Raw genomic sequence first — 225,853 nt, forward strand, 5'->3', positions numbered from 1 at the left:
ACCTGCTGCAACTCGACGACCCGCAGCAGCGGCTGGATGCGATCCAGATGCTGCTCGATGAACTTCAGGGTGAGTTGTTCACCTGAGTTTCGGATCAGTCCTGCACCACTTTCAGATGTTTCTTCGTTGCTCCCGGTGCGTGGGCTGAAATAGTCGCCGATCACTCAACAATGATCGGGGATGAACATGATTCGGCTAGTGCAATCGGAGCAGGCAGCCTGGGACGCTTTTTTTGGCAGTATTGCCGCGCAATTGCTGCGGTTGGACGCCAAGCGCGGTCCGGAATACATCGCTGAACGCGCCGCGGAAATAGCTGATGAGATGTTGCTGGAGCGACGCGAGCGGTGTATTGAACGCCGCGCCGCGCCAGTTGATTGGCTCGGCCCGGCCCAGGATCAGTAGGCGTACCTGAGCAGCGCGTGGGGGGTGCCGGTAAAGGCAATGAAACCGAGCACCGCCACCACGGCGGGTAATACCAGCCACCAGGCCTTCTGCGGCATCGGCGGCAATGGGCTGCGGTACTGGCAGACGGTGAGGCTGAATGCACAGACGGTCATTGCCAGCAGCGTGCCAGCCAGGATGTCGGTGGGCCAATGGGCGCCGAGGTAGACCCGTGACAGCGCGATGAAGGCCGCAGGAATACAGCCCAGCAGCATCCAGGTCAGGCGCAGGCGCGTGGGTTGTCCGCGACCGGCCAGCACCGCCAACGCCAGAAAAAACGCAAACGCACCAGAGGCGTGGCCGCTGGGCATGCTGAAGCTGGTCAATGGGTCGGTGAGGATCTCCGGGCGGCCGCGGGCGAAAAACAGTTTGGTCCCGGTATTGATCACCGCCGCCCCGGCCAGAGTTGCACCGACAAACACGGCATGACGCCATTGCCGCGCCAGTAGCAGCAGACCCGTGAATACGGCGCTGGCGAAGAACATTTTCTTGAACTCGCCCAACTGGGTCACCATCACCATGGTCTGGTCCAGCCAGGGGCTGCGATGCTCCTGCACCAGCGCACTCAGGCCGTGGTCGAAGTCGTCCAGGTGGGTATAGCCGATAAACAGGGCGATCAACAACGTCAGGCTGGCGCAACCTATCCACAAGGTCGCGCGACGATGGCCGCGCACGCTGGTGTTCAGACTCAGCCCCAGCATGACCGCCAGGCAGGCTGTAACAACCCCCGCCTCAGGCCAGAACCCTTCCGGCAATGGCAAGCGGAACGCAGCGCCGGTCGCCCAGCCCGGCAGCAGGTAGGCGACTGACCAACCCGCTGCTGCCAGCAGGCTGACCAGGGCGAAACGCGGGAACGGCATGTCGCACATCCCGGCGACCATCGGCAGCATCGGCCGCAATGGCCCGATGAAGCGGCCCACCAGCAGGCTGGCGATGCCGTATTTGTGGAAGTAGGTTTCCGCGCCGTTCATCCATTCCGGGTGGTGGCGCAGGCCGGGCAGGCGGCGGATGTTCTGATGGAAGTGTCGCCCCAGGAAGTAGGAAACCCCGTCGCCCAACAAGCCTCCCAAGAACCCCATCAGCAGGGTTTCACTCAGGGACAAGGCGCCGCTGCCAGCCAGTGCCGCAATGGCAAACAGCAACACCGTGCCCGGCACGATCAGCCCGGCAATGGCCAGGCATTCCACGCACGCGACGATAAACACCGCCGCCGCCAGCCATTGCGGGTTGAGGGTCAGCCAGCCGGTAATGCTATCGAGCCACTGGCCCATAAATCTTCACTCCAACGCCACAGATTCAAATCAAAAAGTAGTCGCGGCCTTCGACCTGGCCCCGGCGCAGTGGGTTCCGCGTGCAATAGGGCGCATAGCCAGCATCGACGAAGCGGTACATCAAGTGCTCGTCACGGCCGCTGGGGATGCCCAATCGGGTGGTCTGGATGATGTGCGTCGGTGTCTGGCCGACGTCTTCCACATAGAGCAATTCTTGATCAAAGCGCTTGGCATCCCACATCGGCACCTTCAGGCCCAGCGCCTTGCACAGCAACGTCTGGCCGGCACACAGCTTTTGCGACGCGCGCGGGCTGCCATCGGCATTCGGGTTGTTCAGTAGCATCTGCGCCAGGCTGGCGGGCCCGGAGGTTTCATCGACCCATGGATAGGCCGATTTGATCAGCACGGCATTGCCCGGCCCCTGAGCGCTGAAGTTCAGCGAATCCCCGCCACGGGCGTAGTACATATAGATATGCCCACCATCCAGAAACAAAGCCTTACGTTTTTCTGTGTAGCCAAGTGAGGCGTGGCTGCCTTTTTCGGCCACGTAATAGGCTTCGGTTTCAATAATTCGTGCCGAAAGCCAGATATCGCCGACACGATGGCGTATGACTTTTCCGAGCAAATCTCGCGCGAGTATTTGCGCATCACGGTCGAAGAAGCTGTCGGGCAGGGCGCTGGCGGGGAGTTGGGGCGAAGAACTGGGCATGGTGGTCTGGGGTTAATACGGCTAAATGTGACGGAATAATAACAACTCCCACCTTAATTACGGCTGAACCCCAGGTTTTTACAGTTCATTTCGACCTTCCGCCCCTCACCGCTGTCAGTCGGGCGGCGTCACAGCTATAATCTGCCGCTTTCCTCTTTGCCAAGACTCCCTGACCATGACTGAGTCCGTTCTTGACTACATGACCCGCCTGGGTCGCGCTGCCCGTCAGGCCTCGCGGTTGATCGCCCGTGCGAGCACCGCGCAGAAGAACCGTGCCCTGCTGGCCGCCGCCGATGCTCTGGACGCTTCGCGCTCCGAGCTGACTGCGGCCAACGAACTGGACCTGGCCAACGGCCGCGCCAATGGCCTCGAGCCCGCCCTGCTGGACCGCCTGGCGCTGACCCCGGCACGCATCGACGACATGATCGAAGGTTTGCGTCAGGTGGCCAAGCTGCCTGACCCCATCGGTGAAATCCGCGATATGCGTTACCTGCCGTCCGGTATCCAGGTCGGCAAGATGCGCGTGCCCCTGGGCGTGATCGGCATCATCTATGAGTCGCGCCCGAACGTGACCATCGACGCCGCGAGCCTGTGCCTCAAGTCGGGTAACGCCACCATCCTGCGTGGCGGTTCCGAGGCGATCAATTCCAACCGCGCCATTGCCGCCTGCATCCAGCAGGGCCTGGCCGTGGCCGAGTTGCCGGCCGACGTGGTGCAAGTGGTCGAAACCACCGACCGTGCCGCTGTCGGCGCGCTGATCACCCTGCCGGAATTCGTCGACGTGATCGTACCGCGCGGTGGCAAGAGCCTGATCGAGCGCGTCAGCCGCGATGCCAAGGTGCCCGTAATCAAGCACCTGGACGGCGTCTGCCACGTGTACATCGACATCGCCGCCGACATCGACAAGGCGATCCGCATCGCCGACAACGCCAAGACCCACCGCTACGCGCCGTGCAACACCATGGAAACCCTGCTGGTGCACGTCGGCATTGCCGAGCGCGTGCTGCCGCCGTTGGCTGCCATCTACCGTGACAAGGGTGTGGAACTGCGCGGTTGCGAACGCACCCGCGCCCTGTTGGGCGCGGACGTGATCGAAGCCACCGAAGAGGATTGGTACACCGAGTACACGGCGCCGATCCTGTCGATCCGCATCGTCGACGACCTGGACCAGGCCATCGAACACATCAACAAGTACGGCTCCAAGCACACCGACGCCATTGTTTCCGAGCATTTCAGCGACGCCCGGCGTTTCCTCACAGAAGTGGATTCCGCTTCGGTGATGATCAACGCCTCGACGCGCTTTGCCGACGGCTTCGAGTATGGCCTGGGGGCGGAGATCGGCATCTCCACCGACAAGCTCCACGCACGCGGCCCGGTTGGCCTGGAAGGCCTGACCAGCGAGAAGTACGTGGTGTTCGGCGACGGTCATGTGCGCACTTGATGGCTAAACGCATCGGGCTGCTCGGCGGTACCTTCGACCCCGTGCACATCGGCCATTTGCGCAGTGCCCTGGAAGTCGCGGATGCCTTGGCGTTGGATGAGCTGCGCCTGATCCCTAATTTCCGGCCGCCCCATCGCGATACCCCGCAGGTGTCGCCGCAGCAGCGCCTGGAAATGGTACGCCTGGCCGTAGAGGGCATACCGCCGCTGGTGGTGGACGATCGTGAGCTCAAGCGCGATAAACCGTCCTACACTGTCGACACCCTGGAGCTGATGCGCGCCGAGTTGGCCGCGGATGACCAGTTGTTTCTGCTTTTGGGCTGGGACGCATTTTGCGGCCTGCCCTCTTGGCATCGCTGGGAGGAACTCCTCCAGCACTGCCACATCCTGGTTTTGCAACGCCCGGATGCCGACAGCGAACCGCCGGATGCCTTGCGCAACCTGCTGGCCGCGCGGTCGGTAAGTGACCCCTTGGCCCTGACCGGGCCAAACGGGAATATTGCATTCGTCTGGCAGACCCCGCTTGCGGTGTCTGCCACCCAGATCCGTCAACTGCTGGCCAGCGGGAAGTCGGTACGTTTCCTGGTGCCTGACGCGGTCCTGGCCTACATCGATGCGCACGGGCTTTACCGTGCGTCGAACTGAAAAGGCGCGCTTGAACGCACGAACAGTCGTGCAGCGAGCGCCCGAACATACGAGCAAAACGAGTTTTTTATGACGAACAAAGACGTAAGCAAAGTAAAACGCAAAGGCACGTTCAAAAGCGCCCCGCTGCCGGTTGAAGCCCACGTTGGCCCTGAACTGGCTGGCGAAGAGCTGGTAAAAGTCGCCGTTGCCGCCCTGGAAGACGTGAAGGCCCAGGACATCCAGGTCCTGGACGTGCGTGACAAGCAGAGCATCACCGACTTCATGATCATCGCCACCGGTACCTCCAACCGCCAGATCGGCGCGATGCTGGACAAGGTTCGCGAAGCCGTCAAAGCCCAAGGCGTGAAGCCGCTGGGTGAAGAAGGCAAGGGCGACAGCGACTGGGTGCTGCTGGACATGGACGACGTAATCGTTCACATGATGACTTCCAACGCCCGTCAGTTCTACGACCTGGAGCGTCTGTGGAAAGGCGCCGAGCAGAGCCGTGCCGCCGATGGCAAGCACCACAGCCCGGAAGTGGGCCACGCGCACTTCGACAAGCTCAACAAAGACCAGGAATAAGGAACGGCTGTGCGCCTGCGTCTGATTGCTGTCGGTTCACGCATGCCCAAGTGGGTGGAAGAAGGCTGGCACGAGTATGCCAAGCGTCTGCCCGCCGAGCTGTCGCTGGAACTGGTAGAGATACCGCTCAACACCCGGGGCAAGAATGCCGACGTGGCGCGCTTTATCCGTCAGGAAGGCGAAGCCATGCTGGCCAAGGTCGGTCCCAACGAGCGCATCGTCACCCTCGAAGTGCACGGCAAGCCCTGGAGCACCGAGCAGCTGGCGGTGGAACTGGATCGCTGGCGCCTGGACTCGCGCACCGTCAACTTCATGGTCGGCGGCCCCGAAGGGCTGGCGCCGGAAGTCTGCGCGCGGGCGGACCAGCGCTGGTCGCTGTCGGCGCTGACGCTGCCGCACCCGTTGGTAAGGATCCTGATCGGTGAACAGCTGTATCGCGCCTGGACAGTTCTGTCCGGGCACCCTTACCACAAATAATCTGCGCCCCTCCCGATGACCCAGCCGATCCGCATCAAGGACCACGAGAAAGACGCACGTCTAGTACGCGCGCGTGTGGTGTTTGGCGCTTTTATGGTGGTGGGTTTGATCGGGGTGCTGATTGCGCGCCTGTATTTCCTGCAGGTGATCCAGTACGACTATCACTCCACGCTGTCGGAGAACAACCGGGTGCATGTGCAGCCGATTCCGCCTACCCGTGGGCTGATCTTCGACCGCAATGGCGTGGTGGTGGCGGATAACCGGCCCAGCTTCAGCCTGAGCATGACCCGCGAACGTTCCGGTGATTGGCAGCAGGTCCTCGATGTGATCGTCGAGGTGTTGCAACTGACCCCGGAAGACCGGGTGATCTTCGAGAAACGCATGAAGCAGGGGCGTCGGCCATTCGAGCCGGTGCCGATCCTGTTCGAGCTGACCGAAGAGCAGATCGCGCGGATAGCGGTGAACCAGTTCCGCCTGCCGGGAGTGGAAGTAGTGGCACAGTTGGTGCGCCACTATCCCCAAGGGCCGCACTTTGCCCACTCCGTCGGCTACATGGGACGGATCAACGAGAAAGAGCTGAAAAGCCTCGATCCCGTCAATTACAGCGGCACCCACCATATCGGCAAGACCGGCATCGAGCGTTTCTACGAGCCCGAGCTGCACGGCCAGGTGGGTTACGAAGAAGTCGAGACCAATGCTCGCGGCCGCGTGCTGCGGGTGCTCAAGCGTACCGACCCGGTGCCGGGCAAGGACATTGTGCTGAGCCTGGACATCAAGCTGCAGGAAGCGGCCGAGATGGCACTGGGCGGCCGGCGTGGCGCGGTGGTGGCGCTGGACCCGAAGACCGGCGAAGTGCTGGCGATGGTCAGTCAGCCGAGTTTCGATCCCAACCTGTTCGTCACCGGGATCAGCTTCAAGGCCTACGCCGAGCTGCGTGATTCCATCGACCGGCCGCTGTTCAACCGCGTACTGCGCGGCCTGTACCCGCCGGGTTCGACCATCAAGCCAGCGGTGGCGATTGCCGGCCTGGACGCCGGAGTGGTGACTGCATCGAGCCGGGTCTACGACCCTGGTTACTACATGCTGCCCAACTACGATCACAAATACCGTAACTGGAACCGCACCGGTGACGGCTATGTCGACCTGGATACGGCGATCATGCGTTCCAACGACACCTATTTTTACGACCTGGCCCACAAGCTGGGGATCGACCGCTTGTCCGCCTACATGGGCAAGTTCGGCCTCGGTCAGAAAGTCTCCCTGGATATGTTCGAAGAATCCCCTGGCCTGATGCCATCGCGGGAGTGGAAGCGTGCGACTCGCCGCCAGGCGTGGTTCCCGGGCGAAACCCTGATCCTCGGCATCGGCCAGGGCTATATGCAGGCCACGCCTTTGCAGCTGGCCCAGGCCACGGCGCTGGTGGCCAACAAAGGCATCTGGAACCGCCCGCACCTGGCCCGTACCATCGAAGGCGAAAAGCCTTTGGATGAAAACCCCATCCCCGACATCGTGCTGCGCGACCCGTCCGATTGGACCAAGGTCAACCACGGCATGCAGCAGGTTATGCATGGCGCACGCGGTACCGCGCGCAAGGCGGCGATCGGTGCGCAATACCGTATCGCCGGCAAAAGTGGTACCGCCCAGGTGGTCGCGATCAAGCAGGGCGAGAAATACGACCGCTCCAAGGTCCAGGAACGCCACCGCGACCACGCCTTGTTTGTGGGTTTTGCCCCGGCCGACGACCCGAAAATCGTGGTGGCGGTGATGGTCGAGAACGGCGAGTCCGGCTCCGGTGTGGCGGCGCCTGTGGTGCGCCAGGTGATGGACGCCTGGTTGCTGGCCGACGACGGCAGGCTCAAGCCCGAATATGGCGGCCCCCCTTCAACCCCAGAGGTTACGGCCAGTGAAGAGTAATTTTGACCGCATCCTCTCCAGCGAGGATGTGATGCGTCGTCGCGCCACGCTGCTGCAGCGCATGCACATTGATGGTCCGTTGCTGATCCTGCTGCTGACCCTGGCGGCCGGCAGCCTGTTCGTGCTGTATTCGGCCAGCGGCAAGAACTGGGACTTGCTGATCAAGCAGGCGTCGTCGTTCGGCCTGGGCCTGTTATCCATGGTCGTGATCGCCCAGCTGGAGCCGCGTTTCATGGCGCGCTGGGTGCCGCTCGGCTATGTCGCCGGCGTATTGCTGCTGGTGGTGGTGGACGTCATGGGCCACAACGCCATGGGCGCGACCCGCTGGATCAACATTCCGGGGGTGATTCGCTTCCAGCCGTCGGAATTCATGAAGATCCTGATGCCGGCGACTATCGCCTGGTACCTGTCCAAGCGCACCTTACCGCCGCAGCTCAAGCATGTGGGGATCAGCCTGATCCTGATCGGGGTGCCGTTCATTCTGATCGTGCGCCAGCCTGACCTCGGCACCTCGCTGCTGATCCTGGCCGGCGGTGCGTTCGTGCTGTTCATGGGCGGCTTGCGCTGGCGCTGGATCCTCAGCGTGCTGGCGGCGGCAGTACCGGTGGCCGTGGCCATGTGGTTCTTCTTTATGCACGACTACCAGAAGCAGCGAATCCTGACTTTCCTCGATCCCGAAAGCGACCCGCTTGGCACCGGTTGGAACATTATCCAGTCGAAGGCCGCCATCGGTTCCGGCGGTGTATTTGGCAAGGGCTGGCTGCTGGGCACCCAGTCGCATTTGGACTTTTTGCCCGAGAGCCACACCGACTTCATTATTGCGGTGATGGGCGAAGAGTTCGGCCTGGTAGGCATTTGCGCGTTGTTGCTGATCTATTTGTTATTGATTGGTCGTGGCCTAGTGATTACCGCGCAGGCGCAGACGCTGTTCGGCAAATTGCTCGCCGGCAGCCTGACCATGACTTTTTTTGTTTACGTTTTCGTCAACATCGGTATGGTCAGTGGCCTGCTGCCGGTGGTTGGGGTGCCGTTGCCGTTCATTAGCTACGGCGGAACTTCGCTGGTGACATTGCTGTCAGCGTTTGGGGTTTTGATGTCGATTCATACGCATCGCAAGTGGATCGCACAGGTTTGAATAAGGTGAAGATGTCAATGCAAGTAATGCGCGGCTGGGCGACTCGGCATGCGTCCTGGATGGGCCTGATTGGGCTGCTGGGCGCAACGCAGGAGGCGCAGGCCGGTGACTACGATGGCTCACCCCAGGTCGCCGAGTTCGTTGGTGAAATGACCCGCGACTACGGTTTCGCCGGTGAACAGCTGATGGGCGTGTTTCGCGAAGCGCAGCGCAAGCAGGCGATCCTCGATGCTATCTCTCGCCCCGCTGAGCGCGTGAAACAGTGGAGCGAATATCGCCCTATGTTCCTCACCGACGCCCGCGTGGCCAGGGGTGTGGACTTCTGGCGCCAGCACGAGGCCGTGTTGGCCCGCGCCGAGCAGGAATACGGCGTGCCGGCCCAGGTCATCGTTGCGATCATTGGCATTGAAACCTTCTACGGGCGCAATACCGGCAGTTACCGGGTGATCGACGCCCTGTCGACCCTGGGCTTCGATTACCCGCCGCGCGCCGACTTTTTCCGCAAGGAACTGCGTGAGTTCCTGCTGTTGGCCCGTGAAGAGCAGGTCGACCCGCTGACCCTCAAAGGCTCCTACGCCGGTGCGATGGGCTTGCCGCAGTTCATGCCGAGCAGCTTTCGCGCCTACGCGGTGGATTTCGACGGCGACGGGCACATCAATATCTGGAGCAACCCGGACGATGCCATCGGCAGTGTGGCCAGCTACTTCAAGCGCCATGGCTGGGTCGGTGGCGAGCCGGTGGTGATCCGCGCCGATGTCACCGGGGAGCACGCCGATGAAGGCCTGACCCAGGGCATCGAGCCGGCCAAGACGGTTGGGGAGTTGCGGGCGCTGGGCTGGTCGAGTCAGAATGCGCCACGCGACGATATGCCGGTGACGGCGTTCCGCCTCGAAGGTGAAAACGGCCCTGAATACTGGATGGGCCTGAAGAATTTCTACGCAATCACGCGTTATAACCGCAGTGTGATGTACGCCATGGCCGTGCATCAGCTGTCAGACATGCTGGTCCAAGCACGGGGCAACAAGTAATGCGGGCATCGCCGTTCAATCAACCGCTCAAGCTGGTGGCGTTCGCCGCGTTGTCCCTGCTCGTCGTCAGTTGTTCCACCAGCCGTGGCCCGGTACAGAAGTCCGGCGGCACGGCTGTGCGTTCCCAGCCAGGACTGGACATCAACCGCGCGCACAAAGACGGCGCGCCGTGGTGGGATGTCGACGTGTCGAAGATCCCGGATGCCACGCCGACCCTGCACACCGGTCCATACAAGGCCAACCCCTATACGGTGCTGGGCAAGTCCTACTTCCCGTTGCAGGACTCCAAGACCTACGTGCAATCGGGCACGGCGTCCTGGTATGGCACCAAGTTCCACGGTCAGAACACCGCTAACGGCGAGGTCTACGACCTGTACGGCATGAGCGCGGCCCACAAGACCCTGCCGCTGCCCAGCTATGTCCGCGTGACCAACCTGGACAACAACCGCACGGTAATCCTGCGGGTCAACGACCGTGGACCGTTCTATTCGGATCGCATCATCGACTTGTCCTACGCCGCCGCCAAAAAACTCGGCTATGCCGAAATCGGTACCGCGCGGGTCAAGGTCGAAGGCATCGATCCGGCGCAGTACTGGGCCCAGCGTGGCAAACCCGCGCCGTTGATGCTCAACGAGCCCCAGAGTGCGCAGCCGCAAGTGACGGCATCAACCGGCAAGATCGAACAGTGGACGCCGCCACCGCAGCAGCACGCACCGGATACCGTGGTCGTGCCCCATGCGGCGCCAGGCGCCGCGGTCGCGGGCGGGCAATACCTGCAAGTGGGCGCTTTCGCCAACCCGGATGCGGCAGAACTGTTAAGGTCCAAGCTCAGCAGCATGGTCAGCGCGCCAGTGTTTATCAGCTCCATCGTGCGTAACCAGCAAACGTTGCACCGTGTGCGTATGGGCCCGATCGGTTCGCCGAGCGAGGTTGCACAAGTGCAGAACAGCGTGCGTCTGGCCAACCTGGGGCAACCCAGCGTGGTCACCGCTGAATAAAAAAGGATTGATGGCTCAGGTCCGTGCGCGGGTGTGAGCCGTGGTTGTTGGCTCGTTGAACAATAAAAACCCAGGGGCAAGGGGTGAGCGTGCAACCGAACACGTGACAGTCTGGTAGCGGGCTGTCTGAATAAGTTTTGCCCGCGAGGGCAAGTTTCCATAAGCAATTTCGAGAGACGGATGAACATCACCACCTTAGCCAAACGCACGTGCCTGCTTATCTCGCTGATCATCACCCCGGCCGCCTGGGCGGTTGAAATGGTGCCGGCTTCACCGCAACTGGCTGCCAAGTCCTGGGTCCTCATGGATGCCGCCAGTGGCAACGTGCTGGTCGAGAGCAACGGTGACCAGCGCCTGCCACCGGCCAGCCTGACCAAGCTGATGACCGCCTACATCGCGACCCTGGAAATCCGTCGCGGCCAGATCGGCGAAAACGACCCAGTGACCGTCAGCGAAAACGCCTGGCGTACCGGCGGTTCGCGGATGTTCATCAAGGTGGGCTCGCAAGTCACCGTCAGCGACCTGCTGCACGGCATCATCATCCAGTCCGGTAACGACGCCAGCGTCGCCCTGGCCGAGCACATCGCCGGCAGCGAAGACGCATTCGCCGACATGATGAACAAAACCGTGGCCGACCTGGGCATGACCAACAGCCACTTCATGAACCCCACCGGCCTGCCAAACCCTGAGCACTATTCGTCGGCTCACGACATGGCGATCCTGGCGCGCGCGATCATTCGTATCGACCCGGTTCACTATGCGATCTACTCCCAGAAGGAGTTCTTCTGGAACAACATCAAGCAGCCTAACCGCAACCTGTTGCTGTGGCGCGACAAGACCGTCGACGGCCTGAAAACCGGCCACACCGAAGAAGCCGGCTACTGCATGGTGTCGTCTGCGGTACGTGATGGCCAGCGCCTGATCGCCGTAGTCTTCGGCACCAATAGCGAGCAGGCCCGTGCGGCCGAGACGCAAAAACTGCTGACCTACGGTTTCCGCTTCTTCGAAACCCAGACCTTCTACCAGAAGGGTGCTGAACTGGCGACCGCGCCGGTGTGGAAAGGCGCGACTTCGCAAGTCAAGGCCGGCCTGGCTGAAGACCTGACCCTGACCATGCCTAAAGGCCAGCTGAAAAAGCTCGCTGCCAGCATGACCATGAACCCGCAATTGGTTGCACCCATCGCCAAGGGCGACGTGATCGGTAAAGTCGAAGTGAAGCTGGACGACAAGGTGGTACACAGCGCCGACCTGATCGCGCTGGACGCCGTCGACGAAGGTGGTATCTTCCGCCGCGTGTGGGATAGCATCCGTCTATTCTTCTACGGCTTGTTCAACTGATTGTGTGCACCTGCAAAGCCCCGCGTTGATCCGACGCGGGGCTTTGCCGTCGCCACGGCTTACCGCTTACGAGGCCGTTCTGCCATGACCGATAAAGAAGTAAAGGCGCCAAAGATCGAATTCCCGGTGACGGATTATCCCGTCAAGGTGATCAGCGATACCGGTGTAGGCAACAAAGACAAGATTCTGGATATCGTGCGTAAACACGCGACGATCAATGACAACCGGGTGGACGAGCGTTCGAGCACCAACGGTAAGTACACCACGATCCAGTTGCACATCGTTGCGACCGGTCAAGACCAGCTCTACGACATCAATAGCGAACTGCGGGCCACCGGCTTCGTGCACATGGTGCTGTGATGTCACAGGTCCTGGGCTTTCGCGAGCTCGGCCGGATGGACTACGAGCCCGTCTGGCATGCCATGCAGCGGTTCACGAATGAACGCGGCACTTCGGCACCCGATGAAATCTGGCTGGTGGAGCACCCGCCGGTGTTCACCCAGGGCCAGGCCGGCAAAGCCGAACATCTGCTGCTGCCGGGGGATATTCCGGTGGTGCAGGTCGACCGAGGTGGCCAAGTGACTTACCATGGGCCCGGTCAACTGGTGGCGTACCTGCTGCTGGACGTGCGCAAGCTGGGTTTTGGCGTGCGCGACCTGGTGAGCCGTATGGAGGCTTGCCTGATCGAGCTGTTGGCCAGTTACGGCGTGAGCGCCGCGGCCAAGCCCGATGCACCCGGTGTGTATGTGGATGGCGCGAAAATCGCGTCCCTCGGTTTGCGCATTCGCCACGGTTGTTCCTTTCATGGCCTGGCCCTGAACGTGGACATGGACCTGGCACCGTTCCGGCGAATCAACCCGTGCGGTTATGCCGGGCTGGCGATGACCCAACTGAGCGACCACGCCACACCGATTAAATTTGCCGAGGTAAATGCCCGGCTGCGTGCGCAGCTCGTCAAACACCTCGACTATGCTGAGCAGACGACCCTCACGGGCGGAATCGACTGATTATGACTACTGATGCAGTGCAAACCATGATCCCGACGCTGGACATCACCGAGCGTCCGGCCCCGGCCCCGCGTGCCAAGGTGGAAGCCGGCGTCAAGCTGCGCGGCGCCGAGAAGGTTGCACGCATCCCGGTCAAGATCATCCCGACCACCGAGTTGCCGAAAAAGCCCGACTGGATCCGCGTGCGCATCCCGGTTTCGCCGGAAGTCGACCGTATCAAGGCCTTGCTGCGCAAACACAAGCTGCACAGCGTGTGCGAAGAAGCGTCCTGCCCGAACCTGGGCGAATGCTTCTCCGGCGGCACCGCCACCTTCATGATCATGGGTGACATCTGCACCCGTCGTTGCCCGTTCTGCGACGTCGGCCATGGCCGGCCCAAGCCACTGGACGTCAACGAACCGGAAAGCCTGGCCATCGCCATCGCCGACCTGAAACTCAAATACGTGGTGATCACCTCGGTAGACCGTGACGACCTGCGCGACGGCGGTGCCCAGCACTTTGCCGACTGCATCCGCGAAATCCGCAAATTGTCGCCGAACGTGATGCTCGAGACCCTGGTGCCGGACTACCGTGGCCGTATGGACGTCGCGCTGGAAATCACCGCTGCCGAGCCGCCGGATGTGTTCAACCATAACCTGGAAACCGTGCCACGCCTGTACAAGGCCGCGCGTCCAGGTTCGGACTACCAGTGGTCGCTGACCCTGCTGCAGAAATTCAAGCAGATGATGCCGCACATCCCGACCAAATCCGGCTTGATGCTGGGCCTGGGCGAGACCGATGAAGAAGTGATCGAAGTCATGAAGCGCATGCGCGAACACGACATCGACATGCTGACCCTGGGCCAGTACCTGCAACCGTCGCGCAGCCACTTGCCGGTGCAGCGTTTTGTGCATCCGGACACCTTCGCCTGGTTCGCCGAAGAAGGTTACAAGATGGGCTTCAAGAACGTCGCCTCGGGCCCGTTGGTACGCTCTTCGTACCACGCCGACGAGCAGGCCAAGCTGGTCAAGGCTAGCCTGGTTTCCTGATAGGGGTTTAGATCCAGTGTGGGAGGGGGCTTGCCCCCGATTGCGGTATGTCAGTCGCTACATGTGCTGGCTGATCCACCGCTATCGGGGGCAAGCCCCCTCCCACATTTCGTTCTGCGTTAGTTAGGGAGAGTTGTGTATGACTGCAGCCGTTCCAGCCCTTCGTTCTGAAGGCACCATCGCCCTGATCGCCCCCGCCGGCCCCGCCGTGCTGGACGTTGAAAAGGCCGGCCAATGGATGCGTACGCGCGGCTACGATCTGCGAATTTTCCCCGGAGTCTATGAACGCGACGGCTACCTCGCCGGCAGCGATGCAGTGCGCCTGCGTGACCTGCACGCGGCTTTTGCCGATCCGCACATCGACGCTATCTTCTGTCTGCGCGGTGGTTACGGCACACCACGGCTGCTCGACGCGCTGGATTTCGACCTGCTGCGTGCCAATCCCAAGCCGTTCGTCGGCTATAGCGACATCACCGCCCTGCACCTGGCAATCAACCGTTACGCCGGTTTCGTGACCTTCCACGGGCCGATGCTCAATGCCGACCTGCTCGGCGGCAAACAACAACCTACCGAGTCATCATTGTTCGGCCTTTTGCGCGGCCAGCTGGGCGCCGGCAGTGTGCTGGCGCACCCAGTGGCGTACCCGCTGACCACGATTGAGCCTGGCATTGCCTGTGGGCGCTTGCTGGGGGGTAACCTGTCGATGATTGCGGCGGTCATGGGGACGCCTTACGAAATCGACGCTGAAGGCATCATCCTGTTTATTGAAGACGTCAACGAGCCGATCTACCGCATTGACCGTCTGCTGACCCACTTGCGTCTGGCGGGCAAGTTGGCGCAGGTCGCGGGTGTGCTGGCAGGGGATGTGGCGGGTGTGGATAACGTTGCGCTGGAGCGCCTGCTGAAGCAGACGTTCGAGCCGTTGCACATACCGGTACTGGCCGGCTGGCGCAGCGGGCATTGCGATCCGAACCTGACGCTGCCGATGGGCGCATTGGTACGGTTGGATGCGGGGGAGCAGCGGGTGGTGTTGGAGCAGGATGTGGTGCTCAGGTCCTGAGTCTGTTGGCGTTTGAGACACCGCAATCGGGGGCAAGCACCCGATTGCGGTAGTCGCCATACGCGGATCTATCGGTTTTGCAGCGACTCCAGCAATTTCACCGTCGGATACCCATCCGCCGGCCAGCCCAGCGCCTGCTGCGCCGCCCGAATCGCCTTGCGCGTGTTTGCGCCAATAATCCCATCCGGGTTGCCGGCGTCGTAGCCATTGGCGCTCAGCGCCGTCTGCAGGTCAATGCGCTGGGAACGGCTCAGTGGCAGTTCATCCTTCGGCCAATCGCCACGAATCACACCGCCGCCGCCAAAGCGCTCCGACAACAGACCCACTGCCAGTGCATAGGACGACGAGTTGTTGTACTTGAGGATCGCGCGGAAGTTATCCAGCACCAGGAACGCCGGGCCACGGTAGCCTGCCGGTAGCAGCAGGGCGGCGGACAGTTGGTCGACGTTCGGCGGCATGCTCGCGCCCGGTGGCATCTGAATGCCCAGTTTCATCCAATCGGCAATGCTCTTGCGCACGCCGCCGTCAGCCAGGGTGTAGTCGAAGTTCGCCGGCAATTGCTTGACTTCAAAGCCCCACGGCTGGCCTTTCTGCCAACCGGAGCTTTGCAGGTAGTGCGCGGTGGACGCGAGGGCGTCGGCCGGGCTGTTCCAGATGTCGCGGCGACCGTCGCCATCGAAGTCCACCGCGTGGGTGTTGTAAGTGGTCGGAATGAACTGGGTCTGGCCCATGGCCCCGGCCCAGGAGCCCTTCATCTGGTCGTCGGCGATGTCGCCGTGCTGGATGATCTGCAACGCCGCGAGCAATTGCGCCTGGGCAAAGGCCGGGCGGCGGCCTTCATAGGCCAGGGTCGCCAGGGAGCGGATCACCGAGTTGTTGCCCTGGAACTGGCCGAAGTTACTCTCCATGCCCCACACCGAGACCAGCGCCTGGCGGTCGACACCATAACGCTGCTCGATGCTTTGCAGGATGTCGGCGTACTTGACCAGCAACGCCTGGCCATTACGTACGCGCAGCGGCGACAGGGCGCCGTCGAGGTATTCCCACACCGGTCGGGAAAACTCCGGCTGGCTGCGGTCGGCGCGGATCACCGCCATATCGGGGGTGACATTGGCGAATGCAGTGTCGAAAACGTCGGCCGTGATGCCGGCCTGCAGGGCTTGCGCGCGAAAGCCAGCCTGCCATTCAGCAAAGGTCTGGGTCGGTTGGATGTCGAGATTGTCCACGGCCAGGGGGGCCACGACGGCAGGTGCTACCACGGGTGCGGTCTGGAGCTTCGGCAAGGGTTGGGCATCGGCGGCGGTGGGTTTTTCCGCGCAGGCGACAAGCAGAATGAGGCTGGAGGCAGCGATCAATTGGCGAAGGTGCCAACGACGGGAAAGACAAGAGGGCATGCACAGGTCCAGGAATTACAAATCAGGCACAGACCTTATCATGCCAGAGGGGCGCTTGCCTTCAGGCAGCCAGAAAGTAAGAAGCCTCCCAGCTATTAGACTGGAAGGCTTCGCGGCGGTAGCTGCCTTTGCCCTTGCCGGCGCGTTCCTGACGGCTGCGGAACAGTGGCTGGGCGATGGTGGATTTGGCCTTGTTGGGGCCATGCTTGGATGGCTTTTTGCTCATGGTCGATGCTCTTGATGGGGGGGATGCGGCGCAAATAATCTGCCGAAGTCAGGCCGCTGTAAAGCCCATGAATTGTAAACGCAATCAAAAGTGTGGAAGGGGGCTTGCCCCCGATGATGGTGTTTCAGTCAATACATGTGTCGACTTCAGCGCCGCCATCGGGAGCAAGCCCCCTCCCACATTGGTTCTGTGGTGTGTGGAAACTAGGGTTATTCCGCTGGTAATGTCAGGCGCTGACCGGCCATCAACAGCGACAAACGGCTGAGGCTCATCCACGGTGAACCCGCCGCCTGGCCCTTGATCTGTGCATCAATGCGCTGCGCCTCCAGCAACAGCTGCGCCCAGCGTTGCGCCGAGTGCCGTTGCAGGGCTTTGCTCATAAGGGGTTTGCGCTTGTCCCACACCGGTGGCCGAGCCTGGCTGAAGCACTTGTCCAGCGGCGTGCCCTGGCTGTATTGCAGGGCAATATTGGCCAATACCCGTAGCTCCCGGGCCAGGGCCCAGAGAATCACCGGTGGCTCCACCCCTTCGCCGCGCAGGCCTTCGAGCATGCGCAGGGCATGGGCGGGCTCGCCGTTGAGGATCGCATCCACCAGCCCGAACACGTCAAAACGTGCACTGTCTGCTACTGCGCCTTGGACGGTCTCGACGGTAATCTGCCCGTCTTCGGCCATCAGCTTGAGCTTTTCGATCTCCTGGGCGGCGGCAAGCAAGTTGCCTTCGACCCGCGCGGCGATCAGCTCCACTGCATCCTGTGTCGCGGACAGCCCCGCCTGGGACAGGCGCTGGCGAATCCATTGCGGCAACTGATTGCTGTCCACTGGCCAGATCTGGATGAACTGGGTCTGCGCCCCCTCCACCAGGGCCTTGCCCCACTTGGTCTTCTGCGCGCTGCCGTCGAGCTTGGGCAAGCTGATCAGCAACACCGTGTCTTCGGCGGGCCGCGAGCAGTATTCCATCAGTGCCGCCGCGCCCTTATCGCCGGGCTTGCCCGAAGGCAGGCGCAGCTCCAGCAGGCGTTTTTCGGCGAACAGCGACATGCTTGCACCGGCTTGCAGCAGCGTGCCCCAGTCGAAACTGGCGTCGGCGCTGAATACCTGGCGTTCATCGAAGCCCTGCTGGCGTGCGGCGGTACGGATGGCGTCGGCGGCTTCCTGGCACAGCAGCGGGTCATCACCGCTGACGATGTAGACAGGCGCGAGGCCACCTTGCAGGTGTTTGGCGAGTTGGGCGGGGGCGAGTTTCATAGGCAGGGTGAACGGGGCGCCTGGGGCGCCCCGTCTGGCTTACTCGACAGGTACTTCAACAGGCGATTGTTTCGGCGTGTTGTCTTCGTACTCTTTCGCTGCTTTCAGCGCGTCGGCATCGGCCTTGGCCTTGTCGTCAGCGCGTTGCTGCAAGGTTTCGAGTTGTTGCGGAGTCAGCAGCGACAGGCGCAGGACCATGCGTTGCACCAGCTCGCGACGCATCTCCTTGCGCACCTGGATGATTTCGGAGTCCGAACCCACCAGGTTGTTACCATCGTGGCTGACAATCTTCTGCACCTGAATGTCGTCGTTCATCAAGGGCAGGCGATCGCGGCCCTGGACTTCAAAACTGAGCACGGTGCTCAGTTCTATATCGGACGCGCGCCCGGCGCTGGCGTAGCTCAGGTTGCGCTGGGTTTCTTTCTCGTTAGCCAGGAACAGCTTGTAGGTCGCGCCGGTGTAGACGTGCACGCCGCTGTTTTCAAGGACCTGGCGCAGCTGGGTCACTGTTTCGCTGTAGGCGTCGCGAGCGCTGACGTCCAGTTCCTTGATCGTCAGGTCATTGGTGCCGGTGCCGCGCAGCTGGAAGCCGCAAGCGCTCAGCAGTACGGCAAGGCCCATAACCAGCAGATTGCGTTTGATCATTTTGTTGCTCCCCTTGAAACCATGTGGGCCTTATCGAGGCCCTGAAGGCTTTGTTCGGCGCAGGGCTTGAGCCCCACGCCCGATCCGATTAGCTAGCGACGATATTGACCAGTTTGCCAGGCACCACGATCACTTTGCGGATCGTCAGGCCTTCGGTAAAACGCAGCACGTTCTCGTTGACCCGTGCGGCCGCTTCGACTTCTTCACGGCTGGCACTGGCCGGCATGTCGATCTGGCCGCGCAGTTTACCGTTGACCTGGATGACCAGTTGCAGCGTGTCCTGTACCAGGGCGCTGTCATCCTGCACCGGCCAGCGTGCATCGATGACCGCGTCGCTATGGCCCAGGCGGCTCCACAGTTCGTGGCTGATGTGCGGCGTGATCGGCGCCAGCAGCAGGGTGACCGTTTCCAGGCCTTCCTGCACCAGTGCGCGATCCTGTTCGGTCGCTTGCGGGGCTTTTTCCAGCACGTTCATCAGCGTCATCACCTGGGCGATGGCGGTGTTGAACTTGTGGTTCTGGCCCACGTCCTGGCTGGCTTGCTTGATGGCCAGGTGAGTGCTGCGGCGAATGAGTTTCTGCTCGTCGCTCAACGACGCTACGTCGAGCTTGGCCGGCAGGCCCTGGCTGACATGGGCGTGCGCCAGGCGCCAGACGCGCTTGAGGAAACGGTGCGAACCTTCGACGCCGGAGTCGGACCATTCGGCGCTCATGTCAGGCGGCGAAGCGAACATCATGAACAGGCGGCAGGTATCGGCGCCGAACTGATCAATCATTGACTGAGGGTCGACGCCGTTGTTCTTCGACTTGGCCATCTTCTCGGTGCCGCCGATTTCCACCGGCAGGCCGTCAGCGATCAGTTTGGCGCTGATGACCTTGGCTTTACTGTCGCGCTCAAGCTCGACGTCCGCTGGGTTGAACCAGGTGTAGGCGCCATTGGCTTCGCGACGATAGTAGGTCTCGGCGATCACCATGCCCTGGGTCAGCAGGTTCTTGAACGGTTCGTTGGAGCTCACCAGGCCTTCGTCGCGCATCAGCTTGTGGAAGAAGCGCGCGTACAGCAGGTGCAGAATGGCGTGTTCGATACCACCGATGTACTGGTCTACCGGCAACCAGTGGTCGGCTGCAGATTTTTCCACCAGGCCGCCTTCGTAATGAGGCGACGCGTAGCGAGCGTAGTACCACGAGGACTCGACGAAGGTGTCCATGGTGTCGGTTTCACGCTTGGCCGGCTGGCCGCATTTCGGGCAGTTGCACTCGTAGAACTCAGGCATGCGTGCCAATGGCGAACCGGCGCCGTCCGGCACCACGTCTTCCGGCAGGACGACCGGCAGTTGGTCTTCCGGCACCGGCACGTCACCGCAGGTTTCGCAGTGGATGATCGGGATCGGGCAGCCCCAGTAGCGCTGGCGGCTGATGCCCCAGTCGCGCAGGCGGAACTGGGTGCGCGAGGCACCGAGGTTCTTCTTGATCAGTGCAACTTCGATGGCGTCGAAGGCACCGGCGAAGTCCAGGCCGTCGAACTCACCGGAGTTGATCAGCGTACCGTGCTCGCCGTAGGCGTCCTGCCACGGCGCCGGGTTGGTGTCGCCCGAACTGGTGCGCACCACCGATTTGATCGGCAGGTTGTACTTGGTGGCGAATTCGAAATCGCGCTCGTCGTGGGCCGGCACAGCCATTACTGCGCCATCACCGTAGTGCATCAACACGTAGTTGGCGACCCATACCGGCAACTTCTCGCCGGTCAGCGGGTGCTCGACGAACAGGCCGGTCGGCAGGCCTTTTTTCTCCTGGGTGGCGACGTCGGCTTCAGCCACGCTGCCGCCTTTGCATTCGGCGATGAACGCCTGCAGCTCGGGGTTGTTCTGTGCGGCCTGGGTGGCCAGCGGGTGCTCGGCGGCCACGGCGACGTAGGTCGCGCCCATCAGGGTGTCGGGACGGGTGGTGAAGACTTTGAGTGCGCCCGCTTCGCCGATGGAGTCGACGTTGTACGGGAATTGCACTTCCATGCCCTTGGACTTGCCGATCCAGTTGCGCTGCATGGTCTTGACCTGTTCAGGCCAGCCCGGCAAATCGTCGAGGCTCGACAAGAGTTCATCCGCGTAGGCGGTGATCTTGAAGTAGTACATCGGGATTTCGCGCTTTTCGATCAGCGCGCCGGAGCGCCAGCCGCGACCGTCGATCACCTGTTCGTTGGCCAGGACGGTCTGGTCGACAGGGTCCCAGTTCACGGTGCCGCTTTTTTTGTAGATCACGCCTTTTTCGAACAGGCGGGTGAACAGCCATTGTTCCCAGCGGTAGTAGTCCGGCTTGCAGGTGGTGACTTCGCGGGACCAGTCCACCGCCAGGCCCAGGCTGCGCAGCTGGGTCTTCATGTAGGCGATGTTTTCGTAGGTCCACTTGGCGGGGGCCACGTTGTTTTTCATCGCGGCGTTTTCCGCCGGCATGCCGAAGGCGTCCCAACCCATGGGCTGCAGGACGTTCTTGCCTTGCATGCGCTGGTAGCGGGAGATCACGTCGCCGATGGTGTAGTTACGCACATGCCCCATGTGTAGCTTGCCGCTGGGGTAAGGGAACATCGATAGGCAATAGAAAGTCTCCTTGCCTGGCTGTTCACTGACTTCAAAGGACTTTTGCTCGTCCCAGAAGGTTTGGGCGGCATTTTCTATTTCACGGGGCTGATATTGTTCGTGCATGGCTACTTTTGAACTGAATAGGGGTGGCCTAATCCTCTTCGGTGCAACGTTCAGGTTGTTCGACACCAAAAAGCGGCGCGTCCGTGCCCAAACCCTGCGGGAAGTGGAGTTACAGGAAGCGCCGTAGCATACATGACCCCACTCTATCGAGGGAAACCCTGATTGCGCGGCGAGGGCCGTCTGTCGCGGCGCCGGGCAGGCGCAGCCACGGGGACTACGCTGTTTATTGGGGAGCAAGTCTTTCTTCAATGAGGTGAGGGGATGGTCGAATCGCAGCGAATCGCAACGAAACCGGAAATCTACGAAGGACTGATCGACCGATTGGGTCGTGCATTGGATGCAGCGAGGACCGCGGGCCGATTGCGTGATGAACGGCCCGTCGAGTTGGAACTGCGCGGTTTGAGCCGTGCGGAGCTGGAACTGATCAAAGCTTACCTGGAACGTAACAAGCGCAGTGCGCCTCCTTGGGTGGCAACCCCGCCAGCCAAAGAGCCTACGCACTCAGCCAAGGTGGTGTGGCTCAAGGACTTGTCGGCCGGTCGTGGCCCGGAAAGGCTCCGGTCCGCCCGCTTCAAGTAGTTCACTCGCCTGAATCACGTCATCGTGCCATGTCACTGTAAAGATTGTCGCTGAACCCCGTTACACCTTAGGCTTCGGGCATCTTTGGAGATGCCCGATGCCTATTCGTTATTTCATCAAACAACTGCTCCTGCCACCCGGCATCCTCTTGCTGCTGCTGGCTCTTGCCTGGTGGTTTCGTCGCAGTCGCCCACGTTTGGCCGGCTGTTGCTTTGCCCTGGGGTTTGGCGGCATGTGGTTGATCAGCATGCCGGTGACGGTGGAGTGGGGCGCGCGTGCCCTGGAGGCCGAACCGCCGTTGGCCCGTGAAGACTGGTCGACCCTGGCCCAGCGCGCCGACGCCATTGTGGTGTTGGGCTCGGGACGCGAGCGCGGCGACCCGGCATGGGGTTCTGATCAGCCGACCGGTATCGGCCTGGAGCGCCAACGGTATGCCGCGCGATTGGCCAAGGCCTCCGGGCTGCCGGTGTTGACGACCGGCGGCCTGCATTACGGCAGGCCGCCCAGCGAGGCGCAATTGATGGCGGTGTCGATGCAGGATGACTTCGGCGTTGCTGTGCGCTGGAGGGAAGAGCGCAGCCGAACCACCTGGGAAAACGCGCAGATGAGTGCCGAGATTCTATTGCCTGAGGGCATCAAGCGTGTGGTGGTCGTGACCCAGGCCTGGCACATGCCGCGTTCGGTGTGGAGTTTTGAACAGGCCGGCTTCACCGTGGTGCCGGCGCCGGTGGGGTTCCTGGGCGTGGACAACGCCCGGCCGCTGGGCGGCTGGCTGCCGGAGTTCAAGTCGGTGTGGCAGAGCGGGCAATTGATCAACGAGGCGGTGGGGCAGGTGGGGTATCGGTTGTTCTATCGATAACACCGCCCCCTCCCACATTGGTTGTGCATTGTCTGTTAGACGGTTTTTGACATCCGGCCTGCCAGCAACGCCCAACCAAACAACCCCAGGCACACGATGATCAGCGGCCACGAGCGCCATTGCAGGTACGGCGTCAGGTTGTGCATTGGCACCACTTCGCCGTAGAGAATGCCGCGTTCGAACTGCGGGATCTGCACGGTGATCTGCCCAAACGGGTTGATCAACCCGGTCACGCCATTATTGGTGGCGCGGATCATCCAACGGCCAGCCTCCAGTGCACGCATCTGCGCCATTTGCAGGTGCTGCAAGGGGCCGATGGAGCGGCCGAACCAGGTGTCATTGCTGATGGTCAGCAGCAGGTCGCTCTGGGCTGAAAGGCCGGCTGCGAATTCCGGGTACACCACTTCGTAGCAAATGAACGGCGCAATCTGATAGCCCTTGGCTTGCAGCATCGGCTGGTCGGCAGGGCCGCGGGCGAAGTCCGACATGGGCAGGTCGAAGAAGGCAATCAGGCCGCGCAACATATCCTGCAGCGGCACGTACTCGCCAAACGGCACCAGCTTCTGCTTGAGGTAGGTGCCGTCACCTTCACCCACCACGGTGATGCCGTTGAAGTAGCGCTTCTGGTGATGCACTTCCTGGCGTATCGGCACGCCGGTGATCAACGCGGTGTGCCGGTCGGCCGCAAACTTGCCCATCATCCCCAGGTAGCCCTCGACGGACTCCTTGAGCACCGGCACCGCCGTTTCCGGCCACACCAACAGGTCGACCGGCTTGGAGCTGAAGCTCATGTCGCGGTACAGCGCGAGCTGCGCATTGAGCTGCTCAGGGTCCCACTTCATGCTTTGTTCGACGTTGCCCTGGATCGCAGCGACGGTCAGCGGCGCGCCGGAAGGCGTGGTCCAGGCATGATGCTTGAGCGCCAGGCCGATGGCCCAGGGCGCTACCAGCAACACCAGGCCAGCGCCGATAAATGCATTGCGCTTGGCCGCCAGCAGGCGCGGCAGGTTGCACAACAGGGCCGCCGTCAGTGCCAGGGCAAACGAAATCAGCCACATGCCGCCCACTGGCGCCAGGCCGGTGAGTGGGCCGTCGAGCTGGCTGTAACCGGAGTACAGCCACGGGAATCCGGTGAGGAACCAGCCGCGAAAGGCTTCCTGGCCGACCCACAATGCGGCAAACGTGAGCGCATCTGCCAACGGTGCTTCATTGCGACGCAACCAGCGCGCCCATAGCCAGGCGGGCAGGGCGAAGAACCAGGCAATGGCGGCGGTGAACAACAGCATCAGGAACCCCGCCAGCAGCACCGAAGCGCCGCCGAAGTGGTGGATGCTGTAATAGATCCAGCTGGTACCGGCGCCAAACAGCCCGAAACCGAAGCACCAACCACGGCCCAAGGCCTGACGCGGCGTCAGTTCCCGCAGTCCGATATAGAACAATCCGACCGCGACCAGTGCAAATGGCCACAGGTCGAACGGCGCCAGCGCCAGGGTGGTGATGGCGCCGGCCACCACGGCCAGCAAATTACCGGGCCAGCCGGGGCGGGTCAGACGGCGCATATCAATCCTTAGCGGGCAATAGGTGTCAGGCGAATCAAGTGGATGCGGCGGCTGTCGGCATTCAGGATGCGGAAGCGATAGGCGCCGATCTCGGTGGTTTCGTTACGCTTGGGCAGATGCCCGAACGCACTCATCACCAGGCCACCGACGGTGTCGAACTCATCGTCGGAGAATTCGCTGTCGAAGAACTCGTTGAAGTTCTCGATCGGCGTCAGCGCCTTGACCAGGAAGTCACCACTGGGCAGTGGCTTGATGTAGCTGTCTTCTTCGACGTCGTGCTCATCTTCGATGTCGCCGACGATCTGTTCCAGCACGTCTTCGATGGTCACCAGGCCCGCCACGCCGCCGTATTCGTCGATCACAATGGCCATGTGATTGTGGTTGGCGCGAAATTCGCGCAGCAGCACATTCAGGCGCTTGGACTCGGGCACGAAGGTGGCCGGACGCAGCAGGTCCTTGATGTTGAAGCTGTCACCGTTCTCCTTGAGGATCAGCGGCAGCAGGTCCTTGGCCAGCAGGACACCCATGACGTCGTCATGGCTTTCACCGATCACCGGGTAGCGCGAGTGCGCCGAGTCGATCACGGCCGGGAGGAATTCCCGTGGGGTCTGGGTCGCCTTGATGCTGATCATCTGCGAACGCGGGACCATGATGTCCCGAACCTGCAGGTCAGCCACCTGGATGGCGCCTTCGACGATGGCCAGCGCTTCGCTGTCCAGCAACTTGTTCTGATGGGCCTCACGCAGCAGCTCCAGCAGCTCCTGGCGGTTTTTCGGCTCGTGGGCAAAAGCCTGGGTCAGTTTACCCAGCCATGACTTTTGCCCGTTGCTCGATCGGTCTTCGCTCATAGCGATTACTCTAAATCCTTTGATGTGACAGTTGAGTGTTGATCAGTTTTCGTCGTCTGCATACGGATCAGGGTGACCCAATTCTGCAAGCAACGTTCGTTCCAGCGCTTCCATTTCCTCGGCTTCTTCATCGTCCATATGGTCGTAACCCAAGAGATGCAAGCAGCCGTGGATGACTAGATGGGCCCAGTGAGCCTCGAGTTCCTTGCCTTGTTCCTTTGCTTCACGCTCGACCACCTCGACGCAGATCACCAGGTCGCCCAGCAAGGGGATGTCCAGTAACTCATCGGGTACGTCAGCGGGAAACGACAGCACGTTGGTCGCGTAGTCCTTCTGGCGCCAGGTGTGATTCAGTTCGCGACCCTCGGGCTCGTCCACCAGGCGGATGGTCAGTTCCGAGTCGGCGGTGCGCTGGCGCAGGGCCAGGGCGCACCATTGCCGGAACTGTTCTTCACTGGGGGCGGGCGCTTCGGTGGCCAGCTGCAGGTCAAGCTCAAGCATCGCGGCGAACGTCCTTGGCCGGTGCGTCATCGCGGTGGTCGAAGCGCTCATAGGCTTCGACAATGCGCTGCACCAGCGGGTGGCGGACCACGTCCTTGGGCATGAAGTGCGTGAAGCTGATACCCGGCACATCCTTGAGCACCTCGATCACCTGGGCCAGGCCGGACTTGGTGCCTTTGGGCAGGTCGACCTGGGTGACGTCACCGGTGATCACGGCGGTGGAGCCGAAACCGATCCGGGTGAGGAACATCTTCATCTGCTCGACGGTGGTGTTCTGGCTTTCGTCGAGGATGATGAAGCTGTTGTTCAAGGTGCGGCCGCGCATGTAGGCCAGCGGAGCGATCTCGATCACCTGGCGCTCGATCAGCTTGGCCACGTATTCAAAGCCGAGCATCTCGTACAGCGCGTCGTAGAGCGGGCGCAGGTACGGGTCGATCTTCTGGGCCAGGTCGCCGGGCAGGAAGCCGAGTTTTTCACCGGCCTCCACCGCTGGGCGCACCAGCAGGATACGGCGTACTTGCTCGCGCTCGAGGGCGTCGACCGCACAGGCCACGGCCAGGTAGGTCTTGCCGGTACCGGCGGGTCCGATGCCGAAGTTGATGTCGTTGCCGAGGATTTCCTTGACGTAGCGCTGCTGATTCAAGCCGCGAGGGCGAATCATGCCTTTTTTGGTACGCAAGGCAACGCTGGCTTCGGCCACCGGGTTGTTGGCCAGGTCTTCCACGGCTGACTCCTGCAGGTACAGGTGCACCGTTTCCGGCGACAGTTCACTGCCCTTGGTCTCGCGATAGAGGCGACGCAGCAGGTTTTCTGCAGACGTGGTGTGTTGGGGGTCGCCAATAAGCTCGAACTGATTGCCGCGATTGCGGATCTCGATGCTCAGGCGTTGTTCGATCAGGCGCAGGTGCTCGTCGAACTGTCCGCACAGGTTGGCGAAACGGCGAGCCTCAAAGGGCTCGAGGAGAAAACGATGGGGTTCTGCTATGGGTGCGTTCAAGGTTGCTTTTAGCCGCCCTTTGGCTGTTTAAGTGAAAGAGAGGATAACGCCAGTGACGCGGGTACGAAAGCACTTACGTCATTGGAATGTTGCACGGTTCCAATGTGGGAGGGGGCTTGCCCCCGATAGCGGTGTGCCGGCAATCAATGAGTGCTCTGATTCGCCGCCATCGAGGGCAAGCCCCCTCCCACGCTTATTGCACCAGCGACCCACGCAACGAGTGCGGTTGCGCCGCATCGATGTGCACATCGGCAAATTGGCCAATCAGGGTTGGATTATCGCAACGGAAGTTGACGATTCGATTGTTCTCGGTGCGGCCCTGCAACTCGCCAGGGTCTTTTTTCGAGTAGTCGGTGACCAGGATGCGCTGGATCGAACCGACCATTTGTCGGCTGATCTCGAAACCCTGCTGGTTAAGGCGATGTTGCAGCGCGTTCAAGCGCTCTTTTTTCAGCGCTTCCGGCGTTTCGTCCAACAGGTCCGCCGCCGGGGTGCCTGGGCGCTGGCTGTAGACGAACGAGTAGGAGAAGTCGAAACCGACGTCTTCGATCAGCTTCATGGTCTGCTGGAAGTCTTTCTCGGTTTCGCCGGGGAAGCCGACGATAAAGTCCGAGCTGATGCAGATGCCTGGCACCGCTGCGCGCAATTTGCGCAGTTTGGATTTGTATTCCAGGGCGGTGTGGTTGCGCTTCATCGCCGAGAGGATGCGGTCCGAGCCCGACTGCACCGGCAAGTGCAGGTGCTTGACCAGTTCCGGCACTTCGGCATGGGCCTGGATCAGGCTGTCGGAGAATTCCAGCGGGTGCGAGGTGGTGTAGCGAATGCGCTCGATGCCATCCACCGCAGCGACCACGCGGATCAACTCCGCCAGGTCAGCCAGGCGCCCGTCGTGGGTCAGGCCGCGATAGCCGTTGACGTTCTGGCCCAGCAGGGTCACTTCGCGCACGCCGTTTTCGGCCAGGTGGATGATTTCTGCGAGCACGTCGTCAAACGGCCGGCTGACTTCTTCACCACGGGTGTAGGGCACCACACAGAAGGTGCAGTACTTGCTGCAGCCTTCCATCACCGACACGTAGGCGCTCGGCCCGTCGATGCGCGGCTCGGGCAGGTGGTCGAATTTTTCGATTTCCGGGAACGAGACGTCGACCTGGGGCAGCTTGGTGATGCGTGCGGCGTCGATCATTTCCGGCAGGCGGTGCAGGGTCTGTGGGCCGAAGACCACGTCGACATACGGCGCACGGTCGCGGATCGCGGCGCCTTCCTGGCTGGCCACGCAACCGCCGACGGCGATCACCATGTCGGGGTTGGCCAGTTTCAATTCGCGCCAGCGGCCCAGCTGCGAGTACACACGGTCCTGGGCTCGCTCACGGATCGAGCAGGTATTGAGCAGGATCACGTCGGCATCTTCGGCGCGGGCGGTGACTTCCAGGGCCTGGTGTTCACCCAGCAGGTCGACCATGCGCGAGCTGTCGTACTCGTTCATCTGGCAACCGTGGGTTTCGATATAAAGCTTCTTGGCCATGGGAATCGTCAACTGGTGGTAAAGAACCGCGCATTATAGGGGTCATGCCCATCGGTTCCTAGCGCTGTGCATCGGGTGCCATGCTATAGTTCGCGCCCTCTTTTATATCCCCCATGTGTTCCTCACCCACCATGACCAAACGTGAAGCTCCAATCTATAAGGTGATTTTCCTCAACCAGGGCCAGGTGTTCGAAATGTACGCCAAGCAGATCTATCAAAGTGATCTGTGGGGCTTCCTGGAAGTGGAAGAGTTCGTCTTTGGCGAGCGCACGCAGCTGGTCGTCGATCCGGGCGAGGAAAAACTCAAGGCCCAGTTCGAAGGTGTGGTGCGCAGTTTTGTGCCGATGCATTCGATTGTGCGCATCGACGAAGTCGAGCGCCTGGGCACGCCGAAAATCAGCGAAGCCCGGGGCGTGAGCAATGTCATGCCGTTTCCGATGCCGATGCCTGAAAAGTGAATTTCAACTATTTTGTAGGGCGTTTCTGATTTTGCTCTCTCGTGCATAGACATTTTGTTTGAAAAATAGCAGATTTTGTTTATGCAGAGAGGGCGTCATGAATATACCAATAAGAAAGTGCCTCGACGTTTCCCCTGTTTCAGTGGCGTTTTAGTTTCGCTTGTTAATTAATGAGCCGTCAAAAAAGTTTGCTTTTGAAGCGCGTGGGCATTAGCGCACTGTTGCACTATTACGCCACGCTATTAGTTAACGCCGAGTTTCTTTTCACGCAGTCATCAACGGACTTATCTGTTCGGGAGTAGCCTTGTGCGCGATCCTCGTTATGACATTCTGTTTGAACCGGTACAAATAGGCCCGGTTCGCACCCGCAACCGTTTTTATCAAGTTCCCCACTGTAATGGCATGGGTCATGTGCATCCGTCGGCCATGGCCCGTATGCGCGGCGTAAAAGCCGAGGGAGGGTGGGGCGTGGTCTGTACCGAAGAATGTGAGATCAGCCCGCTGAGCGAGTTCTCTCCGTATATAGAGGCGCGTTTGTGGGATGAACGCGACATTCCGGCACTCGCTCGGATGTGTGAGGCGGTCCACGAGCACGGTTCACTGGCCGGCGTCGAGTTGGCGTTCAATGGTTACTCCGCGCCCAACCGCTACAGCCGTGAAATCCCCTGGGCGCCCTCCAATACGCCAGTGCGTGGTTATGACCCCGTGCAGGCGCGGGCCATGAGTCGTGCCGATATCCAGCAGTTACGCGCCATGCACCGCGCAGCCGCCCTGCGGGCGCGGGACGCGGGTTTTGACATCATTTATGTCTATGCCGGGCATGACCTGAGCGTGCCATTCCATTTCCTCACGCCGCGTAATAACCGGCGCACCGATGAGTACGGCGGCCTACTGGAAAACCGCGTGCGCCTGTTGCGCGAATTGATTGAAGACACCCGCGATGCGGTCGGTGATCGGTGCGCCGTGGCGGTGCGCCTGGCGGTGGATGAGCAGATGGCCGGCGGTCTGTGTCGCGAGGGCGAAGGTACTGAAATTTTCTCGATGCTGGCGAACTTGCCGGACCTGTGGGATGTAAATGTCGCCGATTGGGCCAACGACAGCGTCACCGCGCGCTTTGCCTCGGAAGGTTATCAAGAGGCCTTCCTGCTGGGGCTCAAGGCGTTGACTTGCAAGCCGGTAGTCGGCGTCGGGCGGTTCACCTCGCCGGACACTATGGTCTCCATGGTCCGCCGTGGCGTTCTCGACCTCATTGGCGCGGCCCGCCCTTCGATTGCCGATCCTTTCCTGCCAAAAAAGATTGAAGAGGGGCGCGCTGAAGAGATCCGTGAATGCATTGGCTGCAATGTGTGTGTCAGTGGCGATCACACCAGCACGCCTTTGCGTTGTACTCAGAATCCAACCATGGGCGAGGAGTGGCGGCGCGGCTGGCACCCCGAGTCGGTGAAGCGTACGTATGAGCCTGGGCGCGCCCTGGTGGTCGGCGCCGGCCCTGCAGGGCTTGAGTGCGCGCGGATACTGGGCGCGCGAGGGATGGACGTTGCGCTTGTAGACAGCCAGCGCACGCTGGGCGGACGCGTAGCCCTGGAGGCCCGGCTTCCGGGGCTGGCGAGTTGGGCGCGAGTCATCGACTATCGACTGGATGCCTTGAGCCGCCTGGCATCGGTCGAGATATATCGGGAAAGCCCATTGCAGGCCCAGGACATCCTCGACTTTGCTGCCGAACATGTGTTTATCGCCACCGGCTCTCGCTGGCGGCGGGACGGGCTGGGGCGCGCCCTGCGGTGCACCTTACCGGGTCTGGAATGCCTGCCCGTGCTGACGCCGGACGATCTGATGGCGGGTGTACTGCCGCCTTCACCGGTGCTGCTGTTCGACGACGATCACTATTACATGGGCAGTGTATTGGCCGAGCACTTGGTGGCGCGGGGCGTGGACGTGGTATTCGTCACCCCGGCGGCGGATGTGGCGGCGTGGACCCACAACACCCTGGAGCAGCATCGCATCCAGCGTCGGCTGCTGGAGTTGAATGTCACGATCATCCCGTCCCACACACTGGTCAGCGGTATGCCGGAAGGTGTGCTGGCCGGGTGCGTCTACACCGAGCGAACTCGCTTTATTCCAGCAGCGTCCCTGTTGTTGGTCACGTCCCGCGAACCCGAGCAGACGCTGTTTCACGCGTTGAATAACGCGCCCGAGCACCTGCGTGCGGCCGGCATCAGCACGCTGTCGTTGATCGGCGACTGCATGGCACCCGGCACGATAGCCGCTGCGGTCTATTCGGGGCATCGAATGGCACGAGAGTTCGATGCGCCTGCTGATTCTTTATTTGTACGTCGAGAAATTCCGTTGATCGAGGTGTAGCGGTTACTGCTGTTTCATTAATAACGAGGAATACAATAATGAAAAAAATAATCCTGATGTTATTTGCCCTGTTCTTTATAAACGCGCCACTCGTTGCCGACGAATATACGGTAATTCGTTTCGGTGTCGATCCCAACTATGCTCCGTTTGCCTATAAGGACCGGACGGGAACTTTGACTGGTTTCGAAGTTGATATAGGCAATGCTGTTTGCGCACATTTGAATATTCGCTGCCAGTGGGTCGAGAGCGACTTCGACGGAATGGTCCCGAGCCTGAACGCCGGCAAGATCGACGCGATCCTGGCTTCAATGACGGTCACCGAAGCACGGCAAAAGGTGATCGATTTTTCCTCAGAGGTGTTTTCCAGCCCTACTGCCATGGTATTCCGCCCCGGCACTGAGCTGGCCAAGGGTACGGCCGTGGGCTATTTGCAGGGCAGTACTCAAGAAACTTACGCCCGCCAAGTGCTCGTTAAACGGGGCATGAAGGTCGTGGCGTACGCCGATCAGGAGCAGGTCTACGCCGATCTGGTAGCGGGACGTTTGCAGGCTTCGCTGCAGGATGCCCAGCAGGCGCAAAGCGGATTTTTGCGCCTGCCCCAAGGCGCGGGGTTCGTGCTGGGGCCGTTGATTGAAAGCGAACTGATGCCCTCCCAAAGTGCTATCGGTATCGCCAAGGGCAACCACGTGTTGAAAGCCTTGCTAGACAACGGGTTGGCCGCCCTGCACGTCGATGGCACCTATGCCCGGCTGCAAGAACAGTACTTTCCGGGTGTGGATATGTTCAGCGGTCAATGATCGGCGAGGACCCAACCATGCTACCGACCTTCACGCAATTCGCTGCAACCTTGGACGATTTCGCGCCGCTGTTGTTGCACGGTGTCTGGATCACACTGCAACTGGCGTTGTTATCACTGCTGTTGGGGCTGGTATTCGGCCTGCTGGGTGCAGGCGCCAAGCTGTCCGGGTGCAGGGCTTGGCGCTTCTGCGCACAGCTCTACACCACCCTGATCCGTGGGGTGCCGGACCTGCTTTTGATGTTGTTGATTTTCTACGGGGCACAAACCGGCTTGAGTCGTCTGACACAGGAACTGGGCTGGGCCTACATCGAAATCGACCCTTTCAGCGCAGGAGTGCTCACCTTGGGGTTTATCTACGGCGCCTATTTCACCGAAACCTTTCGCGGCGCCTTGCTGGCCGTGCCTCGCGGTCAGTTCCAGGCCGCCAAGGCCTTGGGCATGACCTTCAGCCAAGCTTTCGTGCACGTGATATTCCCGCAAATGATGCGGTTCGCCCTGCCAGGGCTGGGCAATAACTGGATGGTTTTGCTCAAGGCCACTGCGCTGGTATCGATCATCGGCCTGGCGGATTTGATCAAAGTGGCCCAGGTAGCGGGCAAGAGCAGCCAACAGGTGTTGGCCTTTTTGCTGATGGCGGCATCGGTCTACCTGTTGCTCAGCAGCGTTTCAAGCCTCGCGTTGCGCTGGTTGGCGCGTCGTTACTGCGGCGGTGTGCAGGAGTCATCACGATGATCGAGTTGATCCAGGAGTACTGGCAGCCGTTGCTCTATTCCGACGGTCAACAACTGACAGGCCTGGCCATGACCCTGTGGCTGACCAGTGCCTCGCTGTGTTTCGGCCTGCTGCTTGCACTGCCACTGTCCATTGCCAGGGCGTCCTCGCGGCGCCGGTGGCGTTGGCCGGTGCAAAGCTTCACCTATCTGTTTCGCGGCACGCCGCTGTATATCCAGTTGCTCATCTTCTACACCGGTATCTACAGCATTGCTGCGGTTCGTGAGCAACCACTGCTGGATGGGTTTTTCCGCGAGGCACTGAACTGCACGCTGTTGGCGTTCGCCCTGAATACCGCGGCCTACACCACGGAAATACTGGCAGGTGAGATTCGAGCGATGCCGCGCGGTGAAATCGAGGCTGCGCGGTCCTTGGGGTTCGATGGTTGGAAGCTGTATGTCCACTTGATCATGCCTTCGGCCCTGCGCCGCGCATTGCCCTACTACAGCAATGAAGTGATTTTCATGCTGCATTCCACCACCTTGGCGTTTACGGCCACCGTGCCGGACATCCTCAAAGTGGCCCGGGATGCCAACGCTGCCACCTTCCTGACCTTCCAATCCTTCGGCCTCGCCGCAGTCCTTTACCTGTGCATCACCTTTGCCTTGGTCGGTCTGTTTCGCCTGGCAGAACGGCGTTGGCTGCGCTTTCTTGATCCAGGCCGATAGGAGGCCGATATGCAGGCTCACATACACGAGTTACTGGCGGCTGTGCCGGGTACGGCACGACAGATCCATAGCTTTCATTACGGTCCAGACAATGCGCCTGGCAAGGTCTACCTCCAGGCCTCGCTGCATGCCGATGAGTTGCCGGGGATGCTGGTCCTATGGCATCTGAAGCAACGGTTGGCGCAGCTGGAGGCGGCCGGATTGTTGCGTTGGTCGGTTGTGCTGGTGCCGTTGGCCAATCCGCTGGGGTTGGAACAGGTGCTGATGGACGTGCCTCAGGGGCGCTTCGATAACGATAGCCGGGAGAACTTCAACCGTTTCTTCCTTGATGTGAGCCAGCAGGTCGGTGATTGCGTGCAAGACCTGTTGACCGATGATCCTGCCAACAATCTGCAACTGATCCGTTCCAGCCTGCGGCAAACGCTTGCCTGCCAAGTACCGGCGACGCAGTTGCAATCGATGCGCTTGGTCCTGCAAACGCTGGCCTGTGACGCTGATATCGTACTGGACCTGCATTGTGATTTCGAAGCCGTGCAGCACTTGTACCTGTCACCGGATTTCTGGTCACAGGTGGAGCCCTTGGCTCGCTACCTGGGCGCCAGGGCATGCTTTCTCACCAAGGAGGCAGGAGGGCAGTCGTTCGATGAGTGCTTTACGTTGTTCTGGGCGCAGATGCAGGCGCGGTTTACCGGGCGCTTTACAGCGCCGGGGTTCGCGGTGACGGTGGAATTGCGAGGTGTTGCCGATGTGGACCACGGCCTGGCGCGGCAGGATTGCCAGGCACTGATTAACTACCTGATTCAGCGCGGAGCCATTGATGGCCATGCGCCGCCCCCGCCGCCATTACTCCACGCGCCGACGCCGTTGGCCGGGGTAGAGCCCGTGATCAGTCCGGTGGGAGGTTTGATTGTGTTTTGCGCGCAGGTGGGCGATTCCCTGGAGGCGGGGCAAGTCCTGGCCGAAATCATTGATCCGATCACCGACCACGTAACTCCGGTCATTTGTACGCGCGGGGGGCTTTTGTATGTTCGGTCACTACGGCGAATGGCTACCGCTGGTATGACGATTGCTCATGTCGCAGGCCCGAAGGCATATCGACAGGGTTATCTGTTATCGCCTTGATCAGGGCAGGGGTGAGAAGGGCGAGCGCCCATCGGCACTCTGCAGCTCCAGCAGGTAGTTGCGGAAAATCTGCCCCAGGACCTGGGTGGCCACTTCCAATTCATCGCGTTGCATGTGCTCGGCGACTTCGTCGGCGGTGTCCAGCGCGTCTTCAGCGCCGTTGACCGCGGCCATTTTCAGCACGATATAGGCCTGGACGTTATTGGCGGGCACGCCTTCGCCTTTGAAGAACATGGTACCCAATTGGAATTGCGCCTGGGCGTGGCCTTGCAACGAGGCTTTCTCGAAGTAGCTCAAGGCTTTGTTGAGGTCACGGGCCGGGTTCTTGCTGTCGTGGTAGTACTCGCCCAACTCGTATTGCGCCTGCGCATCCCCGCCGTCGGCCTGTTTCTGACACGCGCTCAGGGCTTCGGCCTGGCTGTCTGGCTGGGTATTGAGGGTGCAACGACCCATCGCTGGAATTAACAACGAGTTGCCGCCTGCCTGGGCATGTGCCAGCAGCGGCTGAAGGAGCAACAGGCAGCCCAGTACCAGGGCGCGGCCGGTGCGTTTCATGGGAATCGACTTACCTCTGACGGGGCGCGCGGATCCTCTCGGGATCCAATAAGCGCGCATTATGAAATAAGCAGGCCTCTGCTTACAAAGTCTTTACTCGTTTTTCTGCTGCTTGGGCAAGTTATCTGCCGGATTGCAGGTAAATTCTCGGAAAAATAAGGAAATGCCTGTCAGCAAAGTAGCAAATCTGACGCCGCCTACAGCAACGCCAGATTTTTCCAGCGGCTATTTCAGTGCGGCAAACGCGCGCTCGGCGGCATCCAGGGTCAGTTTCAGCTCGGCATCGCCATGGGCGATCGAGGTAAAACCGGCTTCGAAGGCACTCGGCGCCAGGTACACGCCGCCCTCCAGCATCAGGTGGAAGAAGCGCTTGAACAGGTCGGCATCGCTGCCCATCACATCATCAAAGGTGACGATGTCATCGGCGCCGCTGAAGTACAGGCCAAACATGCCGCCCGCTTGCGTGGTCACGAACGGGATACCGGCGGCATCGGCGCGCTGTTGCAGGCCGTCCAGCAGGCGGGTGGTGTAGTCGGTCAGCTCGGCGTGGAAGCCCGGGCGGCTGATCAGGCGCAGGGTGGTCAGGCCGGCCGCCATGGCCAGCGGGTTACCCGAGAGTGTGCCGGCCTGGTACACCGGGCCCAGCGGCGCGATGTGCTGCATGATTTCGCGTTTGCCGCCGAAGCAGCCCACGGGCATGCCGCCACCGATGATCTTGCCGAACGTGCTCAGGTCCGGCGTGACGCCGTAGTGCGCCTGGGCACCGCCGAGGGCAACGCGGAAGCCGGTCATCACTTCGTCGAAAATCAGCACCACGCCGTGCTTGTCGCACTGTTCGCGCAGGCCTTGCAGAAAGCCAGGGGCGGGCGGCACGCAGTTCATGTTGCCGGCCACCGGCTCGACGATGATGCACGCCACGTCCTGGCCGACTTCACTGAGCATCTGCTCGACGGCACCGATGTCGTTGAACGGCAGGGTCAGGGTGTGTTTGGCGAACGCTGCCGGTACGCCGGCCGAGCTGGGTACGCCTTGGGTCAGCGCGCCGGAACCGGCTTTGACCAGCAGGCTGTCGGAATGGCCGTGGTAGCAGCCTTCGAACTTGATGATGCTGTCGCGGCCGGTGAAACCTCGGGCCAGGCGGATCGCGCTCATGGTGGCTTCGGTGCCGGAGCTGACCATGCGCACCATCTCCATCGACGGCACGATGCTGCAGACCAGATCGGCCATCTCGGTTTCCATGGCGGTCGGCGCGCCGTAGGACAAGCCGTGTTCCAGTTGCTTGCGCACGGCGTCCAGCACGTCCGGGTGGCTATGGCCGAGGATCATCGGCCCCCAGGAACCGACGTAATCCACGTAGCGCTTGTCATCTTCGTCGGTGACGTAGGCGCCTTCGGCATGCTTGAAGAACAACGGCGTGCCGCCCACGCTCTTGAACGCACGCACGGGGGAGTTCACACCGCCGGGGATGTGTTTCTGGGCATTGGCAAACAGGGTTTCGGAACGAGACATGGTGAGGGCTCTCTGAATTCAGGATTTTATGAGTTCGTTGAAGGCGCGGGCGCGGCGCGTGACTTCCTGGGTGCTGTCGGCACCGAACAGGCCGTGGACCACGGCCAGCAGGTCGGCACCATGAGCCACCAGCGGTCCGGCGTTCTCCAGGGTGATGCCGCCGATCACGCAGATCGGCACATGCAGGCGCTTGCGGGCCTCGGCGAGCATTTCAACGGTGGCGGCCGGAGCGCCCGGCTTGGTGTTGGAATTGAAGAAGCGGCCGAAGGCGACATAACTGGCGCCTTCTTTTGCCGCCTGTTCGGCCAGTTCGATCTGGCCGTGGCAGGTGGCGCCGATGATCGCCTTGGAACCGAGCAGCGCACGGGCCGGCGTCAGTGGGCCGTCGGTCTGGCCCAGGTGCACGCCGACGCCCAGGCGCGCGGCCAAGTCAAAGTCATCATTGATAATAAGCTGGGTCTTGTAGCGCGAGCACAGCTCCCGCAGTTTTTCGGCTTCGCGCAGGCGCCGGGCTTCGTCGCTGCTTTTGTCGCGGTACTGCAGCAGGGTCACGCCACCGTCCAATGCCGCTTCGACGTAGGCGAGGAACTTGCCGGCCAACAGTTGGCTGTCGGTAATGGCGTAAAGGCCACGTAGTTTCATCGGGCAGGCCTCTTGCTTTTAAGAGCAGAAAGTTACGAACAGAAATCCAGCGGCAGACGGCGCGGTACAAACTGGCCCTGGCCGAGTTGTTCGGCGTCACGCAGGGTGCGCCAAGTGTAGTTAAGTGCCGACTGCACCGCACTCACCAGCCCTTCGCCTTGGGCGATCCGTCCGGCCAGGGCGCTGGCCAGGGTGCAGCCCGAACCGTGATAGCTGCCGGGCAGGCGCTGGCAGGTAAAGGTCTGGCGCGTGCCATCACGGCTGTAGAGGCGGTTGTGCACTTCGTGCTCATCGCCATGGCCGCCGGTGATCAACAGATGCTTGATAAACGGCAACAGCTTCTCGGCACATTCGTCGGCGGTGCCCTCGGGCAGCTCGGCGAGGATACGGGCTTCAGGCAGGTTCGGCGTGGCGATCAGCGACAGCGGCAGCAGCCGCTCGCGCATGGCATAGCCGACTTCGTCCTTGCCCAGGCTGCCGCCGCCGCCGGCACGCAGCACCGGGTCGCACACGACCGGCAGGTGCGGGTGCGCCTGCAGCAGTTCGACCACGGTGTCGACCATTGCGGTAGAGCCGAGCATGCCCAGCTTGACCGCCGCCACTTCGGAGTCGCCGAGCACGGCATTGGCCTGGGCCAGTACCCACTCACGGTCGAGCACGCGGAAATCGCTGACATTGACGGTGTTCTGCACAGTCAGGGCAGTGACGGCCGGAGCCGCGTGGCAGCCTTGGGCGAGCAGGGCTTCGATATCTGCCTGCAAGCCGGCGCCACCACTGGGATCATGGCCGGAGAGACAGAGGACAACAGGGCGAGAGCTGTAGATATTCATGGTGCGCGAGCTTACCACCAAACGCTTTTGGCGGGGCCTTCGGGCGATGGTTGAATTTTGTCCAAAGAATGACGATTTTTTGGCGCTTTTCTTCTCGCAAAAAGCGCTGAAAGCCTTGTTCTAGAGCCTTAAGGAAAATTATTTCAATGGTGTCCAATGGCCTTTGGCGGCTATGCTAAAGTGGATCCAAACAACTTACTGTACCGCCGGTGTACGTCTTCTCAAAAGGATGGGGGGCTTTTGACATAACCGGACAGGCCACGCTGGGGCTCTATGCGCTATTTGCTGATCTTATTGTTGTGCGGGCTGCCGATGCTCGCCAGCGCCATCGAGTTCAATCAGGACACCCGAAGCCTGCCGCTGGGCCGAGCCATGCAAGTGCTCGAAGACCCGACCGATGCCCTCACCATCGCCGAAGTAAGCTCTCCCGCCTACGCTGCTCAATTCAAGCACCATGACAAAGCCACCCTCAACGCCGGCTATTCGCGCTCGGTGTTCTGGCTCAAGGTCGACCTGCATTACATGGCCAAGGACCCCCGTGCCCCCCGCACCTGGTTCCTGGAGTTGGCTTATCCACCGCTCAATCATCTGGACCTGTACCAGAACGATGGCACCGGCAATTATCGGCTGGCCAGCCGCACCGGCAGTGCGCTGCCTTTTTCCAGTCGTGACGTCAGCCAGAGCAACTATCTGTTCAAGCTCAACTTTGTGCCCAACCAGCAACAGACGCTCTACCTGCGCCTGCAAAGTGAAGGCTCGATCCAGGCGCCGCTGACGCTCTGGTCCGGCACCGCTTACCTGGAGCAACAACCGCTGCGCCTGTCTGTGCTTGGCGTGATCTACGGCGTATTGCTGGGGATGCTGGTCTACAACCTGTTCATCTACCTGAGCGTGCGCGACACCAGCTACCTGTATTACATCCTCTATATCGCCTCGTTTGGCCTGTACCAACTGTCGGTCAATGGCGTGGCCGTGCAGTACTTCTGGCCGAACAACCCGTGGTGGGCGAATGCAGCGGTACCGCTGCTGATCGGTTCGGCGGCGCTGTTCGGCAGCCTGTTCGCCCGTAGCTTCCTGCATACCGCGCAGCACAGCCGCTGGCTCAACCGGGTCTTGCTGACACTGGCGGTATGCGGCGCCGTAGTGATGGCGCTGGCGCTGCTGACCAGCTACGCCTTGGCCTTGCGCCTGGCGACCGGTTTGGCGCTGGTATTCACCGTGACCATCTTCGTCGCCGCCATCAAGGCCTGGTACTGCGGCCAGCGGGTGGCGCGGTATTTCATCATCGCCTGGTCGGCGTTCCTGTTGGGTGGGGTGGTGAATACGCTGATGGTGCTGGGCTACCTGCCCAATGTGTTCCTCACCATGTACGCCAGCCAGATCGGCTCAGCGATTGAAGTGGCGCTGTTATCCCTGGCCCTTGCCGACCGCATCAACGCCATGCGTGAACAACAGGCGCAGATCCTGTTCGATGCCAGCCAGAAGCTCGAAGTGCTCAACCAGCAACTGGCCCGCAGCAACCGTCTTAAGGATGAATTCCTCGCAACCCTGACCCATGAACTGCGCACGCCCATGAACGGTGTGATCGGCTCCCTTGAACTGATGCAAACGGTACCGTTGGACGACGACCTGACGCAGTACCAGCAAACTGCCGCCGGTTCGGCACGGGACATGATGCGCATGGTCGATGGCATCCTCACACTTACCGAATTGCAGGCCGGCCGCCTGAGTGCCCAGCCTCGGGTGTTCAGCCTGCGCGGCGTGCTCGACACCCTGCGCCAGCAATTCAACGCCAGCGCCCAAGGTAAAGGCCTGGCATTTTCCATCGATGTGGCCGAGGAACTGCCGGACCGTGTGGTGGGTGACGTCGACAAACTGATCCAGTGCCTGGATTGCTTGCTGGACAACGCTTTCAAGTTCACCCGCGAAGGCTCCGTGCGCCTGCGAGTGGTGGGTGTACCTCACAGTGATGGCGGCGTACGCCTGAGCTTTATTGTTACCGACACCGGTATTGGCTTCGCCTTCCTCGACGAGGCGACCTTGTACCAGCGCTTTTTCCAGCTCGATGGCTCCATGACCCGCGAATACGGCGGCCTGGGTATCGGCCTGGCCATCTGCCGGCAATTGATCGAGCTGTTGGGCGGACGCCTTACCCATCATTCCGAGCCGCACAAGGGCAGCCGCTTCCAGCTGGACGTGAAAGTCAGCCCGGTGCCGCCCGAGGCAAAACCGGCGCCCGACCGGCAACGCGCGCCCCAGGATTGCGCGGTATTGCTGGTGGATGACCACAGCGTCGGCCAGTTGGTGGTGCGCGGCATGTTGCTTAAGTTGGGCTACCGGGTGAAAACCGTGGAGAGCGGTCCGGCGGCGTTGGCGGCCTTGCAGGGGCAAAACTTCGACGCCGTCTTGTTGGATATACCTGAAGGCGGTTTCTCGTTGTGCTGTCAGATTCGTGCACTGCCGGGCTGTGGTGAATTGCCGGTGATCGCCTTGAGTACGTCGCTGAATACGTCTGAGCGCGAGCGCTGCCATGGCATCGGCATCACCGACCGCCTGGCCAAGCCGGTGCGCTTCGAGGCGTTGCAGGCGGTACTGGAACGCCACTTGTTGAGCGCGCTAGAGGGCGAAGGCGCCGGGCATTCGGCGCGTATGCCACTTTTTTAACCCGGATGACGGTGCTTAACTGAAAAAACCGGCCTCAATCGATCTGCGCCTTCATGGGTAGGTGTGCATTCGACAGGGCCTTTTTCCAGGAGGCCCGTCATGAACCTGCACCAGTTCGCCGAAACCCACGACGTCATCAACCAGCCGCCCTCCCTGGACGGCACCAACCTGTACCGCATCGACATGCCCCTGCAAGAATGGTCGCGGCGCTTTGGCGCCGGCTGGGCGCAGGCGCGCATCGATGCATACGGAGCGTTGGCCGGCGGGCCGCTGATGGCGGCCGGGTTCCTGGCCAACCAGAACAAACCGCTGTTCAGCAGCCATGACCGGTATGGGCATCGTATCGATCTGGTGGAGTTTCACCCGGCCTACCACGAGCTGATGCGCACGGCAGTCGAGCATGGCCTGCCGTCGCTGCCGTGGGCCCATCCACAGTCTGGCGCCCATGTGGCGCGCGCAGCCATGACCTACCTGCACAGCCAGGCGGAGGCCGGCACCGGCTGCCCACTGACCATGACCTTCGCCTGTGTCCCGGCCCTGCGCTTGCAACCCGACCTGGCGCAGACCTGGCTGCCGAAAATCCTCAGCACCCAATACGACCCGCGCAATGTCGGCATTGCCCACAAGGCCGGTGTAACCATCGGCATGGCGATGACCGAGAAACAGGGCGGCACCGACGTGCGCGCCAACACCACCCGCGCCTATCCAGTGGGCGCGGGCGGGCCCGGGCAAGCCTATGAGCTGGTGGGCCACAAGTGGTTCTGCTCGGCGCCGATGTGCGATGCCTTCCTGACCCTGGCCCAGACCGACAAAGGCCTGACCTGTTTCCTGCTACCCCGGCACCGCCCGGATGACACCCGCAACGAGTTCTACATCCAGCGCCTGAAAAACAAATTGGGTAACTGCTCCAACGCCTCCAGTGAAGTGGAGTTTCGCGGCGCCCTGGCCTGGATGATCGGCGAAGAGGGGCGTGGCGTGCCGACCATCATCGAGATGGTTGCCATGACGCGTTTCGATTGCATGGTCGGCTCCAGCGCCTTGATGCGCCAGGCGCTGACCCAGGCCAGTCATCATTGCGCCCATCGTCTGGTCGGTGGCCGCGTACTCAGCGAGCAACCTTTGATGCAAAACGTGCTGGCCGACCTGGCCCTGGAAAGCGAAGCCGCGCTGGCCTTGAGCATGCGCATGGGCTGCGCCCTGGACAACCTGGGCGATGAGCGCGAAGCCAAGTTCGCTCGGCTGGTGACGGCGGTGGGCAAGTATTGGATCTGCAAGCGCGCCCCGGCGATGATCAACGAAGCCGCCGAATGCATGGGCGGCGCGGGCTACGTGGAGGACAGCATCCTGCCGCGCTTGTACCGTGAGGCACCGGTGAATTCGACGTGGGAAGGTTCCGGCAATGTGCAATGCCTGGATGTGCTGCGCGCACTGTCCAAGGAGCCCGGCGTGCTGGAAGCGCTGTTTGTCGAACTCGGTGACGGGCATGGTGATAAGCAACTGGCGCGGCATATCGAACATCTGAAGTCGGCGTTCATGGACACCCAGGACATCCAGTACCGCGCGCGGCAGTTGACCGAGGATATTGCCGTGGCGCTGCAGGCCAAGTTGCTGCTGGAGGCCGGTCATGGGACGGTTAGCGATGGTTTTATTACCAGCCGTTTGGGCCAGTCGTCTGGCCGCGTCTACGGCACCTTGCCGCGTGGCGTCGATGTCGGGGCCATCGTCGCGCGCTCAAGCCCCAATGTATCTGAATAAACACGGTCCAAATGTGGGAGGGGGCTTGCTCCCGATGGCTGAGTGTCAGTCAGCCTATCTATAAACTGACCCACCGCTATTGGGAGCAAGCCCCCTCCCACAGGGATTGCAGCCATCTTGCGAGGGCACTCCAATTCAAGGTTTGCGTCTGACAGGGATACAGGCAAGATAAAGGCCTGCAAGTCAGAACACAGGATGCTTACCGTGACCGAAGCTTTTGTTGTCGTTCAAACCGCCGAAGAAGCCGTGGATCGGCTGGCGGCCCTGCATGAGCGGGCTACCGGCGCGCTCAATCAAGCCCTCAAGCAGTACCTCAAGGACCGCGTCGAACCCGACGCCGAACAACGCGCGCTGTTTCGCTATCCGGAACTGCGCCTGACTTACCACTGCCACGGTGAAGTCCCACAGACTACCCGGGCGTATGCCAAGGTCCAGTTACCGGGGACCTACAGCGTTACCGTTACTCATCCGGCGGCGTTTCGTAAGTATTTGCTGGAACAACTGGTGCCGCTGATGCACGACTTCACCGTGACGGTGGAAGTGGGCGTCAGCCAGCAGAACATTCCGTACCCGTACGTGGTGGAGCAGGGCGACGAACTGGCCGGCTCCGGTGTGACCGCCGCGACCTTGGCGCGCGTGTTCCCCAGCACCGACCTGTCGGCCGCCACCGACGGCATCGCCGATGGCCTGTACGACTGGGAAAACACCGATCCGCTGCCCCTGGCGCTATTCGATGCAGCGCGCGTGGACTTTTCCCTGCGTCGGCTGGTGCATTACACCGGCAGCGACTGGCGCCATGTGCAGCCGTGGATCCTGCTGACCAACTATCACCGCTATGTCGACCAGTTCATCCTGCATGGCCTGGAACAATTGCGCAGCGACCCGCGTTTTATCCGCATGGTGCTGCCGGGCAATGTGATCATCGACAAGAGCATGGACCACGGTGAAGCGTCGGCGATTGCCGCGGGCGTGGTGTGGCACCGCTACCAAATGCCGGCCTATCACCTGCAGGCCAGCGATGGCCACGGTGTGACCCTGGTGAACATCGGTGTCGGCCCGTCCAACGCCAAGAACATCACCGATCACCTGGCGGTGCTGCGTCCACACTGCTGGCTGATGATTGGCCACTGTGGCGGGCTGCGCCAATCCCAGACCATCGGCGACTACGTACTGGCCCACGCCTATATGCGCCGCGACGGGATTCTCGACCGCGTGGTACCGCCGAACATCCCGATCCCGGCCCTGGCTGAAGTGCAGATGGCCTTGCAGCAGGCGGCGGCGAATGTCACCGGTGAGAAAGGCGAAGAGCTGAAAAAACGCCTGCGTACCGGCACCGTGCTGACCTACGACGACCGCAACTGGGAGCTGCGCTGGGCCCAGGAACGGCCGTTGATCAACCTGTCCCGCGCCGTGGCGGTGGACATGGAAAGCGGCACCATCGCCGCCCAGGGCTATCGCTTGCGCGTACCGTACGGCACGTTGTTGTGTGTGTCGGACAAGCCGCTGCACAGCGAGATCAAGCTGCCGGGGTCGGCCAACGCGTTCTACGAACGTGCGGTCAGCCAGCACTTGAAGATCGGCATCGAGGCGGTGGACCTGTTGCGCACCGAACTCAACTCGCTGCACTCGCGCAAGCTGCGCAGCTTCGACGAGCCGCCGTTCCGCTAAGCGGTTGGGATGGTCATTTAGCGGTCAGGCCACTAGCATTGTCGGTCCTGACCGTTAGATGTTCCTTTGCCATGTCCCGTCCCACCCGTCCCGATTCGCGCCGCCCCGGTGTGAAACCTCCGTATTCTGCTGCGCGCCGTGTTGCCAAGGCGCCGCCGGCCGAGCCGAAGTTGATCCTGTTCAATAAACCTTTCGATGTGCTGACCCAGTTCAGCGACGAGGGCGGGCGGGCGACGCTCAAGGACTTTATCGATATCCCCGGCATTTACCCGGCCGGTCGCCTGGACCGTGACAGCGAAGGCCTGTTGCTGCTGACCAACGATGGCCAGTTGCAGGCGCGTATTGCCGACCCCAAGCACAAGCTGGCGAAAACCTACTGGGTGCAGGTGGAAGGCGAACCCACCGAAGCATTGCTGCAACGCCTGCGCGACGGGGTAGAACTCAACGATGGCAAAACCTTGCCCGCCGAGGCCCGGCGTTTGGATGAGCCCGAGTTATGGCCGCGCAACCCGCCGGTGCGCTTTCGCAAAAACCTACCGACGTACTGGCTTGAACTGGTGATTCGAGAGGGGCGTAACCGCCAGGTGCGGCGCATGACCGCCGCCGTGGGCCTGCCGACCTTGCGTCTGGTGCGGGTGCGCATTGGCGATTGGACAATCGACGGCCTGGACCAAGGCCAATGGAAGGAAGTACCTGCGCGTTTATAAAGCGCCGGACTCGATGAGGCCGATCACCACGCTCTTGATGATGAACGCGGCCACGCCCAGGCCCAGCACGAAAAACAGGATGAACGAACCAAAGCGCCCGGCCTTGGATTTCTTCGCCAGGTCCCAGACGATAAAGCCCATGAAAATGATCAGGATAGTGACCAGGCCGGTCATCATCCATTCTTCGAACAGGGCGGGGTCGATGTTGTTCATGGGCTCTTCCAACGGGGCAGGCGGCAAGTATACGGCAGCGTCACAGGTGCAACATTGACCTGGATCGAAGTGCGTTCCAAATGTGGAAGGGGGCTTGCTCCCGATGGCGGTGTGTCAGTCAGCTAATCTGTGGCTGACACACCGTCATCGAGAGCAAGCCCCCTCCCACAGTTGACCTTCACCGATCTTAAGTGCGCAGGTGGGTCAGTGGCAGCTCGGTGCTGTTCAATACCTGGTTCAGCACAAAGCTCGAGCGCACGCTGGTCACGCCTTCGATCCGAGTGAGGTGGCCCAGCAGCAGTTTCTGATAGTGGTCCATGTCCGGCACCACCACTTTCAACTGATAGTCCGCATCCATCCCGGTGACCAGGCTGCATTCCAGCACCTGGGGCAGGGTGCGGATGGCCGCTTCGAAGTTCTCGAAACGCTCGGGGGTGTGGCGGTCCATGCCGATCAGCACATAGGCGGTGAGGCTCAGGCCGAGCATCTTGCGGTCGAGCAGGGCGACCTGGCGCGAGATGTAGCCGTCGTCTTCCAACTGCTTGACCCGGCGCGAGCAGGGCGAAGGCGACAGGCCGATGCGCTCGGCCAACTCCTGGTTGGAGATCCTCGCGTCGCGCTGCAATTCCGCCAAAATACTCAGGTCGTATCGGTCAAGCTTGCTCATCGGGTTGGCCTTTGTCGTAACTATTGCGGTGAATTATCCATGAAGGGTTAAAAATTGCGCAAGCACTGTTTATTGACGCAATCTTCGCAATCATCTGTCGGGCGCGGGCCTGTATCTTTATCAACAGAATCACCGCCTGGACAACAGTCCACAGCAGCTCGCCCAATCAGGCGCGCTGCGGCCGCCACCCCAGCAGGGTTGAGCCGGCCTCCAGGCTGCACACTGTCCACAAGGCGGCGTGAGGTGAGCCAACGTCAAAAGCGTTGAGCATGGACGAAGTTCTCAAGGGGTGGCCGACGGGTCACCCCTTTTCTTTTGCCTTAAGAAAATTGTTCTTGTGACTGATAACCTGTCTCAGAACCGGGCGAGGCTTTTCCAGTCTCATCTATGAGGCCGGACCTTCCAGGCCCTATCCGCAGTGAGGAATAGCATGAAGCGCATCTGGCGTATGGCAGGTGTAGGTTTGCTGATGGTCACCGTCGGCACGCAAGTGATGGCCGAAGACCCACGCCCTGAAGGGGGCGGCCAGCATGAAAGAGGGCCGGAGGGCGGTCGGCAAGGTCAAGGTAACGAACAACCGCGCCCGCAAAATAACCAACCGCGCCCGCAGCCGCAGAACAATCAATCACGGCCGGAAAACAATCAGCCGCGTCCACAGAACCCGCATTTTGATCGCGCCGAGCAACAACACGGTGGCGGGCAGTGGCAAGGTCGCCCGCAAGGTGCCGAACAGCCTCGGCCAGCCCCGCAGCCTGCGAATAACCTGCCGATCCAGGGTCGCCCCGATACCGTGCGCCAGACCCAGGAGCCGCGTCAGGGTTACTACCGTGACATTCCTCGACGCAACGACGACAACCGGAATTGGGAGGCCGGTGGCCCAGGTTCGCGGCCGGGCTACAACGGGCATCCCAACGACAACCGCTGGCCAGGTCGCCCCGATGGGCATGGCAACGGCTGGGGCCCTGGCCCGCAGTATCGGCCCGGTTATACCGTCGACCGCTTCCCCGACCGCAATTACCGCGTGCCGTACCGTGGCCAGGATTACTTCTTCTCCGGCGGCTACTGGTACCGCCCCCAAGGCCCGCGCTATGTGGTCGTGGCGCCGCCGTATGGCATCCGCGTGCATTACCTGCCGGACTATGCGCGCGAAGTGTGGGTAGGTGGCTCGCTGTTGTTCCTGGCCGCCGGCGCCTACTACGCCTACGAACAAAACACCCAGCAATACGTGGTGGTGCAACCGCCGACGCAAGTGCCGGCGCCGCAGCCAGCACCGCAAGGCAATGGCTATGACGTGGTGGCCTATCCCACCAACGGGCAGTCACCGGCGCAAGTGCAGCAGGACGGTTACGACTGTTATCGCTGGGCGGTGCAACAAAGCGGCTTCGACCCGCAGGCGGTCACCTACGCCCCTGACCCGGCGGTGGTGCAAACCTACCGCCAGGCCCAGGGCAACTGCCTGAGCAGTCGCGGGTATCAGGTGCAGTACTAGGCCTTGGCGCCCGTGACCACTTCTCGCGGGTCGGCGTGCACCAGCACTTCGGCGCGCGGGTAGGCTGCGTGAATGGCATCGGCGGCCTGGTCGCTGATGCCGTGGGCCACTGACAACGTCAACTCCCCCGGCAACTCCAGGTGCAACTGCACAAACCAGTGGTTGCCCGAGATGCGCGTGCGCAAGTCATGGGCACCCAGCACCCCCGGCACGCCTCGCGCCAGTTCCAGCATGTGCTGGCTGACGTCCGGCGGCAGTTCCTCGTCCATCAACACCGCAAAGCTTTCCTTGGCGATGTGGATCGCGCTCCACAAAATGTAGGCAGCGATGCCCAGGCCGAACCAGGCGTCGACCTGATGAAAGCCCATGCCCGCCAGCACCAGCGCCACCAGGATGCTGCCGTTGAGCAGCAAGTCTGAGCGATAGTGCAACGAGTCCGCCCGCACGGCATTGGAGCCGGTTTCGCGCACAACCCGGTGTTGCAGCATCAGCAGCGCCACGGTCAGCACCAGGGAAAACACGATCACCCCAATGCTCAGCCACGGCGCGCCGACCGGTTCCGGATGCTGCATACGCTCGTACGCCTGCAAGGCGATCAACACCGCGCTGCCACCAATGAACAACGCCTGGGCCATGCCCGCCAGTGACTCTGCCTTGCCATGGCCGTAACGGTGATCGTCATCGGCCGGGCGCAGGGCGTAATGCACTGCCAGCAGGTTCAGCAGCGAGGTCACGCCATCGAGCAGTGAGTCGGTCAACCCGGCGAGCATGCTCACCGAGCCGCTGAGCCACCAGGCGATGGCCTTTGTAACGATCAGCGCACAGGCCACGCCCACCGAGGCGCGGGTGGCCAGGCGTAACAGCCGGGCGTGTTCGGGACTGCTGGTCATAAACGTTCCTTAGCCGGCGGGTTGCAGGCCCAGGGACGCCAGTTGTTGCACGCTGCCCTTGAACTGGATCATGCGCGGGTCGTCCAGCGGCAGGGTGCGGCCGGTTTCCTTCTGGATGATGCTTTGCAGCTTGGCGTTGTCGACCTTGCCGTCGGCGCCGATGGCTTCGTGGAGTTTTTCCGGGGCGACCTGGGCAGTCTTGCCGGGTTCGAAATAGATCGCGCCCGTGGCGAAGTCGACGCCGAACGCGATCAAGCCAGGGATCACGTAGAACAACAGGCCTACGGCATCGAGCACGGCAATGGTCGGGTCGATCTTGCCGTCGATCTGGCCACGGCGGTCCGGGTAGAAAATCGAACCGCAGGCCGTCAGTTGGCTCAGCAGGGTGATGGCGAGGACACCGCCGATGACACGGGAAGCGATACGCATGGAGACTCTCCTGAACACGGTTGATACGGGACTATATAGCACTGCCATTGAGACCAGCGTCGGCATCCGGCAGTTCGCCGTTATACTCGCCGCTCTGCTTTGGAGCCAGTATGAATTCGTTGCCGATCGATGATGTTTTACCCGCCCTGCGTGACGCCTTGGCGAATCGCCATGAAGCCGTGCTGGAAGCGCCGCCCGGCGCCGGTAAAACCACCCGCGTACCCTTGGCCTTGTTGAATGAGCCTTGGCTGGCCGGGCAGACCATCCTGATGCTCGAACCCCGGCGTTTGGCCGCTCGCGCCGCCGCGGAACGCTTGGCCAGCGAACTGGGGGAGAAAGTCGGTGAGACCGTCGGCTATCGCATCCGCCTCGACAGCAAAGTCGGGCCCACTACGCGTATCGAAGTGGTCACCGAAGGCATCCTCACCCGCCGCCTGCAGGACGACCCGGCACTGGACGGTGTGGGCCTGCTGATCTTCGACGAATTCCACGAGCGCAGCCTCGACGCCGACCTGGCACTGGCCCTGAGCCTGAACGGCCGCGATGTGTTTCGCGACGAGCAACCGCTGAAAATCCTGCTGATGTCCGCCACCCTCGAAGGCGAGCGCCTGGCCCGCCTATTGGACGACGCGCCGATCCTGCGCAGCGAGGGGCGCATGTTCCCGGTGCAGATGCGCTGGGGGCGGCCGTACCAGCCGGGTGAATTCATCGAGCCGCGCGTGGTGCAAACCATTCTGGAAGCCCTGCACGATGAAACCGGCAGCGTGCTGGTGTTCCTGCCGGGCCAGGCGGAAATTCGCCGGGTCAACCAGCAACTGGCCGACGCCCTGGGGAATAGCCCTGACGTGTTGCTCTGCCCGCTGCATGGCGAACTGGACCTCAACGCCCAGCGCGCAGCCATCGATCCTGCCCCTGCCGGTAAACGCAAAGTGGTGCTCGCCACCAACATTGCCGAGACCAGCCTGACCATCAACGGCGTGCGCGTGGTGATCGATGCCGGGTTGGCGCGGGTGCCGCGTTTCGACCCCGGCAGCGGCATGACCCGCCTCGACACCCAGCGCATCTCCCGCGCCAGCGCCACCCAGCGCGCGGGCCGGGCCGGGCGATTGGAGCCGGGGGTGTGTTATCGGTTGTGGTCCGAAGACCAGCATGAAGGGCTGGCCGCGTATGGCAGTGCGGAAATCCTTGCGGCCGACCTGGCAGGGTTGGCCTTGCAGCTGGCGCGCTGGGGCGTCACGCCCACGCAGCTCGTGTGGCTCGACGTACCACCGACCGCTGCGTATGCCCAGGCCCAGGACTTGCTGGTGCGCCTCGGGGCTTTGAATGAAGAAAGACTCACGGCTCATGGCCAGAAGATGGCCGAGTTGCCGGCCCATCCACGCATCGCCCATTTACTGCTGCGCGGCCAGGACCTGGGGCTTGCGGCCACCGCCTGTGATGTCGCTGCACTGTTGGGCGAGCGCGATATTTTGCGCGGTGGCGGCGCGGATCTGCACAGCCGCCTGGCGCTGATGTCCGGCGAAGAGCGTGCGCGCGGTACTCAAGGTGGCGTGCAGCGCGCCAAGCAACTGGCGCGGCAATACCGTGGCTATTTGAGAGGCCAGGCGACCCGGCCGGTGGCCGACCCCGACCACCCGCGCTGGCTCGGTGCGTTGCTGGCGCTGGCCTACCCGGACCGTGTCGCCCAGCAACGCCGCCCCGGTGGTGCCGAATACCGTTTGGCCAACGGCCGCGCCGCGCTGTTCGCCGAGGCCGACAGCCTGATGAAACAACCTTGGCTGGTGATCGCCGACCTCGGCAGCCGCCAGGGCCAGCGCGAAGAACGCATCTACCTCGCGGCAGATTTTGACCCGACGCTGTTCGACACGGTCCTCGCCGAGCAAGTGCGCAACGTCGACCAACTGGACTGGGACGAGCGCGAAGGCGTGCTGCGCGCCGAACGCCAGCGCAAAGTCGGCGAGCTGGTGCTCAGCCGCGAACCGCTCACCGGTCTCGACGAATCCGCACGCAGCCAGGCGCTGGTCAACCTGGTGCGGCGCAAAGGTCTGGAGCTGCTGCCCTGGACCCCTGAACTGCGCCAATGGCAATCCCGCGTCCTGCTGCTGCGCCAGTTGGACGCCGGCAAAACCAGCGAATGGCCCGATGTCAGCGACAGCGCCTTGCTCGCCGGCCTGGAGCACTGGCTGATGCCCTACCTTGGCAAAGTCTCGCGCCTGAGCCATTTCGCCAACCTGGATATTTCCAACTACCTGCACAACCTGTTGCCCTGGCCGCTGCCCCAACGCCTGGACGAGCTGGCGCCGCAGCATGTGAAAGTGCCGTCTGGCTCATCGGTGCGTTTGGACTACAGCGAACATCCGCCGATCCTGGCGGTGCGCTTGCAGGAACTGTTTGGCCTGGCCGACACCCCGCGCATTGCCGGCGGGCGCCAGGTGGTGAAGTTGCACCTATTGTCGCCGGCGCGGCGGCCGGTGCAGGTGACGCAGGATCTGGCGAACTTCTGGCGCAGTACCTATGCCGAAGTGAAGAAGGATCTGAAGGGCAGGTATCCCAAGCATTACTGGCCGGATGATCCGCTGATAGCCGAGCCGACCGCGCGGATCAAACCCCGAAAGTCGTAACGCTAAGGATCCAAATGTGGGAGGGGGCTTGCTCCCGATGGCGGTGGATCCGTTACAGATGAGCTGACTGACACACCGCCATCGGGAGCAAGTCGAATCGTCGCACCGCCCCTCCCACATTAATCTTGTTGTGTGGGTTATTGCGCGGCGGGCAGCAGGAACCGTGCAATCACCGGCAAATGGTTGGAAATACGCAACGTATCCTCCTGCCTAACCTTGGCCTCCACCCGCTTGATTCGCGGGCTGTAGAACAGGTAATCCAGGGTGCGATCCGGGCCATCGATGCTCGGATCGTTGGGGAAATGCGTCAGCCATTTCTCACGATCAATCCCGCTGGATTGGCTGTTGCTCGGGATCATCGGGTACTTGTCCCACAGTAAGTGCAGCTCACTGTCCGGCGAATACTGCCCACGCTTGTCTGCATCCAAACGCAGGAATTGCCCCAGTGGCAGCAGATTGAAATCACCGCCGATCAGCCAGGGCGTGCCACGGCCTTCGAATTTATCCAGCAACTTCACTGTCGTTTGCACCTGCTCCTGCACCGCACTGCGCCCTGGTGCATCACCGTCCAGGCGGGTGTTGAGCACGGCCAGTTGGCCGCCGTCGCTCAGCGGCAGGTAGGTCAGCAGTAAGGCCGGTTTGGGTTGGAACTGGCGGCTGATGATATTGGCCTCGGGCGCCGGTAATTGCAGGCGCTCGGCGTGTTCGATCTGATAGCGGCTCAGGGTCGCCAGCTTGCGGCCCACGCTGCCGAAGATATGCCGGTCGGGTACGAAGTCGGCTTTCCAGTCGAACGCCTGGGCGCTGCACGGGTAGAGGTCGACCAGGCGCTCCTGCAAAAGCGCTAGCTGGTCCTGGTAGTGGGAAGGCTTGGCGTTTTCGTCGAGTTCCTGCAACAGCAGGATGTCGGGCTGTTCGTCACGAATCACCCGCGCCACTTCGTCGAGGCTGACGGCCATGTCTTCGACGGTAGGTCGTTCGTCCGGGCCGCTGCCGTCGGCGGTGTCGTACCAGAACACGTAGTTCTTGCCCGCCAGGTATTGCACGTTCCAGGTCATGACCTTGAGTGCCTGCCCTGGCAACAGGGTCGGCGCACGGGGCGCGACGCAACTGACGGGCAGGGTTTCCTTGGCGGCGGGGCGCCAGGTGAGGCTGTAGATCAGGGCCGTCAGCAGGCCCGCAACGATCAGCAGGCCCAGCAGGGTGATGCGCAATAAACGGGTCATCGGCTCGGCTTATAGCGTTTCAGGAGTGGCGTGGAGCATATCACCGCGCGTCGGCATCGCCACCGATCAGCATGAATAAACGGAACAGGACTACGCTGGTAAACAGTTGCAGGAAGCTGTGGGCGCTGTCCATCAGCAGCCCCAGCAACGGCGCGGGGTTGGGATAGGCCGCGACGCTGGCGCCTTTGAGCAACCACAGCGGTGTCATCACACACAACAGGCACACCAGGATTCGCCAGAAATGCCCACGGGTCAGGCGCAGACTTTCCTTCATCGCCTCCAGCGCCGACATGCCGCGCAGCACCAACAGGTACTCGGCGAACGCCAGCACCACCATCAGCCACAGGCCCGGCAGGAAATACAGCGACAGGCCCAGCAAAATCAGCAAGGTACTCATGGCGGTCAGCAGGGCGAAGCGCGGCCACAGGGTCAGGGCCATGGCCCAGATGTCCTTGGTGCGCGGCGACTCGCCACGGGTGCGGGCGTCGAGAAACAGGATCAAGGCACCGGTGTACAGCGGGTACACCAGCAAGCCCACCACCACGCTGTAGCCGGGGAACGCATCCGCGCCGAGCGTGTGGTCGAGCAACTGCTGCAGCAGGGCTTCGAGGATCACCAATGGCAGGCACAGTTGGACGATTGCGCCCAGGTTGCCTCGGGTAAAACGGAAGGAGTCGCGCAATACGTCTAACGGATTCATCGGGGTCATCGCAGGCCTGAAAGCAAGGGCAACACTTTAACCGATCATGGCCAGCGGTAAGCAAACGTAAACCTTGAGTAAAGACCATTGAAACAACTCGTAACACCCCCATAACTAGAACGCACCTGGCCTAATCACAGGCAGGACCACGATTTTTACCGGCAATCTAACGAGGTCGCCATGAACAGCGAAGAGCAAACCCTGATCGATGGACTGTTTTCACGGTTGCAACAAGCCGAAACGGACTCAGCGCCCCGCGACGCCCAGGCAGAAGCGCGGATCAAGGAGCACATGACTCGCCAACCGGCCGCCGGGTACTACATGACCCAGTCGATCCTGGTGCAGGAACACGCGCTCAAGAGTCTCGACGCGCAGAACAAGCAACAGGCGCAGCAGATCCAGCAATTGCAGGATGAGTTGCAGCGGGCCAAGTCCGCACAAGCGGCCCCGGCGAGCAGCGGTGGTTTCCTGTCGAGCATCTTTGGCGGCGGTTCCCGTGACCCGCAACCGGCCCAGAGCGCTCCGGCCTCGTCGGGCGGTGGCTGGCGTGAACCGGCGCGGCCGTCCTTTGGCCAGCCAGCGCCGCAACAGAACTATCAACAGCCACAACAACCTGCCGCCGCCCCCATTGGCAGCGGGTTCCTCGGTGGCGCGATGAAAACCGCCGCGGGCGTGGCCGGTGGTGTGTTGCTGGCCGAAGGCATCAGCAGCCTGTTCAGCCACAACTCGCAACAGCCGCAGGTCGTGGAAGAAATCATCCGTGAAGAGCCGGCGCCCGCCAGTGACAACGGCAACTGGGGCAACGATGACCAGAAGTTCGCCGGCAATGACAGCTGGGGCAGCGACAACGCCTCGGACAGCTTTGCCGATAGCGACTATTCCGACGATTCTTCCTCCTTCGGCGACGACGATTCCTTCGTCTGACACTCCCGGTCCGGGGCGCTGAGCCGCCCCGGTCTGATTTTTCCCGGAAACGTTCTCGCGGCTGGCATACTGGCACCCTTTCCGGGCCCTGGCGCCTGGCTGTCATGAGGAAGTGCGGTGAAGAAAATTGCAGTGTTCGCCGATGTACAAAACCTCTACTACACCGTCCGCCAGGCCTATGGCTGCCATTTCAACTATGCCGCCCTGTGGGCTGATATCAGTTCGCGTGGGCAGATCGTCGAGGCCTATGCGTATGCCATCGACCGCGGTGACAGCAAGCAGCAGCAGTTCCAGCAGATCCTGCGCAACCTTGGGTTCACGGTAAAGCTCAAGCCGTATATCCAGCGCAGCGACGGCTCGGCCAAGGGCGACTGGGACGTGGGCATCACCATCGACATCATGGACGCCGCCGACCACGTCGACGAAATTGTGCTGGCCTCGGGTGACGGCGACTTCGACATGCTGCTCGACCGCATCATCCACAAGCACGGCGTCGAAGCCGTGGCCTACGGCGTACCGGGGCTGACGGCCAACTCACTGATACGTGCCGCCAGCCGCTACGTGCCGATCGAAGGCGCGTTGCTGCTCAAATAAGCACGGCGGCTTAATAAATAAAGGGTTAGACGGAGTTGGAACAGGTTTGGAACGTATAGCGGTCATCGACTTTGAAACCACCGGCATCACCCCGAGCAGCCATTGCCGGGCCACGGAAATCGCGGTGGTTATCCTCGAACGCGGCCAGATCGTGGACCGCTACCAGAGCCTGATGAACGCAGGCGTGCGCGTGCCGGGCTTTATCGAGCAACTCACCGGCATCAGCAACGCCATGCTGCGCAGCGCCCCGCCGGCCGAGCGGGTGATGAACGAAGTCAATGAATTCGTCGGCACCACGCCGCTGATGGCGCACAACGCCGCGTTCGACCAGAAATTCTGGGATTTCGAACTCGGCCTGATCCGCCGCACCCGCCTGCAAAAATTCGCCTGCTCCCTGCTGCTGGCCCGCCGCCTGATGCCGGCTGCGCCCAACCACAAGCTCGGCACCCTCAACACCTACGCCCAACTGCCCCACACCGGCCAGGCTCACCGAGCGCTGGCGGATGCGGAAATGGCCGCCAACCTCACGGCGCACCTGGCCCAGGAACTGCGGCGTACCCATGGCTTGCGCGAACTGTCCCACGACCTGCTGTGCACCCTGCAGAAGGTGCCGGCGGCGAAGATCAATGAGCATCTGAAGAAGCATCGCGGGTTCTGATAGAACAACGCCGTTCAAAAAAATGTGGGAGGGGGCTTGCTCCCGATTGCGGCGGGTCAGCCACACATAAGCTGACTGATCCACTGCTATCGGGAGCAAGTCGAATCGTCGCACCGCCCCTCCCACATTGGTTATCTGTCGTTCATCGAGGCTGCACACACTCCAACGCCCGATCCACCACCCCCTTCGCCATCTCGCTGGGCATCTTGAGGGCGTTTATCTGCTTTCTGAATAGTCAGTAGGCTTAGCCTTGCTGTCCTGTCGGACCTTTCTGGATTTTCCCTTCTCCCGTCTATAGCCCTTCGCTGCGACCTAAGATCCCGGCTGTCATTTACGTACAGGGACTACGTCATGCAGGAAAGCGATCCTCACACAGCAATCAGGCGAAGCCAGTTTGAGCTCCAAGGCAACGGCATCGATTTCGGCTCAACTTCAAGCATGGCGTTTCATTTGGGAAACACGATGACAAGTTGCCCAGCAGTCATGGTTTTACCTAATTCGCCAGGCTGGACCCACGGCGCCAGTTACCAGTTACTCAAGCCCGTTCATGCTGACTCCTCGGTGCCGAGCACCACGTTTGACGAACTCTGGAAATGTACACAGCAACACTATGGCTTGACGGCCGCAACGGTTCTCACTGGCGCCGCGGGCATACCTATAAACAAAATTGCCGTGGGCACTTGGGTTCATGTTGGCTCCAGCAAAACGACGAACTTGGCGAGTCTCATTGGAATGCGCTTTTTCCCTCGTACATTGATCAGGCAACCCACGGTGGCCAGAATGGCGAAAGCAACGTTTGGCACCGTCCGGGTATTTGGCATTATTGGACGGGGCATTCCTTTCGTTGCTGCGGGGTTGGCTGTCTTTGATCTAATCAGTATTGGTAAGTGCGCCTATGAGGCAAGAAATGGAAGGTAGCCCGACTAGAGCCGAGATCAGCGAAAAGGTGATTCAGCTATTCGTCGATATCATCGGTTTCATCGACCGAAGCCAGGTCACGGAGCAAACGGACTTCATCCATGACTTCAAGATTATTGATGATGATTTGACCTGCTTTGTCATGCAGATCAAGTGGCAATTCAACTTGCAAGCGACCCAGGAAGATTGGGATCACATCACTACCATCCAGCAGATAGTTGACTTGATCGTTGAACGCTCGAATTTGCAGTGCGGCCACTGACGCCATCGGGAGCAAGCCCCCTCCCACATTTTGAATGTATTCACAAATCAAACTGTGGGAGGGGGCTTGCCCCCGATGGCGGTAGATCAGCCACCATTTTTGCCATTGGTTTCCAACTGCCCCAACGGCACCCGCCGCTCTATCGCGCTCGACAAAATAATCGAGGTCTTGCTGAACCCGAACTTCGCCAGCCGATTGATCAAACTCTCCAACTCCGGCATCGAGCCCACCGCCGCTTGCATGATCACGCACGGATCGCCCGTCACCCGGTGGCATTCGGTCAGTTCCGGGATTTCGGCCAGTGCGTCATACACCTTCTGGCTGCCGTGGTTGGTCAGCCGCAGTTCAATCACGCACTGAATCGGCAAGCCCACCTTCGAAAAATCCACCTTGGCCTGGTACCCGGTGATCACACCGCTGGCTTCCAGCTTGGCCACGCGTTCGGCCACGGCGGGGGCGGAGAGGTTTACCGTGCGGGCCAGTTGCGCGTAGGAGGCGCGGCCGTCTTCGAGCAGGGCGCTGAGGAGCATGCGGTCGTATTTGTCCATATAAGGCTCCAGTTGCGCGTGGCTTTCGAAAGCACGGGTTATAGCCCTGATAACCATGCTTTGAAAAGTGTATGGGCGGTTTAAACAGGTTTTGTAACTTATGTTTAACAACCTGCCTTTTTAGAATAAGCCTCTCTTATATCTGCCTTAGAGCTGCCCAATGCCTGGCCCACGTCGCTTTCCTTTACCGTTGATCGCCGCCTTTTTTGCGCTGTATGTCATCTGGGGGTCTACCTACCTGGTGATTCGCATCGGCGTTGAATACTGGCCGCCGCTGATGCTGGGCGGGATTCGTTTTTTGCTGGCCGGTGCGGCGATGTATGGCTTTTTGCGTTGGCGCGGGGCGCCGGCGCCGACCTGGGAGCAGTGGAAGGCCGCTGCCAAGATCGGCATTTTGCTGCTGACCTTCGGTAATGGCGCAGTGAGTGTGGCCGAGCACACCGGGGTGTCGTCCGGCGTGGCGGCGCTGGCGGTGGCGACCGTGCCGTTGTTCACCTTGCTGTGTGGTTATTTCTGGGGCGCGCGCAATACCCGGCTGGAATGGGCCGGGGTGATTCTGGGCATGATCGGTATCGCCATGCTCAACATGGGCAGCACATTGCAGTCGAGCCCCATGGGCGCGGCCTTATTGCTGTTTGCGGCGGCGTCGTGGGCATTTGGTTCGGTGTGGAGTCGGCGCCTGCCGTTGCCGCCGGGCGCCATGGCCAGTGCTGCAGAAATGCTGGTGGCCGGGGTGACGCTGTTGATCGCCAGCGTGCTCACCGGTGAACACCTGAAGGCCGTGCCGCCGTTGGAAGGCTGGCTGGCTTTGGCATACCTGGCTGTGTTCGGCTCTATCATCGCCTTCAACGCCTATATGTACCTGCTCAAGCACGTACGCCCGGCGGCCGCGACCAGCTATGCCTACGTCAACCCAGCTGTTGCAGTGTTACTGGGGATTGTGTTCATCGGCGAGACCATCGGTTTGGAAGAGGCCCTGGCCATGCTGGTGATTATCAGCGCCGTGCTGTTGATCAGTCTGCCCCAGTGGCGAAAGCCCAAGCCGGAAATAAGGTAAACTGCCGCGCATTACGCCCTTGCGCTGAATTTTTCCTACGGTAAACACATGACTTTCGCCACACTTGGCCTGATCGAACCCTTGCTGCGCGCCCTTGAGATGCTTGGCTACCAGACCCCGACGCCGGTGCAGGCGCAAGCCATTCCGGCGGTGCTGGCCGGTCGCGACCTGATGGCCGCGGCTCAGACCGGTACCGGTAAAACCGCCGGTTTTGCCGTGCCCTTGCTGCAACTGCTGACCATGGAAGGGCCGAAAGTGGCCGCCAACTCGGCGCGCGCGCTGATCTTGTGCCCGACCCGCGAGCTGGCCGAGCAGGTTCACGCCAGCGTTGCCGAATACGCCCAAAACCTGCCGCTCACCACCTACGCGGTGTACGGCGGCGTGAGCATCAACCCGCAGATGATGAAGCTGCGCAAGGGTGTCGACATACTGGTCGCTACGCCGGGCCGCCTGATCGACCTGTTCCGCCAGAACGCGCTGAAACTCAACCAGCTGCAAACCCTGGTGCTGGATGAAGCCGACCGCATGCTCGACCTGGGCTTCTCCGAAGAACTGGCGAACATCTACCGCATGCTGCCGAAAAAGCGCCAGACCCTGCTGTTCTCCGCGACCTTCTCCGATGACATCCGCCAGCTGGCCGGGCAGATGCTCAACGACCCGCTGACCATCGAAGTCAGCCCGCGCAACGTCGCCGCCAACACCGTCAAGCAATGGGTGGTGCCGGTGGACAAGAAGCGCAAGGCGGAGCTGTTTGTGCACCTGATGCGCAAAGGCCGCTGGAAGCAGGTGCTGGTGTTCGCCAAGACCCGTAACGGCGTGGATGCGCTGGTGGATAAGTTGCAGGGCCTGGGCATCAACGCCGATGGCATCCATGGCGACAAGCCGCAAGCCACGCGCCAGCGTGCGCTGGACCGTTTCAAATCGAGCGAAGTGCAGATCCTGGTCGCCACCGACGTCGCTGCCCGCGGCCTGGACATTGAAGACCTGCCGCTGGTGGTCAACTTCGACCTGCCGATCGTGGCCGAGGACTACATCCACCGCATCGGCCGGACCGGTCGCGCGGGCAACACCGGTGAGGCGATTTCCCTGGTGTGCGCCGATGAAGTCAACATGCTCTCGGCCATCGAGATGCTGACCCGCCAGACCTTGACCCGCAAGATGGAACAGGACTTCGAGCCGGAGCACCGCGTGCCGGATACCGATGCCAGCGGTCAGGTGGTGAAGAAGCCGAAAAAACCGAAGAAGCCCAAGGCGTCCGGTGGTGGCGGTGGTAAGCGCAACCTCGGTAAGTGGGTGGACAGTGGTGACGTGGCGCCGTCGGAGCCTTCGATCAAGCCGGTGCGTAAGGTGCCTGTTTTTAATACTGGGCCGCGTAAGAAGAAGTAAGTTTTGAGGTGCTGCTAAGGGCCTCATCGGGGGCAAGTCGAATCGTCGCACCGCCCCTCCCACAGTTTGAATGTATTCACAGATCAAAAATGTGGGAGGGGCGGTGCGACGATTCGACTTGCCCCCGATGGCGGCTTTGAATTCACCGCAGATCTCAGCGGTTGAGCCACTCCAACATCCCCCGCCCAGCCGCTCTGCCACTGGCAAAACACCCCGTCAGCAAATACCCGCCGGTCGGCGCTTCCCAATCCAGCATCTCCCCCGCACAAAACACCCCAGGCAATTGCTTGAGCATCAAGCGCTCATCCAACGCTTCAAACGGCACGCCGCCTGCGGTGCTGATGGCTTCATCCATCGGACGTGTCTTCACCAACGTCAACGGAAGCGCCTTGATATCCACTGCCAATTTCGCCGGATCGATGAAGTGTTCGGCGGGCGCCAACTCGCGCAACAGCGCCGCCTTGACCCCATCGAGGCCCAATTGACTGTGCAAATGTTTGCTCATCGAGCGTGAGCCACGCGGCTTGGCCAGCGCCACCTGAACCTTGTCCAACGGTTTGCTGGGCAGCAAGTCGATATGCACCGTGGCCGAACCGTCGCGATTGATGGCCTCACGAATCGGCGCCGACAGCGCGTAGATCAAACTGCCCTCGATACCGGTGGCGGTGATCACGCATTCGCCGAGTCGCGGCTTGTCATTCCCCAGGCCGATGGCGACGTTTTTCAGCGGCGCGCCAGCGAATTTGCTGACCATCAATTCGCTCCAGGCCGACACCTCGAAGCCGCAGTTGCTGGGTTGCAATGCAACGTAAGGCACGCCTTTATCCTCCAGCAGCTTGAGCCACGCGCCGTCGGAGCCCAGCCGCGACCAACTGCCACCGCCGAGGGCCAGGAGTACCGCATCGCTGTGGACGGTTTTCTCGCCTTCAGGGCTGTGGATAAGTAGATCACCGTCGGCGCTCCACCCCAACCAACGGTGTCGGGTGTGGATAACCACACCCTGATCGCGCAGGCGCTTGAGCCAGGCGCGCAGCAGCGGGGCGGCTTTCATATCCGTAGGAAACACGCGGCCGGAGGTGCCGATAAAGGTCTGGATACCCAGGCCATGAATCCACTCGCACAACGCCTCGGCACCAAACCCCCGCAGCAACGGTGCGATGTTCGGTGCGCGCTCGGCGTAGCGCGACAGGAACGCCGGGTACGCTTCGGAGTGGGTGATGTTCATGCCGCCCACGCCAGCCAGCAGGAATTTGCGCCCCACCGACGGCATGCCGTCGTACAAGTCAACCTGCACCCCGGCCAGGCTCAAGACTTCGGCGGCCATCAGCCCGGCTGGGCCGCCGCCGATGATGGTGACGTGTCGTGAGGAAATGTCGGGCATGGGCAGGGCTACGATCGCGGAAAATAAGCCGAGCATTCTACCCGAGGAGCGCGGCGCTGCCTGATCAAAAAACGTACAGCTTCCTACAGGCTTTACGGATACAGGCTCTCAGACGCTTACGCTCAAGTTATCCACAGGCCGTTCCACAGGCATTGTGGGTAACGCCCACCTTTCAATGACAACCTGATGACGTCCACACCCGCTGGGCGCTGTGGTGCAGGATGCCGTGGCGGCGTGCCAGGGCGGGGCGATCCTTGCTGTAGCCGCCGCCAATCACGCCCATCACCGGAATGTCGCGGCCCAGGCAATGGCGCATCACGCTTTCATCGCGAGCGGCTACGCCTGCGTCTGTCAGCTTGAGGTAACCGAGGGCGTCATCCTTGTGAACATCGACGCCGGCGTCGTACAGCACCAGGTCCGGCTGGTAGAGCGGCAGCAGGTAGTTGAGGGCATCGTCCACCACCTGGAGGTACTCGGCATCGCCCATGCCCATGGGCAGCGGGATGTCCCAATCGCTCTGGGCCTTGCGGGCGGGGAAGTTCTTTTCGCAGTGCAGGGACACGGTGATTGCATCCGGCGTGTCGTGGAGGATGCGCGCGGTGCCATCGCCCTGGTGCACGTCGCAGTCGAAGATCAGCACGCGGTTGACCCGGCCGCTATCCAGCAGGTAACGGCTGATCACTGCCAGGTCATTGAAGATGCAAAAGCCCGCTGGGTAGTCGTAGTGGGCGTGGTGGGTGCCGCCCGCGAGGTGGCAGGCCAGGCCGTGTTCCAGGGCTTGCTCCGCCGCCAGGATCGAGCCACCGACCGCACGCACGGTACGCCGGGCCAGGGCTTCGCTCCAGGGCAGGCCAAGGCGCCGTTGGTCTTCACGGGACAACTCGCCGCTCATGTAGCGTTCGATATACCCAGGTTCATGGGCGAGGGCCAGAATCTCCGGCGGGCACAACGGCGGGCGCAGCAATTGGCTGTCTTCGGTCAGGCCGCTGGCTACCAGGTGGTCACGCAGCAGGCGGAACTTGTCCATGGGGAACCGGTGGTCTGCCGGGAACTCAGGGCTGTAGTCATCGTGGTAGATCAATGGCAAAGGCATGGGATTTTCTGACGGGGATCTGCGAAGGATCTTAACAGCGCTGTACACTCACGCACATGGCAAGGGGAGGGGACCCATGGAGGCGATATTGCAACTGGAAAGCGCGCGCCTGGTTATGCGCCAGTGGCGCGATGCCGACTTGACGGAATTTGCGCGCATGTGCGCCGACCCGCAGGTGATGCGCTATTTCCCGGCCAAATTGAGCCACCTGGAAAGTGCCGCCTTGATCGGCCGGATTCGCGGCCACTTCGCCGAATATGGCTTTGGCCTGTGGGCCTTGCAACGCAAGGACACCGGTGAGTTTATCGGCCTGACCGGGTTGCAGAACGTCAGCTTCGAAGCGGGCTTTACCCCGGCGGTGGAAATCGGCTGGCGCCTGGCCCGTGAGCATTGGGGCCTGGGTTATGCCAGTGAGGCGGCCTGGACCGCGCTGCGCTGTGGTTTCGACCGTTTGCAGTTGGACGAAATTGTCGCCTTCACCACTCAAGCCAATCTGCCATCACAAAAAGTCATGCAGGCCATCGGTATGCATTACGATCCCCAGGCAGATTTTGAACACCCCAAGGTCGCAGCCGATGACCCGCTGCGCCCCCACGTTTTGTACCGCATCACCCGCGCCCAATGGTTGGACACGCTGCACGGATAAGCAGCCCGGAATGCCCTATCGATTGTTGTAGGAGTTGCTCTATGAGCCAAGTATTGGAAGATCTGGTGGACTTGCTGACCCTGGAGCCGATCGAGGAAAACCTCTTTCGCGGCCGCAGCCAGGACCTGGGTTTTCGCCAACTGTTCGGTGGCCAGGTGCTCGGCCAGTCGCTGTCGGCCGCGAGCCAGACCGTCGAAGAAGCGCGGCACGTGCATTCCTTGCACGGTTATTTCCTGCGCCCCGGCGATGCGAAGTTGCCGGTGGTGTATTCGGTCGACCGCGTACGCGATGGCGGCAGTTTCAGCACGCGCCGCGTGACGGCGATCCAGAAGGGCCACCCGATTTTCACCTGCAGCGCTTCGTTCCAGTACGACGAGGCCGGCTTCGAGCACCAGACCACCATGCCTGTGGTGGTCGGCCCGGAAAACCTGCCGTCGGAGCTGGAACTGACCCAACAGCGCGCGCACCTGATCCCCGAGCATATGCGCGACAAGCTGCTGTGCCCCAAGCCGATCGAAGTGCGCCCGGTCACCGAAAAAGACCCGTTCAACCCGCAGCCGTCCGACCCGGTCAAATACGTGTGGTTTCGGGCCGATGGTGCCCTGGCGGATACGCCGGCGCTGCACAAATACCTGCTGGCCTACGCCTCCGACTTCGGCCTGCTGACCACCTCGTTGCTACCCCACGGCAAGACCGTGTGGCAGAAAGACATGCAGGTCGCCAGCCTCGACCACGCGCTGTGGTTCCACGCCGACCTGCGTGCCGATGACTGGTTGCTGTATGCCATGGACAGCCCATGGGCCGGCAATTCCCGTGGGTTCTCCCGCGGTAGCGTGTACAACCGCGCCGGGCAACTGGTGGCGTCGGTGACCCAGGAAGGCTTGATCCGCCATCGCAAGGATTGGGCATGAGCCTGACGGACGTTAGGCACTGGGTGTTCGACATGGACGGCACCCTGACGGTAGCGGTGCATGACTTTGCGGCGATTCGCGTGGCCCTGGACATTCCCCCCGAGGACGACATCCTCACCCACCTCGCCGCCTTGCCGGCGGACATCGCAGCGGCCAAGCACGCCTGGCTGCTCGAACATGAGCGCGAGCTGGCGCTGGGTTCGGTCGCGGCGGACGGTGCGGTGGAGCTGGTGCGCGAGCTGGCCGGGCGCGGTTATCGCCTGGGTATCCTGACCCGCAACGCGCGGGAGTTGGCGCATATCACCCTGGAGGCGATTGGCCTGGCGGACTGCTTTGCCGTGGACGATGTGCTGGGTCGCGACGATGCGCCGCCCAAGCCCGATCCGGGTGGGTTGTTGAAATTGGCGGCGGCGTGGGATGTATCGCCGAGCGAGATGGTGATGGTCGGCGATTACCGTTTTGACCTGGACTGCGGCCGGGCGGCGGGGGCCAGGACGGTGTTGGTCAACCTGCCGGAGAACCCGTGGCCGGAGCTGGCGGATTGGCATGCTGCAGATTGTGCTGCATTGCGCCGGATGATCTAACCCAAGCAATAGAGATCAAATGTGGGAGGAAGCTTGCCCCCTCCCACATGTTGAGACTGTTTCTTCAGGTATTACTGAGTGAACAGTACCTTCTGCCCTTCGGGCGAAGTAAACATCCCATCCCCGTCATGCCCCACCCCCGGCACTTCCACCAGCGTCTGGCTCAACTGCGGATGGCGCTGCTTGAGGTAGTCAAAGTAGTTGTGCCCGCGAATCAGCCGATACGCGCCCTGGGTCTCGGCTTCGCAGCTTTTATCCAGTGCCGGGTGGTTCGGGTCGGTGTCCTGTTGGCCCAGCAGGTAAGTGATGGGGCGTGATACGTAGGCTTGCTCCAGCTGCTCGGCGTTTTGGCCCTTGGCGTAGGCCGGTAGGTGCTGCATGCCGTACTTCCAGTCGTTGAAGCCTGGGCAGCTGGCGGTCTCGAACCTTACCGGCCGCTGTGGGCTGAAGTAGGCATAGGACGAGGGGTTGGCCACCACATAACGCAGGCGGATGCCCTCGGTTTGCAGGGTAGGGTGGGCGTGGCCGGTGAGGGCGAAGCGCTGCACCACCTGGCCACCGCCGGAGTGACCGGCGACCACGATTTCCTTGAGCTCCGGGAACAGCGTGCGGTTGCCCAGGTGCTTGATGAGCTGGTCGAGGGCGCCGAAAGAGCTGATCTGGCCCGGGCCGGTCGAGGTTTCGCCGGCCATCCAGTCATTGCCCTTCCAGCGCAGCACTTGGCTGTCCAGATGGTTGCGCTGCATGTCGGACCCGTTCAGAAACTGCGGCGCGATCACCAGGGTGGTGGCGGCAACCCCGGCGTGTTCGGCGGCATCGATTCCGCTTTTCAGATAGGTCTGCGCATTACGCAGGCGCCCGTGCACGATGATCAAGGCGCGGGTGACGTTGGGCAGTGGCTGGCGCCAGTCCTGGCTCACGCCGAGGCTGAGGTCACCAGCGTCGAGGTGAAAACGATCGGGACTGACCACCTTGACGCCATGCTCGGCGGCCCAGGCGGATGATGAGATGAGCAACAGGCCCAACAGCAGTCCCAATCGTTGATTCATTTATAGGCTCTTGGCAGCGAACGTGTCGCATTGAGTGATCTGGCCCTGGGCGAAGCCGGTCTTGAACCAGCGCACCCGCTGTGCCGAGGTGCCGTGGGTAAACGAGTCCGGCACCACGCGCCCCTGGCCCTGTTGCTGCAAGCGGTCATCGCCGATGGCGTTGGCCGCATTCAGCGCTTCTTCAATATCGCCAGGCTCCAGCCAGTTCAGGCGCTTTTGCGCACGGTTGGCCCACACACCGGCGAAGCAGTCGGCTTGCAGCTCCTGGCGCACCAGCAGGCCACCGTCGCCTTGCATCTGCCGGCCTTGCTGGCGTGCGGCCTGGATCTTCGACGAAATGCCCAGCAATGTTTGGACGTGGTGCCCGACTTCGTGGGCGATCACGTAGGCCTGGGCGAAATCGCCAGCCGCCTGGAAGCGTTGCGACATTTCCCGGAAGAAATCCAGGTCCAGATAAACCTGCTGATCCGCCGGGCAATAGAACGGGCCGCTGGCGGAGGTGGCGCCACCACAGGCGGAATTGACCCGGCCACGGAACAGAATCAGTTTGGGGTTCTTGTAGGCTAGGCCGTTTTCCTGGAACACCTGGCCCCAGGTGTCTTCGGTATCGCCCAGCACCGCCCGTACGAAGTCGGCTTGCTCATCGTTGGCCGGCGGCGCCTGGCGCGACTGCGTGCTCACCGAGGGCGCCTGCTCCATCTGGCCGGTCAACTGGCCGAGGATCTGCAACGGGTCCTGGCCGGTCAGCCAGCCGATGCCGACGATCAGCACAATTGCGGTCAGGCTCAGGCCCTTGCCGCCACCAAAACGCATCCCGCCACCGCCGCCGCCACTGTCATCGCGGGCATCCACCACGTTGTCGCTGCGTCGGCCTTTTTTCCATAGCATGGGGCAATCCTCTGTGTGCTAACCGTGATTGAGTATGGTCGGTATTAACGGCAATAGCCTTCGCCGGTGGCGACGATCAGGCAGTCTTTTTTATCCGCCAGCCATTTCAGCCCGGTCGCTTCGCCATCGCCGGCGCGCAGCAATTGCGGGCCGTCCGGGCGGGTGAAGGCGATGCCGTCTTCGGCCGCTTCACCCTTGAAAGTGCCCGAGTCGTCGGCGTCGAGGCCGTATTGCATGGTGAGGATGTAGTGACCACGGCCGATGCTGTCGTCCTTGGCGATGGTCAGGTGCAGGCCTTCGACACCGATCCATTTGCCGACCCATTTATCGGTGGGCGGGGTTTCGGGTACCAGGGTGGCCTGCACGGAAGGCGGTGCGGGTTTGGGCGCTTGCTTGGCCTCCTGGTCGCAGGCGGTCAGCAGGGCAAGGGCAGAAAGAACAAAGAGGATTTTTTTCATAGCGGCGAGGCCTTGGTTAAAAAGTATGCAATGCGGGGGCTAAGGTGCTGCGTTGGACTCGAATGCGGTGATTTAGTGCGCTGTTCGCCCGGTGTTTGGTTATGCTCTTGGGGCAGACTCCAGCCCGGCTGCTAGATTACCGGGTTGAGCGCTACTTCGTTCAGTGCTCAGCGTTTCGCTCGCCACGCAAGAGAATTCCATGACTGTCAGCACCCCCCTTTCCGGCGTCAACCATCCCTTCAAAGGCATTTTGCTGATTGTGTTGGCGACATTCCTGTTCTCCAGCCACGATGCCTTGTCCAAATACCTGGCCGGGTTCTACCCGATCGTGATGGTGGTGTGGGTGCGCTACGTGGTGCACACCTTGCTGATGGCCGGGATTTTCCTGCCGCAATCGGGGCTACGCGTGCTGCGCAGTAAACGCCCGGGAATGCAGGTGGTGCGGGCCTTGTGCCTGTTGGGCACCAGCCTGTTTTTCACCACGGCGTTGCATTACATCCCGTTGGCGGAAGCCACGGCGGTGAACTTCCTCGCCCCGATCCTGGTGACGGCACTGTCGGTGCCGCTGCTTGGCGAGCACGTGACACGCGGCCAATGGCTGGCGGTGATCTGCGGCTTTGTCGGCGTGCTGGTGATCATTCACCCAGGCGGTGAGTTGTTTACGCCTGCGGTGTTACTGCCGCTGTGCTCGGCGCTGTTCTTCTGCTTCTACCAACTGCTCACGCGCATCCTCAGCCAATACGACACGCCCACCACCAGCAACTTCTTCGCCGGGCTGTGCAATACCTTGGTGATGAGTGCGATGGTGCCGTTCTTCTGGCAGGTTCCCACGCTGTGGCATGGCGTGTTGATGCTGGCGCTGGGCACCTGTGGGATGACCGCACACTTGATGCTGACCCAGGCGTTCCGCTTCGCGGCACCGGCCTTGCTGGCGCCGTTCGGCTATTGCCAGATCGTCTTCGCGGGGTTGTTGGGCTGGCTGGTGTTCAGCCATACCCCCGATGTGACCACGGTGGTCGGCATCGGGGTGATCTGCATGAGCGGGTTGGCCGCTGCCTGGCAGCAGCGGCGTCGGTAAATCAGGCGTCGACGGTAGGAATCTTGCGCGGCGCCATGAAGTACATCCAGGTCAGCGCAATGAAGTACATCGCCGGGATCAGGGTGAACAACACGGTGTAGTTGTTGTTGGTGACGGTGAGGATATGGCCGACGATCTGGGTCATAAACATGCCGCCGATGGCTGCGCACATGCCGCCGAAACCGAACACCGTGCTCATCATGTGCTTGGGCGTGTAGTCCATCACCAGGCTCCAGATGTTGGCGGTCCAGGCCTGGTGCGCGCCGATGGCCAGGGAGATGGCAAATACCGCGACCCATAGTTGGCTGGAGCCGGCCGCCATGATCACGCCGACGATGCAGCAGGCAAACAGCAGCATCGACAACAACCGCGCCTTGATCGAGTTCATCCCACGGCCGATCAGGAACGACGACAGAATCCCCCCACCCACACTGCCGAAGTCGGCGGTCAGATAGATGATGATCAGCGGGATACCCATCTGCGTCACGTTGATGCCCAGGTTGTACTGCTGGTTCAGGAACGGCGGCAGCCAATACAGGTAGAACCAGAACACTGGTGCGGTGAGTGCATAGGCGATGGCAAAGGCCCAGGTGCCGCGCATGCGCAGGATGCGGCTGAACGGTACGCCAGGTTGTTCCGGCTCGACTTCCCGCTGCACGTAGTCCAGTTCGGATTGTTTGACGCTCGGGTGGTCTTCCGGGTTGTAGTACTTCAAACCCCAGAACACCAGCCAGATCGCGCCCAGCGACGCCATGCACAGGAACGCAGCCTGCCAGCCCCACACATGCAGGATCAGCGGCAGCAGCATCGGCGTCATCATTGCGCCGACGTTGGTACCGGCGTTGAAGATACCGGTGGCCACCGCACGCTCGCCAGCGGGGAACCACAGGCGCGTGGTCTTCACGCAGGCCGGGTAGTTGGCGGCTTCGGTCAGCCCGAGGATAAAGCGGCAGACCATAAAGCCGACGGCCGAAGTGGCCAGGCCATGGGCACCGGTGGCCAGGCTCCACAGCAGTACCGCGCAGAAGAACACGCGTTTGACGCCCACGCGGTCGATCAGCCGACCTTGCAGCACAAAACCGATGGCGTAGCCGACCTGGAACCAGAAGTTGATGTTGGCGTAGTCCATCGCCGTCCAGCTCATTTCCTTGGCCAGGATCGGTTGCATCACGCCCAGTGCGGCGCGGTCGATGTAGTTGAGGGTGGTGGCAAAGAACACCAGGGCCAGCATGCCCCAGCGGGTTTTACCCACGGCAAGGGCGCCGCGGATCTTGTCGCCGATGCCGGCGTGCGGGGTGCCCGGGCGCGCGGCCAGGGCGGAGTTTTGCGAAGGCATGTGGTTGTACCCGTTTTTTGAAATTTTTATGAGGTGTTGTGGGTCTTCTTTTGGGTGTCGCTGCGTGATTGATGGTGCGCAGTGGCTAAAAAATCGTCAATTCGCCAAAGAGGCTTAGTGTTCGATAATCGCACCAAAAACTAACCGGTTCGTACATTTTAATTGCTGCGGGTAGTCTGGGGGCGAATAATTTGCCACAAACAACAATTGCCGGGAGTCTTCCATGCAACGTTCCATCGCCACCGTGTCCTTGAGCGGTACCCTGCCGGAAAAGCTCGAAGCCATTGCCGCCGCCGGGTTCGATGGGGTCGAGATCTTCGAAAACGACTTGTTGTATTACGACGGCAGCCCCCGGGAAGTCAGGCAGATGTGTGCTGACCTGGGCATCGCCATCACCTTGTTCCAACCCTTTCGCGACTTTGAAGGCTGCCGCCGCGATCGTCTTGCGCGCAACCTGGAGCGCGCTGAGCGCAAGTTCGACCTGATGCAGGAACTGGGCACCGACCTGGTGCTGGTGTGCAGTAACGCCTCGGCCGATTGCGTCGGGGATGAACGCATCCTGCTGGACGACCTCAGCCTGTTGGCCGAACACGCGGGCCGTCGCGGCCTGCGCATTGGTTATGAGGCGTTGGCCTGGGGCAAGCATGTTAATACCTGGCAGCAGGTGTGGAACCTGGTGCGCCAGGTCGATCACCCGAGCCTTGGGGTGTTGCTCGACAGCTTCCACACGCTTTCGCTCAAGGGCGACCCGAGTGCCATCGCGCAGATCCCCGGCGACAAGATCTTCTTTGTGCAAATGGCCGACGCGCCGATCCTGGCCATGGATGTGCTGGAGTGGAGCCGGCATTTTCGCTGCTTCCCCGGCCAGGGCGAATTCGACCTGGCGGGGTTCCTCGCGCCGATCATCAAGAGCGGCTACACCGGGCCGTTGTCCCTGGAAATTTTCAACGATGGCTTCCGCGCCGCGCCGACCCGCGCGAATGCGGCAGATGGCCTGCGTTCCTTGCTGTACCTGGAAGAGAAAACCCGCGAGCGCTTGCAACAGGAGGCGCCCGCGCAACCTGTCGAGATTCTGTTTGATACCCCAGCGGCCAGCGAGTACGACGGTATCGAGTTCCTCGAGTTCGCCGTGGATGAAAACCTCGGCGCCAAGCTTACCCATTGGCTGGAACGCCTGGGTTTCGTCAAGGCCGGCCAGCACCGCTCCAAGAGCGTGAGCCTGCTGCGCCAGGGGGATATCAACCTGATCCTCAACTGCGAACCCTATTCCTTCGCGCATAACTTTTTCGAGGCCCATGGGCCGTCGTTGTGCGCCACGGCGATTCGAGTCAAGGACAGCGCCAAGGCGCTGGAACGGGCGGTGGCTTACAAGGGCCAGCCCTATCGCGGCCTGGTCGGGCCCAACGAGCTGGAGCTGGCGGCAGTACGTGCGCCGGACGGCAGCCTGATTTACTTGGTGGATCAGGGTGAGGGGGGGATCTACGACACCGATTTCAATCTGCAGCCGGCCAATGCTGCGGGCGGTGGCTTGCTGCGCATCGACCATATGGCCATGGCCTTGCCGGCCGACAGCCTCGACAGCTGGGTGCTGTTCTACAAGAGCCTGCTGGATTTTGAAGCCGATGACGAAGTGGTGCTGCCCGACCCCTACGGCCTGGTGAAAAGCCGTGCGCTGCGCAGCCGTTGCAGCTCGATTCGCTTGCCGCTGAATATTTCCGAGAACCGCAACACCGCGATTTCCCACGCGTTGTCGAGCTATCGCGGCTCGGGTGTGCATCACATTGCCTTCGATTGCGCGGATATTTTCGCCGAAGTGCGTCGCGCCAAGGAGGCCGGGGTACCGCTGCTGGATATCCCTCTCAACTACTACGATGACCTGGCAGCACGCTTTGATTTCGATGATGAGTTCCTCAGCGAACTGGCGTACTACAACGTGTTGTACGACCGTGACGCCCAGGGCGGTGAGTTGTTTCATGTGTACACCGAACCCTTCGAGGGACGGTTTTTCTTCGAGATCATCCAGCGCAAGAACGGTTATGCCGGCTACGGCGCGGCCAACGTGGCGGTGCGCCTGGCGGCGATGGCCAAATCCCGTAGCGGCGCAGTGCGCCAGGCGCGTTTATAACGGTGGGCCAAGTGCTTCCTTCGTAGGACGCCTCGGCCCATAATCGCGGCCTGCACAATAAAAATGGCCGTGAGCGCACCATGACCTCAAGTCCCGAACTCCCCGCGGTGTCAGACGCACCGCGCAAGAGTCGTAAGAACAACCCGGAAAAGACCCGGGAGAACATTCTCCAGGAAGCCATCGTCGAGTTTGTTCAGCAGGGCCTGTCCGGCGCTCGCGTGGATGCCATCGCCGAGCGCATCCACACCTCCAAACGCATGATCTATTACTACTTCGGCAGCAAGGAGCAGTTGTACGTCGAGGTGCTGGAGAAGCTCTACGGCGATATTCGCAACACCGAAACGCGCATGAACCTCACTGCCCTGGAACCGCGTGAGGCGATCCGGCGGCTGGTGGAGTTCACCTTCGACCACCATGATCAGAACGTTGATTTCGTGCGTATCGTCAGCATCGAAAATATCCACAATGCCGAGTACGTGAAACGCACCGAAACGATCAAGGCGATGAACAGCAAAATCCTCGAGGGGCTGGGAGTGACGTTGCGCCGGGGCGCCGAGATGGGGCTGTTCCGCGAAGGGCTGGAACCGTTGGACGTGCACTTGCTGATCAACTCATTCAGCTTTTACCGGGTGTCCAACCGCCATACGTTCAGTGAGATCTTTCAGATCGACCTGTCGGATGAGGCGGTTAAACAGCGGCATCGCGAGATGATTTGCGAATCGGTGTTGCGCTACCTGCAGGCCTGAATACACCGCCTAACCCAATGTGGGAGGAGGCAAGCCCCCTCGCACATTTCAGGTATTCATGCTCTTGAAGTGCGCGAGCATTCGCTGCGCATCCGGCACTTCACCACTGAACAACTCAAACGCCTTCACCGCCTGGAACACCGCCATGTTGCCGCCATCCAGGGTGCGGCAGCCCAAGGCGCGGGCATCGCGCAGCAGTTCGGTTTCCAGTGGGAAATACACAATTTCAGCCACCCACAGTTCGGCTCTCAGCAGGGCCGCTGGCACCGGTGTGCCGGGCAGTTTGGCCATGCCCATCGGCGTGGTGTTGACCAGGCCATCGGCCTCGGCCATGGCGTTTTCAAGGTGGGTGCCGACCTGGGCGCGGCCGGCGCCGAAACGCTGGGCGAGGTTATCCACAAGGTCGCGGGCGCGGCTGGCGTCCACGTCGAAAATACTCAAGTGTTCGACACCTTCGGCCAATAGCGCATGCGCCACTGCTGCGCCCGCGCCACCCGCGCCCATCTGCACCACGCGTTGGCGCGGCACATCGCTGAGGTTTCGGCGAAAGCCCTCGGCAAACCCCAGGCAGTCGGTGTTATGGCCGATACGCTTGCCGTCCTTGAAGACCACGGTGTTGACCGCTCCGATGCCTCGGGCCTCGTCGGACAAATCATCGAGCAGCGGCAGGATTGCCTGCTTGCACGGGTAGGTAATGTTCAATCCGGTGAAGTGCATCAACTCGGCAGCGTCCAGCAGGTCGGGCAGGGCGTTGATGTCCAGGTGCAGGGGCTCAAGGTCAATGAGGCGATACAGGTAACGCAAGCCTTGGGCGTCTCCTTCCTGCTCATGCAGGGCAGGGGTGCGGGAGGCCTGGATACCGGCGCCGATCAGGCCAGCGAGGATGCGCGGTTTCATCGGGCCGACCCCTTCAACAACTGGCTGAAATGTTCCAGGGCCAGGTGGTAGCCATGGCTGCCAAAACCCGCGAGCACGGCCTTGGCGATGGGCGACACAAACGAGTGATGCCGAAACGCCTCGCGCGCATGCACATTGGATAAGTGCACCTCGATCACCGGCACTTCACTGGCTACCAAGGCGTCGCGAATCGCCACCGAGGTGTGCGTCCAGGCGGCCGGGTTAATCACGATACCGGCGCAGCGAGCGCGGGCGCCGTGGATCCAGTCCAGCAGCTCGCCTTCGTGGTTGGTCTGGCGGAATTCGATTTTAAGCCCCAGTTGTTCGGCGCTGCGGCCGCACAGGGCGGCGACGTCGGCCAGGGTTTCATGGCCGTAGGTCGCGGGTTCGCGGGTGCCGAGGAGGTTGAGGTTGGGGCCGTTGAGCACCAGCACGATGGGCGGCATACGGGGGATCTCCACAGTTCTTGTTGGTTGTGGGAGTAAAATGTACTGGTTAGTTAATTTGGTCAATTGATGACGGCAGATGTGTTCGATTACCGAACCGTTAATCAGGCGTGTTCTGGGCTCGAATCGGATTAGATATCAATTGAAAATCATTCTCGACAACGCTTAAGATGCCCGCCTGTTTCCTTTACATTCCAGGGAGTCGGTTTGTCGGACGTGGATCTCAAAGGCCTGTTTCTCAAGCACGCCGATACCCTGCGCGGGTATCTGGCGCGCAAGGTACGGGACCCGCAGTTGGCGGCCGACCTGGTGCAGGAGAGCTTCCTGCGCCTGGCGGAAAAACCTGCCGGCGAGCGTATCGACAACTCCCAGGGCTATCTCTATCGAACGGCGAGCAATCTGCTGATCGACCATATTCGCCAGGAAGCGCGGCGCAAGACAGACTCCGTGCCCCATGAGGCGCTGGCCGAGATTGAAGATGAAGTGGCCGGGTTGGAGGCTCAGGCAATGGCGCAGCAACAGCGACAGGCATTGAAGCAGGCGTTGGCTGAATTGCCGGAACGCACCCAGCAGATCTTCCGTCTGAACCGTATAGAGGGCATGACCCACGCCCAGGTTGCCCGGCATTTGGACATCTCCGACAGTTCCGTGCAAAAGCACCTGGCCAAGGCGCTGGCGTATGTGATGCAGCGCTTGCAGGATGGCGAGGTGGGGCCATCCGACGAATGAATTACGGAAAAACCTCAGGTCAGACGTCACCGCGTCATATAACGAAAAATTCGAGATTCACACGTGAATAGCCAGGGTCAGCAACAGCACAGCATTACCGAGGAGGCCGCCGAGTGGGCGGTGCGCCTGCACGCCAGTGCCCTGACCGACCAGGAGCAGGCCGCGTTGCGGCAGTGGATCGCCTGCGACAGCCGCCATGAGGCGGCGCTGCGCTTTGCCGAACAGACCTGGGTGGCGTTGGGCGAGGTGCACAAGGACGAGAGCGTTCACCGCCAGCGCCCCGCGACTGCAGCGCTGCCCATGCGCCGCTCCCCGCGGCGCAGGCCCTGGCAACGTGCGGCGGCGGTCGCGTTGGTCGTGGTGGTGGCCGGCGTCGGCTGGCTGCGTGGGCCGGACGCCTGGCTGCACATGCAGGCCGACTATGTCACCCAAAAAGGCGAGGTGCGCACCGTGCACTTGGCCGATGGCAGCACGGTGGAGCTGGATTCCGCCAGTGCCATCCGCCTGGATTACGACGGCGTGCAGCGGCGTATCAGCCTGATCCAGGGCTCGGCGATTTTTGATGTGGCGCCGATGGTGGGTCAGGAGACCCGACCGTTCGTGGTGCAGAGCGCTGGCGGGCAGACGCGGGCGTTGGGCACGCGGTTTGTGGTGGCGCGCGAGGCCGAACGCTGGGCATGGGTGGGCGTGTTGCAGCACAGCGTTGAAGTTTCTTTGCACGCCTCACCGAAAAAAGGCCCGAGCGAACGGGTGCTCCAGGAGGGCCAGGCTGCACGCTACAACGCCCAGGAGGGTGTGGTGCCCCTGGATCAATTCGATGTGGACCGTGCCACCAGCTGGCGACGTGGCGTGCTGATCTTTGATCGCCAGCCCCTGGCCAAGGTCATTGAGCAGCTCAATCGCTACCGTCCGGGGCGGGTGGTGTTGACCCATGCCGACCTGGGCGAGCGCGAAGTCAGCGGCGTCTTCCGTCTCGACATGCTCGACAGCGCCCTCGGCACCCTCACCCAGGAACTTCAAGTGCAACGCTTGGACCTGGCAGGCCTCAGCCTGATCTATTGATGATCCGGTGGGAGGCCCGCTCCCACCCGCTTAACTCCCCCCAGCGCAAAAACTTTTTAAAAAGTCTTACTGACTTCCTGCGCCTCGTACGTCTTGCTAGGTGAGAAGCATTCGCATAAACAAAAATACGATCAGCGCAGGGAAACCAGAAATGTCAGTACTCACCAAGGGGCGTATCACCGGTAGCCGGTTAGCCCTGGCCATCCACTTGGGCCTGTTCGCCGCAGCCGCTCCCGTGTATGCGGCGCAGCCTCAGGTGGGCGCTGCCCAGCCGGCGGTGCTGGCGTTCGATGTGCCGGCGCAATCCTTGGGCAGTGCCGTATTGGCCTTTGCCGATCAGGCCGGTTTGCAGGTGCTGTTCGACAGCCCACGCCTGCAAGGCTTGAGCAGCACGGCGCTCAAAGGCAGCTTCAGCGTGCAGGAAGGGCTTGGCCGTTTGCTCGGTGCCACGCCGGTGGAATATCGCTTTACCGGCGAGCGCCAGGTCACCCTCAACCGTGTCAGCGACGACCACGACGGCGCCATGACCGTGGGCACCACCACCATCACCGGCAACACCAACGGCCAGGCCAGTGACTGGGTGTACCAGACCCCAAAGTCCGTGGCGGTGATCAGCCGCGACATGATCGATAAACGTCCGCCCCGTCACGCCGCCGACATGCTCGAAGAAACCGCCGGCGTCTACACCGCCGTCAACCAGCGCGACCCTGGCCTGTCGGTGAATATTCGCGGTGTGCAGGACTATGGCCGCGTGAACATGAACATCGACGGCATGCGCCAGAACTTCAACGTCAACGGCCACCAGCAGCGCAACGGCACGATGCTGATCGACCCGGAGTTCATCTCCAGCATCGAGATCGACAAAGGCAGCCAGTCGGGGCAGGGCGGAGCGGCCGTGCTGGGTGGCATTGCGTCGTTCAAGACCCTGGATGCCAGTGAGTTCCTCAAGGACGGCAAGGACTACGGCGGCCGCCTTCGCGCCGGCAGCGGTATCGGTGAGCTGGGTAACGGCACCGACTTCAACGGCAGCGGCGTGTTCGCCTTTGGTGATGAGCGCGGCGATGTATTGCTGGGCTACAGCGAGCGGCATTTCGGTAACTACCGCGCCGGCAGGCACAACGACGACAACCTGGGCACCAACCTGCGCGCCAGATCATCTGCCCCTGCGGCCTTCGACGACTGGTTGAACAGCGAAGTCGGCGACACCGGCAGCGTGACCCGCTCACAGATCGTCAAGTTCGGCCTGAACCTGCCCAACGACCAACGCGTGCAGTTGAGCTACCTGGAAACCGACACCGACAGTAACGATGCCTGGGGCTATATCGCCGACGACCTTCAGAGCACCTACTACGTACGCACCAGCAAAAACAATCTCAACGCCAAAAACGTCGCGCTGGACTACAGCTACAGCCCGGACAACCCGCTGATCGATCTCAAGGCCAAGCTCTATTACGTCACCACCCAGATGGATCGCGGCAACGCCCCCAACCTGTCGTCGCCAGGTACCGGTAACTACGTCGGCGCCTACACCGATCACTTCCAGACCGACACCTGGGGCCTGCAGGGTGACAACACCTCGCGGTTTGATTTCGGCGAACGGGGGCATGTCACCTGGAACTACGGGGTGGAGCTGTATCAGGACGAGTTCAAGCCCCGGACCAACAAAGTTGAAGCCACCAACAACCTGGGCTTGTTGCCTTACGCAGAGGGCAGTACGCCAGGGGGCAAACGCACCATCGCCAGCCTGTTCAATAACGCGCAGTACGAATATGGCGGCTGGCTGACCCTGGATGCGGGCTTGCGTTATGACCGCTATCGGCTTGAAGGCGAAACCGGCATGACCCTGTACCGGCGTGATCGTTTCTACAACAGCCTCGTCGGCGCCAGGCGTGTTTCGGAAGTGATCGAGGTCGACCGTGAAGAGGGCCAGTTTTCCCCCACCTTCGGTCTGGCGGTAAAACCGGGCGTGGACTGGCTGCAACTCTATACCCGTTGGGGCAAGGGCTGGCGACCACCGGCGGTGACCGAAACCTTCATGACCGGCCGCCCCCACGGCGGTGGTTCGGGAGAGCGCGTGTTTCCCAACCCGTACCTCAAGCCTGAAGAATCACGGGATTGGGAAGTGGGCATGAATGTCTTCAAGGAGGGGTTGTTCTTCAGTGATGACCGCCTCGGCATGAAGGTGGCTTACTTCGATACCCGGATTGAAAACTTCTCTTTCCTCAACACCAGCGTCAGCTTGCCGGAAACCCAGGTGGGTGGATTTCTCGGGACCATGGCTTACGTCAATAACACCCACCCGACGCGTTTTCGCGGGGTCGAATACCAGCTCAATTACGACATGGGGCGCGCGTACGCCAACCTCAGCTACACCCACATGATCGGCAGCAATGAGTTCTGCTCGAAGAACTATTACATGGGCGGCGCCAAGACCACCGGGCCAAGGACCACTCGCCTGGAGCGTTTCACCCTGCCGGATGGGCGCATCAGCATACGGCCGGTCACCACCTATGAAGTGTTGGATGACGACGTCGCCAACAACAAGGAAAGCTGCGGGCGAATCATGGGTAACGCCACGTATATGCCTGCCGATCGCGGCTCGCTGACCCTGGGCACGCGCTTCCTGGAAAAACGCCTGGATACGGGTGTGCGTGTGCGCTACAGCTCGGGCAACGGCGAAAACCTCGATCAGCAGGGCTACGAGCTGATGGATCAGGCGATGTGGCCCAAGTACACGCTCTATGACCTGTACGCCAGTTACTGGATGACCGATCAACTGAACATTGCACTGGCGTTGGAAAACGCCACCGATGAAGCCTATTTCGTCGCCATGGGCGACGCCAACAACCTCAGCCTGGCGCGCGGGCGAACCCTGAGCGGCATGCTGGAATACAAATTCTGATCAGTGTGCCCAGGCAGCTGATCAACGGTTTTGCCCATGGGTGGGCAAAAAGGCGCGCCGCACCGGCGTGCTCATCAACAACGTTGTTTAACGAGGTTTAGCGATGACTATTTCTGTTAGCTACGATTCGGGCCTGGGTTCTCTGTCGGTATCGGACTACCTGAGCTCCTGGGCAGTGGGGTTCAACACGGCAGGTCACGGCACCAGTAACACGGGCGGCTTCAGCAACGGCACCCTCAGCGGCGACCAGTATTCGACCCACGGCGCCAACAACTCCGAGTACGCGTTCATCGCCGACAGCGACACCAGCAATGGCCTGCACTATGTGTTCAACCCATCGTTGCCCGCCAGCAGCAACCTGAACCACTACCTGTGGGGCGACCTGGATAATGTGCAACTGGGCACTGGCCTGGGCGGCGGCAATGGCAGCGACTTCAGCCTGAGCGACTTCAAGGTCGCGTTCAACGGCCTCGACCTGAGCGCCGCCGAGGGTGCCGGCCGGGCAGGCAACGAAGTACAAAGCGTGATCTACGGTTTGATGCAGGGCAATACCGCCGCGCTGGAAACCGTGCTCAACAACCTGCTCGACGACTTTGGTCTGTCCACTGCCAGCACGTTCGACGAAGTGTCGGCGGGCCTGGCGGCACACGCCAGCGCAGTGTCCACCGACGTTGCTCTGGTGGGCGTGCAGGACGTGGCACAGGACTGGGCACTCGCTGCCTGAACCTGCTGCTGCATGAAAAAAGCGAATGGAAGATCGCTCTCCCATTCGCTGCATTACACCGCCTTCGCCCAAGCCTTCTAACTCTTCCGGCGACGGCGGTGCCGAATTCTGCGCAGCGTCGTATCGCCTGTCAACGCGGCGACGCTGCACGCTCAACCCCACGAGAATTCCCAGATGCGCCACGCCGGTAACGAAACCCTGGCCGCCCTCACGGCCTATAAAGGTGGCTTCTTCAACATCGGCCTGTTCTCGGCGGTGATCAACCTGCTGATGCTGGCCCCGGCGTTGTACATGCTGCAGGTGTACGACCGCGTGCTGGCCTCGGGTAATCAGATGACCCTGCTCATGCTGACGTTGATGATCCTCGGCCTGTTCGGCCTGATGGGCGCGTTGGAGTGGGTGCGCAGCCAGGTGGTCATCCGCCTCGGTACACAGATGGACATGCGCCTCAACCAGCGGGTCTACGACGCCGCATTCGAAGCGCAACTCAAGGGCGGCACCCAGGCGGCGGGCCAGGCGTTGCATGACCTGACCACCTTGCGCCAGTTCGCCACCGGCCAGGCGCTGTTCGCGTTTTTCGATGCGCCGTGGTTTCCGGTGTACCTGCTGGTGATCTTCCTGTTCCACCCCTGGCTTGGCCTGCTGGCGCTGGGCGGCGCAGTGGTGTTGATCGCGTTGGCGTGGATCAACCACCACGTCAGCCAGGCGCCGATGGCCCAGGCCAGCCAACTGTCCATCCACGCCAGCCAGCAGGCCACGGCCAACCTGCGCAATGCCGACAGCATCGAAGCCATGGGCATGCTCGCCACCTTGCGCGGGCGTTGGTTCAACCAGCACCAGGCGTTCCTCGCCGAGCAAAACCTGGCCAGTGAAAAGACTTCCGCCGTCACCGCCTGGTCCAAGGGCGTGCGCCTGGCATTGCAATCGCTGGTACTCGGCCTGGGCGCGTTGCTGGCGGTGCAGGGCGATATCACGCCGGGGATGATGATTGCCGGCTCGATCCTGATGGGGCGGGTGCTGAGCCCCATCGACCAACTGATCGGCGTCTGGAAACAATGGGGCTCGGCGCGCCTGGCGTACGAGCGCTTGTCGCAGTTGCTGGCGGCCAACCCGGCGCGACCGCCGCGCATGAGCCTGCCGGTGCCCAAGGGCCAGTTGAGCGTCGAGCAAATCAGCGCCTGCGCCCCCGGCAGCCGTCGACCGGCGCTGGTGAACCTGGCGTTCAACCTGCCAGCGGGTGAAGTGCTCGGCGTGATCGGCCCGTCAGGCTGCGGCAAGTCCACCCTGGCGCGGGTGCTGGTGGGCGCCTGGGCACCGCTGGCCGGCAAGGTGCGGCTGGACGGCGCCGACCTGGCCCAGTGGGACAAACAGCAACTCGGCCCGCACATCGGCTACCTGCCCCAGGACATTCAATTGTTCGCCGGCAGCATCGCCGAAAACATCGCGCGGTTTGCCGAGCTGGAGGCCGACAAAGTCCTCGCTGCCGCGCAAATGGCCGGCGTGCATGAACTGATTCTGCAACTGCCCCAAGGCTACGACACGCAATTGGGGGAGGGCGGTGCGGGGTTGTCCGGCGGGCAAAAGCAACGCGTGGCCCTGGCCCGAGCGCTGTACGGCCTGCCGGCGTTGATCGTGCTGGACGAGCCCAACGCCAACCTCGACGAAGTGGGTGAGCAAACCCTGCTCCAGGCGATCACCCAGCTTAAGCAGCAGCGCCGCACGGTGATCCTGATTACCCACAAAGCCAATGTGCTGAGCCTGACCGACCAGTTGCTGATCCTCAAGGACGGCCAGTTGCAGGCCTTTGGTCCTACGGCGCGGGTGTTGGAAGCACGGCAGAAAGCCGCAGCGCCCAAGCCGGTGTCGACCCTGAGCATGAGCTACCGCCTCGGTGAAGGAAAACAGGCATGAGCATGAGTAAACCGGTGCTGGTCAGCGACCGCCCTCACACGGTGTTGGCGCTGGATGACAAACAATATTCGCGCTTGGGCTGGTGGCTGGTGCTCGGTGGCTTTGCCGGATTTATCGGCTGGGCCGCGTTGGCGCCGCTGGACAAAGGCGTGGCGGTGTCGGGCAAGGTCATGGTCTCTGGCCATCGCAAGACCGTGCAGCATCCTGCCGGTGGCATCGTCGAGCGCATCGAGGTGCGTGACGGTGATGTGGTCAACGCCGGCCAGGTGCTGCTGCGCTTGAAGGAAACGCCCTTGCGCGGGCAGATGCAGTCGCTGCGCAGCCAGTACCTGGCGTCTCTCGCCAGTGAGGCGCGCTTGAGTGCGGAAAGCGAAGGTTTGCCCGCCATTGCATTCGGCCCTGAATTGCTGAATGAACCTGAGGCAGCCAACACCCTGAATCTGCAACGGCAACTGTTCACCAGCCGCGCCCAGGCGCTGGCCACCGAGCAACAAGGCCTGCGCGAAACCATCGCCGGGGCCGAGGCGCAGTTGCGTGGCACGCGGGATTCCCAAGCGAGCAAGGTGCAGCAACGCGCGGCGTTGAATGAGCAACTGCAAGGCCTGCGCGAGTTGGCGCGCGACGGCTATATCCCGCGCAATCGCCTGCTCGACAGCGAGCGCCTGTACGCCCAGGTCGACGGCGCGATTGCCGAAGACTACGGGCGCATCGGCCAGTTGCAGCGCCAGGTTTTGGAGCTGCGCCTGCGCATCCGCCAGCTCGGCGAAGACTTCCAGAAAGACTTGCGTGGCCAGTTGGCCGAAACCCGCACCCGCAGCGACGACCTGCGCAACCGGCTGGCGTCGGCCGAGTTCGAACTGGCCAACAGCCTGGTGCGTGCGCCGGCTTCGGGGGTGGTGGTGGGGTTGGACGTGTACACCGAAGGCGGGGTGATCAAGCCCGGCCAGGCGCTGATGGACATCGTGCCCCAGGGCGAACCGCTGTGGGTGGAAGCACGGGTGCCGGTGCAAATGATCGACAAGGTACACCCAGGTTTGCCGGTAGAACTGCTGTTCTCGGCCTTCAACCAGGCCACCACCCCGCGGGTAGCCGGTGAGGTGACGCTGGTCTCCGCCGACCGCCAGGTCGATGAGCGCACCGACGAGCCTTATTACACCGTGCGCGTCCAGGTCAGTGCGGCGAGCATGCAACAACTGGACGGCATGCAGATTCGCCCCGGCATGCCGGTGGAAACCTTCGTCAAGACCGGTGAACGTTCGATGCTCAATTACCTGTTCAAACCTTTGTTGGATCGTACCCACATGGCCCTGGTGGAAGAATGAAGGCGCTGTTTTTTACCCTGTGCCTGAGCGTTACACCGGCGGCGCATGCCTTGGGTTTGCTCGACGCCTACGACCTTGCCCTACGCAATGACCCGACCTTTCAGGCAGCCATCCAGGAACGTGAAGCCGGCGAAGAGAACCGCGTGATCGGCCGTGCAGCGTTATTGCCGAACCTGTCCTGGAGCTATAACAACTCGCGCAACGCATCCGAAGTTACCCAAAGCACCGCCGTCGGCAATGTCACCAGCGACCGTGACTACCGCAGCTATGCCTCGACCCTGACTTTGCAGCAACCGTTGCTGGATTACGAAGCCTACGCGCGCTTTCGCCAAGGCACCGCCCAGGCGCTGATGGCCGATGAACGTTTTCGCAGCAAGAGCCAGGAGTTGGCCGTGCGCGTGCTCAGCGCCTACAGCCAGGCGCTGCTGGCCCAGGAGCGCATCGAGTTGAGCCGCGCGCAGAAGCGTGCGTTTGCCGAACGCCTGCAACTCAATGATCGTTTGCTCAAAGGCGGCGAAGGCACACGCACCGATGTGCTGGAAACCCAGGCGCGCTTGAGCCTGGCCCAGGCGGAGGAAATCGAGTCGCTGGACGCCCAGGACAGCGGCTTGCGCGAGCTGGAAGCGATTGTCGGCCAACCGTTGCAGGTCGAAGAGCTGGCACCCCTGGCCCGCCAATTTGACATCCCACCCCTGGAGCCCAACCGCTTCGAGACGTGGCGTGAACTGGCCATGGCCAACAACCCCGAACTCAAGTCCCAGCACCACGCGCTGGACGTGGCCTCTTACGAAGTGGAGCGTAAACGCGCCGGCCACTTGCCCAAGGTCAGCCTGTACGCCAGCAGCCGCCAGACCAGCTCCGATTCGGAAAGCAGCTACAACCAGAAGTACGACACCAACAGCGTCGGTATCCAGGTCAGCCTGCCGTTGTTTGCCGGCGGCTCGGTGTCGGCCTCCACGCGCCAGGCGGCCAATCAACTGTCCCAGGCCCAATACGAGCTGGACGCACACACCTCGGCGATGCTGGTGGAGCTGCGCAAGCAGTTCAACCTCAACACCAGTGGTGCGGCGAAAGTGCGTGCCTACGAGATGGCCGTCAGCTCCGCCACCGCGCTGGTCACTGCGACCAAAAAGAGCGTCAGCGGCGGTGAGCGGGTCAACCTCGACGTGCTCGACGCCGAGCAACAACTGTTCACCGCCCGCCGCGACCTGGCGAATGCGCGGCATGCGTATCTGCTGGCCAGGATTCAGTTGAAGTATTACGCGGGGTTGCTGAGTGAGCAGGACTTGCGGGCGTTGGCGGGGTATTTCCAGCCGTCGGCATGAGTGGTTACAACCCGGCATTCGCCGGGTTTTTTGTCGTTACTAATCTGTGAAACAGCTTCGAGACCATGGAGCCGGTTGTCGGGTGGCAGGGGGAAATTGTTACCTGGCGGAAAATAACCTAACGGATGGGTTACGATGAAAGTAGGTGCTTACAAGGGGTATGTCATCTCGGTGTTTATCAGGGACGAGCATTGCCCGCCTCATGTACATGTCAGGGGGAATGCATGGGATGCGCGTTTTCGTTTCAGCTTTCTGAATGGGCAAGTGGAGTTGTGGGATGTGAATCCAGAAAGACGACGCCCACCAGAGTCGGTCCTCAAAGAACTCCGCCAGACCCTGATGCAGCCGCATTACTTGGCACGGGCACGAAGGATCTGGTGGGAGAAACTGCAAACGGTTTGTCTGGAGAACCATTCTTGGGACTGGGATGCCGACGAACTGGTGCCGGGTTTAGTCATTCGGCGTGGTGTCTATGTGATCGCCAATGCTCGGCACGATGCAGCGGGGCAGTTGACTATTTTGAATCTGGTGAGGGCGCCAGGTTACGTGGAGATTGAGCTATGAAAAAAATTGTAAAAGCCAAAGTCGTGCCTTATGTACCGCTTACTGAAGCTGATATTGACAAGGCAATAGCCCGTGGTCGCAAGTTGAAGCGCTTGTATGCCAACGCCAGTTCTGTGCGTTATGTAGACGACTGCATTTCCATCGGTTTCAGCGACGGTAGTCGCGTCATGCTGCCGGTGGCAGGCCTGCCGGAGTTCGAAGGGTTTTCCTTGCAGGATTTCCAACAGCTGGAAGTCGGTTTTGGCGGCAAGGCGCTTTGCTGTGAGGCTCAGGATCTGGATGTTTCGATCACGGGCCTGATCGCCACAAGCCAGCCGCTGATGGACCTGGCCACCAGCCTGGTAGCCTCACGCAACGGTCGCAAGAGCAGCGCCGCCAAATCCGCCGCCGCCCGCGCCAATGGCAAGAAGGGCGGCCGGCCACGCAAGAAGGAACCTGAGGACGTTGAATTACCGCCGGGTCAATAACACCCCGGATTCCATATGGTGCGTCCACGGGAACTGGTCAAACATCGCACACTGGGTAATGCGGTGGGTGTCATGCAGTTGCGCAATGTTCGCCGCCAGCGTCTCCGGGTTGCAGGAGATGTACAGGATGTTGTCGAAGCGCCGGGTCAGTTCGCAGGTGTCCGGGTCCATGCCGGCGCGGGGCGGGTCGACGAACACGCTACCGAATTCGTAGCTCTTCAGGTCGATGCCGTGCAGGCGGCGGAACGGGCGCACTTCATTCAGCGCTTCGGTGAGCTCTTCGGCGGAGAGGCGCACCAGGGTGACGTTATCCACCGCGTTTTCATCGAGGTTGCTCAGGGCCGCATTCACTGAGGTCTTGCTGATCTCGGTAGCCAGCACTTTACGCACTCGGGTGGCCAGCGGCAGGGTGAAGTTGCCGTTGCCGCAATACAGCTCCAGCAAGTCATCCGGGCGATCGCCCAAGGCTTCATATGCCCAGTTGAGCATCCTCTGGTTCACCGTGCCGTTGGGCTGGGTGAACGCGCCTTCGGGTTGGCGGTAGCTGAAGGTGCGGCCGCCCACGTCGAGTTTTTCCACCACGTAATCGTGGCCGATCACATCGCGCTTGCCCTTGGAGCGGCCGATGATGCTGACATTCAAATCAGCCGCCAGCTTATTCGCCGCGGTGTGCCAGTGTTCGTCCAGCGGGCGGTGATAACACAGGGTGATCATCGCGTCGCCGGCCAGGGTGGTGAGGAACTCCACCTGGAACAGCTTGTGGCTCAGGGCGGCGCTGGCTTGCCAGGCGGCCTTGAGCTGGGGCATCAACTGGTTGATGCGAGTGCTGGCGATGGGGAATTCTTCGATCAGGATCGGCGTGCGTTTGTCGTCCTGGGAAAACATCGCGTAGTGGCGTTCACCGTCTTCGCGCCACAGGCGGAACTCCGCCCGCAGGCGGAAGTTCTGCAGCGGCGACTCGAAAACCTGCGGCTCGGGTGCGTCGAACGGTGCCAGCAGGTCACGCAAACGCGTGACCTTGTCTTGCAGTTGAGCGGTGTAGCGTGCGGCGTCAAAAGTCATGCGTTGAACCAGCCCAGCTTGATCACAAACAGAATCGACAGAATCACCAGTGCCGGATTGAGCTCACGGTAGCGGCCCGAAAGCAGCTTGATGGCGGTCCAGGCGATGAAACCGAAGGCAATGCCGTTGGCGATGGAGTATGTGAAGGGCATCGCCAGGGCGGTGATCACCACTGGCGCTGCAACGGTAATGTCATCCCAGTCGATTTCGGCCAGGCCTGAGGTCATCAATACAGCGACGAACAGCAGCGCCGGCGCGGTAGCAAAGGCCGGTACGCTGGCGGCCAGCGGCGAGAAGAACAGCGCCAGCAGGAACAGGATTGCGACCACGATGGCGGTCAAGCCGGTACGGCCACCGGCGCTCACGCCCGCAGCGGATTCGATGTAACTGGTGGTGGTCGACGTGCCCAGCAGCGAACCGGCCATGGCGGCGGTACTGTCGGCGATCAGCGCACGGCCCATTTTCGGCATGTGGCCGTCCTTGCCCATCAGCCCGGCGCGCTTGGCCACGCCGATCAGGGTGCCGGAGTTGTCGAACAGGTCAACGAACAGGAAGGCGAAGATCACGCTGACCAGGCCGATGTCCAGCGCGCCCTTGATATCCAGCTGCAGGAAGGTAGGGGCCAGGGACGGTGGCATCGACATCACGCCACCGAACTCGGTGACACCCAGCAGGATGGAGACGATGGTCACCGCCAGGATGCCGATCAGCACCGCACCACGTACGGCCAGGGCTTCCAGCGCAACGATCAGCATGAAACCGAGGATGGCCAGGATAGGCGCTGGTTTGGTCAGGTCGCCCATGCCCACCAGGGTGTTCGGGTTGCCGACCACGATCCCGGCGTTGTGCAGGGCGATCAGCGCCAGGAACAGGCCGATACCGGCGGCAATCGCCGAACGCAGGGGCAGGGGAATGCTGTTGATGATCCACTCACGGATACGGAAGATCGACAGCAGGAAGAACAGCACCGCCGAAATGAACACCGCCCCCAGCGCAACCTGCCAGGTGTGGCCCATGTGCAGAACCACGGTGTAGGTAAAGAAGGCGTTGAGGCCCATGCCCGGCGCCAGTGCGATCGGGTAGTTGGCGATCAGGCCCATTACGGTCGAACCGATGGCCGCCGCCAGGCAGGTCGCGACAAACACTGCGCCTTTGTCCATGCCGGTCTCGCCGAGGATGCTCGGGTTCACGAACAGGATGTAGGCCATGGCCAGGAATGTCGTGATGCCCGCGAGGATTTCGGTGCGCACGTTGGTGTTGTGTGCCTTGAGTTGAAACAGCTTTTCCAGCATGCCTGCTCCCTGTGACGCTATGTTGCGTCGTTATTTGTTGACCTCTAAGTCAAAGCACAAACTGCGCCAAGCGCCTGTGGTTCCAGAGAGGATCGGAAAAAGCGGCGCATCATACCAGCAGCCGAGGCTGTGTGGCGCATGGCCTTGAGGCATACTGCTGTGACGTTCAGTACCGGGTCTTCGACAGCATGAAAAAAGCCAACGCGTGGAGTCTAGCCTTGATCCCTTGTCTCGGCCTGTGGTTGGGCGCGGCACCGGTGTGGGGCGCGACTGCACCGCCCTTGAGCGAGGTGCGCGTGTTTAAGGTCGAATCGGCGCGCTGCACGGAAACCATCCCGGAACGCGCGCAAAGCACCCAGATGTGCACGCACCGTGGGCCCACCAAAGTGTCGGTGATGGAAGTCGGCCTGGGCAACAACCCGATGGGCCGCTTCAATGGTGCCGAACTGAACGGGCAGCGTACGCCCGTGTGCCAAGTCGGTAGCATCAGCGAGGCCTGCAGCGGGGCGGGCACGCTGATGGGCTACATCTATGTATTTGACCTGAATGTCGAAGCCCAGGGCTGGTTCGAATACAGCAACTCGTCGATCAACGGCCCGCGAAACACCTTGAAGACCCTGCTCAATATCCGCTGATCAATCAGCTTGAACGCTCAAAATTCCGGGAAGTCGTACCCCTGAGACGGCGATTTTCCTGAACGCCGCGGATGTACACCAACCCGTGAGGTGTTTATGAGCGCGACCCCTAATGGCGCGGCGGCCCAGCCGTTCGTCGCCCACTCCATACGCTTGACCCTCAATGGTCAGCACCGCCAACTGGATGTATTGCCCTGGACCACGTTGCTGGACCTGCTGCGCGAGCAACTGGACCTGGTCGGCAGCAAAAAAGGCTGCGACCACGGCCAGTGCGGCGCCTGCACGGTATTGCGCGACGGCAAACGCATCAACGCCTGCCTGACCCTGGCGGTGATGTGCGATGGCGCCGAATTGACCACCATTGAAGGCCTGGCCGGCGGCGACCAACTGCATCCGATGCAGCAAGCCTTTATCAAGCACGATGCCTTCCAGTGCGGTTACTGCACGCCGGGTCAGATTTGCTCCGCCGTCGGCCTGGCCAATGAAGGTCGCGCCCACGATACCGCGCAGATCCAGGAACTGATGAGCGGCAACCTGTGCCGCTGCGGTGCCTACAGCAACATCCGCGATGCCATCGAAGAGGCCTTGCCTGCCTGCCGTACTCAAGGAGGCGAGCAATGAATCCCTTCCAGTACAGCAAACCGGCGGATGTCCACGAAGCCGTGCACCTGAGCAGCGCCGCGTCGCGCTTTATTGCCGGCGGCACCAACCTGCTGGATTTGATGAAAGAAAACATCAGCCGCCCCGAGCACCTGATCGACATCACCGGCCTGCCGCTGAATGAGATTGAACAAACCGCCGGGGGCGGCCTGCGGATCGGCGCGCTGGTGAGCAATGCCGACCTGGCCTGGCACCCGCTGATCGAACAGCGTTACCCGTTGCTGTCCCAGGCGATCCTTGCCGGTGCTTCGCCGCAACTGCGCAATATGGCCAGTACGGGTGGCAACCTGTTGCAGCGCACCCGTTGCTACTACTTCTATGACGCCACCGTGCCCTGCAACAAGCGTGAGCCCGGTAGCGGCTGCCCGGCGCGCACTGGGTTGAACCGTATCCATGCGATCCTCGGCGCCAGCGAACAGTGCGTGGCCACTCACCCGTCGGACATGTGCGTGGCCCTGGCGGCGCTGGAGGCGCGGGTGCATGTGGAGGGGCGTGGCGGTGCGCGGGTTATCGAGTTTGCCGACTTCCACCGCTTGCCCGGTGATGCGCCGCAACGCGACAACCAACTGGCCGACGATGAGCTGATCACCGCCATCGAATTACCCGCCGACCACCTGGCGCGTCACAGCCACTACCTGAAAATCCGCGACCGTGCGTCTTACGCGTTTGCGTTGGTGTCTGTCGCCGCCGCTCTCGAATTGGAGGGCGACCGAATCGTCGACGCGCGCCTGGCCCTTGGCGGCGTGGCCCATAAACCCTGGCGTGACCGCGCGGTGGAAGCCTCGCTGATCGGCCAGGTGGTCAGCCGCGAGACCTTCAGCAACGCCGCCGACGCCCTGTTGCAAGACGCCGAGCCGCTGGAGCACAACGGCTTCAAGATCAAGCTGGCGCGCCGCGCAATTATCCGCGCCCTGAGCGACGCCGCCGTCGCAGGAGAACGCCCATGACCGCTATTGGCAAACCCCTGGACCGTGTCGACGGTCTGCTCAAGGTCACCGGCCAGGCGCGTTATGCCGGTGAATTCCCCGAGGACGGCCTGCTCCACGGCAGTGTGGTGTCCAGCACCATCGCCAAGGGCCGTGTGCTGGCTATCGACGCGGCCAGGGCACTGGCTCTGCCGGGCGTGGTGGCGGTTATCCATCACCTCAACCGGCCGAAAATCGCCAGTTACGACGATGCCTTCCAGGATGATGATGCGGCGGACGGTTCGCCGTTTCGCCCGTTGTATAACGACCGTGTGCTGTACAGCGGGCAGCCCCTGGCCCTGGTGATCGCGGATAACCTGGAGCTGGCGCGACATGCGGGCTCGCTGGTAGAAATCGAATACGCGCGTGAAGACTTCGAGACTGACCTGCTCGCCCAACAGGAACAGGCCCATGCCTCACCGCAGACGCCACCCGCGCCGCGCGGCAACTTCCAGGCCGAGTGGGCCGCTGCCGCTGTCAGTCTCGACCTGCACTACAGCACGCCCATCGAACACCACAACCCCATGGAACCCCACGCCAGCACCGTGCTGTATCAGCCGGACGGCACCCTGCATATTCATGACAAGACCCAAGGCCCGCAGAACTGCCAGGCCTATGTGCAAAAAGTCTTCGGACTGGATAAAAGCCAGGTGCGGATTTTTGCTGCATTCGTCGGCGGTGCCTTCGGCTCAGGTTTGCGTCCGCAGTATCAATTGCCCTTGGCAGTGATGGCGTCCCTGGCGCTCAAGCGCTCGGTGCGCGTCACCCTGACCCGCCAGCAGATGTTCACCTTCGGCTACCGCCCGCGCACGTTGCAGCGTTTGCAGATGGGCGCCGCCGCCAATGGTCGCCTGCTGGCGTTGGGGCATACGGCGATTGGCCAGACCTCGCGCTTCGAAGATTTCAGTGAGCACGTGGTGGAGTGGAGCGGCATGCTCTATCACTGCGACAACGTGCAACTGACTTACAAACTGGTGCCGCTGGATGTGTTCACGCCCCTGGACATGCGCGCGCCCGGCGCTGCGTTGGGTGTGATCGGCCTGGAGTGCGCCATGGATGAACTGGCCAGCGCCTTGGGGATGGACCCGGTACAGCTGCGGCTGGTCAACTACGCCGAGCGCAACCAGAACGAAGACAAACCCTGGTCGAGCAAGGCTCTGCGCGAGTGTTACAGCGAAGGTGCCGAGCGCTTCGGCTGGAACCAGCGCAACCCGGAACCGCGCAGCATGCGCGACGGCCGCCAGTTGATCGGCTGGGGCATGGCCGGTGGCGTGTGGGAAGCCATGCAGATGAAGGCCAGCGCCAAGGCGCGCATCGACGCTGAGGGCAAGCTGACCGTCAGCAGCGCCACCACCGACATCGGCACCGGCACCTACACGGTGATGACCCAGATCGCGGCGCAGGCCAGTGGCGTGGCGGTGGAGGACGTGGTGTTTCTGCTCGGCGACTCTTCACTGCCCACCGCGCCGCTGCAAGGCGGCTCGTTCACCGTGTCGTCCGTCGGCACCGCCGTGCAGCAAGCCTGCGAAGCGTTGAGCGCCAAGCTGCTGACCATCGCCCGGCAAACTTACCCGGTGTTCAAGGAGGCCGAGTCCGTGCGCTTTGAAGACGGCCAACTGCACACCGGTGACGTGAGTGTGTCATTGGCTCAACTGGTCAAGGACAGCGGCGAAGAGACCTTGGAAGTCCAGGTCGACAGCGAACCGGACAAGAAACGCGAGGGGTACGCCACCGCCACCCATTCGGCGGTGTTCGTCGAAGTGAGGGTTGATGAAGACCTGGGCACGATCAAGGTCAGCCGGGTGGTCAGTGCCATCGCGGCGGGGCGGGTGGTCAACCCGAAGATGGCGCGCAGCCAGATCCTCGGCGGGGTGGTGTGGGGTATCGGCATGGCCCTGCACGAAGAGACTCAGATCGACCATCAATTGGGACGCTACATGAACCACAGCCTGGCTGAATACCACATCCCGGTAAATGCCGATATCGGTGAGATAGACGTGGTGTTTGTCGAAGAACACGACGAGATCGTTAACGCCCTTGGGTCCAAAGGCGTGGGGGAAATCGGGATTGTCGGGGTGGCGGCGGCGGTGGCGAATGCGATTTACCATGCCACCGGCAAGCGGGTGCGGGAGTTTCCGATCACCCTGGACAAGGTGCTCTGACGCGGTCCAGCAAACATTGAAGATCCAAATGTGGGAGGGAGCAAGCCCCCTCCCACATTGACCTTATTGCCACATTGAATCATGCAGCGGGCTTGATGCTTTCTTCCACCGGCACATGCATACGATCCCGATTCGCCAGGGTTGGGAACAGTTTGATCCATACCCCTGTCACCACCAGCGTGCCGATCCCGCCCATCACCACGGCTGGCACTGTGCCAAACCAATGGGCAGTGATGCCCGACTCGAACTCGCCCAATTGGTTGGACGCGCCGATAAACAGGCCATTGACCGCACTCACCCGGCCGCGCATTTCATCCGGGGTTTCCAACTGCACAAAGGATGCGCGGATGACCATGCTGATCATGTCCGCCGCGCCCAGTACCACCAGCACCGCCAGGGAAAACCAGAACGAGGTGGACAGGCCGAAGGCAATGGTCGCCACGCCGAATACGCCGACGGCGGTGAACATCACCCGGCCGACCTTCCGATCTACCGAAAAACGCGCCAGCCACAGTGACATCAACAACGCACCCACCGCCGGTGCCGAACGCAACAGGCCCAGGCCCCAGGCGCCGGTCAGCAGGATGTCCTTGGCGAACACCGGCAGCAACGCGGTGGCGCCGCCCAGCAGCACGGCGAACAGGTCGAGGGAAATCGCCCCGAGGATGTCCGGGCGGCTGCGGATAAAACGAATCCCCGCCAGCAGCGAATCCAGGGTGGCCTTGCCCTTATTGAGCGGGGTGTGGCGGGCGGGCAGGTTGAGGGTCAGCACGCAGGCGATGAGGTACAGCGCTACTGTGGGGCCATACACCCAGACGCTGCCGAAGGCGTAAAGCAAACCGCCCAGCGCCGGGGCAACGATGGTCGCCAGTTGCTGGGCCGACTGCGACGAGGCCACGGCCCGCGGAAACAGCGCGCTGGGTACGATGCTCGGCAACAGGGCCTGGGTGGTGGGCATTTCAAACGAGCGCGCCGCGCCGAGCAGGAACGCCAGGATAAAGATCATCTCGCGGGTCACGTTGCCGGTCAGGCCGCCGATGGCCAGGGAGAGGGCAATCAGCGCCTGCACGGTCTGGCAGATGGCCGCGACTTTGCGTCGCTCATAGCGGTCGGCCACATGCCCGGTGTGCAGCATGAACAGCACGCGCGGCACGAACTCCACCAAGCCGACCAACCCCAAGTCCAGCACGTTGCCAGTGAGCTGGTAAAGGTTCCAGCCGATGGCCACGGTAAGCATCTGGAAGCCGCTGGCGGTGAAAATCCGTGCCAGCCAGAACGCGATGAAAGGGCGGTGGTGACGTAACAGCAACGCGGGTTCACTGGGCATCGGGAATTCTGGTCAAGGCCGGAGGAAGGGCCGAGATTATCATCAAGTTGTAACAGATGGTTGCAAGAACTGCGCTGAGGCAGTCTGTCACGCGGCAAAAGACCACACGGACCAACCGCGAAAATGGGACTACTCTTTTGACTGTGATTGATCCAGATCAAAGTCATTTCAGAATTTGTTCTGGTGGCCGCAAGGCCCGATTCCCTACGTGGTTGGTTAAAAAAAGAAACGAATTGAAATTCGCCAGACTCCATATCCGTGGGGGCAGTGGGTGCAGGCTCCCGCCAGCAGCCGGTATTACCTGACAGAGGAAGACTTATGTTCGGTTTGGAGGCGCTAGATCTCGCCCGAATTCAGTTCGCGTTCACCATCTCATTCCACATCCTGTTCCCGGCGATCACCATCGGCCTGGCCAGTTACCTCGCGGTGCTGGAAGGCTTGTGGCTCAAGACCCATAACGACACCTACCGTGACCTCTACCATTTCTGGTCGAAGATCTTTGCCGTTAACTTCGGCATGGGCGTGGTCTCCGGTCTGGTCATGGCCTACCAGTTCGGTACCAACTGGAGCCGCTTCTCGGACTTCGCCGGCGCCGTCACCGGGCCTCTTCTGACCTACGAAGTGCTCACGGCCTTCTTCCTCGAAGCCGGTTTCCTCGGTGTGATGCTGTTCGGTTGGAACAAGGTGGGGCGCAAGCTGCACTTCTTCTCCACCGTGATGGTGGCCGTCGGTACGTTGATCTCGACCTTCTGGATCCTGGCGTCCAACAGCTGGATGCAGACACCGCAGGGCTTTGAAATCATCGACGGCCGCGTGATTCCTACCGACTGGCTGGCGGTGATCTTCAACCCGTCGTTCCCCTACCGGCTGGCGCATATGGCTACGGCGGCGTTCGTGGCGACCGCGTTCTTCGTCGGTTCCTCGGCGGCCTGGCACTTGCTGCGCGGCAAGGACAACCCGGCGATCCGCAAGATGTTGTCGATGGCGATGTGGATGGCCCTGATCGTGGCGCCTATCCAGGCAGTGATCGGTGACTTCCATGGCCTCAACACCCTCAAGCACCAGCCGGCAAAAATCGCCGCCATCGAAGGCCACTGGGAAAACAAAGGCAATGAGCCTACCCCGCTGATCCTGTTTGGCTGGCCGGACATGAAAGCCGAAAAAACCAAATACGCGGTGGAGATTCCGTACCTGGGCAGCCTGATCCTGACCCACTCCCTGGATAAACAGGTGCCGGCGCTCAAGGAGTTCCCACCGGAAGACCGGCCGAATTCGACCATCGTGTTCTGGTCGTTCCGGGTCATGGTCGGCTTGGGTTTCCTGATGATCTTCACCGGTCTGTTCAGCCTCTGGCTGCGCCGGGGCGACAAGATGTACACGTCCAAACCGTTCCTGTACCTGGCGCTGTGGATGGGGCCGTCTGGCCTGATCGCGATTCTTGCCGGTTGGTTCACCACCGAAATCGGCCGCCAGCCGTGGGTGGTCTACGGGTTGATGCGCACGGCGGATGCTTCTTCCGGGCATAGCCTGGCGCAGATGACGATCACCCTGGTGTTGTTCGTGGTGGTGTACTTCGCGCTGTTTGGTGCGGGCCTGGGCTACATGATGCGCCTGGTGCGCAAAGGCCCGGTGACCCACGAAAGCACGGAGCCGACCCACGGTGGCCCTGGCCAGAAACGCACACCGGCCCGTCCTTTGTCCGCCGCCGATGATGGCAGCGATGACGACCACGCCCACATCCAGCACAAGGGGAATTGAGATGGGTATTGATCTTCCGCTGATCTGGGCCGTGATCATCATCTTCGGCATCATGATGTACGTGGTCATGGACGGCTTCGACCTCGGCATCGGCATTCTCTTCCCGTTTATCCCGGGCAAGACCGACCGTGACGTGATGATGAACACCGTGGCCCCGGTCTGGGACGGTAACGAAACCTGGCTGGTACTCGGTGGCGCGGCGTTGTTCGGCGCGTTCCCGCTGGCCTATTCGGTGGTGCTCTCTGCGTTGTACCTGCCGTTGATTTTGATGCTGATCGGGCTGATTTTTCGCGGCGTGGCCTTCGAGTTCCGCTTCAAGGCCAAGGACCACAAGCGTCACCTGTGGGACAAGGCGTTTATCGGCGGCTCGCTGGCGGCCACGTTCTTCCAGGGTGTAGCGCTGGGCGCGTTTATCGACGGGATCCCGGTGGTCAATCGCCAGTTTGCCGGCGGCTCGCTGGACTGGCTCACACCGTTCACGATGTTCTGCGGCGTGGCGCTGATCGTGGCCTATGCGTTGCTGGGCTGCACCTGGCTGATCATGAAAACCGAAGGCCCGTTGCAGGAGAAGATGCACAACCTGGCGCGGCCGTTGGCCTTCGTGGTGTTGGCCGTGATCGGCATCGTGAGTATCTGGACCCCGCTGTCGCACCCGGAAATCGCCTCGCGCTGGTTCACCCTGCCGAATCTGTTCTGGTTCCTGCCGGTACCGATCCTGGTGCTGGTGACCATGTACGGGTTGATCCGCGCCGTGGCGCGTAATGCCCACTACACGCCGTTCCTGCTGACGCTGGTGCTGATCTTCCTCGGCTACAGCGGCCTGGGGATCAGCCTGTGGCCGAACATCATCCCGCCATCCGTGTCGATCTGGGATGCCGCTGCGCCGCCCCAGAGCCAAGGCTTCATGCTGGTGGGCACCTTGTTCATCATCCCGTTCATCCTGGGCTACACCTTCTGGAGCTACTACGTGTTCCGCGGCAAGGTCACCCACGAAGACGGCTATCACTAGGAGGGTCGTTGCATGTCCGGCAAACCTACGTTGCACGAGATTGAACAGGCCGAGAAACAGCCGTTGTGGCGGCGCCTGGGGTGGCTGGCGATGATCTGGACCGGCAGTGTGCTGGCCCTGTTCGTCGTGGCCAGCCTGATGCGCATGTTCATGAATGCGGCCGGCCTGACCACCCACTGACATCCCGATCCGGGCTTCGCGCTCGGTTTTCAGCCCTGCTCTTCTTTTGGAAGGGCAGGGCTTTTTTTATTTGCGCGCTTTGAGAATCACAAACTTTGGCGTGGCGGCCACTTGCTCTACGCCACGGAACAAGCGCGCCAACTTGCTGTGATAACCCAGGTGACGGTTGCCGACGATATACAGGGCGCCGCCGACCACCAACGCCTCCCGCGCCTGCTGGAACATACGCCAGGCGAGGAAGTCGCCGACCACCTGCTGCTGGTGGAACGGCGGGTTGCACAGCACAACGTCGAGGGAGTCTGGTTCCTGACCGGCCAGGCCATCGCCAGCGCGTACGGTGACGGCGCGGTCACCGAGGGCGGCTTGCCAGTTCTCCAGCGCCGATTGCACGGCCATATAGGACTCGTCCACCAGAGTGTATTGCGCCTCGGGGTTTTGCAGGGCGCTGGCAATCGCCAGTACACCGTTGCCACAACCCAGGTCCGCCACGCGGGCACTGCCCAGGTTGTTGGGCAGGTGCGGCAGGAAGGCGCGGGTGCCGATGTCCAGGCCTTCACGGCAGAACACGTTGGCATGGTTGAGCAGTTCGATAGCCGGCGCGTCCAGGGTGTAGCGCGTCGGGTAGGGCGAGACAGCGATGGGCCGGTCGGCCTGGGTGGCGATCAGCAACCGGGCTTTCTTGACGGCCAGGGAGGCGTGCATCGGCCCGATATAGCGCTCAAGCATTTCCCCGGCCGCCCTTGGCAGGTGCTTGATCATCGCCCCTGCGATCACCTCGGCACCCGGCGCCAGTTGGCCTTGCAGGCGGATCAGTTGTTCTTCCAGCAATGCCAGGGTTTTGGGTACACGGATCAGCACCCGGTCGAACGGCCCTGTGGGCACTTGGCTGGCGGGGATGAACGGCACGGCGTCAAAGGCCTTGCCATTGCGCACCAGGTTTTTATCCAGGCCCAGGGCGGCCAGGAACGAGTCGCCGCTGGAGGTCACCTGCGCCCGGCCTTCGAGACTGGCAGCCAGGGCGCCGAAGCTGTCATTGAGCACCAGCACGCGAGTCGCAGCGCTCGGTTGCTGTTCAGCCAGATAGCTGAGCAGGTACTCGTCGGCGGCGTCGAAGGCTTGCAGCGGATCGTTATGCTGCTCTGGCTGGCGGATCAGATCGAGCTGGGCGAAGGGGCTGTCGAGCAGGGGCATGGCGAGGGAGGCTCTGGGTCATCGATGGGTGTTCGGCAGTCGGCTGCAGAACCGTCTGAGTGAACAGCGGGCGGCGCCCCGTGGGGACAGCCCAGCACTCAGAATGGGTCGTAAATGTTACTTTTTTTCCTGAGGGATTACATGCGGTGTTTCAACGCGGCTTAAATCAACCCCGCTTTCGAGGCGCAGAGCACAGCGGCGATCTTGTTGTTGACCCCCAGCTTTTTGAAGCAACTGCAGATATGAAAGCCCACCGTACGTTCGGACAGGCACAGAATGGTGGCGATGTCCGCAGCGGTCTTGCCCATGGCTGACCACTTGAGGATTTCGGTTTCGCGCGGGGTTAATTTGCTGGCAGGGTTAATGCTGGGCTTGTGTGCGTAAGTCTGTGCCACTACCGCGTGCATCGCATGGCACAGCCACAGGACCTGGCCGGCTTTTTCGTACAGCTCCTGCGGGGTCACTTCACCTGTGCTACGGCCAAGGGTCAGCATGCTGAACACACCCTGGAAATCATGCACAGCTTGGGTCCATCCCAAATGCACACCGAAGGATTTGGCTAAAGACCACAGGTTTGGTGAGTCTTTAAAGGTTTTTTCCTCCCAGACAAGGGGGAGTACACAACGTTTGCAATGTTCCACCACGGGATCAACTTCAAAGAAGTGGGCCTGGTTATACAGTTTGTTCCACTCATCGGGATAGTTGTTGAGGTGAATAGGTTTCGTTTGGTTGTTAGGCAGTTGAGAACTCATCGTAAAAGAACAGTATTGGAAGCCAAGTGCGTAGGTGTGGTTCACAGCCGTCTCGAAAAGAGTAGTTGCCTCGCTCTCGCCCTCCAGCTTGGGAAGTCGGGTGTTGCGCCAGTTGACCATTGGTAACTCTCCATGGGTTTCCGCATGACATGGGATACGTCCCGAACTCCCACTGCACGCAAACCAGTGTAGGACATGAGCTACATCGCGAGATGAAATTTTCGCTCTTGCAGGGCGGCGTTTAAGAAGTTTTCTCTACGGTCGCGGCGGGCTTTGCTAAGGGGCTTAGTTGTTTTTTTCGATTTTTTAGTCAGTTGAAGCACTTGTGGCAGACACAACTTAGCGTGTGCTTGTGGTGCTGATAGGGGCGCTAATAGCAAATTTATTAGTGCTGATATTAAGTTGCTACTATTTTGTGCCTGCACCATGCCATTACCCGGCATGGGTGTTTCCGGGCGCGACTTTGAGGGACACTAGGGCACCTGTAGAACGGAGTCCCCCATGACGGCCAGTGCTGAGAAATTTACCCGCCAGACCTTGCTCGATGTGCAATCCCTGACCCCCAGCCTGTTTACGCTGCGAACCACCCGTGACCCAGGGTTCCGTTTCACCGCCGGGCAATTCGTGCGCCTGGGGGTCACCAAGGCGGATGGCAGCACGGTGTGGCGTGCCTATTCCGTGGTGTCCTCGCCATTTGATGAATACTTGGACTTCTTCTCGATTGTTGTCCCAGGCGGCGAATTCACCAGTGAACTCAGCCGACTGCGGGTAGGCGATACCTTAATGGTGGAGCGCCAGGCTACCGGGTACCTGACCCTGAATCGTTTCGTCGATGGTCGTGACTTGTGGATGTTGGGTACGGGGACCGGGGTGGCGCCGTTTTTGTCGATCCTGCAGGACTTTGAAGTCTGGGAGAAATTCGAGCGCATCATCCTGGTATACAGCGCGCGGGAAGCCCAGGAGTGGGCCTATCAGTCGCTGATCAAAGAGCTGGGTGAACGAGAGTACCTGGCCGAATACGCGCATAAATTCACCTACATCCCGCTCGTCACCCGTGAACAGCACGCAGGTGCGCTGAATGGGCGCATTACCACGCTGATCGAGAATGGCGAATTGGAGCGTGCTGCCGGCGTCGAGCTGACTCCGGAACATTCCCGTGTGCTGATTTGCGGTAACCCGCAGATGGTGGATGACACTCGCCAGTTGCTCAAGCAGCGCGACATGCAACTGAGCCTTAGCCGCCGGCCGGGGCAGGTGGCGGTGGAAAACTACTGGTAATAAAAAGGCGCCTCAAGCAGGCGCCTTTTTTCCAAGCCGGTACAGGTTAAAGCGGCTTGTCGTTCTGTGCCTTGAGCAGGTCGCGAATCTCACCCAGCAGCACTTCTTCCTTGCTCGGTGTCGGTGGCAGGCTAGGTGCAACGGCTTCTTCGCGCTTGAGGCGGTTGATGGCCTTGACGCCCATGAAGATCGCAAACGCGACGATCACAAAGTCGATCACGCTCTGGATGAACTTGCCGTACGCCAGGACGACGGCGGGCACATCGCCTTGGGCCGCCTTGAGCGTTATCGCCAGGTCACCAAAGTCCACGCCACCGATCAACAGACCAATGGGCGGCATCACTACGTCGCCTACAAACGAAGAAACAATTTTGCCGAAGGCGGCGCCGATGATGATACCGACGGCCATGTCGACCACATTACCTTTGACCGCGAAGGCCTTGAACTCACTGATCACGCCCATAGGTTATTCCTTGTTACAAATGAGAAGGGTGCCGCTTAGTGTAAGTCAGCGGTAGCGGGCTTGCCCGACACAACCGTTAACACTGTTAGTTTTTATCGACACATTAAAACGCAAATAGTTTGCAAAGTGCCACCAATCGCGCGCGAAATACCCGCTGTTTCAGTTGCTTACCACATTATTTTCTTTATCGCCCTGGTGGGGTTTTTCTATTTATCTTCTGACTCGTGGGTCACTAGCCTCTGGCAAGCACAACTGAATGTGCACTAAAAAACCAGAGGAAACCTTGATGAAGAATCCAATCAATCGCGGCCCGGTATTGGCGCGTCATGTGCTGGTACTGGCGACCGCCAGCCTGCTTTCCCTCTCCGTGCAAGCCGCCAACCTGACCCGTGATAACGGCGCCGCGGTGGGCGATAACCAGAACTCGCAAACCGCTGGCGCCAACGGCCCGGTGCTGCTGCAGGACGTGCAACTGATCCAGAAGCTGCAGCGCTTCGACCGTGAACGCATCCCCGAGCGCGTCGTGCATGCCCGTGGCACCGGCGCCCATGGCACCTTCACCGTCACCGATAACCTCAGCGACCTGACCAAGGCCAAGGTCTTCGCTGCTGGCGAAACGACCCCGGTGTTCGTGCGCTTCTCGGCCGTGGTGCACGGTAACCACTCCCCGGAAACCCTGCGTGACCCGCGCGGCTTCGCCACCAAGTTCTATACCGCCGATGGCAACTGGGACCTGGTGGGCAATAACTTCCCGACGTTCTTTATCCGCGATGCCATCAAGTTCCCCGACATGGTCCACGCCTTCAAGCCGGACCCGCGCACTAACCTGGACGATGACTCCCGTCGCTTCGACTTCTTCTCCCATGTTCCCGAGGCCACTCGCACACTCACCGAGTTGTATTCCGACTCCGGTACTCCGGCCAGTTATCGGGAAATGGACGGCAATGGTGTACATGCCTACAAGTTGATCAACGCCAAGGGTGAAGTGCACTACGTCAAGTTCCACTGGAAGAGCCTGCAAGGCATCAAGAATCTCGACCCCAAGCAAGTTACCGAAGTGCAGGGGCGTGACTACAGCCATATGACTAACGACCTGGTCACCCATATCAACAAGGGCGACTTCCCCAAGTGGGACCTGTATGTGCAGGTACTCAAGCCGGAAGACCTGGCCAAGTTTGATTTCGACCCGCTGGACGCCACCAAGATCTGGCCGAATGTGCCCGAGCGTAAAGTCGGGCAGATGGTGCTGAACCGCAACCCGGCGAATGTCTTCCAGGAAACCGAGCAAGTGGCCATGGCCCCGGCCAACCTGGTGCCGGGCATCGAACCGTCGGAAGACCGCCTGCTGCAAGGGCGGGTGTTCTCGTATGCCGACACGCAGATGTATCGACTGGGCGCCAATGCCCTGCAGTTGCCGATCAACGCCCCACGGGTCACCGTCAACAACGGTAACCAGGACGGCGCGCTGAACTTCGGCAAGACCACCAGCGGCGTGAACTACCAGCCAAGCCGCCTGGAAAACCGTGAAGAGCCGCAAACCGCGCGCTACAGCCAGACGGCGCTGTCGGGCAGCACCCAGCAGGCGAAGATCCAGCGTGAGCAGAACTTCAAGCAGGCCGGCGATCTGTATCGCTCCTACAGCAAGAAAGAGCGTCAGGACTTGATCGACAACTTCGGCGGCTCCCTGGCCACTACCGATGACGAGAGCAAGCACATCATCCTGTCGTTCCTCTACAAGGCCGATCCGGAATACGGCACCGGCGTGGCCAAGGTCGCCAAGGGTGACCTGGCGCGCGTGAAGGCGCTGGCCGAAAAACTCACTGACTGACGTTGGTTTCGGTCGACGCCCACGCGGGCGTCGACCTCTGGCAGGAGAGAACCCATGCGTATTTCGATCGGCCTACTGATGGCCATGCTGGCCTTTGTCGCCCATGCCGAGTCGCCCGACCCGGTCGCGCTCAAGGCGCAGCTCCAGGATTATTACTTCGACGCCGCCCGCCGTGGTGACCTCGACATGCTCAACACCTTTATCGACGCCGGCTTCCCCCTCAACACCCAGGACGACAAGGGCTACACGGCGTTGATTCTCGCCGCCTACCATGGTGAAAGCGCCTACGTGGAGCGTTTGCTCGTCGCCGGCGCCGACGCCTGTGTGCAGGACAAGCGCGGCAACACCGCGTTGATGGGCGCGATCTTCAAGGGAGAACTGAAAATTGCCCAGCGCCTGCTGGCGACCGACTGCAACCCCGACCAACGTAACGGTGCCGGTCAGACGGCGGCCATGTACGCCGGCCTGTTCAAGCGCATCGAGTTGCTCGACGAACTCAAGGCCAAGGGCGCCGATCTCAACGCCGAAGACCCGGTCGGCAACAGTGCTTCACGACTGGCCAGCGGTGAAATCCGGACCCCGGCGTCGCGCTGAGCTATCATCGCGGTTTTTCGGTTGGAGGTTTTCAAATGGCAAAGGCCAAGCGCATGTACGGCTGCACGGAGTGCGGCGCGACCTTTCCCAAGTGGGCCGGCCAATGCACCGAGTGTGGTGCGTGGAATACCCTGACTGAAACCATGATCGAAAGCGGCGGCGCCTCGGCCCCCACCGGCCGAGCCGGCTGGACCGGGCAACAGGCGCAGATCAAGACCCTGGCCGAGGTCAGCGTTGAAGAGATCCCGCGTTTCTCGACGGCTTCCGGTGAGCTGGATCGGGTTCTGGGTGGCGGCCTGGTGGATGGTTCGGTGGTGTTGATCGGCGGCGACCCCGGCATCGGCAAATCGACGATCCTGCTGCAAACCCTGTGCAGCATCGCCAGCCGCATGCCGGCGCTGTACGTCACCGGCGAAGAATCCCAGCAACAGGTGGCCATGCGTGCCCGCCGCCTCGGTTTGCCCCAGGATCAACTGCGGGTCATGACTGAAACCTGCATCGAAAGCATCATCGCCACGGCCCGGATCGAAAAACCCAAGGTCATGGTGATCGACTCGATCCAGACGATTTTCACCGAGCAACTGCAATCGGCGCCGGGCGGCGTGTCCCAGGTGCGCGAGAGTGCGGCGTTGCTGGTGCGCTACGCCAAGCAGAGCGGCACGGCGATCTTCCTGGTCGGCCACGTCACCAAAGAGGGCGCGCTGGCCGGGCCACGGGTGTTGGAGCATATGGTCGACACCGTGCTGTATTTCGAAGGCGAGTCCGATGGCCGTTTGCGCTTGCTGCGGGCGGTGAAGAACCGCTTCGGCGCGGTGAACGAACTGGGTGTGTTCGCCATGACTGACCGGGGGCTGAAAGAAGTCTCTAACCCCTCGGCGATTTTCCTGACCCGTGCCCAGGAAGAAGTCCCAGGCAGCGTGGTTATGGCAACGTGGGAAGGCACCCGGCCTATGCTGGTGGAAGTCCAGGCGCTGGTGGATGACAGCCATCTGGCCAACCCTCGTCGCGTCACGTTGGGCCTGGATCAAAACCGCCTGGCGATGCTGTTGGCGGTGTTGCACCGTCACGGTGGCATCCCCACCCACGACCAGGACGTGTTCCTCAACGTGGTCGGCGGGGTCAAGGTGTTGGAAACCGCGTCCGACCTGGCGTTGATGGCGGCGGTGATGTCCAGCTTGCGTAACCGGCCATTGCCCCACGACCTGCTGGTGTTCGGTGAGGTGGGCCTGTCCGGCGAAGTGCGCCCGGTGCCGAGCGGTCAGGAACGCTTGAAGGAAGCGGCCAAACACGGCTTCAAACGCGCGATTGTGCCCAAGGGCAATGCGCCGAAGGAAATGCCGCCAGGATTGCAGGTGATTGGGGTCACGCGCCTGGAACAGGCATTGGATGCCTTGTTCGAGTAATCACCAACGCCGCAAAACCAATGTGGGTGGTTAGATCTCCAACAGCGCCGACAACTCCCGGTGCAGTTCTTCTTCATCTCCAAGGTTCAGTTCGATAAGCCGCCTTAGGTGGCTGATCGAGTCCAGGTCGATGTCTGTGCACACAAACCCCAGTTGACCATCTGCTTCGTGGGTCAGCCGTGCTTGCATCTTTATATGCGCCTTGGGATCCAGGCGTATGTCGACCGCGAACGGCAGCGCCTTATTTCCCTTCCAGTCTTCAGGCCGTTGCGCCAACAGGCCCTTGAGCGACAAATCCACCAATTGCACTGGCCATTCGTTGCCGTTTTGCCGAAGTTCGGTCTTGGCATCAAAGGCGATCCGGCGAAAACGGCGGCGATCAGACGCTTGCTCGGTCATGGTGAAACCCTCTGTGGATAAAAGGATTGTAGCCCTGCGCCATCATTGGGCGGTTTTTTCTGTTTTTTTTCCGCTGCAAGGCTCTAGACCAACGTAGGGGGGTGGCCTTTAAGGCCAGTAGCGCTAAACTCCGGATGGCTGTCCTTTCTGTCCACCCTGGCTGGAATATAAAAATGAAAAATAATAATAGCCTGCTACGCCACTTACCCTGGCTGGTGCTGGCAATCGTAGGAGCGTGCGCCCTGGGCGTAGTGGCCTTGCGCCGAGGCGAGGCGATCAACGCCTTGTGGATTGTGGTCGCTGCCGTGGCCATCTATCTGGTCGCTTATCGCTACTACAGCCTGTTCATCGCTAATAATGTGATGCAACTCGATCCACGACGGGCCACCCCCGCAGTGGTCAACAATGACGGTCTGGACTATGTGCCGACCAACAAACACATCCTTTTCGGTCACCACTTTGCGGCAATTGCCGGTGCAGGCCCCTTGGTCGGCCCGGTACTGGCGGCGCAAATGGGCTACCTGCCCGGCACACTCTGGCTGATTGCCGGCGTGGTACTGGCCGGTGCGGTGCAGGATTTCATGGTCCTGTTCCTGTCCACGCGTCGTAATGGCCGTTCCCTGGGGGACATGGTTCGCGAAGAGATGGGTCGTATCCCGGGGACCATCGCGCTGTTCGGCTGCTTCCTGATCATGATCATCATCCTTGCGGTGCTGGCGCTGATCGTGGTCAAGGCCCTGGCCGAGAGCCCATGGGGCATCTTCACGGTGATGGCGACCATCCCGATCGCGATGTTCATGGGCATCTACATGCGCTACATCCGCCCGGGCCGCATTGGTGAAATTTCGATCATCGGCGTGCTGTTGCTGCTCGGTTCGATCTGGCTGGGCGGGCAGATTGCCGCTGATCCGGTCTGGGCCAAGGCCTTCACGTTCACCGGGATCCAGATCACCTGGATGCTGATCGGCTACGGTTTCGTGGCCGCGGTACTGCCGGTGTGGCTGATCCTCGCGCCACGTGACTACCTCTCTACCTTCTTGAAAATCGGCACCATCATCGCCCTGGCGATTGGCATCCTGGTCACCATGCCTGACCTGAAAATGCCGGCGCTGACCCAGTTCATCGATGGTACCGGCCCGGTTTGGAAGGGCGGTCTGTTCCCGTTCCTGTTCATCACCATTGCCTGTGGCGCGGTCTCGGGCTTCCATGCGCTGATTTCCTCGGGCACCACGCCCAAGCTGCTGGCCAGTGAAAGCCACGCCCGTTACATCGGTTACGGCGGCATGCTGATGGAGTCCTTCGTGGCGATCATGGCGATGGTTGCCGCTTCGGTGATCGAGCCCGGTGTGTACTTCGCCATGAACAGCCCGGCGGCAATCGTCGGCACCGATGTGGTGACCGTGGCACAAACCGTCAGCAGCTGGGGTTTTGCAATTACCCCCGAGGCGCTGTCGGCCGTGGCCCACGACATCGGTGAAACCACCATCCTCGCGCGTGCCGGTGGTGCGCCGACGTTGGCGGTGGGTATCGCGCAGATCCTGCACAGTGTGCTGCCGGGTGAAAACACCATGGCGTTCTGGTACCACTTTGCGATCCTGTTCGAAGCGTTGTTTATCCTGACTGCCGTCGACGCGGGCACCCGTGCCGGTCGCTTCATGCTTCAGGATTTGCTGGGCTCCTTCGTACCGGCGCTCAAGCGCACCGAGTCCTGGACCGCCAACCTGATCGCGACCGCCGGTTGCGTCGCCATGTGGGGTTACCTGCTGTACCAGGGCGTGATCGACCCGCTGGGCGGCATCAACACCTTGTGGCCGCTGTTCGGTATCTCCAACCAGATGCTGGCCGGTATCGCGCTGATGCTCGCCACCGTTGTGCTGATCAAAATGAAACGCCAACGCTACATCTGGGTGACCATGCTGCCGGCGGTATGGCTGCTGATCTGCACCACCACCGCAGGCTTCATCAAGCTGTTCGACGCCAACCCGGCGATCGGCTTCCTGTCGCTGGCGAAGAAGTACAGTGATGCCCTGGCGAACGGCCAGATCCTGGCCCCGGCCAAGAGCGTGGACCAGATGCAGCACGTGATCTGGAACGCTTACACCAACGCAACGCTGACTGTGCTGTTCCTGTTCGTGGTGTTCAGCATCCTGTTCTATGCCCTCAAGGTTGGCGTCGCCGCCTGGGGCAACAAAGAGCGTACGGATAAAGAAGCCCCGTTCCAGGCAGTACCGGACGCATAACCGAGGATTGCAAGCATGTTCAATGACATCAGTCGCCTCGGTAAATACCTCGGTCAGGCCGCGCGCCTGATGGTCGGCATGCCCGACTACGACACGTACGTCGAGCATATGCAAACCAAGCACCCGGACAAGCCGATGATGGACTACAAGGCGTTCTTCCGGGAACGCCAGGAAGCCCGTTACGGCGGCAAGGGTGGGCCCAAGTGCTGTTGATTTAACGCAACTCCCCTGTGGGAGGGGGCTTGCCCCCGATAGCGGTGTGTCAGTGACACATAAGTGCCTGACACACTGCTATCGGGGGCAAGCCCCCTCCCACATTTGTTTCAGTGTTCCTTCAAGGAGAATTTTTTTGTCCTCTCCCATTCCAGTGACCGTCCTCAGTGGCTTTCTCGGCGCCGGCAAGACCACCTTGCTGCGCCACCTGCTCAAAGCCGAGCACGGCCTTAAAATTGCCGTGATCGAGAACGAATTCAGCGACGCCGGTATCGACACCCAGTTATTGGGCGAAGAACCGGTGCAAGTCATGACCCTGTCCAACGGCTGCGTGTGCTGCACCATCCACACCGACCTGACCAAGGCCCTCTATCTGCTGCTCGAGCGCCTGGACAGCGGCGAGATCGCCTTCGACCGCCTGGTGATCGAGTGCACCGGCCTGGCCGACCCGGCGCCGGTGGCCCAGACCTTTTTCATTGATGAAGAACTGCGCGAGCGCTACATCCTCGACGGCATCATTACCCTGGTGGACGCGGCCCACGCCGAGCACCACCTGACCCAGACCATCGCCCAGGCGCAGATCGGTTTTGCCGACCGGCTGCTGGTGAGCAAGCGTGACCTGGTGGGCGACGCCACCTTCGAGGCACTCAGTGAACGCCTCACACGCATCAACCGCCGCGCGCCGATTCGTGTGGTCGAGCACGGCAAGATTGATTTGGCCGAACTGCTCGATGTGCGTGGTTTCAACCTTAATGCCGGCATGAGCCTGCGCCCGGTGAGCAAGGCGCCGTCCATCGACCGTATATCCAGCCTGGTGTTGCGCACCGACCAGCCGCTGGATATCGACCGCCTCAGTGAGTTCATGAACGAACTGCTGGAGGATCATGGCAAGCAACTGCTGCGCTACAAAGGCGTGCTCAACATCGCCGGCGAAGACCGCCGCATGGTGTTCCAGGGCGTGCTCAAGCTCTATGGTTTCGACTGGGATACTGAGTGGGCCGAGGGTGAAGCGCGGGAGAGTGTGATCGTGTTTATTGCCGATGAGTTGCCGGAGGACAAAATCCGCGAAGGCTTTGCCAAAGTCTACCAACCCTGACGTGTAATGCAGTCAACTGTGGGAGGGGGCTTGCTCCCGATGGCGGTGGGTCAGTAAACCTATATGTGACTGACACACTGCTATCGGGGGCAAGCCCCCTCCCACACTTGGGCGCATTTCAAACTGGACAATTGGCATAAAAAAGCCCGGCTCAAGAGCCGGGCTTCTTAGTCAAGCAACTGCAATCAAGCGCCGTATACCGGCAGTTTTTTGCAGATGGCCTTGACCTTCTCACGTACCGCGTCGATCACGGCTTCGTTGTTCAGGTCTGCCAGGATGTCGCAGATCCAGCCGGCCAGTTCCTTGCACTCTGCTTCCTTGAAGCCACGAGTGGTCACAGCCGGGGTGCCGAAGCGCAGGCCCGAGGTGACGAACGGCGAACGTGGGTCGTTCGGCACGGAGTTTTTGTTCACGGTGATGAAGGCTTTGCCCAGGGCAGCGTCAGCATCTTTACCGGAAATGTCCTGCTTGATCAGCGACAGCAGGAACAGGTGGTTTTCAGTACCGCCGGACACCACGTCGAAGCCGCGTTCGATGAACACGCTGGCCATGGTCTGGGCGTTTTTCACCACTTGTTGCTGGTAGGTCTTGAACTCAGGTTGCAGTGCTTCCTTGAAGCAGATCGCTTTAGCGGCGATCACGTGCTCCAGTGGGCCACCCTGGGCGCCCGGGAATACGGCGGAGTTCAGCTTTTTCTCGATCTCGGCGTTGGCGCGCGCCAGGATCAGGCCGCCACGTGGACCGCGCAGGGTCTTGTGGGTGGTGGTGGTGACCACGTCGGCGAAAGGTACCGGGTTCGGGTAGACGCCAGCGGCGACCAGACCGGCTACGTGAGCCATGTCGACGAACAGGTAGGCGCCAACCTTGTCGGCGATGGCGCGAAAGCGTGGGAAGTCCAGGATCTGCGAGTAGGCAGAGAAACCGGCCACGATCATTTTTGGCTTGTGCTCGACCGCCAGGCGCTCGACTTCGTCGTAGTCGATCAGGCCGTTGGCATCGATGCCGTATTGAACGGCGTTGTACAGCTTGCCGGAGGAGGAAACGCTGGCGCCGTGGGTCAGGTGACCGCCATGGGCCAGGCTCATGCCCAGGATGGTGTCGCCGCCTTGCAGCAGGGCCAGGTACACGGCGCTGTTGGCTTGGGAGCCGGCGTGTGGCTGGACGTTGGCGTAATCGGCGCCGAACAGTTCTTTTGCACGGTCGATGGCCAGTTGCTCAACCACGTCGACGTACTCGCAGCCACCGTAGTAGCGCTTGCCTGGGTAGCCTTCGGCGTACTTATTGGTCAGAACCGAACCTTGAGCCTCCATCACCGCAGGGCTGGTGTAGTTTTCCGAAGCGATCAGCTCAATGTGCTCTTCCTGGCGCACGGCTTCTTGCTCCATGGCGGCGAAGAGATCGGCGTCGTACTTGGCAATAGTCAAATCACGGCTGAACATGGCGGTCCTCAAGGATCGGGGGCAGAAAAGGAGGGCATTCTAACCCAATGGGTTTTAGATGGCATATGAAAGGACATCATGTCGCGGACAAGTGGGGCTCATCTCGGGATGGGTGGTGACTGTGCCGGCCTCATCGGGGGCAAGCCCCCGATGAGGCCAGTGGCTTCACCACAAAATCTCAGTCGAACATGAAGAGGGCATCATTGCTGAACTGCGCCTCGAACCGATGTGCCGGCATCGGCCGCCCGAACAGATAACCCTGCACTTCATCGCAACCATGCTCGCGCAGGAAGTCCAGCTGCTCATGGGTTTCCACACCTTCGGCGATCACCGCCAGGTTGAGGCTGTGGGCCATGGCGATAATGGCGCGGGCGATTTGCGCATCCTGCTCGCCGGATGGCAGGCCATCGACGAAGGTGCGGTCGATTTTCAGCACGTCGATGGGGAATTGCTTGAGGTAGTTGAGTGACGAATAACCCGTGCCGAAGTCGTCCACCGCAATGCTCAGGCCCAGGTTTTTCAGGCTGTCGAGGATATGCATGGCTTCGTTGACTTCGCGCATCAGGATACTTTCGGTCAGCTCCAGTTCCAGGCACGCCGGTGGCAGGCCTGTGTCCTTGAGGATGGTGGCGATGCGCGTGCCCAGCTGGCCGTCGGAGAACTGCCGCGCGGAGATGTTCACCGAGACTTTCGGCACCCGCACCTTGTTCTGGTGCCAGGTCTTGAGCTGGCGACAGGCTTCGCTGATCACCCAGTCGCCCACGTCCACCACCAGGCCCAACTCTTCGAGCACCGGAATGAAGTCCCCCGGCGGCACCAGTCCACGGCGTGGATGGCGCCAGCGCAGCAGCGCTTCGGCGCCGGTCAGGCGTTTGCCGTCGCCGCTGAACTGCGGCTGGTAATAAAGCACGAATTCGTCCTGCTCCAGCGCGTGGCGCAGGTCGCTTTCCAGCTCCAGGCGTTCCAGGGCGCTGGCGTTCATGTCGGCCTGGTAGAACTGGAAGTTGTTCTTGCCACGTTCCTTGGCGTGATACATCGCCGTGTCGGCGTTCTTCATCAGCTGGCTCAGCTCGTTGCCGTCCTGCGGGCTGAGAGCAATGCCGATACTGGCGGTCACAAAGAACTCGCGGCCCTCCAGCACAAACGGCTTCACCAGGCTGGCCAAAATCTGTTCGGCCACATGGATCGCGCGGTTCAGCGCCATTTCGCGGCTGACCCGCGGTTGCAGCAGCAAGGTGAACTCGTCGCCGCCCATGCGCGCCACGGTGTCGTCTTCGGCGACGCAACCGAGCAGGCGGGTGGCCATTTCCTTGAGCATGCGGTCGCCGGCGGCGTGGCCCAGGGAGTCGTTGATCGGCTTGAAACGGTCGAGGTCGAGGAACATCAGCACCACCCACGACTTCTGCCGTTCGGCCGACTGCAACGCGGTGTGCAGGCGGTCCTGGAACAAGGTGCGGTTGGGCAGGTGGGTCAGGGCGTCGTAATAGGCCAGGCGGTGGATGCGCTGTTCGCTGGCCTTGCGTTCGCTGATATCGCTGAAGAAGCACACATAACTGGCCAGGTCGCCTTCATCGTCGAACACCGCCGTAATGCCGACCCAGGCCGGGTAATGCTCGCCGTTACGGCGCTTGAGCCACACTTCGCCTTCCCAGGTGCTGTGCTGGTGCAGTTGCTTGAGCACGTAGCGCAGGTGGGCTTCCTGTTGTTCGTCGACGGTGAGCATGTTCGGCAACTGGTCGAGTACATCACTCACCGCATAACCGCTGACCCGGCTGAACGCCTCGTTGGCCTGCACGATATAGCCGGCGGGGTCGGTGATCAGGATTGCCGACGTGGAGTGCTCGAATACGGTGGCGGCCATGCGCAGGTCTTTTTCGGCACGGCGTTGCTGGCTGATGTCGCGGCCCACGCCAAGGATGCCCTCGAAGGCGCCGTGCTCATCCCACACCAGCACCAGGCGCAGCTCGATCGGCACCTTGCGGCCATCGGCGCGCAGGCAGTCGAACAGGAACAATTGGGTCTGCACTTGATCGCGCAGCCTATTCAGCGCCTCGGGATCGCCCAGTGCGCGGCTGACCTGTTCCACCAGGCTATAGATGCCGGTCAGTTGCTGCGGGTTGGCGATGATCGACTGCCAGCCATTCTTGAATACCCACTCCACGTCGTAACCCAGCACGGCGTTGACCGACGGGCTGACGTAGTTCAGGGCCAGTTGGCTGTCGGTGGAGCAGATCACGTCGCTGATGCTTTCGGCCAGCATGCGGTAGCGCTGTTCGCTGTCGCGCAGGGACTCGCTGGCTTCGATCTGGTCGGTGATGTCCTTGGCCACACCGATGATGCGCGTGACTTGCGCCGTCTTGTCCCGCGCCAGGGCCTGCTCGCGAATATCAAAGCGCCGCCATTGGTTATTGCGATGGCGAAAGCGCAACTGGCAGTGCAGCTGCGTCGTGTAGCCGACCTGGCGTTGCTGTTGGCGCAGATCGTGGTAATGCTCGGCGTCTTCGGGGTGCAGCAGGATTTCCCAGAAATACTCGCCCATTTGATGCAGTTCGGCCTTGGTATAGCCGAGGGTGTGGCCCAGATGGTGGTTGCTGAAGATCATGCGCTGGCTGATCACATCCTGCACATACAGGTGGTCGGGCACGGTACGGACCACGTCCGACCAGAAGCTTTCACGTTCCACCAGCGACAGTTCGATCAGCTTGCGGCTGGTGATGTCGCTGATGCTGAGGATCACCGCCTTGAAGTCGTCCTGCTGTTCCGGCAGGCGCATCACCATCCAAAGGTACTGTTCGTTGCCGGCCACATCCTTGAGCTGGATTTCCAACTCAAGCTGACTCTGTTGGGTAAGGACCGCTTCGAGTATCTGATGACCGATGGACGTGGTGTTGCGCGGGCAATCATCGATCAGCCGCTCCCACGCTTCCTCGCAGGAGCTCACTCTGAGCAGGCTCACCGCCACCTGGTTGATCTCGGTGATGCGCAGTTCGGTGAGCAACTGCCGGCATTCCTCGGGGGAAGTTTGCAGCCAGGCGTGCAGTTGCTCGCGGGTCTGCAAGTGCACCTTGCCAAAGAATGCATTCAGGCCCGACAAGTCAAGTACGCACAGCGCGACGCCGGTGCCTTCGAAAATATCCTGATACCGCCGCCGGCCTTCATGCACCTGGCGCTGGCGGCGACGCATATTCAGCAGCACGATCACGGGGATCAACGAGAAGGCCAGGCCCAGCAGGCATTTACCGATAAACGCCGGCAGCAATTGTTCCAGCACGGCTGCACGGTCGAACATCCCGCGCAACTGCCAGTCGCTTTTGCTCAAGGGCGTGACCAGCACGCTTTTATTCAGGTCATCCGGGGTCAGGGCGTCGCCCCATTGCGCCGGCATGCCACTGTCACGGCTGACCACACGGTGGTTCAGGCGGTTCTCGATGGCCCACATGGGGCGCTGGCCCTGGCTGTCCTGGCGGGTCAGGTTGACCAGGTAGTTGGGTGCCAGGCGCAGCGCCCAGTACATCTTTGAGCCACCGCTGGGCTGGTGCAGCAGCAGATAGATGAGGGTGCCGTCGTCGTTATTGCTCAGGTAGTAGGGTTGGCCGTGGCTGCGCTGCACCAGCTCTTCCAGCCAGGCGCTGTCCTGGCTGTCATTGGCGCTGTCGCTGATCATCGCGCCGCTGGGCGCGAGCAGGGCGATACTGCGCAGTTCCGGCAGCGAGCGCTGCAACGTGCGCGTCAGGGCCTGTTGCTGTTCGATGTCGCGCGGCGGTTCGACCATCGGTAGCAGGTTCAGGGCAATTTTTGCGCTCAGGGCCATGTTCAGGCTGATCTGTTCAGCCAGGTCGGCGCTGTAGTCGATGGTGTATTGCTGCTGGTTTTTCTGGTTTTGCTGCAGTTGGTCCAGCAGTTGCCAGAACAATAACGCGAGCAGCAGGAGGACAAGCGTCGCCAATGCGCCTTTGAGGGTGCCGTGCAGGGGCATTCCCGGCGCTACATGAGCGGCGCGCAAGGGAGTTGGCGGCGTGACTTTGGACAAGCTGTGATCCTGCGGTTTGGCTGGACTGGCGCGCGACGTGCACTATAAGCCGGACGCCCGAAGGGCGGCTAGCATGCCTTGACTTGTGGCAAAGTGCCAGCCCTGCTTGGCTGGACTGACCAAGCGCATTGAGGTAGCTTTGCCGGTTACGCGGTGGCGTTCCAGCCCCAGATCTTCAGGCTTTTCCGCTCGCTGGCATTGATGATAGTCAACGGCCCGCGCGGCGCATGGCCTGGCACGGGCTTCGCCCGCTTAATTCATCAGTCACAGACGCTAGGTTCACCATGGCTCAATACGTCTTCACCATGCATCGGCTGGGAAAAGTTGTTCCGCCGAAGCGGGAAATCCTGAAAAATATTTCGCTGTCCTTTTTCCCCGGCGCCAAGATCGGCGTGCTCGGCCTCAACGGCTCGGGTAAGTCCACACTGCTGAAAATCATGGCTGGCGTCGATACCGAGTTCGAAGGCGAAGCCCGCCCGATGCCGGAACTGAACATCGGCTACCTGCCACAGGAGCCGATCCTAGACCCGACCAAGACCGTGCGTGAAGTGGTTGAGGAAGCCGTCAGCGTGATCAAGGACGCCCAGGCCCGCCTGGACGAGGTCTACGCCGCCTACGCCGAGCCGGATGCCGACTTCGACAAGCTGGCCGCCGAACAGGCCAAGCTTGAAGCGATCCTGCAGGCCGGCGACGGTCACAACCTGGAGCGCCAGCTGGAAGTCGCCGCCGATGCGCTGCGCCTGCCGGCCTGGGACGCCAAGGTCGAATTCCTCTCCGGTGGTGAAAAACGTCGTGTGGCCCTGTGCCGCCTGCTGTTGTCGGCTCCCGACATGCTGCTGCTCGACGAACCGACCAACCACTTGGACGCCGACTCCGTCGCCTGGCTGGAGCACTTCCTGCACGATTTCCCGGGCACCGTGGTTGCGATCACGCACGACCGCTACTTCCTGGACAACGTTGCCGGCTGGATCCTCGAGCTCGACCGCGGCGCCGGTATCCCTTACGAGGGCAACTACTCCGGTTGGCTGGAAGCCAAGTCCGACCGTCTGGCCGCCGAATCCAAGCAGCAATCGGCCCACGAAAAAGCCATGAAGGAAGAACTGGAGTGGGTGCGCAAAGGCGCCAAGGCCCGCCAGTCCAAATCCAAGGCACGTCTGCAACGCTTCGAAGAAATGCAGTCGCAGGAATTCCAGAAGCGCAGCGAAACCAACGAGATCTACATCCCGGCCGGTCCGCGCCTGGGTGACAAGGTCATCGAGTTCAAGAACGTGACCAAAGGCTATGGCGATCGCGTGCTGATCGACAACCTGTCGTTCTCCATGCCAAAAGGCGCGATCGTCGGCGTTATCGGCGGTAACGGTGCGGGTAAATCCACCCTGTTCCGCATGCTGATGGGCAAGGAAACCCCGGACTCGGGCACCATCGAAGTCGGCGAAACCGTGCAGTTAGCCTGCGTGGACCAGAGCCGTGAAGACCTGGATGGCAGCAAGACGGTATTCCAGCAGATCTCCGACGGTTCCGACCAGATCCGTATCGGCAACTATGAAATCCCCTCGCGCACCTACGTCGGTCGTTTCAACTTCAAGGGCGGCGACCAGCAGAAGTTCGTCAAGGACCTGTCCGGTGGTGAGCGCGGTCGCTTGCACCTGGCCCTGACCCTGAAAGAGGGCGGCAACGTCCTGCTGCTCGACGAACCGTCCAACGACCTCGACGTTGAAACCCTGCGTTCCCTGGAAGAAGCCCTGCTGGACTTCCCGGGCGCCGCCATTGTGATCTCTCACGATCGGTGGTTCCTTGACCGCGTCGCGACCCACATCCTGGCGTACGAAGACGACTCCCAAGCCGTGTTCTTCGAAGGCAACTACACCGAGTACGAAGCGGACCGTAAAAAGCGTTTGGGCGAAGCTGCTGCTCAGCCGCACCGTGTACGGCACAAAAAACTGGCCTGATCCGGCTGGTTTGAAAAAAGCGGGGCCCTCGGGCTCCGTTTTTTTTTGCGCATTTTCCCCAACCCACACCGATCAAATGTGGGAGTGGGCTTGCTCCCGATGGCTATTTCCTTGTTGGTGCATTGCCTGCCTTGGTAATCCCCTTTTAAGTGCGATAAATCCCTGTTTCCTGGGTTTATTTATATCTAATGCACCATTTAAATTCACAAAAGCGACATTTTGCCCTGTCGCGGTGCGACATGAATTGATAAAGTCCGGCTCAATCTCATTTAAAAACAATCAATTTGCCGAGACTTGTCATGATCGAATCCGTCGAATCCTTCCTCGCCCGCCTGAAAAAACGCGACCCCGACCAGCCGGAATTCCACCAGGCCGTAGAAGAAGTCCTGCGCAGCCTGTGGCCGTTTCTTGAAGCCAATCCCCACTACCTGACATCGGGCATCCTGGAGCGCATCTGCGAGCCGGAGCGGGCGATTACCTTTCGGGTGTCGTGGGTGGATGATCATGGCAAGGTCCAGGTCAACCGTGGCTTCCGTATCCAGATGAACAGCGCCATCGGCCCTTACAAGGGCGGTCTGCGTTTTCACCCGTCGGTAAACCTGGGGGTGCTGAAGTTTCTTGCCTTCGAGCAGACCTTCAAGAATTCCCTGACCTCGCTGCCCATGGGCGGCGGTAAAGGCGGCTCGGACTTTGATCCAAAAGGTAAGAGTGACGCCGAAGTCATGCGCTTCTGCCAGGCGTTCATGAGCGAACTGTACCGCCATATCGGCGCAGACGTGGACGTACCGGCCGGCGACATCGGCGTGGGCGCCCGTGAGATTGGCTTCCTGTTCGGCCAGTACAAGCGCCTGAGTAACCAATTCACCTCGGTGTTGACCGGCAAGGGCATGACCTACGGCGGCAGCCTGATCCGCCCGGAAGCCACCGGATTCGGGTGTGTGTACTTCGCCGAAGAGATGCTAAAGCGCGACGGTCAACGGGTAGAAGGCAAGCGCGTGGCGGTCTCTGGATCCGGCAACGTGGCCCAATACGCGGCGCGCAAGGTCATGGACCTGGGCGGCAAGGTGATCTCCTTGTCCGATTCCGAAGGCACGCTGTACGCCGAAAGCGGCTTGACCGAGGAGCAATGGTCGGCGCTGCTGGAGTTGAAAAATGTGCAACGTGGGCGCATCAGCGAACTGGCCGCGCGTTACGGCCTGGAGTTCCGCGCCGGTAAAACCCCTTGGGAACTGGCCTGCGATATTGCCCTGCCATGCGCTACCCAGAACGAACTCGACGCCGAAGCCGCCCGCACGCTGCTGCGCAACGGCTGCATCTGTGTGGCCGAAGGCGCCAACATGCCGACGACGCTTGAGGCTGTGGATATTTTTATCGAGGCGGGCATTCTGTTCGCGCCGGGCAAGGCATCGAATGCCGGCGGCGTCGCCGTGAGCGGCCTGGAGATGTCGCAGAACGCCATGCGCCTGTTGTGGACCGCCGGTGAAGTGGACAGCAAGCTGCACAACATCATGCAGTCGATCCACCATGCCTGCGTGCACTACGGCGAAGAGAACGGTCGGATCAACTACGTGAAGGGCGCGAACATTGCGGGCTTCGTGAAAGTTGCCGACGCGATGCTGGCGCAAGGCATCGTCTAAGCCTCGGCTTCGATGCGCAGCACTTCGATCAACTGATCGCCGACGGGGCGCTTCCACAGCACCTCGTCACCCACCTGGGCTCCCAGCAAGGCACGGCCCAGGGGCGAACCCCAGTTGATCAGGCCGGCGCCGGCATCGGCCTGGTCTTCGCCGACCAATTGGATGCGCTGCTGCTCGTCATGCTCATTGGCGAAGGTCACCCAACTGCCGATCTGCACCTTGTCGGTGGACGTAGCGGGCGCCACCACCTGGGCGCTCTGCACGCGCTGGTTGAAGTAGCGCAAATCCCGCTCGAGGTCGGCCTGGCGCTGTTTGTCGGCCTGTTCGCCCTTGGCGGATTCGGCGCTGTGCTCGGCCTGTAGTTGCGTAACCTTGGCCTGCAATTGCGCCAACCCCTGCGCGGTCAGGCGATTGGGCTGCTCACTGACCTGACGCTCCACCGGTTGATCGGCCTGGGCGGCGGCGTTGTCCTCATTTACAAAAGCTCGGCTCATGACGTTCTCCCTCTATGGAGCTTGGGCCATGTTCGCCGCGCTTTAGTTTCGATGGATGTCTGAAAGCGACCTATTGCGAGCGATAGGCCCGCGCAGCATCTCGGTTCTTCTCCTGCTGCCAGGCGCGCTCGCGGTCGTCCCAGTGGTCGTTCTTGTAGTCGCGCAACTCCTCGTTCTCGCGCATGGCCTTGCACTGGCGAAAACCATCCTCCCAGCCTGCGGCGTATTCCCGGTCTTTCAGGTAGCGGGGAACGTTCTTGCGAAACTCCCCAGTGATCACGCCAGCGGCCTGGCGACCGCTGCTGCAGCCATCATCAAAGCCATCGGCAAAGGCCGGTGGATAACCCTTGGCGAGCAACTCCTGATGAGTCGATTGGCAACCCGCCAGCCACACCACCGCACACAGCATTACTGCATACCGCCACATCGCTTGCTCCCTCGCCGCTTCACGGCTGATGGGGGAAGTCTAGATAGGGATTTGTCGGGGAGGCGTGAAAGGCGTGTGAGAAAGGTGTGGAGCGCGAGGAGATCGAGCGGTGGGCGCCGAAACCGTTGGCGCCCTCACCACAAGGGCCTATGTTGCCTGGTTGGCCGCCAGAGCCGCATGTTCCGCCAATTCCTGCTGGATAAACGCCGCAATCATCGCGCGATAGACCTGCTCGGTCACCTCGGGGTTGGCGCCTACGGCTTCCGATAAACCCCGCACCTTGGCAATCACCTGCTCAACCCGCTGTGGGGCCTTGACGCCATCGGTGTCTTTTTTGAAGCGTGCCGCCTGGGAGACGTAGCGGCCGCGTTCGGCCAGCAGGGTGACGATTTGCTGATCGAGGCGGTCGATGTTGTTTCGAACTTCTTCAAGAGTGGTGCAGGTAACGGCCATGTCGAGTGAACTCCTGATTGTGCGGGCAATGCTGACAAAAGGTGTTAGTCAGTAGTGATACCACTTCACCTCAAGCATCACTTCATTCACCGGCGTCGACAAGTGGCTGTACTCGCGCTGTGCACTCAGGCGCAGGCCCAGGTTGCGGGACAGTTCCCACTGCTGGTTCAGGCTGAGGCTGCGCCGCACTTCACCATTGGTGAAGAAATCCCCTTTTGCTTCCAGGCTCAAATTGCCCAGCGGGTTTTTCCACAACACGCCGGTATTGAACCCGGCAGCGGGGGAGATGGCTTCGTTGAAGTCATTGTTGTGTTCCACGCGCACGGTGCCGAGGGCGAAGCCGAGCATGTCGTCGCTCAGTTGCCAGGTGCCGCCGGCGCCGCCGTTGACATGGGCGACCAGGGTTTCGTCGTCGTGTTTACCGGGTACGCGCTCCAGGCCGCCGGTGACTTGCCAGGACCACGGCTGCAGCAAGGCGTTGCGCGGGGTCAGGGAGCGGATGGTGGCCAGGTCCAGTTGCTGCAGTTGCCAGTGGTTACCTTCGTACTGGCGCAGTTTCATCTGCAGGATTTCGATCTGTGCGCCGAGGGGGAAGCCTTCGGCGTTGTCGTTGAGGTCGTGGTAGGCCATGCGCAGGCCATATTCGCCGAATGCCTTGTCGCCGCGTGTGCCGATGCCGGCTTGCCAGGTACGTGACTCATGGCCGTTTTCGGGCAGACCGGGGGGTGTGATCTTCAGGTCGGGCGCGGGGTTCTGGTTGATCGCGCGCAGCAGCTCGAAGCTGCGTTGGGAGCGTGCGGTGTCGCGTTCCAGGCCATTGGCGCGGTAGCGACCCAGGCGGTAGGCGGCGTCGATGATCAGGGCCTGGCGGTCGCGAGGTAATGCTTTGAAGGCCGGCGCCTGCAATTGCTGCTGGTCGTCGCTGACCTTCAGCACCCACTGTTGCTCATCGCTGTCCAGCGGCTTGGCGCGCTCCAGCAGCTCGCGCTCACGGGAAGGCCGGTAGTCGATCTTCTCGACCAGACCGGCCTCTTTCACTGCCTTGACCGTGTCGGTGGGGATGGCGGTAAGCGGGAATTGTTCGGTCAGGCGCAGGCCGGGGCGGGCCACTTGCAACAGTTCCAACAGGCGATAGGAGCAGTTTTCATCGAAGAAGAAGTAGTCGAACTGGATCTGCTTGAGCTCCCACACGTGCTCGACCATGCGCTCGGTCTCGACCTGGGTGAGGTTGAGGCGGTATTCCCACAGGTCACGGTTTTCGAGGCTGCGGTATTCCGAGAGTTTTTCCTGGTAGGGCACCAGGGCGAACAGGCCGGGGTAGCCGCCCATCAGGCCTTTCCAGGCATACAGGATGCTGTTGTCCGAGCCTTCGATATAGGCGCCGAAGTTGATCGCGTAGCTGAGCAGCGCGGTCTTGTTGCTCTGCACGTCGGCCTGGTCGATACGCAGCAGGGTATGGCCGAACATCGAGGACGGGCTGTTGAGGTAGGCCGCCGGGAAGATCATGACCGCGCTATGGGGCGCGACGTCCTTGAACCACTGCTTGAATTCCTTGCAGTCCACAGCGGGCAAGTCAGTGAGGTGCAACTGATCCTTGAGCCAGCGGGTACGTGCGGGATAAACGCATTGGGCGTGTTTTTCACCCAGGCTGGCCGGAGCGTAAAGCGCGTCGACGGTGGCCTTGAGTTCTGCATCCGGGTGGTGGGCGCCATCGGCTGCGAGGAAGAATTTCTTTTCACTGACATAACTGCGCCAGCCACTGATTTTGCCGGCTTCGTAATGGCCTAAAGAGAGCCAGAACGGATCATTGGCCAATTGCTGCAAACGTTGATCATCAAGGTGCGGTGCCGCGTGCAGCGGGGCGCAGGCGAGGAGTGCCATCCAGGCAAAGCGTTTGAGCATAGGGGCAACTTAAGTCGGAAATTAGAGAGACCCAAAGGGAGGCGGGTCCAAAAATAAAACCCGCGCCTGGGGAGGCGCGGGCAGGTCGAGCTTAAGCCTGGGTAGCGTATTTCGCCAGACGGGCATCGCCTTTCAGTACAGCCAGGGTGTTGTTGTGCACGTCTTCAGCGGTCACATCGGCCTTGCTGAAGATTTGCTGGAAGTGCTCGTGAGCCACAGCCGCGAAGTGCTCGCGATCTTCCGGAGCAACGCCCAGTACCACGGCGTAGGTGGTCAGTGCTTCACCATTGCCCTTGGCCATGTCTTCGGACAGCTCGTTCATCATGCCATTCATGGCAATCCAGGACTTGCCGCCGTAGGTCAGCGCGCTGTTGGTGCTGCAGCCGTTGGTGCCCGAGGTCATGCCGAAGGTGGCGTTACCCGAGGTACCGTTGGTGGTGGAAGCCAGGAAGTGCGCCGGAGTACCGCGCTGGCCTTCGAACAACATGTTGCCCCAACCGCAGTTCGGGCCGCCTGGTGCTTCAGCCATTGCATTGAGGGAGACGACGGTGAAGAGAGTACCGAGAAGGATCCGTTTCATAGCTTTGTTCTCTTTGTGTGCAAACCAATGGACAAGGGTTCAGGCACTTCATAGCGCCCCTGGGATCGGTTATTAGTCCAACCCGCGCAGTTTGGAGTTTAGGCACGTTCCAAGGGTTCCGTGTGTTTTTATAAAACAATCAGCAATGTCGCGTTTTTTTTGTAGGGTATGTTCCGTGTCTATGCTTTCCCTACGGCTCGCCTTGCCAGAGCGCGCAACGGAGAGCCAGAATGCCGTCATCTGCCCCGCCTGATGTAAGGAAGCCCGATGCCTGATCCTGTTGCTGCCAGCTTGCGTCTAGCGCCCGAAGCGCTGACTCGCCCTTTCTCCGCTGAACAGTTCAGCTTCTCGACCACCAATGATCTGGAGCCCTTTCGCGGTGTGCTTGGCCAGGAACGCGCGGTTGAAGCGTTGCAGTTCGGTGTGGCCATGCCACGCCCCGGTTACAACGTATTTGTCATGGGCGAGCCGGGCACCGGCCGCTTTTCGTTCGTCAAACGCTACCTGAAAGCCGAGGGCAAGCGCCTGCAGACCCCGGCGGACTGGGTTTATGTGAACAATTTTGACGAGCCTCGCGAACCCCGCGCCCTGGAATTGCCAGGCGGCGGTGCGGCGGCGTTCATTGCCGATATCAATGGCCTGGTCGACAACCTCGTCGCGACCTTCCCGGCGGTGTTCGAACACCCGACGTATCAACAGCGCAAAAGTGCCATCGACCGCGCCTTCAACCAGCGCTATGACAAGGCCCTGGACGTGATCGAACGCCTGGCGTTGGAAAAGGACGTGGCGCTGTACCGCGACAGTTCAAACATCGCCTTCACCCCGATGCTCGACGGCAAGGCGCTGGATGAGGCCGAGTTCTCGCAGCTGCCGGAAGTGGATCGCGAGCGTTTCCACACGGATATTTCCGAGCTGGAAGAACGCCTCAACGAGGAGTTGGCCAGCCTGCCCCAGTGGAAGCGCGAGTCCAATAACCAACTGCGTCAGTTCAACGAAGAAACCATCACCCTGGCCCTGCAACCGTTGCTCGCACCGCTGTCGGAAAAGTACGCGGAAAACGCCGGTGTCTGCGGTTACCTGCAGGCCATGCAGGTGTACCTGCTGAAAACCGTGGTGGAACAATTGGTGGACGACGCCAAGACCGACGCCCAGGCCCGCAAGCTGCTCGAAGAGCAATACTGCCCGAGCCTGGTGGTGGGCCATGCGGTCAACGGTGGCGCGCCGGTGGTGTTTGAACCGCACCCAACCTACGACAACCTGTTCGGCCGTATCGAATACAGCACCGACCAGGGCGCGCTGTACACCACCTATCGCCAGTTACGCCCGGGGGCGTTGCACCGTGCCAACGGCGGCTTTCTGATTCTTGAAGCCGAGAAGATGCTCAGCGAGCCGTTTGTGTGGGACGCCCTCAAGCGTTCCCTGCAGTCGCGCAAGCTGAAGATGGAATCGCCCCTGGGCGAACTGGGCCGCCTGGCCACCGTGACCCTTAACCCGCAGATGATCCCGCTGCAGGTCAAGGTCATCATCATCGGTTCGCGCCAGTTGTATTACGCGCTGCAGGACGCCGATCCGGACTTCCAGGAGATGTTCCGGGTGCTGGTGGATTTCGACGAAGACATCCCGATGGTGGACGAGAGCCTGGAGCAGTTCGCCCAGTTGCTCAAAACCCGCACTTCGGAAGAAGGCATGGCGCCGCTGACCTCTGACGCGGTGGCGCGCCTGGCCACCTACAGCGCACGGCTGGCAGAGCACCAGGGCCGTTTGTCGGCGCGTATCGGGGATTTGTTCCAGCTGGTGAGTGAGGCGGATTTTATCCGTCACCTGGCAGGCGATGAGATGACCGATGCTGGCCATATCGAGCGTGCACTGAAGGCCAAGGCCACGCGTACCGGGCGTGTGTCGGCGCGGATTCTCGACGACATGCTCGCCGGGGTAATCCTGATCGACACCGCCGGCGCGGCGGTCGGCAAGTGCAACGGGCTGACGGTGCTGGAGGTCGGTGATTCGGCGTTCGGTGTGCCGGCACGGATTTCCGCCACGGTGTACCCGGGCGGCAGTGGCATTGTCGACATCGAGCGTGAAGTTAACCTCGGGCAGCCGATTCACTCCAAGGGCGTGATGATCCTCACCGGTTACCTGGGCAGCCGCTATGCCCAGGAGTTCCCGCTGGCGATCTCGGCGAGTATCGCGCTGGAACAGTCCTACGGTTACGTGGACGGTGACAGCGCGTCCCTGGGCGAGGCGTGCACCTTGATCTCGGCCTTATCGAAGACGCCACTCAAGCAGTGTTTTGCCATCACCGGTTCGATCAACCAGTTTGGTGAAGTGCAGGCCGTGGGCGGGGTCAACGAGAAGATCGAAGGTTTCTTCCGCCTGTGCGAAGCCCGCGGTTTGACCGGTGAGCAAGGGGCGATCATTCCCCAGGCCAACGTTGCCACATTGATGCTGGATGAGAAGGTGTTGCAGGCCGTGCGCGCCGGGCAATTCCATATCTATGCGGTGCGTCAGGCGGATGAGGCGTTGAGCCTGCTGGTGGGCGAGGATGCCGGTGAGCCGGACGCCGAGGGCCAGTTCCCGGAGGGCACCGTCAATGCCCGCGTGGTCGAGCGCTTGCGCGCGATTGCCGAGATGATCAGCGAGGAAGACCTGAAGGAAGCGGAGAAGGAGCTGGCGCAGCAGGCGCTGGCCGAAGCCAAGCCCACCTGAGTTCTGAGGCGAGGCCGGATCAAACATGTGGGAGGGGGCTTGCTCCCGATTGCGATAGGTCAGTCATGTAGATGTCGACTGACACACTGCATCGGGAGCAAGCCTCCTCCCACATTTGGATCTGGTTGCGTCACTAAATTGACTTCCTTCTGGGGGACTAATGTCCGTTGGTCCCTACAGCCTTGGTTTGTCGTGTTTTTCTTCTATTCTGAGCGTAGGGATATCCACAGGAGTCGCTGGATAGAAACAGCCTCGCCATAGGTTGAGGTTGAACACCGATCTACCGAGGGTCGCCGCCATGCCGCGCAACCTTTGCCTTACCCGCCAGTGCTTCGGCCTGGTTACCCGCATCGAATGTTCCATTCGCCCTCTCGCGGGGGATAACGGGATGTGGACCTTGTTGTTTGCCGCTGGAATGACCGGCGAACAACCTTCCACGATCAAATCCCAGGGTCCGTTTCATGGGCCCTTCGTGGCAGAAACCATGCTGCAATCGATCGTCGAAAGCCTGACCCTGCACGGCTATGAGCTGGCGGGTGACCCGCAGATCTGGTGCCTGCACATGCAGGCCCATCTCCGCCAGCTCAATGGCAGCCATGAGCAACTGGCGCTGTAGGCGCGTTTATTTGCTCTCGGGCTTGTCCAATTTGACCTCAAAGCCGTATTGCACGGTACTGAGGTCGGTGCGCTGGTAGCTTTCCAGTGCCGTCGGCTGGCCGTAGAAATAATGCACGTCAAACAGGGCTGTGCCGTATTCCTCGGCGCGGTGGCTGACGCCGAGGATTTCCTTGAGGTAGTTGCCGCTGGCGTCCTTGGCGTAGAAGCGCCAGCTGTCGGCAGGGAATTCCTTTTGGTCGACGATCAGTGCGTTGTCCTTGAGCGACAACCCCTTAGGCAGCTTGGCCGCATCGATGTCGCCTTTCTCGATAGTCGCCAGGAACAACGGGATCGAACCCACGACAAACGCCGGGTTTTCCGGGAACAGGTTGAGGTCGTAGGTGAGAGTGCCGCGGGCCGGGTTCAATTCATACGCCTCGGTCGGCAGTTCAATAGGCTCGCCGCGTTCACCTTTCTCGTCGGCAGTGAAGAACGTCACCGGTGATTCGCTGCTGTTGCGCTCGCTGCCCACCAGGTCGTCATTGAAGGTGAATGGGTGGTCGAACACGATATGGGCGGCGCTGGCATCTTCGACGGACTGGCTGATGGTGACGCTGTTCTTCAGTTGTTCCTCGCTCAACGATGCGTCCTTGAGCCAGCTGGCGGCGCCGTCGTCATACACGGTGACCGGCATGGGCAAGGCTTGTACGGTCTTTTCCAGGCTGTTCTTGTCGAAGCGCAGGACCGGCAGGTCGAGGTCCTTGCGGGTGACCGTGGCCTTGGAGAAATCCAGCACGTTGATCTGCAGGGTGTCGATCAGTCCATTGAAATAGACCTTGGCGTAATGGCTGCTCTGCTTGTGTTCGAAGGCTTTCTGCTCATCGACCAGTTGCTTTTCAAATGCGTCGGACCAGGCCTTCTGTTTTTGCATCTCGGCCAATTGCTTCTGGTAGAACTCGACTTGCGCGCTGCTTTCGTTGATCGAACCCGAGCGTGTGAGGAATTGCCCGGTGCTGTCCCGCGCCTGTACCAGCAAGGGGTTAGGCGATTGGTCACCCACCTCGGGTGCCAGCGGTTGGCTGTTGGTCAGTTCGATTTCGGCGTAGTTCTTTTCCAGGAGCAGCAGGTTGACGGTGATATTGCCTTCGGTGCGTTTGTGGCCCACGTCCTTTTTCGACAAATCGAAAGTCAGCGCTTTGCCCGGTGCGATCACTTCTACCGTGCCCTTGAGGCGGACGGGTTGCGGCTGGCTTTTGTTTTCCGTCTCGATGCCATCGATGAACGGATAGGTGACCGTCAGGTCATCCGGGTTGGTCAGGTTGGAGCTGCTGGGGCTCAACTGGATGCCGGGATCAGTTTCCGACCATTCCGGCTGGAACGGCACGACCTTGTTGTTGCTCAAGGTGACGGATTGCCATTCCAGGCCGTGGGGGAAGGGGAACTGGTCTGGCACATTGAAGTTGAACGGGAAGACCGGCTGCAGGTCGGTCAGGTAGTCCGAATGTGAGGCTTTGCGCAGTACGAACAAGCCATTGATGTAGGTGTCCACCAGCCCTTGCGGCGTGGGGTAGTGCTTGAGCAGGGCGAGGGTGTCTTCGCCGTATTCGGCTTCTATTGGCTTGGTGGCCAGCTTGACCCGCGCCCGTTCCAGCAGCAGCAGCGAGCCGCCGAGGTCGGCAATGGCGTCGCGCAGTTTCGGATCCTGGATGCTGTCGAGGGACTGTTCGAACTTTGCGGTTTTCTCTTCGAGGGTGGCCTGTTTCTGCTCATCGCTTGGGGAACAGCCGCCGGCCAGTAACAATGCGGCGCATAGGCCAACGCTGGCCAAAGGGGATCGCACATCCATCATCTGAGTTTTTTCCTGTCCGACGTCATCGAGCCGAGTTATTGGGCTCGACACTAGCAGAAAAATTCTCTTACAGATGCCGCTCAGGTCAGTTTTCTCGTGGTTACAGGTGTCTTATAGCGGCTGGTATACTCGCCGCCATTTCTAGCCATGCTGTGTGAGATCCAATGGAACGCTTTATCGAAAATGCTATGTACGCCTCGCGCTGGCTGCTGGCGCCGATCTATTTCGGCCTGTCCCTCGGGTTGCTGGCGCTGGCGCTGAAATTCTTCCAGGAAGTGATTCACCTGCTGCCGAGCGTGTTCTCGATGGCCGAGTCCGAGTTGATCCTGGTGCTGCTGTCGTTGATCGACATGGCCCTGGTCGGCGGCTTGCTGGTGATGGTGATGATTTCCGGCTACGAGAACTTCGTCTCGCAGCTGGATATCGATGAAAACAAGGAAAAGCTCAACTGGCTGGGCACCATGGACTCTTCGTCGCTGAAGATGAAAGTGGCGGCCTCCATCGTGGCGATTTCCTCCATCCACTTGCTGCGCATCTTCATGGACGCCAAGAACGTCGATCCGCAACACCTGATGTGGTACGTGATCATTCACATGACCTTCGTGATCTCGGCGTTCGCCATGGGTTACCTGGACAAGGTCACCAAACACTGATGCCCGCGCCGGCCTTACTGCTCGATGAAGTAGTAGGGCTGGCGGTTGATTGCCATCTCCTTGATCACCGTGACCTTGGCGGTCAAGTCGTTGGTATGGTCCAGCAGCGCAACGTTGCCGGGCTTGGCCGCGAGGTAGCGGTGCAGGTCGGGTTCCGTCTGCAGGATCTTCAGGTACCCCTTCATGTAGAACACGCCGGCCCCCGCGATCCGCTCGTTGGGCTGGAACAGCGCGACTTCCTTGCCTTGCGCCTGCAGCGCCTGGACCTGACTGATCACCGGTACGAATGACTGGCGCGCATCAGCTTTTGGCGCGAACCATAATGCGGTCACCAGATAGCAGGCGATCAGCAGGCTGAAGACACCGCCGATCACGTGCCGGTGGTAGCGGTACAACGCCGGCTTGTGATCCTTGAGCCATTCCAGCAACACCCGTGCATATTCTGCGGCCAGTACGGCGGCGGCCGGTGTCAGGGCCATCAGATAAACCGTGCGCTTGCTTGAGGCCAGCGTCAGCAGGGTGAATTGCGCCACCAGCCATACGCTGAAAAACAGGCGATAGCGGTTACGCACCAGGCTTCTACGGAAATGCCACAGGCCCAGGTACACCAGGATGTTCCACGGCAGGAAGGCCTCGGGCAGCTTGGCGATGTAGTAGTAGAACGGTTCGTAGTGCCCGGCCTCCACAAACGAGCCGCTGAAGCGCCCGACGCTGTTGGTCCACAGCACTTCGCCCACGGCCTGCATTCCGCCGCGTTGGAACAGGAAGCCCAGCCAGATCATCAGCGGCACCAACGCCAGCAGGGTAAACAGCGCCGGTTTGAGCCAGTCGGCGATGCGCAGGCGCTTGTCCATCAGGCTGGTGCTGGCCAGGTACACAAAGATCACGATGCCCGGCATCGCCAGGCCCAGTACGCCTTTGCTCAAGGTGGCGATCGCCATCCCGGCGGTAAACAGCGCCCAGGCCCAGGTCGTGGAGCCTTGGCGCTCGGACTCAGGCCGCATCGCCTGGTAGAACGCCAGCAGCGCGGTGGTCACGCCGAGGCTGAGCAGTGAGTCTTCCCCCACGCCGCGCACATTGCTCCAGTAGCTGGCCATGGTCGCCAGGATCAGCGCCGCGCTGAAGGCCAATGTTTTCGGGCGCCCGAACCGGCGCAGCATTCCATAGAACAGCATCACGCTGAACAGACCGGCAAATGCCGAGGCCAGGCGTACCGCGCCAGGCGTGCCACCGAACAGGCGAATCGCTCCGGCGTCAAGCCACAGGCTCAGGGGCGGTTTTTCCAGGAAGGGTTCACGAAACAGTTGCGGCACGACCCAATCATTGTCCAGGTGCATGGCCATGGCGATCCCCGCGACGCGGGCTTCGGTGGAGCCTTGCAGTTCGTGGTTTCCCAGGGCAAAGAAGAACAGCAGACCAGCAAGCAGGAGCAGCAGGGGAGCGGGGCGCGTCATGGGTTGTGGCTACCGGGGCAGGGGACCGCTCGGGGGAACGGCCCGCAATCGGCGAGTATAGGGAGGCGATTCTTAATATTTGATGAACGAAGAGTGGATTTAAGGGGCTGGGCCAGGGGTAACGTCCCCTGGCTTCGCGTGAGGCATTACGAGGCTTTGACTTTGAACCGGCTCAGGCCCTGTTGCATGGAGTTGGCCCGTTCCGACAGGTTCTTGGCCGCCTCCGCGCATTGCTGGGAGTTGACTTGATTCTGCTGGGTGACTTCGTCGATCTGCTCCAGGCCGATACTCGCCTGTTGCAGGCCGGAAGCCTGCTCACTGGAGGCTTGGTAGATCAACGACACCAGGCTGGACACCGTGCTGGTGCCGGTGACGATATTTCGCAACGAGTCGGCTGTGCGGCCGGCGATGATCATGCCGCGCTGGGTCTTGGTCGAAGAGTCGGCAATCAGCGCGGCAGTTTGCTGGGCGGCTTCGGCGCTACGGGCGGCGAGGCTCCTGACTTCATCGGCGACCACCGCAAAACCGCGACCCAGTTCGCCGGCGCGTGCCGCCTCAATGGCCGCGTTCAACGCCAGCAGGTTGGTTTGAGCGGCGATGTTGTCGATGGTGGTAATAATGGCAGTGATGTCTTTGCCCGAGTTGTCGATCTCCGCCATGGCCGCGATCAATTCGCTCATCAGCTTGTCGCTTTCTCCCGCGTCGGCGCGCGAAGCCTGGGATTGCTCGTCGGCCTTCTTCGCATTAGCGGCGTTGTCGGTGGTCTGCGCCGCCATCTGGGTCATCACCGCACTGATTTCGGTGATGGACGAAGCGGAATTGGACGCGCCGTCGGACAGCGACTGGCTTAACTCGGTGACCTGTGCGGAACTGCCGGTGATTTGCGTGGCGCTGGCCTGTACCTGGGAAATTAAGTTGTTCAGGTTGCCGACCATTTTTTCCAACGACTTGCCCAGGGTGTCATTGGGCGAGGACAGGCGTACTTCCAGATCCAAGTCCCCCTCGGAAATACGCTCGGCCACGCGCACCTGGCGTTGCAGGCTTTCCGACATATCGTTCAAGGCAAAGGACAATTGGCCCACTTCATCTTCAGATTTTTGCACCAGCCGGCGCGAGAAATCACCCAGGCTGATGTTGGCGGCCAGGGCGGCGGCTTCACGAATCGGACCGACGATTTTCGCGGTGGCGAACCACAGTACAAGCAATGCCAGCAAGGAGATGCCGACGCCAACCGAGACCTGCCAAATGCTGCTCTTGACGCCGCGTGACTGCAGTTCCTGCTCCAGGGCCATGGCCTGGCTCATGACCACCGCTTTGGGCAGATGGATCACGATCGCCCAGGGCTTGCCGGTGCGCCCCAGGTTGATCGGCATCTGCACTTCGATTTCCTGGGAGTCCGGGTTGAACCGGCTGTCTCCCTTACCCTTCTGTACATTGCTCAACACGTTCTCCCAAGAGCCGGGCAACAACGCTTTCAGTGACTGGCCAATGAGTTCCGGGCGTTTACTGTCGGCCACCACCAACCCCTGATGGCTCAGGATCGCCACGGAGCCTTTGCCGCCATACAGGTCGGCGGACATTTGCTCGCTGAGCTTCTGGATAAACGAGATGTCGAAGTCAGCACCGACCACGCCGTAGAACTTGCCATTGGCGGTGATAGGTACCGATAGCGTGGTCAGCCACACATTTTTGCCTTGCACCACATAGGGAAGCGGGTCGAGGACGCTTTCTTTCCGGGTGTCCCGAGGGCCGGAGTACCAGCCGCCCTTCAACACGCCATTGGGGTGGCGGGCATCGGAGTCGTACTCAACCAGCGGTTGCACGGCGATATTGCCATCCGAGCTGCGTGTCCAGTAGGGGGTGAAACGGCCCGTCAACGGGTTGTTACCGCCCTCATTGATACGAAAGGCTTGATCCTGGCCGTCCAGCGCATCCGGCTCCCAGCATGAATATGTGCCGTTGAAGTCGGGGTTGTCCTTGAGCACGCTGAGCAGCATCGTATTGATCTGCTCACGGCCCAGGGTCAGCGGGCTCTGGGCACTTTTACTCGCTCCCAGCGTGTTGGCCATTGTGCGTGCCGAATCCAAGGCGTTCTGAAGTTTTGCCTGGATGGCATTGGCACGCGACTCGGCCAGGTTTTGCACTTCGCGGATGGTGGCACTTTCAATCAGGGTTGAAACTTCCGTGCCGACATAGGCTTGATTGGCGGTTGAGGAATAAAGGCCATATAAGACCAGGCTCGCACACGAGATAAACAGGCAGAGCCCGGCGGTGAAGCAAATTCGAGTCTGCAATGAGTTGAATTTCATGATGTTTCCTGCCCATGCTAAATAGTCGCCAACATCATCGAATGTCGACATTTCGGTACTTTCTTTGCGCAAGGCATAGTGTTTTATCATTGGCTGCTTAGGCATAGACATGCGGTACAGCGCTGGGGATTGCTTAATGCTCTTTGGGCATCTCTTCATCGAGCCATAAACGTTCGGTGTTTTTAAAGCCGTAACGCTGGGTCGGTACTCGCGCGACAATCCGGTCGGGTTGTGCGGGATCACTCAGGTCTATTATTTTCTGTGTGACATAGAGATTTAGAACGGGCAGGAAGAACACTTTTATTTTTGGCGTCAATAAAGAGTCGGGATGTTGTTCTATCACGACGCCGATACTGCCACTTTTCAATTGAACGATAGAGCCGACCGGGTAAATACCCACGGACTTTAAAAACGCGCTGAATACCTCGTCATCAAAATGCCCGTCCCATGTGGACATTTTCTGGATGGCGACGGCGGGGTCCCAGCCCTGGTTGTAGGAGCGGTCCGAGGTGATTGCGTCGTAGACATCGCACACCGCCGCCATCCGGGCCACCAGGCTGATCTGGTCCCCCGCCAACTGATGGGGGTAGCCGGTGCCGTCGACTTTTTCGTGGTGATGCAGGCACACATCCACGACCATTTCGCACATCTGCGAGGCCGCCAGCAGGGTTTTTTCACCTTCCAATGGATGGGTGCGCACCAGCTGCAATTCGTCACTGCTCAGCCGGCCGGGCTTGTTGAGGATGGCGCCCGGTATGGCCATTTTGCCGATGTCGTGCAGCAGCCCCGCCATCCCGACGCGCCGAATCACTGCGGTGGACAGCCCCAATTGATTACCCAAGGTAATCATCAACGCACACACGGCGACCGAATGCATGTAGGTGTAGTCGTCGATGCTTTTCAGGCGTGCCAGGCTGATAAAGGCATCGGGATGGCGGGCGATCGAGCTCGAAATGTCGTCCACCAGTGCACTGATGTGTTCAAGCTCCAGGGCCCGGCCCATGCGGACATGGCCGAACATTTCGACAACGGCGGTCTTGGCGCGGCTACAGATTTCCTGTGCGGCGACCAACTCGTCTTGCATGGATGTTTGGATGACTGGGTTAGCTGGCGCAGCCGCCGTGGCAGGCGCGGCCGGCTGAGCACCGCAGCCCAAGGCGCACGGCGCCTCAGACTTTGCGCCACCCCGCCAAAATGGCTTTTCCTCGCCGTCAGGCGCCTCAAGGTTGAGCTCATTGCACTTCAACATGGTATGCCCTCTGTTGATGTTTTTGTTATGTGTTTCCCATCAGCCTCCTTGGCTTGAGTCTTGTTGTTTTGCGGCTTCAGAGAGGGCTCGCAGCCTTGATACGCGCGACTACGCGGCCTGCCAGGTCATCCGGGCGAAACTTCGCCAGGAAGTCATCGGCCCCGACTTTCTTGACCATGGCCTGGTTGAAACCGCCCGACAGGGAGGTGTGCAGCACGATATGCAACTTGGCCATGCGCGGGTCGCTGCGGATTTCGGCGGTCAGGGTATAACCGTCCATTTCCGGCATTTCGATGTCTGAAATCATCATCAGGAACTCCTCGTCCGGGTTGCGCCCCTCGTCGAGCATGGCCCGAAGGTAATCCAGCGCCTGGCGGCCATCGTTCAAGGCGACCACCTCGACGCCTACCGTCTCCAGGCAGCGGGTCACCTGTTTACGCGCCACCATCGAGTCGTCCACGGTCAGCACACGCAGGTGTCTGGCCTGCTGGGTGACCGCGTCATCCACCACGCCAATGGATATTTCTTCGGACGAGGGCGAGATTTCCGTCAGCACCTTTTCCACGTCGATGATTTCGACCAGACGATCATCGGCACGTGTAACGGCCGTCAGGTAATTGTTGTCACCGCTGCCCTTGGGGGGCGGATGAATGTCTTCCCAGTTCAAATTGACGATGTGCTCAACCGCATAGACCAAGAAACCCTGAACGCGGTTGTTGTACTCCGTAAGTATAATAAAGGCGCTTTCTTTATCCGTGATGCCGGGCAGTCCTGTTGCCATCGCGAGGTCTAGAATAGGGATGCAAGCGCCGCGGATATTGGCAACGCCACAAATGTTGTTATTAGACTTTGGTAGTAGAGATAACTTAGGGCAGCGGATAACTTCCCTGACTTTAAAGACGTTGATGCCATACAGCTGGTGGTCATTGAACCGGAATAGCAATAACTCGAGCCTGTTCTGGCCTACCAGTTGTGTACGGCTGTTAACGGATGCCATTACACCTGCCATACACACCCCTTGATTTTGGTTGGAACAGCGTTGATGTCGTAATGACATTAGCATATGTAGGGGGATGTAAAATATATGTGAAATAAAAATTATCGAGAGGTTTATCGTTAAAGCAATAGCGACGCGGATGATTAGCTATTCAGGCGGATGTTTGAAATTAGTTAGTTGGCTAACTTGCTGGTTTGAGTGTTGAGAATGATTAAGATTGAAAGCCGGAATGCAGCGAAGTTAAGTCGCCTGGCACGTTTTACATGCAGCTTCTCGACCCGCAGCGCATCATGTCGTGGGCGAGCTGTATGCCCAACACCACGGCTGGGTGGTGCAGTTGCTGCGGTGCAAGTTGGGTGGCCAGGAGCAGGCACTCGACTTGGCACAGGATACGTTCGTACGCATCTTGAGCAGCGACGCCGTGCCGAGTTTTCGTGAATCCCGCGCCTACCTCACCACCGTCGCCAGCCGCTTGTGCGGGCAGTATTTTCGCCGTCAGGCGTTGGAGCGCGCCTATGAGCAGTCGCTGACGATCCTGGAACCGGAGCACGTGCCTTCGCCGGAAACTCGTTTGCTGGTGCTCGAAGCACTCGATGCGGTCGGCCAAGTACACCGGCGATACCACCCGCGACAGCCCGGATGTGTATGCATCGGGGCCGTTCGAACTGTTCGGTCGTGAGCATGAATTGTTGATTGGCCAGTCGGTGTCGACCTCCCAATGGAAAGGCAAGGACTTTCGCCCGACTGATTGGGCTCAGTTCGCGATTGTAAGTGCGCACTGGCGGGCCCTTTTGCATGATTTCGCGGCAGTCGATCAGGAACAGAAAAATGGCTCGGGTCGGTAAGCGAGCGGGGCGCAATTTTGGCTTCGGTCGCCAGCTTGGCTATGCTGGACCGCAAGCACTGAAAGACCTGTTTGGCGACGGCCATAGGATCGTCGAAGGGCCAGGCGACAAAATTGGCAGCAGTGAGAGTCCGAGAAAATTGACAATGTCCATGGTGATTGCCTCTTTGGAAATCAACTTGCTGGCGTACTGTCGAAGATCATGTCGCGCATCAGTTCACTTGCACCGGCGGCTATAGTGCCGGCCATGGTATCTCGATACACGCGCGCCACCTCGGAGTTAAGTTGATAGCCCTGCGCACCATGCAGTTGCGCGCAAGCCTGCGCGGCGCTGAGAGGAGTTCGGTGGCGCGCAGTTTGAGGATGCAGGCGGAGCGCGTGTCGTGTTGACCTTTGCTGTGCTGCCATGCCACCTGATAGGCGAAGTGCCGTAGGACTTGTTGTTCGCCGACGAGGTCTGCCAGACGGTGCCGGACACTTTGTTTGTCGCTGAGTGGGCTACCCTGGAGCTGATGTCGACGCACGAAGCCGTCGAGTAGACGGATGCTGTGGTGGGCCCCTCCGAGGGCTAGAAGACCTGCAACCAGGCGTTCAAAATCCAAGCCCTGCATCAGGTAGAGTAGGGCCTTGCCGGATTTGCCGAGCACATTGCAGGCCGGCACCGCCAGATGGGTGAAGTCGAGATCGCAGACGTCGGCGCTGGACCAGCCGAGCATTGGGCAAGGCGTGCGCACCAGTCCCGGGTTGTCGCCATCGATCAGTAAAAGACTGCTACTGCCCAGTGCGTGCTTGCCTTCGCCGCTACGCACCAGGGTCACGATCAGGGAGGCGCGGGAACCGTTGGCGATATAGCGTTTGCTGCCCTCAACAATAAAGCCGTTAGCCGAGGGTAGCGCCTTGCATTGCATCTGGCTGAGATCGCTTCCGGCGTGTTCTTCGCTACCGAACAACTCCAGGTAGGCGCTGGCCATGTAGGCATGCACCCCAACCGACGCACGGATACCGGCGTACCCCAGCGCGCCCAGCTCTTCAAGGAACACAGCGCTTTCCAGAAAGCCTTCGCCACGCTGTGGCAAACCTAGCAGGCCGTGCTCGGCCAGGGTCTGCCAGGCGTTTTCGCACAGATGTCCACGTTCTTCGGCAGCGTCTGCTATTGGCAGAAGCTGGCTCTGCAGGATCTGGCGCACCTGTAGGGCAAATTCGCGATGGCCGCCGCTCAGGTAGGGGCTGGGCATGATCGGTTCGCTTTTATTTCACCGAGATCACTTGGTGTGCCGAGATGATGTCTGTCAGACAGCCAGGAATTCTGAATACTGCGTTAGGAGTACCGGCTGCGGCCCAAATTTCGTCGAACGTCAGCAGGTCTTCATCGACGAACAGCTTCAGCTCTTGCTTATGTCCGAGAGGCGGAACGCCACCGATGGTGAAGCCGGTCACCTCTTTGACGAAGTCAGCATCTGCCTTGAAAATCTTGTCGCCGACCAGGCGCGAAATGGTCTTTTCGTTCACTCGGTTCGGCCCGCTTGCCAGTACCAGCACCGGGATATTGTCGCGGGTGCGAAAAATCAGCGACTTGACGATTTGGGCCTTTTCGCATCCCAGCGCTTGGGCGGCATCGTCGGCAGTGCGGGTCGAGTCCGGCAACTCCTGAACGGTCAGGTCGAGGCCGCGCTCGTGAAGGGTGTCCTGGAATTGCTGAGCGCGTTTACTGATTGTCATAAGCGGGTTCTCCCAATGGATGAAGCGTAGATAGCAGTCGCCGATGATCGATCTTGCCGGTGGCGGACAGCGGTAGGATTTCGCAGAGTTGGATGTTGCGTGGAACCATGTAGGCCGGCAGCTGCGTAGCCAGGCTAAGACGCAGTTGCTCCGGGCAACATGAGGGGTCGACGGCGATCACGAAGGCGACCAGCGACTTCTCGTCCTGCGGTGATTCAGTAACGGTAATGACGCTTTGTCGCACCTGCGGATGGCGGTTGAGATGGTAGGCAATTTCCCCCAACTCGATTCGAAAGCCGTTGATCTTCACCTAGTCATCAATACGTCCTTGGAACACTATCGCACAGTCTCCGCGGAAGTAGCCTCAGTCCCCGGTGCGATAGAGCCGTTCCTGGTGTTCGCCGATCAGGCATTCAAAGAAGCGCTCGCGGTTGACGTCTGGCAGTCCGAGGTAGCCTGGCGAAAGGCCGGGTCCGGCGAGACAGACCTCGCCGCTTTGCCCCTGTTCGCAAAGGCGACCCTGGTCAATCAGGTAGACGCGGGTGTTCTGGATCGGGAAGCCGATGGGGAGGGCGGTATCCTCGTCGCGCAGTTCGCAGAGCGGATAGTACGTCGCGAACGTTGTGCTCTCTGTCGGGCCATAGCAGGTCCTTAGCACGGCGTTGGAACACCTTCGGCGCCCTGGCGAGCGCCCTTACAGAGGCTGAGAGAGGGTGTATCGGCCCTTTTTGTCGGGGCTTTATTGGTGTGCTTTGGTTGCATTAAATTTTGTCTTTATGAGGTAAATCACCAATAAAATTATAATTTCTGGTTTTTTATGCTTTGTTTTGTGGTTTTTTTGAGGGGGTTAGCAATTGGTTTTCGTCTGTTTCGTTTAGTGTTTGTTCTAGCGAGCGAGGGTGAACGGCCGCGTCGGCTGCCCACTGTCGTAACTGTCGAAAAAAGGAGAAACCGTCATGATGCTCAAGGATCCGTCCAGCAAATATCGCCATTTTAATACCGTGGACCTGCCCGACCGCCAATGGCCCGGCAACGTGCAGGCGCTAGCTCCCACTTGGTGCAGCGTTGATATGCGCGACGGTAACCAAGCCTTGATTGAACCGATGAATGCCGAGCGCAAACGCCGTTTTTTTGATTTGCTGGTCAAGGTGGGCTTTAAGGAAATTGAGGTGGGTTTTCCCGCCGCTTCCCAGACCGATTTTGACTATGTGCGTGAGCTGATCGACAGCGGCTCGATTCCTGACGATGTCACGATTCAAGTGATGACGCAGGCGCGCAGTCATCTGATCGAGCGCACCTTCGAGGCTCTGAAGGGCGCTCCACGGGCGATTGTGCATGTATACAACGCCACCGCGCCGGTGTTCCGCGATGTTGTCTTTGGTGTGGATCGTGCCGGCTGTATCGAGATTGCCACCCAAGCGACGCGCGAGATCAAGCGCCACATGGACAACAATCCCGGTACGCAATGGACATTCCAGTATTCCCCGGAAACCTTTTGCTTCACCGAGCTGGAGTTTGCGCTGGAGATTTGTGAGGCGGTGACGGACGCGTTCGGGCCGACCCCGTCCAACAAAATGATCCTGAACCTGCCGACAACGGTGGAAGTCTCCACCGCAAATGTGTTCGCCGACCAGATCGAATGGTTCTGTCGGCATTTCAGCTGCCGTGACAGCGTGGTCATCAGCGTCCATCCCCATAACGACCGTGGCACCGGCGTTGCTACGGCGGAGCAGGCATGTCTGGCAGGCGCTGAGCGTGTCGAGGGCACGTTGTTCGGTAACGGTGAGCGAACCGGCAATGTGGATATCCTGACGCTGGCGATGAACCTCTACACCAGTGGCATTGATCCTCGGCTGGATTTCTCGGACATCATTCATGTCCAGCGTGAGGTGGAGTTCTGCAATCAGTTGCCGACCCATCCTCGCCACCCATACGCCGGTGAGTTGGTGTTTACGGCCTTCTCCGGTTCGCACCAGGACGCGATCAAGAAAGGCTTTGCGGCACGCCAAGCCAACCCGAACGGAATATGGGAAGTACCGTACCTGCCAATCGATCCCGCCGATATGGGCCGCAGCTATGAAGCGGTGATCCGCGTCAACAGTCAGTCGGGCAAAGGTGGCGTGGCGTATTTGTTGGAGCAGCATGGCATCGTGATGCCGCGTCGCTTGCAGATGGAATTCAGCAGCCTGGTCCAACAGGAAGCGGATGGCTCCGGCCAAGAAATCAGTGGGGAAATGATCCTTGCCTGCTTTACCCGGCATTACCTGGAACAGGGCAAGCCTTACGCGTTGCGGATGCCAAAACTGGTCAGCGAGGGGGATGTGACCTATCTGGAAGCCGCGCTTGAACACGGTGCGCAGCACATCGACCTGAATGGCGAGGGCAACGGCCCACTGGCGGCGCTTGTCGATGCCTTTGCCCAGCGCGGCATTCACTTCGATATCGCTGATTACCACGAGCATGCCACCTGCGACGGGGCCCAGGCTGAAGCACTGGCCTATGTGGAAATTCGCGTGGGCAACCAGTTGCTGTTCGGTGCCGCCCGCGACGGTAGCAGCTTGCTGGCTTCCCTCAACGCGGTGACCAGTGCCGTCAACCGCGCATCGCGCCTGGGCCTGCTCAGCGTGGCGAGCATCGCGGTGCCTTCCTGATATGATGGCGCACACCGCATTGGCGGCGCTCGCCGGTAACTATGGCCATGGCGACATAGTGGCTTCGCATCGGCATGAAGAAGGTCAACTGGTTTATGCCATTAACGGTGTGATGCTGGTATCGGTCGTTGGGACCACTTGGGTGGTGCCTTCCGGGCATGCGCTCTGGGTCCCTTCGGGGGCGGAGCACCAAATCCGCATGACCGGCGAGGTGCGCATGCGCACCCTGTTGATCTCGCCGGGCGCACACCGGGCGTTGACGGAGGAATGCCACGTTCTCAAGGTTTCGCCGTTGCTGCGGGAGTTGATCATCGCCGCGGCCGATGAACATGACACTGAACCCGCCCTGTTGCGCCATGTGCAGATTGTCGATCTGATTTTCTCTGAACTCGACATTGCGCAGAGGGTGCCGGCGCATGTGCCGATCCCTGATGAGCCAAGGCTTAAGTCGCTGTGTGCCGACTTTATCGACAACCCGTCACAGGAGTCGAAACTGGAGAGTTGGGCGGTGCAACTCAATATGAGTTCGCGCACCCTGGCGCGGCTGTTCCAGAAAGAGTTGGGCATGAGTTACGGGGAGTGGCGCAAGCGCACTCGGCTGCTACTCAGCATGCAACGGCTGGCCTGCGGCGTATCGATCCTGGAAGTGGCATTGGAGCACGGCTACCAGAGCCCAAGTGCGTTTACTGCAATGTTCAAGCGCACAATGGGCTACACCCCGAGCAACTGCCGCCTGGTCTGATACGCCCCGGCGAGCGCGCGACCCCCAAGCGTACATGGCCCCGCCTCCAGGCAGGGCCATGTCTTTGCGCGTGCCCGGCCCGTGGACGCCTGCGATAAGGCGGTCTACAGGCACATTGTCCAAATCGAAACGATGGTTGTCTGGAACTCGGGAGATGTGCGGCCCGGTGCTCTCTTAACCTGCGCTTCTACTTGGCATTCTGGGTTTTTTCGATGGGTTCGCCTTTTTTATATGCACGGCATGGTCGTCTTTCGCTCCTGACTGTGGCGGTCGTCTTGCTGGCGGGTTGTTCCTCCTGGGTTGCCCGCACACCCGCGCAGCCACACCCGGAGCGCATTAATGCCCTAAGTCACCTGCCGCAGGGGGTTTCGGCCCAAGCGTTACCCGACCATTGGTGGCAGTTGTATAACGATCCGAAACTTGACGCGCTGGTGCAGCAGGCATTGATGCATAACCGCGACCTGGCCGCAGCCCAGTCCCATGTGCAGGCGATGTTGGCCGGGATCATGCAGGCCGATGCCGAGCGCTGGCCGTCGACCCAGGCGTCACTGGGCGCCGAGTACGGCAAGACAGCCGATGATCAGACCCTGGCCAAAGCCACCGATAGCCATGCGCCGTCCCAGTGGGCGTTCAACCCAGGCTTCGAGCTGGCTTATCAAGTGGATGTCTGGGGCCAGGTCCAGCGCAGTATCGAGCGAGCTCAGGTCCAGGCGGCCGCGGCGCAGGACGCCGAAGACTTATTGCGCATCACGGTGGTGGCGCAAACCACCCGCGCCTATGTCAATGCCTGCGCCCTGGGGGCACGCGCCAAGGTGCAGCGCCATTCGCTGGAAGTGGTCGGGCACAGCCTGGCATTGACCGATCGGCAGCGCCAGGCCGGCGTGGTGACGGATCTCGAATACACCCGTATGCAGGCGTTGCAGGGTGAAACCCTGGCACTGCTGCCGATGTTGGAAGCACGCCGGCAAGCTGCCCTGTACGAGCTGGCGATGCTGACCGGCGTGGCCGACCTGGAACAAGGCACTAGCGCGGCGACCTGTGAGGTCGTGCCGCAACTTAATGCCGAGCTGCCGGTGGGCGATGGCTGGCAATTACTGGCGCGCCGCCCCGATATCCGTCAGGCCGAGCGAGCGCTACAAGCGGCCACGCTGCAAGTGGATATCGTCCAGGCCGACCTGTATCCGAAGGTGACCTTTGGCGCTTCAGTGTCCTCATCCGCCAACAAACCCCATGAGCTGGGAGACAGTAGCGCGGTGATGTTTGGCGTCGGCCCGCTGATTACCTGGCAATTCCCCAACTGGCGTGCCAATCGCGCGCGGGTCAACCAGGCCAGGGCGTTGGAGCGGGTGGAAGTGGCGCAATTCGAGGCCAGTGTACTCAAGGCCCTCAAGGAGGTACGCCAGGCTCTCGCGCTATACGACGGCGAACGCCGGCGCCACGCCGCGTTAAGCCAGGCCCTGGACAGCAGTCGTCAAGCCTACAAGTTGGCCCAGTTCAATTACGACGCCGGGTCTATCGACTTTCTCGACGTGCTGGACAGCGAGCGTGAGCTGATCCGCCTGCAGGCCACGCTCGCCGATGCCGATGGCCAGCTATTGCAGCGCCAGATCAGCCTGTTTCGCGCGCTTGGCGGCGGTTGGCAGTCTTCTGCCCCCGCAACCGCTGCCCTCAGCCGCACTTCCGTCAATTTTTCCGGTACCCAGCCATGAATATCGCTGTCGATGAAAAAATCGCTGTCCAGGACGAGCAGGAGAAGGTGGTCGAGCAGCTCATGCATGCGCGCAAGCAACGCCGCAAACGCAACCTTATCCTGCTGGGAGGCGTTGTGCTGTCGACCGCGGCGGTGGCGTTCGGGGTGTATTGGATGACGGTTGGACGTTACCTGGAACAGACCGATGATGCCTATGTGCGTGCCGACTGGATTCCCATCAGCCCAAAAGTCTCCGGGTATGTGGCCCAGGTGCTGGTGGAGGATGACCAGCCCGTCAAGGCCGGGGATGTGCTGGTGCGCATCGAGGACCGCGATTACCAGGCGCGGCTGGCGCAGGCGCGTGCGCAATTGGCGGAAACCCAGGCCTCGGTCGCGGCCCAACAGGCCAACCTGCAAGTGACCGACAGCCTGATCGCTCAGCAAAAGGCCGGGGTAAACCAGGCTGAGGCCCACACCCGCAGCGTGGCGGCCGAGTTGCGCCGCGCGAGCCTTGACCAGCGCCGCTACCAGGGCCTGGTGCGCGAACACGCCGCCAGTGCCCAGCGTCTGGAAACGGCGGCTGCCAGCTATACCCAGGCCAACGCCGCAGTGGAAATCGCCAAGGCCATGCAGCGTCAACAGGAAACCAGGTTGACCGTCGCCATTACCCGGCGCCAGCTGGCCGAAGCCTCGCTCCAACAACAGATTGCCCGGCGCAGCCAGGCCGAGGCGCAGTTGAGCCTTGCGTCTCATGCGCTGGAAGACACCTTGATCCGCTCGCCCATCGACGGGGTCGTGGGGCAGCGCAAAGTGCGTACTCGCCAATACGTCGCGCCGGGCTTGCCGTTGCTGGCGGTGGTGCCCCTGCAGCAGGCCTATGTGGTGGCCAACTACAAGGAAACCCAGTTGCGCGACATGCGCGCCGGTCAACCGGTGGATATCAGCGTGGACAGCTATTCGGGACGCAAGCTCAAGGGTCATGTGGTGAGCTTTTCGCCAGGTTCCGGGGCCGTGTTCGCGCTGTTGCCGTCGGATAACGCCACCGGCAACTTCACCAAGATCGTGCAGCGCTTCCCAGTGAAGATCGTCATCGATGAGCATGACGAGGGCGGGCCTATTTTGCCTGGCATGTCGGTGATCACCACCGTTGACACCCGGTCCGGCACCCAGGGCATGACGCATGACTGAGACCGTTGAAAAAACCGTCTCCTTTCGCGCCTGGGTGGCGGTGATCGGCGGGCTGTTCGGTTGTTTCATGGCCGGTATGAACGTGCATGTGACCAGCGCCGCGCTGCCTGAAATCGAGGGTTCCCTGGGTGCGACCTTCGAGGAGGGCTCGTGGATTTCCACGGCTTATCTGGTTGCGGAAATCGTGATGATTCCGCTGACGGCCTGGTTGGTCCAGGTGTTCTCGCTGCGGCGAGTGATGCTGGTGGGATCGTTTGTATTCCTGGTGGCGTCCATTGCCTGCTCCTGGGCGCCCAACCTGGAAGTGATGATCATCATTCGAGTGATCCAGGGGGCCGCCGGCGCGGTGCTGATCCCCTTGTCATTCCAGTTGATCATCACCGAGCTCCCGCCCAGCAAGATCGCGATGGGCATGGCCTTGTTCGCCTTGTCCAACAGCGTTGCCCAGGCCGCCGGGCCATCCATTGGTGGCTGGTTGACCGATGCTTATTCGTGGCGCTGGATTTTTTACCTGCAACTGGCGCCGGGCATTCTCTTGTTGCTGGCGGTGGCATGGTCCATCGATGCCAAGCCCATGCAGTTGAGCCTGCTCAAACGCGGTGACTGGGGCGGCATCCTCGCCATGATCGTCGGCCTGGGAGGCTTGCAGATCGTGCTGGAGGAAGGTGGGCGCAAGGACTGGTTCGGCTCCGATTTCATTGTGTGGATGTCGCTGATCGCCGGGCTCGCTCTGGTGTACTTCGTGCTGTCGCAGTTGTACGGCAGCCGCTCCTTCATCAACCTGCGCCTGCTCAAGAGCTACAACTTCGGAGTGGCCAGTGCGGCGATGTTCATTTTCGGCGGGGCTACCTTCGGCCTGGTGTTCCTGGTGCCCAATTACCTTTCCCAACTGCAGGGGTACAACGCCCGGGAAATCGGCATCAGTCTGATTGCCTACGGTATGGTGCAACTGGTACTGGCACCGTTCATGCCGCGCCTAATGAAGTGGCTCAACCCGAAACTGATGGTCGCCAGCGGCTTTTTCATCATGGCCCTGGGTTGCTACCTCGGCGCGCACCTGGACGTCGATAGCGCCGCCAACGTAATCATTCCTTCCACCGTGGTACGGGGGATCGGACAGCCGTTGATCATGGTGGCGCTTTCTGTTCTGGCGGTTTCCGGGCTGGCCAAAGATGAAGCCGGTTCCGCATCCGCGTTGTTTTCCATGCTGCGCAACCTTGGCGGGGCCGTGGGTACCGCAGGGCTGACGCAAATCGTCGCGATGCGCGAGCGCTTTCACTCAGAGCGGGTGGGAGAGTCGATCACGCTGTTTTCCCCGTCGCTGCAGGAGCGGCTGCGCGACAGCATGGCAGACAGCGAAGATTTCATATTCAACCAATTGCTGCCTGCCCAGCAGCAGCTCATCGAGGGTCTGATCCACACCGTGCGTCGCGAGGCGTATCTGATGGCCTACAGCGATGCGTTCTATGTGTCCTGTATTGCCTTGATCTTGTGCGGTGTGGCGGCGCTCGCATTACGGCAACACGTAAAGAGTTGACCAAATTCTGTCCGCCAGCAATGAGCGGGTCTTTGTCAATGAGCAAGAGGGAACTTGAATGGTAAAAAGGCGCATGGCCTCTTCATAGATTGATTGATTGCTAACTTAGCAATGACATATAGGTGGTTTGCACTCCGGAAAAGGGGTGTCGGCCAACTATTGCCTGACGAAGTTGATGTTATTAACTTCGGTCGGGCTTCTGTTGTTTGCGTATTTATAGCTCCGAAATAAATTGTATTAATTTTCAAAAAAACACTTGCCGAGTGTCATGAACTTCCTCTAAGTTTTGTCTTGCTTTGGCGGTTTAGAGTTCGCGCTAACGAAGCATGAGACTATAACTAACTTGAATAAGACTTAAGTTCTGGCCGGCAATGGCGAGATAGGCCTGCTTATGCCTGGAAAAAGATAGCCAGGTAAGTCTCGCGTGGCCAGACCTGACTAACGCCTGATAAGGAGCGCAACATGGAAGATAAAAAGTCGCTATTGAGCGCAAAGAAATTAGAACTGGGCAACCATCAGATCTTTGCTGAAATCAATTCCTTGCCGGTGCTGCGTGCCTTTATGGAAACCCATGTATTCGCGGTGTGGGATTTCATGTCTCTGGCCAAGCGCCTGCAACAGGACCTGACCTGTACTCGCCTGCCTTGGCTGCCGCCGTTGGACCCGGCGGCAGCGCACCTTATCAATGAGATCATCCTAGGCGAGGAGTCTGACCAGAATCTGCAAGGCGGGCATTACAGCCACTTCGAACTTTACCTGCACGCTATGCGGGAAGTGGGCGCCAGCACTGACAAGATCGAACATTTTGTCAAACTGATGCGCGACGGCGTCGACCTGCAAACGGCTCTCACGCGTTGCGGCGCTGGCCTGGCAGCCTCTGCCTTCGTCACCGACACCATCGAAACCGCTATCAACGCCTCCACCCACAGTGTTGCCGCCGCCTTCCTGCATGGCCGTGAAAGCGTCATCCCCGAGATGTTCCAGCGAATCCTTGATGATTGGGACATCACCGCCGACGACGCCCCCACCTTTCGCTACTACCTGCAACGTCACATCGAAGTCGACTCGGAAGACCACGGCCCAGCGGCGGAAAGCCTGTTGGCGCGACTGGTCAATGGCGATGCCCAGCGTCAGGACGAAGTCTACGTGTCCGCGATTGCTGCAGTGCGAAGCCGTTTGGCCTTGTGGGACAACTTGCGTTTGTCCATGCGCGAAACTGTCAGTGAGTGCGTAGCATGAACTTCGAAGTCATCGAGGCTGAACAGGCCCAGTGGTTTGAGGTGACGTCGGAGCGCGACATTACCCTGACGGTATTCAAGGACACACTGGACCCTGTGACGAAAACCGGTGTTCGTACGCGGTTGGTACGTTTCCATCCTGGGGGCGGCACGCGTGAAATCTACACCCATGATTATCACGAAGAAGTGTATTTGATTGAGGGCGACCAGACCGAGTTGGCAAGTAAGGATCGTCCCGAGAAGACCTATCGCGACGGTAGTTACTTCTTCAGGGCGGCGCACACCGAGCACGGACCGTTTAATTCAAAGGACGGATGCCTGTTGTTTGAAGTGCATTACTACTGATCGTCATGAACAAAGGGAACGATTCATGAGAGCTGAAGAATACCAGTCATTTTCCGAGTCGTGGGAGGAGCGGGCGACCATTCGTACGCGGCCGAGACGACGCCTGGAAGATGATGGAAAGTTGATATTTCCGATCAGCCGCCAACCCTTGGTCATGGGCGCGACATTTATACGGGAATGCGCTCACTTGCAGCACTTTGTGCTTGTTCAAAGTTTGTACAAATTTATTAATGATGTAGTGATTTTTGAAACCGAAATTGTCGACAAGACCGCCAGGAGCATTGCGAAAGATAACTTCGCTATACGCTTCCCGTTTGCCTGTCGATATGACGCCATGACCGTGGTGGTCGATGAGGACTATCACGCCCTTGTGGCGATGGACTACATGCAACAGACCATCGAGCTGACCGGTATCGAACCCATTGCCTTGCCAGCGGAAATCGAACTCAGCCGTTCGATTCCCAAGGCACTGGCCATGGCGCCCGAGCACCTCAAGGCAGCCGTCGAGTTGATCTGTGTCGCCATTGCGGAAAACACCCTGACCAACGATGTCGCGGCCTTTGCCCGCGACGACTCGGTTAAGGCGTCGGTGAAGGGGCTGATGGCAGACCACTTGGCTGACGAGGGGCGACATTCGGGCTTCTGGGCCAAGTTGACACGTATCTACTGGAGCACTGCGAGCGAGGAGGACAAGCGTGCGCTGGCCTCGATCATGCCGGTGTTCTTGAGTGAGTACCTGACCAATGAGATCCAGCAGGGCTTTGATTTCGCGCTGATTGAGCAGCTCCCGGTAAGCCCCGGGGTCAAGGCGGCCTTGCGTCAGGAGGTCGAAGGCATGAGTTTTCCGATCACGCCGTCTCACCCGCTGGTAGGCAACATCGTCCGATTCTTCAAACACAGCGCCCTGCTCGACGCTCCCTGCATGCAGGAAGCGCTCGCCGATTATCTGCGCTAGAGGACAACTTCAATGAGACATCTTGATATCGTTCTGTGCGGGCGCAGCCATGCGCTCGCCTGCCTTACGCAAGAGCTGGAGCAGATGGGCCACACGGCCCACTTGTTGACCAGTGATAACGCCATTGATCTTTGCCGGTTACCGGCGCCGGACTTGCTGATAGATGACGCCAGCACGGCGCAACTGCCCCATTATCCGTCGTGTCAGCGCCTGTCTTTGCGGGCGCACTCCGATAATGCCAGCGATGTCTTTGCGCCAGTGCGGGTGGACTGCCTATGGCGTCCTGGTGACGGCGACTGGATGTTGCTGGGGCGCCGCGAGGTGTGCGCCGATGCCGCTGGCAACGGCGCCGACCTGGCGCACGAAGCGGTTGCGCAGGTGGTGGAGATGGCCAGTATGCACATTGGGCGTTTCTCACGTAGCGCCGACTATCTTGAGGTGCCCCGTGAGCCGGTACGGGCGCTCGACCGGTTGTCGAGCCTGACGCTGATCGACAGCCTGGTGTGGTGCCATCACCACAATGCAACTGTCAACACCGGGATCCTGGAGGACGCCAAGCGCCCCTTTATACAACGCCTGGCCGATAGCCTGCTGATCAATGCCGAGCGCAACGCCCTGAAAGTGCAGGGGCGTGGCATGTCCTACGCGCAATTGCATGCCTATAGCGTGGCGATTCAAGAGCGCTTGCAGCCTTTGCTTGAAATCTCCACCGGCGGGGTGACGGTGGTCGCTATCTCGTTGCCTAAAGGCACGGCGCTCTACGCGGCGATCCTGGCGGTGCTCGGGTGTGGCGCGGTGTACTTGCCCCTGGACCCGAACCATCCTGTTGAGCGCCGCACGGCGATCCTCAAGCATTCCGGCGCCTGCTTGCTGATTCAGGACATCCAGGCAGACGACCCACTGCCGGGCCTGGCCACCCTGGACATCAGCCACCTGGATTTCTTCCACCACGGCGCCCAGGGTTACAGCCGGGTCGCCCTGGCCCCGGATCAGCGCCTGCTGCGAGTAGCGCTTAGCGGCTCGGCGCCTTGCGTGGCGATTTATACCTCGGGTACCACCGGGCAACCCAAGGGCGTGTTGCTGACGGTCGATAACCTGAGCCACTTCTGTGCGTGGTATGCCCTCTATGTGGAACTGAGCCATCACAGTCGAGCCTTACAGTTTTCCACCATCAACTTCGATGCGTCGTTGCTGGATATCTTCCCCACGCTTATCCAGGGCGGCGAGTTGATCGTGCCCACCGAAGACCAGCGCCGCGACCCGGTGGCGCTTGCCGAGTTGATCCAGCAAGAACAGGTTACCCATGCGTTCTTGCCGCCGGCCTTGCTCAGCATTATTCAGCTCAAATCGCTGTACGGCATCCAGCACCTGGTGACGGGCGGTGATGTGTGCGAGCCCCAGGTGATCGAGCAACTGGTGGGCCATTGTGCGCTGCACAATATTTACGGTCCCACCGAGACCACGGTGCTCGCCACCTGCCGCACCTTCCAGCCCGCAGACAACAATCGCAACCTGGGCGTGCCGATTGCCAATACCTCGGTTTACCTGCTGGATGAACACGGTCAACCGGTAGGCGAAGCGGACAGCGGTGAGATTCACATCGCCGGGCCCGGCGTAGGTGCTGGCTACCTCGGTGCGTTGGAAATGACTGCCGAACGTTACCGCCTGCATGAGTTGCCCGACGGTCAACGGGTGCGCCTGTACCGTACCGGCGATCTGGCGCGTTGGACCCGCGAAGGCATCCAGATCATCGGGCGCCTGGATAACCAGGTGAAGATTCGCGGGTTCCGGGTCGAGCCGGAAGAAATCGAGCACCTGCTGCAATCGAGCCAACTGTTCCGTCAACTGGCGGTGGTCATCGATAACCAGCGGCGCATCCTGGCCTTTTTCTCTCAGCCCCAAAATGCCGAAGGCCAAGTGGCCAGCGAAAAGTTGCAGGCTTATGCGCTCAAGCATTTACCCGACTACATGCGCCCCAGCGCCTACTGCCTGCTGGAGCGTTTGCCGGCCACGGCCAATGGCAAGATCGACCGCAAAGCCTTGAGAGACTTACCAGTCAACTACAAGACCCAAGGGCCGCACCTGGCACCCCAGAACATCACCCAGCAGCAGTTGCTGGAGCTGTGGTCCAGGCTGTTGGACCTACCCGCGGAGGACATCTCCGTGGATGACAGTTTCTTTAATCTGGGGGGGCATTCGATCCTTTTGTCGCAGATGCTCATGGGCATTCGCGAAACGTTTAGCAAGGGGGTCTCGATCAACCGTTTTATCGAACAGCCCACCCTGATCAACCTTGCCAACCTGATCGACCAGCACGTCGATGCCACCGCTACGGTCAGCCCTCAAGCGCTGCAGGACGCGATGATTCGGCCTGAACTGGACGTGTTGCCGATCAGTCGGCTGGGCAACATACACAAGGTCATCGTGACCGGCTCCAATGGTTTTCTCGGCGTGCATATTGTCGAGGCACTGCTGGAACTGGGCAGTACCGAAGTGGCTTGCCTGGTTCGCGAGTCGGCGGGGATGAGCGCCCAGCAGCGCTTCGAGCAGGCGCTGATCCAGAACCGTCTCGAGCATCTGGACCTGAGCCGCGTAAAGGTATTGGCGGCGGATATCAGCAAGCCACGCCTGGGGTTATCCGAGCAGGACTATGAATGGCTGGACCGTGAATATGGCGTGTTGATCTATAACGCGGCCAACGTCAACCACGTGCTCGACTACGAGTCGCTGGTCAAGGACAACGTCACGCCTGTGCTCGAATGCCTGCAACTGTGTGAAGGGCGCAGCAAGAAGATTTTCAACTTCATCTCCACCCTGTCAGCTTCAAGCGCAGTGGATGAACAGGGGCGGGTGTTGGAAGAGCCACCGGCGTTCACGCCGCCGATCTACATTCGCAATGGTTACAACCTTTCCAAGTGGGTGGCTGAGCGCATTTTGTGGAATGCCAGCGAGTCGGGCGTCTGGGTCAACCTCTACCGGCCGGGAAACATTGCATTCAATACGCGAACCGGGGTGTGTCAGCCGCACCAGAACCGCTTGATGTTGATGCTCAAAGGCTCACTGCAGCTTAAGGAAGTGCCCGAACTGGCGCTTAATTTCGACCTGATGCCGGTGGATTTCCTCGCCCGGTTCATTGCCTTTCATGCCAGCCGCCATAACCGTTCCAAAGCGGTGTTCAACCTGCACAACCCGCAGCCCCTATCATGGACTCACTATGTGGAGGCGTTTCGCGCTGCCGGTCACGACTTCCAGATGGTCCCGGTGACGCAATGGCAACAGCGCCTGTCGGCCATCGACAGTAATAACGCACTGTTCGGGGTGGTCGGTTTTTACCTTAATGGTTTTGAAGAAGACATTGGTGATATCTCAATGATCGAGTACCGCAATGCGCTCTCAGGCATCCAGAGCATGGGGGAAGACTACCCGGCCAAGAGCAGTGCGCTGCTGCAAAAAGGCTGTGACTACCTCAAGCAAATCGATTTCATCTAAACAAAAAAGGAGCTTTCTCATGCAACATTTTGAACCCGATACCCTGGTCCGCAACCCAGTGGGCCACCCCGTCGTCGCCAGCGTGATCGTGAACGGCGATGCTCGCAGCGTGTGGAAAGTCGTCGGAGATTTCTCCGGTTTCGCCAAGTTTATCCCTGCGCTTTCCCATATTGAAATGACCGGCGAGGGCGTGCGTTCGGTACGCAAGAAGCTGTTCAAGGACGGTAATGTGGTGATTGAGCAACTCAATACGCATGACGACCAAGCGATGGCCATGACCTGGTCACTGATCTACACGTCGTTGAATATCGGCAACCTATGGGCAGTAATGCAGGTTGCTCCTCAAGGCGAGCGCCAGAGCCTGGCGACCTGGACTATCATTGGCCAGCCCTACACCGGCGGCAAGGAAGACGTGCCAGCGTTCGAGGCTTTCCTGCAAAGCTTTGCCGATAGTGCGATGAAAAATGTACAGGAACTATTTATCTGACTCTAGAAGGCCAGGGCTGAAGTAACCCAAAGTCCATGTACGAGTCGGACTACTGCACTGTGGGTAAGTGGGCTTCGCTACGTTGAGCGTGCCTGTGCTTTATCGGAAGCGAGCGCTGGGCTTAAAGACCCCTTGCTACTTTGGCAATGCTGTCGATGACAGCGCTTTTCGGCTCAGGTGTAGCGCGTGCTCGGCGGGTGGGATGGCGTTTTTAGGCAGTGGACATGTATGGAAGAAGGTGGCCTTCAGATGGATGATAGGTCGTTCGTCGGTTTTTAAAGTGAGCCCCTGAGGGCAGGAAGGCAAGCCTTCCCGCCCTCAGGGGCTGGGCCTGAAAAGGTTATGGGCGATGCGGCTGGTGGCGACTGTCGCCACGTTGTCGCCATACGCCGGACCGCTAAATACATAGGTTGTCGCCGCTGTCGCCATTGTCGCCAGCAGGAGGTGATTAACGAAACGGAATGATTTTGCCGTTTTTGTTTTCATGAATCGCCGTCACCGACAAATTACCGGTAGCGGCCTTTTGAATGTACTCGCTCCACCAAACCATCATCGGACGCCTACGCTCGATGTAGTCCGCTCTGTTGTACGCACTTCGGACTTCGTCTTTGTCGACGTGGGCGAGGGCGACCTCGATCAACTCAGGGTCCCATCCATGTTCGTTGAGGATGGTGCTGGCCATCGATCGCATACCGTGGCTGACCAACCGGTCTTGGAAACCCATACGCTTTAACGCCATGTTCGCGGTTTGGCTGTTGGCGTGGGTACGAGGATTTCTATCTGCCGGAAACACATGTTCTCGGTGGCCGCTGTAGGGCTGGAGTGTCTCTAGTAGCGCGAGCGCCGGATCGCTCAGGGGGATGGGGTGCGCACGGCGTTTTTTCATGCGCTCCTTTGGGATAGTCCAGACACGCTTCTCGAAATCTATTTCTGCCCAGGTCGTTCCGGCAGCCTCTGCAGGACGGGTCATGGTGTGCAGTTGCCATTCGATCAGGCAGCGGGTGATGCGTTTGATGCTGGCGTTGGCAATCGCCACCATGAGATCGGGTAGTTCTTCGGGGGGAAGTGCTGGCATGTTTTCTTTTTGCGGTTTCTTGAACACCGCTCGAATGCCGCTGAGAGGGTTGGCAAAGATCATTCCGGAGTTGACCCCGTAGGTCATGATCTCGTTAAGGCGCTGGCTCAATCGCTTAACTGTCTCGAGGCTGCCTTTAGCTTCAATCGGACGAAGCAGCTTGATTACCATCGGCGCGTTCACTTCCGATAACGGCGTTGATTTCATGCTTGGAAAAACGTGCAGTGTAAGCGAGCGCCAGATGTCTTCAGCATACGCCGGGGTGACGGAGTCCTTCTTCAATTCGAACCATGCGGTGGCTACGTTCTCGAACGTATGTTCCGTTTCCGCTCGTTTGGCTTCCTGCAGCTCATTGCGCTGAGCTTTTGGGTCGATGCCCTGTGCAAGCAGCTCTCTGGCCTCGACGGTTTTCTTCCTTGCTTGCGCAAGAGAAACCTCGGGATAAGAGCCGAGTGCCATGTTGATTCGATTCTTGGTGACAGGATGCCGGTAGTTGAAATTCCACTGCATCGAGCGATTGACTCTGACTCGCAGCTGGAGCCCGTCGCCATCGGTGAGGACGTAATCTTTGTCTTTCGGTTTGACCGCCTTGAGCTGGCGGTCGGAGAGGCGGGTGGTTTGAGCGCACATGAGAAGTACTCCATGACACCTTTTGGTATTCCCAAGATTAGCGCCAGGTAGCCGGGAATACCATTGGGAATACCAAATCGCCTGGAACTCTAAAAGCCTCGAAAGCACCCAATAGCCCTGAAGCCCCCGTATTTACCGGATTCCAGGCACAAAAAAAGACGTCCGTGGACGTCTTTAGATGATGAAGTGGTGGAGCCGGGGGGATTTGAACCCCCGTCCGCCAGTACTCCGCTGTCGGTACTACATGCGTAGCCGTTTCTATTAAGTTAACCCTCAGCGACCCGAAGGGCAGGGTGCTTTGGGCGAGTTGTGTAAGTTTTAGCCGCTTCGTCCACAACGTACTGCACGGCGATTCTGTTCTATATGACAATCACTTTGGGTTTACAGACATCCCCTGGTGATTGCTGGACCCGAAGGTACCAGAAGCTCAGGTCTAAGGCTGCTTACGCAGCGATAGCGAATTCCTGGCCGTAGTTTTCGTCATTGGCAACTATAAGTAGTTGCAACAGTGGATTTACGAGTTCTGTTACCAACTCGGCATGCACCTAAAGTTTCGCGACCGGCGTCGAATCCTAAACGGCCCCGTGCTTGTAACTCGTTGTTTCATAGTGAGTGACAAGCCTGTGCAGTGTACGCCAAACGGTCACGGAAGGCCAACCCGAAGGTTGGCCCTATCGTTTATTGGCTGCCTTTGTCGATGTTCTGCAGGTCTTGCAAGGCCTTTGAGGTGATCTCGATGCACTTCTTGTCGTCACCGGCGGCGTGGGCGGCCTTGGCCTGGGAGACGGCTGTGTCTATTTCACCGCTTTTGCCACTGGTGTCGGTGGCGAGCAGCGCTTTACCGTTGTTGATTTTGTCCAGGTTGATCTTGCACAGATCGGGCTCGCCCGCTGCGAAAACAGGGGAGGCCAGCATCGCAGCGGTAATGAACAAGCCAGCAAGAGCGGAACGCTTCATAGGGTATCTCCTTGCGCAAAAGGGCTCGACGCTGCTGGCGTTCAAGGGCTGCCAGCGACATCACTGATGGGCCTCGTTCGTCGAGGCCTATGCAGATGACTACGCCAGCGCGCAGGGGTTCTGTTTTTTTGCGGGGTTAATGGGCGCGGGCCTGGGTCACGCGATCCACGAGGTACACCAATCCGTGATAATCGATGCCGCCATGCTGGCTTAGGCCGATTTCGCAGGTGCGGCTGGTGGAGATGCCCTCGCTGCAATATTGCACCGCATCCTTGAGGGAGCGCAGCGAGTGGGCGTTGAGTTCCGGCGTGGTGAAACCTTTGTCGCCGGCAAATCCGCAGCAGTGAATGCCTTCCGGGATCACCACGGTTTTGGCACAGCGGCGGGCCAGGTCGATCAGGGCCTGGCTTTCTCCCAGGTGTTGGGTGCTGCAGGTGACGTGTACGGCGATCGGCGCTTCTTGCGGTGTGAAATCGAGACGGTCCATCAGGTGCGTGCGGATGAAACGTACTGGGTCGTAGAGGTCCAGGCGCGTTTCGCCAAGGTCTTGCACCAGGCGCAGGGTGCAGGGGCTGGTGTCGCAATAGATCGGGTCCAGGCCGCCGCGGCTGGCGTGGAGCAGGGCGCCGATCAGTTCCTGGCGTTTGTGTTCTGCCTGTTCGGCGTAGCCTTTGGAGGCGAAGGGCTGGCCGCAGCACAGGTTGTCCTGATTGTCGGGAAACACGACCTGGTAACCGGCTTTTTCCAGCAGTGTCTGGGTTTTTTCGTACAGCGACATCTGCTCTTTATCACTGGCCGCCGGGCCCATGGCGCGTGAGACGCAGGCCGCCAGGTAGACCACCCGTGGCCGCTCATCCGTCACTGCCGGGCTGAAGCGAATGGCTTTTTCCGGTTGTGGCATGGCGTTGCTCCACTGCGGGATCTGCCCCTTGGAGAGCTTGGTCACGGTGGCCGAGAGCTTCGCCAGGCGAGGTGCCCCCAGCAGCATGCGTGCGCCATTGGCTACATGCAGGGTAAAGCGCGCACCTTGCAGTGCCGTGGCGAAATGGGTGGCCAGCCATTCGGCGGTTTTCGTACGGTCGGCGTCACGGCTTCGCAGTTTTTTCACCAAGTCGCCGGTATTGATTCCTACTGGGCAGCGCTGGGCGCATAGGCCGGTAGCGGCACACGTGTCGATGCCCTGGTAGTGGTAGGCCGCTTCCAATTCGGAGGTGTCGACGCCGGCGCGTTTTTTCGCCTGTATATCTCGCCAGATTACGATGCGCTGGCGAGGGCTCAGCGTCAGGCCTTTCGATGGGCATACCGGTTCACAGAAGCCGCACTCAATGCACTTATCCACAAGCTCGTCGGCTGCAGGCAGCGGCTTGAGGTGCTTGAGGTGAATCTGCGGGTCTTCGCTGAGCACCACGTCCGGGTTGAGAATGCCGTTGGGATCGAGCAGGCGTTTGAGTTGCCACATCAGTTGATAGGCGTCGCTGCCCCATTCCAGCTCGACGAAGGGTGCCATATTGCGGCCGGTGCCGTGCTCCGCCTTCAGCGAGCCGCCGAACTCCACGGCCACCAATTGCGCGACGTCATCCATGAACGCTTGATAGCGTGTAACTTCTTCCGCGCTGCTGAAGCCTTGGGTGAACACAAAGTGCAGATTACCTTCCAGGGCATGTCCGAAAAGGATGGCTTCGTCGTAGTGATGTTTGTCGAACAGTTCGATCAAGCGGTTCACGCCAATGGCCAGTTGCTCGACCGGGAAGGTGACGTCTTCGATGATCACCGTGGTGCCGGTTTTTCGTACAGCACCAACGGCGGGGAAGGTGTCCTTGCGGATTGCCCACAGGCGGGCGTTTTCCGCCGGGTCTTCGGTGAAGTCGACCTGTTTCTCCACCGGGAAACCGGTCAGCGACGCCATGATCAGCGCCAATTGTTCATGCAGCAATGACGGCGATGCGGCGCGGGATTCAATCAACAGGGCGCAGGCATTTTCTGACAAGTGCTGTACGAATGCAGGCATGCCCGGTTTGTCCTGCACCGAGCGCATGCTGCGTCGATCCAGCAGCTCGACGGCCGACACCGGTTGGGTTTTCAGTACGGTGACTGCGTTGCAGCAGGTCTCCACATCCGGAAACACAATCAGCGCCGACGCCTTGTTTGGGTGGTCGATTACGGTGTCGTAGGTGACTGCGCTGATAAACCCGAGGGTACCCTCGGAGCCCACCAATAGATGGCTGAGGATATCCAGCGGATCATCAAAATCCACCAAGGCGTTGAGTGACAGGCCGGTAGTATTTTTCAGACGATATTTGTGGCGTATTTTTGCTGCCAATTCGGCGTTTGCCCGCGTCTCACGACCCAGTGTCGCCAGGCGCTCAAGCAGTGCGCCGTGCTGTTCACGAAACGCCGTAATGCTGGTCGCGTCTTCTGTATCGAGGCGACTGCCATCGGCCAGGACCAGACGAATCCCGGCCAGGGTGTGGTAGGTGTTCTGTGCCGTACCGCAGCACATGCCACTGGCGTTGTTGGCGACGATACCGCCGATTTTGCAGGCGTTGATCGACGCCGGGTCTGGGCCGATCTTGCGCCCGAATGGCGCCAGCCAGGCGTTAGCCTGTGCGCCGATTACGCCGGGTTGCAGGCGGATCTGAGTGCCTTGCCCGCGAATCTCGCGGCCGTTCCAATTGTCCCCCAGCACGATCAGCACCGAGTCGCTTATCGCTTGTCCGGACAGGCTGGTGCCGGCCGCGCGGAAGGTCACCGGCACGCGTTCACGCTGGGCCAGTTGCAGCAACGCCACCACTTCGTCTTCCGACTCGACACGGATCACCAGTTGTGGAACCAGTCGGTAAAAGCTGGCATCGGTGCCGAATGCGAGGGTGGACAGTGGATCGTCGAAACGCCGATCTTTTGGGATCAACTGTGCGACGTCAGCAAGGAAAGCGGCAGGCAGACTCATTGGTCCTCCAGGATCAGCACCCCCCTGGGCGCCGTATTGACACGATTGCGCAAAGCCGACGCCGAGGTTACAACCCGGCGTCGGTTATGACCCTATTGCTACGGCTTTAGTGCACCAGCATGCCGGTAAACCAGTAGGCCTGGGCCAGGGTGATCAGCCCGACTATCGTGGCGAAGAACAGGCTGTGCTTGAGGGTGAAGCGGAACAGGTCGGATTCTTTGCCCACCAGTCCGGTAGCGGCGCAGGCCACGGCGATCGATTGCGGCGAGATCATTTTGCCGGTCACGCCACCGCTGGTGTTTGCAGCGACCAGAAGCGTGTCGTTGACGCCGATCTGGTGCGCTGTGGTGGCTTGCAACGAGCTGAACAGGGCGTTGGAGGATGTGTCGGAGCCTGTCAGGAAAACCCCCAGCCAGCCGAGGAAAGGCGAGAAGAATGGGAAGGCTGCGCCGGTGCCGGCCAATACCAGCGCCATGGTCGAAGACATGCCGGAGTAATTGGTGACAAAGGCGAATGCCAGCACCATGCCGATAGACAGGATCGGCCAACGCAACTCGTAGAACGTCTCTTTTAAGGTGGTAAGACCAATCTTGGCGTTGATTTTCAGTACCAGCATCGAGATCAGTGCGGAGAAGAAAATCGCGGTACCAGTCGCTGAGATCGGGTCCAGCTTGAATATCGCCGGAATTGCAGTCGGGTTGGTCACGATGGGTGCAACCTTGATCACCATTTGATCCAGGTGGGGGATCGCGAAGTTGAATACCCAGCTGTACATCGAGCCGCCTGCGGCGAACATCGCCTTGAACGGTTTGAGGGTCCAGATGGTGACCAGTACGGTGAGGATCAGGAACGGTGACCAGGCCTTGAAAATCTGCCCCAGGCTGTAAGGTGAGGCGACGGTGCTGCGCGGCAGGCCGAAGCCGCCGGCGCTGGCGGTAATCGCTACGTCGGAAGTGGCGCCGGCAATCTGCGCGCCCGCGGTGCGTTTGGGTTGCCAGACTTTCAGGAACAGCGTCAGAGAGATCAGGCTGGCCAGGGCCGAGGTGATGTCCGGCAGTTCCGGGCCGATGAAGTTGGACGTGAAGTACTGCGTAATGGCAAAGCTCAGGCCCGCGACCAGCGCCGCCGGCCAGGTTTCGCGAACACCACGCAGGCCATCCATCATGAATACCAGCCAGAACGGCACGAACAGCGAGAGCAGCGGCAGCTGGCGACCGGTCATGGCGCCGATCTTGAAAGCATCGATTCCGGTCACTTGCCCTGCCACGATGATTGGAATTCCCAGGGCCCCGAAGGCGACGGGCGCGGTATTGGCAATCAGGCACAGGCCGGCTGCGTACAATGGGTTGAAGCCCAGGCCTACCAGTAGTGCGGCGGTAATTGCCACGGGCGCGCCGAAACCGGCGGCACCTTCCAGGAATGCGCCGAAGCAGAAACCGATCAACAGCACCTGCAGGCGCTGGTCATCGGTGATCGACAGGACAGAGCTGCGGATGATCTCGAACTGGCCGCTCTTGACGGTGAGTTTGTAGAGAAACACCGCCGCGACAATGATCCAGGCAATAGGCCACAGGCCATAGGCAAAACCGTAACCGGCAGCGGCCAGCGCCATGTCCACCGGCATCTGGAAGGCAAAGATCGCCACCAGTATCGATAACGCCAGGGTGATGCTGCCGGCTACGTGGCCTTTGAGGCGAAACACGGCCAGCGCCAGGAAGAAGAATACGATCGGAATAACGGCGGCCAATGCGGACAGGCCGAGGCTGCCGAGCGGGCTGTAGAGCTGTTGCCAGGTTTGCATATGGGGTGGCCCCTAATTGTTGTTGGTCAGGCACTTCATAGTCGACTTGGATAATTGGTAATACCAATTTACAATCGCTGATGGCTAGGTTAAAAGCCTTCTGAAGATGTGTCAATTTGCCGCTCGCGAAACTTTGGTCGTAGGTCGGTGGGCGAGATGATCTGGCTGGGTGAGTCGAAGCGGTTCTGATAGGTGCTGGAAGGGCGGCGATAGGCCAGAATAGAGGGCCCGGCGAGTGGTCGGGATGATGGAGAGCGAGTTATGGGGTTTGATCAGGTGCGTCAGCGCCGTTTGTCTGACGATATTGTCGAGCAGCTTGAAGGGATGATCCTTGAGGGCACGCTGAAGTCGGGTGAACGCTTGCCGGCCGAGCGCGCTTTGGCTGAGCAGTTTGGTGTGTCGCGTCCTTCATTGCGGGAGGCGATTCAGAAACTCGCGGCCAAGGGCTTGTTGGTGAGCCGTCAGGGTGGGGGCAATTATGTTGCCGAGTCACTGGGCTCGACGTTCAGCGACCCGCTGTTGCACCTGTTGGAAAACAATCCCGAGGCCCAGCGTGACCTGCTGGAGTTTCGTCAGACCCTTGAAGCGTCCTGTGCTTATTACGCAGCATTGCGAGCTACTGAGGTCGACCGTGAGCGGCTGACCGCTGCATTCGACGCGCTACAGGATTGCTATACCCGCGTAGATGAAGTGAGCCGAGTCGAGGAGGGTGCTGCGGATGCGAGGTTCCATCTGGCTATTGCGGAGGCCAGTCATAACGCGGTGTTGTTGCACACCATTCGCGGTTTGTTCGACCTGCTCAAGCGTAACGTGGTGACCAACATTGGTGGCATGTATCAGCAGCGTACAGAGACCCGTGACATGCTGATCAGCCAGCACCGGGAACTGTACCTGGCGATTATTGAGGGGCGGGCCGAGCAGGCGAGAGACGTCTCGACACGTCACCTGGAGTACGTGCAGGAAGTGTTGGAGGAAGTGCGTCAGGAGGTTCAGCGCGTGGCGCGTGCGGAACGGCGCAAGGGGATGTAGCCGGGGGGAAGTCCCGAGGCTACATCGTTACAAGGATTATTCTTCCTTGCCCTTGTTGCGCACGGCGCGGTGCAGCTCGCGGTTGGAATCGCGTTCGCGCTCTGTATCACGCTTATCGTATTCCTTCTTGCCCTTGCCCAGTGCGATCTCGCACTTGACCAGATGCTTGCTCCAATACCAGGACAGGCAGATACAGGCGTAGCCTTTCTGTTGTACGGCTGCGGCGAGCTTTTCCAGTTCGCGGGCATTGAGCAATAGTTTGCGCGTGCGCACCGGGTCGGCAATCACGTGGGTGCTCGCGGTTGTCAGCGGGGTGATATGACTGCCGAGCAGCCATGCCTCGCCATCCTTGAGCAATACGTAGCTGTCGACCAGTTGCAACTTGCTGGCACGCAGACTCTTTACTTCCCAGCCGGCCAGGACCAAACCAGCCTCGAACCGATGTTCGATGAAGTAATCGTGTCGCGCTTTTTTATTTTGCGCGATGGTCCCTGTGGGGTGTTTCTTTTGTTTAGCCATAGGGGCGGCATTATAGGGAGTTGCGAGCGTGTCGGCTACGGTCAACCTGCGTGCTTGAGCGTGTTGGTCGAATCCCGGACAATACGGGCAGTTCTTTGGTTTTTTTCTTTCGCGGATCCGACTGTTCTTTCGCGATGTTTGCCGCTCAGCTGTGGAAATCACGCACACATGACGACGCATATTCAACGTTCGGCCCTGCTGCCCTATCCGGCGCAGGCGCTCTATGATCTGGTCAACGACGTGGCGCGTTACCCGGAATTCCTGCCTTGGTGTTCAACTGCCGAGGTGCTGGAAAGCAGTGATGAGCATATGGTTGCCAGTGTCGGGGTGGCGAAAGGCGGACTCAGTCAGCACTTCGTTACGCGTAATGTACTGGTGCCGGGCAAGTCCATTGAGATGAATCTGCAGGAAGGGCCGTTTACCCAGCTGCATGGTGTGTGGGTGTTCAAGGCGCTTACCGACAAGGCGTGCAAGATCAGCCTGGACCTGTCGTTTGATTACGCTGGGCCGATTGTGCGGGCGACATTGGGGCCGTTGTTCAATCAGGCGGCCAATACCCTGGTGGATGCATTCTGCCAGCGAGCCAAGCAGCTGCATGGTTGAGATTGAGGTGGTATATGCCGCCGAGGATCGCCAGGTTTTGCTGGCGTTGACGGTGGCTTCGGGAACCAGTTTGCGCGCGGCAGTGCAGTTCTCAGGGATGGCTGTGCAGTTTCCTGAGCTGGATCTGGCTGATTGCCCTTTGGGGGTATTCGGTAGGGTCGTCACGGATGCTGAGGTGCGTCCCGTACAATCGGGCGATCGCATTGAAATCTATCGGCCCTTGCTTGTGGACCCTAAAGAAGTGCGCAGGCTCCGTGCGGCCAAGGCGGCGTTGGCAAAGCGGCAGAATCCATAAGCTGGCTGAACGACAGGACAGGTAACAAAAAGCCCGGCATGCCGGGCTTTTTATATGCGCCACAATGTTACTGCGGGCTGGTGTCCAGAGGCTGGGGCGTCGGGACAGGGACCGTTTCGACCCCGTCGACGTCTTTCTGGATCTTGTCGAGCAAGGAGCCTGGCTTGGCTGGTACTTCGGACTTCGGCTTCTCGCTTTCCTGCACAGGTGCAGTCACATTCGCGCCGTTATCGTTGCCGAGCAGTGCTTGATCGCGGCTTACGCCTGGCATGAAATCACCCGACAGGCTGACAAGCTGGTCATTGCCATTGAAAATGACGCTGACGCGCTCCTGTTGGCGTTCACCGCCACCAGGTTGCAGGCTATAGAGATAATCCCAGCGATCGGCGTGAAAAGTGTCGGTCAGCAGGGGATTGCCCATAATAAACCGTACTTGCCGTCGGGTCATTCCCGGGCGTAACTGGTCTATCATGTCCTGCGTGACGACATTGCCCTGCTGGATGTCGATTTTGTAAACCCCGGGGAATGAACAACCGGCGAGTGCGAGCAGTCCCACAAGGGTGAAACTGGTTAGCAAGAGCTTGGTGTTTTGCATCGGTGGGCGACTTCCACTATCTTGGCTGGGACAACGTAAACGCCGATCATACCCGTATTAAGAGAAGCTGCGAAGCAGCATCCGCGAGAAAGCTAACCATGGTTGAAAATAGCGAACTACGCAAAGCCGGTCTTAAAGTGACTCTGCCACGAGTCAAGATTCTACAAATGCTCGATTCTGCTGAGCAGCGCCACATGAGTGCCGAGGATGTTTACAAGGCGCTGATGGAGTCTAACGAGGACGTCGGCCTGGCCACGGTTTACCGTGTACTGACCCAGTTTGAAGCCGCAGGGCTGGTGGTTCGTCATAATTTCGACGGCGGTCATGCAGTGTTCGAATTGGCTGACGGTGGTCATCACGATCACATGGTTGACCTGGATACCAATGAGGTTATCGAGTTCACCAGCCCTGCAATCGAAAAGCTCCAGCACGAAATTGCTGAGGAGCATGGATTCGATTTGGTCGACCACAATCTCGTGTTGTACATCCGTAAGAAAAAGTAAAAACGACGCAGAATTGCTCTGCGAAACGATCGAAGGCGACCCTAGGGTCGCCTTCGTGCTTTCTATAATAGGGAAAAGTTCGTCTCAAGCCTTAGCGGCTACGACCATTTTCTTCGCGTGTGCCAAAGACTCTTTGGTCAAGTCGATCCCTCCGAGCATCCGTGCCACTTCTTCTACGCGCTCCGACTTGTTCAGTTTGGATACCGCAGTGTGTGTCGCATCGCTGTTTCTCACCTTGTGCACAAACAAGTGTTGATGCCCTTGAGCCGCCACTTGTGGCAAGTGAGTGACGGTCAGCACCTGGCCGCGATCCCCCAGGCGGCGCAGTAACTGACCAACAATTTCCGCAGTGGGGCCACCGATACCTACGTCTACTTCATCGAACACCAGTGTCGGTACCCGTGAGGTTTGCGCGGTAATCACTTGGATCGCCAGGCTGATTCGCGATAGCTCACCACCAGACGCCACTTTTGCCAGAGCCTTGAGCGGTTGCCCAGGGTTGGCGCTGACCAGTAGCTCTACCTGCTCCAGGCCGTAGGGTTGCAGCTCATTGCTGGCGTTGGTGCGCAACTCGATGCTAAAGCGCCCGCCCGGCATGCCCAGGCGCTGAATTTCCTGCTCGACGGCGCCAGCCAGGCTGGTGGCGGCCTGTTGGCGCAGATCGCTCAGTTCGCGGGCCTTCTCCTGATAGTGGCGGGCAAAAGAGCTGAGCTCTTCGCCCAGTCGCTCAATGGATTCGTCATTTGCGTTCAGGGTCTCGATTTCATCCAGCAGTTTTTGCTGCATGGTTGCCACTTCGGTGGGCTGGATTCGATGTTTGCGCGCCAGGGTATAGATGGTGTCCAGGCGCTCTTCTATCTCCTGAAGGCGCGCCGGGTCGGCGTCGAAATGATCAAGAAAGCGATTGAGTTCGCCTACGGCTTCCTCTACCTGGATTTGCGCACTGGTCAGTAGGGTGGTGGCTTCACTCAGTGGGCCTGAGGCGCTGTTAACACTGGATAGTCGGTTGAGGCTGGCCGTGAGCGCATTGAGCACATTGCCGGAATCGCTCTCGCTGCATTGCTCCACCACCTGGCGGCAGATACCCAGTAGGGTTTCGGCGTTGGTGAGGTTCTTGTGTTCCTGTTCCAGTTGTTCCAGCTCGGTTTCGCCAAGACCCAGGCTTTCCAGCTCTTCAAGCTGATAGCTGAGCAATTGGTGGCGGGCGCGTTGCTCGTCGCCGGAATTGGACAGTCGCTCCAGCTCCTGCCGGGTCTGGCGCCAGCGCTGGGCAGCCAGTTGTACCTGCCGGGCAAGGTCAGTGGCGCCAGCGTATTCGTCGAGCAGGCGGCGATGGGTGTCGGTTTTGAGCAGGGACTGGTGTTCATGCTGGCTATGGATATCAATCAGCAACTCACCCAGGGCTTTCAGGTCGCCAAGGGGGCAGGGCGTTCCATTGATATAGCCGCGTGAGCGCCCTTCGGCGGTGATGACTCGGCGCAGGATGCACGGGCCGTCATTATTAAGGTCGCGCTCGGCTAGCCAGGCCTCGGCTTCGGGGATGTCTGCGAGGTCGAAGGTGGCCAGAATGTCGGCCTTGTCTGCGCCGGGGCGCACCACGCCACTGTCGGCACGGTCGCCAAGGGTCAGGCCCAGGGCGTCGAGCATGATCGACTTGCCGGCGCCGGTTTCGCCTGTGATTACGCTCATCCCGCGATCCAGTTCGAGATCCAGATGTTCAACGATGGCGTAGTTGTGTACAGACAGGTGCACGAGCATGACGGCCGCTCCCAGGCTTTAGGTCTGGTTATTTATACAGTGTTTTGTTCTGGGCTGACAATCCTGATGCTTAGCTCAATTTGCTCGGTTACTCAGGTTTTTTAGTGCAAAGGAGAATGATCGGGCCGAAGTTGATCTGGGGCACGCCAAAGACTTTTGATAGCGCCTGCGCCCTTGAACCTGGAAATTGTGGCCCCATATACCGGAACAGAAGCGCGAGTTGAGTTCGCGCATGATTTTGAAAGGAGAAATCTATGGCTGACGAACAGACGCAGGATACGCAAACTCCAGACGCCAATTCGGCTGTCGGTGATGAACTGGCAACTCGTGTGCAAGTGCTCGAAGAGCAGTTGGCCGCTGCGCAGGATCAGTCTTTGCGTGTTGCCGCCGATCTGCAGAACGTCCGCCGCCGTGCCGAGCAGGACGTAGAAAAAGCTCACAAGTTCGGGCTGGAAAAGTTCGCGGGCGACCTGCTGCCAATTATTGACAGTTTGGAACGTGGCCTTGAGTTGTCCAACCCGGATGACGAAAACATCCGCCCGATGCGCGAAGGGATCGAACTGACCCTGAAAATGTTTCAGGACACCCTGAAGCGTTATCAGCTCGAAGCCATTGATCCGCAAGGCGGCGAACCGTTCAGCGCCGAGCATCACCAGGCCATGGCCATGCAAGAAAGCCACGACCTCGAACCCAACAGTGTGTTGAAAGTGTTCCAGAAGGGCTATCAGCTCAACGGTCGCCTGTTGCGCCCGGCAATGGTGGTAGTGAGCAAGGCTCCTGCACCCGTTGCACCTTCTATTGATGAGCAGGCTTGAAATCCGCCGCAAGGCCCCCATTTATAAGTCAAGCGTTTAAGTGCTACCGCAGTTAGCCACCACTGCTGCGGCAACCAAATTCAAGTTTCGGGAGAGTAAATCATGGGCAAAATTATCGGTATTGACCTGGGGACCACCAACTCCTGCGTCTCCGTGCTGGAAAACGGCGTTGCAAAAGTAATCGAAAACGCCGAGGGCGCGCGTACTACGCCGTCGATCATCGCTTACGCCAACGATGGTGAAATCCTCGTTGGTCAGTCGGCCAAGCGCCAGGCTGTGACCAACCCACATAACACTCTGTACGCGGTGAAGCGCCTGATCGGCCGCAAGTTCGACGAAGAAGTCGTACAGAAAGACATCAAGATGGTCCCTTACAAGATCGCCAAGGCTGACAACGGTGACGCCTGGGTTGAAGTAAATGGCCAGAAAATGTCGCCACCGCAAATCTCGGCTGAAATCTTGAAGAAGATGAAGAAGACTGCCGAAGATTACCTGGGTGAGACAGTGACTGAGGCGGTGATCACCGTTCCGGCCTACTTCAACGACAGCCAGCGCCAGGCGACCAAAGACGCCGGCCGCATCGCGGGCCTGGACGTAAAACGTATCATCAACGAACCGACTGCAGCTGCTCTGGCTTACGGTATGGACAAGGCTAAAGGCGATCACACCGTGATCGTTTATGACCTGGGTGGCGGTACGTTCGACGTTTCCGTGATCGAGATCGCCGAAGTGGACGGCGAGCATCAGTTCGAAGTGTTGGCCACCAACGGCGACACCTTCCTGGGTGGCGAGGACTTTGACATTCGTCTGATCGACTACCTCGTTGACGAATTCAAGAAAGAAAGCGGCATGAACCTCAAGGGTGACCCGCTGGCGATGCAGCGCCTGAAAGAAGCTGCTGAAAAAGCCAAGATCGAGCTGTCTTCCGCTCAGTCGACCGACGTTAACCTGCCGTACATCACTGCAGACGCTACCGGTCCTAAGCACTTGAACGTGAAGATCTCTCGCGCCAAGTTGGAAGCGCTGGTTGAAGATCTGGTTCAACGCACTATTGAGCCATGCCGTATTGCGCTGAAAGACTCCGGTATCGACGTTGGTGCGATCAACGACGTGATCCTGGTGGGCGGTCAGACCCGTATGCCGCTGGTTCAGAAGTTGGTTACCGAGTTCTTCGGCAAAGAAGCACGTAAAGACGTGAACCCGGACGAAGCTGTTGCCATGGGTGCTGCCATCCAGGGCGCGGTATTGGCCGGTGACGTGAAAGACGTGTTGCTGCTGGACGTAAGCCCGCTGACCCTGGGTATCGAAACCATGGGTGGCGTGATGACTGCGCTGATCGAGAAAAACACCACGATTCCTACCAAGAAATCCCAGGTGTTCTCGACTGCTGATGACAATCAGGGCGCTGTGACCATTCACGTGCTGCAAGGTGAGCGTAAGCAGGCTGCTCAGAACAAGTCCCTGGGTAAGTTCGACCTGGCTGAGATTCCACCAGCACCACGTGGCGTGCCACAAATCGAAGTGACCTTCGACATCGACGCCAACGGCATTCTGCACGTAGGCGCGAAAGACAAGGCTACCGGCAAAGAGCAGAAGATCACCATCAAGGCCAACTCCGGTCTTTCTGATGAAGAAATTCAACAGATGATCCGTGATGCTGAAACCAATGCTGAAGCTGACAAGAAGTTCGAAGAGTTGGCAGGTGCCCGTAACCAGGGTGACGCACTGGTTCACTCGACGCGCAAAATGATCGCTGATGCTGGCGAGAAAGTGACCGCTGAAGAGAAGGCTGCCATCGAAGCTGCTGTGGTTGCCCTGGAAGCCGCTGTTAAAGGCGACGACAAGGCTGATATTGAAGCCAAGGTTGAAGAATTGTCGAAAGTTTCCGCGCCAGTGGCTCAGAAAATGTATGCCGAACAGGCTCAGCCTGCCGATGGCGCTGCGCAGAAAGCAGAGCCTGAAGCTAAAGACGATGTTGTCGATGCTGAGTTCGAAGAAGTTACAGACAAGAAGTAAGTTGGTCGCCCGGTTGACCGCTATCAAGCGGTGACTGGTAGGATGTCGCCGCGCGGGAGCTTGCTCCCGCGTTGGCGTGTCTGGGGTATGCGAATTTTTACAGCATGCGACAGCGTTCGGATGTTGGCGGTGTGATCGGGGATGCTCCTGCTTTCCGAGCAATAAATACCGCGTTTTTGGCCGGATCCCTGGCTAAAAAGTAGTAATGACCAGGATCGTTGAATTGACGTGAGTTGGGTCCGGGCCTGTATTGGGGCTCAACGAGTTTAGCCAGGCTCAGGAGGGTCTGGCTGAACGTCCTTAAGAGTGCAAAGACTTATGGCAAAGCGTGACTATTACGAAGTGTTGGGTGTGGAGCGCGGCTCCAGCGAGGCGGATCTGAAAAAGGCTTACCGTCGCCTGGCAATGAAGCACCACCCGGACCGTAATCCGGATAGCAAAGAATCCGAGGACATGTTCAAAGAGGCCAATGAGGCCTACGAATGCCTGTCTGATCCCAACAAGCGTGCGGCCTACGATCAGTATGGCCACGCCGGTGTCGACCCTAGCATGGGTGGCGGCGGTGCCGGTTTTGGCGGTCAGAACTTCTCCGATATTTTCGGTGATGTATTCAGTGACTTCTTTGGTGGTGGCCGGGGTGGTCAGCGCGGTGGTGCCCAGCGTGGCAGCGACTTGCGTTACACCCTGGAGCTGAACCTGGAAGAAGCTGTACGCGGCACCAGCGTCAATATTCGCGTGCCGACGCTGGTTAACTGTAAGCCGTGTGATGGTTCGGGTGCCAAGAAAGGTTCCTCGCCGATTACCTGCCCGACATGCGGCGGTATCGGCCAGGTCCGTATGCAGCAGGGTTTCTTCTCTGTGCAGCAGACCTGCCCGCGTTGCCATGGGCAGGGCAAGATCATTTCCGATCCGTGCGACTCTTGCCACGGCGAAGGCCGCGTCGAAGAGTACAAGACCCTGGCGGTGAAGGTGCCGGCGGGCGTGGACACCGGAGACCGTATTCGTCTGTCGGGTGAGGGTGAGGCCGGTGCTCAGGGTGGTCCGACGGGCGACCTTTACGTGGTGATCAATGTGCGCGAACACTCGATCTTCCAGCGCGACGGCAAGCACCTGTTCTGTGAAGTGCCGATCAGTTTTGTCGATGCAGCCCTGGGTGGCGAATTGGAGATTCCGACCCTGGACGGTCGGGTCAAGCTCAAGATTCCTGAAGGTACGCAGACCGGTAAGCAGTTCCGTATCCGTGGCAAGGGCGTAGCTCCGGTGCGCGGTGGCGGTGCTGGCGACTTGATGTGTCGTGTGGCCGTGGAGACTCCAGTCAATCTGGGTCGCCGTCAGCGTGAGTTGCTTGAGGAATTCCGCAGTTCGCTGGAGGGCGATGACACGCATTCGCCGAAAACCACTGGCTTTTTCGAAGGCGTGAAGCGCTTCTTCGGCGACCTGTAAGGAAGTGAGTATGCGACGTATAGCCGTAATGGGCGCTGCCGGGCGCATGGGCAAGACGTTGGTCGAGGCGGTGCAGCAGCGCTCCCCGGCCTCTGGGCTGACCGCGGCGATTGTTCGTCCCGGTAGCACGTTGATCGGTGCGGATGCGGGTGAGTTGGCTTCGCTGGGGCGTATCGGTGTCTCATTGTCAGGTAGCCTGGAGCAGGTGGCTGACGAATTCGATGTGCTGATCGACTTCACCCTGCCGGAGGTGATGCTGAAAAACCTCGCGTTCTGCCGCAAGGCGGGTAAGGCGATGGTGATCGGTACCACGGGTTTGACTGCTCAGCAGAAGCAGTTGTTGGATGAGGCGGGTAAGGATATCCCCGTCGTCTTCGCCGCCAACTTCAGTGTCGGCGTGAACCTGTCGCTCAAGTTGCTGGACATGGCGGCGCGGGTGTTGGGGGATGAAGCGGATATCGAGATTATCGAGACGCATCACCGCCACAAGATCGATGCGCCGTCGGGTACTGCGCTGCGCATGGGGGAGGCTATTGCCGATGCGCTGGGGCGGGACCTGTCCAAGGTGGCGGTTTACGGTCGCGAAGGGCATACCGGAGCGCGTGCGCGTGAAACCATTGGTTTTTCGACCGTCCGCGGCGGTGATGTTGTGGGCGACCACACGGTATTGTTTGCTACCGAGGGTGAGCGCCTGGAAATCACTCACAAGGCTTCCAGTCGGATGACATTCGCCAAGGGCGCGGTGCGCGCTGCGCTCTGGTTGGAAGGTCGCGAGCCCGGTCTGTACGACATGCGCGATGTGTTGGATCTGCACTAATCAGTAGCTAAAACGGGGCCCCAGGATTATCCTAAGGCCCCGTTTTTACCCGCTAAGCGACGTCCTGTCGCATTCTCCTGCCTTTAAGGCTCATTAGCGGTGGACCAAAAAAGCCTTTTTCTGTAAGCTACAGCTTTAGTGTGTCCACTAAAAGCGCGCAGAATAATTCAGTGAAGAAGCGGGGTGACGTGTCCATACGTCACTCCGCTTTTTTACAACCTGCGATCGCCCTTTCAGGCTTTATTTACGGGAGGTCTTCTTGACTAAGCCAGCCATACTCGCCCTTGCTGATGGCAGCATTTTTCGCGGCGAAGCCATTGGAGCCGACGGTCAAACCGTTGGAGAGGTGGTGTTTAACACCGCCATGACAGGCTATCAGGAAATCCTTACCGATCCTTCCTACGCCCAACAGATCGTTACCCTGACCTATCCGCATATCGGCAACACCGGTACTACGCCGGAAGACGTTGAGTCTGATCGTGTCTGGTCGGCGGGTCTGGTCATTCGTGATCTACCACTGGTTGCGAGCAACTGGCGTAACACGATGTCGCTGTCCGATTACCTGAAAGCCAACAACGTTGTGGCGATCGCCGGTATCGATACGCGCCGCCTGACTCGCATCCTGCGTGAAAAGGGCTCGCAGAACGGCTGCATCATGGTCGGTGACAATATTTCCGAAGCAGCGGCGATTGCAGCAGCGCAAGGCTTCCCTGGCCTGAAAGGCATGGACCTGGCGAAAGTCGTCAGCACCAAGGAACAGTACGAGTGGCGCTCCACCGTCTGGGACTTGAAGACCGACAGCCACGAAACTATCGAAGTGGCTGACCTGCCGTATCACGTGGTCGCATACGACTACGGCGTCAAGTACAACATCCTGCGTATGCTGGTCGAGCGTGGGTGCCGCGTGACCGTGGTGCCGGCGCAAACCCCAGCCAGCGACGTGCTTGCCCTGCAACCGGACGGTGTATTCCTTTCCAACGGCCCGGGTGACCCGGAGCCTTGCGACTACGCCATCCAGGCCATCAAGGAAGTGCTGGAGACCGAGATTCCGGTGTTCGGTATTTGCCTTGGTCACCAGTTGCTGGCGCTGGCCTCCGGCGCCAAGACCCTGAAAATGGGTCATGGCCATCACGGCGCCAACCACCCTGTGCAAGACCTGGACACTGGCGTTGTGATGATCACCAGCCAGAACCACGGTTTTGCGGTGGATGAAGCGACCTTGCCGAGCAATGTCCGCGCGATTCACAAGTCGTTGTTCGACGGTTCCCTGCAGGGCATCGAGCGCACTGACAAGAGCGCGTTCAGCTTCCAGGGCCATCCTGAAGCAAGCCCGGGCCCGAACGACGTAGCGCCGCTGTTCGACCGTTTCATCAATGAGATGGCCAAGCGACGCTGACTGAGCTGCCTGCGGGCGGCCCCTACCTTGGCGGCCCCCGCAGGCTCTTCGAAGATTGTTCAAGACGGCTTGCCGACTGACCTGCGGATTTGAGTGACAAACCCATGCCAAAACGTACAGACATAAAAAGCATCCTGATTCTCGGCGCTGGCCCGATCGTGATCGGCCAGGCCTGCGAATTCGACTACTCCGGCGCCCAGGCCTGTAAAGCCCTGCGCGAAGAGGGTTACCGCGTCATCCTGGTGAACTCCAACCCGGCTACCATCATGACCGATCCGGACATGGCCGACGCCACCTACATCGAGCCGATCAAGTGGCAGACTGTTGCCAAGATCATCGAGAAAGAGCGTCCAGACGCACTGCTGCCGACCATGGGCGGCCAGACTGCGCTGAACTGCGCCTTGGACCTGGAGCGCGAAGGCGTCCTGGAAAAGTTCGGTGTAGAGATGATCGGCGCCAACGCTGACACCATCGACAAGGCTGAAGACCGTTCGCGCTTCGACAAGGCGATGAAGTCCATCGGCCTTGACTGCCCGCGCTCGGGTATCGCCCACAGTATGGAGGAGGCCAACGCAGTTCTCGAAAAGCTGGGCTTCCCGTGCATTATCCGTCCGTCCTTCACCATGGGCGGCACCGGTGGTGGCATTGCTTACAACCGTGAAGAGTTCGAAGAAATCTGCGCGCGTGGCCTGGATCTGTCGCCGACCAAAGAGCTGCTGATCGACGAATCCCTGATCGGCTGGAAAGAGTATGAGATGGAGGTTGTCCGCGACAAAAAGGACAACTGCATCATCGTCTGCTCCATCGAAAACTTCGACCCGATGGGCGTGCACACCGGCGACTCGATCACCGTTGCTCCGGCGCAGACCCTGACGGACAAGGAATACCAGATCATGCGTAACGCCTCGTTGGCGGTATTGCGTGAGATCGGCGTTGAAACCGGTGGTTCCAACGTTCAGTTCGGCATCTGCCCGGACACAGGCCGCATGGTCGTGATCGAGATGAACCCGCGTGTATCGCGTTCTTCGGCGCTGGCATCGAAAGCTACCGGCTTCCCGATTGCGCGTATCGCTGCCAAGCTGGCTATCGGCTACACCTTGGACGAACTGCAAAACGAAATCACGGGCGGCGCGACGCCTGCGTCTTTCGAGCCGTCTATCGACTACGTTGTCACCAAGCTGCCGCGTTTTGCTTTCGAGAAATTCCCGAAAGCCGACGCGCGTCTGACCACTCAGATGAAGTCGGTGGGTGAGGTCATGGCCATTGGCCGGACTTTCCAGGAGTCCCTGCAGAAAGCCCTGCGTGGCCTGGAAGTGGGGGTTTGCGGCCTGGACGAGAAGCTTGACCTGGGCAATCCGGAAAGCATGAGCATCCTCAAGCGCGAGCTGACCGTGCCGGGCGCCGAGCGCATCTGGTACGTGGCCGATGCTTTCCGTGCCGGCATGACCGTCGAAGACATCTTCGGCATGAACATGATCGATCCGTGGTTCCTGGTGCAGATCGAAGATCTGATCAAGGAAGAAGAGAAGGTCAAGACCCTCGGTCTGTCGTCTATCGACCGCGACCTGATGTTCCGCCTCAAGCGTAAAGGCTTCTCCGACCAGCGTCTGGCCAAGCTGCTGGGTGTGACCGAGAAGAACCTGCGCACGCATCGTCACAAACTGGATATTTTCCCGGTCTACAAGCGCGTTGACACCTGTGCTGCCGAGTTCGCCACCGACACTGCGTACCTGTACTCCACCTACGAGGAAGAGTGCGAAGCTGCGCCGTCGGGCCGCGACAAGATTATCATCCTGGGCGGTGGTCCGAACCGTATCGGCCAGGGCATCGAATTCGACTATTGCTGCGTACACGCCGCCCTTGCGCTTCGCGAAGACGGGTACGAGACCATCATGGTCAACTGCAACCCAGAAACTGTTTCCACTGACTACGACACTTCCGACCGTCTGTACTTCGAGCCGGTAACGTTGGAAGACGTGTTGGAAATCTGTCGCGTCGAGAAACCAAAAGGTGTAATCGTCCAGTACGGGGGCCAAACCCCGCTGAAACTGGCGCGTGCCCTTGAGGCCGCCGGTGTGCCAATCATCGGCACCAGCCCTGACGCCATCGACCGTGCCGAAGACCGTGAGCGTTTCCAGCAAATGGTTGAGCGCCTGAACCTGCGTCAGCCACCAAACGCTACCGTGCGCAGCGAAGACGAAGCCATCCGCGCCGCCAGCAAGATCGGCTACCCGCTGGTGGTGCGTCCGTCCTACGTGCTGGGCGGCCGTGCGATGGAAATCGTCTACGAAGAAGAAGAGCTCAAGCGTTACCTGCGTGATGCAGTAAAAGTGTCCAACGACAGCCCGGTGCTGCTGGACCACTTCCTCAACTGCGCCATCGAAATGGACGTGGATGCGGTTTGCGACGGTACCGACGTGGTCATCGGCGCGATCATGCAGCACATCGAACAGGCGGGCGTTCACTCCGGTGACTCCGCATGCTCGCTGCCGCCTTACTCGTTGCCTGCACATATCCAGGACGAGATGCGCGAACAGGTCAAGAAAATGGCCTTGGAGTTGGGTGTTGTCGGCCTGATGAACGTGCAGTTGGCGCTGCAAGGCGAAGATATCTACGTCATTGAAGTCAACCCACGTGCTTCGCGTACCGTGCCGTTCGTTTCCAAGTGCATCGGCGTGTCCCTGGCCATGATCGCTGCGCGTGTGATGGCGGGTAAGACTCTGAAGGAAATTGGCTTCACCAAGGAAATCATTCCAAACTTCTACAGTGTGAAAGAGGCAGTGTTCCCATTTGCCAAATTCCCTGGTGTGGACCCGATCCTGGGCCCAGAGATGAAGTCCACCGGTGAAGTGATGGGCGTGGGCGATACCTTCGGTGAAGCCTTTGCCAAGGCCCAGATGGGCGCCAGCGAAGTGCTGCCGACCGGCGGTACTGCGTTTATCAGCGTGCGTGATGATGATAAGCCGCTGGTTGCAGGCGTGGCCCGTGATCTGATCAACTTGGGCTTTGAAATCGTGGCAACTGCCGGGACCGCCAAGCTGATCGAAGCGGCCGGCTTGAAAGTGCGCCGCGTGAACAAGGTGACGGAAGGCCGTCCGCATGTGGTCGACATGATCAAGAATGACGAAGTCACGCTGATTATCAACACCACCGAAGGTCGCCAGTCGATCGCGGATTCCTACTCCATTCGCCGTAATGCCTTGCAGCACAAGATCTACTGCACCACCACTATTGCTGCTGGCGAAGCTATCTGCGAAGCGCTCAAGTTCGGTCCGGAAAAGACCGTGCGTCGCTTGCAGGATCTACACGCAGGATTGAAGGCATGATCAAATACCCAATGACCGTCCAAGGCGCCAAGGCCCTGGAAGAGGAGCACGCCCATCTGACCAAGGTCGTACGTCCAAAGCTGAGCCAGGACATCGGTACGGCCCGCGAGCTGGGTGACTTGAAGGAAAACGCCGAATACCACGCTGCTCGTGAGCAGCAGGGTATGGTCGAGGCGCGGATCCGTGATATCGAAGGCCGTATGCAGAATGCGGTGATCATCGACGTCACGACTATTCCGCACACTGGCAAGGTGATTTTCGGTACCACCGTGGAGATCGCCAACGTTGAGACTGACGAGAGCGTGGTCTACCACATCGTGGGAGAGGACGAGGCTGACTTCAAACTCGGCAAAATCTCCGTCGGCTCACCACTGGCCCGTGCCTTGATCGCCAAGGAGGAGGGTGATGTGGTGTCTGTCAAAACGCCCGGCGGTGTGATCGAGTACGAGATTGTTGAAGTTCGTCACGTCTGAAAGGCGGCGCCCGCTTCGTGCGGGCGCCATGCTTTGGCAGCTTGCCCAGATGCTTTGGGTGGGTGGTGTGTGGCTATTGCATATTGGTGTATTGCCGGCGCTGGGCCTGATTGGCCTGGCCCCGTTGCTGATCGATGAGATCGATGGATTATTGAGTGCGCTGCTGGTGGGATTCGCGGCGGCGTGCGTAGCGCTTCAGGCGTTGGTGCTGGTCAAGGCTGAAGGCTTGGAGAGTTTGTGGCGGGATATTCGCGGCCAACTGCTGTTGATGGCGCTGTATGCATGTGCAATGTATTGCATTGTGCATGTCTGGCTGCCGGAAGCGTTGCGCTGGCAGCTATTCAGCTATCTTGTGCTAGGGTTCTCCGGCCTGGTGCTGGTTATACAGCCTGCTCCAGGATGGAGTGGCGGGGCGCGCGAAGCACGCCCGTGACCCTTTGTGTTACTTGAAGCGGTGTACGTTCGACAGTTGCTTGTTGACGCTGAAGTTCTTGCGATACAGCAGTGCCATCTTGCCGATGACCTGAACCAGGTCTGCTTTGCCAACCTTGCACAGTTCTGCAATGGCGGCCAGGCGCGCTTCGCGGTCAAGGATGTTGACCTTGATCTTGATCAGTTCGTGATCGCCCAGTGCGCGTTCAAGTTCGGCTAACACACCTTCAGTCAAACCGTTGTCTGCCACAATCAGAACTGGTTTCAGATGGTGGCCAATGGATTTGTACTGTTTCTTCTGCTCTTGAGTGAGCGGCATAATCTGACCCCTGCGTCTGATCTTGTAAAAAGCGGCGGCCAGTTTACCCGAGCGAGTCCGGGACCGCCCAGTTAATCACGACCCGTTTTATTTTCGAGGTGGCCCGTGGCCCGTTCCAAAACTAGCCTTAAGTGGCTGCAAGAGCATTTCAACGATCCTTACGTCAAAAAGGCGCAAAAGGATGGCTATCGTTCCCGGGCCAGCTACAAGCTGTTGGAGATCCAGGACAAGGACAAGCTGATTCGCCCAGGCATGAGCGTTATCGATCTTGGCGCGGCCCCTGGTGGTTGGTCCCAGGTGACCAGTCGTCTGATTGGTGGTCAAGGTCGCCTGATCGCTTCCGACATCCTGGAGATGGACAGCATCCCGGACGTGACCTTTGTTCATGGCGATTTTACCCAGGACACGGTGCTCGCCCAGATCCTTGAGGCTGTGGGAAATTCGCAGGTAGACCTTGTGATTTCCGACATGGCCCCCAATATGAGTGGATTACCGGCCGTTGATATGCCCCGGGCCATGTTCCTTTGCGAGTTGGCGCTGGATTTGGCGGGTCGGGTGTTGCGTCCCGGTGGCGATTTCCTGGTGAAGGTGTTCCAGGGAGAGGGTTTCGACGAGTACCACAAGAACATCCGCAAGTTGTTCGACAAGGTGCAGACGCGTAAACCTGACTCTTCCCGGGACAGGTCCAGAGAGCAATATCTGCTGTGCCGCGGCTTCCGCGGTGTCGAAGGCGCGGAGAGTGAAGAGCGTTTTTGAGGAATTCGAGGAGGGCGATAGGTTTTTTTATATCGCTTTCGTCACGAAGCTTTACGAATATTGTGTAGTCAAAGTTTCACAAAGGGTTACAGACGGCGCCTGCCAGAGTTGTAGGTAATGTAGTAAGTTAGGCCGGTGAATATCATGCGAAGCGCGCGCCAGTAGCGGAGCTTGCTTCAGAGGGTAGTTAATTGAACGATATGGCAAAGAATCTGATCCTGTGGTTGATCATCGCGGCTGTCCTCGTGACGGTGATGAACAACTTCTCCAGCCCTAACGAGCCGCAGACCCTCAACTATTCCGACTTCATCCAGCAAGTTAAGGATGGCAAGGTCGAGCGCGTAGCGGTTGATGGCTACGTGATCACCGGCAAACGCAACGATGGCGACAGCTTCAAGACCATTCGTCCGGCAATCCAGGACAACGGCCTGATCGGTGACCTGGTGGATAACCATGTGGTTGTCGAAGGCAAGCAGCCTGAGCAGCAGAGCATTTGGACTCAACTCTTGGTGGCAAGCTTCCCGATCCTCGTGATCATTGCCGTGTTCATGTTCTTCATGCGCCAGATGCAGGGCGGTGCGGGAGGCAAGGGCGGACCGATGAGCTTCGGCAAGAGCAAGGCGCGCCTGCTCTCTGAAGACCAGGTGAAGACCACCCTGGCTGACGTAGCGGGTTGCGATGAAGCCAAGGAAGAAGTCGGCGAGTTGGTTGAGTTCTTGCGCGATCCAGGCAAATTCCAGCGCCTGGGTGGCCGTATTCCTCGCGGCGTGCTGATGGTCGGCCCTCCAGGTACCGGTAAAACCTTGCTGGCCAAGGCGATTGCCGGCGAAGCCAAGGTACCGTTCTTCACCATTTCCGGTTCTGACTTCGTCGAAATGTTCGTCGGTGTCGGTGCGAGCCGAGTTCGCGATATGTTCGAACAGGCCAAGAAGCATGCGCCATGCATCATCTTCATCGATGAAATCGACGCCGTTGGTCGCCATCGTGGTGCTGGCATGGGCGGTGGTCATGATGAGCGTGAGCAGACCCTTAACCAGTTGCTGGTCGAGATGGATGGTTTCGAAATGAATGACGGCATCATCGTCATCGCGGCGACCAACCGTCCGGACGTGCTCGATCCTGCGTTGTTGCGTCCAGGCCGTTTTGACCGTCAGGTCGTGGTTGGCTTGCCGGACATCCGTGGGCGCGAACAAATCCTGAAAGTGCACATGCGCAAAGTGCCGATGGGCGACGACGTTGCACCGGCTGTGATTGCCCGTGGTACCCCGGGGTTCTCGGGTGCTGATTTGGCCAACCTGGTGAACGAGGCTTCGCTGTTTGCAGCCCGTACCGGCAAGCGCATCGTTGAAATGAAAGAGTTCGAGCTGGCGAAAGACAAGATCATGATGGGCGCTGAGCGCAAATCCATGGTCATGTCCGAAAAAGAGAAGCAGAACACTGCGTATCACGAAGCGGGTCACGCCATCGTGGGGCGCGTCGTGCCTGAGCATGACCCGGTCTACAAAGTGTCGATCATTCCTCGTGGTCGTGCGTTGGGTGTCACCATGTTCCTGCCGGAAGAGGATCGTTACAGCCTCTCCAAGCGTGCGCTGATCAGCCAGATCTGCTCGCTGTACGGTGGTCGAATCGCTGAAGAGATGACCTTGGGCTTCGACGGTGTGACCACTGGGGCTTCCAACGACATCATGCGCGCCAGCCAAATTGCGCGAAACATGGTGACCAAGTGGGGCTTGTCGGAAAAACTCGGTCCTTTGATGTACGCCGAGGAAGAAGGTGAAGTATTCCTGGGGCGTGGCGGCGGTGGTCAAAACGCCAGTTTCTCCGGTGAGACAGCCAAGCTGATCGACTCTGAAGTGCGCAGTATCATTGACCAGTGCTACGGGACGGCCAAGCAGATTCTGACCGATAATCGCGACAAGCTGGATGCAATGGCTGATGCGCTGATGAAGTACGAGACCATCGATGCGGACCAGATCGACGATATTATGGCCGGTCGAACGCCTCGTGAGCCACGCGATTGGGAAGGCGGCTCGGGCACCTCTGGCACTCCGCCAGTGGTTCAGAACGAACGTCCTGAAACCCCAATCGGTGGCCCGGCAGCTGACCATTAAGGTTTGAAATGACTTTTGCTTCGTCCTCCCCCCGGTTGCCTTGCGGCAACCGGGTTCTTGATTTGGCCCATACACATGTTATGGGCATTCTTAATGTAACCCCTGACTCCTTTTCCGATGGTGGCCGCTTCAGCCAGCTTGATGCTGCATTGCGTCACGCAGAAGCCATGGTGGCGGCCGGTGCGACCTTGATTGATGTGGGCGGTGAATCGACGCGGCCTGGTGCTCGTGTTGTTTCCCCTCTGGAGGAGTTGGAGCGCGTGGCGCCGATTGTCGAGCGCATCGCTCGAGAGTTGGATGTGATCATTTCGGTGGATACCTCTACCCCGGCCGTAATGCGTGAGACTGCGCGATTGGGGGCCGGCTTGATCAATGATGTGCGCTCCCTGCGGCGCGACGGCGCTCTGGATGCAGCTGCAGCTACCGGTTTGCCGGTGTGTTTGATGCATATGCTGGGTGAGCCCGGCAATATGCAGGACGGCCCGCACTATGATGACTTGGTTGGTGAGGTGAGTGGTTTTCTCTCCGAACGGGTTGCCCAATGCGCTGCGGTAGGTATTGCGCCGGAAAGGATCATCCTTGATCCGGGGTTTGGTTTCGCCAAGACCCTGCAACACAATTTGAGTTTGTTCAAACACATGGAGTCCTTGCATGCCCTTGGTCGGCCCCTGTTGGTCGGTGTTTCGCGCAAGAGCATGATAGGGCTGGCATTGAATTGCCCGGTGGGTGAGCGGTTGTACGGCGGTCTTGCACTGGCGGCGCTTGCGGTGACCAAGGGTGCGCGCATCTTGCGTGTGCATGACGTTGCTGAGACCCTGGATGTGGTGCGCATGATTGCAGCTGTGGAATCAGCCGAATAAGAATGATGGAGCACTTATGACTAAAAAATACTTTGGCACCGACGGTATCCGTGGTCGGGTCGGCGAGTTTCCGATTACTCCTGATTTCATGCTCAAGCTTGGATGGGCGGCGGGTATGGCGTTCCGCAGCATGGGGGCGTGCCGCATCCTGGTGGGCAAGGACACCCGAATTTCGGGGTACATGTTTGAATCAGCGCTTGAGGCCGGCTTATCCGCCGCAGGCGCCGATGTGATGTTGCTGGGGCCAATGCCGACGCCCGCGATTGCATACCTGACGCGTACCTTTCACGCTGAGGCCGGTATTGTGATCAGTGCTTCGCACAATCCACATGACGACAACGGCATCAAGTTCTTCTCCGGTCAGGGCACCAAGTTGCCGGATGAGATTGAGCTGATGATCGAAGAGCTGTTGGATGCGCCGATGACCGTGGTCGAGTCCAGTAAGCTGGGCAAGGTGTCGCGCATCAATGACGCATCCGGTCGTTATATCGAGTTCTGCAAGAGCAGTGTGCCAACCAGTACCAATTTTGCCGGCCTGAAGATTGTCGTCGACTGCGCCCATGGTGCGACCTACAAAGTCGCGCCAAGCGTATTCAAGGAGCTGGGCGCAGACGTGACAGTGCTTTCGGCTCAGCCCAACGGATTGAACATCAACGAAAACTGCGGCTCCACCCATATGGAGCAGTTGCAAGCAGCTGTCCTGGCAGAGCATGCCGACCTCGGGATTGCCTTCGACGGTGACGGCGACCGCGTGCTGATGGTTGACCACACGGGGGCCGTGGTCGATGGCGATGATCTGTTGTTCATCATTGCCCGCGACCTGCATGAACGTAACAAGCTGCAAGGCGGTGTCGTCGGTACGCTGATGAGCAACCTTGGGCTTGAGCTGGCGTTGGCAGACCTGGGTATTCCTTTTGTTCGCGCCAATGTCGGTGACCGGTATGTGATCGCCGAACTGCTGGAGCGTAACTGGCAGGTAGGTGGTGAGAACTCCGGGCACGTGGTGTGCTTCCAGCACACTACCACCGGTGACGCGATTATTGCGGCGTTGCAGGTGCTATTGGCTTTACGTCGCCGCGAAGAGAGCCTGGCTCAGGCGCGTCAGGCTTTGCGCAAATGCCCGCAAGTATTGCTTAACGTGCGTTTCGCAGGCGGGGAAAACCCGATCGAGCACCCTGCTGTCAAAGAGGCTTGCGAACGCGCGACCCTGGCAATGGCTGGTCGTGGACGGGTATTGCTGCGCAAGTCTGGCACAGAGCCTTTGGTGCGCGTTATGGTCGAAGGTGACGACGAAATACAGGTTCGCGGCCATGCCGAGGACCTGGCAAAACTGGTAACTGAAGTTTGCGCCTGAATTCGGCTTGCCAGTGATGATGTGGTTGGGTAACATCTGCGCCCACTTTGACCGACGAGGTACAGCATGCGTCGCACTATGGTAGCTGGTAACTGGAAGATGCACGGTACCCGCGCCAGTGTCGCTGAGCTGATCAATGGCCTTCGTCACTTGGCCTTGCCTAGCGGTGCTGATATCGCGGTGTTCCCGCCTTGCTTGCATATCACCCAAGTGGTTGATGGCTTGAAAGGTAAGTCGATTCAGGTCGGCGCGCAGAATTCTGCGGTGGAAGCCATGCAAGGTGCGTTGACCGGTGAGATTGCACCGAGTCAGCTGGTTGATGCGGGTTGTTCCTATGTGCTTGTCGGGCACTCCGAGCGCCGTCAGATGATGGGCGAGCGTGATGGGACGCTCAATCGCAAGTTCGCAGCGGCACAGGCTTGTGGCTTGATTCCGGTGTTGTGTATTGGGGAGACCCTTGAGCAGCGTGAATCGGGCAAGACTCTTGAGGTTGTCTCGCGTCAGCTTGGCAGCATCATCGAGGAGCTGGGTGTTGGTGCGTTCGCAAAGGCGGTAATTGCTTACGAGCCGGTCTGGGCCATTGGTACCGGGCTGACTGCTACACCGCAACAGGCGCAGGATGTGCACGCAGCCATCCGCGCTCAGTTAGCGGCAGAGAATTCTGACGTCGCACAAGGTGTGCGGCTTCTATACGGCGGCAGCGTGAAGGCGGCCAATGCGGTCGAACTGTTCGGCATGCCGGATATCGATGGGGGGCTCATTGGTGGAGCTTCCCTGAATGCAGATGAGTTCGGTGCGATTTGTCGCGCCGCGGGAAACTGAAAAAATGCTGGAAACAGTCGTAGTCGTTTTTCATCTGTTGGCTGCCTTGGGCGTAGTTGCCCTGGTTTTGTTGCAACAGGGTAAAGGTGCGGATGCTGGTGCGTCTTTCGGTGCAGGTGCTTCAAATACTGTGTTCGGAAGCCAAGGTACCTCTACCTTTCTTAGTAAGTTTACTGCTATACTTGCCGCCGGTTTCTTCATAACCAGCTTAGGGTTAGGTTACTTTGCTAAAGAGAAAGCTCATGCGCTGACTCAAGTAGGTTTGCCAAACCCAGCGGTGTTGGAAGTGCCAAAAGCAAAACCGGCTTCTGATGATGTCCCGGTGCTTCAAGAGCAAAAGTCGGCTACTCCAGCGACTGACGTACCTCCAGCTCAAGAGCAGAAGTAAGAAGGGTTGTAAGTGCTGTATTGCCGAGGTGGTGGAATTGGTAGACACGCAACCTTGAGGTGGTTGTGCCCATAGGGTGTAGGGGTTCGAGTCCCCTTCTCGGTACCAATTATCAGGAGAGCCCGCTGTTGCGGGCTTTCTTGTAGGTGGAAGGTTACATTGACCCTGTAAGGGATCGGTCGTATACTTCCGCCCCAGCTTTGTCGCGGGGTGGAGCAGTCTGGTAGCTCGTCGGGCTCATAACCCGAAGGTCGTCGGTTCAAATCCGGCCCCCGCAACCAGTTTTAGCGGAGCCCCTTTTAAGGGGCTTTTTGTTAGCTGGACACTTTCAACGCCGCTGTTCGACGGCGTTTCAAGGATGGGCGTTTCGCCCATTTTTTTATTTTGCACAGCATGCACATACATGCACGAGGGGGTTCAGGTGTCGAGCAAGCTAGAAGAGTTGCAGGCCTTGTTGGCCCCGGTGGTCGTGGCCCTAGGCTATGAATGCTGGGGTATTGAGTTTTCGGCTCAAGGTCGCCACTCAATGTTGCGCGTTTATATCGATAAAGAGGGCGGTGTGCTGGTGGACGATTGTGCCATTGTCAGCCGTCAGATCAGCGGTGTTCTGGATGTTGAAGATCCTATCTCCGTTGAATACACCCTCGAAGTTTCCTCGCCAGGCATGGAACGCCCACTGTTCACTATTGATCAGTTTGCAAAATTTGCCGGTGAACAAGTGAAGATCAAGCTGCGATCCCCGTTCGAAGGGCGTCGCAACTTTCAGGGCCTTCTGCGCGGTGTAGAAGAACAGGATGTAGTGGTGCAGGTAGAAGACCATGAGTTCCTGTTGCCGATCGATATGATCGACAAGGCCAACATTATTCCCAGTTTTGACTGAGACGCGGATCCCGCGGATCCAATGGCTTGCGAAAGGCGAGGCGTACGATGAGCAAAGAAGTACTGCTGGTTGTTGAGTCGGTATCCAATGAAAAGGGTGTACCGGCAAACGTGATTTTTGAAGCGCTGGAGCTGGCCCTGGCCACTGCTACCAAAAAGCGTTTTGAAGACGAAGTTGATCTGCGTGTGGAAATCAACCGCCACACTGGTGCCTATGAAACTTTCCGTCGCTGGACGGTCGTTGAAGAAGCCGATCTTGATGATCCGGCCATCGAAACCTGGCCGAGCAAGGTTGCTGAAACGCACCCAGGCGCCCAGGTCGGTGATGTCGTCGAAGAAAAGATCGAATCCATCGAGTTCGGCCGTATCGCTGCACAGACCGCCAAGCAGGTCATCGTGCAGAAGGTTCGTGAAGCCGAGCGCGCTCAAGTCGTTGACGCCTATCGCGAGCGCCTGGGTGAAATCATCTCCGGCACCGTGAAAAAAGTTACCCGCGACAATGTGATCGTCGACCTGGGCAATAACGCCGAAGCGTTGCTGGCCCGCGAAGACATCATCTCTCGCGAAACCTTCCGTGTCGGCGTGCGTTTGCGTGCGCTGCTCAAGGAAATCCGCACCGAGAACCGTGGCCCTCAGTTGATCCTGTCGCGTACTGCGCCGGAAATGCTGATTGAGCTGTTCCGTATCGAGGTGCCGGAAATTGCCGAAGGCCTGATCGAAGTCATGGCTGCGTCCCGCGACCCGGGTTCACGTGCCAAGATCGCGGTCCGCTCCAAGGACAAACGCATCGACCCGCAAGGCGCTTGCATCGGTATGCGCGGTTCGCGCGTCCAGGCAGTGTCGGGCGAATTGGGCGGTGAGCGTGTGGACATCGTCCTATGGGACGATAACCCGGCGCAGTTCGTGATCAATGCCATGTCGCCGGCTGAAGTGGCGGCAATTATCGTTGACGAAGATGCCCATGCAATGGACATCGCCGTTGGCGCAGACAATCTGGCTCAGGCCATTGGTCGTGGTGGTCAGAACGTGCGTCTGGCCAGCCAGTTGACCGGCTGGACCCTGAACGTGATGACCGAATCGGACATCCAGGCTAAGCAGCAAGCTGAAACCGGTGACATCCTGCGCAACTTCATCGACGAGTTGGAAGTCGACGAAGACCTGGCGCAGGTGCTGGTAGATGAAGGCTTTACCAGCCTGGAAGAGATTGCCTACGTACCGTTGGAAGAAATGCTCAACATCGACGGCTTTGACGAAGACACCGTCAACGAGCTTCGCGCTCGGGCCAAGGATCGTTTGTTGACTAAAGCCATCGCTACTGAGGAAAAGCTGGCAGACGCCCATCCGGCCGAAGACCTGCTCTCGCTTGAGGGTATGGACAAGGATTTGGCGATGGAACTGGCGGTGCGCGGCGTAATTACCCGCGAAGACCTGGCCGAGCAGTCTATTGACGATCTGCTCGACATCGACGGCATTGACGATGATCGTGCCGGCAAGTTGATCATGGCCGCCCGAGCCCATTGGTTCGAGTAATTAGGCGCGGCCTGAGGAGAGAAGTGCATGACGCAAGTCACGGTGAAACAACTGGCCGATGAGGTCAAAACACCGGTAGAGCGCCTGTTGCAGCAGATGCGTGAGGCAGGTCTGCCGCACACCGCCGCCGATGAAGGTGTGAGCGATAGTGAGAAGCAGTCTTTGCTGACTCACTTGAAGAGCAGCCACAAGGCGAAAGTGGAAGAACCGCGCAAGATTACATTGCAGCGCAAAACCACCAGCACCCTGCGTGTTGCGGGTAGCAAGAGCATCAGCGTTGAAGTACGTAAGAAGAAAGTCTTCGTACAGCGCAGCCCGGAAGAAATTGAAGCCGAGCGCAAACGCGAACTGGAAGAACGTCGCGCAGTAGAAAATGCTGCACGTCAGAAGGCTGAAGAAGAAGCCAAGCGTCGCGCTGAAGAAGAAGCGCGTCGCCAGCCTGCTGCTGCGCAAACTGCTTCCACTGAAGCAGTCGCCGCGCCTAGCGCTCCTGTAGAGGCTGTGCGTGAGGCTGCTCCGGCTGCCGCAGCACCAGCGTCTGCAGCTGATGCCCGCAAGCGTGACGAACCTCGTCGTCCGGATAAACCACGTGCCGACGATAACAATCGTCGCGGTGGTGGTGGCGATGGCGAGCGTAAAAACGCTCCGCATCGTGCTTCGGTCAAAGAGAAAGCGCCTGCTCCACGCGTTGCCCCACGTACTACCGACGAAGAAAGCGATAGCTTCCGTCGTGGTGGTCGTGGCAAGGCCAAGCTGAAGAAACGCAACGCCCACGGTTTCCAGAGCCCAACCGGCCCTGTCGTGCGTGATGTGCAGATCGGCGAGACCATCACTGTTGGCGACCTTGCCAACCAGATGTCGGTCAAGGCAGCTGAAATCATCAAGTTCATGTTCAAACTGGGTACTCCAGCGACCATCAACCAGGTGCTTGATCAGGAAACTGCTCAACTGGTAGCCGAAGAACTGGGCCACAAAGTGACCCTGGTCAGCGACACCGCCCTGGAAGATTCCCTGGCAGAGTCCCTGAAGTTTGAAGGTGAGACGTTCTCCCGTGCGCCAGTCGTGACCGTAATGGGCCACGTTGACCATGGTAAGACTTCGCTGCTCGACTACATCCGTCGTGCCAAGGTAGCTGCTGGCGAAGCCGGTGGTATCACCCAGCACATCGGTGCGTACCACGTTGAAACCGAGCGCGGCATGGTCACCTTCCTCGACACCCCTGGTCACGCCGCGTTTACCGCAATGCGTGCCCGTGGTGCCAAGGCGACTGACATTGTGATCCTGGTTGTTGCAGCGGACGACGGCGTGATGCCGCAGACCATTGAAGCTGTCCAGCACGCTAAAGCCGCTGGTGTTCCTCTGGTTGTTGCCGTGAACAAGATCGACAAGCCGGGCGCCGATCTCGATCGCATCCGTAGCGAACTGTCGGTTCATGGCGTGACGTCTGAAGAGTGGGGCGGTGATACGCCGTTCGTTTCGGTTTCGGCGAAAGTCGGTACTGGCGTGGACGAACTGCTCGAAGCTGTCCTGCTGCAAGCTGAAGTACTTGAGCTGAAAGCAACCCCGTCGGCCCCAGGTCGTGGTGTTGTGGTTGAGTCGCGTCTCGACAAAGGTCGTGGCCCGGTTGCAACCGTACTGGTTCAAGACGGTACTCTGCGTCAAGGCGATATGGTACTGGTCGGTTCGAACTATGGCCGTGTACGTGCCATGCTCGACGAGAACGGCAAGCCAATCAAGGAAGCCGGTCCTTCCATCCCTGTCGAGATCCTCGGCCTGGACGGTACTCCGGACGCCGGCGACGAGATGAGCGTGCTGTCTGACGAGAAGAAAGCCCGTGAAGTGGCTTTGTTCCGCCAAGGCAAGTTCCGCGAAGTCAAACTGGCTCGCGCTCACGCCGGCAAGCTGGAAAACATCTTCGAGAACATGGGCCAGGCAGAGAAGAAGACGCTTAATATCGTCCTCAAATCTGACGTTCGTGGTTCCCTCGAAGCGTTGAACGGCGCCTTGAATGGCCTGGGTAACGACGAAGTGCAAGTGCGTGTTGTGGGTGGCGGTGTCGGTGGTATCACCGAATCCGACGCCAACCTGGCGCTGGCTTCCAACGCTGTACTGTTTGGCTTCAACGTGCGTGCCGATGCTGGCGCTCGCAAGATTGTCGAGCAGGAAGGCCTGGACATGCGTTACTACAACGTCATCTACGACATCATCGAAGACGTCAAGAAAGCCCTCACCGGCATGCTTGGCAGCGACGTCCGCGAGAACATCCTAGGTATCGCCGAAGTACGTGACGTGTTCCGCTCGCCGAAATTTGGTGCGATCGCCGGTTGCATGGTTATCGAAGGTACCGTGTACCGTAACCGTCCAATCCGTGTACTGCGTGAAGACATCGTTATCTTCGAAGGCGAGCTGGAATCCCTGCGCCGCTTCAAGGATGACGCTTCCGAAGTGCGTGCCGGCATGGAATGCGGTATCGGCGTCAAGAGCTACAACGACGTCAAGGCTGGCGACAAGATCGAAGTCTACGAGAAGGTTCAGGTTGCTCGCAGCCTCTAACTCGCGCACTTCCGGAGCCACGCCGTGTGTGGGCATGCAAATGCCCCGCAAAGCGTACGGACTCTAAACGCAACGCCCGGTCTGGCTTTTGTCAGGCCGGGCGTTTGCCGCTTTCAGACCCCATGGGTTTCCACCGTGTGGCAGTAACAGGTAACAAGACATGGCAAAAGAATACAGCCGTACCCAGCGTATCGGCGATCAGATGCAGCGCGAGCTGGCCCAACTGATCCGTCGCGAAGTTAAAGACCCGCGCGTTGGCCTGGTCACCATCACTGCCGTTGAAGTGAGTCGTGACGTGGGTCATGCGAAGATCTTCATCACCGTGATGGGGCAGGACAACAGCGAAGAAATCGCGCAAAGCATCAAGGTGCTCAACTCGGCCGCAGGTTTCCTGCGCATGCAGTTGGCCCGTGAAATGAAGTTGCGCAGCGTGCCCCAGTTGCACTTCCACTACGACGAAAGCGTCGTGCGTGGCGCGCACCTGTCGGCACTGATCGAGCGCGCCGTGGCTGAAGACAGCCAGCACCCATCCACACCTGAAGACGCCAAGGAGTAAGCGGTGGCTCAGGTCAAACGTATCCGTCGCAACGTCAGCGGCATCATTCTGCTCGACAAGCCCATTGGCTTTACCTCCAATGCCGCATTGCAGAAGGTTCGCTGGTTGCTCAATGCCGAGAAGGCCGGACATACCGGCAGCCTCGATCCCCTGGCCACCGGCGTACTGCCGTTGTGCTTTGGCGAGGCCACCAAGTTCTCGCAATACCTGCTCGACTCCGACAAGGGTTACGAAACCCTGATGCAACTGGGCAAGACCACCACCACGGCAGACGCCGAAGGTGATGTTTTGCAGGTTCGCGACGTGACCGTTGGTCGTGCTGATATCGAAGCTGCTTTACCTGCTTTTCGTGGGCAAATCAGTCAGATACCGCCGATGTACTCAGCTCTCAAGCGTGATGGGCAACCCCTTTACCAGCTGGCACGTGCGGGCGAAGTAGTGGAGCGCGAACCGCGTTCTGTTACTATTGCGCGCTTGGAATTGCTCGCCTGTGAAGGTGACACCGCACGCCTGGCCGTGGACTGCAGCAAAGGCACCTATATCCGTACCCTGGTGGAAGATATTGGTGAACAGCTCGGTTGCGGCGCGTATGTTGCAGAGCTGCGACGCACCCAGGCAGGACCTTTCAGCCTGGCCCAGACGGTCACGCTGGAAGAGTTGGAAGCGGTACACGCTGAAGGCGGCAACGAAGCGGTTGATCGCTTCCTGATGCCATCGGACAGCGGTTTGCTGGATTGGCCATTGCTGCACTTTTCGGAGCACAGCGCGTTCTACTGGCTTAACGGTCAGCCGGTACGCGCCCCGGATGCCCCGAAGTTCGGCATGGTGCGGGTACAGGATCATAACGGTCGCTTTATCGGTATCGGTGAAGTGAGCGAAGACGGGCGCATCGCGCCACGTCGACTGATTCGGTCAGAATGACCGAACGAGTGTGGCTGTTAACAGGCACGGTCAACACTCATTTTTAGATACAGGGATTTGTCCCTGGCCTGTTGAGACTGCCCTTTGGGTGGTTTCCTGAAAAAAGGATTGCCTCATGGCTCTCGACGTTCAAGAAAAAGCACAAATCGTAGCTGACTATCAGCAAGCTGTTGGTGACACTGGTTCGCCAGAAGTGCAAGTTGCACTGCTGACCCACAACATCAACAAGCTGCAAGGTCACTTCAAGGCCAACGGTAAAGATCACCACTCCCGTCGTGGTCTGATCCGCATGGTAAACCAGCGCCGTAAGCTGCTGGACTACCTGAAAGGCAAGGATCTGGGTCGTTATCAGGCTCTGATCGGTCGCCTGGGTCTGCGTCGCTAATCAGCGATTGCGCTAGAGGTTGGTTGTCTGCCGTGTGTCAGTGGGATTCCCACTGGCCCATGGTAGGCTCCCAGCCTCAAGTTTTATCTGGATACACGTTTTACCCCTGGACAAGGGTTGGGCCGATTCCCGACATTGCCCAAGAATTTCGCAAGAAGACAAGTTCCCCAAGAGCCACAAAGAAGGTAGGACACCGTGAACCCGGTTATCAAAAAATTCCAGTTCGGTCAGTCGACCGTTACCCTCGAGACAGGCCGTATCGCCCGTCAAGCCTCCGGCGCAGTGCTGGTTACCGTTGACGACGACGTTACCGTGTTGGTGACCGTTGTTGGCGCCAAGCACGCCGACCCAAGCAAAGGCTTCTTCCCTCTTTCTGTCCACTACCAGGAAAAGACTTACGCTGCCGGTAAGATCCCTGGCGGTTTTTTCAAGCGTGAAGGTCGTCCTTCCGAGAAAGAAACCCTGACTTCCCGACTGATCGACCGTCCGATCCGTCCGCTGTTCCCAGAAGGCTTCATGAACGAAGTGCAGGTTGTCTGCACCGTCGTTTCCACCAGCAAGAAGACCGATCCGGACGTCGCTGCGATGATCGGTACCTCGGCTGCCCTGGCCATCTCCGGTATTCCTTTCGATGGCCCGATCGGCGCAGCCCGCGTTGCTTTCCACGAAAGCACCGGTTACCTGCTGAACCCGACTTACGAGCAACTGAAAGCGTCGAGCCTGGACATGGTCGTTGCCGGTACTTCGGAAGCCGTGTTGATGGTTGAATCGGAAGCCAAAGAGCTGACCGAAGACCAGATGCTGGGCGCCGTACTGTTTGCTCACGACGAGTTCCAGGTTGTGATCAACGCTGTTAAAGAACTGGCTGCCGAAGCTGCCAAGCCTACCTGGGCCTGGGCTCCGCAAGCCGAAGCCACCGAACTGCTGGGCGCTATCCGCTCCGAGTTCGGCACTGCGATCTCCGACGCCTACACCATCACCGTCAAGGCCGACCGTTACGCTCGCCTGGGTGAGCTGAAGGATCAGGTTGTTGCCAAGCTGTCCGGCGAAGAAGGCCAGCCTTCTTCCAGCGAAGTCAAAGCAGCCTTCGGTGAGATCGAATACCGCACCGTTCGCGAAAACATCGTTAACGGCAAGCCACGTATCGACGGCCGCGACACTCGCACCGTACGCCCGCTGAACATCGAAGTCGGCGTTCTGCCGAAGACTCACGGTTCGGCACTGTTCACCCGTGGCGAAACCCAAGCCCTGGTCGTCGCCACCCTGGGTACTGCCCGTGACGCACAGTTGCTGGATACCCTGGAAGGCGAGAAAAAAGACCCGTTCATGCTGCACTACAACTTCCCTCCGTTCTCGGTGGGCGAGTGTGGTCGCATGGGTGGTGCTGGTCGTCGCGAAATCGGTCACGGCCGTCTGGCCCGTCGCTCGGTCCAGGCCATGCTGCCTGCTGCTGACGTGTTCCCGTACACCATCCGTGTTGTGTCGGAAATCACCGAGTCCAACGGTTCCAGCTCCATGGCTTCGGTCTGCGGTGCTTCCCTGGCTCTGATGGACGCTGGTGTGCCGATGAAGGCACCGGTGGCCGGTATCGCCATGGGCCTGGTTAAAGAAGGCGAGAAGTTCGCCATCCTGACCGACATCCTGGGTGACGAAGACCACCTGGGCGACATGGACTTCAAAGTAGCCGGTACCGCCAAAGGTGTTACCGCGCTGCAGATGGACATCAAGATCAAGGGCATCACCGAAGAGATCATGGAAATCGCCCTGGGCCAAGCCCTGGAAGCGCGCCTGAACATCCTCGGTCAGATGAACCAGATCATTGGTCAGTCCCGTACCGAACTGTCGGAAAATGCTCCGACCATGATCGCGATGAAAATCGACACCGACAAAATCCGTGATGTTATCGGTAAAGGCGGCGCGACCATTCGTGCGATCTGTGAAGAGACCAAGGCTTCGATCGACATCGAAGACGACGGCTCGATCAAGATCTTCGGCGAAACCAAGGAAGCTGCAGAAGCTGCACGTCAGCGCGTCCTGGGCATCACCGCTGAAGCCGAGATCGGCAAGATCTACGTCGGTAAGGTTGAGCGCATCGTCGACTTCGGCGCATTCGTCAACATCCTGCCAGGCAAAGACGGTTTGGTTCACATCTCCATGCTGAGCGACGCTCGCGTTGAGAAAGTGACCGACATTCTGAAAGAAGGCCAGGAAGTGGAAGTGCTGGTATTGGACGTGGACAACCGCGGCCGTATCAAGCTGTCCATCAAGGACGTAGCAGCAGCCAAGGCTTCGGGCGTTTAATTACCCCAGGCTTCACGCTGAAAAAGAGGACTCTTCGGAGTCCTTTTTTATGCCTGAAGGAAAATGTCGAAAAATCAGACGCTTAGTAAATCCAAGAAACCGCAACTTGCACGCAGGCACGATCGCCTTCATGCAAATTGCACGATTCCGAAATTAGGAGATTTTTATAAGTGCATGATTTTTAAGAATTTAATATGCGTTCGAGACTTGGCACACTGCCTGCAATAACCCTGTTAACGCTGCAGCATCAAGGTTCACACACTGCAGACTTTCAATAAAACAGGAGTTACTCGTATGAAGAAGTTCGCTCTCGCTACTGCCACCGCTCTGACCCTGGCCATGGGTGCTAACGTGGCCTTTGCTCAGACTTCCCAAGCTCCAATGACCCTGGCGGCTGGTGAGGCCACCAAGGCAAAAGAAAGCGTTTCGGATACTTGGATCACCACCAAAGTTAAATCCGATCTGCTGACTGAAAAAGGCATTCCTGGGTCGGACATCAAGGTTGAGACCAACAAAGGTGTGGTTTCCCTGTCTTCGACCGCAGCCATTTCGGACTCGCAGAAAGAAACTGCCGTAGCGATCACCAAGAAAATCAAAGGTGTAACCGCAGTTTCTGCTGACGGCCTGCTGGCTGGCGGCGCTACCAAGGCAGACAACATCGACAAGACCAAAGGCGCAGCGGCTGACGCCAAAGGCGCAACCTCCGATACCTGGATCACCACCAAAGTCAAAGCTGACCTGGTAACCGAGAAAGGCATTCCTGGTACCGACATCAAAGTCGAAACCAACAAGGGTGTAGTTTCCCTGTCCTCTTCGGTCGCTGTGACCGAGGCACAGAAAACGACCGCGGTGAACATCACCAAGAAAATCAAAGGCGTTAAAGCTGTATCGGCCGATGGCCTGAAAGCAGAGTAACGCTCAAGAACTCGTCTGAACTAGCGGCGGCGGCGAGTGAGTTAGATATCCACTCAATGCACCTCTAATTTTCATGCGACCGACCACACGGATGTGGTCATTACAGGCCCCGGCACTTCTGTGTCGGGGCCTGTTCTATTTGGGGCGGGAAATCAGTGCGGTAGCGGCTTGGCGTTGACGCCTACTCGGCGTCCAGATGCATCTGCGTTATCACCCGACCATCTTTCTCTGCCTGGCCCAGTTGCGCGTCAATGAAGTAAACCCGGTCGTCCTCCAGCTGCGCTTTATCTACCAAGTAGTCCTTGATGGTGCTTGCACGGTCCTGGCCCAACTGGCGCAGCAGCACGTCACTGCCACTCCAGAACCTGATGACGCCCTCTTTCAACTTGGCAGAGCGCTCACTGCTGCTCAGGTCCTTCCATTCTGCGGGAGGCTGCTGTTTCAAGCGGGTACGGTAAATACCTTCGAGCAAGGGTGCTTTTTCGCTCTCAGGGACTTCCAGCAAGGACGCCTGGGCCGGGACTTTCTCGCCACGGCGCTGCAGCATTTTGTAGTAGTTGTATTGGTATTCCCGTTCCAGCCGCTGGGCCGCCAGGAATGGGCCGTCGCTGCTAGCTGCGGCCGTGCCTTCGATTTCCAGGCGTAGAGTAGGGCGTTCTTTCAGCGCCTTGGCCAAGGTGTTCAGGGCGCCTTCGGCGTCTTTGTTCAACTCGCTGGAGCCCGCCGCGAACGACACGCTGCCCAGGTCCTCCGCTCCGCCTCCGGTGACCAACCCGCCAATAAACTTGAACGGCGCAGTGGCCGCTCGTACCACCAGATTGCGCAGGGTTTGCCACACAATTGGCATCACGCTGAATTGCGGGTTATTCAGGTCGCCGGATACGGGCAGTTCGATGGAGATCTTGCCATCGCTGTCCTTGAGCAAGGCGATTGCCAGACGAATCGGCAAGTCCACGGCATCGGCGCTGTCGACTTTTTCGCCCAGTTGCAATTGCTCGACCACCACTTTGTTCTCAGCCTTCAACTGGCCCTTGGTGATCACGTAGTGCAGGTCAAGGTTGAGGCGGCCCTTGCGGATGCGGAAGCCGGCGAACTTGCCCGAGTAAGGCGTCAGCGTGGTCAACTCGACACGTTTGAAGCTGGTGGCGATGTCCAACGCCGCCATCGGGTCAAACGGGTTCACGCTGCCTTTGATGGTGACCGGTGCATAACGGTCCACCTTGCCCTTGATGTCAACGCTCGCCGGCTTGGCCTGGCGACTGTCGATGGTGCCGATCTGCCCATTGAGCTGTTGGATCGCAGTGGCGAAGTTGGGGGTGAGGCTGAAGTCGGCGAAGTTGGCCGAACCGTCGTTGATCGCAATCTGCCCGATATGGATACCCAGCGGCTTGTCTTTACTCGGGGCAGGTTTGGCTGACGATTTGGCGCCACTGTCGGCTGGCTGCGGGATCAGCAAGTCGTCGACGTTGGTGGTGCGATCATCGTTGATCATGAACCGCGCATACGGTTGCAGAAGGTTGACCTTGTTGATCGTCAGGCTGTCGCCGTGTTGGTAGTTCACACCCTCCAGCACCAGCCGCTGCCATTTGAGGAAATCGCGGGTCTTGAGGGTGTCCAGGGTGTGCAACTGGTCGACCTGCGCGCGGCCGGTGACCTGCAGCGCCAGGGGATCGGTGCTTTTCAGGTTCACGTCGAGGTCGCTGCCAAGCATGCCACTACGCAGTTCCAGACGGATAAACGGGCTGATATAGGACTGTGCGACTCGCAGGTCGATGTCCCTGGTATTGACCTTCAACCTGGCGCTGACCGGGTTGAGGTTGACCGTGCCGGTCGCCTGGATCTTGCCCTGCTTGCCCAGGCCGGTGTCGACCTTCAGGGTAAAGGGGCTCTGGTTGAGGCTATCGAAGTTCTGCACGTCGATGTTCAACGGGCCCAGCTCCAGCGCTACCGCTGGTTTGGCCTGACGGTCGGCCAAGTGCACTTGGTAGTTGCGCAGTTGTACATCCTTGAGCAGCACTTGCCAGGGCTTGCTTGGGGCGACGGGCGCAGGCTTTGGCGAGTCGGCAGTGGCTGGTGCAGTGGCAGGCTCCGGCGCCTTGGCCGGTTTGCTCGGCTGGCTGGCGAACAGTTTTTGCCAGTCCAGTTGCCCATCCGCTTCGCGAGCCGCCCAGGTCTCGAGTTTATTGCTGCGGATCTTGCCGACCACCACCTGCTGTTTGGCCAGGTCCACCGTGGTCTCGCTGACGTCCAAGCGCTCCAAGCGCACCAACGGCCGGCCATCCGGGGCCTTGATAGCGAACGGTGCGATGCTGGCGGCGGTGTTGGTCAGGTTCAGCTCGGTCTCTTTGGCCAGGCTGAACCTGTACTCGGTACTGAAGTTGAGCACGCCGTCTTCCAGCACCAGGGGTAAGGCGTCACGCACGTAAGGCCACCAGGCTTTCATCTTGCCACCGGTGACCTTCAGCGTACCTTCGGAGGTGATCGGCACCAGGCTGAAGTTGCCTTTCCAGTCGATCTGCCCACCTTCAGGGCCGGCGGCCACCAAGGTCATGTCCGCATTGTCTTCCGGCAGGGTGCTGAGGTTCTTCAGCTCGAAGTCGAGCGTGTCGTAGAGGAATTCGATAGGTTCGCTGGGGCGCAAGTCTTGAAAATGCACGTAACCGCCGGCCAGCTTGATGCTGTCGACGCGCAGCGGGAACGGTTTGGCGTCGGGGTTAGCAGGGGTAGGCTCGCTCGGTGGCAGCTTGAACAACTGCGCCAGATTCAGCTGGCCTGATTTGTCGAACAACAACTCGGTCTTGGGCTTGTCCAGTTGCACATCAGCCAGGTGCAGGGCGCGGGTCCACAGGCTATCGACCTGCAGGTTGGCGTAAAGCCGTTCGAAACCTACCTGTTCCTTACCGGGCTCGCCGATCTTCAAGCCCCACACCGTTACTTCCAGGCTGAACGGGTTAAGTTCGATCCGTTCGATGCGCGCTGGCACTGTGGCGTAATTGGCCAACTGTTGGTTGGCAATGCGAAGGGCGATGCCAGGCAAAATCAGAAAGCCCAGCAAGCTGTACAACGCGAGGGCAGTCAACAAGGCGCCAGCGGCGCGAATCAATCCTTTGGGCATGGGGCGGCGCCATCTATGTCAAACAGGAGTGCCTTGGAGTATGGCACGGGTTTTCGGTTCCGAAGAACTGGGCCTTTAGGATGCTTCTTACAGTTGAAGTATCAGAGTCTTCAGCGGTGGCTGGTGGTCCTGTGAGGGAAAGTCCGCGCCTGGCGTCATGATTTTCCAGTCCCGCACCGGACGCCCAGCCTTTTGCGCACAACGCAAAACCTGTTCACGCCAATCCTCCAGGCTGACTTTTGCCAGGTTGTTGCAGCAGATCAGCACACCATCGTCGGCTGTAGCGAGCAGTGCAGGCTTGAGCAGGCTCTGGTAGTCACGCAGCAGGTCGACCGTACCGAAGGCACTCTTGGCCCAGGCAGGCGGGTCGAGCAACACCAGGTCATATTGACGCTGCTCCAGGCGCGGGTAGCTCGGCAGTTTCTGCCCGCGACGTTGGGTGATCGGCAGCCCGGCCAGTTGGCGAATCGCCGGGAAGTAATCCGATTGCACGAACTCCATGGTGGGAAGCTGTGGATTGAGTCGACCGTTTTCACGTCCCACCGCCAGGTTGCCCTCGGCGAAGTCCAGGTTGCATACCTCGCGCGCACCACCGGCAGCGGCGCTCAGGCCCACCCCACAGGTGTAGGCAAACAGGTTCAATACGCTTTTGCCGGCGCTGTGGTCTTTGACCCATCCGCGCGTATTGCGCAGGTCAAGGAACAGCAGCGGGTCCTGGCCAGCGTGGCGACCACGTACACGGTAATTGAGGCCCCATTCGTGGCCCACCAGGTCTTCCAGCGCGGCAGGTTCTGCGCGGTATACCGAATCTTCGCGATCGACACGCGAGTTGCCGCGGGAGCGGTCGTTGTATACCAGCAGCAACTCGAGGCCCATGTACTGGTTGATCACTTGGTGCAGGTCCAGCAGGTCGGCGGTCTCCAGCGACTGATGGAAGCTTTGCACCAGTAACTGTGGGCCATAGCGGTCGATGGTCAGGCCGCCGGCGCCTTCCTGGCTGCCATGGAACAGCCGATAGCAGTCGGTGCCCTGGGCGTGCAGCTCGTTGATCAGGTCTTGGCGATGATCGAGGGCGGCGCGCAGCGCCTGATTCAAGGGAAACATGGAGCGCGCCTTGCTTAGGTAAATGGGGGAAATAAAGGCGCGGAGTTTAACAGCTATGGCGCGTTGCCTACATCAACCCCATCCGCCGGTGTGCACGCTGCACCGAACCATTGCGCATCGCCCAGCGCAACAACGGCGCGCTGCGCTTGACCCCGGCGCGGATCATCTGGCGTTGCAGCGGGCTCTGGTGCTGATCGAGCAGGGTGCTGGCCCAGTCCGGCAGCAGGTCGATCCCGGCTTGCATCATCAAGGCGCCAAATGGCTTGGCCAGCGTGCTGGGGGAGGGAGCGTTCAGCAACAGGCGCAGCACTTCGCGGCTGCGCTCGTCGCACAGCAATTGCGGGCGGATATTCTCAAGGTAATCGGAAATTTCCTGCCGTGAATGCGGCACATGCTGCGCGCCCAGCCGTTCTGCGACGACGGCGATCTCGCTGTAGTAACGGTCCTGATCACGGCCAGAGAGGTGCGGGTTGCGATAGCGCAAGTGGGCAGCAAGAAAGTTGCTCACCTCCGCCACATGCACCCAGGTCAGCAGCTCTGGATCGCTGGCCGCGTAAGGCCTCCCGTCCGGGGCATGGCCAACCACCTGCAGGTGAATGGTGCGCACTTTTTCGATCAGCCAGTCGGCGTCTTTGCGCGAGCCGAACGTGGTGCCGGAAATGAACTGTGAGGTCCGCCGCAAACGCCCAAGCATGTCCTGGCGAAAATTCGAATGGTCCCACACGCCAGCCAGGGCCAATGGGTGCAAGGCTTGCAGCATCAAAGCGCTGATGCCGCCGATGAGCATGCTGCTGAAGTCGCCATGGACTTGCCAGCTGACCGAGTCCGGCCCGAACAGGCCTGGATCGCCCTTGGGGTTTTCCAGGTCCAGTTGGCCCAGTGACAAGCCGGTGAGGCTCATCAACTGGGTTTCGATACGGCTGCGGATAAATTCCATGGCGACTCGGGTTTTCCTATCGGTTCAGGCGTTTGTCGATCAGGCCGTCGACGACGCTGGGGTCGGCCAGGGTCGAGGTATCACCCAGGCTATCCAGTTCATTGCAGGCGATCTTGCGCAAAATCCGGCGCATGATCTTACCGGATCGGGTTTTCGGCAAGGCCGGTGCCCATTGGATCAATTCGGGCTTGGCAAAGCTGCCTATTTCCTTGCTGACCAGTTCCAGCAGGTGTTTTTTCAGCGCATCGCTGGGTTCGACGCCATTCATGGGGGTGACGAAGGCATAGATGCCCTGGCCCTTGACGTCGTGGGGGTAGCCCACCACGGCGGCCTCGGCCACCTGGTCATGCAGTACCAGCGCACTTTCTACCTCGGCGGTGCCGATACGGTGGCCGGACACGTTGATCACATCGTCGATACGCCCGGTAATCCAGTAGTCGCCGTCCTCATCGCGACGCGCGCCGTCACCGGTGAAATAGTAGCCGGGGTAGGGTTTGAAATAGGTGTCGACCATACGCTGCGGATCGCCGTAGACGCTGCGAATCTGCCCCGGCCAACTGGCCTTGATCGCCAGTACGCCGCTGCCGGCACCACTGATGACCTTGCCTTGTTCATCCAACAGCACGGGCTGTACGCCAAACATCGGCTGGGTGGCGCAACCTGGTTTGATGCGCTGGGCGCTGACCAGCGGGCTGAGCATGATGCCGCCGGTCTCGGTCTGCCACCAGGTATCGACAATAGGGCAACGCTGTTCGCCCACCGCGTTGAAGTACCAGTCCCAGGCTTCCGGGTTGATCGGCTCACCGACGCTGCCCAGCAGGCGCAGGCTGGCGCGGGAAGTCGTCTCCAGCGGGCCGTGGCCCTCGCGCATCAATGCACGCAAGGCGGTGGGGGCGGTATAGAAGATATTCACCTGATGTTTATCGATGACCTGCCAGAAGCGTGAACTGTCCGGGTAGCTCGGCACACCTTCGAACATCAGCGAGGTGGCGCCATTGGCCAGCGGCCCGTACACGATGTAACTATGACCGGTGACCCAACCCACATCGGCGGTGCACCAGAACACCTCACCGTCGCGGTAATCGAGTACGTACTTGAAGGTCATTGCCGCCTGGAGCAGGTAGCCGCCCGTGGTGTGCAGCACGCCCTTGGGTTTACCGGTGCTGCCGGAGGTGTAGAGGATAAACAGCGGGTCTTCGGCGTCCATCGGTGCGGGAGGGCAATCCTCGCTCGCCGCATCCAGGGCTTGTTGATACTTGAGGTCGCGGCCTTCGCTCCAGTTCACTTGGGCGCCGGTGCGTTGTACGACCAGTACCGAGCTGACGTTGGGGCAACTCGCCAGGGCCTTGTCGACATTCTGTTTCAACGCCACCGGCTTACCACCGCGCACGCCTTCATCGGCAGTGATCACGGTGCGGCAGTCGGCGTCCAGAATGCGGTCGCGCAGGGCGTCCGGTGAGAACCCGCCAAATACCACCGAGTGCACAGCGCCAATCCGTGTGCAAGCCAGCATGGCGTAGGCCGCTTCCGGGATCATCGGCATGTAGATACACACCCGGTCGCCTTTTTTCACACCGCGGCTTTTCAGCACATTGGCCAGGCGGCAGACGTTTTGGTGCAGTTGGCGGTAGGTGATTTTGGAAGATTTTGCAGGATCATCACCTTCCCAGATGAAGGCCGGCTGATCGGCGCGTTGCGCCAGGTGACGGTCGATGCAGTTGTAGCTGACGTTTAACTGGCCACCGGCAAACCATTGGGCGGTACCGGTCTTGATGTCTGACTGCTGGACGGTGTGCCACGGTGTTATCCAGTCGAGAAAGCCCTTGGCCTGTTCGGCCCAGAACGTGTCCGGCTGCTCGACGGATTGGCGATAGAGGCGCTGGTAGTCCTCTTGACTGAGTTGCGCAGCCCGGCGGACGGCATCGGCGGTGGGAAACGTGCTGATATCGAACATGAGCGATCCTTATTCTTGTTTTTGCGACAAGTCATAAAGATGCACCCTGTATGGAGAGGGTTCAAGGCCAACGTCCAAACGGACGTTGGCCTTGCGGTACCTGCATCAGCCGCGGTGACGACCGCGGAAGTAGTTGATCAGGCCCTGGGTCGAAGCGTCTTCGGCCAAGGTTTCTTCGGCGCCGGTGAGGCGATTGTATACGCCCTTGCCCAGCTCCTTGCCCAGCTCCACGCCCCATTGGTCGAAGGCATTTATGCCCCAGATCACGCTTTGCACGAACACTTTATGTTCATACATGGCAACCAGGGCGCCCAAGCGACGCGGGCTGATGCGTTCAACCACGAGCGTGTTGCTCGGACGGTTGCCCGGGATCACCTTGTGCGGTGCCAGCTTCTGCACTTCGTCTTCCGGGATGCCCTTGTCGCGCAGCTCGGCTTCGGCTTCGCTGCGGGTCTTGCCGAGCATCAGTGCTTGGCTTTGGGACAGGCAGTTGGCGTACAGCCATTGATGGTGGTCGGACACCGGGTTGAAGCTGACGATCGGCACGATGAAGTCGGCCGGGATCAGTTGGGTACCTTGGTGCAGCAACTGGTGATAAGCATGTTGGCCGTTGCAGCCGACGCCACCCCAGATTACTGGGCCGGTGTCGGTGGACACCGGTTTGCCGTCCTGGCGCACGCTTTTGCCGTTGGATTCCATGTCCAGCTGCTGCAAGTGCTTGGTGATGTTACGCAGGTAGTGGTCGTACGGCAGGATCGCATGGCTCTGCGCACCCCAGAAGTTGCCGTACCACACGCCCAGCAGGCCCAGCAGCACCGGCATGTTCTGTTCGAACGGCGCGTTCTGGAAATGCTGGTCCATGGTGTAGGCACCGGACAGCAGTTCCTTGAAGTTGGACATGCCGATGGCCAGGGCGATTGGCAGGCCGATGGCCGACCACAACGAATAACGGCCACCTACCCAGTCCCACATCGGGAAGATGTTTTCTTCGCGGATACCGAAGGCCACGGCGGCCGCGTTGTTGCTCGACACGGCGATAAAGTGGCGGTACAGCTCGGCTTCCGAGCCACCCTGAGCCAGGTACCAGGCGCGGGCGGCCTGGGCGTTTTTCAGGGTTTCCAGGGTGTTGAAGGATTTCGACGAGACGATAAACAGCGTGGTCTCGGCGCGCAGCTTCATGGTCAGTTCGTGGAACTCACTGCCATCGATATTCGCCAGGTAGTGGCAGCGCACGCCTTTATGGGCGTAGGACAGCAGCGCTTCAGAGACCAGCTCCGGGCCGAGGAACGAGCCACCGATGCCGATGTTCACCACGTCGGTGATCGGCTTCTCGGTGTAGCCACGCCACAGGCCGTCGTGGATGCGGCCGACCAGATCGGTGATCTGGTTCAGCACTTTATGCACGTCCGGCATGATGTTCACGCCGTTGACCGACAGCTTGTCGCCCACCGGGCGGCGCAGGGCCGTATGCAGGGCAGGGCGGCCTTCGGAAGAGTTGACCGGCTCGCCGGCGTACAGTGCGTCGATCGCGCCTTTGAGGTTCACTTCCTTGGCAAGGCCCACCAGCAGGTCGCGGGTCTCGCTGGTGATCAGGTTTTTCGAGTAATCGAGGAAAAGTCCGCAGCTGCTCAAGGTGAATTGGGAAAAGCGCTGGGGATCGGCATTGAACGCTTCGCGCATGCTGAAATCCTGCATGGCTTGGCGATGTTGATTGAGCGCTTGCCAGGCGGGCAGAGCGGTAACGTCATGAGGGGTGCGGTAGTACGCCATCGCTGCGGGTTTCCTTTTATTACGGGGACTGCCTTTAGGACACTTCAAAGCCCGGAACATCCAGTCTTATCTCAAGGATTGGGTTCCAGACAGCGCTAACCATAGCGCAGGGCGATTACATTAAACCTAGCGTGTCGATATGTCTTGGCTTTGTCTGCGCTGTGGCCGGTACTTTTTTATACCGGCACAGCGATCAGGGCAATCGGCGGGGTGTTCAGAGGGGTCAGTTGAGGTTCAGATGCAGGTTGTCGATCAGGCGGGTCGTGCCTAGAAAGGCTGCCACCAGAATCACAATATCCCGATCCTCCGCCGTAGCGGTCCGCAGGTGCACGCCCTGGCGCACTTCGAGGTAGTCCAGGCGCAACCCGGCCGCCTCTATCTGCTGCACCTGTTCGGCACGCAGTCTGGCGAAGTCGTGATCACCGCTTTTGATGGCTGCGGCAATCTGGCTGAGGCTGCGGTACAGCACCGGTGCGATCGCACGTTCTTCTCTGCTGAGAAAACCGTTGCGCGAGGACAGCGCCAGGCCATCATCGGCGCGTACGGTGGGCTCGCCAATGATCTGGATCGGCATGTTCAGGTCATGGACCATGGCGCGAATCACGGCCAGTTGCTGGTAGTCCTTCTGGCCAAATACAGCCATGTCTGGCTGGACCATGTTGAACAATTTGCTGACCACCGTCGCCACACCTTCGAAATGCCCGGGACGGCTGGCGCCGCACAAACCTTCGGACAACTGCGGGACGCTGACACGGGTCTGGCCGGTCATGCCGCCGGGGTACATCTCCTCGACGGTCGGCGCGAACAGCAGGTTGCAGCCGGCCTGCAAGAGCTTTTCCTGGTCGGCGGCCAAGGTGCGAGGGTACTTGTCCAGGTCTTCGCCGGCGCCAAATTGCAGCGGGTTGACGAAAATACTCGCAACGACAAAGTCCGCCTGTTGCACAGCCTTGCTGACCAGGCTGGCATGGCCGCTGTGCAGGTTGCCCATGGTGGGCACGAAGCCGATGCGTTTGCCTGCTTTGCGGGCGTGGGCGACGGCGGCTCTGAGTTCGCGTACGGTTTTTACGGTGTTCATGCAGAGAATCCGTGTTCGGCGCCTGGGAAGGTCACGCCTTTGACTTCGGCGACGTAGGCACTCAATGCGGCGTGGATGCTGTCCTGCCCAGTCATGAAGTTCTTCACGAACTTTGGCACGCGGCCGGTAATCGACAGGCCGAGCATGTCGTGCAGTACCAGCACCTGGCCGTCGGTGGCCGAGCCTGCGCCAATGCCGATCACCGGCACCTTAACAGCCTGGGTGATTTCTGCTGCGAGTTCGCTGGGCACGCATTCGAGCAGGATCATCGCAACGCCCGCCTGTTCCAGGGCGATGGCATCGGCACGCATCTGGCGCGCCTGGGCTTCGTTGCGGCCTTGTACCTTGTACCCGCCGAGGATGTTCACGGACTGTGGCGTAAGGCCCATATGCGCACAGACTGGCACGCCGCGTTCAGCCAGCAGGCGAATCGACTCGGCGAGCCATACGGCGCCCTCGACTTTGACCATGTGCGCACCGGCACGCATCAGTTTGCCGGCGTTCAGGAAGGTCTGCTCGACGGTGGCGTAATCCATGAAAGGCAGGTCGGCGATGATAAATGCGCCGTCGTTGCCGCGCTTGACGCTGGCGGTGTGGTAGGCCAGTTCATCGGTGGTGACGGGCAGGGTGCTGTCATTCCCTTGAAGGACCATGCCCAGTGAATCGCCCACCAGCAACACTTCAACCCCGGCCTGGCAACTGGCGTGGGCGAAGGTGGCGTCATAGCAGGTCAGCATGGTGATTTTTTCACCTTTGAGCTTGAGGCTCTGCAAGGTGGTCAGGGTAATGTCTGGCATGAAAAGGGTCCTCGTTCAGGCGCTTGGAAACAGCGAGTTACGCGCGTGAGTCTTCGTTTATTCAGGCGCACTGTCTTGAGAGCAGTGCTTATAAGGCCTGGATTGCGCCCTTCAGCGCCGGGTTGGCGGCAGCGGGACGCCTATAGTCGTGAGGAGGACACGGGAAGTCAATTGGATGTGTTACCGCATTGTTACGATGGCGGTGTTACCGCTGTTACTGACGCGATTCAGCAACAGGGAGCCGTTCCAGGCCGACAAACGGGCAGGCTTCAAGTAGGGCGCTGAGGCGTTTGCCATCCGGCAACTGCAATGCGGCAGGCGCCAGCTCGGCCAGTGGATACAGCACAAACGCACGCAGGTGCATCTGGTAGTGAGGCACCTTCAGGCGCGGCTCGTCGATCAGGCGATCGCCAAACAGCAGAATGTCCAGGTCAAGGGTGCGAGGGCCCCAACGTTCCAGGCGCTCGCGGCCTTGGTCGTTTTCGATGGCTTGCAGCGCATCCAGCAACTCAAGTGGCGCAAGGCTGCTGTCCAGGGCGGCAACCGCATTGGTGTAGCGCGGTTGGCCCGGGAGCAGGGAATCACTTTGGTAAAAGGCGGACACACCCGCGACGCAGGTGTCTGGCAATTGCGCCAGCGCTTCGATAGCGCTGCGCAATTGCTGGTCCGGGGCCGCCAGGTTGCTCCCCATGCCGATGTAGATGCGTTCCACGTTTATTCGCCCGCAGCGCCAGAGGCATCCGCCGCACTGCGTTTGCGCTTGGTGCCGCTGCGACGACGCTTTTTCGGACCAGCCCCTTCGCCGTCACCCTTGCTGCCGAGGTCGCGAATCATGTCGCGGCGTTGGCTGTCATTGGCATCCTGATAGTCGGTCCACCATTCGCCCAGGCCGTCGGTCTGCTCACCGGCGCTTTCGCGCAGCAGCAGGAAGTCGTAACCGGCGCGGAAGCGTGGGTTGTCCAGCAGCAGGTCGGCGCGCTTGCCGCTGCGGCGGGGCAGGCGTTCCTGCATGTCCCAGATCTCGCGGATCGGCAGGGTGAAACGTTTCGGGATAGCGATGCGCTGGCACTGTTCGGCGATCAGCTCGTGAGCGGCTTCCTGCATGGCCGGGATAGGCGGCATGCCACGGTCCTGCAGGCGCAGTACGCGTTTGGGCAGGGCCGGCCACAACAGGGCGGCAAACAGGAATGCCGGTGTTACCGGTTTGTTCTGCTTGATGCGCAGGTCGGTGTTGATCAGCGCTTCGCTGATCAACGTGTGGGTATAGGTTGGGTTGTGTTCCAGTGCTTCGGCACTGGCCGGGAACAGTGGGTCGAACAACTGCAGGTCGACCAGCATTTCGAACGTGTCGGCGGCGTAGCCCGAGAGGAACAGCTTGAGCACTTCTTCGAACAGACGCGCGGATGGGATTTCCCGCAGCATCGGTGCCAGCTCGCGTATCGGTGCGGCGGTGTGTTTCTCGATACCGAAGTTGAGCTTGGCGGCGAAGCGCACGGCTCGCAGCATGCGCACCGGATCTTCCTGATAGCGCTGCGTCGGGTCGCCGATCAGGCGGATCAGGTTATTGCGGATGTCGTGTACGCCATTGGCGTAATCGAGGATGCGTTCGCTGACCGGATCGTAATAGAGGGCATTGATGGTGAAGTCGCGGCGCTGCGCGTCCTCTTCCAGGGTGCCGTAGACGTTGTCGCGCAGGATGCGCCCGCTCTCGTTGCGGGAAGACTGATTGGTGTCTTCCTCTTCATCGTTTTGCGGATGGCCGGCACGGAAGGTCGCGACCTCGATGATTTCGCGACCAAAGTGGATGTGCACCAGCTTGAAGCGGCGGCCGATGATTCGCGCATTGCGAAACTCGGCACGCACTTGCTCAGGCGTAGCGCTGGTGGCGACGTCGAAATCCTTGGGCGTGATATTGAGCAGCATGTCGCGTACACAACCACCTACCAGGTAGGCCTGGTAACCGGCGTTCTGCAACCGTTCGACGATATTCACCGCATAACGGCTGAATTGAGCGCGCTGCAACGAATGCTGGCTGCTGTTGAGCACTTCAGGCGTGCTGCGTTTGTGTTGCGTACGACGCAAGGGAGAACGGAATGACTGGAACAACTTCTTCAGCATGGGATGCACTGTTTGAAGGAATGTTCGGCCATAACGAAGAATGACCGCATGATGGGCGGGGATTCTAGCATTTAGTCAGGGGATGGTGTAGGAACAAGCTTCGGCGTTGCACCATAAGCCTTAAATCGTCAAATCCTGGAAACTACAAGGGGAGCCGAAGCTCCCCCAGAAGTAGTTGCATGCTCTATTTTTATTATTGGTTTCGGGCTTCTTGTTTTTGTTGATCGCCCTCGCCATGAAGCTTCACCTTCATGACACTCCCAATCGGGAGTTAAGAGCAAACGGATTGCTTTGGTCGCTGTGTTGCTGATCTACGATCCAACCAGTTCAGGCTCTGCCTTAGGGCAGTTTTTGTTGTTCTCGGCCTGGTTGCGGGGCAAGCCCCAAATGCAACGCCTCTCCAAAAGAATCAGTTAGCTGCGCCTCCGCCGTGTTGTTTTTGTTATGCGTGAGTCGATTCGTTTTATTTTTATTGTCTTGTACAAAGCTTGTTATTGTTTTTGTACTAAGCATATAGCAGGGTGCGTGCCAACTTTTGCTCCGCCCAGTAAAACCGGGGGTTTGAGGTGGTTTCGGGTTTTTGACGGGCGAAAAAAAGCCGGGGCTTCGTTACCGTAAGCCCCGGCTTTTGTTACGCGAAATATCCGCGGTAACAGTTTTTTCACATCTGAGGGTGTTACCTCTGGGGGCCCGCCCTCAGCTTTCGCTGGCAACCCCGGTCTTGCGCCGTGGAATGCCCAGGCGCTGGCGGCGTTCCCACAGGCACTTACGGCTCACGCCCAGCTTGCGGGCCAGCTCGGTCTCGGTCATGTGGTCCTGATGCTCAAGGACGAAATGCTGGAAGTAGTCTTCCAGTGACAAATCTTCCGTCGGCTCATGGCTGGTATTGCTACCGCCGCCCGGTGTCGGGGCCAGGCCGATGAAGTCGTCATCCTCCAAGTCGCTGAGTTCGATATCGATACCCAGCAGTTCGGCAGAAATTTCCGGGCTCTCCGACAGGATCACCGCACGTTCGACCGCATTCTCCAGTTCTCGCACGTTACCCGGCCACGAGTAATGCCGAATCGCCTGCTCGGCGTCGGGCGCGAACGTCAGGTCGGTACGGTTGATACGTGCACTCTGGCGCAGCAGGAATGCGTTGGCGATCTCATTCACGTCGGCGCCGCGCTCACGCAGGGCCGGCAGCTTGAGGGCAATTACGTGCAGGCGGTAATACAAGTCTTCACGGAACTGGCCGATCTTGGCCAGGCTCTTGAGGTCGCGGTGGGTTGCCGCGATCAAGCGCACGTCGACCTTCTGCGATTGGACTGAACCCACACGGCGAATTTCGCCTTCCTGGAGCACGCGCAGCAATCGTGCCTGTGCTTCGAGTGGGAGTTCGCCGATCTCATCAAGAAACAGCGTACCGCCGTCCGCCGCTTCCACCAGGCCCGCACGCCCGGCACTGGCGCCGGTAAACGCGCCTTTTTCGTGGCCGAACAATTCGGACTCAATCAGGGATTCGGGGATCGCTGCGCAGTTCACCGAAATCATCGGTGCCTTGGCGCGCTTGGACAAATTGTGCAGGGCGCGGGCCACCAGTTCTTTACCGGTGCCTGACTCGCCCTGGATCAATACATTGGAGTCGGTCGGCGCGACTTTACGGATCTTGCTGTACAAATCCTGCATTGGCGGGCAGGAGCCGATGATGCCGATCTCGCCGTTACTGTTGTCGACACCCGGTTTGTCGGCGCCGTTGGTCGCTTTGCCGGCGGGACGTTGTTCGGCCTGCACGCTGATGGCTGACTGGCGATCACGCAGGATGCGGGCCACGGCCTGGAGCATTTCATCGTGGTCGAAAGGCTTGGCGATGTAGTCCACCGCGCCCATCTTCATGGAGTCCACCGCCGAGCGCAGGCTGGCGTAGCTGGTCATGATCAGCACCGGAGTGCCCTGGCCAAGCTTGATCAACTCGGTGCCCGGCGCGCCAGGCAGGCGCAGGTCGCTGACAATCAGGTCGAACGTGGGGATGCTGAAACGCTCTTGTGCTTCCTGCACCGAGCCGGCTTCGCTGACCTGGTACTGATTACGTTCAAGCAGGCGACGCAAGGCAGAGCGGATAATGGTTTCGTCTTCGACGATCAAAATGTGCGGCATTGATTCAATTCTCTCGACGGTCTCAGTTCACAGCGGACGTCGCTTCGACATGACGCGGCAGGGTCACCCGAATACGGGTGCCGCGTTGGCTTTCGGTGTCAGCCGGGCTGTCGATGGTGATTTGTCCATAATGCTCTTCAACGATGGAATAGACCAGTGCAAGGCCCAGACCGGTGCCTTCACCTGGGTCCTTGGTGGTGAAAAAGGGTTCGAACAATCGGTCCATGATGTTCTGTGGGATGCCGCTGCCTTCATCTTCGACGATCAGATCGACGGTATGCTCGAAAGCCTCGGTCTTGACGCGTACTGCGCCACCGGCCGGGGTTGCATCGCGGGCGTTGGACAGCAGGTTGATCAGCACTTGGGCCAGGCGTTGTGAGTCGCCGTCGACCCAATGGTCGGGGTCGCACAAGTTGAAGAACTGTACTTCGAAATTGCGCCGGTTCAAGGCGAGCAGCCCAATGGCATCCTGGGCCACTTCGGCCAGGCACACGGCCTCATCCAGATTCTGATGGCCGCCGGCATGGGCAAAGCTCATCAGCGATTGCACGATGCGCGAGACGCGCTTGGTCTGTTCGAGGATCTGCCCGCTGATTTCGATGATTTCGCCGTCCTCCTCCCGCTCTTCCCGCAGGTTCTGCGCAAGGCACGCGATACCGGTGATCGGGTTGCCGATTTCGTGGGCCACGCCCGCTGCAAGGCGACCAATGCTGGCCAGGCGCTCGGAGTGCACCAGCTTGTCTTCGAGCATCTGGGTTTCAGTCAGGTCTTCGACCAGCAGCACCAGGCCGCTGTTACCGGGTGCCAGCGGTTCATCGATCGCGGCTTTGTGCAGGTTGAGCCAGCGCGTCTGGCCGTCGAGGGCCAGGTGTTGCTTGTGCAAATGCTCGTCGGGCAAATTGATAAAACCTTGGAGCAGTTCTTTCCACGGATCGCCCAGGGTATTCAGGCGCGAGCCCACCACCCGTTGCGCGGCGATGCCGGTGAGTTCTTCCATGGCCTTGTTCCACATCAGGATTTCCTGATCCTTGGCCAGGGAACACACGCCCATCGGCAGTTCCTGCAGGGTCTGGCGATGGTAACGGCGCAGGGCGTCGAGTTCGGCCGCCAGGCCGGTGAGGCGTGAGTGGTAATCCTCCAGCCGGCTTTCGATGAAATGGATGTCCTCGGTGACGTAGTTTTCGCCGCCGGCCTTGTACGGCAGGAAGGTTTCCACCATGTCCTGGGACACGCTGGGGCCCATCAGGCCGGACAGGTTGGCTTCGATGCGGTCGCGCAGGCGGCGCAGAGCGTAGGGGCGGCGCTCGTCGAAGGGCAGGTACAGATCGCGCAGCGCCTGCTCGACTTCCTTCTGAGCCGCCTTGGCGCCGAGGGGCTTGGCCAGTTGTGTGGCGAATTCCTGGGGTGAGGCCGCGTGCAGTTCGCGGCGTTGCGGTCGACGCACGTTATCCACCGCGCACGCTTCGGCGGCGCTGGTCTCCTCCGCGCTGGCATTGGTGAACAGTGAGATCAGGGTGAACATCAGTACGTTGGCGGCCAGCGAGGCAATCGCGGCCATGTGCCAACTGGTGTCGTCCAGCACGTAGATCATGTTCAGCAGCGGAATATAGAAACCCTGCAGGTTGCCGACCAACGGCAGCAGCATCGTGACGATCCATACCAGGATCCCGGCCAGCAGCCCGGCGATAAACCCGCGGCGATTGGCGGTCGGCCAGTACAGCACCGACAACACTCCCGGCAGGAATTGCAAGGTGGCGACAAAGGCGACGATGCCCAGGTTAGCCAGGTCTTGCCCGGCGCCGAGCAGCAGGTAGAACCCGTAGCCGGCCGTGATGATCGCGACGATCAATGCGCGTCGCGTCCATTTCAGCCAGCGGTAGATATTGCCTTCGGCGGGCGGCTGGTACAGCGGTAGCACCAGGTGATTGAGGGCCATGCCCGAAAGGGCCAGCGTCGTGACGATAATCAGCCCGCTGGCAGCAGATAAGCCGCCGACGTAAGCCAGCAGCGCCAACGCTGGGCTATTGGCGGCGATACCGATACCCAGGGTGAAATACTCGGGATTGGTGGTAGCCCCCAGTTTCAGGCCGGCCCACAGGATCAGCGGCACCGCGAGGCTCATCAGCAGCAGGAACAACGGCAAGCCCCAACTGGCGCTGACCAGCGAGCGCGGGTTGAGGTTCTCGGTGAAGGTCATGTGGTACATGTGCGGCATTACGATCGCCGAGGCGAAGAACACCAGCAACAGCGTGCGCCATGGGCCTTCCTGCAACGGGGTGTGCAGGGCGGCGAGGGCGGTCTGGTTTTGCAGCAGCCACAGTTCCAGCTGTTGCGGGCCGTCGAACACGCCATAGAGCGCGTAGAGGCCAACGCCGCCGATGGCGATCAGCTTGATCACCGACTCGAACGCAATCGCAAATACCAGCCCTTCGTGTTTCTCGCGGGTGGCGATATGGCGTGACCCGAAGAAGATCGTGAACAGTGAGATCAGCGCGCAGAAGGCCAGGGCGACGCGGTGTTGCACGGGCTCGCGGGTCAGGATGCTGATGGAGTCGGCCACTGCCTGGATTTGCAGGGCCAGCAGGGGCAGCACGCCGATCAGCATGAAAATGGTGGTCAGTGCGCCGGCCCAGGTGCTGCGAAAGCGAAAGGCAAACAGGTCGGCCAGGGACGACAGTTGGTAGGTGCGGGTGATTTTCAGGATCGGATACAGCAATACCGGCGCCAGCAGAAAGGCGCCGGACACGCCAAGGTAGCTGGAGAGGAAGCCATAACCATACTGGTAGGCCAGGCCCACCGTGCCATAAAACGCCCAGGCACTGGCGTAGACGCCCAAGGACAAGGTGTAGGTCAACGGATGGCGAATGATCGCCCGCGGAATCATTCCGCGCTCACTGATCCAGGCAACGCCGAACAGTGCAGCCAGGTAGGCAGCGCTGATCAGCAGCATCTGGGTGAGGCTAAAGCTCATCGGCATCTTTTTGGCTCTGCAGGATGAAGGTCACGACGATCAGGATCAGCCACAGCAGATAGGGGCGATACCAGGCGCCCGTGGCGTCGATCCACCAATCCATGATGGCGGGGGAAAACAGGTAGATCCCGACGACCAGCAGCAGGACCAATCGATAGATGTACATGTTGGCCTCTGATTAAAAAACTGCGGCGATGGTAACGGATGGCTGGCAGGCTGCAAGCGCCTTCAGCTTAATTGCGCTTCGGCCAGCGTCAGTGCGCGCGGGATCTTGCTGGCCTCCCAGTGCACAATGCCCCAATCCAGCAACTCCCGCGGGCTGGCATGAAGCAGTTCGTCGCCAGGCTGCTGGCCAAGGGCGCGCAGGGCTCTCAATAGCAACGGCGTGGCCTGGTCGGGATTCAGCGGCGGGGAGCGATAGGATTTGCCCAGCTTGTTACCGTCCGGCTGGACGATCAACGGTACGTGCAGGTAGCGCGGTTGGCGCAGGCCCAGCAATTCCTGCAGGTACAGCTGGCGTGGCGTGGAGTCGAGCAGGTCGGCGCCGCGCACGATATCGGTAACCCCTTGCCAGGCATCGTCGAGCACCACGGCCAGTTGGTAGGCGTAGAGGCCATCGCGGCGACGGATGACGAAGTCGCCGACATCACGGCCCAGGTGTTGCCGGAATTCTCCTTGTACACGGTCAGTAAAGTGGTACTCCAACTCGGGGACACGCAGGCGGATGGCGGCATCCTGCTGGTCGTGGCCGGCATTTCGGCACAGGCCTGGGTAAATCCCGTCGTAGGGCTCCAGTTGTTTACGTGAACAGGTGCAGGCGTAGGCCAGGCCGTGGTTGAACATATCGTTCAGTACTTTGGCGTAGGCGTCATGCCGCTCGCTTTGTCGGACCAGTTCGCCATCCCACTCAAAACCGTAGCTCTCCAGGGCATGCAGGATTGCCGCCTGGGCGCCGGGCTCTTCGCGGGGAGGGTCAAGGTCTTCCATGCGCATCAGCCAGCGGCCATGGTTGGCGCGGGCGTCGAGGTAGGAGGCGAGGGCGGCGACCAGGGAACCGAAGTGCAGATGGCCGCTGGGCGTGGGGGCGAAACGCCCGATATAGGTAGAGGCAGTCATGGGCCGGATACTACTGGAAAATCGGCAAATCCCAGAAACAAAAATGGGGCGTTTGCACGCCCCATTCGTTCAGCTCGGCAGGATTACTTGCCGACCTGTTTTTCCTTGATTTCAGCCAAGGTCTTGCAGTCTACGCAGAGGTCCGCGGTTGGGCGGGCTTCCAGGCGACGGATGCCAATCTCGACACCGCAGGATTCGCACCAGCCGTATTCTTCGTCTTCGATCAGTTGCAGCGTCTTGTCGATTTTCTTGATCAGTTTGCGCTCGCGATCACGGGCGCGCAGTTCGAGGGCGAATTCCTCTTCCTGGCTGGCACGGTCTGCCGGGTCAGGGAAGTTGGCGGCTTCATCCTTCATATGGTCAACCGTGCGGTCGACTTCCTGCATCAAGTCCTGCTTCCACTGCTTCAGGATTTTGGAGAAGTGCTCGCGCATGGGCTTGCCCATGTATTCCTCACCCTTCGATTCAACGTAGGGTTGGAAGCCGCTGATGCTCTGTTGCTTTGCTTGGGTGGACATGAATAGACCGCCTCTCACTCTTCTAATCCATTGCGCAGGATTGCAACGTCACCGACACCTGCCGGCCCTGCGGCTGCAAGCGGGCGAACTTACCAGATAGATTCAGGGCGCGCCACTCCCGGTTGTCGAGGCCCGTCACGCAGGGGTTGCAAACTGCAGCAGCCCGCTGTGGCTGGGTATGCATCGTCTCGAATGTTGATTTTAGTCGTTTTGCAAGCGCTCGCCGGGTTCATCTTGGACGGCCAGGCAGGCAATAGAGCATGTTTTACCGCGAGGGTTCGGTAGAATCCTGATTTTGTCCTCACCGTTAAGGAAGGCTAATGGCTCAGCCCTACAGTGCGCGCAGTCGCGCCATCGAACCTTTTCATGTCATGGCGTTGCTGGCGCGAGCCAATGACCTGCAAGCATCAGGCCATGATGTGATCCACCTGGAGATCGGCGAGCCTGATTTCACCACCGCCGAGCCGATCATCCAGGCCGGCCAGGCGGCGTTGGCCAATGGCAAGACCCGTTATACCGCGGCCCGTGGCCTGCCGGAATTGCGTGAAGCCATCAGTGGTTTCTACCAGCAGCGCTACGGTTTGAACGTGGACCCCGAGCGTATTCTGATAACGCCTGGTGGCTCTGGCGCTTTGTTGTTGGCCAGCAGCCTGCTGGTGGATCCAGGCAAGCATTGGCTGCTGGCAGACCCAGGTTACCCGTGTAACCGGCACTTCCTGCGACTGGTGGAAGGCGCCGCGCAACTGGTGCCGGTAGGCCCTGAGGTGCGTTATCAACTGACCGCTGACCTGGTGGCCAAACACTGGGATCAGGACAGCGTGGGCGCATTGGTTGCCTCCCCGGCGAATCCCACCGGCACGATCCTTACGCGCGATGAATTAGCCGGGCTTTCCGATGCAATCAAGGTGCGTAACGGCCATCTGGTGGTGGACGAGATCTATCACGGCCTGACCTACGGCACTGACGCCGCCAGCGTGCTGGAGGTCGACGATGAGGCCTTCGTCCTGAATAGTTTTTCGAAGTATTTCGGCATGACCGGCTGGCGCTTGGGTTGGCTGGTCGCGCCGCCCGCTGCAGTCGGCGAACTCGAGAAGCTGGCGCAAAACCTCTATATCAGCGCGCCCAGCATGGCCCAGTATGCAGCGCTCGCCTGCTTTACCCCGCAAACCCTGAGCATTCTGGAGGAGCGCCGTGCCGAATTTGGCCGTCGTCGCGACTTCCTGCTGCCCGCCCTGCGCGAGTTGGGCTTCGGCATTGCCGTAGAGCCGGAAGGGGCGTTCTATTTGTATGCCGATATCAGTGCGTTCGGCGGAGATGCCTTCGCGTTTTGTCGTCATTTCCTTGAAACCGAGCATGTCGCATTTACACCCGGTCTGGATTTTGGTCGCTATCAAGCAGGCCATCATGTGCGCTTTGCCTACACGCAAAACCTTGAGCGACTCCAGGAGGCGGTGGAACGAATCCAGCGTGGCCTAAGGAGCTGGCAAGGCTGATGCGCTTTCATCCTCCCCTCGAAGAAGGCCGACTGATTCGCCGCTATAAGCGCTTTCTCACCGATATCGAAACCGTTACCGGCGAGTTGTTGACTATTCACTGCCCAAACACCGGTTCGATGCTCAACTGCATGGTGGAAGGCGGGCAGGTCTGGTTCAGTCGTTCCAATGACCCCAAGCGCAAGTTGCCCGGCACCTGGGAAATTGCCGAAACGCCCCAGGGCCGCTTGGCGTGCGTTAACACGGCACGCGCCAATCAGTTGGTCGAGGAGGCTTTACGCGCTGGCGTGATCACGGAACTCAACGGTTTCACCGCGTTGAAACGTGAAGTGCCCTACGGCCAGGAAAAAAGCCGTATCGACTTTCGCCTGGAATATCCGGCCGGCGCGGCTTATGTGGAAGTCAAAAGCGTCACGCTGGGGTTTGATGGCACGAGGGTTGCCGCCTTCCCCGATGCCGTGACCCAGCGTGGCGCCAAGCACCTGCGAGAGCTGGCGCATCTGGCGCGTGAAGGGGGGCGGGCAGTGCAGTTGTATTGCGTCAACCTCTCCGGGATTGACGCAGTGCGCCCGGCGCTGGAAATCGATGCCGCCTATGGTGCGGCCTTGCGCGAGGCTAAAGCTGCCGGGGTGGAAGTGTTGGCATATGGGGTGTGCGTGACGTCCCAGGAGATTTGCGTGGATCGTCGGTTAGACGTGCTGCTTGACTAGATAGAGATCCACCCACAGGCCCTGCTCGTCCTCGCGACCGTGCAGGGCCTTGAGGCTTTTACCTGCGCATGGGCCGGCAATGCACTCGCCGCTTTCGATCAGGAACAGCGCGCCGTGGGTGGCGCATTGGATCAGGCTGGCGCTGTCGTCAAGGAACTGGTCGGGTTGCCATTCCAGTGGGATGCCGCGATGTGGGCAGCGGTTGATATAGAAGTAGGCGATGCCGTCCCGGCGTACCGCCAGCAGCGGCGTGCCATCAATCGTAAAACCGAGGCTGCTGTTGGGCGCGAGCGTGTCCGAGGGGCAGAGAAACTTCATTTCAATCCTTAAGTGCCTTGACGTTCAAATGCAAACAATTATCAAATGCCGGCTTCGCCCGTTAGCTGACTGGGTGCTCAGTTCGATGCCCGGCAGGGGTTATCTGTCACATCGACGGGTGCTCGAAAGGCCCTGCCCTTGGAAGGAAACCCTGTTATGCGCCTGAGTACCAGCGCTATTGCGCTTGTTGTCGGACTGCTGGTCAACCCTGGGGCGCAAGCCTCTGAACCGCCACAACGCTGGGTGAGTGCCGGTGGGGCGCTGTCGGAATGGGTCACGGCGTTGGGCGGTGAGCCGAAGTTGGTTGGCGTGGACACCACCAGCCAGCATCCTGAATCGCTCAAGGCGTTGCCCAGTATCGGCTATCAGCGGCAATTGTCGGCCGAAGGCATTCTCAGCCTTCGCCCACAGGTGCTGGTGGGTACTGAAGAGATGGGGCCGCCGCCGGTGCTGGCGCAGATTCGCAGTGCAGGTGTCCAGGTCGAAATGTTCTCGGCGCAGCCGGATTTGCCGACCTTGAAGGGTAATCTTCAGCACTTGGGTAAGTTGCTGGGAGATGAGGCTAAGGCTAGTGAATTGTTTACCGGATATGAACAGGCGCTTGATCAACAGAAAAGCTGGGTGGCCAAGGCAGGGGCCTCGCAGAAGGCACCTGGCGTGTTGCTGCTGATCGGTCATGCTGGCGGCAAGCCGCTGATTGCCGGTAAGGGCACGGCGGGCGATTGGGTGTTGCAGCAGGCCGGCGGGCGTAACCTGGCCACACACAGCGGTTACAAGCCGTTTTCGGTGGAGTCGTTGGCGGGGTTGAGCCCGGATGTGCTGGTATTTGCCGACCGCGCCCTGACGGGGGACGCGGCGCGCGCGGCGTTGTTCAAGGAGAATCCGATCCTGGCTTCGACGCCGGCGGCCAAGCGTGGCCGCGTTTTCGAGCTTGACCCGACCCTGTTGGTTGGTGGGCTCGGGCCGCGTCTGCCGCAAAGTCTTGTGAAGCTCTCGGCCGGCTTTTATCCGTCACAGACTAAACCCGGCCCATGACCACTTTGGTTAAACCGAAAACGCTGTTCATCGGCCTGGCGCTGTTATGTCTGTTGGCTACCTGGCTCTCGTTGGCACTGGGGCCGGTGAGCTTGCCGCTGCTGGATACGCTCAAGGCGGCATTGCGCTTGATGGGCGTGCCGATAGAAGCGCAAGGCCTGGAACAGGCTGAGTTGATCCTGGGGCAGATTCGTTTGCCGCGTACGTTGCTCGGTTTGGCGGTTGGCGGCGTATTGGCATTGTCGGGCGTGGCCATGCAAGGGTTGTTTCGTAACCCGTTGGCCGATCCGGGGTTGGTCGGGGTTTCCAGCGGGGCGGCACTGGGGGCGGCAATCGCCATTGTCGGGGGGGCGTTTTTCGGTGGGTTACCGGATGCCTTCGGGCCTTATCTGCTATCGCTATGCGCGTTTCTGGGCGGGCTGGGCGTGACCGCGCTGGTCTATCGACTGGGGCGGCGTAACGGTCAGACCAATGTGGCTACGATGCTGCTCGCCGGTATCGCCCTTACTGCGTTGGCAAGCTCGGCGGTGGGCCTGTTCACCTACCTGGCGGACGACGCCACCCTGCGTACCCTAACGTTCTGGAACCTTGGCAGTCTCAACGGCGCGAGCTATTCGCGGTTATGGCCTTTATTGCTGGTCAGTGTCGGTGTGGCGCTCTGGCTACCGCGCCGGGCCAAGGCGCTGAATGCGCTGTTGCTCGGCGAATCGGAGGCCAGTCACCTGGGTATTGATGTTGAAGGGCTCAAGCGCGAGTTGGTGTTCTGTACTGCATTAGGGGTAGGCGCTGCGGTGGCTGCGGCGGGCATGATCGGTTTTGTCGGGCTGGTGGTGCCGCATCTGGTCAGGTTGCTGGCCGGGCCAGATCACCGCGTGCTGTTGCCGGCTTCGATATTGGCGGGCGCGAGTTTGTTGCTGTTTGCCGATTTGGTCGCGCGACTGGCCCTGGCGCCGGCTGAACTGCCGATTGGTATCGTGACTGCATTTATTGGTGCGCCATTTTTTCTTTACCTGTTGTTGCGGGGGCGTGCCTGATGCTGCGTGTTGAAGACCTGCAGATCCGGCGTGGCCACAAGGTCGTGCTGGCGGATGTCACTCTGGATCTGCTACCGGGTGAAGTGCTCGGTGTGCTGGGCCCCAATGGCGCGGGTAAGAGTACGTTGCTGGGGGCGTTGTGCGGTGAGTTACACCCCGATCAGGGCAGGGTGTGGCTGGGTCAGCAGGCGTTGAAAGACTGGAGCGGACCGCAGCGCGCGCAGCGGCTGGCGGTGTTGCCACAAACCTCGACCCTGGACTTCGCGTTCCGTGTCGAAGAGGTGGTCGGCATGGGCCGTTTGCCCCATCAGACGGGGCGTGTGCGCGATGATGAAATTATCCACGCAGCCTTGCAGGCGGCGGATGTCGCACACTTGAATGGTCGCAGTTACTTGGCTCTTTCGGGCGGCGAGCGTCAACGTGTGCACTTGGCGCGGGTGCTCGCGCAACTATGGCCGGGTGAGGCGGGGCAGACATTACTGCTGGATGAGCCGACATCGATGCTGGATCCCCTGCATCAACACACGACCCTGCAAGCGATTCGCACCTTTGCCGATCGTGGTGCGGCGGTGCTGGTGATCCTCCATGACCTGAACCTGGCAGCGCGCTACTGTGATCGCATTTTGCTGTTGGAGCAGGGGCGTCCCCACGCACTGGATACACCGGCGCAGGTGCTGCGGCCCGAGCCACTTAAAGCCGTATTTGGCTTGGAAGTATTGGTACAGCCGCACCCGGAGCGTGGACATCCGTTAATCATTGCACGCTGAGGCGTGCTTTTTCACAGGCAAAAAAAGACCCGGCAAAAGCCGGGTCAAATAACCGTGATTAGCCTGATGAGGAGATAATCTGAGAGTCCGAACCAATGGTCTTTCAGTTATCGGCTGATCTCGCGACCAGTTGTGATAATCATAACGATTCTCATTTGAGAGTCAACAATTGTTTTTGAATGATCTTCTGTTTTTCTCAAACGTCCGTTTGAAGTGTGCATAACCATTGGGTTTTGCAGGACGATCTAGTTCTTATGACGCGCTGAAATAGCATCCAGCTGGCGGTTCAACGCTTCCTTACGCTCGACCGGGATGTCGTTCCAGTGCACGTCCATCAGTGCCCCTTCGATCGCATAAAGCAAAACTTTTGATGCGCGGAACCCACGAGTCCTTACGGCTCGATAGGCATCGACCGCTCCCAGGCGACGCAAGTCGGATGCACTGTGGATGCCCACCGCATGCAGCCACTGCGCTGACGTCTTGCCAAGGTTTTTCAGGTGTTGCAGCTCATCGTTCATCAAGCCTCCTTGCGACGGCCGAATGGTGCGGTGGGTATCGTAACCAGGCAAGCCTGAACAGGAGTGTAGCGCTCAGTAGGAAAAGCGTGGTTCTTTGGTCCTAAACGGCCCAAAAGCTTATAAGAATGGCGCGGGAATTTTGACGGCGGGCAGGAGGGGAGTGCCCGCTACGCATTGCGCGTAGTCGGGCTTGAGTTGAGTGTTACTTGGTGCGGTAGCGCAGGCGCGTGCCGAAATTGACCGACATGAGAATCTCATCGGCAGTCAATTCAGGCGGGAAGTAGGTGCCCGAAATCTGCGCATGGGCGAGGCTGGCGCCTTCCAGGGAGCAGTTGCGCAAATCCAGGCCGCGCAAGTCGGTGGAGCGGAAATACGCGTCGGTGAAATCTACACCGGCCGCGTTCAGGTCGCGCAAGTCCAGACCACGGAAGTCGCCGCCGCGCATGTCGATAATGCCGTCTGCTGGGCGTGCCTGATTGAAACCACGAATATCGTCTTTATGCAGGAGTGCGTAGAGCGGTGTATCTAGAAGCTTGGGCTGACTCATGAAAACGACTCCTGTTGGATTTATGACGCCATTATAGTGCCACTATTTCTTGGGCGTGCGTCCAAGTAGACGACACGACCAAGAAATTTTTCTTACAGGCCTGGCAGGCGCTGGCGAATTTGTGCGACTAGCGCATCGAGGGTTCCGCTTTGATTGGTCTCGACGCGTTTACTCAGTAACAGTTCTTCGGCGGTCAGTGGGTCACGGTTGGCCTGCTGTTCTTCTATAACGACCAGCGTAGCGTCGGACGGATCGTTTTTGTCGGCCTGACGTTGCGCCAACCAACTGGTGATAACGGCTTGTGGCGCGTTGCAGTCCAGGATCAGGAACGGCGCGCCCGTGGCTTCGGCCACCTTGGCTGCTGCGTCGCGTTGTTCGCGTTTGAGGAAGGTGGCATCCAGTACTACGGGGAAGCCGGCACGCAGCACGGTATCCGCGATGTCATTCAAGCGAGCGTAGGTCCTGGCGCTGGCGTCGGACGCATAGATGCCGGCCTGTGGCGTGTTTTCGACCTGCTGCTCGCCGAACATGCGCTTGCGCTCCACGTCCGAGCGCAGGCGTACAGCGCCCAATGCCTCCACCAGGCGCATGGCAACGTGGCTTTTGCCGACTGCCGAGACACCGTGGGTAATTGCCAGGAAGCGCGATGGAATGGTGCTGTAGCTTTCCGCCAGGTTGGCGTAGTTGCGGTATTGGCGCAGGGTCGTGGCGCGTTGCACCGGGCTTGCCTCGCTCGGCATGCTGAACAGCGCCACCTTGGCACGTACCAGGGCGCGGTAGGCTTTATAGAAGTTCAGCACTTCAAGGCCCTGATAGTCACCGGTCAGCTCCAGGTACTGGCTGATAAAGCGGCGGGCCAGGGACTTGAGGCCGCGGTCTTCCAGGTCCATGGCCAGGAAAGCGGTGTCGGCGTACACATCGGTGAAGCGAAACGGTTCGTTGAACTCAATGCAGTCGAAGATCACTACCTTGCCGTCAATCAAAGTGGCGTTACCGAGGTGGATGTCACCGTGGCACTCGCGGGTGAAACCGTCGAGCTTGCGCTGTGCCAGCAGCGGTTTCAGGCGCTCGAAACTGCTTTCGGCCCAGGCTTGCAGGGCTTCCAGTTGAATCAGGTCGGCCTTGTCGCTGAGGAATGGACGGATCTGGTCGAAGTTCTGCCGTACCGGCGCCATCACTTCATCGGGGGTGCCAGCTGCGTGGTCTTGCGGCACTTTTGGTGCGGTGAGGTGAAAGTGCGCGATCTGCGTGGCCATTTCATCGATGTGCGTGGCGGTCAGTTCGCCATTGGCTTGCAGGGTGCTGAGCAGTTGGCTTTGCGGGAACTGACGCATCTTCAGTGCGTATTCGATCACCGGGCCGTCGCCACCCAATTGCGGGGCGTCGACAGTGCCGGTAATCGGCAACACTTCCAGATACAGATCCGTTGTCAGACGTTGGTTGAGGCGCAGTTCTTCGTTGCAGAAGTGCCCGCGTTTTTCCAGGTCGGTGAAGTCCAGAAACCCGAAGTTCATCGGTTTTTTCAATTTATAGGCGTAGGGGCCAGTCAAGATGACCCATGAAATATGCGTTTCGATGACCTGGAACGCTTCAACCGGATGAGGGTACAAAGCCGGGTTTTGCAGGGCTGCGATCAGTGACTGGCTCACGGGCGATCCTTCAGAGTCGGGGGGGGGGAATCATGGCGCGCATTATGGCTGGTACGGGCGGTCATGCAAACCGCTGTCCGGCTCATGTTGATCATCAATAAAGTGCGTATAATCCGCCGCCATGACTCGATCCCGATCTCCCCGTTCCCGTAAAAAACCTCCTTCCCGCGGCCTGCGCCCGTGGCTTGGCTGGGCGCTCAAGCTCGGCCTGGTAGGGCTTGTGGTGCTCGCCGGCTTTGCGGTGTACCTCGACGCTGTGGTCCAGGAGAAATTCTCCGGCAAGCGCTGGACTATCCCGGCCAAGGTGTATGCTCGCCCGCTGGAATTGTTCACCGGCCAGAAGCTGAGCAAGGATGACTTCCTCACCGAACTCGACGCCCTGGGCTATCGACGCGAACCCGTGAGCAATGGTCCGGGGGCGGCTGCGGTCAGCGGTAACACCGTCGACCTCAATACTCGCGGCTTTCAGTTCTATGAAGGCCTGGAGAAAGCCCAGCCAGTGCGCGTGCGCTTTTCCGGCGACTACGTCGCCGAACTGTCCTCCCTCAACGGCTCCAAGTTGCCGGTGGTACGCCTTGAACCGCTGATGATTGGCGGGATTTACCCGAAGAACCTTGAAGATCGCATCCTGATCAAGCTTGATCAGGTACCGCCGTATCTACTGGAAACGTTGGTGGCTGTAGAGGACCGCGACTTTTATAGTCACTGGGGCGTTTCGCCGAAGTCGATTGCCCGTGCCATCTGGGTGAATACTTCCGGCGGCAAGATGACCCAGGGCGGCAGCACGCTGACCCAGCAGTTGGTGAAGAACTTCTACCTGACCAACGAGCGCAGCCTGACCCGTAAGCTCACCGAAGCCATGATGGCGATGCTGCTTGAGCTGCACTACAGCAAGCAGGAGATCCTTGAGGCATACCTCAACGAGGTATTCGTCGGCCAGGATGGGCAACGCGCCGTGCACGGTTTCGGTTTGGCCAGCCAGTTCTTCTTCGGCCAACCGCTGTCCGAGTTGAAGTTGCATCAAGTCGCCTTGTTGGTAGGCATGGTCAAGGGGCCTTCCTATTACAACCCGCGTCGCAATCCGGAGCGTGCGCTGGAGCGCCGTAACCTGGTGCTCGATGTGCTTGAACAGCAAGGCGTTGCCACGGCGGAACAAGTTGCCGCGGCGAAGAAAATGCCACTGGGTGTGACAACCCGCGGGAAGTTGGCGGACAGTTCGTTCCCAGGCTTTATCGATCTGGTAAAACGCCAGTTGCGTGAAGACTACCGCGACGAAGACTTGACCGAAGAAGGCCTTCGGATCTTCACCAGCTTCGACCCGATTCTGCAGATGAAGGCAGAAGCATCGGTCAACGACACCTTCAAGCGCCTGACGGGCCGTAAGGGCGCCGATGAAGTAGAAGCCGCAATGGTGGTGACCAACCCGGAAACCGGTGAAGTCCAGGCCATGATCGGCAGTCGCCAGGCCAGCTTTGCCGGTTTCAATCGCGCACTGGATGCCGTGCGGCCGATCGGCTCGCTGGTCAAGCCGGCGGTCTACCTGACGGCGCTGGAAAAGCCGAGCAAATACACCCTCACCAGTTGGCTGTCGGATGACCCGCTGTCGGTCAAAGGGGGCGACGGCCAGGTTTGGACGCCGCAGAACTTTGATCGCCGCTCCCACGGCACGGTGTTCCTGTATCAGGGCTTGGCGCACTCCTACAACATTTCCACGTCTCGGCTCGGCTTGGAGGTTGGCGTGCCGAATGTCCTCAAGACACTGGCTCGTCTGGGCATCACCCGCGAATTCCCGGCCTTCCCATCGATCCTGCTCGGCGCCGGCGCCATGACGCCGATCGAAGTGGCGACGATGTACCAGACCCTGGCCAACGGTGGCTTCAATACGCCGATGCGCGGGATCCGCAGTGTACTGACAGCCGAGGGTGAGCCGCTCAAGCGCTATCCGTTCCAGATTCAGCAGCGTTTCGATGCGGGCTCCATCTATCTGATCCAGAACGCCATGCAGCGCGTGATGCGTGAAGGTACCGGTAGCTCGGTCTATAAGGTTTTGCCTTCCAACCTGACACTGGCGGGTAAGACCGGTACCAGTAACGACTCGCGTGACAGCTGGTTCGCAGGTTTCGGCCAGGATGTGCTCGCAGTGGTGTGGCTGGGTCGTGACGACAACGGCAAGACGCCGTTCACCGGTGCCACCGGCGCATTGCAGGTCTGGACCAGTTTCATGCGCAAGGCCGACCCGCTGCCGTTGAACATGCCGCAGCCGGATAACATCGTGCAGGCCTGGATTGATCCGCATACCGGCCAGGGCTCCGATGCCAACTGTCCGGGCGCGGTGCAGATGCCGTATATTCGCGGCAGCGAACCACCACCCGGTGCTGCGTGCGGTGGCGGTGCCCCTGCAGATGCGGAATCGGTGATGGATTGGGTCAAGGGCTGGATGAATTAAGCAAAGAGGGTTTCAAGTGAACAAGTGGTGGATTCCAGCTATTACAGCTCTGGCTTTGCTCGGCGGTTGCTCCAGCGTGCAGCGCGGCTCTATTCCGGTTGTGGATTCGAGCACAGCTGTCTCCAATAATGACCGGATCTCGGCCAATGGCGGTTTCCGCCAAACCGTGACCAACCGTCCGGCCCAGGCCAGGCCTCAGGCCGTGCCACAGGATTCGGGTGTGGTAGTGATGGTGCCGGGCGGCGGTGCTGCTACCGCGGCGCCAATCAGTGCCGAGCCTTGGACGCCTGGGCCAAGCACCTCCGGGCCGATCGATTCCGCGCCAATTCAGACCGCGCCGATCAATCAGGGCACCTACAACATGCCGTCGACGCCGAGTGGCATTCCATCGTCCTCCAGCGCTGGCGGCTTGTCAGCCGACGAGCAATTGGATGGTCCGGTGCTGGCGTTGCTGACCACTGCCCAGCAACAGCAGGCGGGTGGTGACTTGAATGGTGCGTCCTCCAGCCTTGAGCGTGCGCAACGCGTTGCTCCGCGCGAGCCGCAAGTGCTGTATCGCCTTGCCCAGGTACGCATGGCACAGGGCGATGCGCCGCAGGCCGAACAATTCGCTCGTCGTGGTCTCACGCTGGCCAGCGGTCGTCCCGACCTGCAAGCCAGCTTGTGGGCTTTGATCGGCGATGCGCGTGCCGCACAAGGTGACGCTGCCGGCGCTGCCCAGGCTCGGCAAAAAGCCAAGGTCAACCTCTGATGGATGCACGGTTTCCCGCGATTGCCGAACAGTTATTGCTGATTGAGCGCGAATTACGCGTGCAGGGCTGGTGGGATGAAGTGTCCCCCAGCGCCGAGGCGCTCGGCAGCGTCGAGCCGTTTGCGGTAGACACACTGGACTTCCACCAGTGGTTGCAATGGATCTTCCTGGTGCGCATGAAACAGATCCTAGAACAGGACCTGCCGCTGCCGAATGCTTCAGGCATTCTCGAAATGGCCGAGATGGTTTATGCCGATCGGCCGCGAGAAAGCCTGGGCTTGCGTAATGCGCTGAAAAAGTTCGATCAACTGATCGTCGACGCTCGTTAATTGCCTGGCTGCCGGTTTTTCCGGCAGTCTTGCGCACATTTCTACCGCTTGACGACATTCAGGCGAGTTTTATCCCTCCTCAAAGCCCTTTCTTCTACGTTCTCATGCGCTTAGTTGGAAAAAAGCGCAATTATTGCTTGACTTGAGAGGCCTGAAACAGAAGAATCCAAAGTCCGCTGTATCGGGACTGCCAGAAGCAGGCCCGCTCAGCAGATCATGAGGCGCACATCCGCGCCGACCTGTTACACCCGCAACGCGTTACCTCGCGCTGGGTGGGAAAAGCCCGCAACACTTGGGACGATCCCAATACTTGCTCAGTCAGTGCTGACGTAGTCGGCGACCACCGTCGCTCATGCTCTGTTGAGAAGTAAACCTATTAAGACCCGTCGGTTTTTAACGGACGGTATTCTGGCGTTTTAGAGGTGAACAACGTGGAGCTTTTATCTGGCGGTGAGATGCTCGTCCGCTTTTTGCGTGACGAAGGCGTCGACTATATCTACGGGTACCCAGGTGGTGCTCTGCTGCATGTTTACGACGCGCTGTTCAAGGAACCAGCTGTTACCCACATCCTGGTTCGCCACGAACAAGCCGCGACCCATATGGCTGACGGTTATGCCCGTGCCACCGGTAAAGCCGGTGTGGTACTGGTAACGTCCGGCCCAGGCGCAACCAATGCCATTACTGGCATCGCGACTGCTTATATGGACTCCATCCCGATGGTGATCATTTCCGGCCAGGTGCCAAGCACCATGGTGGGGACCGATGCGTTCCAGGAAACCGACATGATCGGTATCTCCAGGCCGATCGTGAAACACAGCTTCATGATCAAGCATGCGTCGGAAATCCCGGACGTCATGAAAAAGGCATTCTACCTCGCACAGTCCGGTCGCCCGGGTCCTGTCGTGGTCGATATCCCGAAAGACATGACCAACCCGGCTGAGAAATTCGAATACGTTTTCCCGAAGAAAGCCAAGCTGCGCTCTTACAGCCCGGCCGTTCGCGGGCACTCGGGGCAAATCCGCAAGGCGGCAGAGATGCTCCTGGCGGCCAAGCGTCCAGTGCTGTACTCGGGTGGTGGCGTGATCCTGGGTGGCGGTTCTGCACCGCTGACCGAGCTGGCCAAACTGCTCAACCTGCCGGTAACCAACACCCTGATGGGCCTCGGCGCCTTCCCGGGTACGGACCGTCAGTTCGTGGGTATGCTGGGCATGCATGGCAGCTACACCGCCAACCTGACCATGCACCACGCCGACGTGATCCTGGCAGTGGGCGCACGTTTTGATGACCGCGTGATCAATGGCGCGAGCAAATTCTGCCCGAATGCCAAGATCATCCATATCGACATCGACCCGGCGTCCATCTCCAAGACCATCAAGGCCGACGTGCCGATCGTAGGTCCTGTGGAAAGTGTATTGACCGAGATGGTCGCTGCGCTCAAGGACATCGGCGAAACGCCGAACAAGGAATCCGTTGCCAGTTGGTGGAAGCAGATCGACGAATGGCGCGGTGATCGCGGCCTGTTCCCTTACGACAAGGGCGATGGCAGCATCATCAAGCCACAAACCGTGATCGAAACCCTCTGCGAAGTGACCAAGGGCGACGCCTTTGTGACCTCCGATGTCGGCCAGCACCAGATGTTTGCCGCGCAGTACTACAAGTTCGACAAGCCTAACCGCTGGATCAACTCCGGTGGCCTGGGCACGATGGGCTTTGGTTTCCCAGCAGCCATGGGTGTGAAACTGAGTTTCCCGGACTCTGACGTTGCGTGCGTCACCGGGGAAGGCAGCATTCAGATGAACATCCAGGAACTGTCGACGTGCCTGCAGTACGGTCTTCCTGTGAAGATTGTCTGCTTGAACAACGGCGTGCTGGGCATGGTTCGTCAGTGGCAGGACATGAGCTACGGTAGCCGTCACTCCCATTCCTACATGGAATCGTTGCCGGATTTCATCAAGTTGGTTGAAGCCTATGGCCACGTTGGCATTCGCATCACCGATCTGAAAGATCTGAAGCCGAAGATGGAAGAAGCGTTCGCCATGAAGGACCGCCTGGTGTTCCTCGATATTCAGGTCGATACCAGCGAGCACGTCTACCCGATGCAGATCAAAGACGGCTCTATGCGCGATATGTGGCTGAACAAGACGGAGCGTACTTAATCATGCGGCACATTATCTCCCTGCTTCTGGAGAACGAACCCGGCGCTCTGTCTCGTGTTGTCGGCCTGTTTTCGCAACGCAACTACAACATCGAAAGCCTGACCGTGGCGCCGACCGAAGACCCGACTTTGTCGCGCCTGACGTTGACCACCGTGGGCCACGATGAGGTGATCGAGCAGATCACCAAGAACCTCAACAAGCTGATCGAAGTAGTCAAGCTGGTCGACCTGTCGGAGAGTGCCCACATCGAGCGCGAGCTGATGTTGGTTAAAGTCAAGGCCACGGGTGCCCAGCGTGCCGAGATCAAGCGCACTACCGATATTTATCGCGGGCAGATCGTCGATGTGAGCGCCAGCGTTTATACCGTTCAGCTGACCGGTACAAGCGACAAACTGGACAGCTTCATCCAGTCGATCGGGACGGCCTCGATTCTGGAAACGGTACGCAGTGGTGTCACCGGGATTGCCCGTGGCGACAAAGTACTCAGCATCTAACCCAAATTAGCGAATGGCCTTGCGGCCTGGATATATAGAGGAACCTCATGAAAGTTTACTACGATAAAGATTGTGACCTGTCGATCATCCAGGGCAAGAAAGTCGCCATCATCGGCTACGGCTCCCAGGGTCACGCGCAAGCTTGCAACCTGAAAGACTCCGGCGTTGACGTGACTGTTGGCCTGCGTAAAGGCTCGGCCACCGTTGCCAAGGCTGAAGCTCACGGCCTGAAAGTGACTGACGTTGCTTCCGCTGTTGCTGCTGCCGACCTGGTCATGATCCTGACCCCGGACGAGTTCCAGTCCGCGCTGTACAAGAACGAAATCGAGCCGAACATCAAGAAGGGCGCCACCCTGGCGTTCTCCCACGGCTTCGCGATCCACTACAACCAGGTTGTGCCGCGCGCTGACCTCGACGTGATCATGATCGCGCCGAAAGCACCGGGCCACACCGTACGTTCCGAGTTCGTCAAAGGCGGCGGTATCCCTGACCTGATCGCGATCTACCAGGATGCTTCGGGCAACGCCAAGAACGTTGCGCTGTCTTACGCTGCTGGCGTAGGTGGCGGTCGTACCGGCATCATCGAAACCACCTTCAAGGACGAGACCGAAACCGACCTGTTCGGCGAGCAAGCCGTTCTGTGCGGCGGTACCGTTGAGCTGGTTAAAGCCGGTTTCGAAACCCTGGTTGAAGCTGGCTACGCGCCGGAAATGGCCTACTTCGAATGCCTGCACGAACTGAAACTGATCGTTGACCTCATGTACGAAGGCGGTATCGCCAACATGAACTACTCGATCTCCAACAACGCCGAATACGGCGAGTACGTGACTGGCCCGGAAGTGATCAACGCCGAGTCCCGCCAGGCTATGCGCAACGCCCTGAAACGTATTCAGGATGGCGAATACGCCAAAATGTTCATCAGCGAAGGTGCTACCGGCTACCCTTCGATGACCGCCAAGCGTCGTAATAACGCCGCTCACGGTATCGAAGTCATCGGTGAGCAACTGCGCTCCATGATGCCGTGGATCGGTGCCAACAAGATCGTCGACAAAGCCAAAAACTAAGTCGTACGTATCAACAGAAAACGCGGCTTAGGCCGCGTTTTTTCGTTTGGGGAGCGGGTTCTGGTATAAAGCTGCATCGTTTGCGGGCGAACAGTCGCCGCAAGTATTGGTCGAATTTTTTTCACACCGTTGCAAGGTAAAGTCCATGAGCGAACGTCCCGAAGAGCCAAACCAGGCTTCTGACGCCGAAAGCCTGCTGCCGATCGATGAGCATGTCGAAGAAGGGCATGACGCTGAAGGCCGCAAGGTCCGGCATCGTGGCATCTATTTGCTGCCCAATCTGTTCACTACGGCAAACTTGTTTGCCGGGTTCTATTCCATCATCAACTCAATGAGTGCCCAAAGCGCCCTGGCGGCCGGTGATGCGGCGAGCGCCAGCAAGTATTTCGGCTTTGCTGCCATCGCAATTTTCGTGGCCATGGTGCTGGATGGCCTTGATGGTCGTGTGGCGCGCATGACCAACACCCAAAGCGCTTTCGGTGCCGAGTATGACTCGCTGTCGGACATGGTTGCCTTTGGTGTTGCGCCTGCACTGCTGGCCTTCGCCTGGGCGCTCGGTGATATGGGTAAGGTTGGCTGGATGGTCGCCTTCATCTATGTCGCGGGTGCAGCGTTGCGTCTGGCTCGCTTCAATACCCAGGTGGGTACTGCTGATAAACGTTACTTCATTGGCCTGGCCAGTCCGGCAGCGGCGGGGGTGGTGGCGGGTATCGTCTGGGCGTTCAGCGACTACGGCATCCAGGGTTCGAAAATGTCGTTCCTGGTGGCGTTGATGGTTGCTGCGGCCGGTATGCTGATGGTGAGCAATATCAAGTACAACAGCTTCAAGGAGCTTGATCTCAAAGGGCGTGTACCTTTCGTGGCGATCCTGGCAGTGGTGCTGGTGTTTGCGGTGGTCTTCAGTGACCCTCCTCGGATTCTGCTATTGGCTTTCCTGGTCTACGCCGCTTCGGGGCCGATTCAGTACTTGCTGCATATGCGTCGGGACAAAACGTTGCCTTAATGTAATTTCCCCCATACTCCGCAGTCTATTGGTGCATCAGTTCTCCAATGCTGCGGAGTTGCCATGTTAATCAAATTGCCCAAAGCGTCCGCTTGCCAAGAATCGGATGTCACGCCTGAATCCTTCTACCTTTCTCGCCGTAGCTTGCTCGGTGGTGCGCTTGCCGGCATTGCTGCCAGCAGCCTGCCGCGTTGGGCCAGTGCAGAAGAGGCAGCGCGTTATCCCGATGTTGAGTCTGGCAAGGCGCCCAATTGGTTTGCCGAAAAATTGCCGGAAACGAAATGGCAGGCGGTGACGGTCAAGGATGAGTCCATCACCCCGTTCAAGGACGCAACCCACTACAACAACTTCTATGAGTTCGGTACAGACAAGGGCGATCCTGCGAAAAATGCAGGCTCACTCAAGACCGAGCCTTGGAGTGTGGTGATTGATGGTGAGGTCGCAAAGCCGGGACGTTATGCCCTTGAAGACTTCATGAAGCCCTATCAGCTAGAAGAGCGGATCTACCGTTTGCGCTGTGTCGAGGCGTGGTCGATGGTCATTCCGTGGATGGGTTTTCCGATCTCTGCCTTGCTCAAGCAGGTTGAGCCTACCTCCAAGGCTAAATACATCCGCTTTGAAACCCTCCAGGATGCCAAGAGTATGCCTGGGCAGCGTTCGAGTTTTGGCTTGATCGACTGGCCTTATGTAGAAGGGCTGCGTCTGGATGAGGCGATGAACCCTTTGGCGATTCTTGCCGTTGGCATGTATGGGCGCGAGTTGCCCAATCAGAACGGTGCACCCTTACGTCTGGTCGTGCCTTGGAAGTACGGTTTCAAGAGCGTGAAATCCATCGTGCGTATAAGCCTTGTAAGCGAGCAGCCCAAAACCACTTGGCAGAGTATCGCGGCGGATGAATATGGCTTCTATGCGAATGTGAACCCTACGGTGGATCATCCCCGCTGGACCCAGGCGCGGGAGCGTCGTCTGCCAAGTGGCCTGTTCAGTCCCAATGTGCGTGAGACGCAGATGTTCAATGGATACTCGGATGAGGTTGCCTCTTTATATACAGGCCTTGATCTGCGGAAGAACTACTGATGCGCTACCCCATCTGGCGCGTTGTCGTTTTTATAGCTGCGGCAGTGTGGCCGTTGTTATGGCTATATGAGGCGTGGAGTTTTGCCTTGGGGCCGGATCCGGGCAAGGTGCTGGTTGACCGGCTTGGCTTGGGCGCTTTGATCCTCTTGCTGATTACCCTCGGCATGACGCCGTTGCAGAAACTGAGCGGTTGGGCGGGGTGGATCGCGGTGCGCCGGCAGCTTGGATTGTGGTGCTTTGTTTATGTAGTGCTGCATTTAGCGGCTTACTGTGTGTTTGTCCTGGGACTGGATTGGTCGCAATTGGGTGTGGAGCTGCGTAAGCGGCCCTACATTATTGTGGGGGCGCTAGGGTTCTTGTCTTTGTTGGTGTTGGCGGTCACATCTAATCGCTATAGCCAGCGCCGACTGGGTAGTCGTTGGAAGAAGCTGCATCGCATGGTGTATGTAATTCTTGGGCTTGGTTTGCTGCATATGTTGTGGATCGTGCGGGCTGATCTGAAGGAATGGGCTATCTATGCTTCTATAGGTGCGCTGCTTCTGGTGTTGCGTGTACCGCCAGTAGCGCGCCGAATCCCCCGACTTATTACTAAAAAAGCGCCCTCTGCAACAAAAGCGTAATTAACGCTTGACCGCAGATCCTGGAAGTCTATAATTCGCCCCACTTCCGGCGCAGCCTAAACGTAAAACTCCTTTGCAAACAAAGAGTTATGCAGGATTAGGCGGCGAGTTGCTTCAGTTCATCGAAGCCCAGAAGGAGTTGATAGAGTCGTGTTGTTTGGCGCTATTAACG

At 60.0% G+C, this 225,853-nt stretch carries 202 protein-coding genes, 2 tRNA genes, 1 other RNA gene and 1 pseudogene (1 of these 206 running past the window's edge); 124 read left to right on the forward strand and 82 right to left on the reverse strand.

Annotation, left to right across the window (positions count from 1 at the left end; genetic code table 11):
• Together HDC32_RS28030 and HDC32_RS28035 are read left to right on the forward strand one after the other, a co-directional pair.
• Nucleotides 1-86 carry the end of an LON peptidase substrate-binding domain-containing protein gene (locus HDC32_RS28030; protein WP_145336742.1) on the forward strand. The gene continues 505 nt to the left of window position 1, outside the view, so 86 of the gene's 591 nt are visible here — the last part of the coding sequence; its start codon lies off the left edge, out of view; its stop codon occupies nucleotides 84-86.
• A gap of 100 nt (nucleotides 87-186) precedes the next feature.
• Nucleotides 187-402 carry a hypothetical protein gene (locus HDC32_RS28035; RefSeq protein ID WP_131700091.1) on the forward strand — a complete coding sequence of 72 codons (216 nt, stop codon included), beginning with the start codon at nucleotides 187-189 and terminating at the stop codon, nucleotides 400-402.
• Here HDC32_RS28035 and HDC32_RS28040 read toward each other — a convergent pair.
• Together HDC32_RS28040 and HDC32_RS28045 are read right to left on the reverse strand one after the other, a co-directional pair.
• Entirely contained in the window at nucleotides 396-1,712 is a 1,317-nt protein-coding gene (locus HDC32_RS28040; RefSeq protein WP_131700092.1) for a bifunctional DedA family/phosphatase PAP2 family protein, read from the reverse strand. The two genes, HDC32_RS28035 and HDC32_RS28040, sit on opposite strands and share 7 nt — an antisense overlap.
• A 25-nt stretch (nucleotides 1,713-1,737) precedes the next feature.
• Entirely contained in the window at nucleotides 1,738-2,421 is a 684-nt protein-coding gene (locus tag HDC32_RS28045; RefSeq protein ID WP_131700093.1) for a DNA-3-methyladenine glycosylase, read from the reverse strand.
• Nucleotides 2,422-2,596: 175 nt separating this feature from the next.
• Here HDC32_RS28045 and HDC32_RS28050 point away from each other — a divergent pair, with 175 nt between their 5' ends.
• The 13 genes from HDC32_RS28050 (at nucleotide 2,597) to HDC32_RS28110 (ending at nucleotide 15,055) form a co-directional block, all read left to right on the forward strand.
• Nucleotides 2,597-3,862: a glutamate-5-semialdehyde dehydrogenase gene (locus HDC32_RS28050; RefSeq protein WP_131700094.1), complete on the forward strand. Its 1,266-nt coding sequence runs from the start codon at nucleotides 2,597-2,599 to the stop codon at nucleotides 3,860-3,862.
• Complete coding sequence (nadD, locus tag HDC32_RS28055) at nucleotides 3,862-4,506, forward strand: nicotinate-nucleotide adenylyltransferase (RefSeq protein ID WP_065910068.1); 645 nt, start codon at nucleotides 3,862-3,864, stop codon at nucleotides 4,504-4,506. The genes HDC32_RS28050 and nadD overlap by 1 nt, the downstream gene beginning before the upstream one ends.
• Before the next feature lie 69 nt (nucleotides 4,507-4,575).
• Entirely contained in the window at nucleotides 4,576-5,070 is a 495-nt protein-coding gene (gene rsfS, locus HDC32_RS28060; protein ID WP_003176298.1) for a ribosome silencing factor, read from the forward strand.
• A 9-nt stretch (nucleotides 5,071-5,079) separates the two neighbouring features.
• Nucleotides 5,080-5,547 carry a 23S rRNA (pseudouridine(1915)-N(3))-methyltransferase RlmH gene (gene rlmH, locus HDC32_RS28065; RefSeq protein WP_003176297.1) on the forward strand — a complete coding sequence of 156 codons (468 nt, stop codon included), beginning with the start codon at nucleotides 5,080-5,082 and terminating at the stop codon, nucleotides 5,545-5,547.
• 15 nt (nucleotides 5,548-5,562) lie between these two features.
• On the forward strand, nucleotides 5,563-7,461 hold the full coding sequence (gene mrdA, locus HDC32_RS28070) for a penicillin-binding protein 2 (protein ID WP_145336738.1): 1,899 nt from the start codon (nucleotides 5,563-5,565) through the stop codon (nucleotides 7,459-7,461).
• Between the two features lie 31 nt (nucleotides 7,462-7,492).
• Complete coding sequence (rodA, locus tag HDC32_RS28075) at nucleotides 7,493-8,596, forward strand: rod shape-determining protein RodA (RefSeq protein ID WP_050442794.1); 1,104 nt, start codon at nucleotides 7,493-7,495, stop codon at nucleotides 8,594-8,596.
• A 17-nt stretch (nucleotides 8,597-8,613) separates the two neighbouring features.
• Nucleotides 8,614-9,624, forward strand: a complete 1,011-nt coding sequence (gene mltB, locus HDC32_RS28080) for a lytic murein transglycosylase B (protein WP_131700096.1) — start codon at nucleotides 8,614-8,616, stop codon at nucleotides 9,622-9,624.
• Nucleotides 9,624-10,622 carry a septal ring lytic transglycosylase RlpA family protein gene (locus tag HDC32_RS28085; protein WP_092488466.1) on the forward strand — a complete coding sequence of 333 codons (999 nt, stop codon included), beginning with the start codon at nucleotides 9,624-9,626 and terminating at the stop codon, nucleotides 10,620-10,622. Before mltB ends, HDC32_RS28085 begins: the two co-directional genes overlap by 1 nt.
• A 180-nt stretch (nucleotides 10,623-10,802) precedes the next feature.
• The gene (locus tag HDC32_RS28090; protein ID WP_131700097.1) at nucleotides 10,803-11,960 is read left to right on the forward strand and encodes a D-alanyl-D-alanine carboxypeptidase family protein; all 1,158 of its coding nucleotides are present in this window, start codon (nucleotides 10,803-10,805) and stop codon (nucleotides 11,958-11,960) included.
• Between the two features lie 84 nt (nucleotides 11,961-12,044).
• Nucleotides 12,045-12,320 carry a DUF493 domain-containing protein gene (locus HDC32_RS28095; RefSeq protein ID WP_017848340.1) on the forward strand — a complete coding sequence of 92 codons (276 nt, stop codon included), beginning with the start codon at nucleotides 12,045-12,047 and terminating at the stop codon, nucleotides 12,318-12,320.
• The gene (gene lipB, locus HDC32_RS28100; protein ID WP_184746295.1) at nucleotides 12,320-12,967 is read left to right on the forward strand and encodes a lipoyl(octanoyl) transferase LipB; all 648 of its coding nucleotides are present in this window, start codon (nucleotides 12,320-12,322) and stop codon (nucleotides 12,965-12,967) included. The genes HDC32_RS28095 and lipB overlap by 1 nt, the downstream gene beginning before the upstream one ends.
• Nucleotides 12,968-12,993: 26 nt before the next feature.
• Complete coding sequence (gene lipA / locus HDC32_RS28105; protein ID WP_057444888.1) at nucleotides 12,994-13,995, forward strand: lipoyl synthase; 1,002 nt, start codon at nucleotides 12,994-12,996, stop codon at nucleotides 13,993-13,995.
• Nucleotides 13,996-14,134: 139 nt separating this feature from the next.
• Nucleotides 14,135-15,055: an LD-carboxypeptidase gene (locus tag HDC32_RS28110; RefSeq protein WP_184746297.1), complete on the forward strand. Its 921-nt coding sequence runs from the start codon at nucleotides 14,135-14,137 to the stop codon at nucleotides 15,053-15,055.
• A 68-nt stretch (nucleotides 15,056-15,123) separates the two neighbouring features.
• Here the strand turns inward: HDC32_RS28110 and HDC32_RS28115 are convergent, their stop codons facing one another.
• The 5 genes from HDC32_RS28115 to leuS all read right to left on the reverse strand — a co-directional run bounded on the left by HDC32_RS28115 (nucleotide 15,124) and on the right by leuS (nucleotide 21,262).
• Nucleotides 15,124-16,449, reverse strand: coding sequence for a lytic murein transglycosylase (locus HDC32_RS28115; RefSeq protein ID WP_184746299.1), 1,326 nt, complete (start codon nucleotides 16,447-16,449; stop codon nucleotides 15,124-15,126).
• A gap of 61 nt (nucleotides 16,450-16,510) precedes the next feature.
• Nucleotides 16,511-16,675 carry an alternative ribosome rescue factor ArfA gene (gene arfA / locus HDC32_RS28120; protein ID WP_145336732.1) on the reverse strand — a complete coding sequence of 55 codons (165 nt, stop codon included), beginning with the start codon at nucleotides 16,673-16,675 and terminating at the stop codon, nucleotides 16,511-16,513.
• Between the two features lie 209 nt (nucleotides 16,676-16,884).
• Complete coding sequence (gene holA / locus HDC32_RS28125) at nucleotides 16,885-17,922, reverse strand: DNA polymerase III subunit delta (protein WP_131700100.1); 1,038 nt, start codon at nucleotides 17,920-17,922, stop codon at nucleotides 16,885-16,887.
• Nucleotides 17,923-17,961: 39 nt separating this feature from the next.
• Nucleotides 17,962-18,567, reverse strand: a complete 606-nt coding sequence (gene lptE / locus HDC32_RS28130; protein WP_131700101.1) for an LPS assembly lipoprotein LptE — start codon at nucleotides 18,565-18,567, stop codon at nucleotides 17,962-17,964.
• An 88-nt stretch (nucleotides 18,568-18,655) separates the two neighbouring features.
• The gene (gene leuS / locus HDC32_RS28135; RefSeq protein ID WP_184746301.1) at nucleotides 18,656-21,262 is read right to left on the reverse strand and encodes a leucine--tRNA ligase; all 2,607 of its coding nucleotides are present in this window, start codon (nucleotides 21,260-21,262) and stop codon (nucleotides 18,656-18,658) included.
• Between the two features lie 261 nt (nucleotides 21,263-21,523).
• Here leuS and HDC32_RS28140 point away from each other — a divergent pair, with 261 nt between their 5' ends.
• Both HDC32_RS28140 and HDC32_RS28145 read left to right on the forward strand, forming a co-directional pair.
• Nucleotides 21,524-21,841, forward strand: coding sequence for a hypothetical protein (locus HDC32_RS28140; protein WP_053138081.1), 318 nt, complete (start codon nucleotides 21,524-21,526; stop codon nucleotides 21,839-21,841).
• A gap of 97 nt (nucleotides 21,842-21,938) precedes the next feature.
• Nucleotides 21,939-22,700: a YdcF family protein gene (locus tag HDC32_RS28145; RefSeq protein WP_184746302.1), complete on the forward strand. Its 762-nt coding sequence runs from the start codon at nucleotides 21,939-21,941 to the stop codon at nucleotides 22,698-22,700.
• Between the two features lie 35 nt (nucleotides 22,701-22,735).
• Here HDC32_RS28145 and lnt read toward each other — a convergent pair whose 3' ends face one another.
• The 5 genes from lnt to miaB form a co-directional block, all read right to left on the reverse strand.
• Nucleotides 22,736-24,259 (reverse strand): apolipoprotein N-acyltransferase, encoded by a 1,524-nt coding sequence (gene lnt, locus HDC32_RS28150; protein WP_131700105.1) that lies wholly within the window; start codon nucleotides 24,257-24,259, stop codon nucleotides 22,736-22,738.
• Nucleotides 24,260-24,267: 8 nt separating this feature from the next.
• Complete coding sequence (locus HDC32_RS28155) at nucleotides 24,268-25,107, reverse strand: HlyC/CorC family transporter (RefSeq protein WP_005791724.1); 840 nt, start codon at nucleotides 25,105-25,107, stop codon at nucleotides 24,268-24,270.
• A 42-nt stretch (nucleotides 25,108-25,149) separates the two neighbouring features.
• Entirely contained in the window at nucleotides 25,150-25,608 is a 459-nt protein-coding gene (gene ybeY / locus HDC32_RS28160; RefSeq protein WP_184746303.1) for an rRNA maturation RNase YbeY, read from the reverse strand.
• The gene (locus tag HDC32_RS28165) at nucleotides 25,601-26,605 is read right to left on the reverse strand and encodes a PhoH family protein (RefSeq protein ID WP_131700106.1); all 1,005 of its coding nucleotides are present in this window, start codon (nucleotides 26,603-26,605) and stop codon (nucleotides 25,601-25,603) included. Before HDC32_RS28165 ends, ybeY begins: the two co-directional genes overlap by 8 nt.
• Nucleotides 26,606-26,798: 193 nt before the next feature.
• A complete protein-coding gene (gene miaB, locus HDC32_RS28170) occupies nucleotides 26,799-28,127 on the reverse strand; it encodes a tRNA (N6-isopentenyl adenosine(37)-C2)-methylthiotransferase MiaB (protein WP_053138071.1) in 1,329 nt (442 codons plus the stop codon).
• 131 nt (nucleotides 28,128-28,258) lie between these two features.
• Here miaB and HDC32_RS28175 point away from each other — a divergent pair, with 131 nt between their 5' ends.
• The 6 genes from HDC32_RS28175 (at nucleotide 28,259) to HDC32_RS28200 (ending at nucleotide 34,306) form a co-directional block, all read left to right on the forward strand.
• Complete coding sequence (locus HDC32_RS28175; RefSeq protein WP_003236992.1) at nucleotides 28,259-28,585, forward strand: DUF1820 family protein; 327 nt, start codon at nucleotides 28,259-28,261, stop codon at nucleotides 28,583-28,585.
• A 306-nt stretch (nucleotides 28,586-28,891) separates the two neighbouring features.
• Nucleotides 28,892-30,946, forward strand: coding sequence for an FAD-dependent oxidoreductase (locus tag HDC32_RS28180; protein ID WP_184746304.1), 2,055 nt, complete (start codon nucleotides 28,892-28,894; stop codon nucleotides 30,944-30,946).
• A 38-nt stretch (nucleotides 30,947-30,984) separates the two neighbouring features.
• Nucleotides 30,985-31,743 carry a transporter substrate-binding domain-containing protein gene (locus HDC32_RS28185; protein ID WP_184746305.1) on the forward strand — a complete coding sequence of 253 codons (759 nt, stop codon included), beginning with the start codon at nucleotides 30,985-30,987 and terminating at the stop codon, nucleotides 31,741-31,743.
• Between the two features lie 17 nt (nucleotides 31,744-31,760).
• Complete coding sequence (locus tag HDC32_RS28190; RefSeq protein ID WP_131700109.1) at nucleotides 31,761-32,477, forward strand: ABC transporter permease; 717 nt, start codon at nucleotides 31,761-31,763, stop codon at nucleotides 32,475-32,477.
• Nucleotides 32,474-33,184: an ABC transporter permease gene (locus HDC32_RS28195; RefSeq protein ID WP_131700110.1), complete on the forward strand. Its 711-nt coding sequence runs from the start codon at nucleotides 32,474-32,476 to the stop codon at nucleotides 33,182-33,184. The genes HDC32_RS28190 and HDC32_RS28195 overlap by 4 nt, the downstream gene beginning before the upstream one ends.
• 9 nt (nucleotides 33,185-33,193) lie before the next feature.
• Complete coding sequence (locus tag HDC32_RS28200) at nucleotides 33,194-34,306, forward strand: succinylglutamate desuccinylase/aspartoacylase family protein (RefSeq protein WP_145336716.1); 1,113 nt, start codon at nucleotides 33,194-33,196, stop codon at nucleotides 34,304-34,306.
• Here HDC32_RS28200 and HDC32_RS28205 read toward each other — a convergent pair whose 3' ends face one another.
• The 4 genes from HDC32_RS28205 to HDC32_RS28220 all read right to left on the reverse strand — a co-directional run bounded on the left by HDC32_RS28205 (nucleotide 34,307) and on the right by HDC32_RS28220 (nucleotide 37,842).
• Complete coding sequence (locus tag HDC32_RS28205; RefSeq protein WP_131700112.1) at nucleotides 34,307-34,861, reverse strand: tetratricopeptide repeat protein; 555 nt, start codon at nucleotides 34,859-34,861, stop codon at nucleotides 34,307-34,309. It abuts the gene before it with no gap.
• 225 nt (nucleotides 34,862-35,086) lie between these two features.
• Nucleotides 35,087-36,370: a glutamate-1-semialdehyde 2,1-aminomutase gene (gene hemL, locus HDC32_RS28210; protein WP_131700113.1), complete on the reverse strand. Its 1,284-nt coding sequence runs from the start codon at nucleotides 36,368-36,370 to the stop codon at nucleotides 35,087-35,089.
• Nucleotides 36,371-36,388: 18 nt separating this feature from the next.
• Nucleotides 36,389-37,012, reverse strand: coding sequence for a thiamine phosphate synthase (thiE, locus tag HDC32_RS28215; RefSeq protein WP_131700114.1), 624 nt, complete (start codon nucleotides 37,010-37,012; stop codon nucleotides 36,389-36,391).
• Between the two features lie 32 nt (nucleotides 37,013-37,044).
• A complete protein-coding gene (locus HDC32_RS28220) occupies nucleotides 37,045-37,842 on the reverse strand; it encodes a hydroxymethylpyrimidine/phosphomethylpyrimidine kinase (RefSeq protein WP_124418525.1) in 798 nt (265 codons plus the stop codon).
• A gap of 273 nt (nucleotides 37,843-38,115) precedes the next feature.
• On the opposite strand from HDC32_RS28220, the gene HDC32_RS28225 reads away from it, so the two are divergent.
• From HDC32_RS28225 to HDC32_RS28240, 4 genes are all read left to right on the forward strand, one after another.
• A complete protein-coding gene (locus tag HDC32_RS28225) occupies nucleotides 38,116-40,506 on the forward strand; it encodes a hybrid sensor histidine kinase/response regulator (RefSeq protein ID WP_184746306.1) in 2,391 nt (796 codons plus the stop codon).
• A 99-nt stretch (nucleotides 40,507-40,605) separates the two neighbouring features.
• Complete coding sequence (locus tag HDC32_RS28230) at nucleotides 40,606-42,261, forward strand: acyl-CoA dehydrogenase family protein (RefSeq protein WP_184746307.1); 1,656 nt, start codon at nucleotides 40,606-40,608, stop codon at nucleotides 42,259-42,261.
• A gap of 195 nt (nucleotides 42,262-42,456) precedes the next feature.
• A complete protein-coding gene (gene amn, locus HDC32_RS28235) occupies nucleotides 42,457-43,929 on the forward strand; it encodes an AMP nucleosidase (RefSeq protein WP_024077553.1) in 1,473 nt (490 codons plus the stop codon).
• A 71-nt stretch (nucleotides 43,930-44,000) separates the two neighbouring features.
• The gene (locus tag HDC32_RS28240; protein WP_131700118.1) at nucleotides 44,001-44,636 is read left to right on the forward strand and encodes a pseudouridine synthase; all 636 of its coding nucleotides are present in this window, start codon (nucleotides 44,001-44,003) and stop codon (nucleotides 44,634-44,636) included.
• Here the strand turns inward: HDC32_RS28240 and HDC32_RS28245 are convergent.
• Entirely contained in the window at nucleotides 44,631-44,840 is a 210-nt protein-coding gene (locus HDC32_RS28245; protein ID WP_025999909.1) for a DUF2788 domain-containing protein, read from the reverse strand. The two genes, HDC32_RS28240 and HDC32_RS28245, sit on opposite strands and share 6 nt — an antisense overlap.
• Before the next feature lie 196 nt (nucleotides 44,841-45,036).
• Complete coding sequence (locus HDC32_RS28250; protein WP_003176264.1) at nucleotides 45,037-45,516, reverse strand: Lrp/AsnC family transcriptional regulator; 480 nt, start codon at nucleotides 45,514-45,516, stop codon at nucleotides 45,037-45,039.
• A 430-nt stretch (nucleotides 45,517-45,946) separates the two neighbouring features.
• On the opposite strand from HDC32_RS28250, the gene HDC32_RS28255 reads away from it, so the two are divergent.
• Complete coding sequence (locus tag HDC32_RS28255) at nucleotides 45,947-47,005, forward strand: DUF6515 family protein (RefSeq protein WP_184746308.1); 1,059 nt, start codon at nucleotides 45,947-45,949, stop codon at nucleotides 47,003-47,005.
• Here HDC32_RS28255 and HDC32_RS28260 read toward each other — a convergent pair.
• Entirely contained in the window at nucleotides 47,002-47,895 is an 894-nt protein-coding gene (locus HDC32_RS28260) for a cation diffusion facilitator family transporter (protein WP_131700120.1), read from the reverse strand. The genes HDC32_RS28255 and HDC32_RS28260 overlap by 4 nt on opposite strands.
• Nucleotides 47,896-47,904: 9 nt before the next feature.
• Nucleotides 47,905-48,324 (reverse strand): polyribonucleotide nucleotidyltransferase, encoded by a 420-nt coding sequence (locus HDC32_RS28265; protein ID WP_131700121.1) that lies wholly within the window; start codon nucleotides 48,322-48,324, stop codon nucleotides 47,905-47,907.
• Nucleotides 48,325-48,434: 110 nt separating this feature from the next.
• Between HDC32_RS28265 and hrpB the strand changes: the two genes are divergently transcribed.
• Nucleotides 48,435-50,945, forward strand: a complete 2,511-nt coding sequence (gene hrpB, locus HDC32_RS28270) for an ATP-dependent helicase HrpB (RefSeq protein WP_184746310.1) — start codon at nucleotides 48,435-48,437, stop codon at nucleotides 50,943-50,945.
• 137 nt (nucleotides 50,946-51,082) lie between these two features.
• On the opposite strand, the gene HDC32_RS28275 is transcribed toward hrpB, so the two are convergent.
• Together HDC32_RS28275 and HDC32_RS28280 are read right to left on the reverse strand one after the other, a co-directional pair.
• Complete coding sequence (locus HDC32_RS28275; protein ID WP_184746312.1) at nucleotides 51,083-52,171, reverse strand: endonuclease/exonuclease/phosphatase family protein; 1,089 nt, start codon at nucleotides 52,169-52,171, stop codon at nucleotides 51,083-51,085.
• Between the two features lie 40 nt (nucleotides 52,172-52,211).
• Complete coding sequence (locus HDC32_RS28280) at nucleotides 52,212-52,871, reverse strand: YciC family protein (RefSeq protein WP_092488567.1); 660 nt, start codon at nucleotides 52,869-52,871, stop codon at nucleotides 52,212-52,214.
• A gap of 180 nt (nucleotides 52,872-53,051) precedes the next feature.
• On the opposite strand from HDC32_RS28280, the gene HDC32_RS28285 reads away from it, so the two are divergent.
• The 5 genes from HDC32_RS28285 (at nucleotide 53,052) to HDC32_RS32150 (ending at nucleotide 56,227) form a co-directional block, all read left to right on the forward strand.
• The gene (locus HDC32_RS28285; RefSeq protein ID WP_131700124.1) at nucleotides 53,052-53,795 is read left to right on the forward strand and encodes a DUF2076 domain-containing protein; all 744 of its coding nucleotides are present in this window, start codon (nucleotides 53,052-53,054) and stop codon (nucleotides 53,793-53,795) included.
• A gap of 117 nt (nucleotides 53,796-53,912) precedes the next feature.
• On the forward strand, nucleotides 53,913-54,389 hold the full coding sequence (locus HDC32_RS28290; protein WP_024077544.1) for an NYN domain-containing protein: 477 nt from the start codon (nucleotides 53,913-53,915) through the stop codon (nucleotides 54,387-54,389).
• 46 nt (nucleotides 54,390-54,435) lie between these two features.
• Nucleotides 54,436-55,047 (forward strand): PolC-type DNA polymerase III, encoded by a 612-nt coding sequence (locus HDC32_RS28295; RefSeq protein ID WP_115487532.1) that lies wholly within the window; start codon nucleotides 54,436-54,438, stop codon nucleotides 55,045-55,047.
• A 351-nt stretch (nucleotides 55,048-55,398) separates the two neighbouring features.
• The gene (locus HDC32_RS28300; protein ID WP_184746314.1) at nucleotides 55,399-55,965 is read left to right on the forward strand and encodes a hypothetical protein; all 567 of its coding nucleotides are present in this window, start codon (nucleotides 55,399-55,401) and stop codon (nucleotides 55,963-55,965) included.
• On the forward strand, nucleotides 55,955-56,227 hold the full coding sequence (locus tag HDC32_RS32150) for an acyl carrier protein (protein ID WP_027605275.1): 273 nt from the start codon (nucleotides 55,955-55,957) through the stop codon (nucleotides 56,225-56,227). Before HDC32_RS28300 ends, HDC32_RS32150 begins: the two co-directional genes overlap by 11 nt.
• Before the next feature lie 86 nt (nucleotides 56,228-56,313).
• Here the strand turns inward: HDC32_RS32150 and HDC32_RS28310 are convergent, their stop codons facing one another.
• Complete coding sequence (locus HDC32_RS28310; protein ID WP_131700125.1) at nucleotides 56,314-56,775, reverse strand: Lrp/AsnC family transcriptional regulator; 462 nt, start codon at nucleotides 56,773-56,775, stop codon at nucleotides 56,314-56,316.
• Between the two features lie 160 nt (nucleotides 56,776-56,935).
• On the opposite strand from HDC32_RS28310, the gene yedA reads away from it, so the two are divergent.
• Both yedA and HDC32_RS28320 read left to right on the forward strand, forming a co-directional pair.
• Entirely contained in the window at nucleotides 56,936-57,832 is an 897-nt protein-coding gene (gene yedA, locus HDC32_RS28315) for a drug/metabolite exporter YedA (RefSeq protein WP_131700126.1), read from the forward strand.
• 48 nt (nucleotides 57,833-57,880) lie between these two features.
• Entirely contained in the window at nucleotides 57,881-59,218 is a 1,338-nt protein-coding gene (locus HDC32_RS28320; RefSeq protein WP_184746316.1) for a DEAD/DEAH box helicase, read from the forward strand.
• Nucleotides 59,219-59,372: 154 nt separating this feature from the next.
• Here HDC32_RS28320 and HDC32_RS28325 read toward each other — a convergent pair whose 3' ends face one another.
• Both HDC32_RS28325 and HDC32_RS28330 read right to left on the reverse strand, forming a co-directional pair.
• Nucleotides 59,373-60,599, reverse strand: coding sequence for a TIGR03862 family flavoprotein (locus tag HDC32_RS28325; protein ID WP_184746318.1), 1,227 nt, complete (start codon nucleotides 60,597-60,599; stop codon nucleotides 59,373-59,375).
• A 172-nt stretch (nucleotides 60,600-60,771) separates the two neighbouring features.
• The gene (locus HDC32_RS28330; protein WP_131700129.1) at nucleotides 60,772-61,692 is read right to left on the reverse strand and encodes a histone deacetylase; all 921 of its coding nucleotides are present in this window, start codon (nucleotides 61,690-61,692) and stop codon (nucleotides 60,772-60,774) included.
• A 76-nt stretch (nucleotides 61,693-61,768) separates the two neighbouring features.
• Between HDC32_RS28330 and HDC32_RS28335 the strand changes: the two genes are divergently transcribed.
• From HDC32_RS28335 to HDC32_RS28345, 3 genes are read left to right on the forward strand one after another with little or no spacing between them, the layout of a single operon-like run.
• Nucleotides 61,769-62,338 carry a GNAT family N-acetyltransferase gene (locus HDC32_RS28335; protein WP_184746319.1) on the forward strand — a complete coding sequence of 190 codons (570 nt, stop codon included), beginning with the start codon at nucleotides 61,769-61,771 and terminating at the stop codon, nucleotides 62,336-62,338.
• A 41-nt stretch (nucleotides 62,339-62,379) separates the two neighbouring features.
• Nucleotides 62,380-63,249, forward strand: a complete 870-nt coding sequence (gene tesB / locus HDC32_RS28340) for an acyl-CoA thioesterase II (protein ID WP_027605282.1) — start codon at nucleotides 62,380-62,382, stop codon at nucleotides 63,247-63,249.
• Nucleotides 63,246-63,833 carry an HAD family hydrolase gene (locus tag HDC32_RS28345; protein ID WP_184746320.1) on the forward strand — a complete coding sequence of 196 codons (588 nt, stop codon included), beginning with the start codon at nucleotides 63,246-63,248 and terminating at the stop codon, nucleotides 63,831-63,833. The genes tesB and HDC32_RS28345 overlap by 4 nt, the downstream gene beginning before the upstream one ends.
• A 71-nt stretch (nucleotides 63,834-63,904) precedes the next feature.
• Here the strand turns inward: HDC32_RS28345 and HDC32_RS28350 are convergent, their stop codons facing one another.
• The 3 genes from HDC32_RS28350 to HDC32_RS28360 are packed head-to-tail and all read right to left on the reverse strand — an operon-like array spanning nucleotide 63,905 to nucleotide 66,228.
• Nucleotides 63,905-64,882, reverse strand: a complete 978-nt coding sequence (locus HDC32_RS28350; protein WP_131700132.1) for an alpha/beta fold hydrolase — start codon at nucleotides 64,880-64,882, stop codon at nucleotides 63,905-63,907.
• Complete coding sequence (locus HDC32_RS28355) at nucleotides 64,883-65,770, reverse strand: neutral zinc metallopeptidase (RefSeq protein WP_131700133.1); 888 nt, start codon at nucleotides 65,768-65,770, stop codon at nucleotides 64,883-64,885.
• A gap of 44 nt (nucleotides 65,771-65,814) precedes the next feature.
• Nucleotides 65,815-66,228: a membrane lipoprotein lipid attachment site-containing protein gene (locus HDC32_RS28360; RefSeq protein WP_184746321.1), complete on the reverse strand. Its 414-nt coding sequence runs from the start codon at nucleotides 66,226-66,228 to the stop codon at nucleotides 65,815-65,817.
• 199 nt (nucleotides 66,229-66,427) lie between these two features.
• Here HDC32_RS28360 and HDC32_RS28365 point away from each other — a divergent pair, with 199 nt between their 5' ends.
• Complete coding sequence (locus HDC32_RS28365; protein WP_145336654.1) at nucleotides 66,428-67,306, forward strand: DMT family transporter; 879 nt, start codon at nucleotides 66,428-66,430, stop codon at nucleotides 67,304-67,306.
• Nucleotide 67,307: 1 nt separating this feature from the next.
• On the opposite strand, the gene HDC32_RS28370 is transcribed toward HDC32_RS28365, so the two are convergent.
• Nucleotides 67,308-68,642: an MFS transporter gene (locus HDC32_RS28370; RefSeq protein ID WP_131700135.1), complete on the reverse strand. Its 1,335-nt coding sequence runs from the start codon at nucleotides 68,640-68,642 to the stop codon at nucleotides 67,308-67,310.
• Nucleotides 68,643-68,865: 223 nt separating this feature from the next.
• Here HDC32_RS28370 and quiC point away from each other — a divergent pair, with 223 nt between their 5' ends.
• Nucleotides 68,866-70,767 carry a 3-dehydroshikimate dehydratase QuiC gene (quiC, locus tag HDC32_RS28375; protein WP_131700136.1) on the forward strand — a complete coding sequence of 634 codons (1,902 nt, stop codon included), beginning with the start codon at nucleotides 68,866-68,868 and terminating at the stop codon, nucleotides 70,765-70,767.
• A gap of 80 nt (nucleotides 70,768-70,847) precedes the next feature.
• Entirely contained in the window at nucleotides 70,848-71,513 is a 666-nt protein-coding gene (locus tag HDC32_RS28380) for a TetR/AcrR family transcriptional regulator (protein WP_027605289.1), read from the forward strand.
• Nucleotides 71,514-71,561: 48 nt separating this feature from the next.
• On the opposite strand, the gene HDC32_RS28385 is transcribed toward HDC32_RS28380, so the two are convergent.
• Together HDC32_RS28385 and aroQ are read right to left on the reverse strand one after the other, a co-directional pair.
• Complete coding sequence (locus tag HDC32_RS28385) at nucleotides 71,562-72,410, reverse strand: shikimate dehydrogenase (RefSeq protein WP_131700138.1); 849 nt, start codon at nucleotides 72,408-72,410, stop codon at nucleotides 71,562-71,564.
• Nucleotides 72,407-72,856 (reverse strand): type II 3-dehydroquinate dehydratase, encoded by a 450-nt coding sequence (gene aroQ / locus HDC32_RS28390; protein WP_010206717.1) that lies wholly within the window; start codon nucleotides 72,854-72,856, stop codon nucleotides 72,407-72,409. The genes HDC32_RS28385 and aroQ overlap by 4 nt, the downstream gene beginning before the upstream one ends.
• Nucleotides 72,857-73,063: 207 nt before the next feature.
• On the opposite strand from aroQ, the gene HDC32_RS28395 reads away from it, so the two are divergent.
• The 9 genes from HDC32_RS28395 (at nucleotide 73,064) to HDC32_RS28435 (ending at nucleotide 83,862) form a co-directional block, all read left to right on the forward strand.
• Complete coding sequence (locus tag HDC32_RS28395) at nucleotides 73,064-73,585, forward strand: RNA polymerase sigma factor (RefSeq protein WP_131700139.1); 522 nt, start codon at nucleotides 73,064-73,066, stop codon at nucleotides 73,583-73,585.
• 63 nt (nucleotides 73,586-73,648) lie between these two features.
• Complete coding sequence (locus HDC32_RS28400) at nucleotides 73,649-74,647, forward strand: FecR family protein (RefSeq protein WP_184746323.1); 999 nt, start codon at nucleotides 73,649-73,651, stop codon at nucleotides 74,645-74,647.
• Nucleotides 74,648-74,798: 151 nt separating this feature from the next.
• Nucleotides 74,799-77,549, forward strand: coding sequence for a TonB-dependent receptor (locus tag HDC32_RS28405; RefSeq protein WP_184746325.1), 2,751 nt, complete (start codon nucleotides 74,799-74,801; stop codon nucleotides 77,547-77,549).
• Between the two features lie 103 nt (nucleotides 77,550-77,652).
• Nucleotides 77,653-78,273, forward strand: a complete 621-nt coding sequence (locus tag HDC32_RS28410; RefSeq protein WP_065938324.1) for a heme acquisition protein HasA — start codon at nucleotides 77,653-77,655, stop codon at nucleotides 78,271-78,273.
• A gap of 174 nt (nucleotides 78,274-78,447) precedes the next feature.
• Nucleotides 78,448-80,184 carry a type I secretion system permease/ATPase gene (locus HDC32_RS28415; protein WP_184746327.1) on the forward strand — a complete coding sequence of 579 codons (1,737 nt, stop codon included), beginning with the start codon at nucleotides 78,448-78,450 and terminating at the stop codon, nucleotides 80,182-80,184.
• Complete coding sequence (locus tag HDC32_RS28420) at nucleotides 80,181-81,506, forward strand: HlyD family type I secretion periplasmic adaptor subunit (RefSeq protein WP_184746329.1); 1,326 nt, start codon at nucleotides 80,181-80,183, stop codon at nucleotides 81,504-81,506. The genes HDC32_RS28415 and HDC32_RS28420 overlap by 4 nt, the downstream gene beginning before the upstream one ends.
• Nucleotides 81,503-82,831 carry a TolC family outer membrane protein gene (locus tag HDC32_RS28425; protein ID WP_184746331.1) on the forward strand — a complete coding sequence of 443 codons (1,329 nt, stop codon included), beginning with the start codon at nucleotides 81,503-81,505 and terminating at the stop codon, nucleotides 82,829-82,831. The genes HDC32_RS28420 and HDC32_RS28425 overlap by 4 nt, the downstream gene beginning before the upstream one ends.
• 135 nt (nucleotides 82,832-82,966) lie before the next feature.
• The gene (locus tag HDC32_RS28430; RefSeq protein ID WP_167656573.1) at nucleotides 82,967-83,395 is read left to right on the forward strand and encodes a DUF4160 domain-containing protein; all 429 of its coding nucleotides are present in this window, start codon (nucleotides 82,967-82,969) and stop codon (nucleotides 83,393-83,395) included.
• Complete coding sequence (locus HDC32_RS28435; RefSeq protein WP_184746333.1) at nucleotides 83,392-83,862, forward strand: DUF2442 domain-containing protein; 471 nt, start codon at nucleotides 83,392-83,394, stop codon at nucleotides 83,860-83,862. The genes HDC32_RS28430 and HDC32_RS28435 overlap by 4 nt, the downstream gene beginning before the upstream one ends.
• Here the strand turns inward: HDC32_RS28435 and trmA are convergent.
• Together trmA and HDC32_RS28445 are read right to left on the reverse strand one after the other, a co-directional pair.
• Nucleotides 83,845-84,924 (reverse strand): tRNA (uridine(54)-C5)-methyltransferase TrmA, encoded by a 1,080-nt coding sequence (gene trmA, locus HDC32_RS28440; protein WP_184746335.1) that lies wholly within the window; start codon nucleotides 84,922-84,924, stop codon nucleotides 83,845-83,847. The two genes, HDC32_RS28435 and trmA, sit on opposite strands and share 18 nt — an antisense overlap.
• Nucleotides 84,921-86,216 carry an NCS2 family permease gene (locus tag HDC32_RS28445; RefSeq protein WP_131700148.1) on the reverse strand — a complete coding sequence of 432 codons (1,296 nt, stop codon included), beginning with the start codon at nucleotides 86,214-86,216 and terminating at the stop codon, nucleotides 84,921-84,923. Before HDC32_RS28445 ends, trmA begins: the two co-directional genes overlap by 4 nt.
• A gap of 188 nt (nucleotides 86,217-86,404) precedes the next feature.
• Here HDC32_RS28445 and HDC32_RS28450 point away from each other — a divergent pair, with 188 nt between their 5' ends.
• The 4 genes from HDC32_RS28450 to HDC32_RS28465 all read left to right on the forward strand — a co-directional run bounded on the left by HDC32_RS28450 (nucleotide 86,405) and on the right by HDC32_RS28465 (nucleotide 90,638).
• On the forward strand, nucleotides 86,405-86,851 hold the full coding sequence (locus HDC32_RS28450) for a DUF4879 domain-containing protein (protein WP_131700149.1): 447 nt from the start codon (nucleotides 86,405-86,407) through the stop codon (nucleotides 86,849-86,851).
• A gap of 96 nt (nucleotides 86,852-86,947) precedes the next feature.
• A complete protein-coding gene (locus HDC32_RS28455) occupies nucleotides 86,948-87,472 on the forward strand; it encodes a (2Fe-2S)-binding protein (RefSeq protein WP_145336635.1) in 525 nt (174 codons plus the stop codon).
• Nucleotides 87,469-88,458 carry a xanthine dehydrogenase family protein subunit M gene (locus HDC32_RS28460; RefSeq protein WP_184746337.1) on the forward strand — a complete coding sequence of 330 codons (990 nt, stop codon included), beginning with the start codon at nucleotides 87,469-87,471 and terminating at the stop codon, nucleotides 88,456-88,458. The genes HDC32_RS28455 and HDC32_RS28460 overlap by 4 nt, the downstream gene beginning before the upstream one ends.
• Nucleotides 88,455-90,638, forward strand: a complete 2,184-nt coding sequence (locus HDC32_RS28465) for a xanthine dehydrogenase family protein molybdopterin-binding subunit (protein WP_145336631.1) — start codon at nucleotides 88,455-88,457, stop codon at nucleotides 90,636-90,638. Before HDC32_RS28460 ends, HDC32_RS28465 begins: the two co-directional genes overlap by 4 nt.
• 79 nt (nucleotides 90,639-90,717) lie before the next feature.
• On the opposite strand, the gene HDC32_RS28470 is transcribed toward HDC32_RS28465, so the two are convergent.
• Nucleotides 90,718-91,965 carry an MFS transporter gene (locus HDC32_RS28470; RefSeq protein ID WP_131700153.1) on the reverse strand — a complete coding sequence of 416 codons (1,248 nt, stop codon included), beginning with the start codon at nucleotides 91,963-91,965 and terminating at the stop codon, nucleotides 90,718-90,720.
• Nucleotides 91,966-92,283: 318 nt separating this feature from the next.
• Here HDC32_RS28470 and HDC32_RS28475 point away from each other — a divergent pair, with 318 nt between their 5' ends.
• The 3 genes from HDC32_RS28475 to HDC32_RS28485 are packed head-to-tail and all read left to right on the forward strand — an operon-like array spanning nucleotide 92,284 to nucleotide 94,912.
• The gene (locus HDC32_RS28475) at nucleotides 92,284-93,723 is read left to right on the forward strand and encodes a cytochrome ubiquinol oxidase subunit I (RefSeq protein WP_131700154.1); all 1,440 of its coding nucleotides are present in this window, start codon (nucleotides 92,284-92,286) and stop codon (nucleotides 93,721-93,723) included.
• Nucleotide 93,724: 1 nt separating this feature from the next.
• Nucleotides 93,725-94,732: a cytochrome d ubiquinol oxidase subunit II gene (gene cydB / locus HDC32_RS28480; RefSeq protein WP_131700155.1), complete on the forward strand. Its 1,008-nt coding sequence runs from the start codon at nucleotides 93,725-93,727 to the stop codon at nucleotides 94,730-94,732.
• 12 nt (nucleotides 94,733-94,744) lie between these two features.
• Nucleotides 94,745-94,912 (forward strand): DUF2474 domain-containing protein, encoded by a 168-nt coding sequence (locus tag HDC32_RS28485; protein ID WP_010562540.1) that lies wholly within the window; start codon nucleotides 94,745-94,747, stop codon nucleotides 94,910-94,912.
• Between the two features lie 66 nt (nucleotides 94,913-94,978).
• Here HDC32_RS28485 and HDC32_RS28490 read toward each other — a convergent pair whose 3' ends face one another.
• A complete protein-coding gene (locus tag HDC32_RS28490) occupies nucleotides 94,979-96,103 on the reverse strand; it encodes a methyltransferase (RefSeq protein ID WP_131700156.1) in 1,125 nt (374 codons plus the stop codon).
• 161 nt (nucleotides 96,104-96,264) lie between these two features.
• Nucleotides 96,265-96,975, reverse strand: a complete 711-nt coding sequence (locus tag HDC32_RS28495) for a LuxR family transcriptional regulator (RefSeq protein WP_184746339.1) — start codon at nucleotides 96,973-96,975, stop codon at nucleotides 96,265-96,267.
• Between the two features lie 381 nt (nucleotides 96,976-97,356).
• On the opposite strand from HDC32_RS28495, the gene HDC32_RS28500 reads away from it, so the two are divergent.
• Complete coding sequence (locus HDC32_RS28500; RefSeq protein ID WP_184746341.1) at nucleotides 97,357-98,133, forward strand: ferredoxin--NADP reductase; 777 nt, start codon at nucleotides 97,357-97,359, stop codon at nucleotides 98,131-98,133.
• A gap of 46 nt (nucleotides 98,134-98,179) precedes the next feature.
• Here the strand turns inward: HDC32_RS28500 and mscL are convergent, their stop codons facing one another.
• On the reverse strand, nucleotides 98,180-98,596 hold the full coding sequence (gene mscL, locus HDC32_RS28505) for a large-conductance mechanosensitive channel protein MscL (RefSeq protein WP_053137928.1): 417 nt from the start codon (nucleotides 98,594-98,596) through the stop codon (nucleotides 98,180-98,182).
• Between the two features lie 286 nt (nucleotides 98,597-98,882).
• On the opposite strand from mscL, the gene katB reads away from it, so the two are divergent.
• The 3 genes from katB to radA are packed head-to-tail and all read left to right on the forward strand — an operon-like array spanning nucleotide 98,883 to nucleotide 102,421.
• Nucleotides 98,883-100,424, forward strand: coding sequence for a catalase KatB (gene katB, locus HDC32_RS28510; RefSeq protein WP_145336627.1), 1,542 nt, complete (start codon nucleotides 98,883-98,885; stop codon nucleotides 100,422-100,424).
• Between the two features lie 54 nt (nucleotides 100,425-100,478).
• The gene (locus tag HDC32_RS28515; protein ID WP_184746342.1) at nucleotides 100,479-101,018 is read left to right on the forward strand and encodes an ankyrin repeat domain-containing protein; all 540 of its coding nucleotides are present in this window, start codon (nucleotides 100,479-100,481) and stop codon (nucleotides 101,016-101,018) included.
• 35 nt (nucleotides 101,019-101,053) lie between these two features.
• Nucleotides 101,054-102,421: a DNA repair protein RadA gene (gene radA, locus HDC32_RS28520; RefSeq protein WP_024077502.1), complete on the forward strand. Its 1,368-nt coding sequence runs from the start codon at nucleotides 101,054-101,056 to the stop codon at nucleotides 102,419-102,421.
• A 30-nt stretch (nucleotides 102,422-102,451) separates the two neighbouring features.
• On the opposite strand, the gene HDC32_RS28525 is transcribed toward radA, so the two are convergent.
• The gene (locus HDC32_RS28525) at nucleotides 102,452-102,820 is read right to left on the reverse strand and encodes a PilZ domain-containing protein (protein ID WP_131699341.1); all 369 of its coding nucleotides are present in this window, start codon (nucleotides 102,818-102,820) and stop codon (nucleotides 102,452-102,454) included.
• Nucleotides 102,821-102,993: 173 nt separating this feature from the next.
• Between HDC32_RS28525 and HDC32_RS28530 the strand changes: the two genes are divergently transcribed.
• From HDC32_RS28530 to yjiA, 3 genes are all read left to right on the forward strand, one after another.
• Nucleotides 102,994-105,060, forward strand: a complete 2,067-nt coding sequence (locus HDC32_RS28530; RefSeq protein WP_053137912.1) for a carbon starvation CstA family protein — start codon at nucleotides 102,994-102,996, stop codon at nucleotides 105,058-105,060.
• Between the two features lie 15 nt (nucleotides 105,061-105,075).
• On the forward strand, nucleotides 105,076-105,273 hold the full coding sequence (locus HDC32_RS28535; protein ID WP_003176208.1) for a YbdD/YjiX family protein: 198 nt from the start codon (nucleotides 105,076-105,078) through the stop codon (nucleotides 105,271-105,273).
• A gap of 136 nt (nucleotides 105,274-105,409) precedes the next feature.
• Nucleotides 105,410-106,369 carry a GTPase gene (gene yjiA / locus HDC32_RS28540; RefSeq protein ID WP_184746343.1) on the forward strand — a complete coding sequence of 320 codons (960 nt, stop codon included), beginning with the start codon at nucleotides 105,410-105,412 and terminating at the stop codon, nucleotides 106,367-106,369.
• A gap of 185 nt (nucleotides 106,370-106,554) precedes the next feature.
• Here yjiA and glyA read toward each other — a convergent pair whose 3' ends face one another.
• Together glyA and HDC32_RS28550 are read right to left on the reverse strand one after the other, a co-directional pair.
• A complete protein-coding gene (glyA, locus tag HDC32_RS28545) occupies nucleotides 106,555-107,808 on the reverse strand; it encodes a serine hydroxymethyltransferase (protein ID WP_053137906.1) in 1,254 nt (417 codons plus the stop codon).
• 178 nt (nucleotides 107,809-107,986) lie between these two features.
• Nucleotides 107,987-111,838, reverse strand: coding sequence for an EAL domain-containing protein (locus HDC32_RS28550; protein ID WP_311771988.1), 3,852 nt, complete (start codon nucleotides 111,836-111,838; stop codon nucleotides 107,987-107,989).
• Nucleotides 111,839-112,122: 284 nt separating this feature from the next.
• Here HDC32_RS28550 and ettA point away from each other — a divergent pair, with 284 nt between their 5' ends.
• Complete coding sequence (gene ettA / locus HDC32_RS28555; protein ID WP_053137900.1) at nucleotides 112,123-113,787, forward strand: energy-dependent translational throttle protein EttA; 1,665 nt, start codon at nucleotides 112,123-112,125, stop codon at nucleotides 113,785-113,787.
• 299 nt (nucleotides 113,788-114,086) lie between these two features.
• Nucleotides 114,087-115,424, forward strand: coding sequence for an NADP-specific glutamate dehydrogenase (gene gdhA, locus HDC32_RS28560; RefSeq protein WP_167656448.1), 1,338 nt, complete (start codon nucleotides 114,087-114,089; stop codon nucleotides 115,422-115,424).
• Here gdhA and HDC32_RS28565 read toward each other — a convergent pair.
• The 5 genes from HDC32_RS28565 to HDC32_RS28585 form a co-directional block, all read right to left on the reverse strand.
• On the reverse strand, nucleotides 115,421-115,918 hold the full coding sequence (locus HDC32_RS28565; protein WP_131699346.1) for a GreA/GreB family elongation factor: 498 nt from the start codon (nucleotides 115,916-115,918) through the stop codon (nucleotides 115,421-115,423). The two genes, gdhA and HDC32_RS28565, sit on opposite strands and share 4 nt — an antisense overlap.
• Before the next feature lie 70 nt (nucleotides 115,919-115,988).
• A complete protein-coding gene (locus HDC32_RS28570; protein ID WP_131699347.1) occupies nucleotides 115,989-116,345 on the reverse strand; it encodes a hypothetical protein in 357 nt (118 codons plus the stop codon).
• Nucleotides 116,346-116,492: 147 nt separating this feature from the next.
• A complete protein-coding gene (locus HDC32_RS28575; protein WP_145336619.1) occupies nucleotides 116,493-116,798 on the reverse strand; it encodes a chorismate mutase in 306 nt (101 codons plus the stop codon).
• Nucleotides 116,799-116,846: 48 nt separating this feature from the next.
• A complete protein-coding gene (locus tag HDC32_RS28580) occupies nucleotides 116,847-118,700 on the reverse strand; it encodes a DUF4105 domain-containing protein (RefSeq protein ID WP_131699349.1) in 1,854 nt (617 codons plus the stop codon).
• A gap of 91 nt (nucleotides 118,701-118,791) precedes the next feature.
• Complete coding sequence (locus tag HDC32_RS28585; RefSeq protein WP_027605327.1) at nucleotides 118,792-119,280, reverse strand: DUF3015 domain-containing protein; 489 nt, start codon at nucleotides 119,278-119,280, stop codon at nucleotides 118,792-118,794.
• 267 nt (nucleotides 119,281-119,547) lie between these two features.
• On the opposite strand from HDC32_RS28585, the gene HDC32_RS28590 reads away from it, so the two are divergent.
• Both HDC32_RS28590 and HDC32_RS28595 read left to right on the forward strand, forming a co-directional pair.
• A complete protein-coding gene (locus tag HDC32_RS28590) occupies nucleotides 119,548-121,986 on the forward strand; it encodes a Lon protease family protein (RefSeq protein ID WP_065938302.1) in 2,439 nt (812 codons plus the stop codon).
• 298 nt (nucleotides 121,987-122,284) lie between these two features.
• Nucleotides 122,285-122,602, forward strand: a complete 318-nt coding sequence (locus tag HDC32_RS28595) for a hypothetical protein (RefSeq protein ID WP_167656450.1) — start codon at nucleotides 122,285-122,287, stop codon at nucleotides 122,600-122,602.
• 6 nt (nucleotides 122,603-122,608) lie between these two features.
• On the opposite strand, the gene HDC32_RS28600 is transcribed toward HDC32_RS28595, so the two are convergent.
• Nucleotides 122,609-124,432 (reverse strand): hypothetical protein, encoded by a 1,824-nt coding sequence (locus HDC32_RS28600; RefSeq protein WP_184746344.1) that lies wholly within the window; start codon nucleotides 124,430-124,432, stop codon nucleotides 122,609-122,611.
• A gap of 164 nt (nucleotides 124,433-124,596) precedes the next feature.
• Here HDC32_RS28600 and HDC32_RS28605 point away from each other — a divergent pair, with 164 nt between their 5' ends.
• Complete coding sequence (locus HDC32_RS28605) at nucleotides 124,597-125,085, forward strand: TIGR00645 family protein (protein WP_017253710.1); 489 nt, start codon at nucleotides 124,597-124,599, stop codon at nucleotides 125,083-125,085.
• A 14-nt stretch (nucleotides 125,086-125,099) separates the two neighbouring features.
• On the opposite strand, the gene HDC32_RS28610 is transcribed toward HDC32_RS28605, so the two are convergent.
• The 4 genes from HDC32_RS28610 to HDC32_RS28625 form a co-directional block, all read right to left on the reverse strand.
• Entirely contained in the window at nucleotides 125,100-126,539 is a 1,440-nt protein-coding gene (locus tag HDC32_RS28610; RefSeq protein WP_145336613.1) for a glycosyltransferase family 39 protein, read from the reverse strand.
• 146 nt (nucleotides 126,540-126,685) lie between these two features.
• Nucleotides 126,686-128,848: a methyl-accepting chemotaxis protein gene (locus HDC32_RS28615; protein WP_184746345.1), complete on the reverse strand. Its 2,163-nt coding sequence runs from the start codon at nucleotides 128,846-128,848 to the stop codon at nucleotides 126,686-126,688.
• Between the two features lie 133 nt (nucleotides 128,849-128,981).
• Complete coding sequence (locus HDC32_RS28620; protein ID WP_184746347.1) at nucleotides 128,982-130,097, reverse strand: HD-GYP domain-containing protein; 1,116 nt, start codon at nucleotides 130,095-130,097, stop codon at nucleotides 128,982-128,984.
• 76 nt (nucleotides 130,098-130,173) lie between these two features.
• Nucleotides 130,174-131,106 (reverse strand): chemotaxis protein CheV, encoded by a 933-nt coding sequence (locus tag HDC32_RS28625; protein ID WP_131699355.1) that lies wholly within the window; start codon nucleotides 131,104-131,106, stop codon nucleotides 130,174-130,176.
• Nucleotides 131,107-131,389: 283 nt separating this feature from the next.
• On the opposite strand from HDC32_RS28625, the gene HDC32_RS32610 reads away from it, so the two are divergent.
• Complete coding sequence (locus HDC32_RS32610) at nucleotides 131,390-131,773, forward strand: sigma factor (RefSeq protein WP_184746349.1); 384 nt, start codon at nucleotides 131,390-131,392, stop codon at nucleotides 131,771-131,773.
• 149 nt (nucleotides 131,774-131,922) lie between these two features.
• Nucleotides 131,923-132,024, forward strand: a pseudogene (locus HDC32_RS28635) (integrase); the annotation flags it as partial.
• An 88-nt stretch (nucleotides 132,025-132,112) separates the two neighbouring features.
• Here HDC32_RS28635 and HDC32_RS32270 read toward each other — a convergent pair.
• From HDC32_RS32270 to HDC32_RS28655, 5 genes are read right to left on the reverse strand one after another with little or no spacing between them, the layout of a single operon-like run.
• The gene (locus HDC32_RS32270) at nucleotides 132,113-132,211 is read right to left on the reverse strand and encodes a hypothetical protein (RefSeq protein ID WP_311771989.1); all 99 of its coding nucleotides are present in this window, start codon (nucleotides 132,209-132,211) and stop codon (nucleotides 132,113-132,115) included.
• Nucleotides 132,172-133,173 (reverse strand): acyl-CoA dehydrogenase family protein, encoded by a 1,002-nt coding sequence (locus tag HDC32_RS28640; protein WP_311771990.1) that lies wholly within the window; start codon nucleotides 133,171-133,173, stop codon nucleotides 132,172-132,174. Before HDC32_RS28640 ends, HDC32_RS32270 begins: the two co-directional genes overlap by 40 nt.
• 13 nt (nucleotides 133,174-133,186) lie before the next feature.
• Complete coding sequence (locus HDC32_RS28645) at nucleotides 133,187-133,657, reverse strand: YbaK/EbsC family protein (RefSeq protein WP_057711097.1); 471 nt, start codon at nucleotides 133,655-133,657, stop codon at nucleotides 133,187-133,189.
• A complete protein-coding gene (locus tag HDC32_RS28650) occupies nucleotides 133,644-133,967 on the reverse strand; it encodes an AMP-binding enzyme (protein ID WP_131699365.1) in 324 nt (107 codons plus the stop codon). Before HDC32_RS28650 ends, HDC32_RS28645 begins: the two co-directional genes overlap by 14 nt.
• Before the next feature lie 54 nt (nucleotides 133,968-134,021).
• On the reverse strand, nucleotides 134,022-134,315 hold the full coding sequence (locus HDC32_RS28655; protein WP_131699366.1) for an AMP-binding protein: 294 nt from the start codon (nucleotides 134,313-134,315) through the stop codon (nucleotides 134,022-134,024).
• Between the two features lie 298 nt (nucleotides 134,316-134,613).
• Here HDC32_RS28655 and leuA point away from each other — a divergent pair, with 298 nt between their 5' ends.
• The 10 genes from leuA (at nucleotide 134,614) to HDC32_RS28705 (ending at nucleotide 147,979) form a co-directional block, all read left to right on the forward strand.
• Nucleotides 134,614-136,308 carry a 2-isopropylmalate synthase gene (gene leuA, locus HDC32_RS28660; RefSeq protein WP_184746351.1) on the forward strand — a complete coding sequence of 565 codons (1,695 nt, stop codon included), beginning with the start codon at nucleotides 134,614-134,616 and terminating at the stop codon, nucleotides 136,306-136,308.
• A gap of 1 nt (nucleotide 136,309) precedes the next feature.
• Nucleotides 136,310-137,050, forward strand: coding sequence for a helix-turn-helix domain-containing protein (locus HDC32_RS28665; RefSeq protein WP_145336603.1), 741 nt, complete (start codon nucleotides 136,310-136,312; stop codon nucleotides 137,048-137,050).
• Nucleotides 137,051-137,262: 212 nt separating this feature from the next.
• Nucleotides 137,263-138,759, forward strand: a complete 1,497-nt coding sequence (locus tag HDC32_RS28670) for a TolC family protein (RefSeq protein ID WP_184746353.1) — start codon at nucleotides 137,263-137,265, stop codon at nucleotides 138,757-138,759.
• On the forward strand, nucleotides 138,756-139,928 hold the full coding sequence (locus HDC32_RS28675) for an HlyD family secretion protein (protein WP_184746355.1): 1,173 nt from the start codon (nucleotides 138,756-138,758) through the stop codon (nucleotides 139,926-139,928). The genes HDC32_RS28670 and HDC32_RS28675 overlap by 4 nt, the downstream gene beginning before the upstream one ends.
• Nucleotides 139,921-141,465, forward strand: coding sequence for an MDR family MFS transporter (locus HDC32_RS28680; protein WP_154974218.1), 1,545 nt, complete (start codon nucleotides 139,921-139,923; stop codon nucleotides 141,463-141,465). The genes HDC32_RS28675 and HDC32_RS28680 overlap by 8 nt, the downstream gene beginning before the upstream one ends.
• A 462-nt stretch (nucleotides 141,466-141,927) precedes the next feature.
• Nucleotides 141,928-142,704 (forward strand): DUF3050 domain-containing protein, encoded by a 777-nt coding sequence (locus HDC32_RS28685; protein ID WP_154974216.1) that lies wholly within the window; start codon nucleotides 141,928-141,930, stop codon nucleotides 142,702-142,704.
• Nucleotides 142,701-143,048: a DUF4437 domain-containing protein gene (locus HDC32_RS28690; protein WP_057711108.1), complete on the forward strand. Its 348-nt coding sequence runs from the start codon at nucleotides 142,701-142,703 to the stop codon at nucleotides 143,046-143,048. The genes HDC32_RS28685 and HDC32_RS28690 overlap by 4 nt, the downstream gene beginning before the upstream one ends.
• Before the next feature lie 25 nt (nucleotides 143,049-143,073).
• Nucleotides 143,074-144,003 (forward strand): diiron oxygenase, encoded by a 930-nt coding sequence (locus HDC32_RS28695; RefSeq protein ID WP_184746357.1) that lies wholly within the window; start codon nucleotides 143,074-143,076, stop codon nucleotides 144,001-144,003.
• Nucleotides 144,004-144,015: 12 nt separating this feature from the next.
• Nucleotides 144,016-147,492 (forward strand): amino acid adenylation domain-containing protein, encoded by a 3,477-nt coding sequence (locus tag HDC32_RS28700; protein WP_184746359.1) that lies wholly within the window; start codon nucleotides 144,016-144,018, stop codon nucleotides 147,490-147,492.
• Between the two features lie 19 nt (nucleotides 147,493-147,511).
• Nucleotides 147,512-147,979 (forward strand): SRPBCC family protein, encoded by a 468-nt coding sequence (locus HDC32_RS28705; protein WP_184746361.1) that lies wholly within the window; start codon nucleotides 147,512-147,514, stop codon nucleotides 147,977-147,979.
• A gap of 448 nt (nucleotides 147,980-148,427) precedes the next feature.
• On the opposite strand, the gene HDC32_RS28710 is transcribed toward HDC32_RS28705, so the two are convergent.
• From HDC32_RS28710 to HDC32_RS28730, 5 genes are all read right to left on the reverse strand, one after another.
• Nucleotides 148,428-149,684 (reverse strand): integrase domain-containing protein, encoded by a 1,257-nt coding sequence (locus HDC32_RS28710; RefSeq protein WP_184746363.1) that lies wholly within the window; start codon nucleotides 149,682-149,684, stop codon nucleotides 148,428-148,430.
• Nucleotides 149,685-149,871: 187 nt separating this feature from the next.
• Nucleotides 149,872-150,268: a transfer-messenger RNA gene (ssrA, locus tag HDC32_RS28715) on the reverse strand.
• Nucleotides 150,269-150,362: 94 nt separating this feature from the next.
• Nucleotides 150,363-150,641, reverse strand: a complete 279-nt coding sequence (locus HDC32_RS28720; protein ID WP_131699389.1) for a hypothetical protein — start codon at nucleotides 150,639-150,641, stop codon at nucleotides 150,363-150,365.
• A gap of 136 nt (nucleotides 150,642-150,777) precedes the next feature.
• The gene (locus HDC32_RS28725; RefSeq protein ID WP_184746365.1) at nucleotides 150,778-153,588 is read right to left on the reverse strand and encodes an FAD-binding and (Fe-S)-binding domain-containing protein; all 2,811 of its coding nucleotides are present in this window, start codon (nucleotides 153,586-153,588) and stop codon (nucleotides 150,778-150,780) included.
• A 106-nt stretch (nucleotides 153,589-153,694) separates the two neighbouring features.
• Nucleotides 153,695-155,389: a lactate permease LctP family transporter gene (locus tag HDC32_RS28730; RefSeq protein WP_145336569.1), complete on the reverse strand. Its 1,695-nt coding sequence runs from the start codon at nucleotides 155,387-155,389 to the stop codon at nucleotides 153,695-153,697.
• A gap of 261 nt (nucleotides 155,390-155,650) precedes the next feature.
• Between HDC32_RS28730 and HDC32_RS28735 the strand changes: the two genes are divergently transcribed.
• Nucleotides 155,651-156,418, forward strand: a complete 768-nt coding sequence (locus tag HDC32_RS28735; protein ID WP_131699392.1) for an FCD domain-containing protein — start codon at nucleotides 155,651-155,653, stop codon at nucleotides 156,416-156,418.
• A gap of 36 nt (nucleotides 156,419-156,454) precedes the next feature.
• On the opposite strand, the gene smpB is transcribed toward HDC32_RS28735, so the two are convergent.
• Nucleotides 156,455-156,937: an SsrA-binding protein SmpB gene (gene smpB / locus HDC32_RS28740; RefSeq protein WP_003176160.1), complete on the reverse strand. Its 483-nt coding sequence runs from the start codon at nucleotides 156,935-156,937 to the stop codon at nucleotides 156,455-156,457.
• A 168-nt stretch (nucleotides 156,938-157,105) separates the two neighbouring features.
• Between smpB and HDC32_RS28745 the strand changes: the two genes are divergently transcribed.
• Both HDC32_RS28745 and HDC32_RS28750 read left to right on the forward strand, forming a co-directional pair.
• Entirely contained in the window at nucleotides 157,106-157,540 is a 435-nt protein-coding gene (locus tag HDC32_RS28745) for a type II toxin-antitoxin system RatA family toxin (protein ID WP_005791512.1), read from the forward strand.
• Nucleotides 157,533-157,835 carry an RnfH family protein gene (locus HDC32_RS28750; protein ID WP_184746367.1) on the forward strand — a complete coding sequence of 101 codons (303 nt, stop codon included), beginning with the start codon at nucleotides 157,533-157,535 and terminating at the stop codon, nucleotides 157,833-157,835. The genes HDC32_RS28745 and HDC32_RS28750 overlap by 8 nt, the downstream gene beginning before the upstream one ends.
• Before the next feature lie 67 nt (nucleotides 157,836-157,902).
• Here the strand turns inward: HDC32_RS28750 and HDC32_RS28755 are convergent, their stop codons facing one another.
• The gene (locus HDC32_RS28755) at nucleotides 157,903-158,430 is read right to left on the reverse strand and encodes an outer membrane protein assembly factor BamE (RefSeq protein ID WP_131699394.1); all 528 of its coding nucleotides are present in this window, start codon (nucleotides 158,428-158,430) and stop codon (nucleotides 157,903-157,905) included.
• Nucleotides 158,431-158,528: 98 nt separating this feature from the next.
• On the opposite strand from HDC32_RS28755, the gene fur reads away from it, so the two are divergent.
• Nucleotides 158,529-158,933, forward strand: coding sequence for a ferric iron uptake transcriptional regulator (gene fur, locus HDC32_RS28760; RefSeq protein ID WP_010562662.1), 405 nt, complete (start codon nucleotides 158,529-158,531; stop codon nucleotides 158,931-158,933).
• 84 nt (nucleotides 158,934-159,017) lie between these two features.
• Here fur and recN read toward each other — a convergent pair whose 3' ends face one another.
• A complete protein-coding gene (recN, locus tag HDC32_RS28765) occupies nucleotides 159,018-160,691 on the reverse strand; it encodes a DNA repair protein RecN (protein WP_167656468.1) in 1,674 nt (557 codons plus the stop codon).
• Between the two features lie 254 nt (nucleotides 160,692-160,945).
• On the opposite strand from recN, the gene grpE reads away from it, so the two are divergent.
• The 8 genes from grpE (at nucleotide 160,946) to HDC32_RS28805 (ending at nucleotide 171,410) form a co-directional block, all read left to right on the forward strand.
• Entirely contained in the window at nucleotides 160,946-161,506 is a 561-nt protein-coding gene (gene grpE / locus HDC32_RS28770; protein ID WP_053137824.1) for a nucleotide exchange factor GrpE, read from the forward strand.
• A gap of 102 nt (nucleotides 161,507-161,608) precedes the next feature.
• Nucleotides 161,609-163,522 carry a molecular chaperone DnaK gene (dnaK, locus tag HDC32_RS28775; RefSeq protein WP_131699396.1) on the forward strand — a complete coding sequence of 638 codons (1,914 nt, stop codon included), beginning with the start codon at nucleotides 161,609-161,611 and terminating at the stop codon, nucleotides 163,520-163,522.
• A gap of 318 nt (nucleotides 163,523-163,840) precedes the next feature.
• Nucleotides 163,841-164,965 carry a molecular chaperone DnaJ gene (gene dnaJ, locus HDC32_RS28780; RefSeq protein ID WP_145336563.1) on the forward strand — a complete coding sequence of 375 codons (1,125 nt, stop codon included), beginning with the start codon at nucleotides 163,841-163,843 and terminating at the stop codon, nucleotides 164,963-164,965.
• A gap of 10 nt (nucleotides 164,966-164,975) precedes the next feature.
• Nucleotides 164,976-165,782, forward strand: a complete 807-nt coding sequence (dapB, locus tag HDC32_RS28785; RefSeq protein ID WP_184746369.1) for a 4-hydroxy-tetrahydrodipicolinate reductase — start codon at nucleotides 164,976-164,978, stop codon at nucleotides 165,780-165,782.
• A 259-nt stretch (nucleotides 165,783-166,041) separates the two neighbouring features.
• Nucleotides 166,042-167,178 (forward strand): glutamine-hydrolyzing carbamoyl-phosphate synthase small subunit, encoded by a 1,137-nt coding sequence (carA, locus tag HDC32_RS28790; protein WP_131699399.1) that lies wholly within the window; start codon nucleotides 166,042-166,044, stop codon nucleotides 167,176-167,178.
• A gap of 104 nt (nucleotides 167,179-167,282) precedes the next feature.
• The gene (carB, locus tag HDC32_RS28795; RefSeq protein ID WP_131699400.1) at nucleotides 167,283-170,504 is read left to right on the forward strand and encodes a carbamoyl-phosphate synthase large subunit; all 3,222 of its coding nucleotides are present in this window, start codon (nucleotides 167,283-167,285) and stop codon (nucleotides 170,502-170,504) included.
• Nucleotides 170,501-170,977 carry a transcription elongation factor GreA gene (greA, locus tag HDC32_RS28800; protein WP_090399746.1) on the forward strand — a complete coding sequence of 159 codons (477 nt, stop codon included), beginning with the start codon at nucleotides 170,501-170,503 and terminating at the stop codon, nucleotides 170,975-170,977. Before carB ends, greA begins: the two co-directional genes overlap by 4 nt.
• Nucleotides 170,978-171,005: 28 nt before the next feature.
• The gene (locus tag HDC32_RS28805; protein WP_131699401.1) at nucleotides 171,006-171,410 is read left to right on the forward strand and encodes an MFS transporter; all 405 of its coding nucleotides are present in this window, start codon (nucleotides 171,006-171,008) and stop codon (nucleotides 171,408-171,410) included.
• Nucleotides 171,411-171,419: 9 nt separating this feature from the next.
• Here the strand turns inward: HDC32_RS28805 and HDC32_RS28810 are convergent, their stop codons facing one another.
• Nucleotides 171,420-171,728 carry a YhbY family RNA-binding protein gene (locus tag HDC32_RS28810; protein ID WP_017139256.1) on the reverse strand — a complete coding sequence of 103 codons (309 nt, stop codon included), beginning with the start codon at nucleotides 171,726-171,728 and terminating at the stop codon, nucleotides 171,420-171,422.
• A gap of 105 nt (nucleotides 171,729-171,833) precedes the next feature.
• Between HDC32_RS28810 and rlmE the strand changes: the two genes are divergently transcribed.
• The 16 genes from rlmE (at nucleotide 171,834) to HDC32_RS28890 (ending at nucleotide 188,059) form a co-directional block, all read left to right on the forward strand.
• Nucleotides 171,834-172,484, forward strand: coding sequence for a 23S rRNA (uridine(2552)-2'-O)-methyltransferase RlmE (rlmE, locus tag HDC32_RS28815; protein ID WP_105523285.1), 651 nt, complete (start codon nucleotides 171,834-171,836; stop codon nucleotides 172,482-172,484).
• A 200-nt stretch (nucleotides 172,485-172,684) separates the two neighbouring features.
• Nucleotides 172,685-174,595: an ATP-dependent zinc metalloprotease FtsH gene (gene ftsH / locus HDC32_RS28820; protein WP_010562674.1), complete on the forward strand. Its 1,911-nt coding sequence runs from the start codon at nucleotides 172,685-172,687 to the stop codon at nucleotides 174,593-174,595.
• Between the two features lie 8 nt (nucleotides 174,596-174,603).
• Nucleotides 174,604-175,455, forward strand: coding sequence for a dihydropteroate synthase (folP, locus tag HDC32_RS28825; protein ID WP_184746371.1), 852 nt, complete (start codon nucleotides 174,604-174,606; stop codon nucleotides 175,453-175,455).
• A gap of 16 nt (nucleotides 175,456-175,471) precedes the next feature.
• Nucleotides 175,472-176,809: a phosphoglucosamine mutase gene (glmM, locus tag HDC32_RS28830; protein ID WP_053137798.1), complete on the forward strand. Its 1,338-nt coding sequence runs from the start codon at nucleotides 175,472-175,474 to the stop codon at nucleotides 176,807-176,809.
• 66 nt (nucleotides 176,810-176,875) lie between these two features.
• Nucleotides 176,876-177,631: a triose-phosphate isomerase gene (tpiA, locus tag HDC32_RS28835; protein ID WP_145336557.1), complete on the forward strand. Its 756-nt coding sequence runs from the start codon at nucleotides 176,876-176,878 to the stop codon at nucleotides 177,629-177,631.
• A 4-nt stretch (nucleotides 177,632-177,635) separates the two neighbouring features.
• Nucleotides 177,636-178,019 carry a preprotein translocase subunit SecG gene (secG, locus tag HDC32_RS28840; RefSeq protein WP_145336813.1) on the forward strand — a complete coding sequence of 128 codons (384 nt, stop codon included), beginning with the start codon at nucleotides 177,636-177,638 and terminating at the stop codon, nucleotides 178,017-178,019.
• A gap of 22 nt (nucleotides 178,020-178,041) precedes the next feature.
• Nucleotides 178,042-178,127, forward strand: a tRNA-Leu gene (locus tag HDC32_RS28845).
• Nucleotides 178,128-178,223: 96 nt separating this feature from the next.
• Nucleotides 178,224-178,300 (forward strand) — tRNA-Met (locus tag HDC32_RS28850).
• A 140-nt stretch (nucleotides 178,301-178,440) separates the two neighbouring features.
• On the forward strand, nucleotides 178,441-178,899 hold the full coding sequence (rimP, locus tag HDC32_RS28855) for a ribosome maturation factor RimP (protein WP_003235029.1): 459 nt from the start codon (nucleotides 178,441-178,443) through the stop codon (nucleotides 178,897-178,899).
• Nucleotides 178,900-178,946: 47 nt separating this feature from the next.
• Nucleotides 178,947-180,428: a transcription termination factor NusA gene (nusA, locus tag HDC32_RS28860; RefSeq protein WP_003212187.1), complete on the forward strand. Its 1,482-nt coding sequence runs from the start codon at nucleotides 178,947-178,949 to the stop codon at nucleotides 180,426-180,428.
• Between the two features lie 27 nt (nucleotides 180,429-180,455).
• A complete protein-coding gene (infB, locus tag HDC32_RS28865) occupies nucleotides 180,456-182,981 on the forward strand; it encodes a translation initiation factor IF-2 (protein ID WP_184746373.1) in 2,526 nt (841 codons plus the stop codon).
• Nucleotides 182,982-183,141: 160 nt separating this feature from the next.
• Nucleotides 183,142-183,537: a 30S ribosome-binding factor RbfA gene (gene rbfA, locus HDC32_RS28870; RefSeq protein ID WP_003176137.1), complete on the forward strand. Its 396-nt coding sequence runs from the start codon at nucleotides 183,142-183,144 to the stop codon at nucleotides 183,535-183,537.
• A 3-nt stretch (nucleotides 183,538-183,540) separates the two neighbouring features.
• On the forward strand, nucleotides 183,541-184,458 hold the full coding sequence (gene truB, locus HDC32_RS28875; RefSeq protein ID WP_184746375.1) for a tRNA pseudouridine(55) synthase TruB: 918 nt from the start codon (nucleotides 183,541-183,543) through the stop codon (nucleotides 184,456-184,458).
• 115 nt (nucleotides 184,459-184,573) lie between these two features.
• A complete protein-coding gene (gene rpsO, locus HDC32_RS28880; RefSeq protein WP_003176135.1) occupies nucleotides 184,574-184,843 on the forward strand; it encodes a 30S ribosomal protein S15 in 270 nt (89 codons plus the stop codon).
• Nucleotides 184,844-185,038: 195 nt separating this feature from the next.
• Nucleotides 185,039-187,144, forward strand: a complete 2,106-nt coding sequence (gene pnp / locus HDC32_RS28885) for a polyribonucleotide nucleotidyltransferase (RefSeq protein ID WP_027605371.1) — start codon at nucleotides 185,039-185,041, stop codon at nucleotides 187,142-187,144.
• Between the two features lie 294 nt (nucleotides 187,145-187,438).
• Nucleotides 187,439-188,059, forward strand: coding sequence for a BON domain-containing protein (locus tag HDC32_RS28890; protein ID WP_131699407.1), 621 nt, complete (start codon nucleotides 187,439-187,441; stop codon nucleotides 188,057-188,059).
• A 181-nt stretch (nucleotides 188,060-188,240) separates the two neighbouring features.
• On the opposite strand, the gene HDC32_RS28895 is transcribed toward HDC32_RS28890, so the two are convergent.
• The 14 genes from HDC32_RS28895 to dksA form a co-directional block, all read right to left on the reverse strand.
• Nucleotides 188,241-191,174, reverse strand: a complete 2,934-nt coding sequence (locus HDC32_RS28895; protein ID WP_167656470.1) for a DUF748 domain-containing protein — start codon at nucleotides 191,172-191,174, stop codon at nucleotides 188,241-188,243.
• An 87-nt stretch (nucleotides 191,175-191,261) separates the two neighbouring features.
• The gene (locus HDC32_RS28900; RefSeq protein WP_184746377.1) at nucleotides 191,262-192,278 is read right to left on the reverse strand and encodes a class I SAM-dependent rRNA methyltransferase; all 1,017 of its coding nucleotides are present in this window, start codon (nucleotides 192,276-192,278) and stop codon (nucleotides 191,262-191,264) included.
• 67 nt (nucleotides 192,279-192,345) lie between these two features.
• Nucleotides 192,346-193,215: an oxygenase MpaB family protein gene (locus HDC32_RS28905; RefSeq protein WP_167656471.1), complete on the reverse strand. Its 870-nt coding sequence runs from the start codon at nucleotides 193,213-193,215 to the stop codon at nucleotides 192,346-192,348.
• Between the two features lie 16 nt (nucleotides 193,216-193,231).
• Nucleotides 193,232-195,169, reverse strand: coding sequence for an acetate--CoA ligase (acs, locus tag HDC32_RS28910; protein WP_167656472.1), 1,938 nt, complete (start codon nucleotides 195,167-195,169; stop codon nucleotides 193,232-193,234).
• A 105-nt stretch (nucleotides 195,170-195,274) separates the two neighbouring features.
• Nucleotides 195,275-196,939, reverse strand: coding sequence for a glucose-6-phosphate isomerase (gene pgi / locus HDC32_RS28915; protein WP_090399768.1), 1,665 nt, complete (start codon nucleotides 196,937-196,939; stop codon nucleotides 195,275-195,277).
• A 223-nt stretch (nucleotides 196,940-197,162) separates the two neighbouring features.
• Complete coding sequence (panC, locus tag HDC32_RS28920; RefSeq protein WP_184746379.1) at nucleotides 197,163-198,014, reverse strand: pantoate--beta-alanine ligase; 852 nt, start codon at nucleotides 198,012-198,014, stop codon at nucleotides 197,163-197,165.
• Entirely contained in the window at nucleotides 198,011-198,811 is an 801-nt protein-coding gene (gene panB / locus HDC32_RS28925; RefSeq protein ID WP_145336547.1) for a 3-methyl-2-oxobutanoate hydroxymethyltransferase, read from the reverse strand. The genes panC and panB overlap by 4 nt, the downstream gene beginning before the upstream one ends.
• Nucleotides 198,812-199,025: 214 nt before the next feature.
• Nucleotides 199,026-199,523, reverse strand: coding sequence for a 2-amino-4-hydroxy-6-hydroxymethyldihydropteridine diphosphokinase (gene folK / locus HDC32_RS28930; protein ID WP_131699414.1), 498 nt, complete (start codon nucleotides 199,521-199,523; stop codon nucleotides 199,026-199,028).
• Nucleotides 199,524-199,525: 2 nt separating this feature from the next.
• Nucleotides 199,526-200,929 carry a polynucleotide adenylyltransferase PcnB gene (locus HDC32_RS28935; RefSeq protein ID WP_131699415.1) on the reverse strand — a complete coding sequence of 468 codons (1,404 nt, stop codon included), beginning with the start codon at nucleotides 200,927-200,929 and terminating at the stop codon, nucleotides 199,526-199,528.
• A 696-nt stretch (nucleotides 200,930-201,625) separates the two neighbouring features.
• A complete protein-coding gene (locus HDC32_RS28940; RefSeq protein ID WP_131699416.1) occupies nucleotides 201,626-203,065 on the reverse strand; it encodes a sigma-54 dependent transcriptional regulator in 1,440 nt (479 codons plus the stop codon).
• A gap of 22 nt (nucleotides 203,066-203,087) precedes the next feature.
• Entirely contained in the window at nucleotides 203,088-206,042 is a 2,955-nt protein-coding gene (locus HDC32_RS28945) for a sensor histidine kinase (RefSeq protein ID WP_167656473.1), read from the reverse strand.
• Entirely contained in the window at nucleotides 206,026-206,202 is a 177-nt protein-coding gene (locus tag HDC32_RS28950) for a hypothetical protein (RefSeq protein ID WP_003176118.1), read from the reverse strand. Before HDC32_RS28950 ends, HDC32_RS28945 begins: the two co-directional genes overlap by 17 nt.
• Before the next feature lie 62 nt (nucleotides 206,203-206,264).
• Nucleotides 206,265-207,152 carry a tRNA glutamyl-Q(34) synthetase GluQRS gene (gluQRS, locus tag HDC32_RS28955; RefSeq protein WP_167656474.1) on the reverse strand — a complete coding sequence of 296 codons (888 nt, stop codon included), beginning with the start codon at nucleotides 207,150-207,152 and terminating at the stop codon, nucleotides 206,265-206,267.
• A gap of 83 nt (nucleotides 207,153-207,235) precedes the next feature.
• Nucleotides 207,236-207,670 carry an RNA polymerase-binding protein DksA gene (gene dksA / locus HDC32_RS28960; RefSeq protein ID WP_005791430.1) on the reverse strand — a complete coding sequence of 145 codons (435 nt, stop codon included), beginning with the start codon at nucleotides 207,668-207,670 and terminating at the stop codon, nucleotides 207,236-207,238.
• A gap of 320 nt (nucleotides 207,671-207,990) precedes the next feature.
• Here dksA and HDC32_RS28965 point away from each other — a divergent pair, with 320 nt between their 5' ends.
• Together HDC32_RS28965 and sfsA are read left to right on the forward strand one after the other, a co-directional pair.
• Entirely contained in the window at nucleotides 207,991-209,163 is a 1,173-nt protein-coding gene (locus HDC32_RS28965; protein ID WP_184746380.1) for a pyridoxal phosphate-dependent aminotransferase, read from the forward strand.
• Nucleotides 209,163-209,873, forward strand: coding sequence for a DNA/RNA nuclease SfsA (gene sfsA / locus HDC32_RS28970; protein ID WP_184746381.1), 711 nt, complete (start codon nucleotides 209,163-209,165; stop codon nucleotides 209,871-209,873). The genes HDC32_RS28965 and sfsA overlap by 1 nt, the downstream gene beginning before the upstream one ends.
• Here sfsA and HDC32_RS28975 read toward each other — a convergent pair.
• Nucleotides 209,853-210,191 (reverse strand): Rieske (2Fe-2S) protein, encoded by a 339-nt coding sequence (locus HDC32_RS28975; RefSeq protein WP_184746382.1) that lies wholly within the window; start codon nucleotides 210,189-210,191, stop codon nucleotides 209,853-209,855. The two genes, sfsA and HDC32_RS28975, sit on opposite strands and share 21 nt — an antisense overlap.
• 156 nt (nucleotides 210,192-210,347) lie before the next feature.
• Between HDC32_RS28975 and HDC32_RS28980 the strand changes: the two genes are divergently transcribed.
• The 3 genes from HDC32_RS28980 to HDC32_RS28990 are packed head-to-tail and all read left to right on the forward strand — an operon-like array spanning nucleotide 210,348 to nucleotide 213,027.
• Nucleotides 210,348-211,226, forward strand: coding sequence for a hemin ABC transporter substrate-binding protein (locus tag HDC32_RS28980; protein ID WP_184746383.1), 879 nt, complete (start codon nucleotides 210,348-210,350; stop codon nucleotides 211,224-211,226).
• Nucleotides 211,227-211,276: 50 nt separating this feature from the next.
• Nucleotides 211,277-212,260: an iron ABC transporter permease gene (locus HDC32_RS28985; protein ID WP_167656483.1), complete on the forward strand. Its 984-nt coding sequence runs from the start codon at nucleotides 211,277-211,279 to the stop codon at nucleotides 212,258-212,260.
• On the forward strand, nucleotides 212,260-213,027 hold the full coding sequence (locus tag HDC32_RS28990) for a heme ABC transporter ATP-binding protein (RefSeq protein ID WP_167656478.1): 768 nt from the start codon (nucleotides 212,260-212,262) through the stop codon (nucleotides 213,025-213,027). Before HDC32_RS28985 ends, HDC32_RS28990 begins: the two co-directional genes overlap by 1 nt.
• A 245-nt stretch (nucleotides 213,028-213,272) precedes the next feature.
• Here the strand turns inward: HDC32_RS28990 and HDC32_RS28995 are convergent, their stop codons facing one another.
• The 3 genes from HDC32_RS28995 to HDC32_RS29005 all read right to left on the reverse strand — a co-directional run bounded on the left by HDC32_RS28995 (nucleotide 213,273) and on the right by HDC32_RS29005 (nucleotide 215,741).
• Nucleotides 213,273-213,545 carry a TfoX/Sxy family protein gene (locus HDC32_RS28995; protein WP_184746384.1) on the reverse strand — a complete coding sequence of 91 codons (273 nt, stop codon included), beginning with the start codon at nucleotides 213,543-213,545 and terminating at the stop codon, nucleotides 213,273-213,275.
• 202 nt (nucleotides 213,546-213,747) lie between these two features.
• Nucleotides 213,748-214,092: a pentapeptide repeat-containing protein gene (locus HDC32_RS29000; protein WP_131699425.1), complete on the reverse strand. Its 345-nt coding sequence runs from the start codon at nucleotides 214,090-214,092 to the stop codon at nucleotides 213,748-213,750.
• Nucleotides 214,093-214,184: 92 nt separating this feature from the next.
• Nucleotides 214,185-215,741 carry a bifunctional aminoglycoside phosphotransferase/ATP-binding protein gene (locus tag HDC32_RS29005; RefSeq protein ID WP_184746385.1) on the reverse strand — a complete coding sequence of 519 codons (1,557 nt, stop codon included), beginning with the start codon at nucleotides 215,739-215,741 and terminating at the stop codon, nucleotides 214,185-214,187.
• A gap of 121 nt (nucleotides 215,742-215,862) precedes the next feature.
• Between HDC32_RS29005 and mrcB the strand changes: the two genes are divergently transcribed.
• The 9 genes from mrcB to msrQ all read left to right on the forward strand — a co-directional run bounded on the left by mrcB (nucleotide 215,863) and on the right by msrQ (nucleotide 225,681).
• Nucleotides 215,863-218,187, forward strand: a complete 2,325-nt coding sequence (gene mrcB / locus HDC32_RS29010) for a penicillin-binding protein 1B (protein ID WP_145336537.1) — start codon at nucleotides 215,863-215,865, stop codon at nucleotides 218,185-218,187.
• Between the two features lie 16 nt (nucleotides 218,188-218,203).
• Nucleotides 218,204-218,938, forward strand: a complete 735-nt coding sequence (locus HDC32_RS29015; RefSeq protein ID WP_145336535.1) for a M48 family metallopeptidase — start codon at nucleotides 218,204-218,206, stop codon at nucleotides 218,936-218,938.
• Nucleotides 218,938-219,267 carry a YqcC family protein gene (locus HDC32_RS29020; protein WP_131699429.1) on the forward strand — a complete coding sequence of 110 codons (330 nt, stop codon included), beginning with the start codon at nucleotides 218,938-218,940 and terminating at the stop codon, nucleotides 219,265-219,267. Before HDC32_RS29015 ends, HDC32_RS29020 begins: the two co-directional genes overlap by 1 nt.
• A 431-nt stretch (nucleotides 219,268-219,698) precedes the next feature.
• A complete protein-coding gene (locus tag HDC32_RS29025; protein WP_065925350.1) occupies nucleotides 219,699-221,423 on the forward strand; it encodes an acetolactate synthase 3 large subunit in 1,725 nt (574 codons plus the stop codon).
• Nucleotides 221,424-221,425: 2 nt separating this feature from the next.
• Nucleotides 221,426-221,917, forward strand: a complete 492-nt coding sequence (ilvN, locus tag HDC32_RS29030) for an acetolactate synthase small subunit (RefSeq protein ID WP_003176102.1) — start codon at nucleotides 221,426-221,428, stop codon at nucleotides 221,915-221,917.
• A 47-nt stretch (nucleotides 221,918-221,964) separates the two neighbouring features.
• On the forward strand, nucleotides 221,965-222,981 hold the full coding sequence (gene ilvC, locus HDC32_RS29035) for a ketol-acid reductoisomerase (protein ID WP_003176099.1): 1,017 nt from the start codon (nucleotides 221,965-221,967) through the stop codon (nucleotides 222,979-222,981).
• Between the two features lie 145 nt (nucleotides 222,982-223,126).
• Nucleotides 223,127-223,984, forward strand: a complete 858-nt coding sequence (gene pssA, locus HDC32_RS29040) for a CDP-diacylglycerol--serine O-phosphatidyltransferase (RefSeq protein ID WP_053137711.1) — start codon at nucleotides 223,127-223,129, stop codon at nucleotides 223,982-223,984.
• A gap of 63 nt (nucleotides 223,985-224,047) precedes the next feature.
• Nucleotides 224,048-225,061 (forward strand): protein-methionine-sulfoxide reductase catalytic subunit MsrP, encoded by a 1,014-nt coding sequence (gene msrP, locus HDC32_RS29045; protein ID WP_184746386.1) that lies wholly within the window; start codon nucleotides 224,048-224,050, stop codon nucleotides 225,059-225,061.
• The gene (msrQ, locus tag HDC32_RS29050) at nucleotides 225,061-225,681 is read left to right on the forward strand and encodes a protein-methionine-sulfoxide reductase heme-binding subunit MsrQ (RefSeq protein WP_131699431.1); all 621 of its coding nucleotides are present in this window, start codon (nucleotides 225,061-225,063) and stop codon (nucleotides 225,679-225,681) included. The genes msrP and msrQ overlap by 1 nt, the downstream gene beginning before the upstream one ends.
• The last annotated feature ends 172 nt before the right edge of the window (nucleotides 225,682-225,853 follow it).

The sequence above is a fragment of the Pseudomonas sp. JAI120 genome (genome assembly GCF_014207255.1).
Lineage (GTDB): Bacteria > Pseudomonadota > Gammaproteobacteria > Pseudomonadales > Pseudomonadaceae > Aquipseudomonas.

Excerpts from the sequence above, each read along its gene's own strand:
- HDC32_RS28035 (WP_131700091.1), top strand. The coding sequence starts at position 187 with ATGATTCGGCTAGTGCAATCGGAGCAGGCAGCCTGGGACGCTTTTTTT.
- HDC32_RS28040 (WP_131700092.1), bottom strand. The coding sequence starts at position 1,712 with ATGGGCCAGTGGCTCGATAGCATTACCGGCTGGCTGACCCTCAACCCG.
- HDC32_RS28045 (WP_131700093.1), bottom strand. The coding sequence starts at position 2,421 with ATGCCCAGTTCTTCGCCCCAACTCCCCGCCAGCGCCCTGCCCGACAGC.
- HDC32_RS28050 (WP_131700094.1), top strand. The coding sequence starts at position 2,597 with ATGACTGAGTCCGTTCTTGACTACATGACCCGCCTGGGTCGCGCTGCC.
- nadD (WP_065910068.1), top strand. The coding sequence starts at position 3,862 with ATGGCTAAACGCATCGGGCTGCTCGGCGGTACCTTCGACCCCGTGCAC.
- rsfS (WP_003176298.1), top strand. The coding sequence starts at position 4,576 with ATGACGAACAAAGACGTAAGCAAAGTAAAACGCAAAGGCACGTTCAAA.
- mrdA (WP_145336738.1), top strand. The coding sequence starts at position 5,563 with ATGACCCAGCCGATCCGCATCAAGGACCACGAGAAAGACGCACGTCTA.
- rodA (WP_050442794.1), top strand. The coding sequence starts at position 7,493 with ATGCGTCGTCGCGCCACGCTGCTGCAGCGCATGCACATTGATGGTCCG.
- mltB (WP_131700096.1), top strand. The coding sequence starts at position 8,614 with ATGCAAGTAATGCGCGGCTGGGCGACTCGGCATGCGTCCTGGATGGGC.
- HDC32_RS28085 (WP_092488466.1), top strand. The coding sequence starts at position 9,624 with ATGCGGGCATCGCCGTTCAATCAACCGCTCAAGCTGGTGGCGTTCGCC.
- HDC32_RS28090 (WP_131700097.1), top strand. The coding sequence starts at position 10,803 with ATGAACATCACCACCTTAGCCAAACGCACGTGCCTGCTTATCTCGCTG.
- HDC32_RS28095 (WP_017848340.1), top strand. The coding sequence starts at position 12,045 with ATGACCGATAAAGAAGTAAAGGCGCCAAAGATCGAATTCCCGGTGACG.
- lipB (WP_184746295.1), top strand. The coding sequence starts at position 12,320 with ATGTCACAGGTCCTGGGCTTTCGCGAGCTCGGCCGGATGGACTACGAG.
- lipA (WP_057444888.1), top strand. The coding sequence starts at position 12,994 with ATGATCCCGACGCTGGACATCACCGAGCGTCCGGCCCCGGCCCCGCGT.
- HDC32_RS28110 (WP_184746297.1), top strand. The coding sequence starts at position 14,135 with ATGACTGCAGCCGTTCCAGCCCTTCGTTCTGAAGGCACCATCGCCCTG.
- HDC32_RS28115 (WP_184746299.1), bottom strand. The coding sequence starts at position 16,449 with ATGCCCTCTTGTCTTTCCCGTCGTTGGCACCTTCGCCAATTGATCGCT.
- arfA (WP_145336732.1), bottom strand. The coding sequence starts at position 16,675 with ATGAGCAAAAAGCCATCCAAGCATGGCCCCAACAAGGCCAAATCCACC.
- holA (WP_131700100.1), bottom strand. The coding sequence starts at position 17,922 with ATGAAACTCGCCCCCGCCCAACTCGCCAAACACCTGCAAGGTGGCCTC.
- lptE (WP_131700101.1), bottom strand. The coding sequence starts at position 18,567 with ATGATCAAACGCAATCTGCTGGTTATGGGCCTTGCCGTACTGCTGAGC.
- leuS (WP_184746301.1), bottom strand. The coding sequence starts at position 21,262 with ATGCACGAACAATATCAGCCCCGTGAAATAGAAAATGCCGCCCAAACC.
- HDC32_RS28140 (WP_053138081.1), top strand. The coding sequence starts at position 21,524 with ATGGTCGAATCGCAGCGAATCGCAACGAAACCGGAAATCTACGAAGGA.
- HDC32_RS28145 (WP_184746302.1), top strand. The coding sequence starts at position 21,939 with ATGCCTATTCGTTATTTCATCAAACAACTGCTCCTGCCACCCGGCATC.
- lnt (WP_131700105.1), bottom strand. The coding sequence starts at position 24,259 with ATGCGCCGTCTGACCCGCCCCGGCTGGCCCGGTAATTTGCTGGCCGTG.
- HDC32_RS28155 (WP_005791724.1), bottom strand. The coding sequence starts at position 25,107 with ATGAGCGAAGACCGATCGAGCAACGGGCAAAAGTCATGGCTGGGTAAA.
- ybeY (WP_184746303.1), bottom strand. The coding sequence starts at position 25,608 with ATGCTTGAGCTTGACCTGCAGCTGGCCACCGAAGCGCCCGCCCCCAGT.
- miaB (WP_053138071.1), bottom strand. The coding sequence starts at position 28,127 with ATGGCCAAGAAGCTTTATATCGAAACCCACGGTTGCCAGATGAACGAG.
- HDC32_RS28175 (WP_003236992.1), top strand. The coding sequence starts at position 28,259 with ATGACCAAACGTGAAGCTCCAATCTATAAGGTGATTTTCCTCAACCAG.
- HDC32_RS28185 (WP_184746305.1), top strand. The coding sequence starts at position 30,985 with ATGAAAAAAATAATCCTGATGTTATTTGCCCTGTTCTTTATAAACGCG.
- HDC32_RS28190 (WP_131700109.1), top strand. The coding sequence starts at position 31,761 with ATGCTACCGACCTTCACGCAATTCGCTGCAACCTTGGACGATTTCGCG.
- HDC32_RS28195 (WP_131700110.1), top strand. The coding sequence starts at position 32,474 with ATGATCGAGTTGATCCAGGAGTACTGGCAGCCGTTGCTCTATTCCGAC.
- HDC32_RS28200 (WP_145336716.1), top strand. The coding sequence starts at position 33,194 with ATGCAGGCTCACATACACGAGTTACTGGCGGCTGTGCCGGGTACGGCA.
- HDC32_RS28205 (WP_131700112.1), bottom strand. The coding sequence starts at position 34,861 with ATGAAACGCACCGGCCGCGCCCTGGTACTGGGCTGCCTGTTGCTCCTT.
- hemL (WP_131700113.1), bottom strand. The coding sequence starts at position 36,370 with ATGTCTCGTTCCGAAACCCTGTTTGCCAATGCCCAGAAACACATCCCC.
- thiE (WP_131700114.1), bottom strand. The coding sequence starts at position 37,012 with ATGAAACTACGTGGCCTTTACGCCATTACCGACAGCCAACTGTTGGCC.
- HDC32_RS28220 (WP_124418525.1), bottom strand. The coding sequence starts at position 37,842 with ATGAATATCTACAGCTCTCGCCCTGTTGTCCTCTGTCTCTCCGGCCAT.
- HDC32_RS28225 (WP_184746306.1), top strand. The coding sequence starts at position 38,116 with ATGCGCTATTTGCTGATCTTATTGTTGTGCGGGCTGCCGATGCTCGCC.
- HDC32_RS28230 (WP_184746307.1), top strand. The coding sequence starts at position 40,606 with ATGAACCTGCACCAGTTCGCCGAAACCCACGACGTCATCAACCAGCCG.
- amn (WP_024077553.1), top strand. The coding sequence starts at position 42,457 with ATGCTTACCGTGACCGAAGCTTTTGTTGTCGTTCAAACCGCCGAAGAA.
- HDC32_RS28240 (WP_131700118.1), top strand. The coding sequence starts at position 44,001 with ATGTCCCGTCCCACCCGTCCCGATTCGCGCCGCCCCGGTGTGAAACCT.
- HDC32_RS28250 (WP_003176264.1), bottom strand. The coding sequence starts at position 45,516 with ATGAGCAAGCTTGACCGATACGACCTGAGTATTTTGGCGGAATTGCAG.
- HDC32_RS28255 (WP_184746308.1), top strand. The coding sequence starts at position 45,947 with ATGAAGCGCATCTGGCGTATGGCAGGTGTAGGTTTGCTGATGGTCACC.
- HDC32_RS28260 (WP_131700120.1), bottom strand. The coding sequence starts at position 47,895 with ATGACCAGCAGTCCCGAACACGCCCGGCTGTTACGCCTGGCCACCCGC.
- HDC32_RS28265 (WP_131700121.1), bottom strand. The coding sequence starts at position 48,324 with ATGCGTATCGCTTCCCGTGTCATCGGCGGTGTCCTCGCCATCACCCTG.
- hrpB (WP_184746310.1), top strand. The coding sequence starts at position 48,435 with ATGAATTCGTTGCCGATCGATGATGTTTTACCCGCCCTGCGTGACGCC.
- HDC32_RS28275 (WP_184746312.1), bottom strand. The coding sequence starts at position 52,171 with ATGACCCGTTTATTGCGCATCACCCTGCTGGGCCTGCTGATCGTTGCG.
- HDC32_RS28280 (WP_092488567.1), bottom strand. The coding sequence starts at position 52,871 with ATGAATCCGTTAGACGTATTGCGCGACTCCTTCCGTTTTACCCGAGGC.
- HDC32_RS28285 (WP_131700124.1), top strand. The coding sequence starts at position 53,052 with ATGAACAGCGAAGAGCAAACCCTGATCGATGGACTGTTTTCACGGTTG.
- HDC32_RS28300 (WP_184746314.1), top strand. The coding sequence starts at position 55,399 with ATGCAGGAAAGCGATCCTCACACAGCAATCAGGCGAAGCCAGTTTGAG.
- HDC32_RS32150 (WP_027605275.1), top strand. The coding sequence starts at position 55,955 with ATGGAAGGTAGCCCGACTAGAGCCGAGATCAGCGAAAAGGTGATTCAG.
- HDC32_RS28310 (WP_131700125.1), bottom strand. The coding sequence starts at position 56,775 with ATGGACAAATACGACCGCATGCTCCTCAGCGCCCTGCTCGAAGACGGC.
- yedA (WP_131700126.1), top strand. The coding sequence starts at position 56,936 with ATGCCTGGCCCACGTCGCTTTCCTTTACCGTTGATCGCCGCCTTTTTT.
- HDC32_RS28320 (WP_184746316.1), top strand. The coding sequence starts at position 57,881 with ATGACTTTCGCCACACTTGGCCTGATCGAACCCTTGCTGCGCGCCCTT.
- HDC32_RS28325 (WP_184746318.1), bottom strand. The coding sequence starts at position 60,599 with ATGCCCGACATTTCCTCACGACACGTCACCATCATCGGCGGCGGCCCA.
- HDC32_RS28330 (WP_131700129.1), bottom strand. The coding sequence starts at position 61,692 with ATGCCTTTGCCATTGATCTACCACGATGACTACAGCCCTGAGTTCCCG.
- HDC32_RS28335 (WP_184746319.1), top strand. The coding sequence starts at position 61,769 with ATGGAGGCGATATTGCAACTGGAAAGCGCGCGCCTGGTTATGCGCCAG.
- tesB (WP_027605282.1), top strand. The coding sequence starts at position 62,380 with ATGAGCCAAGTATTGGAAGATCTGGTGGACTTGCTGACCCTGGAGCCG.
- HDC32_RS28345 (WP_184746320.1), top strand. The coding sequence starts at position 63,246 with ATGAGCCTGACGGACGTTAGGCACTGGGTGTTCGACATGGACGGCACC.
- HDC32_RS28350 (WP_131700132.1), bottom strand. The coding sequence starts at position 64,882 with ATGAATCAACGATTGGGACTGCTGTTGGGCCTGTTGCTCATCTCATCA.
- HDC32_RS28355 (WP_131700133.1), bottom strand. The coding sequence starts at position 65,770 with ATGCTATGGAAAAAAGGCCGACGCAGCGACAACGTGGTGGATGCCCGC.
- HDC32_RS28360 (WP_184746321.1), bottom strand. The coding sequence starts at position 66,228 with ATGAAAAAAATCCTCTTTGTTCTTTCTGCCCTTGCCCTGCTGACCGCC.
- HDC32_RS28365 (WP_145336654.1), top strand. The coding sequence starts at position 66,428 with ATGACTGTCAGCACCCCCCTTTCCGGCGTCAACCATCCCTTCAAAGGC.
- HDC32_RS28370 (WP_131700135.1), bottom strand. The coding sequence starts at position 68,642 with ATGCCTTCGCAAAACTCCGCCCTGGCCGCGCGCCCGGGCACCCCGCAC.
- quiC (WP_131700136.1), top strand. The coding sequence starts at position 68,866 with ATGCAACGTTCCATCGCCACCGTGTCCTTGAGCGGTACCCTGCCGGAA.
- HDC32_RS28380 (WP_027605289.1), top strand. The coding sequence starts at position 70,848 with ATGACCTCAAGTCCCGAACTCCCCGCGGTGTCAGACGCACCGCGCAAG.
- HDC32_RS28385 (WP_131700138.1), bottom strand. The coding sequence starts at position 72,410 with ATGAAACCGCGCATCCTCGCTGGCCTGATCGGCGCCGGTATCCAGGCC.
- aroQ (WP_010206717.1), bottom strand. The coding sequence starts at position 72,856 with ATGCCGCCCATCGTGCTGGTGCTCAACGGCCCCAACCTCAACCTCCTC.
- HDC32_RS28405 (WP_184746325.1), top strand. The coding sequence starts at position 74,799 with ATGTCAGTACTCACCAAGGGGCGTATCACCGGTAGCCGGTTAGCCCTG.
- HDC32_RS28410 (WP_065938324.1), top strand. The coding sequence starts at position 77,653 with ATGACTATTTCTGTTAGCTACGATTCGGGCCTGGGTTCTCTGTCGGTA.
- HDC32_RS28415 (WP_184746327.1), top strand. The coding sequence starts at position 78,448 with ATGCGCCACGCCGGTAACGAAACCCTGGCCGCCCTCACGGCCTATAAA.
- HDC32_RS28420 (WP_184746329.1), top strand. The coding sequence starts at position 80,181 with ATGAGCATGAGTAAACCGGTGCTGGTCAGCGACCGCCCTCACACGGTG.
- HDC32_RS28425 (WP_184746331.1), top strand. The coding sequence starts at position 81,503 with ATGAAGGCGCTGTTTTTTACCCTGTGCCTGAGCGTTACACCGGCGGCG.
- HDC32_RS28430 (WP_167656573.1), top strand. The coding sequence starts at position 82,967 with ATGAAAGTAGGTGCTTACAAGGGGTATGTCATCTCGGTGTTTATCAGG.
- HDC32_RS28435 (WP_184746333.1), top strand. The coding sequence starts at position 83,392 with ATGAAAAAAATTGTAAAAGCCAAAGTCGTGCCTTATGTACCGCTTACT.
- trmA (WP_184746335.1), bottom strand. The coding sequence starts at position 84,924 with ATGACTTTTGACGCCGCACGCTACACCGCTCAACTGCAAGACAAGGTC.
- HDC32_RS28445 (WP_131700148.1), bottom strand. The coding sequence starts at position 86,216 with ATGCTGGAAAAGCTGTTTCAACTCAAGGCACACAACACCAACGTGCGC.
- HDC32_RS28450 (WP_131700149.1), top strand. The coding sequence starts at position 86,405 with ATGAAAAAAGCCAACGCGTGGAGTCTAGCCTTGATCCCTTGTCTCGGC.
- HDC32_RS28455 (WP_145336635.1), top strand. The coding sequence starts at position 86,948 with ATGAGCGCGACCCCTAATGGCGCGGCGGCCCAGCCGTTCGTCGCCCAC.
- HDC32_RS28460 (WP_184746337.1), top strand. The coding sequence starts at position 87,469 with ATGAATCCCTTCCAGTACAGCAAACCGGCGGATGTCCACGAAGCCGTG.
- HDC32_RS28465 (WP_145336631.1), top strand. The coding sequence starts at position 88,455 with ATGACCGCTATTGGCAAACCCCTGGACCGTGTCGACGGTCTGCTCAAG.
- HDC32_RS28470 (WP_131700153.1), bottom strand. The coding sequence starts at position 91,965 with ATGCCCAGTGAACCCGCGTTGCTGTTACGTCACCACCGCCCTTTCATC.
- HDC32_RS28475 (WP_131700154.1), top strand. The coding sequence starts at position 92,284 with ATGTTCGGTTTGGAGGCGCTAGATCTCGCCCGAATTCAGTTCGCGTTC.
- cydB (WP_131700155.1), top strand. The coding sequence starts at position 93,725 with ATGGGTATTGATCTTCCGCTGATCTGGGCCGTGATCATCATCTTCGGC.
- HDC32_RS28485 (WP_010562540.1), top strand. The coding sequence starts at position 94,745 with ATGTCCGGCAAACCTACGTTGCACGAGATTGAACAGGCCGAGAAACAG.
- HDC32_RS28490 (WP_131700156.1), bottom strand. The coding sequence starts at position 96,103 with ATGCCCCTGCTCGACAGCCCCTTCGCCCAGCTCGATCTGATCCGCCAG.
- HDC32_RS28495 (WP_184746339.1), bottom strand. The coding sequence starts at position 96,975 with ATGGTCAACTGGCGCAACACCCGACTTCCCAAGCTGGAGGGCGAGAGC.
- HDC32_RS28500 (WP_184746341.1), top strand. The coding sequence starts at position 97,357 with ATGACGGCCAGTGCTGAGAAATTTACCCGCCAGACCTTGCTCGATGTG.
- mscL (WP_053137928.1), bottom strand. The coding sequence starts at position 98,596 with ATGGGCGTGATCAGTGAGTTCAAGGCCTTCGCGGTCAAAGGTAATGTG.
- katB (WP_145336627.1), top strand. The coding sequence starts at position 98,883 with ATGAAGAATCCAATCAATCGCGGCCCGGTATTGGCGCGTCATGTGCTG.
- HDC32_RS28515 (WP_184746342.1), top strand. The coding sequence starts at position 100,479 with ATGCGTATTTCGATCGGCCTACTGATGGCCATGCTGGCCTTTGTCGCC.
- radA (WP_024077502.1), top strand. The coding sequence starts at position 101,054 with ATGGCAAAGGCCAAGCGCATGTACGGCTGCACGGAGTGCGGCGCGACC.
- HDC32_RS28525 (WP_131699341.1), bottom strand. The coding sequence starts at position 102,820 with ATGACCGAGCAAGCGTCTGATCGCCGCCGTTTTCGCCGGATCGCCTTT.
- HDC32_RS28530 (WP_053137912.1), top strand. The coding sequence starts at position 102,994 with ATGAAAAATAATAATAGCCTGCTACGCCACTTACCCTGGCTGGTGCTG.
- HDC32_RS28535 (WP_003176208.1), top strand. The coding sequence starts at position 105,076 with ATGTTCAATGACATCAGTCGCCTCGGTAAATACCTCGGTCAGGCCGCG.
- glyA (WP_053137906.1), bottom strand. The coding sequence starts at position 107,808 with ATGTTCAGCCGTGATTTGACTATTGCCAAGTACGACGCCGATCTCTTC.
- ettA (WP_053137900.1), top strand. The coding sequence starts at position 112,123 with ATGGCTCAATACGTCTTCACCATGCATCGGCTGGGAAAAGTTGTTCCG.
- gdhA (WP_167656448.1), top strand. The coding sequence starts at position 114,087 with ATGATCGAATCCGTCGAATCCTTCCTCGCCCGCCTGAAAAAACGCGAC.
- HDC32_RS28565 (WP_131699346.1), bottom strand. The coding sequence starts at position 115,918 with ATGAGCCGAGCTTTTGTAAATGAGGACAACGCCGCCGCCCAGGCCGAT.
- HDC32_RS28570 (WP_131699347.1), bottom strand. The coding sequence starts at position 116,345 with ATGTGGCGGTATGCAGTAATGCTGTGTGCGGTGGTGTGGCTGGCGGGT.
- HDC32_RS28575 (WP_145336619.1), bottom strand. The coding sequence starts at position 116,798 with ATGGCCGTTACCTGCACCACTCTTGAAGAAGTTCGAAACAACATCGAC.
- HDC32_RS28580 (WP_131699349.1), bottom strand. The coding sequence starts at position 118,700 with ATGCTCAAACGCTTTGCCTGGATGGCACTCCTCGCCTGCGCCCCGCTG.
- HDC32_RS28585 (WP_027605327.1), bottom strand. The coding sequence starts at position 119,280 with ATGAAACGGATCCTTCTCGGTACTCTCTTCACCGTCGTCTCCCTCAAT.
- HDC32_RS28590 (WP_065938302.1), top strand. The coding sequence starts at position 119,548 with ATGCCTGATCCTGTTGCTGCCAGCTTGCGTCTAGCGCCCGAAGCGCTG.
- HDC32_RS28595 (WP_167656450.1), top strand. The coding sequence starts at position 122,285 with ATGCCGCGCAACCTTTGCCTTACCCGCCAGTGCTTCGGCCTGGTTACC.
- HDC32_RS28600 (WP_184746344.1), bottom strand. The coding sequence starts at position 124,432 with ATGATGGATGTGCGATCCCCTTTGGCCAGCGTTGGCCTATGCGCCGCA.
- HDC32_RS28605 (WP_017253710.1), top strand. The coding sequence starts at position 124,597 with ATGGAACGCTTTATCGAAAATGCTATGTACGCCTCGCGCTGGCTGCTG.
- HDC32_RS28610 (WP_145336613.1), bottom strand. The coding sequence starts at position 126,539 with ATGACGCGCCCCGCTCCCCTGCTGCTCCTGCTTGCTGGTCTGCTGTTC.
- HDC32_RS28615 (WP_184746345.1), bottom strand. The coding sequence starts at position 128,848 with ATGAAATTCAACTCATTGCAGACTCGAATTTGCTTCACCGCCGGGCTC.
- HDC32_RS28620 (WP_184746347.1), bottom strand. The coding sequence starts at position 130,097 with ATGTTGAAGTGCAATGAGCTCAACCTTGAGGCGCCTGACGGCGAGGAA.
- HDC32_RS28625 (WP_131699355.1), bottom strand. The coding sequence starts at position 131,106 with ATGGCAGGTGTAATGGCATCCGTTAACAGCCGTACACAACTGGTAGGC.
- HDC32_RS28640 (WP_311771990.1), bottom strand. The coding sequence starts at position 133,173 with ATGCCCAGCCCCTACCTGAGCGGCGGCCATCGCGAATTTGCCCTACAG.
- HDC32_RS28645 (WP_057711097.1), bottom strand. The coding sequence starts at position 133,657 with ATGACAATCAGTAAACGCGCTCAGCAATTCCAGGACACCCTTCACGAG.
- leuA (WP_184746351.1), top strand. The coding sequence starts at position 134,614 with ATGATGCTCAAGGATCCGTCCAGCAAATATCGCCATTTTAATACCGTG.
- HDC32_RS28665 (WP_145336603.1), top strand. The coding sequence starts at position 136,310 with ATGATGGCGCACACCGCATTGGCGGCGCTCGCCGGTAACTATGGCCAT.
- HDC32_RS28670 (WP_184746353.1), top strand. The coding sequence starts at position 137,263 with ATGGGTTCGCCTTTTTTATATGCACGGCATGGTCGTCTTTCGCTCCTG.
- HDC32_RS28675 (WP_184746355.1), top strand. The coding sequence starts at position 138,756 with ATGAATATCGCTGTCGATGAAAAAATCGCTGTCCAGGACGAGCAGGAG.
- HDC32_RS28680 (WP_154974218.1), top strand. The coding sequence starts at position 139,921 with ATGACTGAGACCGTTGAAAAAACCGTCTCCTTTCGCGCCTGGGTGGCG.
- HDC32_RS28685 (WP_154974216.1), top strand. The coding sequence starts at position 141,928 with ATGGAAGATAAAAAGTCGCTATTGAGCGCAAAGAAATTAGAACTGGGC.
- HDC32_RS28690 (WP_057711108.1), top strand. The coding sequence starts at position 142,701 with ATGAACTTCGAAGTCATCGAGGCTGAACAGGCCCAGTGGTTTGAGGTG.
- HDC32_RS28695 (WP_184746357.1), top strand. The coding sequence starts at position 143,074 with ATGAGAGCTGAAGAATACCAGTCATTTTCCGAGTCGTGGGAGGAGCGG.
- HDC32_RS28700 (WP_184746359.1), top strand. The coding sequence starts at position 144,016 with ATGAGACATCTTGATATCGTTCTGTGCGGGCGCAGCCATGCGCTCGCC.
- HDC32_RS28705 (WP_184746361.1), top strand. The coding sequence starts at position 147,512 with ATGCAACATTTTGAACCCGATACCCTGGTCCGCAACCCAGTGGGCCAC.
- HDC32_RS28710 (WP_184746363.1), bottom strand. The coding sequence starts at position 149,684 with ATGTGCGCTCAAACCACCCGCCTCTCCGACCGCCAGCTCAAGGCGGTC.
- HDC32_RS28720 (WP_131699389.1), bottom strand. The coding sequence starts at position 150,641 with ATGAAGCGTTCCGCTCTTGCTGGCTTGTTCATTACCGCTGCGATGCTG.
- HDC32_RS28725 (WP_184746365.1), bottom strand. The coding sequence starts at position 153,588 with ATGAGTCTGCCTGCCGCTTTCCTTGCTGACGTCGCACAGTTGATCCCA.
- HDC32_RS28730 (WP_145336569.1), bottom strand. The coding sequence starts at position 155,389 with ATGCAAACCTGGCAACAGCTCTACAGCCCGCTCGGCAGCCTCGGCCTG.
- HDC32_RS28735 (WP_131699392.1), top strand. The coding sequence starts at position 155,651 with ATGGGGTTTGATCAGGTGCGTCAGCGCCGTTTGTCTGACGATATTGTC.
- smpB (WP_003176160.1), bottom strand. The coding sequence starts at position 156,937 with ATGGCTAAACAAAAGAAACACCCCACAGGGACCATCGCGCAAAATAAA.
- HDC32_RS28745 (WP_005791512.1), top strand. The coding sequence starts at position 157,106 with ATGACGACGCATATTCAACGTTCGGCCCTGCTGCCCTATCCGGCGCAG.
- HDC32_RS28750 (WP_184746367.1), top strand. The coding sequence starts at position 157,533 with ATGGTTGAGATTGAGGTGGTATATGCCGCCGAGGATCGCCAGGTTTTG.
- HDC32_RS28755 (WP_131699394.1), bottom strand. The coding sequence starts at position 158,430 with ATGCAAAACACCAAGCTCTTGCTAACCAGTTTCACCCTTGTGGGACTG.
- fur (WP_010562662.1), top strand. The coding sequence starts at position 158,529 with ATGGTTGAAAATAGCGAACTACGCAAAGCCGGTCTTAAAGTGACTCTG.
- recN (WP_167656468.1), bottom strand. The coding sequence starts at position 160,691 with ATGCTCGTGCACCTGTCTGTACACAACTACGCCATCGTTGAACATCTG.
- grpE (WP_053137824.1), top strand. The coding sequence starts at position 160,946 with ATGGCTGACGAACAGACGCAGGATACGCAAACTCCAGACGCCAATTCG.
- dnaK (WP_131699396.1), top strand. The coding sequence starts at position 161,609 with ATGGGCAAAATTATCGGTATTGACCTGGGGACCACCAACTCCTGCGTC.
- dnaJ (WP_145336563.1), top strand. The coding sequence starts at position 163,841 with ATGGCAAAGCGTGACTATTACGAAGTGTTGGGTGTGGAGCGCGGCTCC.
- dapB (WP_184746369.1), top strand. The coding sequence starts at position 164,976 with ATGCGACGTATAGCCGTAATGGGCGCTGCCGGGCGCATGGGCAAGACG.
- carB (WP_131699400.1), top strand. The coding sequence starts at position 167,283 with ATGCCAAAACGTACAGACATAAAAAGCATCCTGATTCTCGGCGCTGGC.
- greA (WP_090399746.1), top strand. The coding sequence starts at position 170,501 with ATGATCAAATACCCAATGACCGTCCAAGGCGCCAAGGCCCTGGAAGAG.
- HDC32_RS28805 (WP_131699401.1), top strand. The coding sequence starts at position 171,006 with ATGCTTTGGCAGCTTGCCCAGATGCTTTGGGTGGGTGGTGTGTGGCTA.
- HDC32_RS28810 (WP_017139256.1), bottom strand. The coding sequence starts at position 171,728 with ATGCCGCTCACTCAAGAGCAGAAGAAACAGTACAAATCCATTGGCCAC.
- ftsH (WP_010562674.1), top strand. The coding sequence starts at position 172,685 with ATGGCAAAGAATCTGATCCTGTGGTTGATCATCGCGGCTGTCCTCGTG.
- folP (WP_184746371.1), top strand. The coding sequence starts at position 174,604 with ATGACTTTTGCTTCGTCCTCCCCCCGGTTGCCTTGCGGCAACCGGGTT.
- glmM (WP_053137798.1), top strand. The coding sequence starts at position 175,472 with ATGACTAAAAAATACTTTGGCACCGACGGTATCCGTGGTCGGGTCGGC.
- tpiA (WP_145336557.1), top strand. The coding sequence starts at position 176,876 with ATGCGTCGCACTATGGTAGCTGGTAACTGGAAGATGCACGGTACCCGC.
- secG (WP_145336813.1), top strand. The coding sequence starts at position 177,636 with ATGCTGGAAACAGTCGTAGTCGTTTTTCATCTGTTGGCTGCCTTGGGC.
- nusA (WP_003212187.1), top strand. The coding sequence starts at position 178,947 with ATGAGCAAAGAAGTACTGCTGGTTGTTGAGTCGGTATCCAATGAAAAG.
- infB (WP_184746373.1), top strand. The coding sequence starts at position 180,456 with ATGACGCAAGTCACGGTGAAACAACTGGCCGATGAGGTCAAAACACCG.
- rbfA (WP_003176137.1), top strand. The coding sequence starts at position 183,142 with ATGGCAAAAGAATACAGCCGTACCCAGCGTATCGGCGATCAGATGCAG.
- rpsO (WP_003176135.1), top strand. The coding sequence starts at position 184,574 with ATGGCTCTCGACGTTCAAGAAAAAGCACAAATCGTAGCTGACTATCAG.
- HDC32_RS28890 (WP_131699407.1), top strand. The coding sequence starts at position 187,439 with ATGAAGAAGTTCGCTCTCGCTACTGCCACCGCTCTGACCCTGGCCATG.
- HDC32_RS28895 (WP_167656470.1), bottom strand. The coding sequence starts at position 191,174 with ATGCCCAAAGGATTGATTCGCGCCGCTGGCGCCTTGTTGACTGCCCTC.
- HDC32_RS28900 (WP_184746377.1), bottom strand. The coding sequence starts at position 192,278 with ATGTTTCCCTTGAATCAGGCGCTGCGCGCCGCCCTCGATCATCGCCAA.
- HDC32_RS28905 (WP_167656471.1), bottom strand. The coding sequence starts at position 193,215 with ATGGAATTTATCCGCAGCCGTATCGAAACCCAGTTGATGAGCCTCACC.
- acs (WP_167656472.1), bottom strand. The coding sequence starts at position 195,169 with ATGTTCGATATCAGCACGTTTCCCACCGCCGATGCCGTCCGCCGGGCT.
- pgi (WP_090399768.1), bottom strand. The coding sequence starts at position 196,939 with ATGGCGTACTACCGCACCCCTCATGACGTTACCGCTCTGCCCGCCTGG.
- panC (WP_184746379.1), bottom strand. The coding sequence starts at position 198,014 with ATGAACACCGTAAAAACCGTACGCGAACTCAGAGCCGCCGTCGCCCAC.
- panB (WP_145336547.1), bottom strand. The coding sequence starts at position 198,811 with ATGCCAGACATTACCCTGACCACCTTGCAGAGCCTCAAGCTCAAAGGT.
- HDC32_RS28935 (WP_131699415.1), bottom strand. The coding sequence starts at position 200,929 with ATGCTGAAGAAGTTGTTCCAGTCATTCCGTTCTCCCTTGCGTCGTACG.
- HDC32_RS28940 (WP_131699416.1), bottom strand. The coding sequence starts at position 203,065 with ATGCCGCACATTTTGATCGTCGAAGACGAAACCATTATCCGCTCTGCC.
- HDC32_RS28945 (WP_167656473.1), bottom strand. The coding sequence starts at position 206,042 with ATGCCGATGAGCTTTAGCCTCACCCAGATGCTGCTGATCAGCGCTGCC.
- HDC32_RS28950 (WP_003176118.1), bottom strand. The coding sequence starts at position 206,202 with ATGTACATCTATCGATTGGTCCTGCTGCTGGTCGTCGGGATCTACCTG.
- gluQRS (WP_167656474.1), bottom strand. The coding sequence starts at position 207,152 with ATGACTGCCTCTACCTATATCGGGCGTTTCGCCCCCACGCCCAGCGGC.
- dksA (WP_005791430.1), bottom strand. The coding sequence starts at position 207,670 with ATGTCCACCCAAGCAAAGCAACAGAGCATCAGCGGCTTCCAACCCTAC.
- HDC32_RS28965 (WP_184746380.1), top strand. The coding sequence starts at position 207,991 with ATGGCTCAGCCCTACAGTGCGCGCAGTCGCGCCATCGAACCTTTTCAT.
- sfsA (WP_184746381.1), top strand. The coding sequence starts at position 209,163 with ATGCGCTTTCATCCTCCCCTCGAAGAAGGCCGACTGATTCGCCGCTAT.
- HDC32_RS28975 (WP_184746382.1), bottom strand. The coding sequence starts at position 210,191 with ATGAAGTTTCTCTGCCCCTCGGACACGCTCGCGCCCAACAGCAGCCTC.
- HDC32_RS28980 (WP_184746383.1), top strand. The coding sequence starts at position 210,348 with ATGCGCCTGAGTACCAGCGCTATTGCGCTTGTTGTCGGACTGCTGGTC.
- HDC32_RS28990 (WP_167656478.1), top strand. The coding sequence starts at position 212,260 with ATGCTGCGTGTTGAAGACCTGCAGATCCGGCGTGGCCACAAGGTCGTG.
- HDC32_RS28995 (WP_184746384.1), bottom strand. The coding sequence starts at position 213,545 with ATGAACGATGAGCTGCAACACCTGAAAAACCTTGGCAAGACGTCAGCG.
- HDC32_RS29000 (WP_131699425.1), bottom strand. The coding sequence starts at position 214,092 with ATGAGTCAGCCCAAGCTTCTAGATACACCGCTCTACGCACTCCTGCAT.
- mrcB (WP_145336537.1), top strand. The coding sequence starts at position 215,863 with ATGACTCGATCCCGATCTCCCCGTTCCCGTAAAAAACCTCCTTCCCGC.
- HDC32_RS29020 (WP_131699429.1), top strand. The coding sequence starts at position 218,938 with ATGGATGCACGGTTTCCCGCGATTGCCGAACAGTTATTGCTGATTGAG.
- ilvN (WP_003176102.1), top strand. The coding sequence starts at position 221,426 with ATGCGGCACATTATCTCCCTGCTTCTGGAGAACGAACCCGGCGCTCTG.
- ilvC (WP_003176099.1), top strand. The coding sequence starts at position 221,965 with ATGAAAGTTTACTACGATAAAGATTGTGACCTGTCGATCATCCAGGGC.
- pssA (WP_053137711.1), top strand. The coding sequence starts at position 223,127 with ATGAGCGAACGTCCCGAAGAGCCAAACCAGGCTTCTGACGCCGAAAGC.
- msrP (WP_184746386.1), top strand. The coding sequence starts at position 224,048 with ATGTTAATCAAATTGCCCAAAGCGTCCGCTTGCCAAGAATCGGATGTC.
- msrQ (WP_131699431.1), top strand. The coding sequence starts at position 225,061 with ATGCGCTACCCCATCTGGCGCGTTGTCGTTTTTATAGCTGCGGCAGTG.